Here is a 230,686-nt window from a genome sequence, read left to right on the forward strand (position 1 = left end):
TTTTCTAAATCTACAATACTAAAAACCTGATTATTTTCGGCTTTAATATCCTCAACAGAGGTATGCGAAAAAAAAGACACCTTGCCCTGCCTTGCAATGATTTTTTCACCATTGTCAATACTTAAAGTGCTGGCCATAGTAAATAAAAGTATCAGTACTACTCTCATCATATTAATTGCCATTAACGATTACGCAATTCAACATAATGGCATCTTTTAAAACCCCTTTAAAAACTCCTTTAATTAAAATTGAGTCTCCTTTTTTCACTTTTTCTATTCTTTTTGATTGGTTAGCATTCATATCACAAATAACGAGCATTTGCGCTTCAACGTTCCCTTTAAGTAATATTGTTGGCCTATTATTTATGGAATTGACTTCATGCACAATTCCTGCAACAGAAATCACCTCATCTCTATCACTCTTGGTAATCGATTTTAATTGAACTGCTAAGTTATCAATAGTATATGTTTTTTTTGATGAGACCTCTGTAAGATCATCATTCAAATAATCATTACATGCTACCAAACAAAAAAATGACAGTGCAAAAATAACAGGAAAGAAAAATGAAGTTTTACTTTTCATAGTGCCCATCTTAAAAATAAGACATTAAAACTACTATTTACAAGAGAATATGAGATTTTGTGCTTTTCAAAATTAATAAGTCCCCAAGAAAACCTGGGGACCTAAATCTATGAACACTAATCTGTGATGACAAAAATGCCAGTCATAGTACCATGAAATTCACAGTTATAAAATAGGGTATCAGGAGCATCGGCCGGAACGGTAAACGTAATTGTTCCTGTTGAGGCACCATTGTTCGTTACGCCATCATCAAATGCATTACCTGATCCAGTGCTTTGAACGAATTTTATAAGAAAAGGATGGCCTGGGGTATTAACATTGAACTGATATGTTCTTCCTCTACGCAATGTAAAATTTGGGTTTTCGTCATTTGCAAAACCACTTCCTGCAAAAATATAAGAAACTGCTCCATTGTTCGTAACGTCCATAGCTGTTGTCTCTTCAGCGTCAACAATCCTAATTCTCCCGGTCATAGAGGCATGGAACTCACAATTATAGAACAGAACATCAGGAGCATCTTCTGGTACCGTAAAGGTTATGGTGCCTTCAGCTATGCCGTTATTCGTAACGCCGTCGTTAAAACTATTTTCGGTACCTGTACTGGAAACTGATTTTATAATAAATGGATGACCCGGACTATTTACGTTAAACTCGTAAGTGCTTCCCCTTGTTAATTCAAGTTCGGGGTTCTCTATATCAGTGAAGTCAAAAACATAAGCAGATGCACCCACATTAGATACACTAAAGGTTGTTTCAACTGAATTTACATTTTCAGGCTCAGGTGCATTTTGTGTATTCTCGTTGAGAATAGGCCATACGCCTGCACTAGGAAATCCAACTCCAAAATTATCTCCCCTATTCTCATCTCCACTAAATTTATATAAAGGCCAACCCTTATAGGTTAATTGCGCTTCTCCAAAAACATCTATGGCACCAAAATCGTCAATATTCAATACGCTTGGCACATTACGTAATTCTGTATGGAATATCGGCCAAACCCCATTGTTTGACAAATCAGCATTTGTGAAATTATTTGTACCACTCTCATCGTTACTGAAATGATACAGCGTTACCCCGTTATCATCTGTAATATAAAACGTGCTACCTTCACCCTCTTCAAAAGAACTGTTTAGGTTGGTTTCATTACCATCAGAATCCCTACCTACTAATTGAGACTGGGTGAGCATTACCGAATAATCTGGTTTGGCAACAAACCAAACGCCTCCGGAGCCATCTCCATTAATTTGACCGGCTGTGGTATCGTTGGCAAAAAGATATAAAGGCCAACCCTTATAGGTTACTTGTGTTCCACCATCGGTTCTTGCAATGGTGCCAAAATCATTCGCACTCAAACCTTCATCTAAAGTAAGTTCACTTGCATCAAAAGCTGGCCATGTTGTGGCACAGCCATTAAGACAATTAGAACCTCCTTTACTATCAGGAGCGAAAAAATACAACGTAAACCCTTCGGAGTTTGTAAGTACATTTCCAAAGTCCGGGTCAACGGATAATCTAACCGAATTTTCAACCGCTACAGGTTGGTCATCATCTGAACCTTGATCTTGGTCATTACCATAACCATTATCATCTGAACAACTAATCACAAATAAAGTGACGAATACAAATACAAAGAAATTTTTCATTTTAAATATTATTTTAATTTACTACTAGTTTTATGTGAACAAAGAAATCAACGATATGCACCATTTATAGACTAAACCTTTGCGAAAGGGAATATTTAAGTTTAAAAGGGAACAAAATCGAATCTTCTATGTTCTTATTAATTCTACTTACTTGATTTATAAACTATACCTCTGTTTGAGTTAGTAAAAAGACCTTCTTTACGAAGGCCTTTTACAAAACCTAAACTAAAAACTAACACAAACAATTTTTTGGTTTCTTAAAACAGGAACTGTCAATACGTTCGCCTATTTCCGGATAGCCAATTTCGCTTAATGTATTGAGCACATCTGACAGCTCATTGGCCTTAAAAAAATTAAATACGACCATTGGTTCATTATTATATAATCTTATGTTGGAAATGTTTTGTATTTCAGAAAGCTTGGCTTCTATAAGTGCTTTGCATCTTAAGCAAAAACTATTCTGAACATGAACTCTTGCTAACTGTGTTTTCATTTTGTAACTGTATTAATTGAATACTCTTGAAAGATTAAACCCAAAGAAAAAATCTCCGTTACCCCAATCACCGGTTCCTTGCCCCAAGAAACCGTTCGTATTCATTGGCTGAGCATTGGTAAAATGCAATTGAAATACATGTCCCCCGGTCTCAATGTCGATACCAATAGAAAGCGGATTATTGAAAGGTGAATTCGATGCCCTGTTCAAATGAAGGCCGTAGTCAAAATTTAGTGAGAATCTTTTGGTCAACTTATGCCTGCCACCAAAGCCAAGCACATATTGAGAATTTGACTGCTCATCTATGGCTACCAAATTGTCATGAAAAAAAGTGGGCATTAATTGTAAAGAAAAATTCTTATTGAACTTTTTTGAAATGAGTAGTTGGGATGTGTACCCTAATCGGTTTTCAAACTTTAGTCCTGGTAAAATTTCATCATCTAAAGCAGTATTGAGCAGTATATTGCTAGAGCTTACAATTGTAAATGGAAAACCACCGACCTTCTCTCGCACTAACCTTAATTTCAATGAAGACTCGTATATTTTCTGAAATGAACTTCTTGAAATACCCACATTGATTCCATCTGTAATTCCATACAGAAAATTTAACCGAGTAACTGCTTGATCTAATCCGTAAAAATCTTGAAAACCTCCCTTAACAGAACCAAAACGGTGAGATACTATAAAGTATAGTTCGCTTTGAGAAACCATTTTAGTAGATTCAAAATTCACGATTTTTAAGCCTTTAAACGCGGCACTTTTATAAGCGCTTGGTTGAATGGTATCAAATTCTTCAAGAAGATCTTCTTGAGCATTTATAGTGATTAGGCTAAATACCCAGCTTATAATAATTGATAATTTAGTTTTCATTTGTTTTAGTTTATGGTTGTGGCTTGGTCTATTTTTACGAGTAATATGAGTTCATCAAAGCCAACACATCTTCCTTTAATTTTTAGTTGGTCTCCTTCTATGATTTCTTGATTTAAACCCTCTAGAAACATTACTAATACCTTATCTTCTAAAACAATATGATTTAGGCCAATCTCTGTTACGGAACCATAGGTTTCTATCACCTTATCCATATATTTTGTAGTAGCTGTTTCTTGGCTATTTGCAAATTGAAATTGCAGGTCTTCAGCGGGCATGACAAAATCTGTCACCTCTTTGGATATTTGTCTATGAGGTGCGTTCATCACTTTGTCGAAGATTACGAAACCTGTTATAAGACCAACAACTATTGCCCCGATTACGAAGTATTTTAGATTCTTTTTTTTCATGATTTAAGTTTGAATTGAATAGAAACTATTACCTCTTTGGCAATTTTATTTTTAACAATTGCCGGAATTGAAATATCAAAGTCTGAAGGGGTGACCTTAAAGTCACCCTTCATGACTATGGCATTATCCATTTTTTGTAGGCTGACCGTAGTTTTAATCTGCTTTTCTTTTCCATGCAATTCTAATTTCCCATCCACCTCAATTTCCATTGAGTCGTTTGATAAATTTGAAAAGTCAAAACCGATCAGCTTACCTCTGAATATTGCTTTGGGGTATGTCTCAGATTCGATATAGTTTTCATTAAAGTGCTCTTCCATTAACGAGTTTTTGAATCGAAAACCCGTTACCAAAGCCAAAGAAGCAAACTCCGCCGTATCAACATTTAAAACGGCCGTTACTGCTTTGTTAGTAGCTTCTACAGGCTCAAAAAGCTTTTCTGAGGCTTCAAAGCGTATCTCACCCGATTTGTCTATGTATTTTTGTTGCGCATTTACATTAAATAGAAAAAGGCTTATTAATAATACTACTGCAAGACCTTGTGTTTTTTTGTTCTTCATTTTTTTGTTCTTTAGCGGTTATAATCATTTATTAATTTTCTGGCAATCCGTTATCTATCCATTGTTGAATCATATCAATGGTATTTTGTGGCAATCTCCCTGATGGAGGCATAGCGCCTGGGGCTCCATTTTGACGAGACATCGCATTTAAAATAGCACCAGACCGATTACTCACCTGCTGGTAATTTATTAGTGAGAAAGGCGCACCGTTTCTTGGCGGGTTGTCATGACAGCCCACACAGCTATTTTGTATTATTGCCCTTACGGTATTTTCATAGGTGATCTCATTACTTTCAGGGTCATCATTGTTTTCTTCTTGCTGGTCGGCAAGAATTAAATCTGCTTCGCTATCATTTGTGCAACTGAAAAAACAGAGTAGAGCCAAAAAGAGTAGCATTAGTTTAGTTGTTTTCATTGTTTTTGTTTTGAATATTAATTTGATGGTTCAAATGAAGAAATATCCCCGTGTATGTGCACTATTAAACTATGTGAGAGGGAATTTTTAGACTTAACAGGGAATATTTAAGCTTGAAAAAACAACAGTAATTCCATTTTTGAAGGTAAATACTGAGCAACTGTTTGTTTTTAAATATTGCTATTTTAGCTGACTGAGTTTTACAACCAAAAAACAACCATGCGCAAAGACCGCTTGTATCTTTCTACATTTTTGGCCATTACCTTTATCTTTTTGGTGATATCAAGTGTGGCGGTCCGCTATTTTGTGAATTTCAGCGTTGACAGAATATTGGAGACCCATCTTGAGTTTAGCAAAAGAGAGGCCCAAGAAGTAGCCTCATTATTAAGCACCCAGTTAAGAAATGGTATTGCCAAGGATACGGTAATTGTTACTTTTCAAGAAAGTATAGAGAATACGAATCAAACAACAGGGTTTGTTAGTATGTTCGATTGGTCCGGAAGGTTCATTTGCCACCCTGATGTTAAAGTCGTTGGCCAAAATATTAGCACTGAAAAATCTTTTGTTTCTTCCGTATCCGATGATTTGACTTCTAAAAAATTCTACGACTTATTAAAGAACAAACAAGAAGAAGTGAGTATTGAAGACTTTGAAGATGGTCTTCAAGAATCTGAAGTAATCAGTATCTGTCCGGTTAAGAATTCAGACTGGATTATTGCGGCCCATACCAACACGCAAATTGTAATGGGTCAAATAGAAGACTTGAGAAACAAGTTCTATACAATTTTAGTAATTATGGGTCTGGTGACGGTGGTGGCCTCTGTTGTCACCGTCAGGTTGATCGGTAGTACCTATGAAAAAAGATTAGAAGCCAATAATCAAAAACTATCCGATAAAGTAATAAATCTCGTAAAATTAAACAGTGCCGTAGATGCATACCAGAAAAAGGTAAGCGTTCAATCAGACCAGCAAGATGGTAACCGTGATGACGAAAACACTTCCAAGAAACGGATATTAACCTACCGAAGAAATGAGCTAAAACCTGTACCAACGGAAGAAATCGCTTATATCTATATGGAAAATACAATCACCTACGTAGTTTGTATAGATGGCAACAGAAGTACATCAAACTCTAGTTTAGATGAACTTTTTTCTAATCTTGACAGAACTTCATTTTTTAGGGCGAACCGACAGTTTATTGTTGCAATCACGGCTATTGAAAAAATAGTAAAATATGGTAACAACCAGTTAAAAATCTTGGTGAACCCTAATTCTGAGGTAGATATTATTATTAGCAAGAACAAAGCTGCAGAATTTAAGCAGTGGCTAAATCTTTAAAAGTACCGATTGGTGGAAATTTTTATTCCATAGAACAAAAAAGGTTATTATATTTGCACCCGCAATAGGAGAAATGGCAGAGTGGTCGAATGCGGCAGTCTTGAAAACTGTTGAGGGTCACACCTCCGGGGGTTCGAATCCCTCTTTCTCCGCTTAGGAATTACCAAATTCCGCTAAAAGCCCGTAAACACTATGTTTTCGGGCTTTTTTGATTTTTTACAATATCATCCAAAACCATATAATATCAAATAAAAGGTGCGTGATTCGGTGCGTAAATTTTTATAGTAAAAAACGCACCTAATTAGCCGTTAACTATTGTCATATAAGGGTTTACGTGTAATTTGCATTTGTATTTTTTGTACCTTATAGTGCTATAAAAACCACGCACCGATGAAAACTACATTTTCAATCCTATTTTACCCACGAGGTAATGACATCGACAAAAACGGTAATGCTCCCATTTACTTAAGAATAACAGTTAATGGAAAGCGTAGCGAGTTGAGTATAAAACGAAAGGTGCTATTGAGTAGATGGAACTCTGAGGCTGGAAAGGTTCGCGGAACAACAACTGATGTTCGTGAGCTTAATAAGTATATGGACACTATTAAAGTTAAAATCTACAAGATTCAAGAAACACTATATGAGAATCAAGAGCTCGTCACAGCAGATATTATTAAGAATGTTTATTTAGGTAAAGGAATACATCATAAGATGCTACTCGAAATTTTCCAAAACCATAATGATAAAATAGAGCGCTTAGTAGGGAAAGAATTTGCTCCTGGAACTATAGAACGCTACAAAACAGCGAAGAAACACGTTTCGGACTATATAAGTTTAGAATATAACCTTGAGGATATTCCAGTAAAAGATGTAGACCATAAATTTATATCGGGCTTAGAGTACTACTTAAAAACAGAACGAAAGTGCGCGCATAATACAGCTATTAAGTATGTCACAAATTTTAAAAAAATCATACGTATTGCTTTTGCTAATGATTGGATTCAGAAAGACCCATTTGCAAATTGGAAAGCTAAACTTAAAATAGTTGAGAGAGAATTTCTTACCGAAGAAGATATTCAAAAAATGGTGGAAAAGGAATTACATACAGAACGTTTAGACCAAGTAAAAGACATATTTCTTTTTTCTTGCTTTACAGGACTAGCATATGCAGATGTTAAAAAGCTTTCACGCAACGATATAGTAATTGGTATCGATGGTGATAAGTGGATTAAGATAAAACGTTCTAAAACCGATACGCGAAGTAGCATTCCACTATTACCGACTGCTATTGATATCCTAAAGAAGTATGACGACCATCCTGATGTTTCTAATAAAGGAAGATTACTTCCTGTATTAAGTAATCAAAAAATGAATTCCTATATTAAGGAAATAGCGATACTTTGTAAAATTAGAAAGAACCTCACTTTTCATTTGGCGAGACATACTTTTGCCACTACAGTAACATTGTCAAACGGTGTACCTATTGAATCTGTAAGCAAAATGCTTGGTCACAAATCTTTACGAACTACACAACATTACGCTAAAATTTTGGATAGAAAAGTAAGTGAGGATATGAAAATATTGAAGGCGAAAATGCAGGCATCAACCCAAGTAGCAGAAAGAAAGGTAAAATAGCCTTTTCAAAGGGGCATTCAATCGTCCTTATCCCCATCGTTTATTAGTTTTTCTACATAGCCAGAAATTGGACTGGTCTTTTTAGGTTCTTCCAGTTTAAAATTATTTTTGACAAAAATCTTCGCAATTATTTGCCAGTTATCTGTTTTCCACTTTTTGGATTTAATGAATACATAGAATTTTCTCGCCTCTATTTCTGGCCAACTATTTTGTCTGAAAAATGAAATGACTTCACTTTCATTAAAAAATAAGACAGGCTGTTTATTTAAGTTTTCTTTTGTTTTATGTTTATAAGAAGATACCAAATTTTGGTTAGGTTTTGGAACGCAGTTGTCCAAATTTTGGACCTTTAGTGTACTACAGGTTGTACCACTTTTGGGACAAGCTCTGGTCATCTTAATCTTAGAACCTCTTGATGGATGGTATGATGGATAGTAGGTAAGATATCCCCAGGTATCTAAATCTCGCAAATGATTATGATACGTTGTTTTTGATTTAATCTTTGCGCGCTCCATTATTAACTCCCGATTTATGGTTAAGGTCTCTTTGAAAAATTTTTTATTCCATAAATAGAAGAAGGCAAGGTATAATGTGATATGTCCTTGTTTAATACGTTCATCGTTATTGAATATTTCCAATATAGTATTGAGGTGAATAATGTAGTTTACACTTTTCATTACGCATCATCATTGTTATTCAAATATTTCTTTTCGCGAAAGCGAACGTCTTTCTCCAGATAAGGGTCATTTTTCTCCACCATTCGTACTTTCTTCTTTGGTTCAGCTTGTTCAAAAAGTGATTGTAGCATTGCTACTGTCGGTTTGGTCTGGTTCTTTTCAATGTCTTTCATTATGGCAATCATTCCATTCATTCGTTTTTTAATAAGAAGTGAAATCCGCTTCTCTAATGTTTCCATATTTGGTCCCATAGACTCTGTTGGCGAAATACAGTTTTCTTCAAAAAACTCAATCATAACCAATAAGGTCATTGATTTTGAAAGTGAGATTTCTTTACAAAATTTATTGAACTTAGCTGCTACTGAAGCTTTAATGCTTAAGCTCTTAAATTGCTCTTTTTCATATCCTTTATCCATTTTTCCGTGAAAAATTTGTTGTCCTTATTTAGTTGTGAGCGTTTTTCCGTGAAAAACAACACTTCAATTTTTAAAACACAAAACAATAAATCGTTGTCAAGCACTAATTTTACTGGTGTTTTGAAAAAAAACTGAATATTGTAACATCGCGCCAGCGTGTTACCCTCTTGCTATACAATCCCTCCATTTAATTTCGGGTTTGCAGTACTTTTTATCTAAAGCTAAAAAGCCTAAGAGGTGTTAAACTACACCTTGCATTTTTTAAGAAAAATCGATTCAACTTTTTAAAGTATTCTTAATAAATACTGGAGACCATTGATATTACTTAATAATGATTATGAGCATATTAGGTCAATAGTTAAGCCAATTATATATGGTTTAGATTGGTGTCAATTAGTTGCCACAATGGCATTTATCTGCATACTTATTATATCTTGAGCGTTTTCCTTTTCTTTTAGCTCAAAAAGCAGGGATTTGATACGTTTTACTATCTATTTATTAGATAAGATTGAGGTGAAAGTAGCCGATGATGATTTAACATCTACTTACTTCCCATAGCGCCATCGCTGTTACCTTTTCGGTAACCGACACTAAAAATTTGAGCGAATAAGAACTTATAAAAGTGAGTGCGCGAACGGTTATGCAGTTCGTTTCGGGTAGAATTTTACAACTTTGTGAAGTGAAAGTTGTAAGTGAAATTAATTAGTGGACTCTATTTCAAATTTGATAGAGTTCTATTCAGATGTAGTTCGCTTGTTAGGCTTAATAGCGAATGAAAGTAATGATAGCTACTTTGAAATTGTGTCCAAGACTTTTCTAAATGAAGCTCTTTCCCTGTAATGGAGAGCAACGGAATGTAGGGGAATGTGCTGAGTAATTGTAAACATCAAATGACCTGTTAAATAAAATATTTATCTTACCCAATATTTCTGTAAACTAGATTCTAATTTTTAAATGATTACAACTTTATTTTCTGCAATTCTTGCATCTATTCTCCACGTTATTTCAGGTCCTGACCATCTTGCTGCTGTTACACCACTTGCTATTTCTTCACAGAAAAGAGGATGGAAAGTAGGTCTCGTTTGGGGTTTTGGGCATTTAATAGGAATGCTTCTTATTGGTGTACTTTTTTTACTATTTAAAGAGGTTATTCCTATTGAAACTATATCTGGTTACAGTGAGCAGCTTGTTGCTATTGTTTTAATTATTGTAGGTCTCTGGGCGTTCTACCGAATATTTAATGAAAAGAAAAAACATACACAACCACACACACATTCTGACGGAAACACACATATTCACAGCTATGAAAGTGATAGTGAACATCATTCCCATAAAAAGGAAATGAAACAGAATATTCTTTCTTCACTTAGCATAGGGTTTTTACACGGACTTGCTGGGGTAGCACATTTTATATTACTACTTCCTGTACTTGCTTTTGAAACAAAACTTGAAGGTGTTCAGTACATAATAGGATTCGCTATAGGTACAGTTTTAGCAATGACAGCCTATGCATTTATACTCGGCAATATTGCTAGATATTCTAAAAAAGCAAATGACCCAATATTCTTTAAAGGTATTCGATTTGCAGGCGGTTTATTTGCTATAGTTATTGGAATTTATTGGTTATACCTCACTTTTTAAATCACAAATAACCAATCTGTGGTTTCCTGTATCTGCAACAAATAAAGTGTCGCCTTCCGTAGTTATTGAAAATGGCCAATAGATAGCACTTTTAGTTCCGTGCATATTGCCTTTAAATTCGCTACTAGTCGTAAAATCTTTTCTGCCTATAACCGCTTTCGCGAAAGCGTTATTTTCAGTAGGTATGGTGTCAAACTTTAAAATGCGACTGTTCCCTGTATCATTCACTAAAATGCCATCTTTATAAAAGCAAGCATCATACGTCCAATTCAGCGTATTTGCTTCTGGAGCTAGTCTAAACTGATTTTGCCCACAAGCATCAAAATTATCTTGCCCAATAATAATATCAGCTGGTTTTGAAAGTGCGTCTTCTTTAGAATTCCAAATAAGTACGCGATAAAACTGCGTATCGGCGACTGCCATTTGACCTTTACTATTTATTTTAATGGAATAGGGCCAAATAGGGTCGTCGTTATTATAATCTCGCGTCGTGAATGCAGGTTTCCCTATTACTTCATCTGCAGAAGCATAATTTTCTTTTGGAATATTTTTATAAACAAGTATGCGTCTATTTCCTGTATCTGCAATCCATAGACTTTTACCATCAGAAAATAAGCCGTACGGCCAATTAAGTGTTTGAGCAGTTGGGTCACTTCCTATCCCTTTTACATTAGGCAAATTGGTATCAAAACTAGGCTGCCCTAAAACAACATCTGCTGGTTGGGCATTTGATGTAGGTATAGAATGCCATATAAGTACTCTGTGATTCCACGCATCTGCAACAATTAGGGTTTCGCCATCACTCCATAAACCAGAAGGATATTGCAGCGTACTAGCGTTCACATCGCCTCCTGAATTTCTTCCACTATCTTCAACTTCTAGTTGACCTAAAATAACATTAGGTTCTTGAAATTCTGTTGATGGGATTGTATGCCAAATAAAGACACGATTCTGTCCTGTGTCTGAAACAAAAAGCTTGTTTTTTGCTACAAAAACACCTCTAGGTGCTAGAAATGGTTTTTGTTCTGAACCTCTAAAAATACGTCCATTTGTGACTTGGTCGCCTAGTGTTTTAAAATCCATAGGCTAGCAGATTCTAGGTAACTGTTCTCCTGGCAACATACTTACCACACGCTTTCCACCTATGGCACTTTCCATAATCACTTGTTTTGGATGCTCTTCGGTAACAGTTCCAATAATTTTTGCATTTGCGCCATTTTCATCTTTATGTAGTGCTTCCAGAAAATCATCTGCAATAGATGCATCTACAAAAGCAATAAACAATCCTTCATTTGCCACATATATTGGGTCTAAACCTAATAATTCACAGGCACTAGCTACTTGATTATCAATAGGCAAATCTCTTTGCGCCATATCTATTCCTAAATTAATAGACTGTGCGGTTTCTTTGAGTACGGTTGCAATACCACCTCGTGTTGGGTCTGTGAGTAAGTGTATGTGTTCTCCAAAGCTATCTAGCAGACTACTTATGGTATGATTGAGGTTTATAGTATCACTTAAAATTTCAGAATCAAATTCAAGCCCTTCTCTAACAGACATAATAGCCATACCGTGAGATGCGATATTACCACTCACAATAATTTTATCACCTGCTTTTATGTTTTTTGCTGAAATATTAGCTTTAGAATGTATGCTCCCAACTCCTGAAGTATTGATAAATATCTTATCGCCTTTTCCTTTTTCAACAACTTTAGTATCTCCCGTTACCACGTGAACGCCCGCTTCTTCACAAGCACCTTTTATAGCAATTAAAATCTCCCAAAACTCAGAAACTTTAAGCCCTTCTTCAATAATAAAACTAAGAGATAGATATTTTGGAATTGCACCACACATAGCAAGGTCATTAACCGTACCGTTTACTGCTAACTCTCCAATATTTCCTCCTGGAAAGAAGATAGGTGATACTAGGAAACTATCTGTAGAGAAAGCCATCTTGCCTTCTAATTGAAAGATTGCACCATCGTGACGTTCATCTAAGATAGGATTACTGAGTACATCAAAAACACCACTATCTAATAACTTATTGGTAAGTACGCCACCGCTTCCGTGACCTAAGGTAATTACATCAAAATCCAATTTAGGCATTGGACATTGCAACTGCATTCTTATTTTTTTATCTGTCATTAAATAAATTGGATTTTAAGGACTATGCTTCTACCAGTCCAGAGAAATGGTAGTAAGCAGCACAAGCACCTTCGCTACTTACCATAGGTGCTCCTAATGGGTTTGTAGGCTTACATTTTTTGCCAAACTGTGAACATTCAAAAGGTTTCTTTAGGCCTTTCATAATTTGACCAGAAATACAATCAGGGTTTTCTGGTGCTTCTGGTATTTCAATTTGAAATTTCCGCTTAGCATCAAAATCCCCATATTCAGGACGTACTTGATAACCGCTATCTGGAATTTCTCCGATACCTCGCCATATTTGGTTTTTAATTTCAAATATCTGATGAATCATTTTCTGAGCTTCAGGATTCCCTTCTTCTTTTACGATTCTAGCATATTGATTTTCAACTTCCGCTTTGTTTGCTTCTAACTGTCGCACTACCATTAGGATGCCTTGTAATACATCTAATGGCTCAAATCCAGTGACAACAATAGGCACTTCGTAGGTTTTTGATAGCGGATGGTATTCAGAATTACCCATAATAGTACAGACGTGACCAGCAGCAAGGAAACCATCTATCTTACTTTCTTCATCATCAATTACTGCTTTAATCGCCGGAGGCACTAAAACGTGAGACGTGAGTATAGAATAGTTCTTTAATTCTTTACGGTGTGCGTGAATTACTGATAGTGCATTTGCTGGCGCTGTGGTTTCAAAGCCTACTGCAAAAAATACGACTTCTTTATCTGGATGGTCTTCGGCGATTCTCACTGCTTCTAATGGCGAATATAAAATGCGGATATCTGCACCTTCTGCCTTGGCTTCGAGTAAGTTCTTCTTTGAACCTGGAACACGAAGCATATCGCCAAAAGAGCATAAAATGACATTTTCCTCTAGTGCTAAATGAATCGCTTTGTCTATAATATTTAATGGTGTTACACAAACAGGACAACCTGGACCGTGAATCATTGTTACTGTCTTAGGCAACATCTCAATAATTCCGTTTTTTACTAGACTATGGGTTTGTCCTCCACAAACCTCCATTATAGACCAAGGTTGTGTAACTGTTTTTTTTATTTCTTCAAGATATTTTTTTGCGAGTTCTGGGTCTCGATATTCTGACATATACTTCATAGCAAACTCTTATTTCGGTAAATATTCATCTACATCTGTGAGTTCGCCTATTTCTCCTAATTCTTCGAGATATTTAAAAGTTTTATGCGCTTCTTCTTCATTTACTTTACTAATGGCTACACCTACGTGTACTAAAACGTAGTCATCTACATCTGCATCTGGTAACATTTCTAAGCTGGCTTCTTTAGTAATCCCGCCAAAAGAAACTGTTGCCATCCTTACCGCACCACCATATTGTAGCTCTATACTCTTTATTTTTCCTGGGATTGCTAAACACATATTCTAACTGGTATTAATTCTTAATATTCTGAAAATACATAAGCTGTCCAAACGAAATATTTTCATCATTTGCAGACAATTTACAATTAAATTTTAACTTTATTTTACTATTTCGACACAATCGAGCAAGCACCTGAATGAGAACACTATTTTGAAAAACACCTCCACTACAAGCTATAGTATTTGTGTTATGCTTTCGCGAAAGCGTAATAATACTTTTTGCAAGTGTGTAAATGAAACTGTATGCCAATCGCTCCTTGCAAAAGCCTTCATTATATGCTTTAAAAAGCTCGTTTATTATTCGTTGTGACGGGATAATATCATAGGATACATTGTGTAAAAAATCTATGTAATAACTCTTTGAGTAGGTCTTGGCACAATTTTCAAGCAACATAGCCGCCTCTGCTTCAAAAGTGTTTACATCTTTTATATCTAAAGCTGAAGCTACCGCATCGAACAATCTTCCCACCGATGATGTTTTTAAAACATTATTATCTAACATTTTTGTATAAATCTTCCATTCAGTGTCAGAGAACTTATCTGTTATATCTCTCCTGTTTTCATTATTTAGCAGACTCAATAAAGCAAGGCGTGGCTCTTTTGCCATCTTATCATTTGCTAACCAATCATAGTATTCAAAATGACTAATGCGCTCCATTGTGTGATTTTCATAAATAAAAAACTCACCACCCCAAATAGCATTATCATCTCCATAACCAGTGCCATCCCAAACTATTCCTAATATTCTCTCTTCACTTTCAAAAAGTTGATGCTCTCCTAATACACTGGCGAAATGCGCTTTATGATGCTGAATTTTAAAAATTTGAGCATCATACTCTTTTGCTATTGTCTCGCCAGCAATACTGCTTTGATAGGTGGGATGCGCATCTACAAGAACAGTTTTAGGACTACAGCTAAAGACTCCTAACTGTTTGTCTATAGTCTTTTTATAGCGCTCTAGCACATCATAATTATCTAAATTTCCAAAATACTGACTTACATAAATATGCGTGTTAGGCACTAAAGAAAAAGCGCTTTTTAAGTGTGCACCCATTGCCAAAACACCTGATTTTATTTTATTGTTTTGCATTAAGTAGTTGGGCGCTAAACCACGTGAACGTCTTATAAAATGTTGTTTCCCATCTATTATTTTTACCACAGAATCATCTTGAGGAAACTGAATAGGCAAATTGTGATGTAGAAAATAATGAGCTATTGTTTTTAAATGCTCTTGAGCAATGTCGTTTTCTGAAATTATTGGAGTGCCGTGAATATTTCCACTAGTGCATACTATCGGTTTTTTAATGATATGCATTAATAATTCCAAGAGCGAAGAGGAAGGTAAAAGTACACCTGTCTGGTTTAAACCTGGTGCAATAGTATGTGCTGCAATTTGCGTGTTCCTTGTATTCTCTAGTATTAATATAGGTGCAATGCTACTTGTGAGCAACTCTTTTTCTTGTTCTGATACTTCAAATTCTTTCTGTACAGTATCAATGCTATCGTACAATACCGCAAATGGCTTGCTAGGTCGTTTCTTTTTTTTACGTAGTTCTGCAATTGCCAATGGATTTGTTGCGTCGCAACATAAGAGATAACCATTTGTGTTTTTTATAGCGACAATGTGTCCTTCTAGAATTAGTGCTGCCGTTTTCTCAATTATTTGATTTTTGCTAATATTAAGTGTATTCCCTTTACTATCAGTGAGCTGTAATTGTATTCCACAGTCAGAACAACTATTAGTTTGTGAATGAAACCTACGATTAGATGGGTCTGTATATTCGTTCTTGCACGCGGGACACATTTCAAAACCAGCAAGTGATGTATGCGCTCTTTCAAAAGGAAATTTTGTAGTAATAGCATATCTTGGTCCACAATTTACACAGGTAGTAAAAGGATATTCATAGCGCCTATTCTCTTTGTCTTTGACTTCCTTTTTACACGTCTCGCAAACCGCAAAATCAGGTGTTAAAGGTATATTTATAGATTGCTCTTTTTCTGAAGGAACAATGCTAAATTCTTTGAAATTCTCTGTTGTGGTTTTCTCTAGTTGGTAGGAGCTTATAACTGAAACAGGAGGTGGGCTTTCCAGGAGTGTTCTTAAAAAAGTATTTGCTCTTTCTTCTGTTGTATGGAATCTGATAATAACACCACTTCCATTGTTAGAAACACTACCAACAAGACCTTGTTGTCGAGCTAAATTAAATACAAAAGGACGAAATCCAACTCCTTGAACCCGTCCTTTTATTTGTATTTTAAATGTGTGCTCTTGCAATCTTTTAGGCTTCTTTTTTAGCTTTTACTTTCTCTACTAACCAGTCACACCAGGCATCAATACCTTCTCCACTCGTAGATGATATTTGTAGTACCTCTAACTCGTGATTTACTTCGCGAGCATCCTTAGTTACTGCTTCTACAGAAAATGGAACATATGGCAATAAGTCTGCTTTTGAAACTAGCATCATATCACTGGTCAAAAACATTCTAGGATATTTCCTTGGTTTATCATCTCCTTCTGTAGTTGCCATTAGGGTTACACGATAGTCTTCTCCAAGGTCGAACGAAGCTGGACATACAAGATTGCCTACGTTTTCAATAAATAATAAATCAATATCATCTAGTTTGTATTCTGGTAATACCTGATGAATCATTTGAGCTTCAAGATGGCAAATTCCTCCAGTAACTATCTGTAAAGCTTGTATTCCTGTTTCTCTAATACGTTCTGCATCACGTTCGGTTTCTAAGTCACCCACCATTACAGCCATTTTGAGTTTGTCTTTAAGGCGTCTTGCTGTTTCTTGCATTAAAGTGGTCTTTCCGCTTCCAGCAGAAGATGTAATGTTTACCAAAAGTGTTTTAGATTTTACCATTTCTTGCTTAATGATATCTGCTACAAAATCATTAGCCTTTAATAGATTAATATTTGTGTTTTCACACTGTACGGTACCGCGAGCGGCTTTTGTTGATTTTTCTATACTCATAGTTATATTAATTTTTTTTGAGGTGTTTCTTTTAAAAAGTGATTATATGCAATTGTTAGTGCAAGTACGAATAAGCAAGCTACTACACCTATTCCTACATTATAATAAGTCTCTGCAGAGAGTGAAATACGGATTAGAATGGTTGCTAAAACAAATGCAGAATATCTAAATATGCGATAGTAATTAAGTGTGTATCGCAAGGCGATTAAAACGATAATGATATCACTAAAAATAAGAACAGTATAAAAGGTTTGAAACGAATGGAGGTAACTTCCTGTAGAAAATAATATTTTTAAATCATTAACTCCTACAGCAGCAAAAGCGACTAAAAGCAACAGTGCTAATAGTTTTTTTAGACGAATAAACTGTGTTTGGTCTTGTTCTGTGGATGTTAATTTATAGCGTTTTTGGAGTGACCCTGTAAAACTAATGAGAGCAAAAATGATGATTGCTCCAAAACCATATACTACCATAGGTATCAAAGAATCTTTCATTGCACTCCATTCAAAATTAATTCCGATATGGCTGAACTCTTTAAAACCATCCCTTAGAAAAATAAGTGAAAGCAACTCAAATTGTTTACTTACTGATTTAGCAACAGACTGAGGCAATATAAATATGAGCCCAAATAATTCAATGATTAAAAGTAGGGTAAACACAATCTCAATAGAAAAAAAAGGATTTTCAAATTTCTCTTGATAGTATCCTAAGTTAATATAGTCTGAAATCACTAAAACGCTTAATAACGAACAAACAATAAATACAGTAACAAGAACATAACTGGTAGCATAAAGACTGTTTTTACTTTCGTAAAAGTCTCTACTCCAATTGAAAATTGGTTCTGCATATGTCAGTGTTTTTTTAAGCATTTTTTAATCATCAAATTCTACTTTGTGAATTAGCATCTCTTCGCCTTGAATTACATTTTTACTGGGCTTCTCACACTTTTCACAGATAAAGCGATAGTTCTTTACATCTGTTATATGATTACAACTTTCACATTGTATTTTTAGTTCTACCATCTCAATATGTAATTTTGAGTGATGATATTTGGGATTAGTCATATGAGAGGCTTCATAGGCATTTAGCAAAAGACGCGGTTCTATGTTAGAGAGGATACCCACTTTCACATAAATACCCGTCAATTTATTCAGCTTTTCTTCTTCAAACTCTTGTTCAAGGGTTCTAAATATTCCGTTGACTATTGAGGTTTCGTGCATCGTTAGTTTAAAATTGTTTTTAGGTTTTTAAGTTGGTTTAAATGCTGATTTGCTTGCCCTATTAAATTTTCATCATTAATAATCTGAGCAATAGATGTTGCTTTTTCAACCATTTGATTGTATTTCTTAAGTTCTGCGGCTTCATCTTCATTATGCATTAACCAATATAATTCTAGCTGATTTAATAAAGTTAATGCTCTTTCAAAGGGATATTTTGTTTCGGTTCTAACAGTAAGTGCGTCTTCAAATAAACCAAAGGCTTTATCTAGATTGTTATGCAACTTGGCTTCAGGAAAATTCATCAAAGCTGTGGCATAATTGTGACTAGCCATTGCGTTTTCATAGGGATAGGCTTCCTTGGTGTAAAAAGCTAATACCTCTTTAAATGAAGAGGCACAAAAGGCAGTCCAAATAGGTTTTTCTTCTGGCGACACAGGAATCTCTGAATATATAAGTGCTAGATTATGATGTACATCTGCAAACTTCTGTGGATGTGTATCACGTTTAAACACTTTTAAGGTATCCTGAAATGCATTAATAGCTGGCTTGTAATATTGTGGGCTTCCATTTTTAGACCAGGTATATAATAATGTTGCTTTACGTAATCCTGCTTCTCCAAGAAATTCTTGAATATCTGCTTCTTTAAAATATAAAATTGCTTTGTTGATATAATTTTTTGAGGCTATAAAATCCTCTTGAAAATTTGCAATTTCAGAAGCGTCTATTAATAACAAACCTGCATTTACTTTGAGTTCTTTTTTTTCATAAAAAGCAATACTTGCTTGCTGTAACTCTTGTATTTCTAGAAGCGCATTTTTGTCATAGGGCATTTTAATTTGCGCCATTAGCGCTGTAGAAAGTAGGGTTCGCATTGCATTTTGAGCATCTGTAGAGATTGCTTTAGGCATTGCTATGCGTATCACTTTCTCAGCTTCATCATAAGCCTTTATGTCTAACAGAAAATTTACAAAATGTTTTATGGTAAATACGCGATACTCGTCATTAGGCGCATTGGCTATGGCTTCTGCATAACTCGCCTTCAATCTGTTACTATCTTTTTCTATTTGTCCTGCGCCGTATTGTTGTACAATACATCCATTGTGTTGAGATTCCGCTTTCGCGAAAGCGTACATATCTTCAGTAATGTCATAACCAAATTGCAAATGCGTAGCAATGAGTAAGTGATTATAAAATGAGTTTTCTTGAGAAACAAACTCAAATGCTTTTTGATGGTTTCCTAATTTATAGAAAATCATTGCTAATAGGTTCTCTCTTGTAAACTCTAGTTCAGGAAAGAGATAGGGTGGCTCCGTATCATCCCAATCTAAATGTGAAGTAATTGAAGTATCTGTAACAACGATTATTTTATGGGTATTCGATAATTGGGTTTCGTCTTGCTCAACGGTCACAAGTTCGCTCAATCTCTCAATAGTCGCGATTGCTGCTAGTATTGCATCCTTTTTATTAGTTGTTGTTAAAATTGTAAGCACTTTTATCTACTTTTTGCGTTCCTCTTATATCTTTTGCTGCGGTCTTTTGCATATTACGTGCATAAATTTCAGCTAATTGTTTTGACCTGTAATCACCTATTTTTCTAACTAATAATTGATTTGGGTCTGTGGTATTTATAAATACCAATGATACTTCCCAACGCCCTTTGATTTCTTCAATTTTAGTACGCACTTCTGCATCTAATAACCAAGCATCTTTAGGGTCGTTTCTTCCTGCCATCATATTGATATTTTAATGAGGTTTGTTTTTTCTACAATCTCATATTCTAAATCTCTATCAGTTGTATCTAAATCATTGTCGATTAAAATTTCTCTAATCGCTAGGGTTCTATCTCCTTTGAGATTCCTTGACTTGAGTAAAAACTGAGTAGGTTCGTGCATTTTCACAAACCACTGGCTACTCACAGGTGTAATCAACATTTTTTTTTGTTCTGGCACATAGGTCACATAAGCATAATGAATGGTTTCAAAAATACGCTCAACAATAGCAGCGTTTAAATACACGTGCGATGATTTGAGTATAACCTTATCTTCTTCCATTATACATTAACAAACTTAACATCTTCTAAAATATGTTGTACCACTTTGTCACCCGCTTTTTTTACTGCGTCACTGATTTCAGTTTCTAGTTTTGTATTTTCTACCGCAATAAGATACACCTGTATGTCCTCTGGATATTCATCACCAAGTATTTTTTTGGCATAGGACAATGCTTGGTCCCACTTCATACCGTGTAAGAAAACCATAGGGTCGTCTTGAGGTGTTCTTAAAACCTCTTCGGCAGGAACTTTAAATAATGTTCCTACAGGTTCGTTAGTATTTATTACAGCATCTACCATTAAAATTTTAGAGTGGCCTTTTAAGCCAAATAACACTTCAAAAGCAGCCGTTCCCATATCAAAAATGCTGATATCATCATTCTGACCTATAATTTTCTGTAACTTCTCAATTACGTACATTCCTATACCATCATCGCTTCGTACTGGGTTTCCAAAACCCATTATTGCTGTTTTCATTTTATATTCTTTTTTACACTTTACCGCTTTCGCGAAAGCGTAATTTGTTTTAAAAATTGCTGTTAAATAAAAACTTTCTCAAAACAAAGTCCTGAGAAAGTTTTCAATAATTGTTTGAATTTAAGACTTCTACAGCTTGAACCTAGATAGCTCAACACCCGAATTTTGGTCGTGTGCGTGTACCGTACATACGAGACAAGAGTCAAACGACCTTGCTACAATACCTACTTCTACTGGGTCACTAGGGTCTTCTATATCAATACCTTCAAGGGCAGCTTCAATAGGTCCAGGATTACCATTTGCATCGTTAGGTCCTACATTCCACGTTGTAGGTGCCATTACTTGGTAGTTTTTTATAACACCGTCTTTAATTTCTATCCAGTGTGCTAATGCGCCACGAGCTGCTTCCGTAGCTCCAAAACCTTTTCCATCCTTTTCTACAGGTTTCGTATAGAAAGGGGCATCAAGGTCAATTTCTGAAAGCCACTGGTCAATAAATTTATATAAACGTGGTGCTTCGTGTACTCTAGCTAAAACTCTAGTAAATACACTTGGTCCCATCTTTTTCATTATATCCCCAAATAATGGGTCTTTAATTTGATGGTCTTTGTTATTAGGATTTGCATTCATAATACAACGTGCTAATGGGCCAGCTTCTGCAGCGTGGCCATCATAGCGCGGTGCTTTAGACCAACTGTATTGCCCATCAAAATCTGTATGGTGCAATGGTTGTGATTTAGCTGGCGTAGGAAGTGGCTCATCCCAAGGGTGTAAACCATCTGCTTGATTATCATACCAAGCGTGCTTAACGTGTTCGCTTACTTTCATATGGTCAAACTCGTGATAGTTTTCTCCATCAAAAAATCCACTAGAACTAATTAAGGCATCGTTTCTGCCTTCTATTGTTGGATTATTATACCTGTCTTTGTGTAGGTACGTTCCTGTGGCTATAAATTTACCAACACCTTGACCAAATTTATCTAAGCCAAACTCTATACCTGCTCTAATTAGTAATCCTAAATCACTATTTTTTTGTGATTCATTTTCTTCAACCCACGCAAGCATATCATCCCAAGACTTAATCTCTAGATAGCGCTCAATGGAACAGCCTAACCATACTGGTTCTAACCAGTCATTTTTAAACTGTGTCATAATAGCGTGTGCTCTTGTAATATCTTTTAAAGTAGGCGCACACATTACTCCACCAGGTACCATATAACTTGAATGTGGCCATTGACCGCCAAACAAGGCATATACTTGTACTGGTAATCCACTAGCAGTTAAACCTATCTGAAAGGTTTCACCAACATAAGCGGACCATCTTTTTACGACCTCTTTATAAAGAGGTTGGTTTGCATATTTTTTATTTGCTAAATCTGTAGCAAAAATTGCATAAAACCATCTTGGTATACTTTGTATGGTTTCAGTAGCTTGACCTATAGCTCTTAGAAGAAGTGCATTAGGAGTTAATTTTGTTCCCCAAGCAGTATCAAGAGCAGAAGATGCACAATACAAGTGCGACCCTCCACAAATTCCGCAAATACGAGGTGTTACGATAAGCCCTGATTGTGGGTCTTTACCTTCCATTATTTTCTCAAACCCTCTAAACATTGCTGCTTGAGTATGAGCACGTGTCACTTTTCCGTCGTCGATGTAAACTTTCACATCTAAATCTCCTTCAACACGTCCTACAGGCGATATATTTAATTCTTTTACTGACATTTTCTTGTGTAGTTTATGATGCTTATTTAGAAGCTTCTGTTATTTTCCTATTAGTTGGTAATACTTTTTGGAATCCTGCTTCCATATAATATGCTAGCTTGCTTCTTCCTTCTGGAACTTCTTTAGGAAAAACCCCTAAATGCTTCATAGTCTTAAACACACTACCTTTCATTAAATCGTTATGTGGGAAACCAGGTTCTGTACATCCTAAACAAGGGTGGTTAGAACGTGTTTTACTTGATTGACGATTCCAAAGAATGTTATTACAACTTGCTCTAGTCATTGGCCCACGACATCCTACTTCATAGAATAGACATCCACCACGTTTTCCGAAGTTTCCGTCTACTTTTTGGGCAAAGTTGGTCACGTTTGTACAACCGTCTTGAACGAAGTCTGTAAAGAATGTTTTTGGCCTGTGGTAATCATCGATTAAAACATCGCCTATTCTTCCTACAGAAATTGCTACTAGTATTTGAGTAATCCAATCTGGGTGTGCTGGACAACCAGGAATATTTATAACAGGTAATCCTCCTTTAGAGACATAGTCCTGTCCTAAGAAACCACCTTTTTTCTTTTTATGAAATTGCAGTCCTGTAGATTCACTTGGATTAGGAGCTACAGCAGGAATTCCACCCCAAGTTGCACAATCTCCAATAGCTACAACATAACCAGCTACCTCTGATAATTCTTTAATCCAGTCCATCATTGGTCTATCGGCAAAGTAATTCATAGTACCTGTGTTATTAGGACCTTGAATTAAAGAACCTTCATACACAAGAATATCCATTTGGACCTTTCCTGCTAGAATATCTTTAAGTAAGTCTTGAACTTGGTCTCCAATTTGCAAACCCGTAGTTGGGTGCCAGAGAATATTTAAACCGAAGTCTGTTATAAGTTCTACAACAGTTGGTTCTTCTGCGTTAAGAAAAGACATTGTGTTGCCACTGCAAGCCCCTCCTTGTAACCATAAAACATTTGCCATATTTTTAAATAAAAATTAGGATTAAGCTTTAAATATAAATAAAAAAAATAAACTGTTAAAATTTTGTCAATGTAATAATTTAAGAACCTATTAATTTGGAAATTAATAATAGTTAAAAAGTTTTAAACTAGGTATTGATTTTACTAGTATAATGTGAATTTGAACTAAAATTTTTTTTCTCCAAATTTTTTTTTGAAAAAATTATAGAATATAAATCTTGATTAGTTCAATTTTATTTGAATCATTCTTCATCAAATAGAAGTAAATAAAATTAATTCATCAAAAGCAATGTCAATTCTGTACCCAAGACACAAAAAAAGCCTCTCAGTTTCCTGAGAGGCTTGATTTTACTAGTAGCGAGAACTGGACTCGAACAAGTGACCTTCGGGTTATGAGAGTCAGCTTAATGTTTCAATAAATTTGGTCAAAAACTCAGAAATATATTCTCCTATTATTTCGGAATTTACGGATACAATATAATTTACTCCCGAACCTAGACAAAAACATTCGAACCCTCGGAGTAAGCCATTTTCAAATGTTAAAGTTTAAGAAAATGCAAAAATAATTTTGCACCCAATTTGTTTCAAAATAACTTATGCAGATTTTGAAGTTAAAATTAATATTACATTAAAACCACGCTGTAAATCACTGTATTTCAAGTGGTTGAAAAATAGGTGCGTAATTCGGTGCGTAATTATAATTTTTAAAAATTTAACTATCTGATTATCAAAACATTTGAATATAATGGATAGTTCCTCTTTCTCCGCGGAAAGTCCTACAAAAGGCACCAAAAACCCTGTAAATCACTGATTTTCAGGGTTTTTTATTTTTATTGATATCAAGTAATATCGTTTAATATCAATTAAAAAGGGGTCAATTCGGTGTCACTTATTTACGTCCAGCAACTGACACCGAATTGAAGTTAAAATATTGATAATCAGTATTTTAAACTTATTTCTTTTTAATTTATTTTAAGTACATTGAAGAGAATTTAAAACTTATTCGGTGTCACATTCTCTATCTCTTCTGTTCTACGTCAAAAAAAGCAAAGCCGATGAACACGGCAAGGCCAACATTTATCTGCGTCTGACCTTAGACGGAAAGAGGGCTGAGTGCAGTATTCATAGGAAAGTCAAGCTCAGTGAATGGAACTCCAAAACTCAAAAGGCTTTAGGGAATTCTTTAGCGTCGCAGGAAATGAATCGTGAGATTAGTATCATTAGAAATAGGATCTATTCTATCCAACAGAATTACCAAAGAGAAAATATATCCTATACGGCTTTTGACTTAAGGGATACCTATTTGGGCAAAGACAAAACAAAGAAAATGCTCCTAGAAATCTTTCAAGAGCATAATGATGAAGTGGACAGCCTCGTTGGGAAAGATTTCGCCGCGGGAACGGCAGAGCGCTATCGCACTTGTAAGAAACACGTTGCAGCATTTGTAAAGCAGAAATATAAGCGAAATGATATTCCTGTGCAGGAAGTAGACCATAAGTTTATTACAGGGCTGGAATACTATCTTAAAACGACTCGCAAGTGTGCGCACAACTCCGCGATCAAGTATATCACCAATTTTAAAAAGATCATCCGTATTGCTCACGCCAACGACTGGATTGATAAAGATCCTTTCTTGCATTGGAAAGGAAAGCTCAAAGTCGTGGAACGCGAATTCCTCACTGAGGAAGAAATTCAAAAAATCATTGCCCTCGAGTTTAGAATGGAACGTTTAGAGCAAGTTCGCGATATTTTTATTTTCTGTTGTTTCACGGGCCTTGCATACGCCGATGTCAAGAAACTCAACCGAGGCGATATCAGTACGGGCAACGATGGTGAAGAATGGATCAAAACCAAACGTTCTAAAACAGATACCCGTAGCAATATCCCAATCCTGCCGATAGCCAAAACGATTATTGCAAAGTATCAAGATAATGAGCTACTGAAAGAAAAAGATCTGGTGTTGCCTGTGCTTAGCAATCAAAAAATGAACGCCTACATCAAGGAGATAGCTACCCTTGCTGGCATTTCTAAGAACCTCACGTTTCATTTGGCCAGACATACCTTTGCGACAACGGTGACGCTTACTAACGGCGTCCCTATTGAATCTGTGAGTAAGATGCTCGGACATACCAATCTCAAAACGACTCAGCATTACGCCAAGATTTTAGATATGAAAGTGAGTAAGGATATGGCAATTTTAAGAGACAAGTTTAAACCCAAAGATTAGCCGTTGTCTCCCCTGCCCCTCCTCTGTAAATTGGTAACATAGCCAAAAAATGGACTACCCCTTTCTGGTTCGTTTAGCCTAAAGTTGTTCTTGGCAAAAATATGAGCCATCGCTTTCCACTTCTCAGTCTTCCATTTTTTAGTCCTTAAATAGATGTAGAATTTTTCTCCTTCAATAGCCGGCCAATTGTTTTCCTTAAAAAAAGAAAGAATATTTACTTTATTAAAATTAAGGTTAGGCTCTTTATTTAGTTTTCTTATTGTTTTGTGTTTTATATAAGGTACCAAATTTTGGCCTAGTTCTGGGACAGTGTTGTCCATTTTTTGGCCATCTAGTGTACTCGCACTTGTACCAAAATTGAACATGTGGATTTTGGAGCCGAGAGACGGATTTTTAGAGGGAAGGTATTTCAAGTAGCCCCAACAATTCAAGTCCTTAAGATAGTTATGATATGTAGTTTTTGATCGGATCTTTGCTCGCTCCATGATTAGACCTCTATTGACTGTAATCCTTTTCTTGAAATAGTCTCTATTCCATTTATGAAAGAAAGCCAGGTACAATGTTATATGCCCTTGTTTGATTCTGGTATCTCGGTTGAATTTTTCTAAGATAGCATTGAGATGAATGATGTAGTTTACTTTTTCCATTAGTTCTCGTCTTTATCATTGCTGTATTTCTTTTCGCGAAAGCGAACCTCCGTATTCAGATAGGGGTCATTTTTCTCTATCATAAGCTTTTGTTTGGGAGGCTCATAGGCCTGAAAAAGGGCGGCCAACATCGCATGGGTGGGTTTTGTCTGTGTCTTTTCAATATTCTTGATAATTGCAATCAGAGAATCAATTCGTTTTAAAACCCTTCTCTCTAGCCGGATCAAATGAGGCCCATAATCTTCATCGGGAGTGCAATGATTACGCTCAAAAAAGTCGAGCATCATGGCCATCGCTTGGGTATGCGTTGGCGCGATATGTTTTGAATATTGCTTAAACTTTTGAGCCGTGTCCTTCTTAAAACGAATGGCGGTAAATGAGTCCATATTTTTGGTTTTTGGTGAAAAAATGAGCCTGTTTATAGGGGATACAAGCCGATTTGTTGCAAAAAATTGAAAATCAATGATTTACAATATTTACAACTAGCTGAAATACAGTGCTTTACAATATCGTAACCTGCGCCAGCAGGTTACCCTCTTGCTATTCCATCCCTCCATTTTATTTCGGGATTTCCATACCCTTTTTCCGAAGCTAAAGGGCGCTTTCTTCCTGCCCGTAGATTTCTGAATTTTAACACCTTCTAAGCTACACTTTTGAGCATTCTGCAATAGATCCTTAAAAATGATGGTGTCTTTTTAATCTGATTTCTAAGCAATTAGTGCAATCGGCAAGCCAATATATTTTGATATGGGATGGTGTCAATAAGTTGCCAGATTGGCAACCCTCCCACCTACTTATTATATCTTGAGCGTTTCCCTTTTCATTTAGGTTAGAATGATCTCTTTTGAAGGCTATTGGCTTTATTTGCCTTTTGAAAATTGAGCACGGAAATCTCCGTTTCATTTTCCACGTACTTCCCATAGCGCCGTCGCGTATCCTTTTCGGCAACGTGATCTAAATTTTGACTGAGTAAGGACTTATAAAAAGTGCGAGGGTAGTGAGCCTGGTTATGCAGTCTGTCTCAGGCAAAATTGTAAACCTTTGTGGGAGGAAAGGTTGGAGTGAGATTTTTGCTCGGCGAACGCTGTCGCTGTTGAAGCGACTGGGTTCAAGATGGTGTAGTGAACCGCTTTGCTCGACCCCGATAGCTATCAAGGGGAGAGGAATGGGGTGGAGCGGGATATAGACTCCCAGTCCACATAATAAAGGTTGCTGATTAGGGTTATTCAGAAGACAAAACTTGTTGATTACTAGGTTAATAAGTCGGGAGGTTATTCTATGAATCGTTTAAACCTACTACTTACCTTTACTTATAAACTTTTTACAATGGGAAAATTTGAAGTATTACAAGATGCGAAAAGCGAATATCGATTTAGACTAAAGGCTGGAAATGGTCAGACCATACTAGCTAGTGAAGGCTATACTGCTAGATCTGGATGTATGAATGGTATTGAATCTGTTCGAACAAACTCACAAGATGATAACCGCTTTGAGCGAAAAAAATCCAGCAACGGAAAACATTATTTTAATCTGAAAGCTAGTAATGGTCAAATCATAGGGACTAGTGAAATGTACGAAAGCGCAACAGGTATGGAAAACGGTATAGAATCTGTAAAAACGAATGCTCCTAAAGCCACCACCGAGGAAGTATAGAACGTCTTTTAGACAAATAAACTGCTATTTCTTGCTAATATTATGGTCATTAAATTGGCGAATGCAGTCGAACTTTCTGCGACTGGGTTCAAGATGGTGTAGTGAACCGCTTTGCTCATATTTAAAACACGGGACGCCCTGCTGATGCCGTAATGAATAAGTTCCTTGGCGATACTCCTTTTACGGCAGGGCTTTAAAGCTTTTTTTCAATGATCTCCTTTGCCATTTGATGGTCAAGGGCCAGGGTGGCATACATCTGCTTGAGCTTACGGTTCTCTTCCTCAAGTTCTTTGAGCCGCTTTAGCTCTTTAGAGTTCATCCCTGCGTACTTGGAACGCCACTTGTAAAAAGCGGCAGCACTTACACCGTGCTCACGGCTGATCTGATCGACACTCTTACCGTTGTCGAACTCTTTTAAAATCTTTGCGATCTGTGTGGGTGAAAATTTACTCTTTCTCATACTGTCTAAAATTAAGATTAAAATTCTACTTTTAAACAGTTCGGTTTTAAGGGAAGCTTACAAAATATATTACTTTATATTCCGTACTGTCCCATTACGTACTTTGCAACCAATGCGCCATTAGGCTTTTTACAATTTTCTGGAAAGTCTGAAAAGTATATACAATCGGGCAGTCCATCCTTGAATTTGACCGTCACGGCACCTGTCTTTTTTCCTAACAGCCCGTTGAAATTGTAATTGGCATTCAATGAAAGGGTCTGCGTTTGATCTTGTGATTTAATTTCGCGCACATTGCTAATACTATTACTAACATACTTGTTCATAGCCCAAGTTTTAGATTGATTCTGCAGTATGTCATTTAACAACTTCGTATAGTTTTGGTCACCGCCAGGACCGCCTAAAATCTTTATTTTTTCGTAATTACTCATTCCTTTTAAGCGAATAGGTTCCTGCTGGTTTGCAAAGGCCAGTAGGTTTTTGCCAAACTGTTCTATACTTTTTGAGTCGCACGGGTTGAAACTAAAGAAATTGGACCAATCGTTCAGCAGGGCTTTGGCCTTATGGATCTGGTCTACTGAATTGCCCATCGCATTGGGATTAGTGTACATATCGATAACCGTTCGTAAAGCATTTTGATCCTGCTTTGCGACCAAGCGCATTTTAGCAGCATACAATTTTGGGTCGGCAAAAATGCCTGTACCTACCGTTCGCCAGGCGATACAATACCTGTCAACTTCTACACCATAGCCATTTGTAGTCACATTTTCTCTAGAGCATTCTTGCGTCATTATCTCTACCTTATCTTCAGGAAGCTGTTCTGGACAGAGACTACCGAAGGTGTTCAAATATCCGCTAAGAATCATCAAGAAATGACTGCTGTTGACATCCAGTTCAATATTTTCAAAATGACCTCTATAGATGTAATCAAAAAAAGCAGCATTGTTTAATCCCAAGGTTTTGAACTCCATCGTTCCTTCATCGATACCATTGTCTTCTAAAAAGGCAATGCGACCTTTGTTGGCGTCGAGTTTTTTCTGTTGTTGTGCCAGTCGTTGCTCTTCCGCTAGTTCCCTTTTTCTTGAATTCAAAAGTCTGGTTAGTTTTTGGTACTGAGGGGACTGCGCAGGTAAGTGGCTCGCATACTTATTTTTCAAACTTAGGAACGTGTCATTGTCCACTTGGGCAATGCTGCTTTCAATGGATTTCATTTGAGCCTCAACTAAGTTTTCTTTGATTGCAATCAGCGTTTTCTCACCTTTCTTGACCTCACTATTTCTAGAAAATGAACTGTAATCTTTTTTAAAGTTCACAACTTTTTGGTTGATTATCTCTATACTCAAATTCTGACTGACCGAACTTAAATCTGAATCAACGGCATTTTTCAATACTGCAGTGGCCTTGGCATCCAATCGGGATTGAAAATCAGTTTGCTTACCTCGGGAAGCTTGAGGTAGTAATTGCTTCCCTTTCTCTTTCAGTTGCGACAATTCTACAAGAGAAGATTTATCGGTATCTAATCGCTCAACTGAAGTTAGAATTTCATCAAGCTGTGTATCGGCTTTTACGGCAATAGCGATGTCAATTTCTGAACTGGCCTGTTTCAGCTCACTATCGAGCAGCAACGCATACTCGCTGGTTAAACGCTGTTTTAATTGTAATAGTTCACTTTTTGAAACACTGTTTTTTGAAATGGTAGCCAGTTCCTTTTCCAGTTGATCGCGTTTGGCATCGACCGTTGCTATCTGATTGACAAAATTTGGATTGCCGTACGCTAGATAATTGTTATAAATGACGTTCTGGAATACCCAATTATAGTGTGGATCGTTTCTATGATTTCCCTTAGCAAAACAGACTTGGATTTTCCTGAAATCCTTTACCAACGTTTTCTGAGAAAGTTGTGCATAGGTCTTTCCGCGATAGGGTTCAAAATAAGCTTTCGAGAAATAATTGGTGGCCAGTTTTTGAACCTTCGCACGATTCATATATCGCAAAGATGTGGCCTCAGGATATTCTTGTTTAATCAAATTCATCCATCCTACCAAATCGTTGCAATTTTGAGCGATAACTGTAATTGCACTGAAGGTAAAAATGAAAAAACATAGAACTCTTTTGGTCGGCATTGGTTAAAAGTGGTTTTAATTGATTACCCTAACTATTTGATCATTTATGAAGTATACATCCTAATCGTCGGTATAACTGATATTGTTAAATATACCATCGGTGATTTGTAGCAATTCGCCAGTATCCGGATTTTCCACGTTATACTCAAACTCTCCAGAAATGATTTGCGCCTCTTTATCTATGGCGGTAATTCTCAAAAATCCCGAACTTCCATCCGTATCAAAATCCACATTGGATTCACCACCAGTTTCATAGGGCGCATAGCCTCCACCAAATGCCAGCTCCAATGGATTATCGACAGGGTTGTTTACCTCAGCACCTACGAATACCAAATCAAAACTAACCCCAGTCATTGCAATAATGATTGATTCACCTTCGGTAATATTTTCAAATAAATCAATCCCTGCTATTACCAATGAGAAGAAAGCCGCGTTTTCATCAAGTTCAGCAGAAATTGTGGGCACACCCCTATCAACAGGTATGGCTTCAAAATCGTTTCCATTGATTTTGGCGGTGATAAATGAGTCGCCCAACACGGTACCATCATCGTCCATAGAACTTGAATCATCGTCACTACTGCAGGCGATTAGAAGAATCGCGAAAAGAATAGGAATAATACGCTTCATAAGAATTTGGTTTTTTGAAGCTGGAAGATGCAAATAGCATTGTAAAAAAGCTATAGAAAATGTATCATCGTAGGTCTTAATCAGCTTAACGTCTGGTTTTAATTGTATTACCGTTTTTAATGATTATTTTGTTGTGCCAAACCAAATGAATTTATGAGAATACCATTTACCCTCATCTTACTATGCCTATCGTTTTTAGGCTATTCACAGGACAAAGAAGCTGATTCCATCAAGAAACTTATTGAGAACTATAAAGTAGTCGATACCAACTTGGTCAACCTCAGGCAGAGCTATGCCGCTAAGAAAATGCTGATGACTCCTTCTGATACTACCTGGCTTTCTTATAATAAAGAAACGCTGGAGTTGGCTAAGGATATGAATTATACCAAAGGGCTTCTATTGGCCAATAATAACATTGGTGTGGTGTACCACTATTTTCTTTCAGACCCATTAACCGCTCTGGATTATTATCAAACAGCTTATAGTATTTCTGAACAAAACCCATCCCTGAAGCGCTATCAGTATTCGATGTTGACCAATATGGGATTGATACATTACGAACAAGAGGACTATGACAAAGCGTTGCCCATTTTTAGAAAATTATTGAGATACCCACAGCGAAAAAGCAACACACTATCAAACATTGGTAATATTTATGGGCTCCAACAGCAAACGGACTCGGCCGTTTACTATTTTAGAGCTTCTATTAAGGAAGCCAAACGAACCGGTGATGTGCTACAGGTAGCGAATGTGAGCAGTAATTTGGGATTAGTACAGGCACAAGCGGACCAATTGAATGAAGGGTTGGCCAACACGGCTCTCAGTTTGAAAATGATAGATTCATTGAATTTGGAGGTGTTAAGAGTGCCGGCCTACGTAAATGCTGCGGAAGTCTATATGCATGGCAATGATTTGGACAAGGCTGAATATTATGCCTCTGAAAGTCTTAACGCAGTCAAATCCTTGAACAATCTATATACCGAAACCAAATCGCTACAGACGTTGGCGACCATTCAGGAAAAAAAAGGCGACTATCAAAATGCTCTAAAGAATTATAAAGCTGCCAACGTTCTTAATGATAGTTTGGTGAGCACTGACCGCAAAGTGGAGATATCTAGAAAGGAAATCCAATACGAAGCTGATAAAAAAGAAGCTCTTGCCGTTGCAGAGGCAGAACGCCAGCGTGCAATCAAAAACGCATCGCTTGTAGGCGGTGGCGGCGTTATATTGGCTTCGCTATTTGCATTCATATCATACAGGCGCAAGCAGAGATCAGATACGGCCAAAAAGGAAGCCGAATTCAATGCCACGGTGGCCGAAGTGGAGCTTAAAGCGCTCCGTGCGCAAATGAATCCACATTTTATTTTCAACAGTCTTAATTCCATCGGTGATTACATTTTAAACAATAATACCCAAGCGGCCAGTGACTATCTAGCTAAGTTTGCCCGACTGATGCGTATGACCCTTGAAAATTCAGACAAACAGCTTATTACGTTAGAAGAGGACATCAGCTTGCTTAACACGTATTTGGCAATAGAACAGAAACGATTTGAAAAGGCCTTCGATTTTGAAATTAGAGTCACTGATGGCCTTGATACCGATGAAATTTTGTTACCACCAATGTTGTTGCAGCCTTTTGTAGAAAACAGTATTGTTCACGGTCTATCAAAATCGGAAAAGGGTGGTGAGATCCTCATCAACTTCATATCTGAACAGCAGAAATTGATATGTACTGTCGAAGACAATGGTGTAGGTCGGGCTACAAGCAAAAGCAGAAATGGTCATCAAAAAAAGAACTCAATGGGTATGTCTATCACACAAAACAGAATTGAAGTGCTCAATAAGACTAAAGGCACAAATGGGTCGGTTAAAATAGTTGATAAAGAATTGGGCACGAAGGTCATCGTATCACTACCCTTAGTATTGGCCTAATTGTATTTATGCTAATTGGTGATCGGATTTTGTTATCTTGAAGTCCATAAACTGATCTACTTCAACAAAAGTTGCTATGCTCAATACACTTATTGTCGACGATGAATCCCATTGCATAAAACGCTTATTACATTTAATCGAAAGAAAACCTGGGATATTCAATGTTGTTGCTGCCTGTAAAACCGTGGATGAGGCAGTAAAAGTCGCAGAAAACAACCAGCTTGATTTGGTGTTTTTGGATATTGAAATTGATGATAAAACAGGGTTTGACTTTTTGAGACAGCTCGATGCTATTTCCTTTAAGACTATCTTCACAACAGCTTTTGACAACTATGCTATAAAGGCTTTTAAGTTCAGTGCTTTTGACTATTTGATGAAGCCCATAGATTTTGATGAGTTCAATGAGACCATCTTGCGCCTAAACGAAAAATTTGTATCTAAGAAAAAAAACAGTCAAGTACAGCAGCTACTTGAAAACATTGAGCAAAAACAGCCCAAACTTTTGACTGTACCTTCCGTTTCGGGTTTTGAAACCGTTTTGGTAGCAGAAATCGTGCATTTGGAAGCCAATGGTAATTACACCTATATCTTTACCAAGAATAAAAAGCAAATTGTAAGTAAGCCGATAAAATTTTATGAAAACCTTTTGGATGGAAAACAGTTCTTTAAGTGTCACAAATCCCATCTTATTAATATGGAAATGATTAAGACATTCCATAAAGGGAAGCAGGCTTATGTGACTATGTCAAATGATAATAGCGTACCTATTGCCGTTCGGCGTAAGGAAGCATTTTTGGGGCGCTTCAAATAGTTAGAACACAAATTTTCTATGCAAAAATAGACCTCGCCCTATCATAGAACTCGCTTAAAATTAGTCGTTAAATCCGCTTGAGAAAACTGCTTAGATTCTTCAGGAAGTTGCCTTTGGGTTGGAGCTAAGTTAAACTGCACTCATACAGCGTAACGATAGAAAGGAGCCACCCTATATTTGTTTGCTACAATAACTACACGTTTTATCACTAATGTGCTCTTTGATATGCTGCAAACAAGAAAGTATCTCATTTTTAGAGTATAAATTTTCTAATGTAGCTATATCTTCTCTGAAAATATCTTTAGTAGAAGTAAACAAGGCTCTTGGAATTACAATATCCTTATCTCTTTGAACAGATCATCTAGAATAATCAATATCCCAAAATAAATGCTTTGGAACAAAACTTTATTATGTCTCTTTTTGCTTTCAAAACTCTTTAGAACTTAGTGATAGAGCATCTTATGTGAGGCTGATATTTAATACTTTATGAACAATATATATACCAATTGTAGCCCTATAGTATGAGACCTGAACCTTCTAATGAGTTACCCTTTTAAGCAGTCTAAAATTTCTTTACCTAATAGGACAAATTTTATGTACTTCGCCTTGGGCAACATTTTAAACCTTTGTGGGAGGAAAGGTTGGAGTGAAAATTTTGCCAGGCGAACGCTGTCGCTGTTGAAGCGACTGGGTTCAAGATAGTGTAGTGAACCGCTTTTCTCGGCCCGATAGCTATCGGGGGTAGAGGAATGGGGTGGAACGGGCTGTGATTTCCATACGAATTTGATGTTATGAGCCGATTAGGAATGCTATTCGGCTCATATTTTAGGATATTTTGAGGTGGTTACTTAAATCGCTGTTTAAACCTATTTGTAACTATGCAAGACATTCAGCTTAACTCATTCATTTTAATAGACTTCATGTTCTCAAAATTGGTTCAACTTGTTATAACTTGCAGATTAACGTCTCCCACGGTTGCAAGATAATGACTTGTTGTTGATAGCAATGACAATATACTATCAGATGCATTTGCTTTTGATAATGATGGTTGTACAATGTAAATGTGAAATTTTGTATCAAGATTCCATTTTACTGAAGTATAAAGTGATTCAAGGTCTTCCACTGAGCCTTTTATCAGACGTGAACACTCTTGACCTTTTTCCCTTTTAACAATTCGCTTCAAAAGATGAACAAACAGTTCTTTCCCTTCTCTATATTTCCAGTTCAAGGATTTTTGGGCTTGCCCGCAGACTTGATAAAAGTTTTCAATGTTATTACTTACATTGCCACCCTTCGCATATTTCAGATGAAATAGATGAATATCTATTTTTCCTTTTGATTTATTTATGGCCAAAACGTCTGCAATTTCTCCTGAACCATCGTCATCATAAATTATATCATAATCATCCATAATTCTTTGGATAAACTGATATTGAATAGAATCTTGTATATAGGGTTTAATGCCCATAGATTCCTTATTTAAAGATACACCTGTCCAATCCCAACTTTGTAATAAGTCCTTATTGAATTTTTCTACCGGGTCATTTGGCTTAAAGTAGTAATTTAATTCAAGTTGCGAGCCGTCTGCAAAAAATATTACAGGATAAAATTCATTTAAAAAATCCTCTATTTTCTCAACTTTACTTCCATAACTCACAGTTGCATCGGTATTACCAATTCTCACTATTTTACAATCTGGCGTAGATATTCCATCAACTAATTTAGTTCCTAAAATAATTTCGAATTCAATACTTAAATCATCACAATCCCAAGAAAATTTAATTGGCTTTTCGATATTTGAATCTACTATGTTCAGTTCAGAATAAGAAAGGTCGTATGTTTTCTGACTATTTTTTACTTTGAATAAAAATCTATGTTCTGGATGCCTGTATATTTCAGCGTTCCAATCTAAAGTTATTGGAAGGGTATGAGTAGGACGATTTACAATCACCGTTGGAATAATAGTATTCTTTAAAAATATATTTGGATTGATGTTTGGATTGATAAGAACACTTCCTAAATTCTCACACCAATCATTTAGTTCTTTTAAATTTCCGCGAAGATATGCCCAAACTTTACCTTTGACAGAACATCCTATGGAAACCTGCTCCCCTGACTTATATCCAGTACCAAAAGTATTGTTTTTCTTTAGGGTTCCTTGTTCGAGTTGTTTGATACCATCTTCTACATTTTTACCAAAAAATGATTGATAACTAATGTCTTGTCCAATTCCTTTTCGACCTCCGAAATTATAAAGTCGTAATCGCTTGACATCGTGAAAAACCCTAAAAACATTCATTCCGTTTATAATGGAATTCGGTTCATCGAATATGGCATTAATCAATTTTTCACTTTTTAAAGATTTAAATGATGTATGAACATAGGCTAAATTACTTTCTTTCCTTTTGTCCCAGTGAACAACCAACAAATCCCACTGTAGGTTTTTAACTGAATCAAATGTTCCCCAATCGGTTCTTCCTGTTTTACCTAAAATGACCACTAAAGTTTTGTTGTCGTCATTTACATCACTAAATTGATGTTCATAAGAGTTGATATTTGATATACCTTCACGCCAATGACTTGGATACCATTGTTCGCAAGAAACTTTATAAACTTCAGCGCTCAGCGCTGGATTTATTGATTCAAATGGTATTTCAGATTCTGTTAAGTTTTTAAAACCTCCTAAAAATGTTTGAAAATCAAGTTCGCTCTTGGTTGCTCCTTCACTTATTTTTGGAAGTAAGGCATTCCAATCACTCCCTTTGGCGTAAAGCTCATCAAGTTCTTGCTGAATAGGTGGATATGCTAAATTGGTTATAAATGTTGCATCCCCAATATTATCTCCAGATGTTCTAGTAAACCTTCCAATAAATTGAAGCATAATAGGAATGCTTTGTCGGTCATCATGTATAGCTGCAATTTTCAGTTCTGGTAAATCAAACCCTTCGCCAAGCATATCGACACAAACAATTATTTTATGCTTTAAAAGTTTTATATCATCTATTTTCTGTTTCAATCCAGCAATTCCTGTATAAACCAATACAGGATTTAAGTCAGAATGAGAGGAATAAAATTTAAAAACCTCCTTAGCTCTTCCTTTTGTTTTGCATCTTGCGAGAAGGGCGTGGTTTAAATTGTTCAATATATCCTCTCTTAAAACAGAGATTGCCTTTTCTGCAATAGCCTTATCTGCACTTTCTATATTATATTCTCTTATAGGTTTAAACAGTATATTTTTGTAGTAGTCCTGTTCTTGTGCTGCTTTCAATGAGAATTCATATATGAATTTTCCATCAAGCTTTTTCTGGTCGTTTCTGAATGGTGTTGCAGTAAATAGAAATACTTTATGTTTATCAAATAAATCAATAAAATCTCTCCAAGTTTTAGCTTCCGAATGATGCGCTTCATCAATGAAATAATGAGAAAAAGTATCGCTTATAATTGCTTTCTGCGTTTGTTCGGAACCAGATAAAATACTCATTGTTGTAACTACAACATTAACTTTCGAAAGAAATACCTTAAGCTCATCTTCGTCTTTAAACTTTTTTGTAATTAGTCCGACAATTGGATTTAATGCACTCGCAGCAACTATATTAAATTTTTTGAGCAAGCCAAGTGTAAAAAACTTTTTAAATATTTGTTCTCTTAAAGCGTCAGATGGTACTGATATAAGTAACTTATCGCATTGATTAGCAATTAAAGCCGAAATCATTGTTTCTGTTTTACCAGTTCCTGTTGGCATTACAACAATACCCTTATCGCTTTGGTTCTGTATGTGAGACAATATTGCATACAAAGCACCAAGCTGTGGCGGTCTCAAGCCGTTTACATTTTTCTTTAAATTTTCTTTTATAAAATTGAAGTTTCCGAGCCACGATTCATTTACTTCCAAAGGATGTTTTATAGCTATGGAAGGATGTTTTATCCAACGTGTGAGTTTAAGCTCTGAGCGAATAAAGTCTTTTTTAATTGGCTTTTTTGAAGCTAATAATACGTATTCAATCCCAGCTGGAACTTTAAGGTTTTTATCCGTCGAAACTAGTATTCTATTTCCATTTGAGTTAAAAATAAATGGGGCTTCGCTTTCCAACATACAGTTTGAAAAACTCTTCTCACTTGAAAAAAATTGTTTGGCTACATTTCCATTTTTTTCGTAATGATAATATTCAACATCTGGTGTTAATACTGTAATCATATTTTAAGGTTTAATTATCCTCCACAATCATTATTTCTTCCTCCGTCAACCCATAGAGCTGATAAACCATTTGGTCAATTTCAGCTTCGGTTTGTGTGATTTGGGATTGTAAATCTTGGACTTCTTTCTTTTTGTTATTAAAAGCATCCATCCAATCTATCTCATCTAACTTAGTAAGTTTTGCAATAGGTTTTTGTTCCTGTTTTAGACGTTCTTTATTGGTTACTTTTATGGCTTTGTTGAATTCTTTAATGAAATCGCCAAAATCAAGCTCGTTCCAGTTTTTTAGTTTTTTGGTCAATTTGTGTAATGGATATTGACTTAGGTAGAAATCTTCAAACTTTGATATTGTTAATTCAAGTTTGCTTGTTAGGGACAATATTGTCGTGGAAAAATTCTCAAACTTTGAACTATCAATGTTTTCAGAATTAGGAAGCCCAAAAGGTTCTAACACTTTACGCTTCACACCAATGTAACCGCCTCTCAAAACATTTCCTGAACTTGATAAATAAAACCAGAATAGTTTACTATTAAGTATTGGTAAAACACTTTTATAAGAATATGCGGATTTCTCGGATAGTAATAATGTATGGCATTTACTATTATGATAAAAGTTGTTCAAATCTAATGTAAAACTACCACCAAAACATACCTCAGGTGTTATTAGCTTTGGTTGTTCCAAAATTGAGATTGCCTGATTCCTACTATATTGATACCAGTAGTCGTTATCAAATTTACCTTTCTCTCTATCTCTTAAAATACTTTCGAATTGTCTTAAATACTCAAATGCCTTTGGGTATTTTGAACTCAAGAAATCTGGTTCAATTAATGTAGCCTTATCATTCTCTATTGAATATGGAAATATTAACCATTCATTGTTCTTCAGGTTGGTGTATGGTTTTATATCTTGACCACGTAAATGTGGTTTTAATATACCAACTTCAATATAATGTGTTTGTCCTGTAATATCTTCAGGTTTTATTTCTAAATAACCTCCTGACACAGTACCTTCAACGCAAAATACAGCATCTTTACCAGTTATAATTCCCTGAACAAATCGAGTGAATTCAGTCTTTAAACTTAAAGGTTGGGAAAGAAGCTTATCAAGTATTATCCCAATATTCTCATCGGTCAGAATCCATTGCTCACTTGTTAAATTATCATATCTTATTTTTCCAAAATCAATTTTTTCAAATAAATCGTTTGGATTAATCTCTTTGTATAGAAATGTATCACTCCTATTTTTTGCTAAATCAATAATGCAGGTATACGTTGTTGCATCTTGAAATACCAAATCAGAGCCAAAACTTACCAGTTCTGTAATAGCTCTCTTCTCTAATAAATATTCCCTAATACCTTTACCGAAATCCGCTATTAGAAACTTGTGAGGCAGTATGAAAGAAACACAACCTTGTTGATTAATTAAATTGTATGACTTTTCTATGAATAAAGCATAGATATCATAGTTTCCAGTTGTCGACTTATAATTTTTCTCATAGTATATAGTATGGTCAAAATAATACTCTTTTAAACTTTGGACTCTCACATAAGGCGGATTCCCAATAATCACATCAAAACCACCTTTTTCAAACACTTTCGCGAAAGCGATTTCCCAATTAAAGGCTTTATCTCCTGCAACACTTTTACTGTCTATTAAGCTGTTACCGCACTTAATATTACTACTTAAATCGTTTAGTTTACGTCGTGGTTGAGCAGTACGTAACCAAAGTGATAGTTTAGCGATTTCTACACTTTCTTCGTTAAGGTCTACACCAAAGATGTTGTTTTCTAAAATGGTATTTTCTATATCCGGAAACTGTAAGCCACCACCTAATACTTTCGCTTTTAACTCGTCTATATAGGTATGCTCTTTTATTAAAAAATCTAATGCTTGGTTTAAAAAAGCACCAGAACCACAAGCTGGGTCACAGATGGTAATTTGCAATAACCAGTTGCGATAGGTATCCAGAATAGCAACCAATTTTTCAATTGTTGCTTTGTTACGGTTCTTACGTCCTTTAAAATATTCTTCTTCGTGGAAACCTAACTCGGCTTTCTTTTCTTCACAGAGTTTGCCTACAGTATTTTCTACGATGTACTTAGTAATGTATTTGGGTGTGTAAAAGACACCATCTTTTTTACGTTTGCTTTTTTGCTTGTCGAATTCGCCACCTTCAATCTCTGCGTTTACACTTTCTATCTCGTTTAATGAGTTTTCAAAGATGTGTCCTAATATGTTTACATCTACCTGACTTTCAAAATCGTAATTAGCCAGTTTTAAGGTGTATTTATACAACAGGTCATTATCTATATCCAGGCTGTCTAAAATGGCATCAGGTTTAAACAAACCCCCATTGTAAGCATAAATTTCTGCACGCTTTTCCGTGCCTTTTCGACCTACATCCAAAAAATTAAAATACTGTTTGAAAAGGCCATATAAGGGTCTTTCATCTCCAAAATCCCAATCGTCTTTCCACTTGTTTAGTATTTGTAATGTAGAGTTGGATGGCAGCAGCATTCTATCTTCTGCAAAGAAGATGAACAGGAAACGGTCTATGAGTCTCTGTGACTTTTTAAATAAAGTGAGTTTTACATTTTTCTCCAGTCGTTGCAACTCTGCTTGGGTATGCTCATCGAAATCTTGTTCATTACCAATTAGATTAGCTTCGTTTCGCAATCGTTTTGCATTACGCTTTACCAAATCACGAAACAACTCTCTCTTAAAAACCGAATAATCACTGTAAAACGACTTTGTGATTTTTTCTTCTTCTACTATGGATGCCTCTTTAATTGTAAGCGGTAGATTTCTAAGTATGTTATCCTTGTGTAAGCATAAGTACAGTAATTGAAAACGTTCTTGTGATAGCTCAAAGAGGTTAAACTCTTCAAACTCGGTGGCATCATTAACGTAAAAACGAAGCTTTTCAAAGTTTGAGGTAATGACATAGACACAGCCTTTTTGATTTGCCTTATAATCAAATGCTTGCCTTCGTATGCTTTCTAAATCCTTGGTTTTTGTTCCTTTTAATTCTATAACACCAATAGCTTGGCCGTCTTTAAGTATAGCACCATCTGCCTTGCGTGCATTTTTTTGGTTTTTAAACTCTGTGGTAATGTTGTACTTGGGACTGGGGTTAATGGTGTAGCCCAAGATGTTGACAAAAAGTTGTGTTAGAAAGGTAGCTTGAAACTGCTCTTCTTTACTACTCTTAATATTCTCTTGTATTGTAGGATTTAAAAAATACTTCTGATACTTCTTGTATGCTTTTTCAACTGCTACATTGTCTTGCAGGCTGCTATGTTGTTTAAGTACTGATGTTTGAAATAATGCCATTCGACTTTATATAGTATTACAACGTTTCTTTAAAAGAAAACATAATTTGCTTGGATGAAACACAGCTTTTCCAAAGTGAGCTGTATAATTTTGATTTTTTTTACTGCCTTTATATCTTGTTTATCAATTCGCTTTTAAGCCATTCAAAAGCTTTTTCCTGATTATATGCTATTCCCGTTCTCAATAAAGCCTCCATATCTCCTGTAAAATTGGGATCTTGTTCTTTTTCTTCCGTATTTATTAAAAACTCTTTTCGACTTGGCGGTCTATTTCCAGTTGAAAATGTTGTGTACTTTTTAAAACATTTAATGATTTGGTCAATGTCCAATTTCATTAGAAAGCTTTCAAGTTGTGCTAATTTTATGGTTGTTTTTGCATTAAGTATTTATAGCCTGATTAGGTCTTTATATATTCGGTTAGTTATTTTCTCTGGTATTTCCTGTTCTGTTGAAATCTCCATCCATCTTGGAATCAACGCCTGCACATCCTCAATAATCCCTTTGGGATTTTTAATGACAAATTCTTCGGCAATCGTTAGCACGTCTTTTAAAGTAATCTCAGTGCGCTTTCCATTAATAGACAAAGCTCTAGCCGTAGTTTTAAATGTAAACAGTGGATTTAGTGCATACGTCAAATCGTATGCTGGTCCTATATTCCAGCTATCTTTTTCTTTGTTATAAATAAAACTGTGGTTCTTTAAATGGTCGTCTACGTTTCTAAATACAACATTAAATACCATACGTTTAAACAGTTGTTGTAAATCTTTATGTGGCACTTCCAATCCTAAGGCTACCTTAAACACATTTTCATAAGACAAGTTTTCTGGTTGACTTTTAAAATCCCAACCTGTTAGCCCTGTAACAGTCAATACGTGTTGCTTTTCTCCGTTTTGTCTGTCATAACGTAAGGTGGCGAAGTGCTTATTTTCTATTAGCTTAGACTGCATCATATCAATACCTGCTTCTTGTGCTAGCAAATAATAAGCGTATTCCACTTTTTCTTTGTTGTAGCCATCGCTATCGTCAAGGTGTAGCTTGACTAGATAGTGGTTGTATTCGTCGCTAGTTTCTCTATCACCTGCTATAATTGCTCCTGTTTCCTTATGTTCTGAGATTAAAATTTTTGGTCTTGCGCCACCTGCAGAACTCCCTATTTTAAAAACGTTTAATAATGATGATTCATCAAGAGAAGCACCAGACGTGTTGTCCTTTAGCTTTAAAACGGTTGACAAAATGCTAATAATATCATCTATGTTGATAGAAGTAGTATTTGGTAGTTCTTTCACAGGTTTGTATTCCAAAGCACCCATACCACGATCTGCTACATAAGCCAACTGTTCTAATGGTGTTACTTTCTGAATACCTCTTGCTGTTAGCCATTCTTGAAAAATGAGGTTACCAAAGGTATCTGGCAACGAATCGGCTATCATTGGTGGTAATCCCTGGAAGGTGTCTTGTTGGAATTCGGTAAATACCTGTGCAGGTTTTGTACGTTTAAAAATAAACGGAAATAGTTTTGAGTATTGGCCAGACTCCAAAAAATCAGGATTATATTGAAAAATTGATTTACCCTGATCTATATCATAGCCTAGTTTCCCTATCTCTTGACCGAAAGCAATTATAGCTAATGTTTTATCTCTAGCCATCTATTAATACAGTGAAATGTCGTTTTGTTCATCAACGACTTGATTAACGCCTTTAAAAATGGATTGTAGTAAACCGAAATGATTGGCAATCTTTAAAACTGTATCCAAAGTGGCATTTTTACCACTTTCAAATTTCTGAATCGTATATCTAGACAACCCTAAAGCATCGCCAAGATCTTGTTGAGACATATCGTAACTTTGTCTTTTAGACTTACAAAGCTCGCCCAGCCTGGATTTTACAGCTTTGATTGTAATAGAATCAATCATAATTGTTTATTATAGTACACAAATATAAGTAAAATTAATAAAATGTGTATTATAGTAAACATTTTTTTAATCTAAGATTAAGACTGGATTCAAGAGTCATCAGAAGTATACGGAATACCTTACTTCTAATTCAAATAGAGGCAAAACCTTTAAGAACTTCCAAAAATTCATCAACAAATTGCTAATTCGGTATCATAACATTTAAGAATCCTAAAGACCGCTGAACTAAAAAAATCAAACTTTGATTAGCTCTCTTTTTTCCAACTTAGAGAAAAGTATCTTTTTTATCCGTACTCTTCAGTATACAAAGGCGCATCGGTAAGATCACTTATTATCGAAGATTTATAAAAATCAAACCAATGGGTAAATAACTCCCAACTTAGGTCTGGATAGTCCTCTTCATTTGTCCACTGCCCAAATAGTTCACTTATGAAGATGGTTTTCCAGTACTTATTTAATTCCTTTTTAGGGTTGTCTAGAAATAGCTCATCTTCTAGTAAATAAGTGTTGTAATCTGAAATATTTTCTATGCTAACGGGAGTTAGATCGGGTGTAAGGGCATTGCTCCAATCGTAAAAGGGTTGTTTAGGTACTACTAAGAGTGCACTACGGTTTATGGTGGGATGGTTCATCATTGTTTATGTTTTAGGGTTTCTTACGCTTTCGCGAAAGCGTAAGAATGCAAAGTAAAAATAAGAGTTACGTTGCAACTAGAGACCTTTTAACAAAACGTGATATGCACGGGTAGATGATCTCATAAGTTTCTTGCTAGGCTTATGTTATAAAAAAGAAGCACCTTGACCAGATTCAAAAGCATACAGGCTCAGCCAATAATTCAAAAAGTACTTTAGAAATGAGTTCACGGATCCTTTTTCCCTGAAATTAAATCAAAAGCCTGCAAATAAGAAAAAACCGCAGCATAGATGCTTGCGGTTTTATATTTCAAAGGCGTTGCCTGTAGTCCTAAGATTCCCCCGATTCTTAGGGTATAGACTCCACATACAATGAAATGGTCTAATCCCCTGTTCCTATAGCTGGATTAAATTCAGCAAAGATGCCATCAGGATTTTCTCGTACAACCCACACGTGTAATTGCCACTGACTTAAATTGGTATTTAAATGCCATACATCCAGATCACCAGTAAAACCTTCTGGAGGTGCTCCTGGATTTTCCAGGTCCTCCACAGGTACGACAAATTCTACGGCGACCATCTGCATGATACCATTTGTATCAGGAGCATATAAGACTATTTCTGGTTCATCTAGTTTCACGATGTCATCCACTCGTGACGGGGATAAGTAATGATGTCCCATATTGGGCACAAAACCAGAAACATCTATAAATCCTTCATCGGCAGCCACTTGGACATCCCTATATTTAGCGGTGGCCGTCTTAAGCTCGTTTACTTCAATTTCCCACAGTGCTAAAGATTCTTCATTGTCATCATCTGTGCTACAGCCTACCGTAAGAGTACTAAGAGCGATGAGCACATACATTTTTAATAAGTGTTTAGTTTCCATAATCTTGAGTTTTAAAAAATTTTAATTTATACAAATCGAATTCCGTAGTTAGCACAAATCTGGGCGACCCGTTCAAGATCTGGGGGGCCATCAGGTAACGCGTCCAATTCTTCAAACATAAGCTCCATCCCTGCGGGAAAGGCGCTGGTGGCCATACTTGCGGTTTCCATCCCGACTATTTCCCAAGCATGAGGAATATTTTTTGGCGCATAAGCCATATCTCCAGGACTCAACACGACCGTGTTGGTACCCACTGTTATTTTTACCTGTCCTTTTAATACTCTAAAAATCTCATCTTCTTTCGTATGTATGTGCATAGGTATTCCCATTCCAGGCGGCGCTTCGTTGACCCATTCGGTGATTTGATTGTTCGTATCAGCTCCACTCAGTTTATGGGTTTGAATTTCTCCGAGTACCTTTAATACTTCACCCTCTCCGCTCAGCATGATTTTTTCTTTAGTAGCTACTGTTGCCTGACTTAATGATGCCTTTGAGGCAGGAAAAGACCGCTTGATCGGAATAAGCGTGAGTAAGCCAGCGCTCCCTAATTGAGTCAAAAACTTTTTTCTGTTCATGATGTCTGTGTTTGAATTATAGGTTTTCTAGACCCTTTACAATGTTGATACAAACCTATTTCTAGTCCACATACTAGAATGACATAGAAGTTGCAAAGAGTGATTGTTTTGTAACATCAAAGTGACTATGATACCAAATTGTTACTTAATGAAACCTGAGTGTTACTGGCTGATTCTTAATATTTTGACCTTAGCTTTATCAAAAGGAACTGATGATTTCAGTATCTTTTGGTTTCAGAACAATGAAAAATAGTCTACCGCTTTTATTTTTCCATTTGTTGATCGTACTTTCTGTGTGTGGTCAAGAACTCTATGAACTGGATCCAAAATACCCCGTGCATGAATTAGGGGACTACCTTAAAGTCTATCCCGACACCAATGAAGAGGTAACAGCAACCGATATTCTTACCAATACCTCTGGTACTTTTATACCAGGTAACGAACTTCCCCGCTATTTTATGGGACAAGAAAGACTGTGGGGTGAATTAAACTTTATCGCTGTCGATAGTCTTCAAGGATGGACACTCCATTTTAAAGATATTTTTATTGGCGGTCCAGCTTGGGTAAAGGGCAATGGAAAAGTAGATGTTTATGCTTTTGCCGACGAACAGCTTTTATTTCATAAAAAAACAGGTCCTGGATATTCAAGAAGTGATAGAGACATTAAAGAAAACTGGGTGTTAAATAGAATTCGTCTCGATCCTGTGCCGGTAGGTACTCCAGTAACATTAGTATTTCGCGTAAGCGGGAATAACTTTGGGTACCCCCCATTTTTTAATCTAAATTTTCGAGGACCGTCTCAGGCCTATTACCACGAAATCAATGAGTTCAACAACGGGTTCTATATTTTTATGCTAGGCGTTACCTTTATTATTTTATTGTATCATTTGCTACAATACCTTTATGTTAAGGACACCATTTTTTTATATTTCTCCCTTTGGGTTTTCTTCTGTTTTATGACCTTGTTGATGTCTGTAGGCGGGGTACTGGATCACATTTATGAGTACAGTTTTATTTTTTGGTTCTTTTTTTCACAGGGAGTCTATTTCGTGTTTTGGTTTTTTGGGCGGTCCTTTATTCAGTCCAAAGAAAAGTTCCCTAGATTGGACAAGTGGATACTAGCACTAGCGTCGTTAATGATCCTGTATATGGTCATTGTTATAGCTACAGTGGTATTTACCTCTATTCAGCCCCGAATGATAGCAGTAGGCGCCTCTAATCACATTATGGTCTTTATCAACTTTCTAGGGTTGGTATTGAGTATTATTATCGCCTCACGTAAAGACAATTTTGCGAGGTACTTTGGTATGGGGGCCATCATCGGACTGGTGCTTTTGATAATTGGGAGTGCTTGGTCTGCTGGTTGGATCAACTTTCCTGGCTTTGAACCACACTCTTGGGCTATGTTTGCTCAAATAATCATATTCTCTTTCGGGATTGCTTACCGGCGCCAAGTGATTATGAAAGCGAATAATGAGGCAAAATTAGAAGCCCAATGGAATATTGCCGAAATGAACCGCATGAAAGATCTGGACGATATTAAAACGCGCTTTTTTGCCAATATTAGTCATGAGTTCAGAACCCCTCTGACCTTGATTAGTGGTCCTTTAGAGCGCGCCAAGAAAAGTTCGGAGACTGGCTCTGGAGATTCAATACTCCTCCCCAATAAAGTGTATTCGCTTATAAAGAAGAATACCAACCGATTGCAAATCTTGATCGATCAACTGCTAGACATCGCCAAAATAGAAAGTGGTGCAATTCACTTAAATTTGACTCAGGGCAGATTGATCCAATTTATCAAGTCTATCGTATTCTCCTTTGAGAGCGTGGCAGAAGAACAGAGTATTAGTCTGAATTCTAATTTTGCAGAGGAGTTGGAGAATGCATATTACGACAAAGACAAGCTAGAAAAAATACTCAACAATCTCCTTTCCAATGCCTTTAAATATACTCCTCAAGGCGGAGCTGTCAATGTAGCGGTAAGTCATACTGAAGAATGTGTATCTATTGAAATAAGCGATACCGGTGCTGGTATGTGTAAGGAAGAAGTCGATCGGATATTTGATCGCTTTTATCGAGTTGAGGGTAGCGAAGCCAAAGGATCGGGTATCGGTCTAGCGCTAACCAAAGAACTAATCGATCTACAAAATGGGATCATCAGTGTTCACAGTAGAAAAGGACGGGGCACCTCCATAAAGGTCAGGTTACCGATTACTCCAAACGGATTCCCGGAAAGCGTACTCCTACAAAATAATAAGAGGGATGCATCACCCATCAAGTCAGCTCAAACGATTGTGCCACTTAGTGAGAATGGTGCTATGCACACTCCAGTAGATAACCATGAAAACTTAGTATTGATAGTCGAGGACAATACAAGTTTGCAGGATTTCATTTTCGAAATTTTAAAAGATCAGTACACCTTGATCACAGCCGATGACGGATTACAAGGCGAGCGAATGGCCTTCGAGCATATCCCAGATCTTGTGATAAGTGATGTGATGATGCCTAAAAAAGACGGTTACGAACTTTGTAATAGTTTAAAGAACAATGTAAAGACTAGTCACATTCCCATTATCATGCTTACGGCCAAAGCTGGAAAGTCCAATAAGCTGGCTGGGCTTATGCAGGGCGCAGATGCCTATCTCACCAAACCCTTTGATGCCGAGGAACTCCTAGTCCGAATCAAAAACCTGATTCAAGCTCGCAAGAAAATTTGGGAACAATTTAAATCATTGGACCTTCCACTGATATCTGATCTTGAACTCAAATCGGTAGATGATGTGTTTGTACAAAAAGTGGTAAAGACTATTAAGGAAAACCTTGACAACGAGTTACTGTCAGTAGAAGACATAGCCTCCCGAGTTGGATTTAGTCGGGCGCAATTACATCGCAAACTTAAGGCATTACTTAATAAATCGGCTGGGCAATTAGTTTCTGAGATACGTTTGAATGAAGCTAGAAAAATGCTGGAAAATAAAGTAGGTTCAGTATCGGAAATTGCCTATTCAGTTGGCTACAGTAATATGTCTTACTTTACGAAGAGCTTTAAAGAGAAGTTCGGACTACTCCCAAGCAAGGTGTAGTTCTCTATGTCAATCTTTAGTTTCCCAAAAAAATGATGTATTTATAATTTCAGCATAGTCTGGAATTTTTGGTTATTTATTAGAATTTCTAAATGTAATAGCAAAATATGATCTTCTTACCATTGAATTTTAACCAGTGATGGACATTTGTCTTTGCCAGCTATACGATGCGGTGTAATACTGTAAGTTCTTCATATATGATACACTCATCAATACTCTTTAATCTTTACGTCTATAGTTGGGGGTGCGGGTGGTAAATTCTTAAAGGGTTTTTCGGGATGGTTCATTCGATTAACATGTGGACGATAGTAATGTTCATGATTTAGACACAATTGAAGTATAAGTCTAAAATTTTCGCTTTTATCGACATACGGCATTGAACAATGATGTTTATTGAACTCTAAATACATCAATTAGCTCCAAAACACTACATAAATGGTAAACTTTTGTTAAAAAGGGGCGGTTTCGGTGGAGGTAGAAAACAAGACAGCTCTTAGCCCCTAAAAACACTAGAAAAATCAGATTTAAGATAGTTCCTCTTTCTCCGCGAAAAGACCATTAAATGGCACAAAAACCCTGTAAATATTTAATTACAGGGTTTTTTATTTTATAAAATATCCTTTAATGTCAAATAAAGTCAGGTGTACAACGTTGGGGAATCTAGCCAATGGATTTAGAAACTATAAATCAGGTTTTTTCCTATAGGTCCTACCAATGGGAACAATAACCTTATTAATGTAGATTCTGTTTCCCTCCGTTGCGCTAATAGCATCTTTGTTTACGATAAACGAATTATGTACACGAATGAATTGCTTGGGTAATTCTTGCTGGAAATCTGAAATTTTATGAAGTGTAAGCAATTTTTCTGTTTTAGATACTATCTTACAATAATTACCCTGTGCTTCAATGTAAAGAATGTCACCCAGTTTTACACGATATTTCTTTTTATCAACTTTGATCTCGACATAATCTTTAGGGGCACAAGTTGATTTTTCTTTGTCTTGTTTAAACTCCAAAACCTTGTTTACTGCTTTTAGAAAGCGTAGGAAGGAAAAAGGTTTTAATAGGTAATCCGTTATTGGTAATTCATAACCTTCCAAAGCAAATTCCTTATAGGCAGTGGTAACAATTATTTTGGGAGGGTTTTTAAGGGTTTTGAGCATATCAAAGCCTGAGAGTTTTGGCATATTAATATCCAAAAATAGCAAATCTAATTTCTCGCGTTGTAAAAGTTCTATGGCTTGAAAAGCGTCATAACAATTACCTGCCTTCTCTATGCTGCTAATCTCATTGGCAAACTGTTCGATGATTTTATGAGCGATGGGCTCGTCATCAATGATAGCATATCTAATCATTTTATTGATAATGACATTTTCGCACGATATGTTGTCGCATTTTCAGTTAAATCTAAACTATGTCGATTTGGATACAGATACTGTAACCTCTTTTTTAGATTCATTAAACCCATACCGTTTAGTTTATTCTCAATTTTTCTTTCGTAATTATTCTCAACTTCAAAAGTAACAGTATGGCCTTCTTGGAATAAATGAAAGCGTACAAAAGCATTCTTGGCAAGGCTTTCAATACCATGTTTAAAGGCATTTTCAACCAGCATTATAAAAAGAAGCGGCGCGACCAATTGAGAGTCATCTTGTACATCTTTTAAAAATTCAATATCTACATTTTTTTGATATCGTATCTTTTGAATATCTATATATTCTTCAAGATAAGAAATTTCATTTTTGAGGGGGGTTAGGTTCTTTTCTCCCTCATAGATAGTGTAGCGCATTATCTCGGATAATTTCAAAATGACTTCTGGAGTCTTATCGGATTTTGTCATAGCTAATCCGTAGAGGTTATTGAGCGTATTGAAAAAGAAATGCGGATCTATTTTACTTTTTAGCAAGCTCAATTCGGCTTCCGTTTTTTCGTTTTTGAGCAGTCTATAATTTCTTATCAGTTTATAAAACCAAGAAATGGCCGAATAGCCCAAAACCGAGAAAAACAATACTTGAAAAATCAAAAAGTAAGTTTCATAAACCGCTTCTGACGATTTTTCGATTTCCTGTTTATAGTATACCATCCCAATACTGGCGACTATAAGCAAAAGAGTTGCCAAGATTTTTGAGAAGTTTTTTTGGTTTCTTGAAAACATCTTGTAAAGATATTTTTATAAATAAAAGACAACAAATTATTTGATACACAGCCTATTTTCAGGTATAAAATGTACAAAAACCAACATAGATACCATTGAATATAAAATTGAGGTTGATTACATGAGAATTGGTTCCGTCAATCATTCTTATTAAAAAATCACTTGTTAAGATTCTAGATTTGAGGAATCTTAAAATTTTATCTAATGAAAACATTAAAGTTTGTTATAATAATATCCATACTACTTTGTTCTAAAAACTTAATACCCCAATCATCAGTTCAACCAAAAACCAAATCTATTGATACATTGATGAACACCAATATTCCAGCCATTATGGCCAAAGCAAATGTACCGGGCGCCGCAATCGCCATTATTAAAAACGGTCAGGTTATCTATGAAAAAGGGCACGGTCATGCAGATAAAAACAAAGAAGTAGAAGTAGGACCAACAACAGGTTTCAATATTGGCTCAATCTCAAAACTCTTTACGGCATGGGGTATAATGAACTTGGTCAAAAAAGGGAAGCTCAACCTCGATATTCCTGTTGAAACCTATTTGACTCGTTGGAAATTACCTGAATCTGAATTTGACCATAACAAGGTTACCATTAGAGCATTGTTAAGCCATACTGCTGGGGTATCAGTTCACGGTTATCCAGGCTTTCATCCAAACCACAAACTGCCAAGTCTAGAAGCTTCCCTTACAGGTGAAAATGGTCCGATACGAGAAAATGAAGCCGTTAAGTTAATCTTAGAACCACAAACCCAGTTTAAATACTCTGGTGGTGGCTATACTATTTTGCAACTGATCATTGAAGAAGTGACAAGACAGAAGTTTGAGAATTATATGCAAGAACATGTTCTTCAACCACTTGGTTTGAACGACACGAGCTTTACCATCAATGAAATGATTTTATCAAAATCCGCTAAACCGTATGATAAGGACGGAAACGAAATCTATCTGGAACAATTTACTGCAAAAGCAGCAGCTGGACTGCATACCACTCTCAAAGATTTGGCCATTTTCGCGAAAGCCCAATTCTCCGAGAATCCAGTTCTGTCTCAAGAAACAATAAAAGAAATGATACAACTCATTCCAACGACACAAACAGAAAGAGGTGCCTATGGTTTAGGGTATGCCATACATAATTTTGGCCCAATCAAAGTTGTTGGTCATGCAGGAACTAATACAGGTTGGGAAGCTGGTTTTATGATGGATTTTAATGACCGAGATGGCTTTATTGTCCTTACCAATAGTTCCAATGGGAAAAAAGTAGCAATGAACCTGCTACAGACTTGGGCAAATTGGCGTATGAACAAATAACCAGTATAGCATATGTTTAGACAAATCTTTTTTATCTCCTTTTTCTGGGTCTTTTTAGTGTGTAATGCCCAAGAAAATAATTCAATAGTTTCCTATCAAAAAAAGATTATTTCAAAACTGACTGGGAAAGAGGTTATTGATGCGGGTATTTACCTTCACCAACGAGCTACTTATAAAGAACGATTTATAACCGCTAACTATCTAGCAAAAGAACTAAGAAACTTAGGATGGTTTTCTGAGTTGCAGAATTACCGAAAATCTCAGAGCAATTATTTTTTGGACCTGTTCTTTCGACCGAATAGGGGTAATAATGTAGTTGGAAAACTCTTGGCTACAGTTACAACTAAAGAATATATTATTTTGGGCGCTCATTACGATTCAGAGAGAAATTCACCAGGCGCTGTTGACAATGCTAGCGGTGTTGCACTATGCTTAGCACTTGCGAAAGAATTGAAGCAACTAGAACACAGAAATTATAATGTTTTAATTGTATTTTTTGACCAAGAGGAAGATGACGAGGTGGGCAGCACGACTTATGTTGAAAGCATTCAGAAAAAAATTCTTGATGTAAATTCCGTCCATATTTTCGATTTGATTGGCTATGATTCAGATGGAGATTTTGCCCTAACATTACAATCGCCAACACCCTTTTTGGAAGAAATATATAGGAGCGAAGCTGAAGTGCGTAAAATTCCTATTCAAATTATTAATGGTGCCGGTTCAGACAACAAACCTTTTATGGAAGCAGGTTATCCGACAGTTCATCCATTTGAGGAATTGGACGATAGGACACCTTATTATCACAGTAGTAAAGATACTTATGAAACCATAAACTTTGGTTTTTTGGCAAACACCACTCAATACATTAAAAGTATTATTACAAAAATTTTGGAAAATGATGAAGATGTTTAAAGATAAATCAAAGTTGAAACGGATTGTTTTATATCTAAGTTTCTTACCGTTATTAATCCACATTGTACAGCACTTTTTGGCCAAGTCTTACTTTCCTTTATTATTTGTGCTAACATCTGTAATTCTACTTATTTTTCTGCGGAAACTAAAAATTGTATCCCTGCAACATATCATTAAAACTTGGTCTATCCTTATAACAGGGCATGGAATTATTCGTCTTGCCCTGGCGGTATTGGTTTCTTTAGCTGGAAATAGTGTTCCTTCTCAAATTTATTATCAATTAGATTTTTGGTATTTTTTTATTTCAATAGTCCTCATATTCTTAGGTTTTTGGCTATTAATGAACAGAAAACAATCACCTGAAGAACTTAAAACTAATTAAAATGGATTACTTGATTTTAGACAAAGTGATTAGTACAAGTAAAACATAATGTATTAAACCAAGCTTAGAAATCCTAATCAACGCACTTAACAAACCTTTATGGTTTTAAGCAATTTCGCAAACGTTCTAAACTTGTAACTTTTTTGTTGAAAAGGCAATTTGGTAGGTGTAGAATTTTAATAAGCTTTTAAGTTATATAAATACTATAAAAATGAAACTTTGAATAGTTACTCTTTCTCCTCAAAAGAGAACCCTCAATGATTGTTGCGATTTTGCTTTTTTGGCTTTAAACTAAATGCCATTTATAAAATGTAACAAGGATTTAGGCTTCAAAATTTTGATTCGTTTACCTTGGGTAAATATGAAACCTTCATTTTTCAGTTCGGTCAAAGTTCGTATGCAGGCTTCTTTTGCAGTACCTACGATATCTGAAATATCATTTCTAGTTAAATAGAGTCCAATAAAACCTTCATCGTCTTTATCAAAACTATTGTTTAAATAAAGTAAAATTTGTGCTACCCTTTGTTTGACCGTTTTTTGAGAAAGGTCCATAATCATATCATTAGCAAACTTTAACTCGTCCGTCATCTTCAATAAAATTTCTTTCGTAAATTCTATATTATTGTTGATGCTTTCATTTAGTTTATGTTTTGGAATAAAGCAAACCTCCATATCCTTTAATGCAATTGCAGCTAAGTTTGTTTTTTGATTTGCTATTACAGACCGTTGCCCTAAAACTTCACCTTTTTTGGCGAGCTTAACTATTTGATCTTTGCCGTTTGCGCTTAATTTAGAAAGTTTAGTGACACCATTTCGTACACAAAATACGCCATTCAAATTTTCACCTTCAGTAAAAATAGTGTCGCCCTTTTTTATTGACTTTGTTGTCTTGCTATCAGAAATCGCCTTAAGTTCACTTTTGCTTAGTGCTTTAAGAGAATTCAACTGTCGTATTATACAGTTTTCGCAGCGCCCTTGCTCCAGAGTATCCATAGCTCCAATTTAATATAATTTTCATGGTATTACGCCCTGATTTTAAATTGTTTATAATAATCCAATAAAAATAATACTGCTGCTAACCACCAAACTGGTAATCAATAATTTTAATACCAAACTTGGTTTCTGTACAGTTAATATTGAAGCATTATGCGCACTACAGGCAACAACGACTAGAAATATCTGAAACATTTGGCTAAAACTATTACCAAATTTAATCGTAGTCAAAATCGCCAAAGATCCAACACAAGTTGATAAAATTATAGCTAGAGCAGAGTAGCCCATAAAATTTTGGTTCCATTCATTGTCTATTTTAGAATATAAAGCACTCATACCTGAATTGTTTAAGATTAATAGTTCAAAATTAGTTTCATGGCCTTCGTAAAAAGATGATTTTTATCACCTTTTGAAAATCTTTACAAATTATACCCTTCACAATAATGACCCCTGGTAAAATTCTGAACCTATTTGTTTCTACCTTTGTTTATGGCATATTTTTTATAAAGTGAAAGAAACTAGAATCAACAAATATCTAAGTGAAGTAGGCTATTGCTCTAGAAGGGCTGCGGATAAGCTTATTGAGCAAAATAGGATTACCATTAACGGAAAAATTCCCGAATTGGGTACTAAGGTAAAGGAAGGAGATATTGTAAAGGTAGATGGGGAGTCAATTTCTGACCCCAAAGAAAAACCAGTATACTTAGCTTTTAACAAGCCAGTTGGCATTGTATGTACTACGGACACACGAGTGGAAAAAGATAATATCATAGATTTTATTAACTACCCCAAACGCATATTTCCTATAGGCAGATTAGATAAGCCAAGTGAGGGTTTGATATTTATGACCAATGATGGTGATATTGTCAATAAAATACTAAGGGCGCGAAATCATCATGAAAAAGAATACCTAGTAACAGTAAACAAGCCTATAACAAGCGATTTTATCACTAAAATGGAGAATGGAGTGCCAATTCTTGATACCGTTACCAGAAAGTGTAAAGTTGAAAAAATATCAGAAAAACAGTTTAAAATAATACTAACGCAAGGGCTAAACCGCCAAATTAGAAGAATGTGCGAACATTTGGATTATAGGGTAAGAAAACTAAAGCGTGTTCGTATCATGAATGTGCATTTAGATGTACCTATTGGTAAATGGCGTGATTTGACAAATGCTGAACTAATAGAAATAAATAGGTTGGTTTCAGATTCTTCAAAGACACATTTATAGGGTAAACTACATTCATATATAGACCAATCAGTCTGCCCATATTGACAATAACTCCGCTTAAATACAAAAAAGACCGTTAAAAAGAAAAACCTATGAAAAATTCATAAGTATTGGGTGAAATTCTATGTTGATATTTGTACTGTATTAACATCCTAAATCTTAATGCTATGAAATCTTCCCCCAAGAACAAATTGAATTTAGTCTTAATCGGATTAGTATTCGCCTTAAATTTAAACGCCCAACGTAAAGTAAGCGAGGCAGACAAAAGAATCGATGATTATTTAGAACTTCTGAAACAAGGTTATTCTGAAATTGAAATCTTTCAAGACCTTGGTAATGTAAACTTTCTTACCGAAAACTATGAAGCTGCCATTTTTTGGTACGAAAAACTACAGAACAGTGTGCAGATTGGTAGTTTGAGCAGTAGTTACCAAGAGCGCTATGAATATGCCCAAGAAAAACTAAAGGGTAACACTACAAATGAAAAAAGAGATTGGGCTACAGCCATAAAGAATGATTATGGCATTGAAAAAAGTATGTCTGAGCAGCAAATAGACATTCCTGCAATAGCACAAAATACTAAATCATCTTCTTTAAGTGAAGAAGGGTTTACTCCGGAAATGAGTATCACTAGAGACGGAAAAACCGCCTATTTTAGTCAAATTAGTTATGTAAAACCAGAGTTTGGGGTATTTTCAAAAAAAGAACCGGTCCACGTATTGTATAAAGCCAGTAATGTGAACGGTGAGTGGAAAAATATTCAAAAAATAGCGGTATGTCCGAAATACTATTCTGCTAAACATCCAACAGTTTCGGCTGACGGCAAGCGCTTGTTCTTTGCCTCTAACATGCCGGGCACCTTCGGAAAATATGATATTTATGTATCAGATATCAAAGCTGATGGCAGTGTAGGAATCGCGAAAAACCTAGGCCCAAAAGTAAATACCAAAAAGAACGACCTCTACCCCAACCTTAAAAACGGCACCCTATTGTTTTTTGCCTCTGAAGGCCGAAAAGGCTATGGTGGGCTAGACCTTTTCGCAGTACAGGTAGCTCAAAATACCTTAACAGAATCGGTAAACCTTGGTAGTACCATTAATAGTTCGTCTGATGATTTTTCACTGGCTTTGGTACCTGAAAAAGGAATGGGTTATGTAATGTCCAATAGAGGTAAGAAAAACAAGATAAGCCAAATTGCCATTAGCTATGCCAAACCCGTTGATGCCTCATTAGTCGAAAAAAGCGAAGAAGGCCTTATGCGAGCCTTAAATAATGACAAGGATACTGATTATTCATCTACCGTTTTTGAGGAATAGGCAAATTAAAGCCTAACCAAGAGCTCTTTACCATTTATTTAAAATGGAGACAAAGCATGCTTACAACGTGCTCCAATAGAAATTACCAGTTTCACTTTAAACCCCGAAAAGATGAACTCTTTAAAACAATATTCAAAAATTAGCCTACTGCTTTTGATTGCTCTACTAGCTTCAGAAAACATGTTGGCGCAAGAAACGGAAAGCTCTAATCAATACAATGTAGAAAGCCCATTTCATAATCAATTATTCTTTAATAGGTTCTTAATAAATCCTACATTCTCATTAGTGCGTGAAAACAAATCATATTTAAATGTATTGTTACGTAATCAATACGCAGCTTACGAAAACAATAACCAGAATTATTACTTAGGCTTTAGTAATAAGCTAGATAAGAATACGGCACTGGGCTTAGGGGTCTACGGAAGATGGTCTGGTATCATAGAAGAATTCGGTTTTAATGCCAATTATGCAACAGCAGTACAATTAGGAGAAAAAAGTGCATTGGCCTTTGGAACAAACGTAAATTACCTAAGTCAAGGACTGGCAAAAAACAGAGTGGTAGCAGATGAGAATGACCCTTTGATTCAAGATGCTCGAAAAGAAAATAAGGTAACGGTTGAACCGGGTATTAATTTATCATTGAACAAGTTTGATTTTGGACTTTACTTTAGAGACTTAGTGGTATACAACCAAACAGCAAATGAACTAGAAACCAATATGGGTTTAGAAAGTATTACGGGTACCTTTCAATACAGCCATACCTTCAAAAGAGCTACGGGTTTATTGGCTAACGGTAGATTAATGCCAATGGTACAGGTAGGTGCTAATGCTAACGGAGAACTGTCATACACTGGGGCAGTGCTTTTAGACCTTCCCTCTTTTGGCTGGTTTCAAACAACCTATGACGATTCTTATGGTTTTTCTTCCGGTATTGGAGTAAACTTAAACAAGAAATTATCACTTGGTTATCTTATGGAAAAGAACCTTACCGAAGTTGGCGATAATCTGGGTTGGAACCATGAGCTTTCATTAGCCTACTCTTTTGATGATGATTTACGTGGAGTCGGGATTGATGTAAATATTGCAGAAAATAAATCAGAAGATGCCAGAATAGACGAAGTAGTGAAAAATTATGAAGAACAGATTTTAAACCTTAAAAAAGAATTAACTAAAGGTGCTCCTGCCTTGGTAGATGAAAACTCCGTGGCTTATGAAAATAGACTAATTCTTGATGAACTGATCTTAAGACAAGACTCTATCGAAAAGGCACGAGATGAAATGTTTGAAAAGCGCTTTGAAACCATGGTGAGACTAATTAGACACGAAATCCAACAAGATCACCAAGAACCAAAGCCTAAAAAACAAACCAAGTACGCTAATTCACGTTTAGCCGAAAACACCAACGAAACTAAGAAAAACTACAGGGCAAATTATAGAACGGACCTGTTTGAAAAAACACCTATAAAATCTCAAGATGGTTCAAATGTCGTTGGAGTTGAATCTGGTTACTATATGATTGCCAATGTGTTTAAGAATGAGAAATACTTAAACGCCTTCATGAACAACTTGAAGAAAAAGGGATTGAACGCCAAAAAATTCTATAATAAAGAAAACGGGTTGCATTATGTGTATTTGGCAGGATTCAAATCTAAAAGTGAAGCAGCTGATGCTTATGGTAATGACCTTGCCGGAACTTACCAAGAAGATAAATGGATTATGGAAGTATATAATCCGCTGAATACTGCAACTGCAGATATTACTTTTGAAGAATAATTAACAAGAGCTTACTAATCGGGGTTGATTTTTAGCCATTAATTGTAAGATAGTGGCAGATGCTTTTGTAAAAAGGGTTGACTGGTAATCAACCCTTTTTTCTATTTCAGAGTAGTCCATAAACATTATTTTGAAAGAAAAATCCTACAATATTTTTTGCGTATCAGAAAAAATTTCTATATTGTCAATGTAAAAGTTACCCAAATACTTTTAAACCCCGTAAAACCTACAATATGAAGTCTTACTACTACCTCTTCAAAAATCTTACTATTTCAATTTTTCAAATTCACAGAGAGAAGGATCCTTTGATTATTCTTATAAAGGTATAGCTCTAACGCTATTTCTGCTTTTTGGTCATTTTAAAACTATAGTCGCTTTATTTCGCTATTATGTTTTATTAATGCTCCTGTAATAATTCAAAGATAATTTGTTTGCCACCTATAATTCAAGGTCAAATACCTTGATCTTATCCATGCGAACAACATATTCGATAAGACCTATCTAATACATGGGCAGGTTATCGGTATTTCAAATTTTTTAAACACGAACAATGAGTACAACCCCAAATCTTATTTCATATGAAAACAGAAGCATTACGTGTCATCGTTATCGACGGTGATCAAAGCTCACACCCAAAGTATGAGCAGTATTTTGAAACCTTTTACGATTATAAGCTCGTAGGCGCATTTAAATCTGTGCATGACGCATTACAGAATTATCGAAAATACCGACCTGATATCGTTCTTTCAGAAGTATCGTTATTTGGTATTTCTGGAATTGAAGGAATTCAATATTTCAGAAAGAAAGACCAAGCGATCAAGATAATTCTATTGAGTGTAAAAAATGATTTTGATATCGTGAAAAAGGCCTTTAAAGCTGGTGCAAATGGGTATCTTACAAAACCTGTCACCAACGACAGATTGCTCGAAGCACTTAACTCTGTTAAAGACAACGGTGCTGCCTTAAGCCATGATGTTGCCCGTACCGTAGTAGAAATGTTTCAGAAAAAGAAATATGAGTCGCTATCTAAAAGAGAAAATCAGATTGTTGAATACTTAGGGCAAGGCGCTACTTACAAGAGTATCGCCGATAAATTATACGTTACGCCAAGTACCGTTAATTTTCATATTCAAAACATTTATCTCAAACTCAATGTGAACTCAAAATCTGCTGCTTTAGAAAAGCTTAGAATGCTCGAGGCATCTTAGCAGAGATATCAAAATCAAAAACCCGTAATTACTTACGGGTTTTTTTAAACATATTATTTGCGGTTCTTAATTCTCAAACTCCGTCGTAGCCTTAAAATTTTCTTTAACTCTTTTACCAGATGGATAGTTAAAAATCCAACATTCATCTAAAACAGAACAATACTGAACTATAATTGAAACTTCTTCTTCATTCATCTTCTCTACTATTTTTCGTGTTTCATCGCTCCACGCTATAAAAAACAGCAGTCTCTCTTCTCCTGCTTTTAATACTGTATTATTTAATACGCCTTGTTTTATTTGGTTATATCCAATAGTGGTTTCCGGTGATACTTTATTTAAAAGATCTAAATAGTTAGTCACCGATTGACCATTAAAGGACACTTCAACAGAATTTATCAAAGCCGGACCTGTTCCATTATTAAGCCCATAAATACTAAAACCTTCTGAATTATAACCTTGGCTTATTGAAAAGTATGGCCACACTGTGGCCTTTTGTTGTGCTTTTAGCAAGTTTGCTTCATATATGGATACTACTAAGGCCAGTACACTTATTATTAAAGCGGTGGCCGTACCTAGACTCTGAAATAATTCTCGTTTGCTATTCGATTTCATTAGATGGTAATTTCATCTGAAAATAAAACAAAAACCCCGATGTTTACACATCGGGGTTAAATTATTGTAATCTTATTCTACATGCTTAGGGTACGCTCAGCATAAGCGACTCACAAATTTTGTTTTACAAAAATTGTTCGCTGCTTACTTGACCTCTTCGAAGTCTACGTCTTCCACATTATCACCTTCTGCTGCATCGCCTCCAGTGGCATCACCTGCATTTGCAGTTGGGTCACCACCTGCTTGCGCAGCATCAGCTTGTGCTTTGTACATTTCTTCTGAAGCTACTTTCCATGCCTCGTTAATTTTGTCCAAGGCAGGCGTAATTACAGCCAAATCTTTACTTTCGTAAGCTTTTTTCAACTCTTCCAAAGCTTCTTCGATTGGCTTTTTCTTATCGTCAGATAGTTTATCACCAAACTCGGTCAATTGCTTTTCTGTTTGAAAAATCATTCCATCGGCCTCATTCAATTTATCTGCAGTTTCTTTTGCTGCCTTATCGGCCTCTGCATTTGCTTCGGCTTCAGCCTTCATTTTTTGGATTTCCTCATCGGTAAGTCCAGAAGACGCTTCAATACGAATATCTTGAGATTTATTAGTCGCTTTGTCCGTTGCAGAAACTTTAATAATTCCGTTCGCATCAATATCAAAGGTCACCTCAATTTGTGGCACACCGCGTTGCGCTGGCGGAATACCGTCTAAATGGAATCTACCAATAGTTTTATTGTCCGCTGCCATTGGTCGCTCTCCTTGCAGTACGTGAATTTCAACCGAAGGTTGATTATCTGCCGCCGTAGAGAAAACTTGAGACTTCTTTGTTGGGATTGTTGTATTTGCTTCAATCAATTTTGTCGCAACACCACCCATAGTTTCAATACCAAGTGAAAGTGGCGTAACATCCAATAACAATACATCTTTTACATCTCCTGTTAAAACCCCACCTTGAATTGCAGCACCTACGGCCACTACCTCATCTGGGTTAACGCCTTTAGAAGGTTTCTTTCCAAAGAATTTTTCAACAGCTTCCTGTACCGCAGGTATTCTAGTCGAACCTCCTACCAAGATAATTTCATCAATATCACTTTTTGAAAGTCCTGCAGATTTTAAAGCAGTCTGGCATGGCTCAATAGTGCGTTTTACCAAATCAGCGATTAGTTGCTCAAACTTGGCTTTCGTCAAAGTGCGCACTAAGTGCTTTGGCCCAGATGCTGTTGCCGTAACGTATGGCAAGTTAATCTCGGTCTGCGCAGAAGAAGATAATTCGATTTTTGCTTTTTCGGCAGCTTCACGCAGTCTTTGCAATGCCATAGCATCTTCACGCAAATCCATGGACTCATCTTTCTTAAACTCTTCAGCCAACCAATCAATAATTTTTTGATCAACATCATCTCCACCTAAATGCGTATCACCATCTGTAGATAATACCTCAAAAACACCATCGCCTAATTCTAAGATAGACACGTCATGTGTACCACCACCAAAATCGAATACTACAATTTTTTGATCCGTATCTTTTTTATCTAAACCGTACGCTAATGATGCAGCAGTTGGTTCATTTATAATACGTTCAACTGTTAGACCTGCTATCTCACCAGCTTCTTTAGTCGCTTGTCTTTGCGAATCGTTAAAATAAGCTGGAACTGTTATTACAGCTCTTGTAACATCTTGCCCTAAGTAATCTTCTGCTGTTTTCTTCATTTTTTGAAGAATCATGGCAGATAATTCTTGCGGAGAGTACATACGACCATCGATATCTACACGTGGTGTATCATTGTCTCCTTTAACCACTTTATAAGGTACTCTTTTAGCTTCTTTAGAAGACTCAGAGAATTTGTTCCCCATAAATCTTTTGATAGAATAAATGGTTTTATGTGGATTGGTAACCGCCTGACGTTTTGCAGGGTCCCCTACTTTAATTTCTCCACCTTCCACAAATGCAATAACAGATGGTGTTGTTCTTTTACCTTCTGCGTTTGGGATTACAACGGGCTCGTTACCTTCCATTACGGAAACACAAGAGTTGGTTGTCCCTAAGTCTATTCCGATTATTTTACTCATGTTTATATAGTTATGCTTTTATATTTACTTTTTACACTCCCCCTACAAATGTCAATGATTATGCCATGACAATAAATATGACAAGCTGTCAGAAACTGTATGAAAAAAGTTGATGGTACTTCTGTTTTTGCAACCTATATTTGGTAAAACAAACCCAACCAATGGAATGTATCAGTGTTTTTGACATGCTCAAAATTGGCGTAGGTCCGTCAAGTTCGCATACGCTTGGACCATGGAGAGCTGCTGAAAGATGGATTGCCGAACTACAAGAAGCAAATACTTTTAGAAATGTTCAAAAAATAGAAGTAATTCTATACGGCTCATTATCATTGACCGGTAAAGGTCATGCTACCGATACTGCTATAGTTCTTGGTTTACTAGGAAAGGACCCTGTTACAATACCTACAAAACAAATTCCAGAACTTATAACAGTTGTAAAGCAACATAAAAAGATACTGTTTGGAGGGGAACTTGAGCTAGCGTTTGATTTTGATACGGATATCATTTTTAGACGAACGTTTTTGCCTTTTCATGCAAATGGTCTGGAGTTTAAAGCTTATTTAAAAGATGGTGAGACAAGTTCTGAAACCTATTATTCTATTGGCGGAGGCTTTGTGGTTAAGGAAGAGCGCACAAACTCTAAAGAGAATAAAGCCGTTTTCAAAAGTTTTCCCTTTCCTATTAAAACAGGCGCAGAACTTCTGGCTTTTTGCACACAAGAAAACAAACCGATTTCAGCTATAGTTTTAGAGAATGAACGCTCACTACAAAGCGATGCTGAAATTGATAGGGGTATCAAACATGTTTGGACTACCATGTTAGAGTGCATGTACACAGGCTGCCATACTGAAGGTGTTTTGCCTGGAGGATTAAATGTTCGCAGGCGGGCATTTGACATTCACCAAAAACTCAAAGGGGAACTCCCCTATTCTACTCCTTTAGATTGGTTAAAAACCATTCGGGAAACCGAAGTGAAATTCAGACAGATTTTAAAATGGGTCAGTTGTTTTGCTTTGGCCGTAAACGAAGTAAATGCCGCTTTAGGACGCGTGGTCACTGCGCCTACAAATGGCAGTGCGGGGGTTATACCCGCTGTATTGATGTACTATTTGGTCATAGAAAACCATGATGGTGACTTTGATGATATCAAGCGATTTTTATTGGTAGCAGGTGAAATAGGCAGCATCTTTAAAAAAGGTGCCACAATATCCGCAGCTATGGGTGGATGCCAAGCTGAAATAGGGGTTTCTTCAGCTATGGCGGCAGGAGCTTTAACTGAATTGATGGGCGGTACCCCGGAACAAGTTTTGTGTGCTGCTGAAATTGCCATGGAACATCACTTAGGGCTTACTTGCGATCCTATTGGAGGTTTGGTTCAAGTGCCTTGCATAGAACGTAATTCCATGGGGGCCATTAAAGCCATCAATGCGGCAGAACTTGCAATGGACACGGACCCGGCATCGGCAAAAGTACCATTGGACAAGGTCGTAAATACCATGTGGGAAACAGCAAAAGATATGAACAGTAAATACAAAGAGACTTCTGAGGGTGGCTTAGCGGTTGGTGTATTTTTAAGTGATTGTTAGATGAATCTGACCAAAGAAATAAAAGCGGCTATAGACAAAAGCGTTCTCTGTTGGCTCGCAACCGTATCAAAAGATAACATCCCTAACGTTTCTCCAAAAGAAATATTTAACCATTATGGTAAGGATAAAATTATTGTGGCCAATATTGCTTCGCCACAAACTGTAAAAAATATTAAGCAAAACGCAAATGTATGTATTAGCTTTATTGATATTCTATTACAAAAAGGGTTTCAAATTAAGGGGGAAGCAGAAATCATTGACAAAACACATCTAGAATTTTTGGAAATGGAAAAGGTATTGGCCAAGATGGCCAAGGGTAAATTTCCTTTTGCAACAATTACAAAAATCAAAGTTCTACAGGCTAAAAAAATTATTGCTCCTAAATATATTTTATATCCAGAGACTACTGAGGAAGAGCAGATTAAAAGTGCCAAAAAATTATACGGAATATAGAAACCCATGAAGTTTTTGAAATTAATCATAACTATTTGGTTAAGTGCTTTGCCGCAATTAATTTATGCGCAACCTAGTGATAGTAATTTAGAGAGAAAAACCTCAAAATTTGAACCGACCGAAGGCAAGTACCTCTTTTTTATTGGTCAGGATATGGGTGCAATTGGCGGCTTGGATAATTACACCAATGGGTATTGCGATAATTTTGATGTTCCAACGGGCTTTACCCTTTATACAAATACACGTAATGAGGGTATTGAAACTATTTTCAATTGGGGAGCTGGGGATAATTGTGCTCAATGTATCTTAGAGGATTCTGATTTTAAAAACAGTTTAGTCTCTATCGGTTTATCGTTAGTAAACGATGAAAAAGAAGTAGCAAATGGCAAACGAGATAGCTATATTAAAGAATTAGGAATGTGGATTAAAAGTTTGGGTAAACGCCCAGTTTTTTTAAGAATTGGTTATGAATTCGATGGTTGGGAATGGAATCATTATAACAAACGACATTATTTAAAAGCCTGGAAAAGAATTTACACCATTTTTAATGAAATGAATGTTACCAACGTAGCCCTTGTCTGGCAGTCTAAAGGCTCAGGTTCAAATCAAGGTATTTTGGAAAAATGGTATCCTGGAGATGACCTTGTAGATTGGTGTGGTTATTCCTATTTTGGAAATCCAGATGAGGAAATGTTAACCTTCGCTCGAAAACATAAAAAACCAGTATTCATTGCAGAAGCTGCGCCTGTCTTTGAAGAAGGTAATTTATATTTTGATACGCGTCTTACCAATCCTAAAATAGCTGAAACTGCTTGGACAAAATGGTTTGTGCCTTTTTTAGAAACCTTATATCACAACTCGGATGTGATAAAGGCATTTGGCTATATCAATGCAAATTGGTCGGCCCAATCTATTTGGAAAACAAACCCTGTCTTTAAAAAAGTAGATTCTAGAATACAGGCTAGCGATTTTATTTCTAGAAAATGGAAAAAAGAAATGGCCAAGCCTAAATATTTAAAACCTAATGCTAAATTGTGGCAACGGCTCAACAAACACCCTTAGCCTTTATCTTCTATACACCCTGCCCTGCCCCGAGTGTCGATTAAGTAAATAATTTTCCAATCACCATCAAAATTCACCATTTGAAAAGAGTTAATGCCGCAATGGCTAAAGTTGCCATTCAACCAAAATTCATAACCCACCCAAGCATTGGCCATAGTTCGATCCACTTGTATGGACCAAGAAGTTAATTTTTCCTCAAAGGCTACACTATCGGGTATGCTGGTTATTGAGCTAATGAGCTTACTGATTTTTTCATTCCGAAATAGTGTTTTTCCTTCTTTATTGCGTCCCGTAGTTTGTAAAACAACTTCATTTGCTAAAACACTTTTCATTATAACCGAATCTTGCTTATGAAAGCCCTCGAAAAATCTTTCAACTACTTGTTTAACGGCTTCGGTCTCTGAACGCTGCGCATTACAAAAGGTACACACTAAAAAAAGTAAACTAAAAAGGCCTGTAAGTTTCATTTGATGCTATTTCTGATTTTATGTTGTATGCAAGCTACAAGGTAAGAAATAGATTCTTGCTTTCGCAGGAATGACAAAAACTGCTTACATTTAGCCTTCAAATTAGTATGAAATGTCAGTAGCCAAGAAAGAGTATAAGAGAGTAACCGTTAAATCACTGGTTGAAATGAAACAAAACGGAGAGAAAATCTCTATGCTTACAGCTTATGATTATTCTATGGCCAAAATTGTTGATTCGGCCAATGTCGATGTTATTCTAGTTGGCGATTCTGCTAGTAACGTTATGGCAGGTCATGAGACTACCCTACCCATAACATTAGACCAAATGATTTATCATGCCAGTTCTGTTGTGCGGGCCGCAAATAGAGCCTTGATTGTTGTTGACATTCCATTTGGAAGCTACCAAAGTGACTCTAAAGAGGCTCTGCGTTCTGCAATACGCATCATGAAAGAAAGTGGCGGGCACGCCGTAAAAGTTGAGGGTGGCGAAGAAATAAAAGACTCTGTTAAACGAATCATAGGAGCTGGAATTCCTGTTATGGGACATTTAGGTTTAACCCCCCAATCAATATATAAGTTTGGAACATACACCGTTCGCGCAAAAGAAGATGCAGAAGCAAAAAAATTAAAAGCTGACGCAAAGCTTTTAGAAAAACTAGGTTGCTTTGGTATTGTATTAGAAAAAATACCCGCAAAGTTAGCTAAAGAAGTTGCAGAAAGTGTTTCTATTCCTGTCATAGGTATAGGTGCAGGAAATGGCGTAGACGGTCAGGTTTTGGTTGTGCATGATGTTTTGGGAATGACCCATGAATTTAATCCGCGTTTTTTAAGGCGCTACATGAACCTTTACGAAGAAATGGGCAACGCCATTTCACAATACGTAGATGACGTAAAAAGCAAAGATTTTCCGAACGAAGAAGAACAGTATTAATCTAAGTCTTTATGCTGCTTAAAAGAAGATTCTTTTTACTATTTCTCTTAATTAGCAATTTTCAACTTAGTATTGCTTCAAAAGCATTATTTGTAGACAATCCTTATCAAAACTTAAAGGTTCTTTTTATTGGTAATAGCCTTACTTATACTAATAATTTACCAGAGCTAGTGAAAAAAGAAGCACTTCTTCAAGATATAAGGCTAGAAATGACCATGATTGCTTATCCAAATTATGCTTTAATTGATCATTTGAATGATGGTGATATTCAAAAATTGATAGCTGAAAATAATTATGATTTCGTAGTAGTTCAGCAGGGGCCTTCCTCGCAGGCCGAAGGAAAAAAAATGTTACTTGAAGATGGTGCAAAAATCAAGAAACTTTGTCAAGATAATGGGGCCGAAATGGTTTATTTCATGGTATGGCCTTCAAAGCAATACTACTACACTTATGATGATGTTATCAAAAATCATATACACGCGGCAACATCCAATGAAGCTCTTTTAGCTCCTGTCGGTGCCATTTGGAAAATGCATTTCGACAAAACAAATGATTATTCATACTATGGTGCTGATGGTTTCCACCCTTCTTTGATAGGTAGTAAGATAGCAGCTAAGGTTATCAGTAAAACAATTTGCAAGCAATCAGCGATTTATGGCAATAAAGATTAGGTCCTCAGCAAAAAACCTGCAAGTACTTTTTGAGGATAACCATATTATTGTTATCAATAAGAGACCGGGCGATATTGTACAAGGGGACAAAACGGGTGATACCCCATTAAGTGAAGTAGTAAAAAAATACTTGAAAATTAAGTATGACAAGCCCGGTAATGTATACTTAGGTGTTGTGCATCGTCTAGACAGACCAACTTCAGGTATCGTAGTATTCGCAAAAACTTCAAAAGTCTTGCCTAGGCTGAATAAACTATTTTCAGAGGGAAAAACACAAAAAATCTATTGGGCGATGGTTGATAAAGTACCTGATAACAAAGAAGATACGTTAATTCATTGGCTAGTTAGAAATTCTAAACAGAATAAATCTTATGCTCATAAAAGAGAGGTTTCGGGTAGTAAAAGAGCACTACTTGAGTACAAATTGCATACGAAACTGGACAATTATTTTTTGTTAGAGATTAATCTAAAGACGGGTAGGCACCATCAAATTCGGGCCCAACTGGCAGCAATTGGCAGTACTATTAAAGGTGATTTAAAATATGGCGCTGCGCGCAGTAATAAAGACGGAAGTATTCATTTACACTCTAGAAGTCTAACATTTGAGCATCCTATAAAAAAACAATTAATAGAATTTACGGCTCCCGCTCCAAACGACCCTATTTGGAACGCCTGTCTTTAAATTTTACCTATTTTTAAGCAAACACATATCATGAAAAAGCTCATCTTATTACTACCACTAATTTTATTAAACTCATGTGGAAGTTATAATTCTATAGACAGTTTTTACGAAGCCCACAAAAATGATAATCAGGTAACGGCCATACGCGTACCACAGTTTATGTTTACGTTGGTAAGCGAGATATCGCCTGAAATGAAATCGCTGGTAGGGAATACCCGTGATTTAAGATACATGCAGTTTCCCAGTAAAACTGAATCTCAAACCAGATTTTTAAATACGCAAATGAACAATTTTGCCAGTAGTTCATTCATAGAAGTGTTCCGTAAAAATGATGAATTAAAGCGTAATGTGGTTTCTATACGCGAAAAACGCGATGTTGTAAAAGAGATTTTAATCTATAACAACGACAATGCGACCGGATCTTTTCTATATTTTAATGGCAATTTTGACCCTGTAAAAGTTCGTGAACTAGCTAAGAACAATCAATTTGAAGAATTTTCAAAAGGACTTCTTCCTCAAATGAATCTAGGTACTCCCGGTATCTCTCAATAGAAGATTTTAAATAGAGATTTCAATGCTTAACATCAAGTTCACAAAAACCGCACTTTTTTGTCTTTTAATTTCGTTAACGGTTAAAGGGCAACGAAAAGATCAGGGTATACGATTCATTAATGAAATTACCGCAGATTCTGTTTTCTTTCATTTAGAAAACAACTACTATGCTCCTATCACAATTCAAACTACCCCAAATTTAGAAATGGAAGGTAGAATAAGGGTAAACAAAGCTGCTCTAGTCAGTAAACGAGATACACTGTTTAAAACCATTGCAGTACCTCTAAACCTTGTGATTGATACTACTGCTATTGATTATTCACAATTTATTGAATTTAAAGGAAATTTGGGCGATGCAAATTTAACTGAGGATACGAAACATTTGTACGCCCTACCTTTTGAAAAAGGAAAAGCCTATGAAATTATGCAAGCGAATTTTGGTCGCGTATCTCATGATAAAAAAACATCTTTTTACGCAATAGATTTTACAATGCCCGAAGGCACTCCAGTCCATGCGGCAAGGGCAGGTATTGTGATAAAAACCCAAGACAAGTATACCGAGCGTGGCGGTGAAGAACTAAAATACAAAGCTAATACTATAGCGATTTTTCATGAAGATGGAACCATAGGGCACTATGACCACCTACAAACGCAAGGTGTTTTTGTAAAGCCTGGGGATTACGTAAAAACTGGTCAGTATATTGGTTTATCTGGTTATACAGGATACACAACAAAACCACATTTACATTTTGTAGTGCAGAATGGGAAAAATGAAGCCGTACCAATTTATTTTAAAGGATATAAAAACAAAGTTCTAAAACAAGGTAAACACTACAAAAACAAGAAGTAGTGCTGCTCTATCGGGTAATCGTCAAGGCCTTTTCACGAATTATTTGCCCGACAGGTTTATTATATAGATGACTTTCTAACCAAGAAATGATATCTAAATATAAAAATGCGCGTTTCTCATAAGGATGGTCCTCATACTTTTTCAGTTCTTTATGGAGTTTTAAAAATTCATTGCGGAGTTCATTCGGATAAATGTCCCCTAAGCTTCTTAAGAACTTTATCATTTCTTTTTGCACCGCCTGTAAATCGTTCATCTTCAATAAAAACTTGTACGTGCTTTTTAGCTGAACTTCCAAATGGTAGTCCATACCCGCCTCATAATGGGCCACTAAGCTCAAAACACGTGCAAAACACATAAGATCTTCACGCATCTTAAGGTTTTTGTTAGAGATAATTTTCTTTAGGTAAACAATACAGTTCTTATTATCACCATTTCCAAAATACAAACATGCAATCTTGTAATATAAAAGCATGATATGATGCTGGTCTATTCGGTCTTTGTGCTTGTTGATACCATACTCAACGATATTTACTAGATATAAGCCTTTTTCGAAGGTGCCTTCTAAAAAATGAAGATTTAATTTATTTGAATTGATATATAAAAATGCCAATGAAGAAATATTATCATTCTTTGGAAAATCAGAATTCTGCGTCATTTTTTCCAATCGGTCCAAAGTCTGTTTAAATTGAGAACGATACTTTACATAGAACAACGATTCTAAGAGATAATGGTTTCCTTTTAAAAAGAAAACAGGGTTCAAATGAATCATTTCTTCATTCTCATAAAACAAGTCCACCCATTTGCTGGCGTATTTATATGATGATAAAAAGTCTTGGGTCAAAAAACTATACCATAAATGGGCCTTATAAAGCCAAAGCTTCTCACGAAAACCCAATGATTCTATGGAGTAGTCGGGCAAATGTGATTCGAAGTAATCCGTTACTTCCTGTAGGTCTTCATCGGTTCTGACATAACCAACTTTAAGCATCATGCCGTATAACTGTAAAGACAGATTAGACAATTTACTGGTCATCACATTATGAGCAGAAAGTTCTTTTGCCTGCAAAGCTAACTCGTCTGCCCTATCAGGTATACTTCTAGTGATATATTGAGTTTCTATTATCTTTTCAAGCTCAACGATTTCATAAGCAACATTTTTTTCTTCATTGTCAATCGCAATATGTTTTGCCTTATCTAAAATCTTCAATGCTTGCTTATAAAGTCCTTTTTGATATAAGATTGTGGCAAAATCCAATTGTTCCCGTATTTGCACCCTGATATTCTGATTTACTGGATTCAGTCGTAAACTCACCAAAATTTGCTTGTATAAATGGGCTTTTAGGTTAGAGAGCTGCGTTTTTTTTACAATTCCACTTTCCAGAATTTGAGATTCGCTGTAGACACGCATTTTGTCCATTAAATTGAACAAGGCCAAAAACTTAGCATCCGTATTTACCCCCAAACGACCAACATAAAGCTTAAACTGGCGCTTTTCAGATTTAGAAAGTGATTTAACCAGAACAAATAAGGTGTCCTTTTGGGTATTTGTCATCGTAAAATAAAACGTTTAAATAATTGTTTTACAGTATTTTAACCTATTCGAAAAACTATTTAACATTGTAATGGAATACAGGTCTATTCAGTTCATGAACTACTGTATTTTATCTTCGTATAGATTCGTTAAAACTACGCAAAATGATGGGTAAAGATAAGGTACAAATTTTTGATACGACCCTTAGGGATGGTGAACAGGTTCCTGGCTGTAAGTTAGATACCAAACAAAAGTTGGTTCTAGCCGAAAGACTAGAAGAGTTAGGTGTTGATATCCTAGAAGCCGGTTTTCCAATTTCAAGCCCTGGTGATTTTAACTCAGTTAACGAAATTAGCAAGATTATCAAAAGCGCAACGGTTTGCGGCCTTACACGTGCGGTAGAAAAAGATATTAAAGTTGCCGCCGAAGCACTTCGATATGCCAAAAGACCTAGAATACATACCGGTATAGGTACTTCAGAATCGCATATCAAATATAAATTTAAAACTTCTCAAGAAGAGGTTATCAGAAGAGCTGTGGCAGCGGTGAAATACGCAAAATCATTTGTTGAAGATGTTGAGTTTTTTGCTGAGGATGCTGGAAGGACCGACAATGATTATTTGGCAAGGGTCTGTGAAGCCGTTATTAAGGCGGGGGCAACCGTACTAAATATACCCGATACAACGGGGTATTGTCTACCAGAAGAATATGGTGCGAAAATCAAGTATCTAAAAGAAAATGTCACTGGTATCGACAAGGCCATTTTATCTTGTCACTGCCATAATGATTTAGGTTTGGCAACTGCCAATTCCATTGCCGGGGCCATAAACGGGGCAAGACAAATAGAATGTACAATTAATGGAATTGGAGAGCGAGCCGGAAACACCTCTTTAGAGGAAGTTGTAATGATTTTAAAGCAGCACCCTGACCTAAATTTAGATACTAACATAAACACTAGGCTCCTTTTTGAGACTAGCGGTATGGTATCACAAAAAATGGGAATGCCCGTTCAACCTAACAAAGCTATCGTCGGCACAAACGCATTTGCCCACAGTTCTGGTATTCACCAAGACGGTGTGATAAAGAATCGTGCTACTTATGAAATTATCGACCCTGAAGATGTTGGTGTAAGTGAATCTTCAATAGTTTTGACCGCGAGAAGTGGCAGAGCCGCACTGGCTTATAGAGCTAAAAAAGTTGGTTACGAGTTAACAAAATTACAGTTAGACGAAGTCTATGACAATTTTCTAAAATTTGCTGATGTTAAAAAAGAAATAGTAGATTCTGACATTCATGAGATTATTGAAACCAGCAATATAGAATTAGAAAGTCTTGCTTAATGAAGAAAACACTTTTTGATAAGGTTTGGGATGCTCACGTAGTTGAAACTGTCCCAAACGGACCCCAAATTTTATACATTGATAAACACTTGATTCACGAGGTTACTAGTCCGCAAGCTTTTGCGGAACTGGAACAACGAGGTATTACCTTAGCAAGACCTGATAAAACAGTCGCGACCGCAGACCACAATGTACCCACATTAAATCAACACCTAACAATTAAGGATGCTTTATCGCGAAAACAGGTAGAGATGCTAACCAAAAATTGTACAAATCATGGTGTTACCCTATATGGATTAGGACATAAATATCAAGGGATTGTTCATGTAATGGCGCCAGAGCTCGGTATTACACAACCAGGTATGACTATGGTATGCGGTGACAGCCATACCTCTACACATGGAGCATTTGGCACAATTGCATTTGGTATAGGTACAAGTCAAGTGGCACAAGTTTTTGCAAGTCAGTGCCTTTTGCTTAATAAGCCAAAGAAAATGCGCGTTACCGTCAATGGAAAACTTAATAAAAACGTATTGCCCAAAGATGTCATCCTATACATTATTGCCCAACTCGGAACGAATTCCGGTACCGGTCATTTTGTAGAATATGCAGGAGACGTCTTTGAAAACATGAGTATGGAAGGGCGCATGACCGTATGTAATATGAGCATTGAAATGGGTGCTCGTGGTGGCATGATAGCGCCGGATGAAACCACTTTTGAATACGTCAAAGGCAAAGAATTTGCACCAAAAGGAGACGATTGGGCTAAAAAAGTTACGTATTGGAAGACATTGCCAACGGATAAAGATGCTAGTTTTGATACGGAATATCATTTTAATGCATCGGATATTGCACCTATGATTACTTATGGTACCAATCCTGGTATGGGCATTAAAATAACTGAGAATATTCCTGAAATTGAAGACACCTCTTTCGAAAAAGCACTTACTTATATGGGCTTAAAAAAGGGGCAATCTTTAATTAATCATCCTATAAACTATGTGTTTATCGGAAGTTGTACAAACTCAAGGATCGAAGACTTTAGATTAGCGGCCGCACATATAAAAGGAAAACAAAAAGCAGGCAACGTGACCGCCCTTATAGTGCCTGGTTCGCAACAGGTGGCAAAACAGATAAAAGAAGAAGGTCTACAAGATATATTTGAAACTGCCGGTTTTGAGATTAGGCAATCTGGCTGTTCTGCCTGTTTGGGTATGAACGATGATAAAATACCTGCTGGAGAATATTGTGTTTCTACTTCAAACAGAAATTTCGAAGGAAGACAAGGTCAAGGAGCTCGAACCCTATTGGCCAGTCCATTGGTGGCGGCCTTAACTGCCGTGGAAGGAAAAATTGTGGATGTAACCGAACTTGAAGCAGTATAATGGAAAAGTTTAAAAAATTAATTTCAACCGCGATACCACTTCCTATAGAAAATGTGGATACCGATCAGATAATTCCTGCCCGTTTTTTAAAAGCTACGAGCAAAGTTGGTTTTGGTCAAAATCTTTTTAGAGATTGGCGTTTCAATAAAGATGGAAGTATTAAGGAAGACTTTATACTAAATGATGGGAATTATGTTGGAAGAATTCTTGTAGCCGGTGAAAATTTTGGTTGTGGTTCTAGTAGAGAACATGCCGCATGGGCTTTAGAAGATTATGGTTTTAAAGTTATTGTTTCTAGCTATTTTGCCGATATATTCAAAGGTAATGCCTTAAATAATGGATTACTGCCAATTCAAATTTCAAAAGAAAAGTTGACCGAGCTTTTAGATTATCTAACGAAAAATCCAAAAACCGAGGTCATAGTCGATTTGGAAAATCAAATTTTAAGTTTAGAAGCAATTGAGTTAAAAGAATCCTTTGAAATTGATTCCTATAAAAAGATGTGCTTAATAAATGGCTATGATGACATCGACTTTTTGATAAGTAAAAAACAGACTATTGAGGCGTTTGAAGCGCAAAACCAATAAATCACATGAATCTAAATATAGCTTTATTACCTGGAGATGGTATTGGACCAGAGGTGTTAAACCAAGCTGTGAAATGTTTACAGGCTGTTGAAGAAACCTTTAACCATACCTTTGTGTATAAAGAAGCCCCGGTAGGTGCAATTGCCATCGATAAAACCGGCAATCCCTTACCAGATAAAACCTTACAACTATGTAAAGATGCCGATGCTGTACTGTTCGGTTCTATTGGGGATCCAAAATATGACAATGACCCTAAGGCAAAAGTTCGTCCAGAACAAGGCTTATTAAAATTGCGCAAAGAATTGGGACTTTACACCAATGTAAGACCTGTAAAGGTTTTTCCGACCTTAATAGGCAAATCTCCCTTAAAAGAAGAAATTATTTCTGGTACTGATTTCACCATTTATCGTGAATTAACCGGTGGAATATATTTTGGAGAAAAAAAGTTGAATGAAGAAGGTACTATAGCTTCAGATTTATGTGAATATTCTGAAAAAGAAATAAGTAGAATTGCGCATTTAGCTTTTAAGGCGGCAAAGAATAGACGAAATAAACTTACCCTTGTCGATAAGGCTAATGTATTGGAGTCATCTCGGCTTTGGCGCAAGGTGGTTACTAAAATTGGTGAAAGCTATCCAGAAGTAGAATTAGATTTTCTTTTTGTAGATAACGCAGCAATGCAGGTTATTTTAAATCCGAATCAATTTGATGTCGTATTGACCGAAAATTTATTTGGTGATATTATTTCAGATGAGGCAAGTGTAATTGGTGGGTCTATAGGTTTATTGGCATCGGCGTCCATAGGAGATGAGAATGCCCTTTTCGAGCCAATTCATGGTTCTTATCCGCAGGCAAAAGGAAAAGATATTGCCAACCCTGTTGCATCTATTCTTTCGGCTGCAATGCTTTTAGAACATTTTCAACTCTTTGAAGAAGCAATGGCTATTCGCGAAGCAGTCGACAAAGCATTACAAAAAGGAATTGTTACTCCCGATTTAGATGAAAAAAGCAACTTCGGAACAAATCATGTTGGTGATTTTATTGCAGACAATATCGTAGATAATGATGATGATCTTAACATCAACGATGAAAATATTGGTTTAGGAAAATCAACGATTATCTAAATTACTCACTTAACAATTCCGTTAGTGTCTCGTTGAATTCCTTTTTGAATTCTTCATGTTTTTCTAAAGTTGCAGGACCGTTGAAACCTGTATGTATCTTGTGTATATTTCCTTTTTTATCTATGTAAATGGTGGTAGGATAAGACAATACATGATTAAGCATAGGTAATTTTTCATTGGCCAACACTTTATCGGAGCTACCAAATTGGGCCAACAATATTGGATAAGGAACCCCAATCCGTTTTTTTAAACGGTCTATGCCTTCAAACGCTTTTTCTTCTGTTTTTGCATATTCAAAAGCCAAAGCAATGACTTTCAAATCAGGGTTTGGGTTGTTTTTTAGATAATCAACGTAAAACTTGGTCTCATCTAAGCAATTCGGACACCATGTACCCATAATCTGTACTAAAACCACTTTATTGGCAAACTCTTTATCTGCCAAACTGGTAAACTTCCCATCCGCATCCGGAAAAGTAAAATCTAGCTTTTCATAACCTTCCTTTATATAAGTTAACGTATTTGCATCAGCTAGTTCAAAAGCTTCATTACGCCTCGCTTTAAAGTTTTCAATACTATGATTGCCAGAGTAAAAAACGCCCCCTAAAGTTGAATCTGTTGCTGTAGCATTAAAAAGAAAAACATGAGCCCCATCAAAAGTCGATAGTTTTAACTCATTTCCATCTACAACACCTTCTAGGTATCTGTAATCACCTGTATTCGTTCTAAAGGTGCCTATTACCTTATCATCTTCTTGGGCGAAAATTCCCTTTGCTGGGTAAGGACTCTCGCCATCAAAATCGAAGTTAACCTCCCATATTCCTGATAAATTTACTTTAGGCTTTTCTGATACTTTAAAACGAGGTCTGTCCCCAAGTTTTGCATAAAATGGTACGACCCGATCTAAACTCTCTTTAATAAAATTGCCTTTTATTTCATTATCAGAAAATTTCCCTGCAATATATCCTTCAAAAATTGGCATCTGAATTTTAATCGAATCCTTATAAAATTCAAACTCATCTATAAGTACTCTTTCATCGGCATTTCTTACCTCCATAGCAAAGCTACCTGCATTCTCCGTTAAAGTGAAATTAAAAGGCAATTGTTGATCTTCAGCGACCTTCATATTAGCCCACCACTCCCCTTCGCTTAATTTTACCTCTTTCTCTTCTTTACAAGAACTAATTACGCTTAAGAGCACTATCAAAATAGACAATCGTTTCATCAACTCATATTTTTTTCAATTATATCGAAAAAATATGGCTCTACTTACATTTTTACCGAAATCTTTGCATAGAAAGTAGATTGAATGTGAGTTGGCAATGTTTTATATTTGCAAACTTTAAAACTGACCAATGAAGATTTCGTACAACTGGTTGAAGCAATTTTTGCAATTGGACTGGGAGGCAGAAAAAACCGGAGAACTTTTAACCGATTTAGGACTCGAGGTTGAAGGTATTTCCAATTTTGAATCTGTTAAGGGAGGCCTTGATGGAGTTGTAGTGGGCCATGTACTTACCTGCGAAAAACACCCGAATGCCGACCGGCTTAAATTAACAACTGTTGATATCGGCCAGCAAAATCCTGTTCAAATCGTTTGTGGCGCGCCTAATGTAGCTTCAGGTCAAAAAGTGCCAGTTGCTACAATAGGCACTACACTTTATACCAATGAAAATGAAGCGTGGCAGATAAAGAAAGGTAAAATAAGAGGTGAGGTAAGTCACGGGATGATATGTGCGGAAGATGAACTTGGTCTCGGAAAAAGTCATGATGGAATCATGGTTCTTGATGAGAAATTGAAACCCGGAACTCCTTGCAAAGACATTTTTGAGATTGAAAATGACCAGGTGCTCGAAATAGGTCTTACGCCCAACCGCTCTGATGCTATGAGTCATTTTGGTGTAGCAAGAGATTTAAAGGCTGGGCTAGAGCAACAAGAAATAACCAAGGAACTTATAACGCCATCGACCAGTACATTTTCTATTGATAATCGTTCATTGAAGTTTGATGTAGAAGTAGAAAATAATGAGGTCGCTCCGAGGTATTGTGGTGTTACCATCAGCAATCTTCTGGTACAAGAATCACCTACTTGGTTAAAAAACAGATTAAAAGCTATAGGCCTATCGCCCATAAACAATGTAGTGGACATTACCAATTATGTTTTACATGAATTAGGGCAGCCTTTGCACGCCTTTGATGCTGCAAAAGTCAAAGGAAATAAAGTAGTTGTAAAAACACTTCCAAAGGGTACCAAATTTACCACACTTGATGATGTTGAAAGAGAACTACATGAAGATGATTTAATGATTTGCGATAACGAAAAACCGATGTGTATTGCAGGAGTTTTTGGCGGCAAACATTCAGGTGTCACCGCAGATACTACTTCTATTTTTCTTGAAAGTGCTTATTTTGATGCTGTTTCCATAAGAAAAACTGCAAAGCGGCACGGACTAAATACCGACGCTTCCTTCAGGTTTGAACGAGGAATAGATATTAAGACTACTGAATACGCCTTAAAACGTGCAGCACTATTGATTAAAGAGGTCGCCGGAGGAGAAATAACCTCCGATATTGTTGATTTATACCCAAAAAAGAAAGATGATTTTCAGGTTTTTTTAACTTTTGAAAAGATTTATAAATTGATAGGTCAAGAAATACCTAAAGACAAAATTAAATCTATTCTAAGCTCACTTGAAATCAAGGTAAACAATGTTACAGAATCTGGTTTAGGGCTTACCATTCCTTCGTATCGTACCGACGTTCAAAGAGAAGTCGACGTAATTGAAGAAATTTTAAGGGTTTACGGGTACAACAACATAGATTACAAAGAAAAATTTACAGCCTCTATCGCTCGAACCTCGAAATTTGAAAATCATAAATTACAAGATGTAATCGGTGACCTGTTGGCGTCTAGAGGTTTTTACGAAATCATGACCAACAGTTTGGTGCCTAACGAATCTTATAAAGAAGATTCCAATGTTACCATGCTAAATCCTTTAAGTACAGATTTAGGAGTGCTTCGAGAATCCATGTTATTTTCTGGTTTAACTGCTATTGCGCATAATCAAAATAGGAGAAAGCAGAATTTAAGATTATTTGAATTTGGTAAGACCTATTTGAAACATAACAATGGTTTTCAAGAAGATATCCATCTGTCTTTGTTTGTTACCGGTAATCAGTTCGAAAATAATTGGTCAGTGCTCAACACCCCTTCGGGTTTTTATTATCTGAAAGGTATTTCAGAGGCAATTTTGAGAAGAATTGGAGTTCAAGGGTATCAGCAAGTAGAAACGAAGGAAGCACTATTAACCGAGGGCATAACCTTCGAAAAAGATGGTAAAACAATCGTATCATTAGGTATTGCCAACAAAAGTTTTGTTAACAAGCTTGGTATTAAAAGTGAGGTGCTTTTTGCTGATTTTAATTGGGACTTACTACAATCATTTGCAGCAAGCAATAGTATTTCTTATCAAGAAATTCCGAAATTTCCGGAAGTAAATCGGGACTTTGCATTGTTATTGGACGAAAAAATACAATTTAAAGATTTGCACGACATCGCATTTAAAACGGAACGGAAGTTTTTGAAAAAAGTAAATTTATTTGATGTCTATACAGGCAAGAACTTACCTGCGGGCAAAAAGTCCTATGCTGTAAGTTTTACACTGCTAGACACCTCTAAGACTTTAACAGATAAGCAAATAGATAAAATTATGTCTAAGCTGCAGAATGCCTACGTTGAGCAGTTGGGAGCAGAGTTAAGATAAATTGCTAAATTCTTGTTGGTGGTAAGATAACACTATCGATTTCGTGCATGATACCATTACCCCTTGTAGAATCGGCTACAGTTATCATAGCAGAATTACCCATACTATCTGTCAAAATAATGTCGATGCCACGCATTGTAGCTGTTATTTTATCGCCTTGAATAGTCGTGAAAGTCGTTTTTCCTTTGCCCCTACATAAAGCTTTAAGAATACTAGAGGCTGTAAGTTTTCCCGGAACAATGTAATATTTTAAAACTGATTTCAATTGATTCTTGTTGTCGGCATTCAGCATAGCCTCAAGCTTGGTTTTTGGAAGTTTCAAGAACGCGTTATCAGATGGGGCAAAAATGGTGAATGGTCCACTTTCCTCTAACAAATCATTTAAATCCGTAGCATTATAGGCAGCTAGTAAGGTTTTGTGATTGTCAGTCGCTATTGCTTCTTTAATATTCGTGTTTTCCTTTGAGACATATACTCCAGAAGGTATGGCAGCAAGACTTTTATTCTGGGAGAATCCAAAGTTAACGATAACAAATAGTACAACAAAGCAGGTGACAGTTTGGGGGAATTTCATTTAAAAATACTTAGTGTTTCGTTCTATACCGTTATTGCTATTCATCGATGAAATACCAAAAACATCGGTAAGATAGCTTTTTACTTCATATTTTGGGGGTATGAACCATGTAGTTCATAGAAATTAACAAAATATTAACTTTTTGACATTTGTACCGCTTCGGAAATAAAAATTGTATTTGACTAACTTTGAAAAAAAGCCAGAAAAAGATGATACTTCCCAAAACTGATATTGAGGATAAGTTACTGCTTACCAAAAACAAATTGGTTTCTAACGATACCATTTTATTGGAAGTGCAGCAACTCTTAGAAAAAGATTTTGAGATAGAAAGCGAAATTGAAAATCGTCTCTCTCAACCTTCAAAAAATGTTGAAAATGCATTTGATTTTGAACTTTTAGAAACTGAGAGAATCTATCACATTGAACAAATCAAAAAAATCTGTACTGATTATCGATTGCGTTTTTTAGACTCTAAATACTTTAAAGGAGAAATTCCGCAAAGCGCAATATCTAAAATCAAACACCTAGAAAAAGCCCACGCAATAAGTTTAGAGGGTTTTAAAATGATGGCACCATCAAAATTATTCAAACTTGAAGATAAGGATGACCCACTTTTATTTGCCCCAATAGGCAACGGTTACTATTATCTGATTCACAAATGGGGTAATGACCTGCATCCTTTAAGAAAGTTATTGGTGTGGCCTTTTAGGGGTATGGTAAATCTTACCATTACCACCTTGATAATCAGCTATTTTGCTACCTTTTTGGTTCCTGATGGGTTGTTTTCCAAATCAGGTTCAAATGCACAATTCTGGATTTTATTTTTCTTTATGTTCAAAACAATCGGTGCAATTGTTATCTACTATGGTTTTGCACAGGGGAAAAATTTTAACCCGGCAATCTGGAATAGTAAATATTTCAACGCATAGTTAGACCGTTACAGCATACATTTTTTTGCGCTGCTCTTTGATGGATTTATCCGACATATATTCATCAAAGGTCAAGTGCCTATCAATGGCGCCATTTGGGGTCAACTCGATAACTCTTGTAGCCACAGTTTGAACAAACTCATGGTCATGCGTAGTCATTAATATGGTACCCTTAAAGTTTTTAAGGCTGTTGTTAAATGCTGTTATACTTTCTAAGTCTAAATGATTGGTGGGTTCGTCTAACAATAATACATTGGCACGTAATAACATCATTCTACTCAACATGCAACGTACTTTTTCTCCCCCTGAAAGCACGGTCGACTTCTTTAGCGCCTCTTCTCCACTAAAGAGCATTTTTCCTAAAAACCCCCTTACGTAAACCTCTTCTCTTTCTTCTTCAGTTTTTGTCCATTGACGCAACCAATCTACCAAATTCATATTGGCATCAAAATATTTTTCATTATCTGCTGGCAAATAAGATTGTGTGGTGGTGATGCCCCATTGAAACTTTCCAGAATCAGCTTTTTTATCTCCAGCAATTATTTCATAAAAAGCGGTCGTAGCTCTAGAATCCTTAGAAATAATGGCAACCTTATCCCCTTTAGCGAGGTTAATATCTACATTGGCAAATAATAAATCACCATCCTCTGAACTGGCGGTTAGTTTTTCAACATTCAAAATTTGATCTCCCGCTTCTCGCTCTCTATCGAAAATGATTGCTGGGTATCTTCTACTAGAGGGTTTGATATCATCTGCCTTTAATTTATCCAACATCTTTTTACGAGAAGTTGCTTGCTTGCTCTTAGCTACGTTAGCACTGAAACGAGCGATAAACTCTTGTAGTTCTTTAGCCTTTTCTTCAGCTTTTTTGTTTTGCTGAGCACGTTGCCTAGACGCCAACTGGCTGCTCTCGTACCAAAATGTATAATTACCCGAGTAAAGGTTAATCTTGCCAAAATCAATATCTGCAATATGCGTACAGACAGCATCTAAAAAGTGTCTGTCGTGTGAAACCACAATAACCGTATTGTCATAATTAGCCAAGAAGTGCTCTAACCAACTTATAGTTTCATAATCCAAATCATTGGTGGGCTCATCCATTATCAGTACATCTGGACTACCGAAAAGCGCTTGAGCAAGTAATACCCTTACTTTTAATTTAGAGTCCATATCCGCCATGGTGGTGTAGTGCAAGTCTTCGGTGATGCCCAAGTTTGATAATAGCGCCGCTGCATCACTATCGGCATTCCAGCCGTTCATTTCTTCAAACTGCACCTGCAACTCCCCTATTTTCTCGGCATTTTCATCGGTATAATCGGCGTACAAGGCATCAATCTGCTTTTTAATTTCAAATAAAGGTTTATTGCCCATAACCACAGTTTCTAGAACAGTAAACTCGTCATAAGCATTGTGGTTTTGCTCGAGTATAGACATTCTCTTGCCAGGTTCTAAATGAACATGCCCAGAAGTTGGATCGATTTTATTGGCTAATATTTTTAAAAAAGTAGATTTACCCGCTCCATTGGCCCCTATAATTCCGTAGCAGTTGCCCTCTAAAAAAGCAACATTTACTTCATCAAACAAAACTCTTTTACCGAATTGAACAGATAGATTAGATACTGAAAGCATTTCTCAATTAATTTTCTGCAAAAATAGACAAAATTAATCCCCCCCACCAACTGTATTACTTGAGGAAAAACCTAAAAAAAGTATGGTTTTACAACATTTAACTAGCTATTAACAGCGCACCTTTCTACGGATTATTAGATTTGTTACGATAAGATAATTTATGGAAAGAGCTTTACTCTACCTAACATTTTGTTTTTTAGCATCTTGCGCTCATAAACCCGATACTGGGAATACGGTTTATTTTGCAGGTGAAATTGTTAACCCAACCAGTGATTATGTCGTTTTGTATAAAAATGACGTAGTAGTGGATTCTGCAAAACTTGACACTAGCAATAGATTTTCTTTTTCTTTAGAGAACATAGAAGAAGGGCTGCATCACTTTGATCACACCCCAGAACTGCAATATGTTTATCTCGAAAAAGGAGATAGTTTGATTATACGCCTAAATACGCTTGCTTTTGACGAGTCATTGGTTTTTTCCGGTTCAAATGAAGAGGTCAATAACTTTCTTTTAGAAATGTTCTTGAATTATGAAGATGAAGAACAACTTGTTTACTCTTACTACGCATTAGATCCTGAAAAATTTAGCGGTAAAATAGATTCTTTGCGTCTTCAAAAATTGGAAGAATTAAATACGCTTAACATAGATAAAACCATTTCTAAAGGAGCTTTTGACATGGCCAAGGCCTCAATAGATTATAACAGTTATATCTACAAAGAAAAATATCCTTTTATTCACAAGAAGAAATCTGGTGAAGAAACAATTCATAGGCTAGATTCAAGCTTTTACGATTATCGAAAAAATCTAAATATCAATCTTAAAGAGCTTACGTATTTTAGACCCTATTATAATTACGTAAATAATAGATTTGGCAACCTCTCTTATATGGTCTGTGCCCAAAATTGTGGTATGGAGAAAAAAATGTCTTCAAAAGACCATTTGCATTTAAATCAACATAAAATGCACTTGATAGATAGTTTGGTAAAAGAAGAATACTTAAGAAATAACCTCTTTAGAAATGTTGCCATGGATTATTTATTGAAGGTTCACGAGGTAAATAATGAATGTAACCAGTTTATAGACAAGTTTAAAGAACTTTCTGAAAATGAGGCGCATATTGCAGAAATAAATCATTTATATAATGGCATAAAGGCCCTTCAGCCCAAAGAAAGTATTCCTGATTTAGCCATCTTGAGTGTAGAAGGTGATACTGTGCATATGAAGGATATTTCGAAAAATAATCACACTGTTTTTTACTTCTGGACAGGAGACCAAAAACGGCATTTTAGAAACGTTCTACGGCATGTAAAAAAATTAGAAAAGCAGCACCCTGAATACCTTTATGTCGGAATCAACCTTAGAACTTCTGAAGATAAATGGCTGTCGATGCTCAATGAACAGGCTATCGATAAGAAGCTTCAATACAGAAGTTTTGATTTTGGTGAAATACAAGAATCATTAATTATCAATAACCTTAGCAAATGTGTGATTACAAAAGACACGGTTATTGTAGATGCTTTCGCCAATGTGTTTACCCGTAACCCATTTGTTGGGCAACAAAAAACCTTGACTGCAAAATAGCCAAGGTTTATCTATCTTATTAAGATTCTTAAAAGTCTAAGAATTTCCTTTTTTATAATCTGCTAAAAACTTCTCTAAACCAATGTCCGTTAAAGGGTGTTTTAGAAGGCCTTCAATTGAAGATAAGGGTCCGGTCATCACATCTGCACCAAGCTTGGCGCAATCAATTACGTGCATTGTATGCCTTATAGATGCCGCTAATATTTCGGTCTGAAAATTATAGTTATCATAAATAAGTCGAATCTCTGCAATTAAGTTTAAGCCATCGGTAGAGATATCATCCAACCTTCCTAAGAAAGGTGAAACATAAGTCGCTCCTGCTTTTGCGGCCAATAACGCTTGACCAGCTGAAAACACCAAAGTACAATTGGTTCTAATTCCTTTATCAGAAAAATATTTTAATGCCTTAACTCCTTCTTTTATCATAGGTATTTTCACTACAATCTGGTCGTGAAGCTTGGCCAAGGCCTCCCCTTCTCTTACCATACCATCAAAATCCGTTGATACAACTTCTGCGGAAACATCTCCTTCAACAATATTACAGATATCTACATAATGCTTAAGAATATTATCCGTTCCGGTAATACCTTCTTTTGCCATAAGAGAAGGGTTCGTGGTAACACCATCTAAAACACCTAATTCTTCTGCTTCTTTAATCTGTGCAAGATTTGCTGTATCTATAAAAAATTTCATTAGTTCTTTTTTAAGTTTTTAATTCTTGTAAAACTACAATTTATAATGGTTTAAGAGTAATCTTTCATACAAAGTATCCGGTAATACACTCTTCAGGAAAAGGGAAAATTTCTGTAAAAACACGCCGACCTTATAATGAACCTTCGGATTATTTTTAATAATAATTGAATGTACCTTCTTTGCGACTACAATCGGGTCTTGTGCCGCATCTACATCAGTATTTATCATATCTAAGACTTTGGAATATGACGGATATGAAGAATTGTTATTTGCAGGTGCGTGATAACGCCCGGCTGCTATATTGGTAGCAAAATCACCGGGAGCTAAATCGGCTATCTGAATGCCAAAGTCTTTGGTTTCCATTCTTAAAGCTTCAGTTACAAGACTTAAAGCTCCTTTACTGGCCGAATAAATACCACGATAAGGCAAGCCCATATTTCCTGCAATAGAGGTTATATTTATGATCAACCCCTTTTTTTGACTTCTCATTTGAGGCAGAACCGTCTGAATCATACGAATAGGTCCATTCAAGTTTGTATCAAAAGCCTTGCTTATTTCAGTAATTGGGGTTTCTTCAATAGGTCCTGTTATACCAACACCTGCATTATTGATGAGCACATCGAGCTTTCCTTCCCTTTCTATAATACTATTTATGGCAGCCGAGATAGTATCACTTTTGGTCACATCAAGTTCAAGTAATTCAAATTCTTTAAAACCCTCTTGCTTTTTTAAATTTCGGCTGGTTCCGTAGACTTTAAAGCCTTTTCCTGTAAGGTAAATACCTATAGCCTTGCCTATTCCGGAAGATCCACCAGTAACCAAAACTACTTTTCTGTTCATGATGCAAAAATAGAGAAAACTTAAAGCCTTTGGTTCACTTTTGGGCACAAAAAAAGGCAAGCTACCTACATCGCACCGCTACGACCGCATACCCTTGCTGCGTTCCCACCCTGGGGGATTTTGCAGGAGCTGGTCGTGTAGGACTTGCCAAGGGCAAATATACAATCTTTTAAATTTGTTGCAATCACAAGACATGCTTAATTTGCAGCATATTTAATCCATGAAACATAAAATATACATGAAGGTTTTTCTTGTAAGTATAACTGCTGTTTTTTTTATTGCCTGCGGAGGTTCAAAAGATACTACCAAACTATTTGATATTCAGTTAGAAGGTCAAAAAAAGCAGTTTCAAAAAAATGATAAAATAGGTATTTCAATACAGAATAAAGAAAACTTCACCATTTCTAAAGTTGAATATGTAATTGATGGAAAAGTTCTTCCTGTCACAGACGGAAAAATAACTTTTAATATTGAAAAACTTGGCAACAAAGTTTTAATCGCCAAAATAGACTACGATGATACCTCCGTAGACATAACCAAAAAAATAAAGGTTTTAGCAGAAAAACCTCCTAAAATTTATACTTATGACATCGTAAACACTTTTCCTCATGACCAAACCTCTTTCACGCAAGGCCTGGAGTTTAGTAATGATACCTTATATGAAGGCACCGGTCGTAAGGGCCAATCTGTGCTCCGAAAAATTGATTTTAAAACAGGTAATGTCCTGCAAAATGTAGATTTAGACAATTCTGTTTTTGGGGAAGGAATAACAGTAATAAATGATAAAGTGTTACAATTAACCTGGCAAAGCGGTATTGGCTACGTTTACGATCAATCAGATTTAAATAAGGTAGAAACTTTTAGCTATGGAAAGAGTAAAGAAGGCTGGGGATTGTGCAATGACGGACAAAAAATTTTTAAAAGTGATGGAACCGAAAAAATATGGATTCTAGACCCTACAAACTTTACAGAGATAGATTTTATCGAAACCGTGACCAATAAATCTATCTTTAACAAGGCCAATGAATTAGAATATGTAGATGGAAAAATCTATGCCAACGTTTGGCAAAAAGAAAGCATGATGATTATTGATGCCACATCAGGCGCTATCGAAGGGGTGATAAATTTTGGAGGTCTAAAGAAAAAAGTAACGCAACACCCACAACTAGATGTGCTTAATGGAGTAGCCTATCACCCAACACGTAAAACCTTTTTCGTTACAGGTAAAAACTGGGATAAGTTGTTTGAGGTCAATATCATTAAAAAGTGATATGAACAGTTATACCATACTAAAAAAAGTATCTCAAAAAGATTTAGATGACTTAAACCATGTTAATAATGTAGTCTACGTAGAATGGATTCAGCAGATATCAAAAGAACATTGGCAAGCAGTATCTAAAAAACTTGCTTCGGGCTTTATTTGGGTGGTTAGAAGGCATGATATCACCTATTATGATTCTGCTAAGCTTAACGACGAAATCATAATCACGACCAATATTAAAACTAACAAAGGTCCCATTTCTTTCAGGGAAGTAGAAATGGCAAACAATAAAACGGGAAAAGTGTTGGTTAAATCTATAACAGAGTGGTGTCTATTACATTCTCAGACTTTAAAACCCATACGCGTACCCGACACCATTAAGAACTTATTTTTAGATTCTTGAAAAAAATTAGATTAAAACATATCATAGTAGTTTTATTTATTGTCTCATTGGCATTAAGCTCTTCATGCAGAAAAGACTTTGATTTTAAACCCTCATCAGGAAATCTAGAATTCTCGAAAGACACTGTCTTCTTAGACACTGTTTTCACAAATATCGGTAGTAGTACCTACTCCTTAAAAGTATATAATCGCTCAAATAATGACATACAGATTCCTACTATAAGTCTTGAAAATGGTCAAGAAAGCAATTACCGTTTAAATGTAGATGGTGCCGCTGGTAAAACCTTTGAAAATGTTCCATTGCTGGCCAAAGACAGTTTGTTCATTTTCGTTGAGGTTACTATTCCCCAAGATCAAGTAAATCAAGATGAATTTTTATATACCGATGCTATTAAATTCGGGGCGTCAGGCAATACACAAAAAGTAGAATTGGTTACCCTGATTAAAGATGCGGTTTTTTTATACCCGAGGGAATTGGCAGATGGTTCAACCCAATCTTTACTTTTAGGAATTAATGACGAGGGAGATGAAATTAGAATAGAAGGCTTTTTTCTAGAGGATAATGAATTGAATTTTACCAACGAGAAACCTTATGTGGTTTATGGCTATGCAGTAGTTCCGAATGAAAGAGTAGCAACGTTTGAAGCTGGTACAAGGGTTCATTTTCATAAAAATTCAGGTTTACTGGTAAGTCCGGAAGCTTCAATTCAAGTTAATGGAATGTTGAGTACGGATCAAGAGCTATTAGAAAATGAAGTGATATTTGAAGGAGACAGATTAGAGCCAGGATTTTCAGATACACCCGGTCAATGGGGAACTATTTGGTTGACAAGAGGTAGTATTGATAATCAACTAAATTATTTAACCATCAAAAATGCTACAGTAGGCCTTTTAGTTGAAGGGAATGGAGATTTTACCAATTCAAATCTAACTGTAAGCAACACCCAAGTTTACAATAGTTTAAGTTTCAATTTACGCACTAAATCTTGCAAAATAACTGCAAACAACCTGGTTTTAGGCAATTCAGGATCCGTGTCCGCTTTTCTTAGCCTTGGAGGTGATTACAATTTTAATCACTGTACCATAGCAAATTATTGGAGTAACAGTTTTAGAAACGTCCCCAGTTTGGTAATTACCAACTTTGAAGAAACTGATTCTGGTGAAATTGTAAGCTCAGATTTGATAGGTGCCAATTTTTCAAATTCTATTATTGATGGTAACCGGTCCATAGAGTTAAGTCTTCTAAAGAACGATTCAGCTTTATTTCAATATAACTTTACCAGTTGTGCGTTGAAGTTTTCTGACACGACAGGTGAATTTAACAACGACCCACTTTATAATTTTGATAATATTCTTTTTTTTAATTCAACTTTATTAAATCAAGAACTATCATTTGTGAACAGTTCGGAAAATCATTTTTTATTAAACCAAAATTCTGCAGCTAGAGATAATGGCAATATAGAACTAGCACAATTAAATCCAACGGATATTCTAGGAGTAAATAGAATAAATCTTCCAGATATTGGGGCATATGAGTTTGTTTCACAAAATTAATTGCAATTCTTAAAAAAGCATTTTACAGAAAAACCATAGTTTTTTTAAGGGAAAAACCCAATTGATATTAAAATTCCCTTATTACTTTAGCTTTCAACAAATTAAGTATGTGTTACTTCTATGCCATTATAGATTCTCATGTGCCTTCCTGTTTAAGGTTGAAGACACGTTTAGATGATTATTCTGATTTTGAGCTTACTAACATAGTGCATGATTCTGAAGATGGCATGAATTTAATTTTAAAGTACTCGCCCGATGTCGTATTTGTAAACCTAATTAATAAAGATGCAGATAATCATTTTAAAATGATTAGTGAATTGCACCAATACCTTACTAAGCCACCAATTTTAATCGGTTATTCCAAGACCAAAAAATATGCCTATGAGGCAATAAAAAATGGTTTTTTTGACTATTGGTTGTTTCCAAATACAGAACTAGATATACGCAAGACTATTTTGAAGCTGAGAAAACAGCGCCCAAAAGAAAAAACACCAAGTACTATTTGTTTAAAAACGTATCGCGATTTTCATTATTTGGATACCAGTAAGATTTTATACCTACAAGCCGACAATAATGCTACCGATTTTATTCTCACCGATGGAGATAAGGTTAGCGCTTATAAGACCCTAAAGTCTTTTGAAGAAACATTACCTACCAACTTCATACGAATACATCAGAGCTATATATTAAATAGTGAGTATGTATCTAGAATTAATTACGGCAAATGTATTTGTACGTTAAGAAATAATTCGAGGGAAATTCCGTTCTCTAAATCCTACAAAACTCGAATTGACGAGTTGCAAAAACTACTCTCCAATAACGCAATTCAACACGTTAATTAAGAAAATTCTTATAAAACTAGGTGACTTACTAATAGAACTATATAGTTCACTAGTAAACTAATTCTGTTACCCCTACCAAGCGCGCTAGATATACTTTTACTTCAGTTTTAAAAAACAATCATTTTAACCTAAAAAATCAAGAACACATGAAAAAGGTATTAAGTATTTTGGCAATTTTAGTTATGACAGTAGGATTTTACTCTTGTGAAACTGAAAGCACTACCGAAGAGGAACAACTTTTAATACAGGCAACAGATGACGATGAGGTTGAAGAAGAGTGCAGCAATTGCGCTATTTAGAACAGATAAATAAACAAAAAACCCCAAATGTTAACATTTGGGGTTTTTTTGTATATTGGAGGTAGTAAGTTTCTTACTTGTAAAGTTAAAACAATAAGATTATTCGATAGATGAAATGGACACTGTTTTGTATATGCGTAATATTGATATCCAGCTGTTCAACCAAAAACAAGAATAGTAATAAAGTAGTTCTACCCAATATTAATGACAGTACTAAGATATGGATTACAGAAGCTATAGATAATTCGTCCTTATCAAATACCGAGAAGTATCATTTACTATCAAAATCAAATGTCTTAATCAATAAATATCCTGACAGTTATTCAAAAGCGTCTGCATTATCGAAATTATCCTTATTATACAATCGTTTAAATGATAGTTTATCTTTTAGAAAAGTAAATGCTGAAAATTTTCAAGTAGCCAAAAGAATAGGCAATTCTAAGTCCCTTGGTGTAGCAAACTGGGATTTAGGTTATTTTTTTAGGAAGAATCGCCTCCCCGATAGTGCTATTTATCACTACAGAAAGGCATATGAACTTTTTAGAAAGGCTGAATTAGACTCCTCTTCGATTGCCTATCCTGGCCGAATGTTATACTCAATGGCAATTGTTAAGGATAATAGCAAGGATTACACTGGGGCGGAAAAGGATATTGTTAAAGCTATTACTTACTTTAAAGAACACAATTTAAAAAAACATATTTATTCATCTTACAACTTACTCGCGGTAATACAAAATGGAATGGGTAAATATGATAATGCTATTAAATATCATAAAAAAGCTAAAGAGTATATTCCATTTTCAAAAGAAAGTCAAAAATATTCGCAAAATACCGCAAACTTAAATAATATGGCATCTACTAATCTCCGTAAAGGAGATTACTCTAAGGCTATTGAATATTATCAGAAACTACTATATATAGATAGTTTTCGTTTTAAAAAAAGAAAATCTTACGCAAAAGCAATCAGTGGTCTGGCTTACGCAAAATTTAAAAATGGCTCTAAAGACTTCGATCAATTGGCAAATGAATATTTAAGATCTAACATGATTTTAGATAATATCAATAATGTTTCCGATAAAGCAAGAAACTACCAATATTATGCAGAAATGTTAAATGAGCAAGGTCAAACAGATTTAGCAATTGAAAATGCTTTAATTGCCAAAAAAATTGCAGAGGAAAGCTCTAATAATGACCGCCTACTGAGTTCTTTAAAATTACTATCAACCCTAGATAGAAAAAATAGTGCCGATTATTCTGATGTTTATTTTACCCTTAGTGAAAATTTATTGAGAAAAGAACGTGCCATGCAAGATAAGTTTGCAAGAATAGAAATGGAAACAGACGAAGTTATAGAAGAAAATGAATCATTGGCCAAACAAAAAGAGACATTAATAGGCCTTGGCATTGCATTACTACTTTTAGGTTTTGGAACATTTGTGATCATAATTCAAAGGTCGAATAATCAGAGGCTTAAATTCCAACAAACGCAACAAGAAAGTAATCAAGAAATTTATAATTTAATGTTATCGCAACAAGGCAAATTTCAAGAAGGCAAGCAATTGGAACAGAAACGTATTTCTGAAGAAATACATGATGGCATTTTAGGCCAAATGCTTGGTGTACGCCTAATTCTAAGTGGATTAAATGAGCGAAATGATGAATCAGCAATCCAGCAACGGGGTGAATTAATAGAAAAACTAAGAGAATTAGAAGAAGAAATGAGAACAATCTCTCACGAACTAAATAATGCCGCTTACAAAAAAATCAATAACTTCATCGTCGCTATTCAAGATTTAATCACAACGGCACGTTCATCATCAAAAATTGAGATTTTGTTTGATTTTACAGAATCTTATGATTGGGATAGGCTTGACGGAGACATTAAAATAAATACTTATAGAATAATTCAAGAGTGCATCCAAAATTGTATAAAACATTCTAGATGCACTAAAATAAATATAAGCTTGAATACTAAGGGCAATGAAATTATTTTAAAAATTAAAGATGACGGTGTGGGCTTTAATGTTAAGAAAGGTAAGAGAGGAATTGGTTTAAGAAATATAACCTCAAGGATAGACAAGATCAATTCAGGAATCAATATAAACAGTGGCCCAGGAATAGGGACCGAAATTAAGATTACCGTACCTTTACTAGAACTAAAAACAAAAGAGACAATAGTATCCAAAGAAAGAAAAGCTTTGGAGGCATAAAATCGAAGTTTAATGAAGACATTACGAATTTTGGCAATTGATGATCACGAAATGACCATGCTCGGCTATAAGTTTATTCTTGAAAGAATTTCTTTTGATGACCATACCATTATTGTAGATACAGCAAATTCATTTAAAAGTGGTAGAGAAAAAATTGAGGGGTCGGTAACTTCTTTTAAGTATGATATCATATTTTTAGACGTGCAATTATATCCTCCTAACGAAAACCAACCGCATACTGGTGAAGACTTGGGTATATTAGCACGAAAATTAGTTCCTGAATCAAAGATTATTTTTATGTCCTCATTTAGTGACAACCATAGAATAAATAGCATTTTAAAATCAGTAGATCCAGATGGTTATATGGTTAAAACCGATATTGATCCTAAATCTTTAGAAGATGCCGTAAAAACTGTTACCTTTCAGCCTCCATATTATTCTTCAAAGGCTTTAGCTGCCATTAGAAAAAGAATGTCCACAACCATTTCCCTTGATGACAATGATAAAAAAATACTGTACCATTTATCAATAGGCACAAAGACTAAAGATTTAGAACAACATGTAGAACTATCTGCCTCTTCAATAGAGAACAGAAAAAGGCATCTTAAATCCCTTTTTGGAACAGAAAAAGAAAACGATTTAGCTTTAATACTGGCAGCAAAAAATAGAGGCTTTATATAACCTACCATTCATTGCTATTTTGTAACACTTCAACATCCAGAACCGACATTTCATTAATTTTAACATAATATTAACATAAATATGAGCTACTTACACTAAAACCATAAAAATTTATGGTTTTAGTGTAATGTCTTATGTAAAATTCGGTTTAATTTTATTTTACTAATTAAGCTGAATGCAATCAAATCAAAATACCAATACCAACCAAGAAGGTAATACTTCCAAAGATTATCTAGACATAAACGGGGTTGAGCACTTCATGAAAAGTCTTGAAAAATATTTTTTTGCTGAAGCAACTGTAAAATTAGATACTTCTAAAACCCACTCTAAATATCACTTGATTATTGGATTGAACTGTAATTTTGGGCTCACCGAAAGCCTATTCCATTTAAATAGCGGCAATTGGGGAGGTTTTTGTAAAAATAGTACCAACCTTGAATTTTCAGGTTTTGAATTGGCCGTAGCGGATTTACAAGATAAAAACCAAGTTGAAATAATCGTTGAGGAAACCGCTATACATTTTAAGGACACTTCAATATTTATCACAAAGATTCCAAATCAGGATATTACAGACCAACTATGCGCTATTTTGAGTTCGGTCAGTGAAAATTTTGTGCATTTTACGAGAGGTCTTACCGAAATGCCTTATGAGATTTTCATACCTGTTTTTGAAGAAACTTCAGAAGAAAACAGCACCATATCTTGGGCCAAAGCTAAAATTAGAACAAGTTATTTTAGCTATTGGGGTATGTATTTTCATTCAGAAGTAGACCAAGACTCATTGGTTTACGACCTGAAAAACAAAATCATCATTGATGGAGACTTTTTTCTTTTGAACAAAGAATAAAAAACTATTCCAAAAAAATTCCTCTTTCCTTCTAGGCATTAAACAAAGGCTTAGCAGCCATCAAAGTATTAACTTTTTCTTTAACTGATTGTATGATTTTTTCGTTCTCTGCGTTGAGAAGAACCTCGTCAATATAGGCGACAATGGTTTCCATATCTTCCTCTTTTAATCCACGAGTGGTAATTGCAGGTGTTCCAAAACGCACACCTGAAGTTATAAATGGTGATTGATCATCAAATGGAACCATATTTTTGTTAGCGGTAATATCAGCCTTTTCTAAAGCTTTTTCTGCGTCCTTACCGGTAATATTCTTATTTCTTAAGTCAATTAACATCATATGATTATCGGTACCACCAGAGATTACCTTATAATCTTTTGCCATGAAGGCTTTTGCCATTGCCTCAGCGTTTTTCTTGACCTGAATCATGTAATGTAAAAAATCATCTGAAAGCGCTTCTCCAAAAGCAACCGCCTTGGCAGCAATAATATGCTCTAAAGGCCCTCCTTGGTTTCCTGGAAAAACAGCCAAATCTAACAAAGCGGACATCTTACGTAAGTTTCCGTTCTTAAGTCGTATTCCAAACGGATTCTCGAAATTTTCACCCATCAAAATAAGTCCGCCCCTTGGTCCCCGCAGAGTTTTGTGGGTAGTAGTTGTAACAATATGGCAATGAGGAATAGGATCGTTTAAAATACCTTTGGCTATTAAACCAGATGGATGCGAAATATCTGCTAATAGTAGCGCACCGACGCCATCCGCAATCTCCCTGAAGCGCTTAAAATCCATATCCCTTGAATATGCTGATGCTCCTGCAATAATCATTTTTGGTTTTTCCTTTTCAGCTATTTCTTGAATCTTATCATAATTCAATGTTCCGGTCTCTTCATCAACACCATAAAAAACAGGATTGTATAACCTTCCTGAAAAATTAACCGGTGAACCATGGGTCAAATGACCTCCATGAGATAAATCAAAACCTAAAATTGTATCACCAGGTTTCAAACAAGCATGATAAACAGACGCATTAGCTTGAGAACCCGAATGCGGCTGCACATTCGCATAGACCGCTCCAAAAAGCTCTTTGGCCCTATCAATCGCCAATTGCTCAACTTCATCAACAACTTCGCAACCGCCGTAATAGCGCTTACCAGGGTAACCCTCTGCATACTTATTGGTTAATACAGAACCCGCTGCTTCCATTACTTGCGGGCTTGTAAAATTTTCAGAAGCTATTAGCTCTATACCACGGGTCTGTCGTTGTTTTTCTTCTTGAATAAGATTGAAGATGCGCTCGTCTCTTTGCATTATATGATAATTTAAGGGTCAAAAATACAAATTGAAGTAATGATTATAGTAGTTGTAAAAACATATTTCTGTGATTTTATCCAACAAAAATTAACAATTTCAAATCTATTACAAGAAATTGATTATCAATTAATTATATATAAAATATACTACATGCCTCTCTTTAACGTTTATCAAAAAAGCAATTTTGGCATAGCTATTGAAAATATATGCCTAAACCATTAAATCAAAAGCCATGAAAAAATCTTTACTCATTATGACATTGTTAATATTGGCTGCCTGCGGAGGAGTCAAGAAAACACAAGAGGCTTTAAATAGCGGTAATTATACTACAGCTATGAACAAGGCCATAAAAGAACTCTCGGATAACAAGACTAAAAAAGGGCATCAACAATATGTGATATTGTTAGAAGAAGCTTTTGCTAAAAACAAACAAAGAGAGCTTGAAAGAATATCTTTTCTAGAAAAAGATGGTAATCCTGCCAATTTAGAAACTATTTACAGAACATATTTGCAATTAAAGAAAATGCAAAATAGAATTAGACCGCTTTTGCCATTGCCTGTTTATGATGAAGACAGAGAGGCAGCGTTCAATTTTAAAAACTATGATTCTAAAATTCTAGATACGAAAGCTGAATTATCTGAATATTTATATGTCAATGCAACAGATTTACTAAAAAATGCTCGTAATAAATATGATTTTAGAAAAGCTTATGATGATTATAAATATTTAAACGATATCAATCCTGGATATGGCAATACTGCAGCAAAAATGGAGGAAGCGTACCAAAAAGGATTGGATTATGTTAAAATTGAGCTTAAAAACGATACGCAACAGATAATTCCCGAGCGTTTAGAAGAAGAATTACTTGACTTTAATTCTTACGGCATAGACAATTTTTGGACCCAGTTTCATACAAATCCTTTAGAGTCTGTAAAATATGATTATGCAATGAATTTAGATTTTAGAGAGATTAACATCTCACCTGAACAGACAAATGAGAAACAAATCATTAAAGAAAAAGAGATTAGAGACGGTTATGATTATGTTTTAGATGCCAATGGCAATGTTGCCAAAGACAGTTTAGGAAACGATATTAAGGTTGAAAGATTCAAAAAAGTAAGATGTAGTTTTTACCAGTTCACGCAGTTCAAAAGCGCACAGATTGGGGCTAGAGTAAGCTTTACAGACTTACAAAATGGTCAAGAAATTAACTCCTACCCTATTTCAAGTGAGTTTGTATTTGAACATATTTATGCAAATTACGATGGCGACAGACGCGCTTTAGACAATGACCTTATTGCCTTTCTTGATTTAGCTGCAGTTTCTTTTCCAAGCAACGAACAAATGGTTTATGATGCGGGGGAAGATTTAAAAGCCCGATTAAAAAATGTAGTGCGAAAACACAGTTTCAACTAAAATTAAAAGCCCGGGAATTTCCCGGGCTTTTTTTATATATAGTCTTCTAAATTTACTTCAGAAATCGAACCATGTGATACGTGAGATACAGTAACCCCATTCCTGACGATCAGTAATTGTGGTGATTGATGAATTACTTGAAACTTTATCGCCACTTCGTTCGAAACATCCCTATGGGCATGAAGGTCCAAAAAATAGAGATCCAACTGATTTTCGGTAAACTCATAATTATCTACAAACATGTTCAGAACCATTCTACTAATGCCACAGGTAGTAGAATGCTTAAAAATCACCTGTGTTTTCGTTTTTGATTCTTCTTCAATTTCATTCAGTTGTTCAATTGACTGAAGCGGAATCCATGGTAAAATTTTATCCTCCTTTTTAGATTCCGAACTGCCACCAAAAATACCTCCAAATAAACCCATACTTATTTTTTTGATTAGGTCGAAAATAACAGCATTACTTACAGAGACAGACAAAATGTCCTTTATTTTCAATGCTTTAGCGTCATTTTGACTGACTTTTTAATTGGTAAGGTTGTTGCCCTTCCATTTAAAAATAATTGAAATGAATTTTAACAATTTTACCATAAAATCACAAGAAGCCCTTCAACAAGCGCAGCAAATTACGCAAGGTTTTGGGCATCAACAAATAGAAAACGAACATCTTTTTAAGGCAATAACCGAGATAGATGAAAACGTCTTGCCATTTATTTTGAAAAAACTCAATGTAAATGTGACCCTTGTCAATCAGGTATTAGAAAAAGAACTGCAAAGTTATGCGAAAGTTTCCGGCAGTGAAATTATGCTTTCAAGGGAGGCAAACAAGACCTTAACCGAAGCTTCCATCATCGCAAAAAAAATGGATGACGATTATGTTTCCATAGAACATTTAGTTCTGGCAATTTTTAAATCGAAAAGTAAAATAAGTCAGATTCTTAAAGACAACGGAGTTACGGAAAAAGACCTAACAAAAGCAATCGAAGAACTACGCAAAGGTGGAAAAGTAACTTCACAAAGTGCCGAAGACACCTATAATTCTTTGGATAAATATGCAAAAAACCTAAATTCACTAGCAGACTCTGGGAAATTAGACCCTGTTATTGGAAGAGATGAAGAGATAAGAAGAATTCTACAAATACTCTCGAGAAGAACAAAAAACAATCCTATGCTGGTTGGTGAGCCTGGTGTTGGCAAAACAGCCATTGCAGAGGGCCTAGCGCATCGAATAGTTCAAGGTGATGTGCCAGAGAACCTTAAAGAAAAGATTATATATTCTTTGGATATGGGGGCACTGATTGCTGGGGCAAAATACAAAGGTGAATTTGAAGAGCGACTTAAATCTGTTATTAAAGAAGTTACCTCTTCTGATGGTGATATCGTACTTTTTATCGATGAGATTCACACATTGGTAGGTGCTGGTGGTGGACAAGGCGCTATGGATGCTGCCAATATTTTAAAACCTGCTTTGGCAAGAGGTGAATTAAGGGCTATTGGGGCAACTACCCTAGATGAATACCAGAAGTATTTTGAAAAAGACAAGGCTTTGGAGAGGCGCTTCCAAAAAGTCGTCGTAGATGAACCCGATACAGAAAGTGCGATTTCAATCTTAAGGGGTATCAAAGAAAAATATGAAGCACATCATAAAGTGCGTATTAAAGATGAGGCGGTGATTTCAGCTGTTGAGCTATCACAACGTTACATCACCAACCGTTTTTTACCGGACAAGGCTATTGATTTAATTGATGAAGCAGCATCGAAGTTACGGATGGAAATCAACTCCAAACCAGAAGAACTCGATGTGCTGGATAGAAAAATAATGCAACTCGAAATTGAAATTGAAGCAATTAAGAGAGAGAATGATAGCGTAAAGTTAAAAGCCTTGAATCTAGAGTTGGCCAATTTTAAGGAACAACGAAATGAAATCTTTGCCAAATGGGAAAGTGAAAAAACCGTTGTAGATAATGTTCAAAAGACAAAACAAGATATTGAAGCTTATAAGCTTGATGCTGAAAGAGCTGAACGAAATGGTGACTACGGAAAGGTGGCTGAATTACGTTATGGAAAAATTAAAGAAGCGCAAGAACAGATAGATAAGCTTAATCTTGAGTTACAAGAACAACAAAAAAGCAGCACCCTTATAAAAGAGGAAGTTACTAATGAGGACATTGCCGAGGTAGTTGCCAAATGGACTGGGATTCCTGTAACAAAAATGCTTCAGAGCGAACGTGAAAAGTTATTGCAACTAGAAGATGTTCTTCGTAAAAGAGTTGTTGGTCAAGAAGAGGCTATTGAAGCCGTATCTGATGCAATAAGACGCAGTAGAGCTGGTTTGCAAGACACTAAAAAACCTATTGGGTCATTTATGTTCTTAGGTACTACGGGAGTTGGTAAAACCGAATTGGCAAAAACCTTAGCGGCATATTTGTTCGATGATGAAAATGCAATGACGAGAATAGATATGAGCGAATATCAAGAGCGTCATGCAGTAAGCAGGCTCGTCGGAGCACCTCCAGGCTATGTGGGTTATGATGAAGGTGGACAACTGACCAAAGCAGTACGCAGAAGACCCTATTCCGTAATCCTTTTAGATGAAATTGAAAAAGCCCACTCGGATACTTTTAACATATTGTTACAGGTATTGGACGAGGGTAGGCTTACCGACAATAAAGGGCGTATTGCAGATTTTAAGAACTGTATAATCATCATGACCAGTAATATGGGAAGTCATATTATTCAAGAGAAATTTGAAAATAATAGCGATCTACACAGCGCTACTGAAGCAGCTAGAGTTGATGTTTTAGGACTTCTAAAAAAAACCATTCGTCCAGAGTTCTTAAATAGAATTGATGACATCATCATGTTTACCCCACTTGATAGGGCAAACATCAAGCAAATAGTTGGTATTCAATTAGACCAGCTCAAAAAAATGCTACTTAAACAGAACATCACCCTAGATGCCACAGACCAAGCAATCGCTTACCTAGGTAATAGAGGGTTTGATGCGCAATATGGTGCCAGACCGATAAAGCGTTTGATTCAGAAAGAAGTTTTGAACAAACTTTCCAAAGAGCTTTTAGCAGGGAGTATAAAAGGTGAAAGTATCATTTTAATAGATTCATTCGATGAAAAACTAGTATTTCGAAATCAGAACGAACTAGTCGATTAATCACAATATTTAGTTTCTTTTCAAAGGGCATCCCAATTGGATGCCCTTTTTAATACCATGCAGTATATATTTTTTCTATATTAGCTAGTAACAAACCAGTATTCATGTCTACCAAAGCCGAACGCACTGCACAGTATATTATAGAAACTGTGGCTCCTATTTTTAACAAACATGGCTATGTTGGCACTAGTATGAGTCATTTAACCGAGGCTACTGGGCTTACCAAAGGTGCTATTTATGGTAATTTTGAAAATAAAGAAGCTTTAGCTTTAGAGGCCTTCAAGTATAACAGAAACCTACTATTGGGTAAGATTGATGATTTGTTAGACGCCAATGGGGACTCGTTAGATAAAGTGTATGCCCTCATAAATTTCTACAGGCAGTACGATGTTTTCACGATGCAAATGGGCGGTTGCCCCATTTTAAATATCGGTGTTGATGCACAACATAATAATTCGTTGTTAGTGGCCGCCAATAAAGAAACTATAAAAGAGATTGAAGGAAAAATTGCTTTAGTTATTGAAAATGGCGTTAAAGCTGACGAAATGAAAATTCCTGTTCCTCCCTTACAATTTGCCAAACAACTTTACACAATACTTCAGGGCGCTGTTGCTATGGCTACTATGACAAGGGATAGAAAATACTTAGTGAACACAATGGCTTATTTAGAACTCTTGGTTCAAAAAGAAATCAAAAAATAAACTACTAGTTTCCTTTCACTCTAAAAATCCACAACTTATCAGGATACTTACCGTTCATTTTGCTGTTTCTTGCATCACGGGCTTCTTGAATGGTATTATACTTTCCTAGATATACATAATTAAATTTATTTGTACTTCGATAAAAAGAACCTGGCCGTAATCCTTTAGCTGTCATGTTCTTCATAAAAGCTTCAAAGTACTTTTTAGTGCCGAAAACGTTGGCGATGAGATAAAAACCTGGCTCTAAACCTTCTATGTTCGTCCGACTTACTTCTTCGTACTTCTCATTTGGCAAAACAGTCACCTTCTTCGTCTGCGCGACGATAGCAGCTATACTATCTTGTCGACGTTGTCGTTCTTGACGAAGTAAGTCTTCATTTGCTCTTGCCGCTTGTATGGAATCTTGCTCTCTTCTTTTTGCTTCTTCTACTAAAGCCATTGTCTTTGCATCTTCAAGTGCTTTCTCCGCTTCGATTTCTTTTTTTCCTGCGTCATCTTCTTCCTTATTGACCTCTTCTTCAATCTCCAATTCATCAATAGATTGAGACTTCTTAGGCTTGCCAAATTGATAAGAGGCCAAGATTTCGAAAGTAGGGTCTGCATCGCTAAATTCACCACCTGTACCAAATTCGATAAGACCACCTAAAGAAACTTTTTCGAACAAGGTAACACCCAATCCGCCAGAAGTACCGTAAAAACTGTTGTATCCGCCCTGAAGCCAAAACTTAGCGGTTGAAAAGAGAACGTTTCCGCCATATTGCAAATCATAATTAGGAATAGATTTCACATAGGCCAGGGGTCTCACAAAACTATTAGGCAGTGACGGAAATAGGTTTAAAGAAAAATCATTGCTTATGATACCCGTAAAAATCATACTGTCATCATTCATTTGACTGTCGGAGAAATTGTAGTCCAAAACGTTTTCTAATGCAGCCGCAATATTAAATTGATTTATATTTAAACGGATGCTTGGTGAAAATTGGGCAATAAAATTGTTGATATCCTCCAACCCTAAAACGCCTGGTGCAGCATTAATGTTTTCATCTGCCAATTCTTGGCTAAACGCATAGATGTTCGCGCCGACTATCAGATTCATATTATCTTGTAAACGAAATGATTGCGCAAAATTCAGAAGCCCTCCGGTATTGAGAAAAACCCCTGTATTGTGCTGCAAAAAACCTAATCCTACTGCGGTTTTCTCATTAAAACTATGCGAATAGTTCACAAAAGTGGTGGTAGGATCACCATCAATAGTCTGCCATTGCCATCTGGTCCATAACGAAATAGCTCTTGGGTTGTTCCAATCCAAAGCGTAGGTAGCACTGAGCAGACTAGAATTAAATTGTGTTAAGGCGTGTTGCCTGAAATCGGCAGGTAGTACGGCCTCTTGCCCAAAAAGCCCACAAGAAAATAAAATCAGAAAGAAAGCAACTATATTTTTTCGCATAGCCAAAACTAAAAATTAAATACTACTTTTAGGTCTGTAAAGTTTGATTAATTATGAGAATTTCAAAAAAGCTAAAAGAAATAAAAGTATCTAAAGTCTGTCTTTTTGTTTGTATCGCCGCGGGGATTCTTGGCTGTAATCCTAAAGATACAGAAATAAAAGTAGACCCGATTATATCAACTTTTTATTTAATACGGCATGCAGAAAAAGACAGAACAGACCCCACCAATAAAGACTCTGAATTAAATCAAGATGGTTTGGGCAGGGCCATAAAATGGGCAGAGGTTTTTGAACCGATTGATTTAGACATCATATATTCGACCAACTATGAGCGCACTTCTATGACAGCTGCTCCTACTTCTGTTAAAAAAAATATTGATGTTACTTATTACAACCCAAGCGAAATTGATATTGAGGCTTTGAAAGCAGAAAATCTAAGCAAAAATGTTTTGATAGTCGGTCACAGTAATACCACGCCAGCGATGGTAAACAAACTACTTGGTTTTGAAAAATATGAAGCTATGGATGATACCGACAATGGCAGTCTTTTTATAGTTCGCTTTGTTGATAGCGTGGCTACGGACATTAGACTTAATATGAACTAACCTTTATACCATCTAATTCAATTTTAGAAAGTAGTTCCAATCCACCTGATTGAAATAGGCTGTCTATTTCAAAGATGGAAACGGATTTTTCTCTAGGTTTTAAATTGTTATAATCCACAAAGCGTATTCCTTCAACATAGCGCTCATTATAAGCCTGCCTAAAGCGTATGCCTCCTCCATCTACATGGAACTCGTAAGCCAAAAAGTCTGGTTTAAAAGTGTTTTTGTTGAACCAATACAGATAGATGTCATCAAAATCTTCACCACCATTGTTTTGATCGAATGTAACTTTTAGTTTATAATACAAGATATCATTTATGGCTATTTCTCCTAAAAGTTCCTTTTTTACGGCATCATCATTCAATCCAAAAGGCAGTCTGGCAAAATAATGAACAGAATTTACGGAGTTCGCATATCTATTTGCTATAGAATCCGATATGGTGATTAAACTATCATTAAAAAAACGTTGAAAGTCATTGTGAGTTTTCACATCTGTAATGCGAAGCGAATCCGCATAAGTAATCCGTTTGAGTATTTTCTTTCCGTCCATTACTTCAGACACATATTTTTTGTCCCTAAAAACAAAGGAAACTTTTCTCGTATTATGTAATTCTCCACCACTAACTGCAATGGCCTTGTCAATAATCTCTTGTGCTGTTAGTTTTTTATCTGTGGTTTCGGCGCAAGACGCCAATACTACTATTGATAATAAAAGAATAGTTTTTTTCATGAGATGTATGTCGTAAAACAAGCTTTAATAATTACAAAAATAGGTGCAATACTTTTAGAGTTCTTATTTTTGCAAGGCATGCAAAAAAAAATAAATATTAAAAACAAACGCGCCAAGTTCGATTATGAAATCTTGGATAAATATACGGCGGGAATTGTTTTAGGCGGAACCGAGATTAAATCGATACGGCTGGGCAAAGCTTCATTATCACAAAGTTTTTGTGAGTTTAACGATGCGGGCGAGCTTTTTGTAGTAAATATGCAGATAGATGAGTACAGCTATGGCGGACACTATAATCATAAACCAAAAGCCACACGAAAACTTCTATTAAATAAAAAAGAACTTAAAAAATTACGGAGGGAGGTCACTACTTCTGGCAATACTATTGTTCCAATCAATCTTTTTTTAAACGACAGGGGGCTGGCAAAAATGAATATAGGTCTTGCTAAAGGAAAAAAAGAATATGATAAGCGTGAAACCATTAAAGACCGAGAGAGTAAGCGTAATCTATCCCGATTAAAAAAGAGCTTTAATACTTAATTTTTATTTTCCAAAAGAGGAACAAATCTAAAATTTCCAAATTCCTTTTTTTCAAATTCCTTTTCAGATTTACGAACAAACAAGGTCATTACTTGTTCATCTACTCCAACAGGAATGACCAATCTACCGCCTATTTTTAATTGAGACAACAAGGGTTTAGGCACCAAGGGCGCGCCAGCAGTAACGATAATACCATCAAAAGGTGCCTCTTCGGGCAGGCCTTTATAACCATCACCGAAAATAATTTTCTTCGGGCGATAGCCCATTTTATTAAAGAAGAGTTTTGTTTTTTTGAAGAGCTCTTGTTGGCGTTCAATAGTATAGACTTTTGCTTTTAAATTTAATAAAATCGCGGTTTGATAGCCACTACCTGTTCCTATTTCTAATACTTTATGGTTTGGTCTTAATTTTAAAAGTTCCGTCTGAAAGGCCACGGTATAAGGTTGAGAAATAGTCTGCTCCGCACCAATAGGAAAAGCCTTATCTTGATAGGCATGTGCTTCAAAACTACTGTCTAAGAATAAATGCCTTGGTATTTGTTTAATGGCCTCCAAAACCTTTATATCGGTAACACCTTGGGATGCAACAATTTCGGCAAGCTTGTTGCGCATCCCCCTATGTTTAAAAGTATCTTGCATGATTTAGTTTGGTTCACGAATTTAAAAAGTTCTGGGCTAACTTCCGCAAAACGCTATCGCAAATTGATGCTATATCCGTATTTTTGAAGAAACTCAATTGTATGTTGAAAGTTGGTGTTCTTGGTGCCGGCCATTTAGGGAAAATCCATTTGAGATTGCTCCATCAATCTCAAAAATATGAACTAATCGGTTTTTATGATGCAGATGAAATTAACGGGAAAAAAGTTAGTGATGAATTCGGATATTCTTATTTCGATAATATCAATAAATTAATAGATAACGTCGATGTTGTAGATATTGTAACGCCCACCCTATCGCACTATGAATGTGCTAAGAAGGCCGTTGAAAAAGGAAAACATATCTTTATAGAAAAACCCATCACAAATACTTTGGAAGAGGCTGAATCTTTGTTGGATTTGGCTCAGACACATAACATAAAAGGCCAAGTTGGGCATGTAGAACGTTTTAATCCCGCATTTATAGCAGTAAAAGACAAGATTCAGAATCCAATGTTTATTGAAACACACAGGCTTGCCGAATTTAATCCAAGGGGCACCGATGTTCCCGTGGTATTAGATTTGATGATTCATGATATCGATGCTATTTTAAGTGTTGTTGGCTCAAATGTAAAGCGCATCAACGCAAGTGGAGTTTCCGTTATTAGCAACTCTCCAGACATTGCCAATGCACGGATTGAATTTGAAAACGGTTGTGTCGCTAACCTAACTGCGAGTAGAATTTCACTCAAAAACATGAGAAAATCACGTTTCTTTCAAAAAGATGCCTATATCTCAGTTGATTTTTTGGAGAAAAAAGTTGAAGTAGTTAAAATGAAAGATGCACCAGAAAGTCCAGGTGACTTTGATATGATATTACAGAATGCCGAAGGCGTAAAAAAACAGATCTATTTTGAAAATCCTGAAATAGATACCAACAATGCTATTCTAGATGAGTTGGAGACTTTTGCGGACGCCATAAATACCAATACAGAGCCTATAGTTTCCCTTACTCAAGGCACAAATGCCCTGCGGGTTGCTTTAGAGGTGATAGAGGCTTTTAAAAATTAAAACTCCCGCACTAGCGGAAATAAATACAAACTATTTTTATGAATACAATAGCTGTTATAGGTGCCGGAACAATGGGAAACGGAATCGCCCATGTTTTTGCCCAAAATGGACTACAAGTACATCTAGTAGATATCTCTCAAGATTCATTGGACAAAGGAATCGCGACTATCACCAAAAATTTGGATAGAATGGTGGCAAAAGAACGGATCTCAAACGATGACAAGGAAAATACACTTTCAAACATTACCACTTTTACCGATTTTAGAAGTGGAGTCGACGAAACTGACCTAGTTGTTGAAGCGGCCACTGAAAACCTGAGTATCAAGCTTGATATTTTTAAACAACTTGATACAATATGCGACCCTAAAACAATTTTAGCGACCAATACCTCTTCGATTTCTATTACACAAATAGGAGCGGCTACCGAACGCCCCGATAAAGTAATCGGCATGCATTTCATGAATCCCGTGCCTATCATGAAACTGGTGGAAATCATAAGAGGCTATAATACTTCCGATGAAGTCACAAATACCATTATGGAACTTTCTAAACAACTGGGCAAAACACCTACAGAGGTAAACGATTATCCAGGGTTCGTGGCCAATCGAATTTTAATGCCCATGCTCAACGAAGCTATTGAAACCTTATACAATGGCGTAGCAGGTGTTAATGAAATTGATACCGTAATGAAATTGGGTATGGCCCACCCTATGGGGCCCTTACAATTAGCAGATTTCATAGGTTTAGATGTTTGCCTATCAATATTGAATGTAATGTATGAAGGATTTAAAAACCCAAAATATGTGCCTTGTCCCCTTCTTGTAAATATGGTCATGGCTGGTAAATTGGGCGTAAAGTCAGGGGAAGGTTTTTATGATTATGCGGAATCAAGGAAAGCAGAAAAAGTATCATCTCAATTTAGCTAGTGTAAATGGCTACGATAAAACCATTTAAAGCTATAAGGCCAGCTACGGATAAAGTGGCATTTGTAGCTTCTCGTTCGTATGAAGAATACCAAGAAGAAGAACTTCAGTCTATCTTAAAGTTCAATCCCTTCTCCTTTTTACACATTATTAATCCAGGATTTAAGTTCGATAAATCCATTACGGGTAAAGAGCGTTTCAAACTTGTGCATAATAGATATTTGGAGTTTCTTGAGGATGCCATTTTTGAAAAAGACGAAGCCCCGAGTCTTTACCTCTATAAAATAACCAACGAAAATTTTAGTAGTCTAGGGCTGTTTTGTGCAACCAGTGTTCAAGATTATAGGGATAACATTATCAAAAAACACGAAGATACCATTGAAAAAAGGGAAATTCTTTTTGCAGACTATCTTAAAACGGTTGGTTTCAATGCCGAACCTGTTTTAATGACCTATAAAGACGATAAAGTTATCGCCAGTATTTTAGAAAGAGAAGTGCAAAAAGTTCCGATTTATAATTTTACCACAACGGATAAAGTTCAGCATCAACTCTGGAAAATCTCTAAAAAAGAGACCATCTCGGCTCTAGAAGATGCGTTTTATAAAATGGATGCGCTTTATATTGCTGACGGGCATCATCGAAGTGCTTCTTCATGTCTTTTGGCAGAGGCTTGTAGCAAAGCAAATAAAGATCATTCGGGTAAGGAATCCTATAATTTTTTTATGAGCTATTTGATTCCGGAGTCAGAGGTTAAAATCTATGAGTTCAACCGTATGGTCAAAGATTTAAATGGACTTTCAAAGGAAGAATTTCTAATTCAATTAGATACTTATTACCGCATTGAAAAAAGAGATGACGGTATATACAAACCAAGCAAAAAACACCACTTTAGCATGTATTTAGACGGTGAGTTTTATTCCCTTTACCTGCGCAAAAAAGTATATCAATTTTCAGATGCTTTAAGTGAATTGGATACCCAAATTCTTTATAAAACTATCTTAGAACCTGTATTGGGAATTTCTGACTTAAGAAATGACAAACGAATCGCCTATGGTTATGGAAAATATAACCTCATTAAAATGAAAAATAATATTGACAATGGTGATTTTGCAGTTGGGTTCGGTTTGGTGCCCATTACGGTAAATGAAATAAAAGCTATTGCTGATGCTGGTTTGGTTATGCCCCCAAAAAGCACCTATATAGAGCCCAAGTTAAGAAGTGGTTTAGCAATTTACGAAATATAAAATCTTACATGTCAATTACAAAAAGCTTAAATGAAATAAGAACCTCTATTCCAGACCAGGTAACCCTTGTTGCTGTCTCGAAAACAAAGCCTAATGAAGATTTGTTAGAAGCATATAATGCAGGTCAACGTGTTTTTGGCGAAAACAAAGTGCTAGAGATGACCCAAAAATGGGAGACACTACCAAAAGATATAGCTTGGCATATGATTGGGCATCTTCAACGCAATAAGGTGAAGTATATGGCAGAATTTGTTTCCTTGGTGCATGGTGTTGATAGTTTTAGACTACTTAAAGAGATTAACAAACAAGGTGCTAAATGCAATCGTACCATTGATTGTCTTCTACAGATGCATATAGCGGAAGAGAATACCAAATTTGGTTTAGGCGAAAAGGAGCTTTATGAAATAGTTGATTCCGAGGAATTTAAATCCATGGAAAATATTAAGATTGAAGGATTAATGGGAATGGCGACTTTTACGGATGACACTGATCAAATCAGAAAAGAGTTCAAGTCTTTAAAAAAGACATTTGATAACTTAAAACAGCAACTTACCCATATAGATACCTTGTCCATGGGCATGAGCGGCGACTATAAAATTGCCATTGAAGAAGGAAGCACTATGGTGCGTGTAGGAAGTAGTATCTTTGGAGCCAGAAATTATTCTTAACACAATTGCAAAGTTCATGTATGCCATTCTGGATATAGAAAGCACTGGCGGAAAATATAATGAGGAGGGCATAATGGAGATTGCAATCCATCGTTTTGACGGTCATAAGGTTGTCGATAAATTTATTAGCCTTATTAATCCCGAGCGAGACATTCAACCCTTTGTGGTTAATCTTACCGGAATAAACAATAAAATGTTGATTACGGCCCCAAAATTTCATGAGGTCGCCAAACGTATTGTTGAAATAACCGAAGATGCGGTTCTTGTTGCCCATAACGCGCAATTTGACTACCGCATCTTGCGCACCGAATTCCGCAGGCTAGGCTATGATTTTCAGCGAAAAACATTGTGTACGGTAGATCTATCAAAAAAATTGATTCCCGAAGCGGAATCACATAGTCTTGGAAAACTAGTACGCTCTTTAGGCATTGCAGTTAGTGATAGACATAGGGCAAACGGCGATGCTTTGGCAACGCTTAAGCTTTTTAAATTACTCCTGAACAAAGATTCGAATAAAACCATTATCACAGAGGTAATACGAGAAGAGACTTTAGGAGAACTTTCTGCCAAACAGTTAGACATTGTAGATATGCTTCCTTCAGAAACGGGGGTGTACTATATGCACGACAAGAATGGAGAAATACTTTTTATTGGGAAGTCAAAAAATATAAAAAAGAGAGTAAATCAACATTTCACCAATGTTGGTTCACTTGCCAGAAAACTTCAAAAGGAAACCAAGAAAGTCACCTTTGAAAAGACTGGCAGTGAACTTGTTACCCTGCTCAAAGAGCATCATGAGATCAAAAAAAATAGTCCGACCTATAACGACAAAAGAAGACGTAAGGGATTCTCACACGGCATTTATGCATTCGAGAGTGCCTCTGGCCTTCTATCATTAAAACCTGAAAGGGCCAATGGCCAGGCCAAGCGTTTAGGGAGTTTCAATAGCATGCGAGCTACACAAAATTTTTTGGTTAAAGTCATTGATGAATTCGAGCTGACCGAAATACGAGATAATATTAAAGTCTTAGAGGCCTTTGAAAAATACAGTATCGACAATAGAGATGTTATCGTTCTAGACAAAGGGCGAGAACTTGGCGAACAAAGTGCGATCTTAATTAAGAACGGTTGTTTGAGCGGTATTGCATTTGTAGATTTAAATCATCAACTAAATAATATTCATATCTTAGAATCCATAATTACTCCAATGCAAGGTGATGAATATTCAACTTTCATCATAGAGTCTTATTTGCGCAAGCGGAACCGAATAAAAATTATAGAACTAAACCAATAATCATTGAAAGAACACAAGGTACAATCTGGATGGCGACATAGGCTCCATGAGGTAATTTATGAAGCCGATACTCCTGCCGGCAAATACTTTGATATTGTATTGTTCTTTTTAATTATTGTGAGCGTTTTACTGGTAATGCTTGAGAGTGTTGACGAGATTGATGCGAAATATCATAGTCTATTAGCGACTTTTGAATGGATAATTACCATCTTCTTTTCTTTTGAATATATCGCAAGAATTATAAGCATTAAAAAGCCTTTTAAGTACATCTTTAGTTTTTATGGTATAATAGATTTTATATCGACCATACCGCTATATCTTTCTTATATTTTCGCTGGTTCGCAAGTTTTATTGGCTGTCAGGGCTTTTAGACTATTACGTATATTTCGTATTCTAAAATTGGTTAAGTTTTTAGGGGAGGCTTCACAACTTAATGCTGCCTTAAAGGCCAGTAGGGCCAAAATTGCTGTTTTTATCTATGTTGTTTTGATTCTTTCTGTAATTATGGGTACGGTCATGTATCTTATTGAGAGTGACGAAGCAGGATTTACTAGCATTCCAAGAAGTATTTATTGGACCATTGTTACTCTGACCACCGTTGGCTATGGTGATATTGCACCGCAAACCAATTTGGGTCAGTTCATTGCCACTATTATTATGATTTTAGGTTATGGCATTATAGCCGTACCTACTGGTATTGTCACTGTTGAGTTTTCAAAACACGGCAAAAAGAACAAAAACAACATGAGTGTCGTGCACACAAATACGCAAGCATGCCCAACCTGTACCGCTGAAGGTCACAGAGATAATGCCAAGCATTGCTATAATTGTGGAGATGAATTATGAGTCCCAAACTATTGATAGCTGTTGTTGGATCAACAGCAATAGGAAAAACAAAACTAGCCATTGCCCTGGCACAGCATTATAATACAGAGATTTTATCGGCAGATTCCCGACAGTTTTTTAAAGAAATGCAAATCGGAACTGCGGTTCCGTCCTTTGAAGAACTAGAAAGTGTCAAACATCATTTTATTCAGCATAAAAGTATTTTCGAACCATATTCCGTTGGAGATTTTGAGCGGGATGCGCTGGAATGTATAAATCAGCTGTTTCTCACCAAAGACGTAGTTGTTCTTGTAGGGGGCAGCGGACTTTATGTTGATGCCGTAGTCAACGGACTTGATGATTTTCCACAAGTGCATCATGACATACGTAAAGTACTTAAAACCGACCTTGAGAACAAAGGAATAAAGTATTTACAGACTAAATTGAAGGAGTTAGATCCTGATTACTATCAAAAAGTAGATTTAGAAAATCCTCATCGATTAATTCGTAGTCTTGAAATATGTATCGGTACAGGAAAACCATACTCCTCATTTTTAAAACAAAAGAAAAATGAACGCTATTTCAAAACAGCTTATATCGGTATTCTTGCTGAACGAGAGGTAATCTATGATAGAATCAATAGAAGGGTAGATTCAATGATGCAAGAAGGATTGCTAAAGGAAGCCGAATCGTTACATGCACACAAAAACCTTAACGCCTTGCAAACTGTTGGTTATAAAGAACTTTTCGATTTTATGGATGGTAAATATTCTTTGAATAAAGCCGTTGAAGAAATCAAAAAAAACACGAGAAAATTTGCCAAGCGCCAGCTTACATGGTATCGTAAAAATACAAGTATATTTTGGGTAGCTTTTGATGCTGAACAAAATGATATTTTAGATAGTTTTAAAGAACATTTAAAAGCAGTCTTTCATGCGTAAAACCATATTTTTTGTGATGGGTGTCTCAGGAACAGGAAAGACAACAATTGGAAAACTCTTGGCAAAAGAAAACCATATGCCCTTTTTTGATGGAGACGATTACCATCCAAAGGAAAATATAAAAAAAATGGCCTCTGGCAATGCACTAAATGATGATGATAGATTCGATTGGTTGGCCGAACTTAATAAACTTGCTATAGAGAATAAAACACATGGGGCAGTAATAGCCTGTTCCGCCTTAAAAAAAAACTATAGGGTTCGATTAAAAGATAAAATTGAAGAGAAAGCTATCTTTATCCATTTGGAAGGAGCTTATGAAGATATTAAGAAAAGACTTGACAATAGAGAAAATCATTATATGACTTCTGCACTATTAAAGTCCCAATTTGAAATACTAGAACCCCCAACTGAAGCAATTACAATCTCTATTTTAAATACACCAAAAGAAATAATCTTAAAAATTTTAAGCCAACTAAAAAATGATTGAAGCCAATTTAATTCTAGCTGTTGTATTAGGTATTACTGTACTATTACTCTTGATTTTAAAATTAAAGATTAATGCGTTTATAGCATTATTGATTGGAAGCATTACAGTGGGTCTAATAGCTGGCCTAGATGCTCAACAAATAATTAAGACCATACAAGACGGTATGGGTAACACTTTAGGCTTTGTGGCTACTGTGGTAGGTCTTGGAGCTATGTTTGGTGCTATTTTAGAAAATTCTGGAGGAGCACGAGCTATTGCAAACTATATGATAGACAAATTTGGAATAAAAAATTCCCCGACAGCAATGTTAATATCTGGGTTTTTAATTGCTATTCCAGTATTTTTAGATGTTGCCTTTATTATTCTTGTTCCTATGATTTATGCGTTGCAACGAAAAACAGGAAAATCGCTTTTACTCTATGCAATACCTTTACTAGCTGGTTTGGCAATTACACATGCTTTTATACCTCCCACTCCCGGTCCAATTGCAGTTGCAGATATTATTGGCGCTGAACTTGGTTGGGTTATTCTTGTTGGTTTTATCGTTGGTATACCTACAGCACTAATAAGTGGATTAATTTTTGGAAAATATATATCCAAAAAAATGCATATCCCCGCCCCAAACGAAGCCAATGCAAATGAAGAAATAATTCTACCAAATGTTGGGTTAACGATATTAGTAATTGCAATTCCTATAATATTGATTATTTTAAAGGCAATTGCAGAAAGTGGTATACTCCGAATTGAAAATAAACTATTTTTAAACTCCATCTCTTTGATTGGACACCCCTTTTCTGCACTTATACTAGCTAATTTTTTAGCGTGGTACTTTTTTGGAATTAAAAGAGGATTTACTAAAGAAAAATTGTTTCAAATTACAAGTAAATCATTAGCCCCTGCTGGTACAATAATTTTACTTACTGGTGCTGGTGGTGTATTTAAACAGACACTTACCAATACAGGAGCGGGTGAACTATTAGCAACATCATTAGGTGATTTAGGCTTTCCAATTCTTGCTTTCGCTTTTATTAGTGCTTCCGTTGTAAGAATAGTTCAGGGATCTGCCACCGTAGCTATGATAACAGCTGCAGGTTTGGTTTCACCTCTTCTAATTAATACAACATTATCTCCTATAGAATTGGCCTGTGTGGTAATTGCAATAGCATCTGGAGCAAGTATATTTTCTCATGTAAACGATAGTGGGTTTTGGCTAGTAAATCAATACCTAGGTATTACCGAAAAACAAACCTTTAAGTCTTGGACGATGATGACTACAATTTTAGCTGTGACGGGAATGGCGGCCGTTTCACTTCTTTATATGATAGTATAAAAAAACCGCCTTTTGGCGGTTTCTTTATTTAAAATTAAAATCCTGTTTTATTCGCCTTCTACCTTTACCACTAAACGGAATCCTTCACCGTGAATATTCAAAATCTCAACAACATCGTCACGTTTTAGGTATTTACGAAGCTTGGCGATATAAACATCCATACTCCTAGAAGTAAAGTAGTTATCGTCTCTCCATATTTTAGTCAAGGCCAATTCCCGAGGCATCAAATCGTTTTCATGCAAGGCCAAAAGTCGTAATAACTCATTCTCTTTAGGTGAGAGCTTAATAGGCTCTTCTTCTTTGTATTTTAGAAAACGAAGTTTAGAATTCAAATGAAAGTTTCCGATTTTAAATTCGAACTGCTTGCTATCTGCTAGGGTATTAGAGGCTTTTCGCTGAAGTATTGCTTTAAGTTTCATCAATAATACCTCAGAGTCAAATGGTTTATTTAAATAATCATCCGCGCCCGCCTTATATCCTTTAAGAACATCTTCTTTCATTGTTTTGGCAGTCAGAAATACTATTGGCACATTTTCATTCTTTTCTCGAATTTCCTTAGCTAGTGTAAAACCATCTTTATAAGGCATCATAACATCTAAAATACAGACATCATAATTATCTTTCTTGAATTTTTCAAAACCCTCCATTCCGTTTTTTGCAAGAACAACATCAAAATCATTCATCTGCAAATAATCTTTCAAAACGATTCCAAAGTTTGGATCGTCTTCCACCAAAAGTATTTTCTTGTTTTCCGTTTCCATATTTTTTTAAATTAAAGGTAGTTTAATATAAAAAGTGCTTCCTTTTCCTTTTTCACTCTCAACATAAACCTCACCTTGGTGATCATCAATTATTTTCTTCACATATGCCAAGCCTAAACCATGACCCTTTACATTGTGTATATTACCTGTGTGTTCTCTATAGAACTTTTCAAAAACTTTTTTTAACACGACCTTACTCATACCTGAGCCTTGGTCTTGTACTTTTATTATAATGCTATTTTTCGCCTTTTCTGTAAAGACATCTATTTTTGGTGCCTCTGGAGAATATTTAACCGCATTGTCCAATACATTGACAATTACATTAGTAAAATGCATTTCATTTGCCAAAACATCAGACCTTTCTGCCTTTAAATGCGTTTTCACATAACCACCCCTATCTTCAACAATCAATTCTACATGGGCTATGGCATCATTTATTATGTCGTGGGCATCTACCCTATCTTTACTAATGTCCAATTGATTTTTTTCAAGCTTGGATATTCGTAATACATTTTCCACCTGGGCATGCATTCTTTTATTCTCATCTCTAATCATCCCAAGATACCTCAGTACTTTATCTTTGTCATCAATCGACTTCGGGTTTCTTATCGCCTCAACAGCCAAGTTAATCGTAGCAATAGGCGTTTTAAACTCATGTGTCATATTATTGATGAAATCAGATTTTATTTCAGATATCTGCTTTTGCTGTATCAATTGATAAATGGCGCTTGAATAGGCAATTATGATTACCAAAACAAAAATCAATGACAACACGGCCATGGTCATAATGCTACCCATTAAGAATTTCTTTTTGTTAGGAAAAGAAATCAATAATGCAAAATCTGTAACGCCTTCACTATCCCTAAAAATAGGTGTGTCGTAAATCGCCGTATTCTTAAATTTGAATTTTTTAGATTTTACTTTGGTAGGAAAACCACTGCTGTAAACTCCATATTCAAAATCAATATCGATACCTCTATTTTCAAGCTCTCTGTTCAATAAAAGTTCAATTTCTTGCTTAGAGACCCTATCATGTATTGGTACTTTTTTAGCCCTCTCTCTAAAAACATCATCAAAGGCAGCTTTCTCCATTTGGGTAAGCCCCCCTATTTTTTCCATTTTTTGGATTGGTGTCAAGGCATATCTTTTACCGTCCAAACCAAATTCTTCTTTAAGGACCGTTGTTGTTCTTTTACTCGATAAATTTATTATCGAGGTAGAGTCACTATCTCCAGAATTGTCAAAGAACATTGAAGATGATCCATAATCCTCTTCTAAAATTCCATGAGAATAAAATCTAAGCTCATCAGAATTTAAATCTCGGTCAACAAAAAAAATGCTTTTATACTGCGACGACCGAGGCACCTTGGCGCTATCAACGTAGGTTGCTACTCTATCATTATAATCCCTTCTCTCCCTGCTTTCTACCCTATCCGCAACCTTATCTAAAACATCTTCAACCGCATTCGAAAATTGCTCTTCCTTATCTTCAACAGACTGCTTGATCCAATAGACCTGAACAGAGATGATTCCAATAAGCGAGAGGCTCATTAAGATGACGAGAAGAACAAAACGCTTCTTGTTCATTATGGTAAAATTAGAAATTTAACATTTAGACCATTTCCCGTTTAACCTAACCTTAACAAAAATGTTAAAATTCTGCGGTTAATTGGCTTCCGCCAGTAGTTGGTCGTGAATTTGTTTTATACTTTCAGAAGTCTTTTTTAAATCAATATTTTCAACAAGATAATCGGCCATTCCGCTTTTTTCTTCATCGGTCAATTGATTGTGTATTATATCTAAAACGGCACTTTCATCTACTTCATCCCTATCCATGACCCTTGCTATTCGAACAGACACAGGGGCGGTAACCAATATTATTTTATCATAATTATCTTGGGCCTTATTCTCAAAAATGAGCGCCGTTTCTTGTATTACGTAAGGGGCGTCTTGTTCTGCACACCAATCTTTAAAATGCTTTTTTACCTTAGGATGAACAATTGCATTAAGTTGAGATAGTAGATTGTCATCTTTGAAAACCTTACCTGAAATATAATCGCGATTCAATACTTTTCCCTTATAAGCTTTTTTCCCTAATAGCTTTATTAAGGAATCCCTGATGGGTTTCGAAGTATTCATGAGGTTTTTAGCCTCTTTATCAGAATCATATATCGGAACTCCCAATTCCTTAAAAAGTTTAGCTATCGTACTTTTTCCACTTCCAATACCTCCTGTCAAACCTACAATCATAGTTTTTCTAAAACAAATTCAACTTTGCCGGTCAATAATTGTACCGAATAGATGTTCGCAGGTGTTCGCTTAAGCTGAACGTTTAGGTATTTTGATTCTTTATTTAATAAAGAATTGTAATCGACGACTACCTCAAAGTCAGAAAGTTTCATAGTTTTTAAACTTTCTAAACTTGCCTTACATACCAGTTCTATTTTATTTGGAAAGGTTTTAATTCGATAGCCCTCTAGAATATTAACCGAACTTAAAGGAATTTCGAAAGCTCTTTCAGAAAATTCTACAATCTTACCTGAAACCTCAACAACTTCTTGAAGTAATATGGTATTATCGATAGCCTCAGGCTTTATCAACAGTAGTTTTTCTGAAAAATCATTTGACAATCCTGTTAAAACCAATGGCGCTGTAAAAACCTCATTTATTTTAGCAATTTCTTTGGCAGGGCCTTTAATGGAAACCGTTTTAGGCTCTAAAATTAATCCTCCATCTAAAATATGGTTTGAAGCTACATCAATAGTGATGTTCGGGTTAATGGCCACTTCTTTTGTCGCTACCTTATACAGATCAATGAAAAAAGTATCTTTTTCAAGTTCTAATAAAGATACAGTGTTCGAAAGCTGGCGTTCAAACTGCACTTTTAATTCCGTGTCCGTTAAAAAGTAATCATTGTCTTTATTGTTCACTTCTTGTAGGTTAACTCTAATTTTTCCCTTGGTAATACCATATCCCAAAAACTGAAATCCGCTCGCCCTAATTTTAGCGACTAAATAATCAGTTTCCTTTGTATTTAATAAAAGAGAGTCTGGAAATTTTGTATACACCAATTCGAAATTTGCACGGGACTCATACGACTCTGATAACTTGCTAATACTCCAAGCTAAAGTAGAACATGCCAAAAACAAAAGGAATATTTTTACCTTTCTCTGATTAAGACCACCTAGGATTTTTTTTAGCACAACTCTATTGTTTCTTAAAGAATAGCTTTGGAAATAATTCCTCGGCCGGTTTAGTGCTAAAGTTAAGCAAGAAGGTCGACTTTAAAAAACCCCAACCATAACCAAAAAACTGGATTAGAGTTGCAAAAATTGAAAGTAAAGCAATTGCTAAATTGCGATTCTTTAAAAGAGAATCTATAAAAATTAAAGCGAAATAGATACTATACCACCATAAAGGCCATGAAAACGCCATGGCATAAAGTATAATTGAAAACAACAATCCTAGAATAAAAAAAGTTGGAAACCAATAGGTCAACTTAGCAGTGCCTAGATGCCATTTATTTAGAATCGGTCGAACCATTCCAAACTTATGAACTTGTTTGTAAAACTTGCTCCAATCTATTCTGCGCTTATGATACACGAATGCCTCAGGAAACAAACGTGATGTATAGCCCGCTTTCCAAATTCTAAATGTTAAGTCTGGGTCTTCACCTGGATGAATATTACCGAAACCTTGTGTCGCCTCAAAAGCTTCTTTAGAAATACCCATGTTAAAACTACGCGGTTGAAACTTGTCCAGAGCTTTTTTGTTACCGCGAATACCTCCAGTAGTAAACAATGAGGTCATTACGTAATTTATTGCCTTCTGAACTAATGAAAATGACTCATGCGCGGCATCTGGCCCACCGTAGCAATGCACAAATTCATCTTCGAGCTCCCTCATCGCTTCTCTTAAATACTGCGGAGGAATAATACAATCTGAATCTAAAACAACAAAATAATTGCCTTTTGCATGTCGCATGCCGTAATTTCTAGAATCTCCAGGACCGGTATTATCCTTTTCATAATATGAAATCTGAAGCTGCTCTTTAAAGAACTCTATAACATTGGCAGAACTTAATGTAGAACCATCTTCAATTATGACAACTTCGAAAGAGCGGTCAAAATCTTGCTTTGAAAGGCTCTCCAGTAATTCTTGAACCTCCTCAGGTCTATTGTAAACAGGAATGATGAATGAAAAACTTAAATCAAGCATACGTATATAAATACGAAAGCCATCCTATTCTGGATGGCTTTCAAAAAAATTAAATCGTATTATTCAGTGAACTCGTCAATAACCTCTTGACTTACGCCGGTGTTAGAGAAACCACCATCATGAAACAAGTTCTGCATGGTCACCTTCTTGGTTAAATCAGAGAACAAAGAAATAGTATAATCTGCACAATCACCTGCAGTGGCATTACCTAGAGGAGACATTTTTTCGGCATAACTGATAAAGCCATCAAAGCCTTTAACACCTTGCCCTGCAGTTGTTGGGGTTGGCGATTGAGAAATTGTATTTACGCGCACCTTTTTCTCTTTACCAAAAAAGTATCCAAAGCTACGTGCCACAGACTCTAAATAAGCCTTGTTGTCAGCCATATCATTATAGTCAGGAAAAGTACGTTGCGCCGCCATATAGGTCAAGGCCACTATACTACCCCATTCATTCATGGCATCTGCTTTGTAGAGTGATTGCATTACTTTATGAAAGGAAAGTGCAGAAACATCCCAACCCTTAGTTGTAAAATCATATTTTTCATCTGTATATGCACGTCCTTTTCTAACATTAACAGACATACCAATAGAATGTAAAACGAAATCCAGCTTACCTCCTAAAATTTCCACCGATTTAGAAACCAAATTTTCTAGATCTTCTTCATTGGTAGCATCAGCCGGAATAATTTCTGAGCCCGTTTTTTCCGCTAAAGCCTTTATTTGGCCCATTCGCATAGCGATTGGCGCATTGGTCAAAACAAAAGTACCACCTTCTTCATGAACTCGTTCAGCGGTTTTCCATGCAATAGAATTTTCATCTAACGCTCCAAAAATGATTCCTCTTTTTCCTTTTAACAAATTATACCCCATGTATTTTTATTGTTGGTTTAGGCGGCAAAGATAACAATTTGGGTATTGATTTAGTAGCTGTGCGAAACCAAATAATGGTTAGACTAACTATTAGACTCCAACAACTCTCTTGCATGGGCTATAGCAGAACTAGAAAGAGATTTTCCTCCTAGCATTTCTGCCAGCTCACTTACCCGCTCTTCTTGGCTTAACCGTTTCATATGCGTTGTAGTGCTAGCGTCACCTTCTTCTTTAAAAACTTTAAATTGATACACTCCTTTAGACGCCACTTGAGGAAGATGAGTAATAGAGAACACCTGCATGTTTGAACTCATTTCTTGCATGATTTCGCCCATTTTATTTGAAATTTCTCCAGAAACCCCAGTATCAATTTCATCGAACATCAAAGTGGGTAAATGTTCATATTCCGCCAAAATTGATTTTATGGTCAACATTATTCGAGAAAGTTCACCCCCGGAAGCTACCTTCTTTAATTCACCGTAGGTACTGCCCTTATTTGCGGAAAAAAGAAAGGTAAGTTCATCTTTACCGTTTGGTTTGAAATTTTCTGATGGTGTAATAGCAATTTTAAAGGTCGCCGAGGCCATACCCAAAGCCGCTAGCTTTTCTTGAAGCAATGATTTTAACTTTGGAATAATAGCATTACGTCTTTCACCAATTTCTTTGGCAATTGCATTTAAAGCAGCTTCACTTTCTGAAACAGTATTTTGCTTTTCTCTAATTCTAGACTCGATATTAACAGATGCATCAACTTTAAGTTCTAAATCTTCTCTTATTATCAGTAACTCTTCGACAGATGCAACCTGATGTTTTTTAAACAAGTTATGTAATAATTGTAACTGGTTATTCACTTCTTCTAAGCGCATTGGGTTAGCTTCTACAGTCTCTTGCTGCACTTCTAACTCACTGGCAATATCTACAATTTCAATGGCAATTGATTGTACTCTTTCGTTTAACTGCTCGAACTGTTTTCCAAAACCCGTTAATTTTTGGGTTGCTTGCTGCAATTGGGCAACACTGTTTAGTATGCCTACCTGTTCTGCATTCAAAAGTTGATATGTGCTAGATAATTGCTCGAGTATCGTTTCGACATTATTGAGCTGTTCATACTCCGTTTCCAAGGTCTCTCGTATTCCAGGTTGCAAAGGAGCACTTTCCAATTCTTTAAATAAGAAACTGTTGTAATCTAGTTCTTTGTCCGCATTGGTTTGAAAATCAAGCAATTCATTCAATTCTCTTAAGATGCTTTGATGGACTTTTAGTTTTGAAGAATAGTTTTCTAAGTGTTGGGCATTCTCCGCTAGGGCATCGATAACTTTCATCTGAAAGTCATTTTCAGTCAAGCGCAAGGTTTGATGCTGAGAATGAACATCTACCAGGCGTTCTCCTAAACCAGAAAGGATATCTAGGGTGACAGGTGTATCGTTAATAAAAGCACGAGACTTGCCACTGGGTAATATTTCACGTCTTAAAATTGACTGATTTTCATAATCTAAATCATGAGTCTCAAAGAATGAACCCAGATTATAGCGCGCGATTTCAAAAGAAGCCTCGATAATACATTTTTCTTCTTTCTTTTTTAAAGAAGATAAGTCCGCCCTTTTTCCTAAAACCAATGAAAGTCCTCCTAAAAGGATAGATTTTCCAGCCCCTGTTTCACCGGTAATGGTAGTAAACCCTTTAGTAAACGAAACGTTTAAATCGTCTATTAAAGCATAATTTTTTATAGAAAGGTGCGTAAGCAATGTGTTTTAATTTAGAACGCAAAGATATATGTTCTAGGCAAAAAAATACTAGTAGCTTATCTGACTCCAAGTATTGGAATAAAATGGCGCTACATTATTCAGGGTTTCTTTAAGTTTCACGATATCGACCTTAGGACCATCAGAGAAAATATTTTGAATTTCTTCAGATTTAGCGTCAAAAAAGGTTTGAATCAAGAATGCATTAGGTCTTCTTTTGATAAGCGTTTCAAATAAACGCAAACTACCTGAAATCACCTGTTTACCGGTACTATTATTGTCTCCTAAAATATCCATACCCTTTCGATGGTAATTGTACATGGCAATGCGATATTCCCTAAAGGTATTAGAAAGTAAATTATCCACTAAATCAAAGCGGGTTCTATTATCTTGTGCGGATTGCGACCAACCTGCAAAATTACTGCCTTGAGCCTGGGTGACAATATTCTGTGCTTGTCTATAATAATCGTCGCCACCTTGTAAAGAAAATGTATCAGCGTCTAAACCTAACATAATATAGACATAATACGAAATCACCCCCACCAAATTAGAATCAAAGCTATTGGTGTTAAATATTAGGGGTTGAAATTCTTGATACCTAAAGTTGAATGAATTGTCTTTATAATTAAAAATGGGCGTCTCGTATGAAGTATTATAGACCGGTCTAGAAGATTGTAATTGTATCGTAGCATCAAAACGGTCACCTTCTCCTTTGGTAATGGTAATGAACATTCTGGAGTTCAACTTTTCGTTTTCTTTAAAAGTACGATTGGTCCATTTTGTTTTGTTTACAAAATCGTTCAAAGAACGTTCGAGGGTTTTAAACACTTCCGGTCGTGTTTGTAAGACTTGGTCACCGTTTACGGTAATTTCACAGTTCAACTCTTGACCAATAGCTATGGCCGAAAAAAGTAAACAGTTCAAAAAGAAAAAATATCTACCCATGAATTCTTGTAATGATTTCTGACCAGATGTCTGCGGCAACTTCAGACTTTGTCTTTAATTCAAACGCTTTTACCTTAGAATTCTTATCAATGAAGGTTATTTTATTCGTGGTTCCGCCAAAACCTGCTCCTTTGTCTTGTAAAGAATTCAAAACAATGGCATCTAAATTTTTACGTTGCAACTTATTTTTCGCGTTTGCCTCTTCATTTTCGGTCTCCAAGGCAAAACCGACCAAGTATTGATTTTTCTTTTGCTCGCCCATTGACAACAAAATGTCTTTTGTTCGCACTAAGTCAATCTGCAATCCTTCTCCTTTTTTCTTAATTTTTTGTTCTGAGATTGATTTAGGGCGATAATCGGCAACGGCAGCTGCACTTATCGCAACTTCTACTTCTGAATAATATTTATGAACTGCATTATACATTTCTTCAGCAGTCGTAACCCTAATCAATTCAATACCATAGTGCGATACTGATAAGCTTGTTGGACCGGAAATCAAAAAGACCTGAGCACCCAAATCAGCTGCTCTTTTAGCCAATTCGAAGCCCATAGTACCAGAAGAACGATTTCCTAAAAAACGAACAGGGTCGATGGCCTCATGTGTAGGCCCAGCAGTAATCAAAACTTTCTTGTTAGATAGCGATAATCCTTCAGCTAGATGCTTTTGCAAAAAAGCAATAATATTTTCCGGTTCGGCCATACGGCCTTCGCCTACCAGTCCACTTGCCAATTCTCCAGATTCAGCCGGAATCATCACATTTTCAAAATCTTGCAGCTGGTCTAAAGAAGTTTTGGTCGAAGGATGCTTGTACATATCTAAATCCATCGCCGGAGCATAATAAACAGGACATTTGGCAGAAAGGTAGGTAGCAAGCAATAGATTATCGCAAGTACCATTTGCCATTTTAGAAAGGGTGTTCGCAGTTGCCGGGGCAATTAAAAAAACATCTGCCCAGAGACCTAACTCTACATGATTGTTCCATGATATACTTTCGTCGGTTTCATTTACAAAATCGGATAAAACCGGATTCTTAGAGAGGGTAGAAAGTGTTAGCGGAGAAACAAAAGAGCTGGCGCTTTGGGTCATTACAATTTTGACCGTAGCGCCAGCTTTTATAAGTAATCGAACAAGAAAGGTTGTTTTATAAGCAGCAATCCCTCCGGTAATACCTAAAAGGACATTTTTACCACTTAACATAACTATGCGTCTTTCTCAGTGTTTCTATAATAAATTTTGTCTTCTAACCATTCGTGAACGGCAAGTGCATGTGGTTTAGGAAGTTTCTCATAGAACTTAGAGACTTCAATCTGCTCTTTGTTTTCAAAAACTTCTTCTAAACTGTCACTGTAAGTAGCAAACTCTTCTAATTTTTCTAAAAGTTCTTTCTTGATTTCAGAGTTGATTTGAATCGCCCTTTTAGAAGCTATAGAAATAGCTTCATATATGTTGTCGGTTTTCTCGTCGAACTCGTTTTTATTATGAGTTACAGTAGTAACCGGAGCTTTGGTGTTTTTTAAATCGTTCATTTTATTTTCTATTATAAATCTTATTTGGCATTCTCTTGAAAGCCTTCTAATTCTTTTGTTATTTTTTCGTAGAGATTTGTAGCCTCTTTGTCATACTTTGTTTCAGGATAGGATTTCTTTAAGGCATTATAGGCCTCCATTGCTTCTTTCAAACGTTCTTGCATACGCTGCGGTGTACTATTGAACGCCAAGTTAGCTGAGGCCTTTACCCTATAGTAAAAGGCATCTTCACGATACTCAGAACCTGGGTTATCAGCAATGAAATTATCCAAGGCAGCGATTGCCGAAACCAAGATGGGGTAATTAAACTCCCCCAACTTATCAAACTGTTTTGCAATCTCTATCTCTTTCTTTTCTTTTTTCGTGGTCAATTCCTGCGCCATGGTGTTAGCATCTGCAAAAAACTCAGATTCAGGATAGGTATTTATAAACGTTTGCAGTTTACTAAGGGCTTTATCAGTGTCCGTTTGATCCAAGCTATACTTAGGTGACAACTCATAATAACTTTTAGCTCCTAAATATGATGCTTCTTGAATTTTATCGCTCTTTGGATAGGATTTAATGAACCTCTCAAATTGGTAACCGGACAAGTAATAATCTCCCGTTTTGAAATACGTGTTGGCAAAGAAGAACATTACACGTTCTCCTTGGGGTTTACCCACGTATTTAGGTGCAATTTGTTCAAACAGTCTTTTAGCGCGTTTGTAATCCCCCTCATTATAGAACTTTTCGGCCATATCATATTTAGCCTTAATATCCGTGTTTTTGAGTACCTTTTGGTACTCATTACATGAAACTAAAAAGATAGCAGAAAAAAGTAAAGGTAAAATAGACCTCATTGTCAAAAATATTTGGCAAAATTAGTGATTATCAACGGATATAAAAAAAATAGTTGCACGCACAAACATATGCCCTCAGAAAGGCAATACCAATAGTTTTAGCGAAGATTTAACTATGCGAAACCTCAGCGGTTTCCAAAGTATCTAAAAAGTGCTTGATTTTTACCTTTAATTCTGGGCTTGCATCCATCAATGGCAATCTCACATGAGCATCGCATATCCCCAAATGTTCAAATATGGTTTTAATTCCAGCAGGATTACCTTCTTCAAAAATTAGATGCATCCCATTGAGAAGGGCATGATGGATTTCATAAGCTGCATCCGAATTGCCTTGCAAACCATACCGAATCAATCTTGAGAAAGAATTGGGAAGTCCTTGTCCTAAAACTGATATCACCCCTGCCCCACCTGCCAAAACAGTTGGCAAAGCGGTAAAATCATCACCTGAAATCACCATAAAATCGGTTGGTTTTTGCTCTAAAATGGCATCTATTTGTACCATATCACCACAAGCCTCTTTTATGGCTATGACATTATTACAATTCCGTGCTATTCTTAGGGTCGTTTCGGGCAACATATTACTGCCGGTTCTAGAAGGTACATTATAAAGAATTATAGGGATGGGAGATGCCTTGGAAATCGCCTTAAAATGTTGATATATGCCTTCTTGCGTAGGTTTATTGTAATAGGGCGAAACAGAAAGTATCGCCGTGAATTCTTCCAAATCGGATTCGGCCAATTCTTCAATAATTGCCCTAGTATTATTTCCACCTATACCAACAACCAAGGGCAACCTGCCTGCATTAGCGTTTATAACAGTCTTCTTAACGAGTTCTTTTTCGGTTTTGGACAAGGTTGCAGATTCTGCCGTGGTTCCTAAAACCACCAAATAATCTATACCTCCAGCAATGCAGTGCTCAACAATACGTTCTAGACCACTAGTGTCTATAGAAAAATCTTTTTTAAAAGGAGTAACCAATGCCACACCTGTACCCATCAATGCTTCCATTACTATAATTCGTTAAGAACCTTTAAATATTTTTTCAACTCTGCCCTAAACACATCAAAGTTGCTTACAGCGGTATCGAAAATTAAATCATTCAATTTCGTATCCACCGAAGGAAAACCAACTTTTATTCTAGCGTTTGTACGCGCTGTCAATAAGTTTAGTACAAGCTTATCATCTGTATAATAATTAATAAGCACATCATACTCCCTATCAACAAACTCTGAAACAAACCCGTTTTCAATTGTACCGTTCCATCCTAAATCTTTATCAGTGCAAAACTGAATTCCGAATGGCGAATGTGCGGCTTCATCTTTTTTATAGCCAATAATTTTCACCCCATTTGGCTGTAATGAAAAATCACTTATCAACTTGTTGAATGCCTCAGGGTCAGGAAATTTATCCATATCAACGATGCATCCTATTGAGGTAACACCAGCTTTTCGACTACTTAACGGTTTAGGTTTTTTTAATTCGTCTTCTAAATATTTAAGTCCGGATTTGACTTTAAATTTATCTTGAATTGCCCTGAATATCATTTGAACTTGCGCATTTACACAAAGGTAATTAATATCCTAGCAATCTATTAGCAAAGATAATTAACAATAATTGTTTAAAAATAAACAATATGTTTTATTTATAACATTGACTCATTCATCACTTACTCCCTTTCATACAAGTTTAACTTACAACTACACATTTTTGATATGATTCTGTACGATTATTATTAACTTAAAATTCTTAATTAACAAAGCATTTGAATATGGCAGAAGTACCTATTTTTTGGGACCCCAAAGGTATTGAACTCAACCAACTGGGCAAGAAGAGTAAATCTGGAGATCCTGCTGACGGCGACACCCCTTATGTTAGAATGCCCATTCGCATGTTGGGCATAGACACCCCAGAAACAAGTTATTTAGGGGGTGAGTCTACCGCAAATACAAAATTGGGTGAGCTAAAAACCTTTTTGGAAAGCGGCAATTTTGATTCTTGGATAGATTCTGGGTTGAAGGCCCTATTGCTGCCAAAACTTACTAATGCCGGTACTTTACAGATTACACAAGGTCTTGCAGCCAAAGAGTTTTTTAGACAGCTCATGAACCAAAGATTACAAAAACCAAACGGAACCAACCGTAGTCTTTTTGTACGATCCGCAGATGAGCATTTTGATCGTTATGGCAGGCTTCTAGCTTACGTTGCCCCCAGCTATACCAAAACCGAGCTTTCATCGGTTACCGCGGATGAACGAAAAACATTCAATCTTTTATTGTTAGAGTCTGGCTGGGCCTCTTCCATACTAATTTACCCGAATCTGCCAAAGAATTCTGATCTACTTCTGGCGAGGTTAGGAACAAGAAAGGCCTTTGAAAATAACCTTGGGGCTTGGGCCGATTCTAAAATGCTTACAGCATATGAATACAGAATGTGCATGAAACTGCATCAACAGTGTAAAAAGGCTAAAGCATCAGAAGGCTTTTTTATTAATGAAAGTAGTTGGGTTCAACGTTATTGTGTTGACATGACCAGCCTAAAAATCTATAATCCGCAACGCTACTATAAAGTAAAACCTTATAATCGTTTTTTTATCTGGGGAGATGATGTTAGAAAAGCTGTAGGGGAATTAAATCTGCAGGCCGGAGAGTAAATTTTAGCTACCGAGAACATTAAATCATTTCGATAAAAGTGATTCTATAATTTCCTTAATTTCATCTTGAATAGATAGGCTAGGAAATGGTTTGCCAGCCAGCCTATACCAGTAATCGGCATTAAACTTGTCACCTTCTGCGCGGTGTAGATGAGCATGAATCCAACTACCTATCGGAGCATGAAGGTCTTGGGCAATATCATGAGATGCTTCCCAATCATTATTTGAGGCATACCAAAGAGCTTGTAGTGCCAAAGGCCATTCTGTATCCGGCATTTCTTCGGTCAATGTTCTTGTAAAATCATCGTAATTCTGAGGTGTCATTTTATAAAGTTAAGGCCGTAACCAAATATCAGGATTCAAATAAAATATTTTTTTCCAGCCTTGCACTGCATTATCGTCCCATAAGGCAAAATAAGGAAAGGGCGTCGTAATGGCGTAATGTAGATGTGGTGGCTTGCCCTTCGCGTTTCCGGTATCGCCAACGGCACCAATAACCGAACCTCTTTTCAAAGGTTTCAGAGGAAAAGTTTCAATTCTATCTAAATGCGCATAGTAATGAAATCGCCACTTGGGGCCTAGAACCATAACGGACTTCCCTCCTTTTCCACCGTCAAAGGTATACACTACAATTCCGTTAGTAGATGCTACAACTGGTGTTCCTTTTTCCGCAAAAATGTCAATTCCCTTATGCGTAATAGAACTCCCCCACGGGTAGGCCCAAAAAGATTTTTCATCCCAACTTTTTAAATCGGCGTTCTCTACGGGAATTATCATTTTCTGAGGCACCGCAAAACCCAAAAGTAAAATGAGCATCGGCGCCCAAAACCATTTTTTAAAATAACGATAGCGTACTAAAAAGGCAAAGCTTGATAGTAGTACATACCAAAATCTTCTTGTCGTGTTTGTAATCATTTACGGTTGAAGGCTATTTTCATTTCAACTTCAAAAATCTTTCTCTAAATTAGGCGATATGATTCGATATTCGCTACTCCTTATTCTATTTGTTATATTTCAATTCACCTCTTGTAAGACTTATGGTCCTTCTGCAACTTATAGCAGCCCTGAGGTTTTAGAAATTGACTACTCAAACCTGAATCACTGGGCCGCCCATCCAGATAAAAGGGATAACGCAGATAAAATTCCAGGGTCTGACAGAACTGCATCATCAAATTTGAAAGCAGATGTTTTTTTTATCCATCCAACAATATATAGAAGTAAAGGGAAAAATCTTCCTTGGAACCCAAGTATATCAAATAAAGAATTAAATAACCAGGTCGATGCGTCTACCATTCTATTTCAAGCCAGCGCATTCAATGCTGCCGGACGTGTTTTTGCGCCGCGCTATCGGCAAGCACATCTGGTTAGCTATAGCACATCTGATAAAGAATCAGCAAAAAAAGCATTTGCATTGGCCTACAACGATGTAAAAAATGCCTTTGAACACTACCTTAAATACTATAACAATGGTAGGCCCGTAATCATTGCAGGGCATAGTCAAGGAACAACCCATGCAGGACCGCTAATCAAAGAATTTTTTGATAACACATCGTTACAGCAGCAATTAGTAGCTGCATACCTCATTGGCATGCCAGTGACCAAGGACTATTTCAAAACTATTTTTCCTTGTGAAAGCGCAACCGAACTGGGCTGCTTTATTTCGTGGAGAACCTTCAAAAGAAACTACATTCCAGATGACAGACCTGTCGACGATTCTATTTTAGTAACTAACCCTTTAAACTGGACAACGGATACTACCTATGTTGCAAAAAACCAAAACTTGGGGGCTGTACTCAGAGATTTTAATCGAATACTTCCAAGACGTGTAGACGCTCAAGTTCATGAGGGTATTCTATGGGCAACAAAACCAAAGTTTCCTTGGAGCTTTTTATATCGCAGTAAAAATTACCATATCGCAGATATCAATTTCTACTACATGAATATTAAGGAGAATGCCGAAAGAAGAGTAAAAGTTTATCTAGATGCCAAAAACTAACTATGAAACCTTATTACCTCAAATTAACTCTATTCTTTTTAGCACTAAGCACAAATGGTTTTTCGCAAGAAACTTTTGATATTCAATTTCCTCAAGGCGAGAGAAGCATTGTTTGTCAACGGTGCTTTCAGGCCTTTGCCCAAAAACCCAAGGAAGTAGGTTTTTCAATTAAGATGGACCAAACCAATACGCTCTATTTTGAGGTGAACGATAAGAAATGGTTTAACCTCTTGTTTAAAAACGCAGGTGATGGTATTGCCGTAGATGTCGTTTCAAAAGATAGGTACGGCTGTCTTGAAGTATTGCCAGAGTTACAGCAAATACGGGGTGAACTTCTAAAACCAGTTTACGCCCCTGAGTTAAAAAAAACCCTTCGCCCAGCTGAGAACAATAAATTTAGAGCTCGGGTCGGACGCTTGCCAGATTCATACAAGACTAAAGAAGTTGAATTTAACATCCTCTTTTTAACGGATAAGAACCTTTGTCAATACTATACTATTTTCAACCTAGAATCCTACCAATGGGATTTGTTGGATATGGGCATGTATCTAGACTCTATAACCTACAAGACCAAGTTAAGTGCCAAAGCGCACGATGACCAGTATTCGCTCAAACAAAAAACACTTACGTTTACCATTCCTTTTGAAAAAAATAAATCTATCTATTCTCAAGAGGATATAAAACCCCTTTACGATTCGCTCAGATTAACTGATTTCAATATCAAAAAAATTGATATAAAGGCTTATGCCTCAGTAGAAGGTAATGCCGAACGTAACCTAAAACTACAACAAGAAAGGGCATCAAGTATAGTAAAAGCAATGCAGGCTTTTCAAGAGCCCACAATAGAAACCAAAGTTTCTACGTCTGAAAACTGGGTAGAGTTCTTGAATGATATTACCGGAACGAACTTTGACTCTTTTAAATCGCTGCCCAAAGCCGAGGTAAAACAAAAACTAACTGGCAGCACTGCACAAGAATTAGAGAAATACCTTCGAAACCATAGAAAAGCAGTTATTCGTTTAGAATTGGAACGTATAGACAAGTATAAGGACATGGCTACAGAAGTCATTATTAGTTTATTTAATCAAGCAATTGGTGACGATAATCTAGACGAAGCAACTACCCTGCAAAACTCGATTTTTGAACGCTTAAAAGACAAAGAAGCAAATCCAGATGTATTGTCTTCCATGGAAATTCCAAGACAGTTAAAATATACGCCATTTTTTAATAAAAACTCTGCTTTTAGGTATTTAAAGGATGAACGCAATCTGCTTATTGCCTACAAAGAACTCCAAGAGCTAGAAAAATTAGCTCCAAAGGACAAACGAATTAAATACAATATTGCCGCCTTAAAAATGCGTATTTGGCGCTATAACGTAGAACCTGTAAAACAGGAAAATTTTAAGAACGAACTCTTAAACCTAAAAAAGTACGGCATTAACCAAAGATTAATCAATCGTATGCTGGTGAACTATCACATTATTAAAAGTGAGTTGTACATGCGAGCAAGAGATTATGCCAACAAGGATAAATCCGTAGCATATATAGTGGCAAACTATAAAAACGTACCACTCCAAGATTATGATTACCTAAGTCTAGCCCAGTTTTTGACCTATTATGCCGACCTTAAGGCTGCCGAAAATTTACTACAACCAAAAATGAAGACCGTAGACGTTGATGAAAATCTGTTGTTTTACTATCTAAACCTTACATTGGTGAATAAGGAAATCATTCAAAATCCTGAGTATCGCACCATCATGCTTAATGCCATTAACCTGAACAAAGAACGATTCTGTAGGCTTTTCAATGCATCCAATGAAGGTGGGATCACCTTCCAGTTATTGGAAGATGATTATTTACATGACACCTATTGTGAGAGTTGTGAGAATTAAAACATGTTCAAAAACTCCTGCTCAGAAATAATAGGCACCCTGAGCCCTTCGGCCTTTGTTTTTTTGCTTGGCCCCATATTAGCCCCGGCTACTAAATAGGTGGTTTTAGAAGATATGGAAGAAGAAACCTTACCTCCATTATCTTCTATCAATTTTTTAAGCTCTGTACGACCAATAGTTTCAAATACTCCAGAAACCACAAAAGTTTTTCCTTTTAAGGTGTCCGATTGATTTTGTAGTTGCTCTTCAGATAATGAAAATTGCAGACCATATGATTTTAATCGCTCAACAATCCGTTGATTGGTTTCATCACTAAAAAATTGTACCACACTTTCCGCAATTCTACCCCCTATTTCATCGACTGCGATAAGTTCTTCTTCGTTGGCCACCATCAAGGTGTCGATATTTTTATAGGCCTTGGCCAGTTTCTTTGCTACCGTTTCCCCCACATAACGTATCCCTAGTCCAAAAAGAACGCGTTCAAAAGGAATTGCTTTTGAAGCCGCTACCCCGTTCACCAGATTTTCTGCGGATTTCTCCGCCATACGTTCCAAAGGCATAACCTGCTCTTTAGAAAGGGTATATAAATCAGCATAGTTGCCAATCAAGCCCTCTTTAAACAATAACTCTACAGTCTCACCTCCTAAGCCTTCGATATCCATCGCTTTACGCGAAATAAAGTGTTGAATGCGACCCGTAATCTGTGGCGGACAGCCGGAGTCATTCGGGCAAAAATGCTGTGCTTCCCCTTCCTTTCGAATCAGCGCTGTATCGCATTCGGGGCAATTTGTTCTATAAATAGTCGCCTGGGAATCAATTGGGCGTTTAGTGAAATCTACTGAAATTATTTTTGGTATAATCTCCCCACCCTTTTCAACAAATACCGTATCTCCTTCACGAATATCCAGTTTTGCTATTTGATCGGCATTATGCAAAGAGGCTCTTTTTACAGTGGTACCCGCCAGTAAAACAGGTTCTAAGTTTGCTACTGGGGTTATCGCACCTGTTCTACCTACTTGATAGGTAATCTCGTTCAATATAGTAGAAACCTGCTCCGCCTTGAATTTATAGGCCATTGCCCATCGTGGTGCCTTGGCGGTATACCCTAATTCGTCTTGATGTCTTAAACTATTGACCTTAACGACTACGCCATCGGTCTCATACGGTAAATCGTGACGCTTAACATCCCAATCTTCGACAAACTGCATTACTTCATCTGTAGTTTTGCAGAGCTTCGCTACCGTGGGCACTTTAAAGCCCCATTCGCGTGCTTTTTCGAGCATGTCAAATTGAGCGTCGAAATTCAAATTCTTACCGACTATACTATATAATAGGCATTCTAAAGGGCGCTTAGCCACAATAGCGCTGTCTTGAAGTTTTAAGCTGCCAGATGCTGTATTTCTTGGATTCATATAGGCTTCTTCACCATTGGCCAAACGCTCTTGATTCATTTTGGCAAAACCCTCTAGGGTAAGGATGATTTCACCTCTAATATCAAACTTTGCTGGGTAATCGCCCTTTAATTGAAGTGGTACCGATTTTATTGTTTTAATATTTGCGGTAACATCATCACCTTGAAATCCATCGCCCCTGGTTACTGCTCGAACCAATTTTCCCTCTTCATAAGTTAAACTTATAGATGCCCCGTCATATTTTAATTCACAGGTAAAGGCCACCTCAACATCCCCTAAAATACGTTGAATACGTTTTTCCCAATCCTCCAAATCTTCCTTTGAATAGGAGTTATCCAAAGAGTACATTCTAGACTCATGAACTATAGTTTCAAAATTCTTGGTTACTGCCCCACCAACCCTTAAAGTGGGGGAAGATTCGTCATAGAACTCTGGATATTGCTCTTCTAAGGCCTGAAGTTCTTTCAGCTTTATATCAAAATCATAATCTGAAATAGTAGGATTGTCCAAAACATAATAGTTGTAATTATGTTCCCTTAATTCATCACGAAGGCTCTCTATTTTATCTTTAACGTCCATTTACGTCTGTTCTTTGGTTAACCATTTTGGTACTGGGATTGGTTTATAAGCAGCCATTTTATGCAGTAAATCAGGAATTGTGTTTGCCACCAAAATCATATCAAGATTGATTTGCTTTACAAATTCTTGGTGTACCATGTGTTGCATCATACTTAAAAGTGCATCATAAAACCCGTTTGTATTTAAAATGCCGATAGGATATTGGTGCAAACCTAATTGTGCCCAAGTAAGCATTTCAAAAAACTCTTCTAAAGTTCCATATCCGCCAGGAAGCATGATAATTCCATCAGATAGCTCGTGCATCTTGAGCTTGCGCTCATGCATATCTAGGGTGACGATTAGCTCGGTCAGTTCAGGGTGATAAACTTCTTTTTTCATTAAAAACTTTGGAATTACTCCGATAACCTCCCCCTTATTAGTTAGCGCACCTGATGCTACCTGGCCCATAATTCCGATTTTTGCGCCGCCATATATCAATTTGATGTTAGATTCAGCAAAAGCTTTACCTAACGCAAATGCATCTTGGGCGTATTTTTTATCGGCTCCTTCACTACTGCCACAAAACACTACAACACTTTTCATTGTTCTTTTTTTATACCACGAAGCATACGCGTGTTTTCAAAAATATCTTTTTTCAAGCTTACGTCACAAAAATTTTCGCCTTCAAATAAATCCTTGGTTTCTTCTGCTAAGTATTGATTGAGTTCAGCATAAATTTTTCCGTTTTTAAGCAAATGGGTATCTGAAAATTGAGCGATTGCTTTATAGAATATAAGGGCGTTATTATCAGGCACGAACAAAGCTAAAGAAGGTTCGTGTTTTTTAACATTATTCTTAATCTCCGCTTTTTCAAGCTCTCGAACATAAGGCGGATTGGAAACAATAATATCAAAGTTTGAATCGAGCCTGAGGCTCGCATCTAAAACATCGCCTTGAACAAATTCAATTTCAACAGTATTTAATTTCGCATTCTCTTGTGCTAAGACAAGGGCCTCGGGTGAAATATCTAAGGCCGTTACTTTAGCATATGGTAAGGCTTTGGCAAGAGCAATTGCAATGCAACCGCTCCCAGTTCCAATATCTAAAATGTTGATATGCTCTAGGTTTAAGCTTTGTACGTCCTCCAATATCCAGGTTACCAGTTCTTCGGTCTCTGGTCTAGGGATAAGTACATTTTTATTTACTTTTAAGGTTACATCCATAAAGTACGCTTCCCCTAAAATGTATTGAATAGGTATTTCAAGTTTTAGTTGTGCCAACGCGTCAAAAAAAGGTTGTTCTTCTTCTTTACTAATAGCAAGTTGTGGCTGCATTACCAAGGCAAACCTTTCAAGTCTCAAATGTTTTTCTAACAAAAGGTAGAAAAAAGTGGCTACCTCTTCTTTAGGGTAAAGGGCATCCAATTCAAGATGAAATATGTTTTTGATTTCAGATACGATCATGTCAAGGTTTTAAGCATCCAAACAGGGCAGGAATAGTGACCAGTGTCTCCCAGTGGTTTTTCAATATATTCAAAACCATTTTTTAAGTATAGTTTCTGGGCCGCTTTCATATAAGGCATGGTTTCTATGTAGCATTGTTCATAGCCAAAGAATTTTGCACGATCCAAGCAGGTTTCAATCATTTGGGCACCTAAGCCCTTACCTCGTGCACTTTCTAAGAAATACATTTTTTGTAGCTCGCAGATATTGCCTTCATAATTTTCTAATTGTGCAATACCTGCACACCCCATGATAACGCCGTTTTCCTTTAAGACAAAATAAGTGGCTCTTGGTTTGTCGTAGGCCTCGAACATTGTGTCTAGAATTTTATCGGCATACGCGGTACCAACTTTGGGCACACCTAAATCTTCTAAAACCTTACGGATTACTTTAGCAACTTCTTGGTTATCATTTAAAGTTATTTCCCGAATATTGACTGACTGCATTTTGAAATTTATTATGCTACTTTTATGCCGTGAATATAGATGAAAAATACATGTTGCGCTGTATCCAATTGGCCAAAAATGGATTAGGCACTACAGCTCCCAATCCAATGGTCGGTTGCGTAATTATTCACAAAGAAAAAAATATCGGAGAAGGATATACCAGCCCTTATGGCGGGCCACACGCAGAAGTGAACGCAATCAACGCTGTAAAAAATAAAGCAGTACTTTCTGCATCAACGTTATACGTCACCTTAGAACCATGTGCGCATTTTGGCAAAACGCCACCTTGTGTTAATCTCATTTTAAAATATAAGATTCCTCGAGTGGTAATCGGACTTCAAGACCCGAACAAAAAAGTAGCTGGCAAGAGCATTGAAATGCTAAGAGATGCTGGTTGTGAAGTTAGCATTGGTGTTTTAGAAAAGGAATGCCGTGAGCACCATAAGCGATTTTTAAGTGCTCAAGAAAAACAAAGACCTTATATCATATTAAAATGGGCAGAAACCATAAATGGTTTTATCGCTCCGGTTAACGCCATCCGTAAAAAAGAACCCGAACCCTATTGGATTACCAATCCATATTCCAAACAACTGGTGCACAAATGGCGCAGCCAAGAGCAGGCAATCTTAGTTGGAACAACTACCGTTTTAGCCGATAACCCAAAGCTCACTGCAAGAACTTGGAAGGGTCAAAACCCTGTAAGGGTAGTTATAGATAAAGATTTAAAGATACCCGCTAATTATAACATATTCGATGGTTCTGTTAAGACCATTATTATTACTACGATAGATGATACTTCAAAATTTATCGATAGTGTCTCATATGAAACTGCAACCTTTAAAAACTTACCAAAAGAAATTTGCGATATACTCTACAAACATGAAATAAATAGTGTTTTTGTAGAAGGTGGTGCCCAGACATTACAAGCTTTTATTGATACTAATTTTTGGGATGAAGCCAGAATTTTTAAAGGAAATATCACTTTTGCAAATGGAATTAAAGCTCCAAGTATAACAGGAAAACAGATAGCCGAAAAACGAATTTTAGAGGACAATTTGAGAATACTTAAAAATGATTAAAAACCTGATACTTGATTTTGGCGATATTTTTATCAACCTAGACAAATCTGCGACGGCAAGGGCCATGAAAGCTTTCGGGTTTGAAGAAATAACCCCAGAATTAGATACATTGTTCAAAGACTATGAAAAAGGCTTGATTACTACCGAGTCTTTTTTAAATACAACCCAACTGCTGTTCCCGAAAGCAACAAGAGAAGATTTAATAGACGCATGGAACGCGATTTTATTGAATTTTCCCGATTATCGTTTAGAATTTATTGAAGAATTGGCACAACTAAAAAAGTATCGCTTGTTTTTATTGAGCAATACCAATGAACTTCATATTGATTATGTTAAACAACAGATTGGAGTCTCAAAATATAATAGCTTTAAAAACTGTTTTGAAGTTTTTTACCTTTCTAACGAAATGGGAATGCGAAAACCGGATACTGAGATATTTCAATTTGTGTTGAAAAAGAACGGATTGATAACTGAAGAAACCTTTTTTGTAGATGACACAAAAGAAAATATAGATGCCGCCGCCGAATTAGGTATTAAAACCTGGCATTTAAATGTTGGTCAAGAAGATATTACTTCATTAAAATCGAAACTGCAATGTTAGACCTTATTCTGAGCGTACTCTGCTCGAGCTTAATATTTGTGATCTTCAAGCTTTTCGATGTTTTTAAAATTCAGACGCTTTATGCCATAATCACAAACTACATTGTGGCCAGCTGTACCGGATTATTCTTTTACGAAGAAAAAATTAGTGTAACCCAGGTATACCATTCAGATTGGTTTTGGGGAACGCTTGCTTTAGGAGTACTTTTCATCATTGTATTTAACATCATGGCAAAAACTTCTCAGCAAGTAGGGGTGGCAGTAGCCTCTGTAGCTACAAAAATGTCATTGGTTATACCCGTTTTGGTGGGGATTTTAGCTTACAAAGAATCTTTATCCACCTTAAAAGTGATTGGTATTTTGTTAGCACTGGCAGCAGTTTATTTTGCATCGGTAAAAGAAAACACGATTTCGTTTTCAAAGAAAACGCTTTTGCTTCCTGTTTTAGTTTTCTTGGGCTCCGGGATAATAGATGCAAGTATCAATTATTTTAGGGAGACCAAATTAAATAGTACCGAATTTCCGTTATTTTCTGCCACCGTATTTGCCGCGGCAGCCACTACAGGCTTATTATTTATTGTATTAAAGTCTTCAAAAGCTCCACTTAAAGTAAATTTTCGAAATGTTTTGGGAGGAATTGCACTTGGGATACCCAATTACTTTTCGATTTTCTTTTTACTAAGGGCACTGCAGAATGACACGCTCAATAGCGCATCGGTCTTTACCATAAATAATGTAGCTATTGTGATGTTCTCTACACTTTTAGGTATCGTGCTGTTCAAAGAGAAACTGAACCCAAAAAATTGGGGCGGAATTGTCTTAGCAGTCATTAGTATTTTATTGGTAGCGCTATTTTAATGGAGAACGATTCTTATAAAACAGTAGCAAAAGCCTCAAATGAAGTACTTTTTAAGGATAGAAAAAGTAAATTTTTCGGGTACGTATTTCCAATCAACACAGAAGATGAGGTGAAACCCATCATTACCGGTTTAAAAAAGAAATACCATACTGCCAATCATGTATGTTATGCATGGCAACTAGGTACTGATACCATATCTTATAGAGCCAATGATGATGGAGAGCCGAATAACTCGGCAGGCATGCCTATTTATGGTCAAATTCAGACCTTTGAACTCACTAATGTGCTAGTGGCCGTTGTTCGCTTTTTTGGCGGAACTAAGCTTGGAGTTGGCGGATTAGTACAGGCCTATAAAACATCGGCACAATTGGCCATTGAATCAGCTTCAATTGTTGAAAAACTGATTGAAGTACAATTAAAAATTGTATTTGATTACCCCGAAATGGATATTGTAATGCGAATTTTAAAACAACATCACGTTCATATCCTATCTCAAAAGCTAGAACTAAATTGTGAATTACTTGTAACGGTTAGAAGAGGTGAGTATGAAATGATTCAAAAAAGATTTGATGAGCTTCATAAAATCTCCATTTCAAAAATTCGTTAAAAATCCAATTTATCGAGAATATAATCGGGACATTTCATCGGTTTATTTTTCGCTTTATCCATAAAAGCCAAAACCGTATTTGCCTCAACTAACAATACCCTAGTTTCATTATAGATTTTATAGTCAAATTCAATCTTCACCATAGGCTTTTTTCGCAGTGTAGTTTCTACTGTAATCAAATCATCATATTTAGCAGATTTTAAGTACTTTAATTGTAAGTTTATTACTGGTAAAAGTACACCGTTTTCTTCCATTGATTTATATGTTACGCCCAAATCCCTTAGCCACTCTACTCTTCCCATTTCAAGGTACTGCGCATAGTTGCCATGATAGACAATACCCATCTGATCTGTTTCACCGTATCGTACCCGAAAAGAAAGTTTGTGATTCCTCATGTTTTTAACTGAAAAAGTATATATTTATAGGCTTTGATTTCCTGACTGGAACATGCGAAAAAAAAAGTATAAATTCAACCTGTAATCATTTTTTTTTTAGGTTTTTTGTTCACATATTTGTCGCACCTATTTTTACAGGGAAACATCTAAAGTTTTTCTAAAACTTATAATACTAACCAACAAACAAAGGAACAATTTTTATGAGTGTTACTGCATCTTCCGTTTGGAACAACTGTTTGGCTTTTATCGAAGATAATATCCAACCGCAGGCATTCAAAACTTGGTTTTTACCAATAATTCCCGTTAGGTTAACCGACAACGCATTGAGTATTCAGGTGCCGAGTAAATTCTTTTACGAATGGCTTGAAGAACACTATGTTAAGCTTTTAAAAGTAGCATTGACCAAAGAGTTGGGTGCCAACGCCAAACTGGTTTACATTATTAAGATGGAGAACAAGTATGGTAACAACGAGCCTTTTACCGAAAAAATACCAAGTTCAAATCGCTCAGCTATGGCGCCACAAGAACTTGATGTTCCTATAACTTCGAAAAATCCGGAATTAAAGAATCCGTTCGTGATTCCTGGCATACGAAATATTAAAATCGAATCTCAATTAAACCCTAATTATAATTTCGAGAATTTCTTAGAAGGTGATTCAAATAGGCTTGCAAGATCAGCTGGAATGGCCGTCGCCAACAAACCCGGAGGCACTTCATTTAATCCACTATTGATTTTTGGTGGGGTTGGGTTAGGAAAAACACATTTGGCCCATGCCATTGGTGTTGAAATAAAAGATAAATATCCCGAACGTACCGTTCTATACATTTCTGCGGAAAAATTTACCCAGCAATATATTGAATCTGTAAAAAAGAATACTCGTAACGACTTTATACATTTCTATCAGTTAATCGATGTCTTACTAATAGACGATGTTCAATTTTTATCAGGAAAATCGGGTACCCAAGACGTGTTCTTCCACATTTTCAATCATTTGCACCAAAATGGCAAGCAGGTTATCTTAACATCCGATAAGGCACCGGTAGATATGCAAGATATCGAACAACGTTTACTGTCGCGTTTCAAGTGGGGGCTATCGGCAGAATTGCAAGCTCCGGACTACGAAACCAGGGTTTCTATCCTTAAGAACAAGCTTTACAGGGATGGTGTTGAAATGCCCGATGACATTATTGACCATGTTGCCAAAAACATTAAAACCAACATCAGGGAGCTAGAGGGTGCCATTATTTCTTTAATTGCCCAATCTTCATTCAATAAAAGAGAAGTTACTCTTGAACTTGCACAGCAGGTCGTAGAAAAGTTCGTAAAGAATACAAAACGTGAAGTTTCTATAGACTACATTCAAAAAGTAGTTTCCGATTATTTTGAAATGGATGTTGCCACGCTCCAATCAAAAACAAGAAAGCGTCATATCGTACAGGCGAGACAATTGGCCATGTTCTTTGCTAAAAAGTTTACAAAAGCTTCTTTGGCAAGCATAGGTTCTCAGATTGGAAAACGTGATCATGCCACAGTACTGCATGCTTGTAAAACAGTTGACAATCTAGCTGAAACCGACAAGCAGTTCAGAAAGTACATTGAAGACCTTAATAAGAAGTTTACCTAATCACTTTAAGCATGACCAAAGTTTTGATGGTGTGCCTTGGTAATATCTGCAGGTCTCCATTGGCCGAGGGTATATTACAATCAAAGACAAATGCTGCTACTGTTTATGTTGATTCTGCCGGCACAGCCGGTTTTCACGTGGGTAACCGGCCAGACCAACGTTCCATAGCCGTTGCAAAAAAATACGGAATAGATATTTCAACCCAAACTTGCAGAAAATTCTCTTCAGCGGACCTTGAGGTATTTGACCTTATTTATGTTATGGATGAGAATAATTATGCTAACGTAATTGTCAAAACTTCAAATGATAGTCAAAAGGATAAAGTAAAATTACTTTTGAGTGAAATTAATGGTGAACTAAAAGAGGTTCCAGATCCGTACTATGGCGGTTCCGATGGATTTGAAAATGTATTTCGGCTTATTGAAGAAGCCTGCAATACCATAGCCGAAAAACTTAACGGAAATGCAAACAACTAACCCAAATAGCACTTTTGGTAAATTATATTTAATTCCAAGTACCTTGGGAGACAGCCCTCCACTTGAAGTCTTGCCAATATCGATAAAAAGGGCAATAGAGAATATTGACCATTACATCGCCGAAAACGAAAAGACGGCAAGAAAGTTCATTAAGGCCGTAAGCGCCAACAAATCACAGCCGGAACTGCATTTTGAGACCTTAAATAAATTTACCGACCCCTCAGAACTCCCCAACTATCTTAGTCCCTGTCTTCAAGGTTTGGATGTCGGACTATTATCGGAAGCCGGTTGCCCTGCAATTGCGGACCCTGGCGCAAATGTCGTGCGTATAGCCCATGATAAAAAAATTCAGGTAGTGCCTTTAGTTGGGCCTTCTTCAATTTTATTAGCAATGATGGCTAGTGGTATGAACGGGCAAAATTTTGCCTTTAATGGATATCTGCCCATAGACAACAGCGAGCGAAGAAGCGTTATTAAAAAATTTGAACGTAGATCAAAAGAAACCGGTCAATCTCAGATTTTTATAGAAACCCCTTATAGAAACGATAAACTACTTACCGAACTACTAAAAGTACTTCAACCTCACACACAACTCTGTGTAGCGGCCGACATCAGTCTTCAAACCGAAACCATATACACCAAATCTATCGGCGATTGGCGAAAAGTAATGGTAGATCTGCACAAAAGACCTACCATCTTTATTATTCAGGCATAAAAAAATCCCAAAGCAAAAATTGCTTCAGGATTTTCTATTGTTCTCGTATCGCACTAAATTTTCGGGTTATGCACCGATTTTATCATTGAAATATCATAACCATTGAATTTCTTCACATAATAGGCAATGGTGCTACCGTAAGCATCTGAAAAGTCTGTCTTTCCATAAGACCTAAGGTATTTTTTCACATTGCCAGCTCCGGCAAGGTGCGCTGCAGCTACAATTCCCGATTCTGAAATAGTCGTTCCGTTAATGCGTTTTCCTACAAACCTTTTAATATCTCTTCTTAATATCCATTTGTTTCTAGAGACATTCAATTCAAAAACATTCTCTTGAAGAACCGGGTCGTTCAAAAACTTTTTGGTATCATGAACTCCCAACAGTTTTAATGTATTAGCACCGAATTGATACTTACCTAAGTATCCTAGAGTATTAACAACTCCATATTGTCCTTGTGATTCTTTAAAAGCGATAGCCTCTTTAAAACCCTGAAAACCGTTCTTTAAGAAAATAGTGTTTGTGTCATACGTCTCTGCTGATTCTTGCACCTTAGGAAATGCCGCAAGGGTGTTCTCAACTACCCTTGCACTTTCTGGAAGCATAACAAATTCAACATTCTGATTAGTTATGTTTTTTCCAAAACTGGTCAAAACCACAATAATTACCAGATGACCTAAAAAACTGATCCATCTTTTCATAATTCAAAATTTTAATTTCTACGGTAATACGCAGATTTAAATTTGAGGGGGCAAATATAGTGGGGGAAGTTTGTTGATTGATGTTAAAGCTCCTAAGATTTTCTTAAAACATACCCAAATTACGTTAACAGGTGAGATTTAATCGCCAAAACGAGCTTATCTCTTGATTCTCTGATTGTTCAACCATCGGATATACTGCTCTTTATTACGGTTATGTTGCGCCAAGGTCTTGGCAAACATGTGGTATCCGAAGTTTGAAACGTCGGCAACAAAGAATAAATACTCATGTTTTTCAGGATTTAAAACTGCGTTTATAGAAGAAACATCCGGCATTGTAATGGGTCCTGGAGGCAAACCTTTGTTTTTATAGGTGTTATATGGAGAGTCCATTTCTAAATCTCGGTAAAGCACTCTTTTAATAATGGTATCATAATTTCCTGTCTCTTTTTTTATGGCATAGATAACTGTAGGGTCTGCCTGAAGTGGAATACCTTTTCTTAGGCGATTCAAATATACCCCTGCTACTCTTGGGCGTTCATCTACCTTAGCTGTCTCTTTTTGCACTATTGCTGCAAGTGCCAATACTTTCATGGGGCTAAGATCAAGTGCTTCGGCCTTAGCTTTTCGTTCATCATTCCAAAAACGATTATATTCTTTAAGCATACGCTTACGAAAACCTACTGCATTTGTATTCCAAAAAAATTCGTAGGTATTGGGTAAGTATAGTGATAGTTTGGTATCGTCGTTAAAGTTGTTCGCACTTAAAAAATCTGCTTCATTAAATGCTTTTACAAGAGAGACACTATCGGCTTCAATCTGCGCGGCAATTCTACCTGCCAAAGCTTCAACAGTCTCTTGATTATTGAAAGAAACCTTTATAGCAATATTGTTACTTCGTAAAGAATTGACAATATCATTATTATTCATCCCTTTAGCAATCCTATATTTACCCCCCTTTATGTTTGAAGTATATCCTTTGCGTTGTGCTACCGCCTCAAAAGTACTCCAGTCTTTTAACAAAGGGGTCAGTTGCTCTTTTACCTGGCCAATAGTGGCATCCGAAGGAATAAAAATGTAAGCTTCCTCGTTATCAAAACTGGTGTTTGGTAAAAAAATAGCCCCATAAATAGTGTAGGCAAAGTAGCCACAGATCACCAGTCCTAAAATGGCAGTTGCCCAAATTACTTTTTTTAAATTCTTCAAGATTTTACTTTTTGATATAAAACTTCATTTTTAAAGGTTCCGTCCGTCAAAATCCAATCTTTTTTAATTCCAACTTTTTGGAAGCCCTTCTTTTCAAAAAGCCGAATGCTAGGTGCGTTCGTCTCTAAAATATTGGCATATAATTGATGTAGATTCAACTTAGTGAAAACATAGTTGGATACTAGATCTAAAGCCTCTTCCCCTACTCCTTTATTTCTATTCTTTTCTTCCATTATAATAATCCCCACCCCAGCCCTCAAGTTTTTTGGGTCAAAATCGAATAAATCAATAAGTCCGATAACAAGGTCTTCAGTATTACAGATACACAAACGCAATTGCTTGACCTCATAAATATCTCGATGGGCATTATCTAAATACAGCTGCAATACCCCTTTCGAGTAAGGGGCTAATGTGCCACTAACTTCCCAAATCTCCGTGTTATTTTCTAATTTATATAAAAAATCAAGATCTTGTTTTTCAAGGGCCCTCAGATAAATATTTTCACCTTTTAGACCTAGCATGAAATTTCTCCTTTAAACACAAAATTTGCAGCACCAATAAGGTATACGTCAGTATACTTTCCTTCATTTTCAAAAAAAGTTACCTGCAACTTACCTCCTTCTGTATTTATATGAATATGGTTTTGTTCGGTTACTTTTGCTTTATGCATAGCTAAAGCAACAGCCGTAACACCAGTGCCACAAGAGAGAGTTTCATCCTCAACACCACGTTCATACGTGCGTATTTGAAAAGTATTGGAATCTACTGGGGACACAAAATTGATATTACTACCTTCTTTACCATATATGCCATAGCGGAGCTTAGCGCCTTCTTTTGCAACGTCTAATTTAGCCAGGTCTTTCACAATTTGTACATGGTGTGGCGAACCCGTATCTAAAAAAACATACTTCTCTTTCTCTTTGACCTCATCTACATCTATCATCTGTAGTGTGACCAAATCATGAGTAATAGTAGCTTTATGAAGGCCATCTACGGCATTGAAAGTAGTATCATTCTCAATCACCCCTAGTTTTTTTGCAAAAGCAACAATGCAACGCCCACCATTGCCGCACATAGTGCTTTCATTGCCGTCAGAATTGTAATAGACCATCTTAAAATCTGACAATTCGTCATTTTCTAGCAGAATTAGTCCGTCGGCTCCAATGCCAAATTTTCTGTCACATAAAAAAGCAACCAATTTGGTATTGTTTTTGGGAAATAATTGCTGACGATTATCAATAAGCACAAAATCGTTTCCTGTGCCTTGATATTTGTAAAATTGAAGTTGCAAATCCAAATCCATCGGGTAAAGATACTATATTCTTTAAGGATTTTTTTGCAGTTAAAAGAGCGTTAAACTGTTAAAATGAACTTTTAATTTCGACTACTTTTAGGAAAGCTAAATGTTAAAATAAAACTTTGAATATGAAAAGAACAGCAAATTTATTCGTAGTTGCCCTTTTAGCCGGGGGAATAACCTTAGGGGCCTACAAGTTATTTTTTGAAAAAGAAACGTACAATTACTTATCAGATGACAATACCGCTTCATTTGTGACCACGAGCAATCTTAGCACTTCTGCGAGAGGTGCCGGCATTAATGAGGTAGACTTTACCATAGCGGCCGAAAAAACAGTAAATGCCGTGGTTCACGTCAAAAATATGACACTTGTTGAACGAAATCCTGTAGCGCAGTTCTTCTATGGCTCCGAAGCCATCCAAAGACCTCAAGTAGGTACTGGATCTGGTGTTATCATCTCCCCTGACGGGTATATTGTTACCAACAACCATGTTATTGATAGAGCTACAAAAATTGAAGTTACCTTAAATAACAATAAAAGTTACGAGGCCGAAGTAGTTGGGGCCGACGCGAATTCAGACATTGCGCTATTAAAAATCGATGTTGAAAATCTGCCCTATTTAGCATTTGGTGACTCTGATAATGCAAAAATCGGGGAATGGGTTTTGGCCGTTGGCAATCCTTTTAATCTTACCTCTACTGTAACAGCAGGTATAGTTAGTGCAAAAGCACGCTCTTTATCGGTAGCAAGAAATCAGTCTTTCATACAAACAGATGCTGCCGTAAACCCGGGCAACAGTGGTGGTGCCCTTGTAAATACCAATGGCGATTTAATTGGAATTAATACAGCAATAACTTCGCAAACTGGCTCTTATGTCGGTTATTCGTTTGCTGTACCAAGTAATATTGCTAAAAAAGTAGTCGATGATTTATTGGAATTTGGTAATGTTCAAAAGGGAATTTTAGGAGTAAATACAGTACCAGAAAATTCAAAACAAGCCTTGGAGCTTGGCATCAATGAGATTCAAGGGGTATATATCGCTGGTATTGCGGACGAATCAGGTGCTGAAGAAGCTGGCCTTAAGGTTGAAGATGTCATTAAACAAGTTGACAACGTTAGGGTTACCAAATTCTCAGAGTTAACAGGATATCTTTCCGCTAAGCGTCCAGGGGACGAGGTTGAAGTAACTATAGATAGAAATGGTAAAAAAATGGTGTTACCTGTTGTCTTAAAGAAAAATCAAACAGCGGACATGCCTGTAATGGGATTCCGGGTTAAAAATCTTTCTGAAAAAGACAAAAAACAATACAATCTTAAAGAAGGAGTTAAAATTATTGACGTACCACAACAATATGTGAATTATGATTTGATAGGAAAGGTAATTATTAAAGTTGACGATGATGAAGTCAACGATATTGACGATGCCAAGGCTATTTTTAGTAAAATATCAAGATATGGCTCTACCAGTATAACTTTAATGACCGAAGACGGAGAACGAGAAAGACTTATTTTTCAGTAAATAGCAAATAACAATTAGCAAAAAAAGCGCCTCATTGGAGGCGCTTTTTATTTATCAATTATTCCTTTTACGAAAACGTTTGAAATAACTACTTTTGCGAAAAATTTAAACAACCAGTACTCCAGTTATGAGTGATATTAAATCTTACGAAAAAGAATTGGCATTTCAAGCAGATAGACGAAAGGCTACTACCGAATTCATAAAGTTGATAAGTGATTTATGGTATGATAAGTCCATCGAAGTAGTTCTATTTAAAAATCAGGTAATCGATAAAAATGTAAGTGATATTATCAATTTGCATGAATATGCTGGAGAGTTTGTTCAAAAACCGATTTCCATTTTTGATTCAGTTGAGCTTTTAAGAGCTATAAACGATATTAATATGCCAGCTGCAAAACTGGATATTGGCAAGCTAACCTATGAGTACCATTCCCAAGAAAATAGCCACTTAAACGTAAAAGCATTTGTATTAGACAAGCTTAATGATTCGCAAGATTCAAAAGATATTAAACCGAAAGACGTGGTTTTATACGGCTTTGGTAGAATAGGCCGCTTATTGGCAAGAGAATTAATGGCCAAGACAGGCAAGGGCAATCAATTAAGGTTAAGAGCAATCGTCACTCGTGGAGAAGTAAGTGATGCTGTTTTAGAAAAAAGAGCTGCCCTAATGCGCACCGACTCTGTTCATGGGCAATTCAGCGGAACGGTGGAAATCGACTCTAAAAAACAGGCTTTATTAATCAATGGCACTACGGTTTACATCATAAGTGCAGATAAACCAGAAAGTATCGATTATACCAAATATGGTATTTACAATGCTTTGATTATTGACAATACAGGAGCATTCAGAGATAAAAAAGCACTTTCGAGACATCTAGAAGCCAAAGGAGCCAACAGGGTATTGCTTACCGCACCAGGTAAAGAAATTCCAAATATCGTTCACGGTGTTAACCACAAAGAATATGACCCTGACACTACAAAGATTTTTTCAGCGGCATCATGCACAACCAATGCCATTACCCCAATTTTAAAGGTAATTGAAGATTCTTTGGGCATAAAAAAGGGTCACTTAGAAACTATACATGCCTATACCAACGACCAAAACTTGGTCGATAATATGCACTCAAAATACCGTCGTGGTAGAGCTGCAGCTTTAAACATGGTAATTACAGAAACGGGCGCTGGCAAAGCGGTTGCAAAGGCATTACCTTCTTTAGAAGGCAAATTGACTTCAAACGCTATTCGTGTTCCCGTACCGAATGGTTCATTGGCTATTTTGAATTTAGAAGTCAAAAACAAAACATCGCAAGAAGCTGTAAATACCATTCTTAAAAAGTATGCACTTGAAGGTGATCTGGTAGAACAAATAAAATACTCGTTAAGTAATGAATTGGTCTCTTCTGATATTGTAGGTACATCGGCACCTTCTATTTATGACAGTAGAGCGACATTAATTTCCGGTGATGGCAAAAACATTGTGCTTTATATCTGGTATGATAACGAATTCGGGTACTCCCATCAGGTAATTAGGCTAGCAAAGTACATCGCTAAAGTAAGACGCTATACCTATTATTAGAATAAATTTAAAAAGAGATAAATTCATTTTTTTGGTGATTTATTTTATTGGTGTACCTTCGTTTTGCTCTAAATCTAAAGTAAAAGTAGAACTCCTATGAAAAAAATTATGATTCTCTTAGGTGGATTATTATTAGCAATAAACCCACTTAAAGCCCAAGACGAAACTACATCTAAAAACGAAGACACTAGTATCAGCGGTCAATTTGAGACCATTATTAGAAAGTCTACCAATTACAGACAAGCTGGTAAAAGATACGAGGTTGTTCGTTTATTAGAACTGGAAGCGCTCAGAAAGAATATTCTCGATTCCATTTCTACCGCCAATGGCACTATTATTGGTCTTAGGGCTACAATAGCAGAAAATGAGACTTCGATAAGCTCTCTTAATACCAAATTGGATGAGACTACAAAGAATCTCAATCAATTGACCGAAGAAAAGGATAGTATGTCTTTTTTCGGCGCCATGGTTTCCAAGGGCACTTATAAAATTATTGTATGGTCTATTATTTTTGGTCTGTTGGCCTTTTTGTTATTCTTTATTTACCGTTTTAAAAACAGTAACTTTTTAACACAACAAGCAAAATCTGCGCTTGCTGATGTTGAAGCGGAGTTTGAACAACATCGTAGAAGATCTCTGGAAAGAGAGCAAAAGATAAGTCGGGAATTGCAAGACGAAATCAACAAAAACAAAAAAGGGGCCTAACCCATTTACATGAACATTATACGTGCCACAAAAGAACATATTCCTTTAGTGGTGACCTTGTTTGATGCATATCGGGTGTTCTACCAACAGTCTTCCGAGAAAAAAAGTGCCTTTACTTTTTTGGAGAAACGTTTAGAATTGAATGAGTCTATTCTATTTCTTGCTATAGAGAAGGATACTCCTATTGGATTTACCCAACTATACACCTCTTTCTCATCTGTATCCATGGAAGCCTTTTATATTTTAAACGATTTATATGTAAGTCCTTCACATAGAGGAAAAGGAGTTGGGCAGGCATTATTAAATAAAGCAAAAGAACAATGCCTTCTCATGGGCTATAAAGGTGTTGGGTTAGAAACTGGTATTGAAAACCCTGCGCAACATTTATATGAAAGATTAGGTTGGCAAAAAGACAGCAAACATTTTCATTATTTTTGGTCAGCCCATAAAACCTGAATAATAGCCTACTTTTACACCATATAAGTACCTATCATGCGCATTGATATTATTACTGTTTTACCAGAGTTACTTAAGAGCCCTTTTGAAGCTTCTATCTTAAAACGAGCCATTGAAAAAGGGCTTGTGGAAGTACATTTGCACAATCTAAGAGATTTCTCTTTAGGAAATTATAACCAAGTTGATGATTACCAATTTGGTGGAGGGGCTGGAATGGTGCTTATGGCCGAACCCATAGATAAGTGCATTTCTAAACTAAAAGAAGAAAGAGTCTACGACGAGGTCATTTATATGTCACCCGATGGTGCTACGTTGAATCAAGGTATGGCGAACGGATTATCACTAAAGAAAAATATTATTATACTATGTGGCCATTACAAAGGAGTGGACCAGCGTGTTCGAGATCTTTTTATTACAAAAGAAATTTCTATAGGTGATTATGTATTATCCGGAGGTGAACTTGCTGCCGCTGTGTTATCCGATGCCGTAATTAGATTGCTTCCGGGGGTTTTAAATGATGAAACTTCAGCTTTAACAGATACCTTTCAAGATAATCTATTGGCGCCCCCTGTCTATACTAGACCATCAAACTACAAAGGGCATAAGGTGCCAGATGTATTATTAAGCGGTAATTTCCCCAAAATAGAAAAATGGCGAGAAGAACAGGCATTAAAAAGAACTGAAACCTTGCGACCTGATTTATTAGAATAATATGACTTTTGACCCTATTTATATTGTAGGCGGTATTTTAGGAGACCTGTCACAATTACTATTACTGGTATTTTGCATTGTTCTAGTCTTTAAGATTAAAAATACCGCTACCGTATTAATGTTAGCGGGAAGCATTCTTACCATATTTTTTTACGTATTTAATATCATATGGACCACCATAGCAGCTACTAATGGTCCTGAAGCCGTTGCTAAATCAGTTGCTTTATTAAATGTTCTCCAAAATATACCCCCGGTAATTTTTGTAATTGGTTTTTCGCTATTCGTTAATAACCATATAAAGAAAAACTAGTAGATAGAGCTAAAAAAATCTCAAAACTATTGTCAGTTTTAAATTAAGAACTATTTTTGCACTCCATTAAAGTTAACCTCTGACGAAAATCGTGAATGTTGATTTTAAAAAACACTTAAATTGATTCGAAATGGAATCGCTAATAAAATTTGTAGAAAACGAATTCGTAGAAAAGAAAGAATTTCCAAAGTTCTCTTCCGGTGATACTATCACTGTGTACTACGAAATTAAAGAAGGTGACAAAACAAGAACCCAGTTCTTTAAAGGTGTTGTCATTCAGCGTCGCGGTAGTGGTGCGACGGAAACCTTTACCATAAGAAAAATGTCGGGTACTGTAGGTGTTGAGCGTATCTTCCCAGTGAACATGCCTGCACTCCAAAAGATAGAATTAAACAAAAGAGGTAAAGTTAGAAGGTCAAGAATCTTTTACTTTAGAGGTCTTACCGGTAAGAAAGCAAGGATTAAGGAAATTCGTTCTTAAGCTTACCTTTTAACAAAACCATAAAGCATCCTTTAATTTAGGATGCTTTTTTTTATGAACAATTGTTAATAACCATAGTTCATAATATGTTGATTTTTAGTTGCTTATAATATACTCCAAATTCAAAATAAACAGTACATTTATCTAAGAATTTAAAAAGATGGTAACAAATTTTTAGATTCTTCTTAAAGTTGACGTTCTTTAAAATATTGTTCGCTTAATTTAATTGGTAACACTACTAATCTTAAGATAAGCTTGTCGATAGACAGTGCTCAGGCAAAAGAAATCGACAAATACGGTTTTTGTGTGCTATTGGAAGAGCAATTTTCCTTTATGACAAAAATTAAAGAACAATAACCAGATACACTCTTGTGGTTTGATTGAAAAATTAAAAGCAGAGTTAATCTAAACGTTGAAACACTTGTCTAAATGTGGCCCAAGGCCGAAACTGCGATGGCAACATACGGTTTAAAGTTTATGAAGTGTTTGCAAAAAGCCATATCAAAGTATTCGTACGATGATATGGCTTTTATTGTTTTTATACTCCATTAATATTCCCTTAGAATAACCTTAGCTAAAATCGTATATTTGCACCGCTAAAATTAATTCTAAGCGATGGCAAAAATACTTTATACCAAGACCGATGAGGCCCCATCATTGGCAACCCAATCTTTTCTACCTATAGTCAAAGCATTTACAAGCACCGCCAATATTTCAATTGAAACGAGAGATATTTCTCTTGCTGGCAGAATAATTGCTTCTTTTCCAGAGTTTTTGAAAGAAGAACAGAGAATTTCCAATGATTTAGCGGACTTAGGGGAAATTGCTAAAACTCCTGAGGCCAACATTATAAAGCTACCAAATATTAGTGCCTCTGTACCTCAATTATCCGAAGCCATAGAAGAACTTCAAAAATTGGGCTATAATATTCCGAACTATCCTTCTTCACCTAAAACGGACGAAGAAAAAGAGATAAGACTTCGTTTTGATAAAATAAAAGGGAGTGCCGTAAACCCTGTATTACGAGAAGGTAATTCTGATAGGCGCGCACCAAAGGCGATAAAGAACTATGCCAAAAAGAACCCACATAAAATGGGGGTTTGGTCCAAAGATTCTAAAACCCATGTTGCTACAATGTCTTCTGGGGATTTTAGGTCTAATGAAAAATCCCTGACCGTAAATGAGGAAAAAGAAGTTGCTATTGTTCTAGAAAATAGTAACGGAAATAAGACGACACTAAAGCCAAGTATCGAGCTCCAAAAAGGAGAAATCATTGACGCTACCGTTTTAAGTAAGAATGCCCTGAAAACATTCTTGAAAAACGAAGTGAAAGATGCCAAAGAAAATGATGTACTACTTTCTTTTCATCTGAAAGCGACCATGATGAAGGTTTCCGACCCGATTATTTTTGGGCATGCTTTAGAAACTTATTTTAGCGAGGTCTTCGAAAAATATGCCGATACCTTTAAAAAACTAGGTGTTAATGCAAACAACGGACTTGAAAGTCTATTTGATAAGCTTGAAAATTTATCCTCAACCGAAAAAACAGAAATTACTGAAGCAATAAAAGAGACCATTCACCATGGGCCAGATTTAGCAATGGTAAATTCCGATAAAGGAATTACAAATCTGCATGTACCAAGTGATATCATTATCGATGCTTCAATGCCGGCGATGATCCGTAATTCGGGGCAAATGTGGGATAAAAATGGTGCATCAAAAGATACTAAAGCTGTAATTCCTGATAGCAGCTACGCCGGCATCTACCAAGTTACTATTGACTTTTGCAAAGAACATGGTGCTTTTGACCCTACAACAATGGGTACGGTACCTAATGTTGGACTAATGGCCCAAAAAGCGGAAGAATATGGTTCACACGATAAAACTTTCGAAATAAAAGAAGCTGGAACCGTAGCGGTAATCGATACTAAAACTGGCGAGAAACTAATTGAACATAAGGTAGAAGAAGGTGATATCTGGAGAATGTGTCAAGTAAAAGATGCACCTATTCAAGATTGGGTAAAACTAGCCGTAACAAGAGCTAAGGCTTCAAAAACACCCGCTGTATTTTGGTTAGACGAAACAAGAGCTCATGACACAGAGTTAATAAAAAAAGTTAATGTTTATTTACCAAATCATGATACTTCTGGGCTTGAGTTGCATATTCTTTCTCCCACTGAGGCAACCTTATTTACTTTAAAAAGAATTAAAGAAGGAAAAGATACCATATCGGTATCTGGAAATGTACTGCGAGATTACCTAACTGATCTATTCCCTATTCTAGAGGTGGGTACTAGTGCCAAAATGCTATCTATCGTGCCTTTAATGAATGGTGGGGGTCTGTTTGAAACTGGCGCCGGAGGTTCTGCACCAAAGCACGTTGAGCAATTTCTTGAAGAAGGCCATCTTAGATGGGACTCATTGGGTGAATTTTTAGCGCTTGGAGTTTCATTGGACCACTATGGTGAGAAAAACGACAATAAAAAAGCACAGGTTTTGGCAGAAGCTCTTGATGAAGCCACTGAAAAATTCTTGGATAATGACAAGTCGCCTTCAAGAAAAGTTAATGAACTGGATACAAGGGGCAGTCATTTTTACTTGGCTATGTACTGGGCAGAGGCATTGGCAAATCAAACCAACGATCAGTATTTAAAGGAAAAGTTCTCTAAAGTAGATACTATTTTTAAGGAAAAGGAGAACGAAATACTAAAAGAGTTAATTGATGCCCAAGGAAAACCTGTTGACATTGGCGGTTATTATTTACCAAATGATGTAAAGGCTGCTAGTGCTATGAGACCTAGCAGTAGCTTCAATGAAATTTTAAAAACAATTGCAGAATAGTTTTGTGATGTTTGGTTTGATATAGAGTTTAAGACTGTATTTTATTCCTTATTTTTAAGGAAATCATCAATCAAATGCCAAAAATTCGCTCGTTACTGCTTTTAGTATCACTGCTATTTTCTCTGTTTTCCTTTTCACAACAACGTTTTACCATTAGTGGCACCATAACAGAAGCTTCTAGTAATGAAACCCTAATAGGGGTTACCGTTGCGATACCTGAACTTCGCACTGGCACAACCACCAATGAATATGGTTTTTACTCTATTTCCCTGCCACAGGGGGATTACAATCTAATGGTAAGCTATCTAGGGTTTAAGGATATCTCTCAAAAGGTCAACCTTAACACGAATCAAAAAATCAATTTTAAATTAGAAGAAGAAGCCGAACAATTAGAGGAGGTAATTGTTTCAGAGGATGCCGAACGTTTGGATATTAGAAAGCCCCAAATGAGCGTAAATGCTTTAAAGGTGCAAACTATCAAAAAAATACCTGTGGTACTGGGTGAGGCCGATGTTATCAAATCACTGCTATTACTTCCTGGAGTAACTAGCGCAGGTGAGGCTTCGTCTGGTTTTAATGTTCGCGGCGGAGCAGCAGATCAAAATCTTATTCTTTTAGATGAAGCCATTATTTTCAATTCGTCACATTTATTTGGGTTCTTTTCTGTCTTTAATCCAGATGCGATCAAAGACATAAAACTGTTCAAAGGTGGTATACCATCGAGATATGGCGGTAGGGTTTCTTCTGTATTAGAAATTTTTCAGAGAGAGGGCAATAGTAAGGAAACCAAAGTAACCGGTGGTATTGGTGCCGTTGCTAGCAGACTGCTCATTGAGGGTCCAATCATTAAAGACCGAACAGCTTTCTTGGCAGGAGGAAGAGCTTCCTATGCACACTTGTTTCTTCCGCTATTCGATGTGAATAACAAGGCCTATTTTTATGATGTCAACACCAAGATCAGTCATAAGATAAATGACAGAAACAGCGTTTATCTATCCGGGTATTTCGGAAGAGATGTATTTAGTATTAACGACAGTTTCGTAAACGTATATGGTAACGCAGTAGGTAATTTTAGGTGGAATCATTTGTTTTCGGAAAAGCTCTTTTCGAACTTATCATTAATCTATTCTGACTATTTCTATGGCTTGGAGTTGGATTTTGTTGGTTTTGAGTGGGATTCAGGAATCCGGAATTTTAATTTAAAGTATGATTTAAAACATTACATAAACGATAAGCTTCAAATCAATTACGGATTAAACAATATCTACTATGTTTTTAATCCAGGTAAAATCATACCCAACAGCCCAGAATCAGGCATTGTAGCTGACCAACTAACCAAAAAGTATGCTAACGAAGCGGCCGCATATGTTGATGTTGAGCAAAAGGTCTCCGATAACCTAAGTATTAATTATGGCTTACGCGTTAGTCATTTTAATAGGCTTGGGCAAGATGAGCTATTTGTTTATCAAAATAACCAACCCGTGCTCTTTGATTCCTTTCAATTGGTTTATAGAGAAGCTACTCCTATTGATACTATTACCCCCGGCAGAAGTACAAACCTGGCGCCATTTACAAATTTAGAACCAAGAATATCGCTGGCCTATACTTTAAACGAGAAAAACTCAATAAAAGCCAGCTATACAAGACTTGCTCAATATTTACATTTATTGTCAAACACAAGCTCCCCTACTCCATTGGATGTTTGGGCCCCTAGCGGACCGTTTATTGAACCTCAGTTACTTGACCAATATGCGCTTGGTTACTTCAAGAATATTAATAATGGTGAATATTCTCTTGAAGTAGAAGGTTTTTATAAGGATATAGACAACCGTATCGATTATATAGATGGTGCCGATTTAATTGCGAATGATGCTATTGAACAGGTTATCCTAAACGGTGAGTCCAGAGCATACGGACTGGAGTTTTTATTACGAAAAAACGAAGGTAGGTTTCAAGGCTGGTTGGCCTATACACTTTCAAAATCGGAACAGCGAACCCCTGGTCGCCCCGCGGTAGTCGATAATGGTAGGTCTAACCTAGAGTCGGGTATAAATTTTGGGGAATGGTACAACACCCCCTATGACAAAACACATGATATCGCTTTGTATGGTAATTTTGAATTGAATGAAAAATGGAGCTTTAATTCTAATTTTATCTTTCAAACAGGTCAGCCTACTAACTTTCCAGTAGGACAATTCGAGTTTGAAGGCTTAATTGTACCGTTTTTTGGTCTTCGCAATCAAACAAGGCTACCTAACTATCATAGATTAGATATTGCCGCGACTTTAAGTCCTAAAAAGAACAGAAACCGCAGTTTTCAATCAGAATGGATATTTAGTGTTTATAACGTATACAATAGAATGAATGCAGCATCAATTAATTTTAGGCAAAATCAAGACACTGGTAGAAACGAGGCTATTAGAACTTCAATATTTGGTGTTGTTCCATCAATCACTTATAATTTCAAATTCTAACCATGAAAAAGATATCATATTTATACTTGCTGGCATTTTTTATTACTTCATGTGAGGATATTGTAGATGTTGATTTGCCTCAAACCGAATCTAGATTGATTGTAAACGCCGTATTTAGAGTCGACATAACCGAAGAATTTGTACCTGTAGAAGTACGCGTTTCCGAAACCTCAAGTTTTTTTGAACAGAACGAGCCTACCGAATTATCCAGTGCAATTATTTTTTATGGTATTCCTCTTGAAGATGACCCTAATCTTTTTGAAGAAGTCTTTAGTTCTTCATTGGCCGAATCACAACCGGGCAGTGGAATTTATATTCCTGATCCAACTTTTGATAGAGACCAACGTATTAGAACTACTTCTCTGGAACCAGGAATGGTTATTCAATTAATTATGGAACATAATGGCAATAGATACTTTGCAAGAACTACCTACACTCCTACAGTACCTATCGACAATTTGGTTCAAGGCAACGAAACCCTGTTTGATGAAGACGATAAAGAAGTCTTGGTTACATTTACTGACACTCCGAATGAGGACAATTACTATATTTTTGATTTTGATTTTAATGAATTTCTAGCTTTAGATGATCAATTTATCGATGGCCAAGAATTTCAATTTTCATATTTCTATGACAAAAACCTAGAACCTGGTGATGAGGTAGAAATTAGTATTCTGGGTGCAGACCAACAATTTTATAATTATATGGATTTGCTACTAGAACAGACCGAAAACACAGGGGGTGTATTCGAAACCCCAGCTGCAACTGTTAGAGGTAATGTTTTCGATATTACGGGTATAGACAACGATTCTATTTTTGACAATGTAGAAAGGCCTGAGAATTTTCCTTTGGGCTACTTCGCCGTCGTTCAAGAGTTTAAAGAATCGCTTGTTATAGAGTAATTATAAAAGTGCGTGTAATAGTAAAACCACTACCAAACCAGTTAATCCTTGAAATAAGGTTGCCATAGTATGCCCTTTTAATGCAGTTTTCACATCCATATTTGAAAACTGCGAAACTACCCAAAAATAGCTGTCATTAATATGTGAAACGGTCATTGCACCGGCTCCAATGGCTAATACTACCAGAGCTTTGTTGGTGATATTGACTAATCCGAAAGTTTCTAAAAGTGGGGCAATTATTGCAGCCGTGGTTATTATAGCAACTGTTGATGACCCTTGAGCAGTTTTTAATAAAGCAGCTATTAGAAAACAAATCAATAAACCTCCATACCCTGATGTTGATTCTAAATTGATTAGTTCATTAACATCTATTGTTCTTAATATAGCTCCAAAAGATCCACCAGCACCAGTTATTAAAATTATTAGTCCTGCTTGCTTTAGGGCACTTGTTATCCACTGATTCTTAATTTTTGAATCTATCGATTTTGCCAAGGGAAATGAAAGAAAAACACCTATAAACAACGCAACAATAGGATTTCCTAAAAAAGAGAATAGTTTAAAAAAAAATTCCTCCCCAAAAGGTTTTGTAGGATAGTCTCCAATAGATTTTAAAGCAATAAGAATTACAGGTATAAGTATAGGTAAAAACGCCTGAAACGGAGAAACAACATACTTGGCTTCTTTCTCCTCTATCGGTTTTTCATCTTTTTTAGTCATTATTGCACTTTCCTTTAAAGACTTCCCAATAAAAATTGCCCATAGATATCCTGCCAATGATACCGGAATTGAAACGACCAAACCCAATAAAAGTACAGTACCCAAATCCGCTTCCAAGATAGCAGCCGCTGCCAAAGGTCCAGGTGTTGGAGGGACAAAAACATGCGCCGCATACAAACCTGTGGCCAAAGCAACTGCAAATACCAGAGCTGAAATGCCCGTCTTCTTACTTAACGCTTTATTCAAGGAAGAAAGAATTATAAAACCGGAATCACAGAAAACCGGAATAGAAATCATAAAACCTGCCAGATTGAGTGCTAACGGAGAACGTTTGAGCCCAATCCATTTTAAAACCGTATTTGCCAAGACTGTGGTACTCCCTGTTTTTTCTAAAAAAACACCAATTATAGTTCCGAAGGCAATTATAAGCCCGATACCGGATAGTGTTTTACCAAACCCTTCGCTTATTGTTTTAGTTATAACGTCAGGAGATAGTCCTAATAGAAATCCTGATAATATGGCAGCTATTGTAAGTGATAAAACTGGGTGCATTTTAAAGCGTACCGTAGCTATGACTATAAATACAATCACTAAAAGAAGTAGTGCTAGATCCATTAGAAAACAACAATTAAGTTCGTTTTTCTAAATATAAAGTATTCTAGCTAAATTTGAATTCTATGAAAACAGATAAAGAATTATTGGTTAAAGGAATCAAATCTTTTGCGTTCACCGCAGTAACAATGTTTTTGGCGCCGATAATCTTATATCAAGCCTTTAAGAATACCGATAAGCCCTTGTTTATTCCTGTACTCATAATTGGTATTATTGTGGCAATTTTAGCCGTATACCTGGGTTTTCGGTCCGTAAACATTATTATGAATGCGGTCTTTGGCAAAAAAGACTAATCCTTGGTTTTGGGGGAGTCGTTTTTCCACTTATTGCTAAGCATAGCAAAATCATAATCAAGAACTGACTTTTGGCGTTCTAGTTTATCGTAGGTAAAAGCACGCTGTAGAATATCCTCGATAAGGTAGTCTTCATGAACCTCTTCGGGTCTAAACTCTTCTTTTAAGCTTATCTTAAAGGCTTTTGCCGTTGTATTATACCAAAAAGCCCGCCATCCACTTCGTAGCTCTTTTACCAAATCAAATGCCGTAGAACCTGTTTGTCTGTGAATTAGTTTGACCAAAATTTGACCTTCGGTACGTGTCAATTTTTTGAGCTCGGCAGAAAACTCTCCTTCAATATACTTTTGCACCTTCTTGGTATATCGCTTTTGCTGACGCTTCTTTTTGATTTTTGTCAGGCTATCGTTCAATTCTACCAATCTTTCAGAAGCTAACTTCGCATAGGGATACACTTTGATGGTTTTTCTTCTTAGAATATAATATCTAAGTTTCTCTTTCTTATCGGCGAACTCAAGTTTACCAAAAATATAAACTTCATCTAAGGGAATTGAGCTCTGTAAAATAGAGTCTCCTTCAAATCGAATGTAATAGTCGGTAATAGTATCCAGCTCTTTTTCTTCTTGGGAAAAGCCGAAGAAAAAAGTAAAAAGCATTAGAAATGAAAATACCTCTCGTACCATAATCATAGGTTTTCAAAAACCTTGTCAAAAGTAATAATAATGGCAATGTTATATTATTAAATAAAAGTGAATATTACTATGTTTGTAGCTCAAAACACACCTATGAGTTCAAAGAAAATTATCACTGATAAGTCTTTAAAATTTTTTGAAAAATACCTTAACAATGCGTCACCGACAGGATACGAGTGGGAAGGACAAAAAATTTGGATGGACTACCTAAAACCCTATGTTGATGAATTTATAACGGACACCTACGGTACTGCCGTAGCGGTAATAAATCCTAAAGCCAAATACAGGGTGGTTATTGAAGGGCATTCAGATGAGATTTCTTGGTATGTAAACTACATTTCTGACAATGGTCTTCTTTATGTGATTAGAAATGGTGGTAGTGACCACCAAATAGCCCCATCGAAATGGGTGAACATACATACTAAAAATGGTATTGTTAAAGGTGTTTTTGGTTGGCCAGCCATACATACCAGAAGAAATGGTAAAGAGGAGCCACCTAAAGTGGACAATATCTGTATAGATATAGGGGCCAAAGACAAAGAAGAGGTGGAAAAGATGGGCGTTCATGTGGGTTGTGTCATCACCTATCCTGATGAATTTCACGTACTGAACAAAGACAAATTTGTCTGTAGGGCACTTGACAACCGTGCTGGTGGTTTTATGATTGCCGAAGTAGCACGTTTACTGCATGAAAACAAGGTGAAATTACCTTATGGACTATACATTACAAACTCCGTTCAAGAAGAAATAGGCTTACGAGGTGCAGAAATGATAACCCAGACCATAAAGCCAAACGTTGCCATCATTACCGATGTTACCCATGATACGAGTACCCCAATGATTGATAAAAAAGTACAAGGAGATACTCAGATTGGCAAAGGGCCAGTAATTTCTTATGCCCCTGCCGTTCAACAAAAATTAAGGGAACGTATATTAGAAACTGCTGAAGCCAAGAAGATACCGTTTCAACGCTCAGCATCTTCAAGGGCAACCGGAACAGATACTGACGCTTTTGCTTACAGTAACGGTGGAGTTGCCTCCGCACTAATCTCCTTACCTCTTCGATATATGCACACAACAGTTGAAACAGTGCACAAAGAGGATGTAGAAAATGTTATCCGGCTGATTTATGAAACATTGTTGACTATAAAAGATGGGGAAACCTTTAGTTATTTTGAAGACTAAATGACTTCATCATTAAGGTATTTGTCATGGATGAATTGATCGATATACTTGATGAGAATGGAAATTCAACCGGAGAAACGGCACTAAAATCCAAGGCACATATAGGGGGATTATTCCATCCAACAATTCATGTTTGGTTTTATACTAAAGATGGAAAAATACTGCTGCAACAACGTGGAAAAAACAAAGAGACCTATCCTTTAAAATGGGATGTATCCGTTGCTGGTCATATTGCCGCTGGCGAAAGTCCAGAAATTGGGGCTTTTAGAGAAGTAGAAGAAGAAATAGGCATTCAGATTCAAACAGATAAGCTTGAAAAAATAGGCATTCGAAAAAAGGAAAAAAAACATGACAATGGCATTTGGGATAGAGAATTCACCCATATTTTTCTATACCTAATAGATGAGAACACTCAGCTCACTAAACAAGATTCAGAAGTCGAGGCTTTAAAATGGGTCTCTCTAAATGAATTTAAGTTTTTAGTAGAAAATGAAGACGGAGGCCTTATATCATCTGCAAAAGAAAGGCATTTGGAAATTATAAGAACTATTACCTCAAAGCTTTAAGCTATCGATTATTGCATCGAGAGTGTCTAAACTGTATGAGCTTTGCTCGCCTGTTTTCATATTTTTAACAATACACTTGCCAGTTTCTAACTCTTTTTGACCAATTAAAATGACAAAAGGAACGTTGCGTTTATCGGCATATTTAAATTGCTTTTGAACTTTGGTATTTGACGGATAAAAGTCAGCCTTCAACCCTCGTTCTCTTAGTTTTCCGATTAACTTCAAGGCGGCTAGACTTTCTTTTTCTCCAAAATTTAAGCACAACACCTGTAAAGATTGGTTTATCTCCGCAGGAAATAAACCCAACTCTTCTAAGACTAGGTAAATTCTATCCAACCCAAAAGAAATACCTACGCCACTTACATCTTTTAAACCAAAAATACCCGTAAGATCATCATAACGACCACCACCACCAATGGAACCCATTTGAACACCCTCTGGAGCTGAAACTTCAAAAATAGCTCCTGTATAATAGTTCAAACCTCTCGCTAAAGTAACGTCTAAAGCTAGATTTGCAGATTTTAGCCCTAATTCAGTAACCGTGTTACTAATCTCCCTTAATTCGTTAACTCCGGCCAGCCCAATCTCAGAATCTGTTAATAAAACTTCCAGTTGGTTCAATTGCTCAGCTGCATTACCTGACATTGAGAATAATGGAGCCGCTTTTTGTATAGCCAATTCAGAAATGCCCTTGCCCAGCATTTCTTCTTTTACCTTGGCTTCCCCAATTTTATCAAGTTTATCCAAAGCCACAGTGAAATCTACCAACAAATGTTGGGCTCCTATGAACTCGGCAATACCGGACAATATTTTACGATTATTAATTTTAATAGTAGTGCCTTTTAGCCCTAAACTATTAAAAACAGCATCATACAGTTGAACTAGTTCTACCTCTTGCAATAGGGAGTTCGCACCAACAACATCGGCATCACACTGGTAAAACTCTCTAAAGCGTCCTTTTTGAGGGCGGTCTGCACGCCAGACAGGTTGTATTTGATATCGTTTAAAAGGAAAATCTATGTCGTTCTGGTGCATCACTACATAACGCGCAAAGGGCACTGTAAGATCGTAACGAAGTGCTTTTTCAGTAATCTTGGGGGCGATGGAAGTTGAGTTTTTAGAACTATAAGTGATATCGTCAACTTTAGAGATAAAGTCCCCAGAGTTAAGAATCTTAAAAATCAGTCTATCCCCTTCATCACCATATTTTCCAAGCAAAGTATCCGAGTTTTCAAAACTTGGCGTTTCTATAGGTTGAAAACCAAAAAGTTCAAACTGGTTTTTTATAATGTCAAAAATATAATTCCTCTTTGCCAGTTCTTGTGGAGAAAAATCTCTTGTGCCTTTTGGGATGCTTGGTTTTTGTGCCATGTAACTAATCTATCCTGCAAATATAGGACTCCCCCCCTTGCCTACCAAAGCTTGAACTACTCGCGGTCAACTTAGTCTGTAAAAGGATAAGTCATTTAATTAAAACCTCTGCAACCGTTTTATCTGAAAATAAAATTTTTGCGGTAGCTGGCTTTATTTTTTTACTCCCTAGATATAGAATGGGTATGTGCAAGGTTGTATAAGGTTTTATAAAGATAGGTCGGTCGCAATAATCATGTTCGGACCTAAAATCTGATGCCCCGATTCCAAAGAAATCGATTTTAACAATAAACTTGCCTACATTGCCCTTGTCAAGAGTTATGGGAATTTTTAGTTTAGTCCGCCCTTTTGCTCTAATCTTTTTTGGTGTTTTTGGTCTACTCGAAATTAGTGCTTTACCTTCAGGTTTTTTAGAACCTAGAGCTTCTAAATTGTGCTGCCTGCCTCCACCTAAATTGGTTGACCCTGATAGAACAAAAATACCGTCACCAGATACTATTGCCTGTGTTCCATGTCTTTTATGGTTTAAATCTGGCCAGCGCGACCACTCCTGAGATCTTGGATCATAGGCCTCGGTTATTTCTAGGGCATCAGTTCGTGTTAAACCATAAACCTCTTGTTCTTTGACCTCTCCGCCGATAACCACCAAGTGATTTCTAAAGTTCACCGTGGGAGCTCCCGCCCTTGGGGTAGGAATATTTTGATTTGATGGTAAGGTTCTCCAAGTATTTCTTTCTAAATCATAAACATCTACCTCAGCAATCGTTGGTATAAATGTACCTCCTTGCCCACCAGAAAGCCTACCTCCTGCGGCGTATAAGTTATTTTCAATTACCACTCCGAAAAAGTGGTCTCTAGATCTTGGTGCATTTTCCAATATTTTCCATTCACCAGTTGCTGGATTATAACTATCCAACCAGGGTACAAAACCTCCATTATGGCCTTTCGTGTTTCCTGCCAGAACATAGAAATTATCTTTAAAAACTACCGGTCCTGCGGCGCCTCTTCTCCTTTCCCCAGGAATTTCAGGCCCTTTCGTCCATTTTAAAGTTGTAGGGTCAAAGGCCCATATATATTGTTCAGGTATTTCATTTGGGTAATCATTTGTATTAAAAGCTCCTATTACCCATATCAGTCCGCCATAAACGGTAGCTTGAAAATGATTGAAGCTTTTTGGGGCATTGTTTTCTAAAGCCGTCCATTCATTTGATTTGTAGTCATATACATCAATGGTCCTTGCATTTTCTCGCCCTCCCATGAGATAAAATTTATCTCCGGCTTGCACCAAAGAATTCTCATGCCGAGCAGTATATGCTTCGCTTTCATCCAGATTATGCCATGATAGGTTTAGAGAATCTTGAATCTGAAAATTGCTAAAACTAGCCAAAAGATTTTGAGTGCATATAAATGCAATTAAAAGAACTTTGAGTTTGCGAGGTGAATACATCTTGGCATCAATATTTAACCAAGCAATGTATTTTTTGAAATGATGCTAGAGCAAAACAAAAGGTTTTTTATGTAGGACTCACATCTATAATGTTCTCAAACCACTGGTATAGCTCACCTTTTGTGATTACGGCACCTTGCTGTATTAAATTAAATTTATCTAAGTTTTTATCTTCAGAATATGCTTTTGATGCGGTTAAGTACTCTACGAAATCTGACTGAAAGTTTCTTTTAAACCAGTCAAAACCGATTTTCGTACGTAAATCGATTTCTGGATTGAGCACTTTTACCGAAATGAGTTTCATTTCTTTTTCGGTAAGGGCAAAGAGATGCATTTGTAATTCTGAAATATTCTCTAAATATTTTACTTTGGTAAGCACACCTTCCCATACCAAGTCACTGAATACGTCCAACTCTTCTTCTGCAACCTCGGGCTTGTTTGCTTTTATTTCGGCCCACTCATCAGCAGTAATGGATTGCGTGGCCAAAAAATTAATAAATTCAGGATGTAGTTCTTCTAACTGTTCTTTAGATAATCTTCTGTATTTCATTTTGCAAAAATAAAAAGGTCATGCTTTCACATGACCTTTTAAAAATCTTTATTATTCTTAATAAAAAATATATCGAACACCAACTTGTGCCTGCCATCTAGAAAGTAATCTAGTATCAGCAGAAAAAGTATTTACTCTATTTGGATCAAAAGTGAAAGTAGGTGTATTAGTATCATCAACCGTAACACCTAATAACTGATCAAAATCTTGACGCTCTACAACTCCCCAGTTAGAATTAAACAAATTTCCAATATTAAGAACATCTAAACTTAATTGAAACTTATTTTTATCATTTACCTTAATGTCTTGAAGCACTTTCACATCCCAACGTCCTCTCCAAGGAGCCAACGCTCCATAACGCTCGGCATATTGACCTCTTCTGCCACTTAAATAATCATCTTGTTGAATAAACGATTCAAAAGCTTCAGCCTGGCCAGCTCCACTAAAGTTCATCTGCCCAATTTCACCAGCAGTTGGAATGTATAATAGATCATTAATGCTAGAACCATCATTATTAATATCACCTCCATAGATGTAATTAAAACGTCCACTTTGAGCATACTCGAAGAAAGATGAAATTGTTGTTCCTGTTTTAAATGCTTTAGAAATTACACCAATAATACGGTGCTTATCTCCATAACGAGAATTAGATAATACATCTCTATTTGCATTACCAACAATAGCATTACCAGCAAAAGCGTCTCCAGTAATTTCAGCATCAATAGAATTAACTTCTCTTGCATCTAAATAGCTATATGCTAACTGAGTATATAAACCACTATCAAATGTTTTTTGCAATTTTAAAGTTGCATTCCAAATTCTCCCTTGATCAGAATTTGTAAAAACAAAAGCACTTGTTGGACCTCCAAATAATTGAGATTTATCTGAATTCTCATAAACAGCCCTGTTATCTGGACCCGTTAATGTTCCAGACGGGGCCCCTAGACCCCAATTCTGCACATGAGCAGCATTTATATCTTTTGTATAGGATAAATCGGCTGTTAATACAATTCCATTGTCAAAACGCTTATCTAGACCAAGGTTTGTTCTCCAAACTTGCGGCCATTGGAAGTCTGGATCAACTACTTGATAGAAAAAGAAATCCGTTCCTTGTACTTGGTTTCCTAACCAAACAAATGGAAAACGACCAGTAAACAAACCTGAGCCGCCTCTTAATTGTACAGATTGGTTCCCTTTAATATCCCAGTTAAAACCAACTCTTGGCGAAATCAACCAATCATTGTTAGGCTATTGTTCGGAATCAATGTTTATTGTTTCATTAGTATCTGGGTCAAAATATGCAATGTCGGGTGCATATGTGCCACCCTCGGCTAGCGTTCCTCCTTTTCTTTCAATATTTTCTCCAACTAAATTAGCCGTATCAAAATATAAAGGTCTATCAAACCGAATACCATAAGTCAATTTAAAATTCTCATTAACATCCCATTGATCTTGCAAATAAAAAGATAACTGTCCGACATTGGTTTCAGCCAAAGACCAACCACCTGGGGTGCCATCTGCAAATTGATTATTATTGTTTGCTGTTGCAATGGCTGCATCAAATTGAGATTGATAATCAGCAACTAAAGCAGCTTCCCCAGCAGCATCTAGATTTCTAAAATCCGCTATAGAATTTGATGGGAAGAAAACTCCTCTTGCACCATAAAAACCCAAATTAAATGAATTATCAAATTGAAATTTTTCAAAAGAAAAACCAACTGTATACGTATGGTCACCTACAAAAAAGTTCAAGTTATCAGTAACCTGAAAGACTTTTTGGTCTAGCCTATTATTAATAGAGAATGGTTCATGACCTGCAATGATATAGTTAGAACTTCCTGTTTCATCTAAAATAGTAATACTAGGTGCAGGTGTAGAAAATGGATTTCTAAAATCATCAAAATGAGTATAACCAATTTGCAACTTATTTGTAGCCTCATTACTAATAGTACTGTTTAATTCTGCTTGTATAGATCTTATGTTGTTATTTATTTCATAACCAGCATTTTCAAACTGTAATGTTTGAGTACTTGGTCCACGGAAAGTAATTGCATCTCGGTTAGCTGGTAATCCTCTAGAGGCATTTAAAAAGTTATAAATCACCGCTAAACGGTTGTTGTTGTTAATATTCCAATCTAGCTTAACAATTCCTTTTGTAGATTCTTGATTAAAATTAAATCCTGTAATTGCTCCTGGATTATAAAATACATTATTTCCTTGAGCATCTTGACCAATAACAACTTGCCTTAGAATATTATCAACCAGCTGTATATCTGTTTGCGTAACTCTAGATGTGCTTATTCCTGGTTGACCAACACCGCTTGGAACAAAACCATCGGTACCAAGTTCTGTTAAATCATCTTTCTCAAAATTTACAAAAAAGAACAATTTGTCCTTAATTATTGGACCTCCGAGACTAAATCCATATTGTTTTTGCTCTAGACCTGTCTTGGTAACATCATCTCCATTAATTTTACCACCAGTTAAGTCATCATTTCTAAAAAAACCATAAGCAGTTCCATAAAAATTGTTTGTACCACTCTTAGTAACAGCATTTACAGAAGCACCTGTAAAACCAGACTGTGTAACATCATAAGGTGCTGTGGTTACTTGTATTTGATCTATGGCTTCTATAGAAATTGGAGTCGCATTAGTTTGACCACCAGGCTGTGCTGCATCTAAACCAAAAGGGTTATTAAAAATTGCACCATCCAAAGAAAAATTATTGTATTGATCGTTACGACCACCAAAAGAAAGACCTGATGCTCCTGAAGAAGCAGCTGGCTCTAATCTAATAAAATCATTAGTAGATCTTGAAATTGTAGGTAAACGAACCAAATCTCTTCTACTAACACTTGTTTCGGCACCAGTTCTATCGCTTCCAAAAGTACCAGACTGATCGGATACGACTACCACTTCGTCTAATTGTTGACTATCCGGCACCAATGCTATATTATAATTAAAGGTTTTACCTAAAGAAAGGAAAATATCATCCTTAATTACAGTTTTATAACCTACATAGGAGATAGTGACCGAATAAGGCCCACCAACTCTAAGGTTAAGTAGGTTATAACGTCCTCCATCGTTAGATATAGATCCAAAATTTGTGCCTGTTGGTGTATGAACTGCAACTATATTAGCTCCAAATAAAGGCTCGCCTTGTTCATCAACTACAGTTCCTCTAATATTAGAGGTAGTTACTTGAGCAAAAGCCGATGATACAAGTACCAATAGCATAGCCGCCAGAAGTGATTTTTTCTTCATAATGTTCTGAGTTAGATTATCTTAATAATAAGGCAAAATAAGGCAAAAAAAAAGAGCTATGCAGGCATAGCTCTTCACAAGTTATTAACTTATTCTTAATATTTATTTTGCTTCTGCGATGACTTCAAAAGGGAAATCAACAATAACTTCTCTGTGTAATCTTATCTGCGCATTATAAGGTCCTACTCTTTTAACGGTACCACCTTGAATACTGATAAACTTTTTATCAATAGCTTGGCCAGACTTGTCAAGAGCTGCAGCTAAATCTATGCTTGTTACCGATCCAAACAATTTATCACCAGCACCTGTCTTTGCTGGAATCTTGATCTCTAACTCTTTAAGAGCATTGGCAACCTTTTGAGCCTCATCGATTACTTTTTTCTCTTTGTGCGCACGTTGCTTTAAATTTTCTGCTAAAACTTTTTTAGCTGACGGGGTAGCCAATGCAGCTAAACCTTGTGGAATTAAGAAGTTTCTTCCGTAGCCGTTTTTAACGGTAACCAAATCATCCTTAAAACCTAAATCTTGTACATCTTGTTTTAATATAAGTTCCATTTTTCCGTCTTTATTATTTTAACATATCACCTACGTATGGCATCAATGCCAAATGACGTGCACGCTTTACCGCTTGTGCAACTTTTCTTTGATACTTTAATGAAGTACCTGTTAACCTTCTTGGTAAAAGTTTACCTTGTTCATTAACCAACTTCATTAAGAAATCTGGGTCTTTGTAATCGATGTACTTAATACCAGACTTTTTAAAACGGCAATACTTCTTTTGTTTTGACGTCTCTATATTTAAAGGAGTAAGATATCTAATCTCGCCATCCTTTTTTGATTTTGCTTGTTGTTGTAATGTTGACATGGTTACGCCTTAGTTTTAAGTTTTGTTCTTCTTCTCTCTGCCCAAGCAACCGCGTGCTTGTCAAGTTTTACAGTCAAGAAACGCATAATACGCTCATCTCTTCTAAATTCTAACTCGTAAGGACCTATGGCCTCACCTGGAGCTGCAAATTCGAATAAATGGTAAAATCCACTTTTCTTGTTCTGTATTGGATAGGCTAATTTTTTAAGCCCCCAATTTTCTTTGGCTACCATTTTGGCACCACTCTTAATTAAGAAATCTTCAAATTTCTTAACTGTTTCCTCTATCTGAGTATCAGATAAAACGGGATTCAAAATGAAAACAGTTTCGTAATGGTTCATATTATATATTTATTTAAGGAGCGCAAAAGTAAACATAATTGTTTCTATTCACAAGAAATCTGAAAAATGTTCGTTATAAGTGCAAACATATCAATAACAGTTATTAACAATTTGAACCATAAACAACCCTACATCACGTCTATTACCAATTACACAACAGATTATGCAATGTTTACATCTTTTGTTGCATCTCATCGTGTTTTTTATGTAATTTGCCGATGATTTAACCCCACAAATCACCCCATTTATGAAACTAAAAAGTATTATTGTAGATGACTCTTCGATGCAGCGTATGGCTGTCGCAAAGTTAGTCAACAATCACCCACATCTTGCATTAGTGGCAGAGTATAGCAACGCTATCGAAGCCAAAAACGGCCTCAAGAATAATGAGGTTGACTTAATCTTCTTAGACGTTGAAATGCCTATTATTAGTGGTTTTGACTTATTGGAAGCTTTGGAGAATCCACCTCAGGTTATTTTAATCACCGGTAAACCGGATTATGCGCTAAGAGCATTCGATTATGACGTTACCGATTACCTACACAAACCCATTACACTTGCGCGTTTTGAAGCCTCTGTTAAAAGAGCAGTGTCAAAATACGAGCAAATCCACAGAGTTGATGAGGATGAGGAGCATATCTTTGTAAAGAGCAACCTTAAAAAACGTAAGGTTATCCTTAATGACATCAAATGGATAGAAGCCCTTGGTGATTATATAAAATTAGTTACCGATGAAGCCAATATTGTTATTCTTTCAACAATGAAATCTTTTGAGCAGCAATTGCCTGCCGAAAAGTTCTTAAGAATACACAAATCTTATATTGTTAATCTTGAGAAAATCGAGAAATTCAACAGTAAGAATGTTGAAGTGGGGGGAAGACAAATACCTTTAAGCAGAAACAAAAAGACAGAGCTTGCAGAAGCACTGGCAAACGTATAGTTAAATGTGGTCTACATTGTAGATTACCTTAACACTCTTATATTGTGAAATAGCATTAAAAGACTTTTCAATTCTTTTAATGCTATTTTTTGTTTGGGCCACCGGCTTTTCTTTTTGCACCTTTAAAATAATGTTCTTAAGATATAAGCGTCTAATTCTTGAAACTACTGGAAATTCAGGGCCTAAAACAGTGTCTTTTAACACATTTCTTAAAGAGTTTGCAAACCATTGCGAAGCTTCGTTCAGTTTGTTGTAATCTTTATCTTTAAGGGTAATTTTGATGATTCTTAGCTCTGGTGGGTAGTTATACTGCTCGCGTTCGTAAATCTGTTCTTCATACATTTTTTCATAATCCGTACTGGATACTTGCTGTAATATTTGGTGATAGGGATTATAGGTCTGTATTAAAACCTTACCTCTCTTTTTTGTCCGTCCTGCCCTACCTGCAACTTGGGTCAATAATTGAAAACTGCGCTCGTGCGCTCTATAATCTGGAAAATTCAGCAAACTATCGGCGTTCATGATACCGACAAGGCTTACATTTCTAAAATCGAGCCCTTTGGTAACCATTTGAGTACCTACCAAAATATCCATTTCTTGCTGTTCAAAAGAAGTAATTATCTTTTCATAAGCGTATTTACCACGGGTAGTATCCAAATCCATACGACCTACTTTAGCTTCAGGAAAAAGTATCTCTAATTCTTGCTGCACTTGTTCCGTTCCAAATCCCTTTTTATCTAAAGTACTATTACCACAAGCTTCACAGGCCAATTGTAGAGCCATATGATAACCGCAATAATGGCATCTAAGTTGATTCTTGAACTGATGATAGGTCAAACTCACATCACAGTTCGGACATTGCGATGAATGACCACAAGTGGTACACTCTATAATCGGCGCAAAACCACGTCTATTTTGAAATAGTATTATTTGCTCACCTTCATTTAGCGCTTCCGATATCGTTTCTTGTAAACGTTCTGAAAAATGACCTTTCATACGTTTTTTACGGGTAGCTTCCTTAATATCGACCAATTCTATTGCTGGCATCAAAACATTACCATAGCGCTGCTTCATTTCTGCCAAACCATATTTACCTTTTTTTGCGTTTTTATAGCTTTCAATGCTTGGCGTTGCAGAACCCAGAACACATTTACAATTCTGAAAATTTGCCAATACTATGGCAGCGTCTCTCGCATGATAACGCGGAGCTGGGTCGAACTGTTTAAATGAAGACTCATGTTCTTCGTCAACAACGATAAGACCTAGATTAGAAAAAGGTAAAAACAAAGCAGACCTTGCCCCTATCACAATCTGGGCTTTCTCTTGGTGATTTAATACATTGTTCCAAGTCTCAACACGTTCATGTATACTGTATTTTGAATGGTAAACCGCTACTTTATTTCCGAAATAAGCCTGTAACCGGTTGATAAGTTGCGAAGTCAGTGCAATTTCAGGCAGTAGATAAAGTGCTTGTTTACCTTCACTTAGAACCTGCTCTATTAATTTAATGTATACCTCGGTCTTACCCGAAGAGGTTACCCCATAAAGCAGGCAAACCTTATTGTCTTGAAAACTGTTTTGTATTGTTTTAAAAGCTTTTTTTTGCTCGTTATTTAGGTTTAGTCGCCCCTGTATTTGACCAGAACAGTCATAACCAACCCTATCTGTTTTAATCTGATACTCATCTAAAATCCCTTTAGTAATAAGGGATTTTATAACGGCTTTTGAACCTCCACTCTCTTTCTCTAAGTCTGTAACTTTAATAGGTTTTTTTGTTTTGGCCTGTAATGAAAATAGTGAAAGTACAACCTGACTTTGTTTAGGAGCCCTTGTTAAACTGTTCAGTAATTCCTCTAATTTTTCTTCTGAATCATACGCCTCGCCTAAACGCACATACCTGACCAATTTAGGTTTGTACTGCTCGTAAATCTCCTCTTTTAGCTGGATTGCCCTTTTTTCGACAAGTTTGTTTACTAGCGGAAGTACATTTTTCCGGTCAACAATAGCTACAATCTCACTAATTTTTAAGGCAGATTGATGTCGAAGGGCTTCTAAAATCAAGAATTCCTCATCCTTTAATTGCAATTCGTCAATTTCCTCTATTCTATTGGGCAAAACTAAGGTCTCACTCTCCAATAAAAAGGCAGAAGGCAAAGCACTGCGCACTACTTCCCCAAGGGTACACATGTAATAATCGGCTATCCACTGCCAATGTTTTAATTGAACAGCGGTAACAATGGGCCTATCGTCTAAAATTTGATGAATTTCCTTTGGTTCATAAACTTGAGGAGGGGAATTATGAATTCTGTAGACCAGAGCAGTATAAATCTTTGATTTTCCAAAAGGAACGGCAACACGCATACCCACTTTTAAAAAATCTGATTCCTGTTCAGAAATTTTATAGGTAAAAAGCTTCTCCAAAGGAATGGGAAGCACAACGTCTATAAAATGTTCCATGTTAAACTATTCTTGAAACCTAAGCCAAGTTTGTGTGCGATATAAAAAAGCGAGATAACCTCTGACCTTCAACTTATCCGGGTCATCTGGGTCTAGCCATATTTTGCCTCGAAAAGTCATAGCTTGTTCTGGGTCAAAAAGTTTTTTACCCTTATAAACCCCTTTATCGGTCTCTTTGAATGAAAAAATAATCTGCATTCCCTCAACGGGTTTATCCTTCAATTCTCCTTCACATTTAATACAAAGGGCATTTTCCTTTCCTTTTTCCAATATTTTAAGCACCCTGCCCTGCAACAAACCATCTTCTTTATAAAGTTCTACGATAGCTTTGGTAATTCCGTTTCTGTCATCAATAGTTCTCCATTTGCCCACAATGCTTTGTGAGGAAAGAAATTGAATATTAAGGCATACAATTACTAGGCTAAAACAATGTCTAATTCTCAATTTTTTCTTCTTTTAAGTTTCTAGCAACACTTTTTCTCATAGAAGACAATGTTGCATTTAATTCAAATCCTAATAGCAGAATATTAGAATTAAGCCAAATAAACACCATTAAAATTAATAATCCTCCTAAAGCGCCATACAATTCATTGTAACGGGCAAATTTTTCAACATAAACTCCGAATAAGTAAGAGGTTAAAACGAACAGAAGTGTAGTCATTAAGGCGCCGGCTGAAAAAAAGCGAGCTTTTCTACCTTCTACGGTTCCGAAATAATAAAGTATGGCCGTTGTTATGTATGAAAAGAGCATAAAGAATAAAACCTTTGCAACCTGTATACCTAGGTAATCACCTTCTTTTACATCATATCCATATGCCTTTCCAAAATATTCTGAAGTGTACTCTACAACGTAAAATTCAACATAAACAAAAACAACCGCCCCTACTATCAACAAAATTGAAAGTAAAAGACCCACCATTAAAGCATAGATATACTGCCTAAAAAAATTTCGCGTCAATTCTATATGATAAGAATTTTCAAACCCACTAAATATGGCGTTCACTCCATTCGCCACTAAAAAGATAGAGATGATAAAAGCTGAGGATAAAAGACCTCCTCTTTTTTGGTCCTTTATTTGTTGATAGATATCACTAAAATAATCACTGGTTGCAGAGGGCAGAAAAGATTCTAAAAAAATAAGGAACTGGGCGTCAAAACCTTCATTTCCGGCACTCACATAAGGCACCACAAAGGGGATTAGGGTAACAAAAAAAATCATAAGCGGAAAAAGCGCCATAAAAAGGCTAAATGCAATGGAACTAGCCCTTGTAGATAAGGTGCCTTGAACAATGCCGACAATGTAAATTTCAATTAAATCATAAAGCGAAAGACCTTCGAAAGCAGGTAGTTTTACCTTTTTAAGTAAACGCACCAGTAAATTAATAACCGGTATTTTATCTAGTCTTTCCTCTATGGATTCAGACATTTTTAAACGGCTTTTAAGCTAAGGTCCATATTATAAACAGAATGGGTTAGGGCCCCAGAAGAAATATAGTCTACTCCACATTCTGCATAAGCTCTAATGGTCTTCTCATTAATACCCCCAGAAGACTCGGTCAAACACTTGCCGTTAATTAAAGCAACGGCTTTTCGAGTGTCTTCGTAATTAAAATTATCGATTAAAATTCTATAAACCCCATCAGATGCTATAATCTCTTTTATTTCTCCTAAGTTTCTAGCTTCAACAATAATTTTTAAATCCCTTCCGGTTTCCTTTAGGTAAGCCTTGGTCTTGTTGATTGCTTTGGTCAATCCACCAGCAAAATCGATATGATTATCTTTCAACATTATCATGTCATATAAAGCGAAGCGATGATTTTCTCCTCCCCCAATCTTAACGGCCCATTTTTCGAGAGCTCGAATACCCGGAGTTGTCTTTCTGGTATCCAAAATTTTAGTACCCGTACCTTTCAAAAGCCCAACAAAAAAATTCGTTTTAGTGGCAATAGCACTCATTCGCTGCATTGCATTTAAAACCAAACGTTCCGCTTTTAAAATACTTTGTGAACTTCCGGAGACATAAAAAGCAATATCTCCATGTTCCACCATATCGCCATCTTTTAAAAGTTCTTCTATTTTTAGATTTTCATCAACATATTTAAAAACTTGTTTTGCAAAATCAATACCTGCTATCACACCTGTATCTTTAACCAAAAGCTTAGCTTTACCTGTGGCGGAATCAGGTATACATGCTAACGAACTATGGTCTCCGTCACCTACGTCTTCGCGAATGGCATTTGCAATAATTAACTGCAGTTCTTTATTAAATTGTTCTTCTGAAATCATTGTTGCAATCGAATTTGAGCTAAAATACTAAAAACGGAATCGAAAACAGTGTCGCATACAAATACTACTTTTGAAAAAATAATAAAAGTCTGTGACCATAAGATTAATCGCCATAGGAAAAACTGATAATACGGAATTGCAAAACTTAATTGCAGATTATGTGAAAAGACTTGGTCATTACATTAAGTTTGAGCTGGACATTATTCCTGACCTGAAAAATGCCAAAAACCTCTCGGAAGAACAGCAAAAACAGAAAGAAGGAGAGCTTATTCTCAAAAAAATCACCACTTCTGATGTTCTTGTATTATTAGATGAAAAGGGAAAGCAATTTTCAAGTAAAGAATTCGCTAACGTACTACAAAAGCGTATGAACAGCGGGATTAAAAAACTAATTTTTACAATTGGCGGACCTTATGGGTTTAGTGATGAGGTATACTCAAGAGCCGACCAAAAAATAAGTCTTTCTAAAATGACCTTCTCGCACCAAATGGTACGCTTATTTGTTGTCGAACAAATCTATAGAGCTTTTACTATTCTTAGAAACGAACCCTACCATCATGATTAAATTTATACTTATTATTATAGTTGGGGCTTTTTTCGTTTGGATAGCTAAAAAAAATAGAAAGAATGCGAATGAAAATGCTCAGGTCTCAAACGCTAAATATTGGATATGGTTTGTTGTCGGGTTACTGTATATTGGGGTTGGATTCTATTACTTGGTGGGAGCTTTAATTGAAACGACCAAATAATTTCAATCCCTTGTAATACCCAACCCATTTAATTCCTGCTAATAAAGTACCCTGAACTTAATCGTGTGTTCAACACTTTTTAAGGCCTTAATCACTTCTTTGTTATATTCTTTATCTAAATCTGAAATTACATAACCAACCTCAGGGTCTGTAGAAAGATACTGCCCGGTAATATTCATTTCGTATTTCGCCAAAACCTCATTGATTTTTGCCATTACGCCAGGTACATTCTTATGAATATGTAGAAAACGATGCGCCTTATTTTGTTTTGGTAATCGAATGTTGGGGAAATTTACAGCATCGACCGTGTTACCAGAATTAATATAATCCATAATTTTATTGGGCACAAAGTCGGCAATATCACGCTGTGCTTCTTCCGTACTTCCTCCAATATGAGGGGTAAGTATCACATTTTCTAAACCTTGCAATTCAGTTGTAAATTCACCATTTGCCCTAGGCTCTTCTGGGTAAACATCAACCGCGGCACCTCCAAGCTTACCGCTTTTAAGTGCATTTGCCAAGGCCGGAATGTCTACAACAAAACCACGAGCAAGATTTATTAGAATTGCCCCATCGCGCATTTGGTTAATTTCTCGTTCACCTATAAAATTCTTATTTGCTTTGTTGTCATCGATATGAAGGGTAACCACATCGGAAACCGACAACAAATCTTCCAGGGAGCTGCATTTTATAGCATTTCCTAAAGCTAATTGGTCTGCGACGTCATAGTAATATACTCGCATGCCAATGGCTTCGGCCAAGACAGAAAGTTGTTTGCCAATATTTCCATAACCTACAATTCCTAAATTCTTGCCTCGTACTTCTTGAGAGTTCAATGCAGTTTTAAACCATTGTCCCCTATGAATTTCAGAACTTCGCGCAAATATGCTTCGTTTTAGCATTATAATTTGGCCAATTGCCAACTCTACCACCGACCTGGTATTACTATATGGTGCATTAAAAACAACTACGCCTTTCTTTTTTGCCGCTTCTAAAGCGATTTGCGTGGTACCGATACAAAATGCCCCAACAGCCAACAATTTATCGGCAGCTTCCAATACTTTTTCGGTCACCTGAGTCTTCGAACGAATACCCAGTACATGTACTCCTTTAATGCGCTCAACAAGCTCCTCTTCAGGAATGCTATGCTTTACCAATTCTACAGAGAAACCATCTTCCGATAGATTTTCAAAAGCATCTGGATGCACATTTTCCAACAAAAGAATTTTTATTCTGTTTTTAGGGTATGATACTTTTCTTGGTAAATCGTTCACAAATAAAAATTCATTAAGGTTAGGAGTAATAAAATCGGCATTTTCTGTAGCTTTCTCACGATGAACGTTTTCGGTATAGGCGAAAAACTTATCTGCTATACCTGCCTCTCGCATGACATAATCACTATACCCATCGCCAATAACCTGAACTTCACCGTCAAGGTTCAAAGTTTTTAAGCATTCTATCTTACCATTATGTGAAGAGAGTACATTGGTTTCATCAAAACCTACAATGTTTCCATCTTCGTCAAACTTAAAGGTATTGGCATACACACGTTCTGAAGGAATATCATAAGCTGCAACTATGGGGTCAATAAACTCTTTAAACCCACAAGAGATCACATAAATATCATCAGCATATTCTTGAAAAAACTCTTTGTTCTCCTCAATGGATTTGGAGATTTTCTGCTTTAATTCCGAAACAAGGCCTTCTAAATCATCTTTATGGGCGTTTAGTAACTTAATTCTGCGCTCCAAAGACTCTGTAAAAGAAATGTCACCATCAATACCAAGATTGGTAATATCTTGTATTTCTTTTAGTACTTCATCTTTGTTGGCTTTATTTCTAAGCGTCATTTCCGCCAATACATCCAGGGCTTCGACACGAGTTAAAGTGCTATCAAAATCAAAAACATATTTCCTTCCTTCCTCAACCATTATTGCTGACAATTAAAGGCTAAAAATAAACATTAAATCCAACGGGGGATTTGAACCTTTAAAAAAAAATGTTTTGTTTCAGAATTCGTCAAAAACACTAAAATATCATCATTAAAAAGCGGCTAAAAAAACGAAAATGATATTTTCGGCATTTCAAAAGTCGTTAAAACCACCTTCGTGTTGCTTTTAAATAAAGCTTGTATTCTTTTCCAAAAATTTTGAGCAGTGCTTCTTCCTCGTGTCTAATTTGAAAATGGTTCATGTAGTACACAAAACCAGCCAAAATCAAGGTATTGAATGCATTACCTAACTTCAAGGCAAAAGCAATCAAAAAAAGTAACATCCCCAAATACATGGGGTTTCTGGTAAACCGAAATATCCCACTGGTTACCAAAACATTGGCCTTTTCTGGATTCAAAGGATCTACGGTGGTCTTTTTTCTATAAAACTGGATGATGGCGATACTAACTACCAAAAAGCCTAGACCAAGCACAACGAAGGCCAAAATTTCACGGCCAAAAAACTCAAACTCACCTACTGGCAGGTATTTGGCCAGTAAAAAAAGGGCAGATCCAAAAATCAAAGCAACCAACGCTGGTGGTATTTTAAATTTCATGGCCCTAAAATACTACTTTAGCAATCAAATTATAGTTGAAACTTATGGAATTGGTCTTTGCCACCCACAATCAAAATAAATTTGGAGAGGTACTAAAGCTTATGCCGAAACACATTAAACTTTTATCGTTAGATATGATTGATTGCTGTGATGAAATCGAAGAAATAGGAAAAACACTTGAAGAAAACGCAAAAATAAAGGCAGATTTTGTTTCCAGAAACTATGGTTATAACTGTTTTTCTGATGATACAGGCCTTCTAGTGGATGCTTTGAACGGCGAACCTGGTGTTTATACGGCTAGATATGGTGGTTTGGCAAAAGACGCCAATGCCAATATGGATAAGCTACTTTCTAACCTTAAAGACAACAAAAATAGAAAGGCCCACTTTAAGACCGCTATAGCCTTGAACCTAGATTCAAATTCCTATATTTTTGAAGGGATTGTAGAAGGTACTATTGCCAAAGATAAGCGGGGTGAAAAAGGCTTTGGTTATGACCCAGTATTTGTTCCTGACGGTTATCAAAAAACCTTTGCTGAATTACCTTTGGCAATTAAAAATGAGATAAGTCATCGTGGTAGGGCCATTCAAAAACTTATTACTTTTCTGCAAAGTAGTTAAGCCATAATCATGGTAGTTTGAATAAATACTGGTTTACAAATTAATTAACAGTACCTTTGCCGAAAATTTAACGCCGCCGGTATGGCAGGTGTTGTCATGAGCCTCGGTTTATAGGAAACAATCGCTCTATTCAACACACATATTTGCGATTACTATAAACATTATGTCAAAATTTGAAAGTTTGGGGCTTCAAAAGTCCCTTTTGTCTGCTATTACAGATTTAGGATTTGAAAATCCTTCCGAAGTTCAAGAAAAAGCAATTCCAATTTTATTAGAAGATGATACTGATCTAGTCGCCTTGGCTCAGACCGGTACGGGTAAAACAGCCGCCTTTGGTTTTCCGCTTATTCAAAAAATTGATTCAGCAAGCAGAACTACCCAAGGCTTAATATTATCACCTACTAGAGAACTGTGCTTGCAGATTACTAATGAGATGCAGCTCTATTCAAAATATGAAAAAGGAGTTAACATTGTTGCCATTTATGGAGGGGCAAGTATTTCAGATCAAGCGAGACAAATTAAAAAGGGAGCTCAGATCGTTGTAGCTACTCCCGGTCGTATGAAAGATATGATCGGGCGAGGTATGGTCGATATTTCTAAAATAGACTACTGTATTCTTGATGAAGCAGATGAAATGTTAAACATGGGATTCTTTGAAGATATTAAAGATATCCTCTCCAACACTCCTAAAGAAAAATCTACGTGGTTATTCTCGGCAACCATGCCGAGAGAAGTCTCTACTATCGCCAAAAAGTTTATGCACAGCCCAAAAGAAATTACGGTTGGTGCAAAAAACTCTGGCGCGAGCACCGTTCAGCATGAATATTACGTTGTCAGTGGCCGTGACCGTTACCCTGCATTGAAACGTTTGGCAGATGCCAATCCAGGCATCTTCTCGGTTATTTTTTGCAGAACAAAGCGCGATACCCAAAGGGTCGCTGAAAAGTTGATAGAAGATGGTTATAATGCTGGCGCACTACATGGTGACTTAAGTCAAAATCAGCGTGACCTAGTGATGAATTCCTTCCGTAAAAAACAAATACAAATGCTTGTGGCTACAGATGTAGCCGCGCGTGGTATTGATGTAGATGATATTACCCATGTTATTAATTACCAATTACCAGATGAAATCGAAACCTATACCCATAGAAGTGGTCGTACAGGTAGGGCCGGAAAATCTGGTATTTCAATGGTTATTGTTACGCGTAGTGAAATGCGAAAAATCAATGCTATCGAGCGCAAAATCGGACAAGAATTCTTGGAGATGAAAATCCCTACCGGGATACAAATCTGTGAAATTCAACTCTATCACTTGGTTAACAAAATTAAAGATACAAAGGTCAATGAAGAGATTGATGTTTATCTACCCGCCATCAATAATGTTCTTGAAGGTATAGATAGAGACGAACTTATTAAAAAAATAGTTTCTGTAGAATTTACACGCTTCTTTACGTATTATAACAAAACAAGAGATCTTAATTCAGATGACAGGTCTAATAAAAGAGAGCGTGGTGAATCTCGTGATTCCGGCGAAATTCCAAAAGACGGTTCAGTTCGTTATTTCATTAATGTTGGTGAACGTGACAACTATGATTGGATGTCTCTAAAAGACTTTTTAAGAGATACTTTAGATTTGGATAAAGATGATATCTACAAGGTAGATACCAAGGATACTTTCTCTTTTTTCAATACAGACGCTAAGTTTACCCCTCTTATTTTAGAAACCTTTTCAGATTTTAAAGTCGATGGTCGTTTTGTCAACGTTGAAGTTTCAAAGAGCCCTGGAGGCAGTGGACGCGGTGGCGGACGAAACAGAGGTAGTGGAGGTGGAAGAAGAGACCGCAAAAAAGGTGGTTTTGGCGGTGGCGGAAGAAAAGACCGTAATTCTTCTTTTAAAGGCGGTAAAAGCGGTGGAGGTAAGAGCAAGAGTAAAAAGAATAAGGGGTTCTATTAGTTAAGAGCTTCCCAAAATGTCTATATAATCTTAGCTTTATTTTCTTTGTTTCGTATTTTTAGCGGAGAAAATTGCTTCATGAAGAAACTTTTACCCCTTGTTTTAGTGTTATGCTGCTTTGTCGGTTTTGCCCAAGAAGAAAACGAAATGGAGCAAGAGCTTCAAGCTACAGTAATAAATGCTCAGACGGATTTTCCTCTAGAAAGTGTTCATGTTATTAACCTGAATAAAGTAAAAGGAACTATTACCAATAAAAAAGGGGAATTTACTATAACAGCATCGGTGAACGATACGCTGTACCTCACCTATTTAGGTTTTAAACCTCAAAAAGTCAAAGTCACCAATGATATGTTCAAATTTGAGGATACCAAAATTTCTTTGACCGAACTAGCCTTTGCGCTAGAGGGGGTAACGGTAAGACCATACCAGTTAACAGGATATCTCGAAATCGATGTGAAAAATCTTCCCATCAACGATGCATACCAGTATAGTATTTCGGGGCTTAATAAGAGTTATGAGGCCGGCAATAAAAACCCTAGTGCCGTCACAAAAGTTCTTGGCGCTATTTTAAATCCTGCAGATTTATTACGAAATCTTTTTGGTAAAAAACCACGTCAAATGCGAAAGTTGCAGCAAATGAAACAAGACGACGATATTCGGAATTTGCTGGCATCTAAATTCGACAGAGAAACACTCACTGAGCTATTACAAATAGAAAAAATGGACATTGATGACATTTTGAACAACTGTAATTACTCCAAATCATTTATCACTACAGCAAACGACCTTCAGATTTTAGACGCCATCAGCAGCTGTTATGAAGAATATAAAGTTCTGAATAGGAAGTAGTTCCAATCCTAAAATCATTAGATATTAAAAGCTTCACTGCAAGGGTTAATGTCGATATAAATAAATTTTATATTTCCGTAAGCATTTTATAGCTTTAAACAAATTCCCTGAAGATGAAAAAACTACTTATCGCATTGTCGATGTTGTGCTTTGTTGTTGGTTGTAAAAAAGTTCAAAAGCCAGCTATTGAAGAGTCAAAAGAAATTGCTGAAGTGAAGGAAACAGTAGAAAACAACAAACCATTTTTTTGGGAAGGTGCTAACATCTATTTTTTATTAACGGATCGCTTCAACAATGGAAATCCGGATAATGATGTTAATTTCTCTAGAACAGATTCTACCGCTGTATTAAGAGGTTTTGAAGGCGGCGATATTGCAGGAATCACCCAAAAGATTGAAGAAGGATACTTTACGGATCTTGGTATTAATGCCATTTGGTTTACCCCTGTTGTTGAACAGGTTCATGGTGTTGTAGATGAGGGAACCGGAAAAACCTACGGATACCATGGCTATTGGACAAAAGATTGGACCGCCATCGATCCCAATTTTGGTGACAAACAAGAACTAAAAAAACTTGTAAAAACCGCGCACGCTAAGGGAATTAGAATATTGCTCGATGTAGTATTGAATCATACAGGCCCGGTAACCGAAATGGACCCTGTATGGCCTGATAATTGGGTAAGAACAGGGCCTCCTTGTGAGTTTACTACTTATGAAAACACTACGGCCTGTACTTTGGTCAAAAACCTACCCGATATTTTAACGGAATCGGATGAACCCGTTGAGTTACCTGATGCACTTCTTGCAAAATGGAAAGAAGAAGGTCGCTTGAGCCAAGAATTGGATGAGCTGCATTTATTCTTCGAGAGAACCGGATATCCAAGGGCACCCCGCTTTTACATCATAAAATGGATAACCGACTACATTAATGAATTTGGGGTAGATGGTTTTCGAGTAGATACCGTTAAGCATGTCAATGAAAATGCATGGGCAGAACTGAGAAAAGAAGCCGATTATTCCTTTGAAACATGGAAAAAGAAGCATCCTGATGAAGTATTGGACAATAATCCTTTTTACATGGTGGGCGAAGTATATAATTATGGCATTTCTTCAGGTAGGCTGTTCGACTTTGGAGATAAAAAAGTAGATTACTATGAAAATGGTTTCAAAAGCCTAATCAATTTTGAGTTAAAAACAGATGCTGCCAAAGATTATGATGCCATTTTTAAGAAGTACAATTACTTACTTAACACCAAGTTAGATGGAAAAAGTGTAGTGAATTATCTAACATCACATGATGATGGAAGCCCATTTGATAAGGAGCGTAAAAAACCCTTTCACTCGGCAAATATATTATTATTGACTCCGGGAGCTTCACAAGTATATTATGGTGACGAGACTTCTCGACCTTTAATTATAGAAGGCACAGAAGGTGATGCCACCTTGCGTTCATTTATGAATTGGGAAGATTTAGATAGTATTCCTAAGATTAAAAAAATTCATAAGCACTGGCAAAAATTGGGGCAATTTAGAGCCAATCACCCAGCTATCGGCGCCGGTAAGCATAAGCGCTTGGCAAAAGCGCCATACGTATTTTCTAGAATGTACATCAATGGTGATTATAAGGATAAAGTAGCCGTTGGCCTAGACTTGCCCAAAGGCAAAAAATCTTTGTGGGTCAAAGGTTTTTTTGGTGAAGGCACTAAGTTATACGATACCTATTCCGAGACCGAAGTTGTCGTAAAAAACGGTAAAGTTATTTTAGAAAACGATTTTGATACCGCACTCTTGGAATTGATGGAGTAAAATCAAGCAATCTTATTTAAATAGTGAAAAATGCGTAAAATAACCATTTTGGCCACCTTACTTTTTTGTTTTGTAAGTTTAAATGGCCAAACCAATTCTTACAAGGTTTCATTTGATAATGCTGTTCATCACGAGGGTGAGTTCATTCTAACTTTTCCAAAGATAACCACAGATACCTTGTCTGTACGCATGGCCAATAGTTCTCCGGGGCGATACGCTTTTCACTCTTTTGCAAAAAACGTTTACGATTTTAAGGCAATGGATAGCAAGGGGAAAGAAATTTCTTTTCATAGGCCAAACCCTTATCAATGGGACATTTACGGTCACGATGGAGAAGTAAGCATTCAATATACTTTATTTGCAAATCGCGGAGATGGTACTTACTCACAGATCGATGAAACCCATGCGCATTTGAACATTCCTGCAAGTTTTATGTTTGCCCCTTCGTTAGAGAATCGTCCTATCGAAATTTCTTTTGATACTCCCGAAGACTATAAATGGAAAGTTGCTACGCAATTAAAAAAACAAAAAGAGAACTTATATTGGGCCCCCGACCTTTACTATTTTATGGATAGCCCCATAGAGCTAAGTAATTATGGGCTTAGAGCGTTCAAAATAAATTCAAACGGAAAAAGTCAAAACATACGCTTTGTTTTGCACCATAACGGCAGCGAGGATGAATTAAATCAATACTTCGAAAGTGTAAAACGCATTGTAAAAGAACAGGAAAAGGTTTTTGGCGAACTACCGGATTTTGACTTTGATGAATATACTTTCTTAGCCTGTTACATGCCTAATGTTAATGGAGATGGTATGGAACATCGTAATTCGACCATATTAACTTCAACAAGAAGTTTAGCAAATGGAGGACTCCAAAGAAACCTTGGCACAGTATCGCATGAATTCTTTCATGCATGGAATGTAGAACGTATTCGGCCAAAATCGTTGGAGCCTTTTGATTTTGACAATGTAGATATGAGCGGAGAACTTTGGTTTGCCGAAGGTTTTACCTCATACTACACTAACTTAATTCTTTGTAGGGCCGGTCTGATAACACCTGAAGAGTATGTTTCTGGATTAAACGGCGCTTTTAATTATGTCTGGAACTCTAATGGCACTAAGTTTTTCAACCCAATTGAAATGAGCTATCAGGCGCCATTTGTAGATGCGGCAACTTCTCTAGACCCACAAAATAGAAATAACACCTTTATTTCATATTACTCCTATGGCAGTGTTCTTGGACTTGCTTTAGATCTCTCTTTAAGAAAAAAGAACTTGAATTTAGACGATTTCTTTAAAGAGGTTTGGGGCAAATTTGGTGAAAAGGAGATGCCCTATACCATTAAAGACTTACATCTCACTTTAAATGCGTATGCCGGAAAATCTTTTGGAGACGATTTTTTTGAAAATTACATCTACCAAAGTAACATGCCAGATTACAAAACCCTATTTGCAAATGTTGGTTTAAAAATGACCCAAGATACTGAAACGGGGTATTTTGGAGGTGTTATAGCTAAAAATACTATCAACAATAATACCTTGGTCGATTCGCCTGCCTATACTGCCGGATTAGAAAAAGGCGATGTAATTTTAATTGTCAACGATATTCCAATGGTAGGCTCAACAAACTTTTCTGATTTTTTAAAATCTACTCAGAACGGAGATAAATTAAGGCTAACCTATAGCCGCCAGGGCAAAGTGCAAAAAACAGAAGTAACCCTCACAAAAGACCCTAAATACGCAATTACTCTTGATGATGAAGCCTCTAAAGAGGTCACTTTAAATCGAAAAAAATGGCTAAAACGATAGACTATTCTGGAGGTGAATGCAATGCTATTCTATTTCCTTCAGAATCATGAAACAATCCCATAAAACCAATTTCATCACTAATTTTAGTTTTAGGCTGTAAGATTCTACCCCCGGCACTTTCTATTCTATCTAGCGCATTTTGCACGTCGTCGCAAGAAAAATAAATAAGTACACCTTCCTTGCGATTCGGTATATACCACTCTGGTTGAAGGATTAAAGAGCCTGAGGCACCTGATTTTCCATTTTCAGAAGGGAGCCAACCCATAAGGGTGCCCCCAAAATCTTGAATGGTAATTTTAATTTCGAAAACAGCCTCATAAAAATCTCTGGCCCGAGCCATATTGGTTACAGGAATCTCTACCCATCCTATTAAATTTTGTTCCATAATAACTTATTATTTTTCCATCAATGCCTTAAAACTTGCTAATCCTTCCTCGAAATCCTTACCAACGGTTTTATCCATACTAAAGAATAACATAAAAATACTGAAGGGAAACTTATTATTTCCAGAGAACCCCCATGTAACTTTAGTTGAAGAACTTGTATCATCTTCAACATTGAAATAACAATCTGCTTCAGATTTCCATGGCTTAAAAAAACGTAGCTTTCCCTCTACTCTTTTATTTTCTATAATCTTAGTAATCTCTTGTTCTCCTTCACCTACATCCTTATTGCCGACCCAAGCACTCTTTGCACCAACTTCACCATCTATTCCGGTAAATTCTTTTTTCATATTGGGGTCTTTCTTTTCCCATGGAGACCATTTTTCTTGCTCTTTAAGAGATCTTAAAGACTTGAAAACTTCGTTTTTCGGTTTGTTTACTATCACAGAACGTGATACATCATAAGCTTTTGGCGCAATCATGCCTAAAATTAAAATAAGCAATACAATGCCACCAAGAATGTAGAGAAATGTCATCATCTTGTTTTATTTATTGGTTATTTAAATGTACAAAAAGATGATTTATTGAAAGTAACGACCGATAATGCCTTCCACATTATTGATAGATTTTTTAGTCCAATCCAACTTCTTTTCTAGAATTTCCTTATCGGATAGTTGCCATGGAAGCTTAGATTTACGGAGGTCATCACAAAGCTCTTGAATAATAATGGCCGCAGAAACAGAAATATTTAAACTTTCTGAAAATCCCACCATGGGTATTTTGAGAAACCCATCTGCTTTTTTTAAGACCTCATCACTTAATCCTTCTTTTTCGGTGCCAAAGAACAAGGCCGTTTTAGTTCTAATCTTAAAGTCCGCTAAAAGATTTGAATTATTATGGGGAGTAGTGGCAATAATCTGATACCCATCGCCTTTTAAACTGCTAATACAGTCACCAGTAGTTTGGTAAGGTGAAACATCTATCCACTGTTCTGCGCCCATGGCAATATTTTTGTCCAATCGTTTTCCAAACCGGTCTTCTACCACATGTACATTTTGAACACCAAAAGCATCGCAACTTCGTATAACAGCACTTGTATTGTGCAACTGATAAACATCTTCAATTGCGACCGTGATAAAACGCGTTCGGTTTGCGAGTACCTGCATAAAACGTTGCTTTCTTTCTTCAGAAAGAAATTCTTCTAAATACAATAACAAATCATGATCGAATTGCATAAGGCAATATAATAAAATCTGAAAATGCTAATTTTGAATTTATGGAGAAACAAAAAATAGTAGTATTGACTGGAGCCGGAATGAGCGCTGAGAGTGGTCTAAAAACTTTTAGAGACGCCAACGGATTATGGGAGGGGCACGATGTCATGGAAGTTGCCTCACCCGAAGGTTTTGCTAAAAATCCAGAATTAGTTTTCGAGTTTTACAATCAACGTAGAAGACAATTATTACAGGTCAAACCAAATGATGGACATCATGCTTTGGTAAAGTTAGAAAGTTATTTTGATGTCTCTATAATCACCCAGAATGTAGACAACCTACATGAACAAGCTGGAAGTGCCAATGTACTTCATTTACATGGAGAACTGTTAAAAGTTAGAAGTATTGTTGATGAAAGCGCTGTGCAGGACTGGACTATAGATTTAAACCTAGGTGATACCGATAGTAATGGCAATCAACTTAGGCCCCATATCGTTTGGTTTGGTGAAATGGTGCCTATGCTAGAGCCTGCCATTGAAATAACATCTCAAGCAGAAGTTCTCATCATTATTGGCACCTCAATGCAGGTATATCCAGCGGCCAGTTTGGCGAATTATGCCCCTCAAGGAATACCAATTTATTTTATTGACCCAAAACCAAGTGTAAACCCATCGGATTATACGAATTTGAAAGTCATTGAAAAAAATGCTTCTGTTGGTGTTCCTATGTTGGTATCTCAATTAATAGAAAATAGTTCCCCACTTTAATGACCGCTGACGAACTTCATACAAGACTAAATTCGGGTCGTTTATCAAAAGAAAAGATTATGCTATTGGTCAGTGAATTAATTCATTTTCCTGAGCTGGTCGGTACACTTTTAGAGGCCATTTGGATAGAGGATAAAGAAGGCACCTTTAACGCAAGTTGGGTTTTCGACCATTTAATGCGCAAAAACCTGAGCTTATTACTGCCCTATTCTAAAGATTTTGCCAATGGATTAGAAAACTTGAATTCAGAATCTTGTATTAGGCCAATTGCCCATGTTTGTGAGTTGTTGGTTTTAGCAAAATATAAAAAACAAGACCCAGAGTATATTGCGGGTTTGGATAAAGCTTCTCTTGAGAAAATTGTTAGTGCCTGTTTTGATTGGTTGATAGGTTCTCGAAAAGTAGCTTCCAAGGTATTTGCCATGACCAGCTTACTACATTTGGGTACAGAATTTAAATGGATTCATCCTGAACTGGAGCCCATTCTAGAAAATTCCATTCATTCGGGAACTGTTGGGTACAAAAATAGAGCGCAGAAAACACTACTAGCTCTTAAAGCGTTAGGCAGTAGGCAGTGAATTAAAAATATTATAACTAACAACTGATTACTGACTACTGATAATTATCTTTGCCGCTTAAATATTGTCAGATGTCTTTAAATCAATTGAACGCTATATCTCCGATTGACGGTCGTTACCGTGGTAAAACAGAAGCTTTAGGAAATTATTTTTCTGAGGAAGCCCTAATTAAATATAGAGTTCATGTTGAGATTGAATATTTTATAGCACTTTGTGAAATTCCACTACCACAACTATCAGGTTTTGACACTTCGAAATTTTCTGCGCTTCAAAGAATCTATCAAAATTTTTCATCAGAAGATGCCTTGGCAATAAAAGAAATTGAGAAGACTACAAATCATGATGTAAAAGCAGTAGAGTATTTTATTAAAAAGAAGTTTGATGAGCTGGGTTTAAGTGATCATAAAGAGTTTATTCATTTTGGACTAACATCACAAGACATTAACAATACTGCCGTTCCTTTTTCTATAAAGGCTGCAATGAACGATGTCTATGTGCCTGTGTATTTTGAGGTTTTTGAAAAATTAAAAAGTCTGGCAACCGAGTGGAATGACATTCCAATGCTTGCCAGGACGCATGGTCAACCAGCCTCCCCTACCCGTTTGGGAAAAGAAATTGAGGTCTACGTAGAACGATTGAATCAACAGTTTGATTTACTAAATGACATTCCTTCGGCAGCTAAATTTGGCGGAGCCACAGGGAACTATAATGCCCACCAAGTCGCTTACCCATCAATTGATTGGAGGTCGTTCGGAAAAGAATTTGTACAAGAAAAATTAGGCCTTCATCATTCCTTTCCAACTACTCAAATTGAGCATTATGATCATATGGCCGCGCTATTTGATTGCTTAAAGCGAATCAATACCATCACAATTGATTTAAATAGAGATATGTGGACTTATATTTCTATGGATTATTTTAAACAAAAAATTAAAAAGGGAGAAGTAGGTTCATCGGCAATGCCCCATAAAGTAAACCCTATTGACTTTGAAAATTCTGAAGGTAATTTAGGCTTAGCTAATGCTTTATTTGAGCATTTGTCAGCAAAATTACCTATCTCTAGACTACAGCGTGATTTAACGGACAGCACTGTTTTACGAAATATAGGGGTACCATTTGCGCATACATTGGTTGCATTTCAATCTACTTTAAAGGGCTTAAATAAATTGGTATTAAATGCTGATAAATTCGAAGAAGATTTAGAAAATAATTGGGCCGTTGTTGCGGAGGCTATCCAGACAATTTTAAGAAGAGAAGGATACCCTAACCCTTATGAAGCTTTAAAAGGACTTACTCGAACAAACGAAAAAATCAATCAAGCTTCAATAGCTAATTTTATCGAAACCCTAGAAGTTTCTGATACTATCAAAAAAGAACTAAAGCAGATTACTCCTGCTAACTATACGGGAATCTAATCTAATAAATTTCGAACTGTCTTCCTGAACGGAGTCTAAGGAAAAGGGAGAATCTGCTGTCAGTATTCCAGATATCACCTTCAAAATGACTACTCAAAACAAAAAGACCGCTAAAAAAGCGGTCTTTAAGTAATAATATTTAGTAATTCTATTTTGTTTGTTTAATAACCTCAACCTCATGTGGATAAGGAATTTCAATTCCAGCCTTGTCAAGAGCAATTTTACAGTTTTCATAGGTCGCAAAATATACATCCCAATAATCCTCAGGTTTAGAAAAAGGTCTAACCGCGAAGTTAACAGAACTATCAGCAAGTTCTAATACATTAACAGATGGTGCAGGGTCTTTTAAAACTTTTGGATTAGAAGTTAAAACTTCCATCAACACTTCTTTTACTTGTTTTATATCTTCTTCATAAGCTACTCCTATTACGGTGTCAACACGAATTTTACCTTCTGCAGTGTAGTTAGTAATATTCCCATTAGCCATAGCGCCATTAGGCACAATTAAAAGCTTATTGTCTGGAGATACTAATTTTGTTGTAAAAATTTCAATTTCTTTTACAACTCCGAGTACATCTTGAGCTTCTACTAAATCTCCAATCTTGTATGGTTTAAAAATCATCAACAGTACACCTCCCGCAAAATTAGATAAGGAACCCTGCAAGGCTAAACCAACCGCTAAACCTGCCGCTGCAATAACTGCGGCTAAACTAGTGGTTTCAACTCCAAGCGTAGATATAACAGTGATAATCAAAAATATCTTAAGTCCCCAAGAAACAAGGTTAGTTAAAAATTTCTGCAATGAGAGGTCGTATGTACCCTTCGCCATAACTTTTTTAACCGCACCTACAATTTTTTTAATTATCCAAGAACCGATAATATATATTAGAATTGCTTTTAATACCGGCACGCCATATGTTTCAATGTATCCGATAATAGTTTCCATTGATAAATTTTCCATAATATTTTTAGGTTTTTAAAGTGTTCTATTTTCTATGACACTAAAAATACTAAGAAGGTCACTAATACTTCAAACAGAATTTGTTTTAAACAAAAAAATCCTGAACCATAACTAAGGTCCAGGATTTTTAAAAGAATGGTAGTTTGGTTTACCCCTTTAAAAATTTTCCTATTTCTCCTAATCCTTCTCCTTTATAATCAGATTTTTGAATCGCTTGCATCAGCTGCATAACATCAGCAGGGTTCATATCCTTGCCAAGTACACGAACCAAAGCGAATCCCTGTTCTTTACTGTCACCGTAAATGATAACTTCGTCAATGGCATCATCATCACCTAAATATTTCACGACTCCTTTGCCATAGCCAGAATTGATTTTCATCAACTCGATAAAGTTTTCGTTCTTTAAAATCTCTTTAACCTTGGCTTTTTCTAGCTTATACTCCGCAACATTATCAGAAGTCTTTTTAAAAGCCAGTAAGTTGAACTTTTTTAATGATGATACTGCTTTCTTTTGTTTATCTGTAAGTTCGACCTCATCCATTTTTAAGATACTGGCGGGAATATCCAAAGAAATAAAATTCGGGTTTTCTTTATTGTCGACATAATACTCTTGAAGACTCTGTTGCGATGAACAACCTGCTAAAAAAACGAAAGCTAGGCCGAACATGTATTTTATTAATTGTTTCATTTTTTGTTTTTTTGTCCCGATAGCTCCCGATAATTATCGGGACGGGAGGTTATTACTTACCCTTTTCACTAGCTTTTTTCAGTGATGGATGTAGTTGCATCTTATTTACTAAAGCCCCTATTTTGTCGAGCTCAATTTTTCCATTCATGGTAACAAGCACAGTTTCTGGTGTCTTATCGCTTTTGCTATCAATGCCCGTAACAAACATAAAGAGTTGGCTCACCACGTTATCGTTATTCGTGCTTTTAACGTAGAAATCTACCTGGGCGTCCACATCACGAACACGCATTAACTCTTCCATTGAAGATTTTTTAAGATATGATTTTACGGTCTGTTTCATATCAGTTGAAGCAGCCCTATTCTCTGAGATATAAATCTTGATCTCATTGATATTCTCTGCAAGGTCCACAAAATCTCTAGCTTCTTTACTTTTTTCGTTTGCAGACATACTAGCTACAATACCTAGCATGCTTTTATTTATTGTAAGTGTTCCAACATTATCCGAATCTATATACTTATCAAAGGCTTTTTGGGCAAATGTGCTTGTAGCGAATGTTAATGCTATAATTGATAAAACTAATTTCTTCATTTCTGTTTTTTTTGATTGAATTAAAACAATGAACAATTCCTTTTTGAATTGTTCATTGTTCTGTGTTTAATGATTGATGGTTGTTCTATTGTTTTTTACCCGCTTCGTTTAACTCTTTAGGTAAATTCATTTTGTTTGTAAGCGAACTGATTTTATTCAAATCAATATCTCCAGTTAAGCTTAACAAAACAGTTTCAAACTTTCTACCGTTAGCTTCTATTTCTTTAATACCCGTCATAAACATTAATAGCTCTCTAACATGGTCTGCGTCTTTACCTTCTTTAATATAGAATTTAATATTGGCGTCCTTGTCTTTTACACGCATTAACTCTTCCATTTTATTTCCGGATAAGTACTTCGTCACAGAACCTTTCATATCATCTCCAATAGACTTGTTATCTGTTGTAAATACTTTAAGCCCAGTTACGCTAGTTGCAATATCCATAAAGTCTTGAGACTCTTTATCTTCCATGTCAATATCCATTTTTGCCAAAAGTTCAAAGGCCTTTTTAGATACGACGACTGTCGTTACATCTTCTAAGTCTTCATACTTGTCAAATAGTGATTGTGAAAATCCGGCTAATGGTAAAACTGCGGTCAATAGAATTAATATACTTTTTTTCATGTTTTCTAAATTTTAATTGTCGTTGTAAATTTTTGATGTTGTCGCTTCAAACTCCTTTAGGTAAGTTATTTTTTCGGTGCCTTTACCAAAATTTACCGCAAGTAGATTCAAAGCTTCTTTTGTTTGCTGATAGGCAAGCTCAGCCTTTTTTCTATCTTGATAATCCTGATATTTTTCAGGACCAAAATAGATTCCAAGGAATAATACGGCCACTGCTGCAACGGAAATCCATTTGTAATTGAAGTTTCTTCTAGTGTTTAATGGAACCTGCTTGGTGTACTGTTCTTCTTTGGCTTTAGAAAAGTAACTGAACATCGGTCTGTATTGTTCAAGATGTGTTGCAACACTTTCTTGTGCAAAATACGTTCGTAATGTTTCTTCTTCAGCAACCGTAGTGGCGGCTTCAAAATACTTTTCTAATAAATTTTCTACGTTCTTATCCAATTCCATAGTTATGTTTTTCAATCAATTTTTCTCTAACTGTTTTTCTTGCTCTTGACAGGGCGACACGAACGGCTGTGTTTTTCATATCCAACAATTCGCATATTTCTTCAAAATCATACTGCTCTACGTCCCTTAACTGGAGTACCATTTTTTGCTGTTCTGGTAATTCTTCCATGATTCGTTCCACCCAATCAACACTATCTTCTGCTTCAAGCTGTTTTTGCAAAGATGTTCGTTCATCGCTATAATTACTGTGTACTAATTTTAAATTACTAGCTTGTTTCGATTTTAATCTATCCAAACAAAAATTCTTTGTCATCGTCATTGCAAAGGCTTCTACGTTATTGTATTTGGCCATTGCGTCATTCTTAGACCAGAGTTTTAATAAAATCTCTTGCGTAGCATCTTCGGCTTCCTCTCTAGAGACCAGCAATCTTTTGGCCATTCTATACAGTTTATCCTTAAAGGGCATTACCAAGTTTAAAAACTCGCTCTGTTTCATTTTGGTTGTTAGGTTGTTAAAAGCACTTTTTTGATGCTTATACTAGGAAGACGACGTATGACGAATTTTGTTACAAAAAATTTTTATTTCCTCTAGTTGTAAGTAAATTAGGGTTTTTAAAACTAGAGTTGTTAGTAAAGAATTACTGTTATAATTACTTTTTGGAATACTAATTGCATTGAAAACGAAAAACAAGCTATGAAAAAATTTATTTTATTATTTGTCGGTGCTTCCCTATTATTAGTCTCTTGTAATAAAGACGACGATGGGGGTTTCTCTAACGGACAAACTCCTTCCCTAATTGCAGAATCTGATGCAATTGTTCAAGACTTTATGTGGCAAGCTATGAACTTATGGTATTTTTGGCAGGCTGAAGTTCCCAATTTAGCTGATGATAGATTTTCTTCTGATGCTGCTTATACCAGATTTTTAGAAGCAACCCCAAATCCAGATAACTTTTTTAATAGTATTCAGTTTAACGAAGATCGTTTTAGCTTCTCAAATTCTGACTATACTACTTTGGTAAACAATCTCAATGGAATTTCGCAAAGCAATGGTATGGAATTTGGACTGGTACGATTTGGCGATGGGGACGATGTTTTTGGTTATGTTCGCTATATTTTACCTGGCTCAGATGCATCAAATAAAAACATTGAACGTGGGGACATTTTTACAAGAGTAGATGGAACCCAAATCACTGGAGCCAATTTTCGCGATTTACTTTTTGGTTCAAATAGCACTTATACTTTAGGTTTGGCCGTAATCAACGGAAATACTATTGAAGATACGGCGGAAGAAGTAAGCCTTACAAAAGTTGAAAACTTCGTAGAAGACCCCATTTTGGTAGCTACTACTTTTAATGTTGATGGCACTACAGTAGCATACTTGATGTACAATGGCTTTACTCGTGATTTCAATGACGAATTGAATGATGCCTTTGGTGGTTTTGTAGCTGCCGGTGCAACAGAATTGGTCTTAGACATGCGCTATAATCCAGGTGGTTCGGTAAACTCCTCTCGCTTACTCGCAAGTATGATTTATGGCACTAATACTAATGACCTTTATATAAGACAGCGTTGGAATTCGAAAATTCAAGACCAGCTAAGTGCAGAACAATTAGAAGACTATTTTGCAAATAATGTTGATGGGGCTGCTCTTAATTCTCTAAATTTAAATAGAGTTTTTGTATTAGCAACCAATAGTTCGGCCTCAGCTAGCGAATTGGTAATGAATGGACTTGCTCCATATGTTGATGTAATTCATATTGGTGAAACTACAAGGGGGAAGAACGAATTTTCGATAACTATGGTAGACGATCCTGAAAACAATTATATCTACTCAGCATCTAGAGAAAGTAGCATTAATTCAGAAAATAGTTATGCAATACAACCTTTAGTTGGCAGAAATGAAAATGCAGATGGGTTTTTCGATTATACCAGTGGTTTAGTTCCTGATATCGTTTTGGAGGAAGACCTAGCCAATCTAGGTGTTCTAGGCGATATTAATGAACCTTTATTGGCAAGAGCGTTACAAGAAATCTCTGGAAGCTCTACAAAAATAGACTTTGCTGTTCAAATGCCCGCTAGGGTCATGACCGACTCCAAAATGTTTACACCAACAAAAGATAATATGTGGTTGGATAAACCGGTGAATTTAAAAAACCAATAGAAAAAAGCGGCCGAGTGGCCGCTTTTTTTATAGTGTCAGATTCATTCCTAGACTATAATTTCTTCCCCGAGTGGTGTAGCCAATAATTTCTTCATAATCCGTATTGAAGATATTGGTTATATTAAAAAAGACCTTTAGTTTATTGTTTTTAAACCGGTGGCCCAAATAAAAATCTACTAAAGAATAAGCATTTAAGTCGATATTCTGAAATGTACTAAAATCGGTATCCTCCCTACTGCCAACATATTGATAATTAACAGAAGCGTTTGTTTTAGCGGACAATGTGTAATTTAATGTTGCGTTGACTCTATGTTTAGGCAGACGTACGCGGTTTCCTTCTTTAAGCTCCGTAAATGTATAGTTTGCAGAAAAATTGAAGTCCTTAAATAACTCAGAGGTTAGTTCAAACTCAGCCCCTTGAACTTTAGCATCACTTTCCGCATTTCTATATTGAGAAACAAAGTTTACCGGATCTATAGTTGTAAAAAGCACGGTGTTTTCTTCATTTCGATTAAAATAGAGACCACTAAATCTAAGCTTCTTGTCTAAATTCCATTCGAAACCACTTTCTAATGTTCGGTTCTCTTCTGGCTTTAAATCTTTGTTCCCAAAAGTACCATCGAATAGTTGGAATAAACTAGGCGCTATAAAAGATGTGCTGTAAGAGCCTAAAAATTTACCATAACCTTTACCCAATTCAAAAGTGTAAGAAGGGTTAAAGTTATACGTAAGCTGACTACCGTATTCGCTGTGGTTATTTAATCGAGTTCCTGCGTTAAGGTTAAAACCAAAATCTGAAAGATATACAACATTTACATATGGGTCACTATTTGTATAAGTAACTTCTTCAGCGAAAAGCGTTTCATTCTTTTGGTAGTTAAAACCAACTATAGTGTATAATTTTTCATCAAAAACATATTTATTAAATGCATCAACGATATAGCCTTTAGATTCAAACTGTGAAGGAAAGTCGGAAATCGTTTCCCTATCAATACTGCTTATACTTGCATTTAATGTAATACTACCATTCTTGTATTTTAATTCTGGGCTAACACCAAAACGTAATTGTTCTGAAAAGGATTCATCGTTAGTATCTGCAAATTGAAACAATGGTGCTGGGAAACCATCTATTGCTGTATTATACTTATCTAAACTTCCAAAAATCTTAATATTGAAATTTTCTGAGAAGGCATAACCTAGTTTTACGTTGGTATTGATTCTTGAAAAGGGGTCTTCTTCGGTGTTTGTTCCTGAAGCTGCAGAGAGTCCATCTGTGAATTGATTTGCAAAGCCTATAGCATAACTAAATTTTGAGAGTGTACCATTTAAGTTTACCGCATTATTAAAATTAGATATGGTTTTATTGTCTTCATTCTGAGAAGCATTAGTACCCATAACTGAACTTACACTCAAAGCTATCTTATCCTTTGAAGCTTTCTTTGTACTAATACTAATTACTGCTGTAGCGGCAGAATTACCATATAAAGTACTTGCCGCTCCTTTAATTATTTCAACACTTTCAATAGTATTCAAATCTAATAATCTTAAATCAAAATCATTGGCTATTTGTGATGGGTCATTTACTTGTATACCGTCGATTAAGACCAAAACTTGTCTATTGTTTCCTCCGCGGATAAAATAGCCTAAATTTTGTCCAGCAACACTTCTGCTACCATTAATTTCAATTCCGCTTTTGGAGTTGATAATTTCAGCGACTGTTCTTCCTTGATTTCGTTCAAGCTCTTCTGCCGTGATTTTAACTACGGTCTTACCAGAATTTTCACGTTTTAGTTGAAATCGTGAATCACTCACTACTACTTCTTCTAACTCTTGCAAAGCAATCGAATCTTTTTCCTGTGCCAGGAGTGTTGTGCTAAGTAATAAACCCGCACAAAACGTTACATACTTTTTATTCATTTTTAATTGGTTGCTCGGAAAAGCGATAGGTCACCCTTACGCAAACTTTTATCCCGAAAGTTTAACATTGTTTGTGCGAATTTGGCAGGTCTCCTGGCTTGCGGTCTGTTATTCTGCCTTCCCATCTCGATACGAATCGCTACAGTGGCATGAAGAAAATAACAGCTTGTCATTAACAAGATGCTGAATCAAGTTCAGCACATACTTACAGTTGCGGGAACAGCTCCGGTTTTTCACCGGATTCCCTTTTAATCAAACAAGATAAATTCTTGTTTAAACCAAAATTCAATGCGAAAGTAATGATTATGGCCCTTTCAGTGAAAGCGATATCCATTTTATTTCTATCACTAACAAATAAGCTTAAATTTGAAATCATGAAACTAAAACATACCAACAACTTTTACCTATACCTTCTGTTAGTTATAATTTTAGTTAGCTGTACCGAGAAGAAAAAAGAACTTCCAGCACAAAAAACGGTTGCAAAAACTAAGGTGAACTATGCCACCGGTTTTACTATTGAAGCCAATGAAAACTACACAGTTTTAACGGTATCAAAGCCTTGGCCTGGGGCCAATAAAGCCTTTTCATATGCTTTTATTCCGCAAGAAAAACTGCCTTTGGTTAGCTACCCTAAAAATACTTACGACGCAGTTGTTGTAACGCCCATCAAAAATTTTATAACCACGTCTACAACACATATTCCTGCGATTGAGGCTCTGAATGGTCTTGATAGGTTAATAGGTTTTCCAAATACAAAATACATTTCTTCAATGCCTGCCAGAGCTTTGATTGCTGATAAAAAAATTAAAGAATTGGGGGCTAATGAAAGTTTAAACACAGAAATGGTACTTGAATTGGCGCCAGATGTCATTGTAGGTTTTGGTATCAATAATGAGAAGAGCCCTTATGAGGTTTTTGAAAAAGCAAACATTCCAGTCATATTCAATGGGGATTGGATGGAGAAAACGCCCTTAGGAAAAGCGGAATGGATCAAGTTTTTTGGTGTTCTTTTAGGACAAGAGAAAAAGGCCGATAGTATCTTTAATGCTATTGCTGTGGAGTATGAAAAAGTGAAAAATATTGCCGAAAAAGTGAAAAACAGGCCAACTGTTCTAAGTGGGGCCCTTTTCAAGGACGTTTGGTATTTACCAGCTGGAGAAAGTTGGGCTTCAAAATTTTTGGAAGACTGCAACGTAAATTATTTGTGGAAAGAAACAACTGGCTCAGGGAGTCTATCCCTTAGTCTTGAAAGCGTTCTAGAAAAAGGAAGCAATGCCGAATTTTGGATTTCCCCATCACAATTTACCACTTATGAAGAAATGAACAATGCCAATTCGCACTATGGGCAATTTTCTGCATTTAAAAACAAGCAAATCTATACTTTCGCAGCTACCAAGGGCATAACTGGCGGGTTATTATATTACGAACTAGCTCCACAAAGACCTGATTTGGTCTTAAAGGATTTAGTCCACATTTTTCATCCTGATCTATTACCTGATTATAACCCATACTTTTTTACACCGTTACAGTAATGCTTAAAGTGAAATCATATCGGTTTTCGTTTATTCTATTGCTTTGTCTATTGTTAGTTTCGTGGTTTCTAAATATTAGTTTTGGATCAGTTTCCATTCCGTTAGAAGCGACATTTTCAGCATTGTTTGGTGGTAAACTATCCGTTGAATCTTGGGAATACATCATCTGGAGTTATAGAGTGCCCAAGGCCGTTACCGCGATTTTGGTTGGCGGTGGTTTAGCGCTAAGTGGATTATTGATGCAAACCCTGTTTCGAAATCCTTTGGCGGGACCCTTTGTTTTGGGTATCAGCTCAGGTGCAAGTTTAGGGGCAGCAATACTACTTTTGGGTGCTTCACTTTTAAGTGGTTTGGCTGTATTTAGCTTTATCAACGATATCTCCCTGATTATTGCAGCTAGTTTGGGTAGTTTTTTGGTACTATTAGTGGTAATGCTCGTCGCCAATCGTGTTCGAGATACTATGGCATTATTGATTATAGGATTAATGTTTGGTAGCTTAACTTCTGCCATTGTTAGTGTATTGGCCTATTTCTCAGATGCAGAACAGCTACAACGTTTTATTTTTTGGTCTTATGGTAGCGTGGGAAACCTTTCTTGGAATCAGGTCTTGCTTTTAGCCGGCTTTGTCTTTGTTGGAGTGCTGTTAAGTGTAGTATCCATAAAAAAACTGAACGCCTTTTTACTTGGCGAAAATTATGCCCAAAGTCTTGGAGTTTCTTTAAAAAAATCGCGATTAATTATCATCACCGCAACAGGCTTGCTTGCTGGTGCGATAACCGCTTTTGCTGGCCCGATTGCATTTGTAGGTCTGGCTGTACCGCATCTTACCCGACAGCTCTTTAACACTATGGAACATAAGGTTTTAGTGCCGGCAGTTTTTATGTATGGTGCCATTTTAATGCTCATTTGTGATAGCATTGCGCAATTACCAAATTCCGCAAGTGTACTCCCGATCAATGCCATAACCTCACTCATAGGGGCTCCAGTAGTGATTTGGTTGCTAGTTAGAAAACGAAAACTATTTTTCTAATGGAAGAACAAAAAATAACCATTGAAGTCAAAAAGCTATCCATTGGATACCGGAATACTGAAGTTGCTGGCAACATCAATTTTAAGCTACATTCTAAAGAATTATGCGCTATAATTGGCGTAAACGGAGTCGGAAAATCAACCCTCTTAAGAACTTTGGGTAAACTTCAACCAAAACTATCTGGTCATATTTTTATTGAACAGCAACTTCTTGAGGATTATTCTACATTAGATTTTGCCAAACAGACCAGTGTTGTGCTTACAGAGCTTATTGCTTCTAAAAACCTCACAGTATCGGAGTTAATTACATTGGGCAGACAGCCCTATACCAATTGGTTGGGCAGTTTGACCTCAAAAGACAAAAAGCACATTACTGAAAGTATCTCGAATTTTGAACTTGAATCCTTCAAAGAAAAAAAGTGCCATGAACTCAGTGACGGGCAATTACAGCGTGTATTGATTGCAAGAGCAATGGCACAAGATACTCCATTAATTTTATTGGACGAACCTACAACACATTTAGACCTGTATCATAAAGTTCAGATTCTAAAACTATTGCAAAAGCTAGCACATCAATATCACAAAACCATTGTTTTTACGACCCATGAAATTGATTTGGCCATTCAATTATGTGATAAAATATTGGTGTTGGACGGAAAAGAAAATCATTTTGGTTCACCCTGTGAACTCATTGAACAAGGGTGTTTTACTAACTTATTCCCGCCTGAAATGATTCATTTTGATGAAAAAACAGGGTCTTTTAAAGTGAATAAGTCATTTTAAAGTCATTTCGAACCGAATGACAGAAGTGTGAGAAATCTATCTTTAGATTCCTCGTCGCTAAGCTCTGTCGGAATGACATAAATACTATCTTTACCCTACAAAATTCATTATGAGTACCGAATTAATTTATGTTTTTATTGGTCTACTGGCATCTGGTCTTGGTGTTGTCATTGGCATTTATATTCAACGTTTGAAAACAAAGTCGAGCCAAAGCGAACTGGAAGCAGAAAACAGACAATTACAGTCTTCGATTTCTTCTTTAAATGAAAAATTGATTCAAGAGAACGAAGAAAAAAGGCACTTACAAGCCGAGAAAGAAAGTCTCGGTCAAAATTATGTGCGTCTAGAGGCAGTAAATGAAAATTTGCAACGTGTAAATACCGAGCAAAAAGAGGAAGTAGAAAAACTACAGGAGAAATTTACCAAAGAGTTCGAAAATTTGGCCAACAAAATCCTCGATGAAAAAAGCAATAAGTTCACTGAGCAAAATCAAAAAAACATCAAGCAGATTTTAAGTCCGCTTCAAGAAAAAATACAGTTATTCGAAAAGAAGGTAGAGGCCACGCAAAAAGAAAACATCAGTATACATTCCGCTTTAAAAGAACAATTGTTAAACCTACAGAATCAGAATCTTAAAATAACACAAGAAGCTGAAAATCTCACGAAAGCACTTAAGGGAGATAGCAAAATGCAAGGTAATTGGGGTGAATTGGTCTTGGAACGCGTTTTAGAAAAATCAGGTTTAGAAAAAGACCGGGAGTATAGTGTTCAGCAAAGTTTTACCAGAGAAGATGGTACCCGAGTTTTACCTGATGTTATCATTCATTTACCCGATGGTAAAAAAATGGTAGTGGATTCCAAGGTTTCCCTTACCGACTATGAGCGTTTTGTAAACGCCGACGATGAACTAAAGGAACGTCACTTAAAAGACCATATCAACTCGCTTCGCAAACATGTTGAACAACTTTCAGCCAAAAAGTACGAAGATCTGTATGAAATGGAGAGTCCAGATTTCGTATTGCTCTTTGTTCCCATAGAACCTGCATTTGCAGTTGCGATAAATCAAGACAATTCGCTTTACAACAAAGCTTTTGAGCAAAATATTGTAATTGTAACCCCATCCACCCTATTAGCAACACTAAGGACCATCGATACGATGTGGAACAATGAGAAACAACAAAAAAATGCTATTGAAATTGCCAGGCAAGCTGGGGCTTTATATGATAAGTTTGAAGGTTTTGTTACCGATTTGACCAAGGTGGGTAAAAAGATGGATGAGGCCAAAACAGAATACCGAGGTGCCATGAATAAGTTAGTAGAAGGTCGTGGTAATATTGTCACGAGTATTGAAAAACTTAAAAAAATGGGCGCTAAGGCTAAAAAGTCCATTCCAGAGCCTATTCTTAAAAGGGCCGAGGAAGATTACCTGCCTACTGACGAGGCAGGTTTTAATACAGAAGAAGAACAGTCACAACTAGAATTGTAACATGCGAAAAATACTATTTATACTTATATCGGTTATCCTATTTGGCATTGCAGCATATTTTGCTTTTGTATATTATGTTCCCTTTAGTGAGGGTTACCGTTCTGGTGAACTTATAAAATTCAGTAGAAAAGGGGTTATTGTAAAAACTTGGGAAGGAGAGATTAGTCAAGGTATTTCAGGTGCACAAATTTTTGAGTTTTCGGTCGAAGACAACAAAAAAGATGTAATTGAAAAGCTCAAAGACTTTCAAGGGCAATATGTAAAAGTGACCTATAAAGAGCGTTATTCCTCTTTTTTCTGGTTAGGAGATACCAAATACTTTATTACCGAAGTTGAACAAGAAAAATCACCACATTTTGGCAACTAAAAACCCTTCGTTTAAAACAGCTAAAGAGTCGCGTGTTTCCATCACAGAATTGATGCTTCCATCACATTCTAATTTTGGGGGCAAAGTGCACGGTGGTTATATCTTAAATCTAATGGACCAGATTGCTTTTGCCTGTGCCAGCAAGCATTCGCAACGCTATTGCGTTACCGCTTCGGTAAATAGAGTTGATTTTTTAAATCCTATTGAAGTGGGCGAATTGGTTACCCTAAAAGCTTCCATAAACTATACAGGGCGAACCTCAATGGTAGTAGGTGTTCGGGTCGAATCTGAAAATATAACTACTGGGGAGACCAAACATTGCAACTCTTCTTATTTTACCATGGTTGCCAAAGATGATTCTGGCAAAAGTATTGCTATACCAGGCTTAGTAATCAAAGATAAACAAGGTATGCGACGTTTTGCCCGCAGTAAAGAGCGCAAACTATCTGCCTATGACCGAGATAGTAAATACCAGTCTCAAAGGTTTAAAGTTGATGACTATATAGCGTATTTAGAGGGAGAAAATCTTAAGATGGATTTAGATTGATCCTGCTGCTTCCTCATCCATGAACCAAGTTAGTTTTCCTGACTTAGGTGCAACTAAAGTAGCTGGATAAGACTTAAAGTTTCCATTCTTATTGTGAATTTCATCAACTTTTTCGGCCTTATTTTTTCCTGTTACCAAAAAAACAACTTCTTTGGCAGTATTGATAACTGCTCCGTTTATAGAAACCCGTTTCTGCCCCGAGTCAGGGTGTGTTGCTACAACGCAATGGTCTTTTGAATGCCATAAATCGATCTCATGAGGAAAAATAGAAGCTGTATGGCCATCATCTCCCATACCTAGAATTACAAGGTCAAACTGTGGAATACCCTCTACCCTATCCAAATTAATTTCTAATAGATTACTATATCGCATAGCTTCTCCCTTAGGTTCGTTCTCCCCCAAAATTCTATGGATGTTTTCTTTCGGAAGCTCAATCTTTGAAAACAGATGTTCATGGGTCATTTTATAGTTGCTTTGGTCATCTGTTGGTGCGACACAACGTTCATCACCCCAATAAAAATGAATATTAGACCAGTCGATTTTGTTTCCATATTTAGAAGCCACAACGTCAAAAATTAGCTTTGGGGTGCTCCCACCAGATAAGGCCACATGGAAATCATTTTTATCAGCGACCAAATCTGCAAAGTAGTTACAGAATTCATGGGCTACTTCAATCTTGTCTTTATAAATCTTTACTTCCAAATTACTAGCTTTAAGAGGTCTCGACTCCGCTCGACCTGACATTATATTGACTTGCTTCTTACTGCTTACCGAAACTAGCAAATCACACAATAGCCCGGGTCGTCGGCCAAATTCTCACCTGGGTTTCGCCAATACCCGATACCATCTATTAGTTCATCGGCATTCTCTGGCCCCCAAACCCCCGCTGCATAACCATACATACGAACATCTTTACCATTTTTCCAATATTCTAAAATGGGATCTACAAATTCCCAAGCTGCCTCTACCTCATCGGCACGTGCATACAACGTAGCATCACCTTGCATGGCATCCAACAAAAGACGCTCATAGGCTTCCATAACATGTGTTTCTGCCAAGCTTGAGTAGTAAAAATCAAGATTTGCACGTTCTACCTTAAAGCCCTGTCCTGGTACTTTTACCCCAAACTTCATTAATATTCCTTCATCGGGTTGTATACGTATCACCAGTTTATTATCCTTATTATTTAATCCGGAATCTTGAAAAATCTGGTGGTGCGGTGCTTTAAAATGAATGACCACCTCTGTTACCTTTGTAGGCATACGCTTTGCGGTTCGCACATAGAAGGGCACATCTTTCCATCTCCAATTATCTACAAAAAACTTAATAGCTGCGTAGGTTTCAGTGGTAGAATCAGCACTCACTCCCTCCTCTTCACGATACCCTTTCACTTTTTCTCCATTAATTGTAGAGGCCATATACTGCCCTCTAATCGTATGGTCATGAAGGGTTTCTTCATCTTTCATAATACGTAGCGATTTCAAGGCCTTTACCTTTTCGTTGCGAATTTCTTCCGGTTGGTCACCAATCGGAGGTTCCATTACAATCAAGGAAACTATTTGGAGCAAATGGTTTTGAAACATATCTCGTAAAGCTCCAGATTTATCATAATAGCCACCCCGCTTTTCTACACCAACACTCTCGGCATTTGTGATTTCTACATGGTGAATATAGTTTCTATTCCAAAGTGGTTCAAAAATACTGTTGGCAAAACGCGTCACTAAAAGGTTTTGAACCGTTTCTTTACCTAAATAATGATCAATACGGTAAATCTGTGGTTCGGTAAAATATTTCTGTAAACCGGCGTTCAAAGCTTTTCCGGTCTCCAAACTATAGCCAAAGGGTTTTTCAACTATCAAACGTTTCCAACCATTATTCTGCGTGTTCAATCCCGCATCGGCCAAGTTCTTAGCGATAGGTTCATACAAAGTAGGTGGCGTTGACAAATAATACATAATGTTGCCACCGGTCTTGTATTTATTGTTCAAATCTTCGACACGTTTTCTAAGCCTACTGTAATCGGTATCGTAATCGCTTCCTAAATCTTCATAAAAGAAGGTATTGGCAAATTCTTCGATTTCCTTATCCGATTTCTGCTTGAATTTTTCTTTTAGGTACTTACTCTCCAATACGACCTTCTTTCTAAAAGCAGTATCTGTCATGTCACTTCTACTGGCCCCTAAGACGATAAAGTTTTTTGGTAATTGATTGGCGTTAAAAAGATTAAATAACGAAGGAACCAACTTTCGAGCTGTTAAATCTCCAGAGGCGCCAAATATCACAAGCATTTGGTTTTCTGTTTTCTTCATAGAAAGCACAATAGATTATTTGAGCATAACGAATATAAGGTTTATTTTAGGTTCGGCTAAAGTGCAACAACACACTTTATGCTTTCTTAATAACAACTTATAGCATGGCAAATACATACGATTTCGGATTGGTAGGATTAGGGGTAATGGGTAGAAATTTTATCCTAAATGTTGCTGATAATGGGTTCTCAGCTTTTGGGAACGATTTAGATCAAGAAAAGGTAAGCGCCCTGATTGAAGAAGGTGGTGATGTCGATAAGGTAAATGCAACGACCGATGCAAAAGTATTTGTTGAAGCCTTAAGCCAACCACGAAAAATTATGCTTTTGGTACCTGCCGGTAAAATAGTGGATGCCGTAATTGAAAATTTACTGCCTCTACTGGACGAAGGTGACATCATCATCGATGGTGGAAATTCGTTTTACACCGATACCGATAGGCGCGAAGCCTATTTAAAGGATAAGGGTATAAACTTTTTTGGCGCGGGTGTTTCCGGAGGTGCCAAAGGAGCTCGGCGAGGCCCGAGTATTATGCCTGGAGGTTCACGTGAAGCCTACCAGCATGTAAAACCTATTTTTGAAGCCGTATCGGCTAAATATAAAGGCGAGCCTTGTGTAACCTATCTAGGCCCAAAATCTGCAGGCAACTATGTTAAAATGGTGCATAATGGCATAGAATATGGTTTAATGCAGTTGACTTCTGAGATTTATGACCTTTTGAAAAAAGCAGGTGGACTAAGTAATCAAGAACTGCATAATACGTTTGCAGAATGGAACAAAGGCCGTTTGCAATCTTTTTTAGTTGAAATTACGTCGGAAATTTTAGCTCAAAAAGATGATTTAACGGATGGGGACTTGGTGGACATGATTCTTGATAAAGCCAAACAAAAAGGAACCGGCAAGTGGACATCTCAAAACGCAATGGACTTGGGTATTCCTGTTCCTACGATTGATATTGCGGTAAGCATGCGTGAAATATCGGCCTTAAAAGATGAGCGTATTAAAGCGGATGAATTATACGATAGACCTTCACCCAAAGCAGTAAATAAAGCTGACTTTGTTAGCAAAGCCGAAGAAGCGCTTTATTTTGCCTTTATCATGGCCTACGCTCAAGGTATGCATCAATTGGCTGATGCCAGTAAAGAATATGGTTACGAATTGGATTTAGGTGAAATTGCCAAGATTTGGCGAGCAGGTTGTATTATTAGGGCAGGGCTGTTGGCAGATATTACCGATGCTTTTAAAGCAGATAAAAAGCTGCCAAACCTTTTGTTATCCAACTCGTTTGTTCAAAAAGTACAGAGCACAGTTAGTTCTGCACGAGAATTGGTGAGTTACGGAGCTGAGAACGGTATTCCGTTACCAGGGCTTTCAAATTCTCTTACCTATTTTGATGCGTATACCTCTTCTCGCCTGCCGCTAAACCTAATACAAGGGCAGCGCGATTATTTTGGTTCACATACCTATGAACGAATAGATCGAGAAGGTATTTTTCATACGGAGTGGGAGAAAGAGTGATTCAAGATTAGAAATAAACAAACTAGTACTTTTATCACAACGTTATGAAGAAGTAGACTAAAATTGACCTAATAGAGAATATGATATATGAATTTCTTACAAATAGCAAAAAAACTGAAAAGGTAAATTTTCTGAAACTACTTGTTTTAATATGTCTTTTTATTTTTTGTTTTGCTTGTAATACTAAAGAAGATAAAAAAAGTAACGTCTATCCTTTTATCACATCTTCTGAACCTATTCGCATAGTCAGTGTCAACGATGGTAATTCAATTCAATCTTTATGGAATAATTCAAGACATTTTCCAAACTCTGTTTCTGTCATAGAACTTTCGCCAGACAGACCACCTTTTACTAAAACTGTGGAAAACGCTGCGCCAAACACATTTGCTGGAGCGCCTTACGGAGTTACCATATCGAATGGTCGTTATGCTTTCATCCCAAATCATCCCTTTGGAGCATCTAATAGTGTAAGTGACGAATCTAGTATAATTACTGTTGTAGATTTAGATACGGACAAACTGTCGACTATAAAAACTTTCGAAATGCCTAATCACGCTTGGCAAGTGATGTCACATCCTGATGACAAACGGGTTATAGCAATTAGCGACCATCAATTTCACCTGTTTCAGATGAATGGAAACCAGCCTGAATTAATATCTCAAAGCGAACCATCTGAATTATATTTTACATCTTTTGCTATCAGTCCGAACGGAACATCAATAATCGCAACCGCAGCAGAACGTCTTGATTATTCGACACCTGTGGAACTGCACCTTTTTAAGTTATCTGATAATTCAATTCAACATATCACGGAAATCGAAATCCAACAAAATATTGGTAAAATTGACCAACCTTTCGCACCTCGTTTCAGCCCAGATGGAAAACGAATTCTTGTCTTAAATGGACTTGGTATTGCGGGAAAACCACCACTTGACGATATACTAAATATTAATATGACAACCTCGCCACCCAAAGTTACAGAGGTTATCAAAAATGTGGCACAAGGTCTCGAAAGTCTTGCTTTTCATCCAAGTGGACGATTTGCCGTCGTGACCTGTATTGACGGACCATACATTGGTCATTTGGCTTTAGTCGACCTCACATCATCGCCAATGCGAATACTTAATTATCAAACTGTTGAATTCGTTCCTCAAGGAATTGAATTTAGCCCAGATGGTAAGATGTTATTCGTACAGTCAACCACAGCGAGTCATTTAAGCGTTTATGAAGTCGATGGATTTAATATAAATAAAAGTCCTTATATATTGAAAACAGGTGAAGGACCAGCATCCTTGACAGTAATTAAACGAAATCAGAATTAACGCGGAAATCTCGCATTGTATTAATAATAATACCAGTGAATAACAAAGAACTGAGGTAAAAAATAAGTCTTTTCTTCTTTAATTTGAGACATTATTATTCCAGGCACATAGCTTCGAAAAACAGCTAGTAACTCAACTTCTTGTTACCAAAGGCGACAAACAAAATCACTATTTTTTTTAACATAAAAATATTTAATGTATATCATATTAAATATAAATAAAAATTTATGACCTGTTTTTCTAACCTTTGTAAAAACAAAAGCAAAGTCATATGAAAAATAGTCTTGTATTAGCATCAGAAAAGAATTTGTCTTCGGCCAAAACCACAAAGATTGCTATCGCCAAAGGTGATGGTATTGGTCCGGAAATAATGAGGGCTACCTTAAAAATTATGGAAGCGGCCGGAGCGAATATTGAAACCGAGACCATGGAAATTGGCGAACAGGTTTACTTGTCCGGTAATAGCTCTGGTATAACAGAAGCCTCTTGGGATGCTATTTCAAGAAACAAGGTTATTCTAAAAGCCCCTATTACTACGCCACAAGGCAAAGGTTATAAAAGTCTTAATGTAACGCTCAGAAAGTCTTTAGGGCTTTTCGCTAATGTAAGACCGGTAAGTGCACTACACCCTTTTGTGAAGACCAATTTTCCAAACATGGATATTGTGGTCATCAGAGAAAACGAAGAAGACCTATATGCAGGCATTGAGCACAGACAAACTGAGGATGTAGTACAATGCCTTAAACTAATTACAAGACCAGGTTGTGAAAAAATTGTACGTTATGCATTTGAGTACGCTAAGGCGTATAATAGAAAAAAAGTGACCTGTATGGTTAAGGACAACATCATGAAGTTAACAGATGGTCTTTTCCACACCGTTTTTAAAGAAATTGCCAAAGAATACCCAGAGATAGAAAGTAACTCTCAAATTATAGATATAGGTTCTGCTAAAATCGCGGCGGCTCCAGAAAATTTTGACGTCATCGTTACTTCTAATCTCTATGGAGATATCATTTCCGATATTGTTGCTGAAATTGGAGGCTCCGTAGGCATGGCGGGTTCTGCCAATATTGGAAAGAACGTTGCGATGTTCGAGGCCATTCACGGCTCTGCACCCGACATTGCCGGAAAGAAAATTGCAAATCCATCCGGATTATTAAATGCTGCCACCCTCATGCTAGCGCATATTGGCCAAACAGAAGTTGCGGATAAAATCAAAAACGCATGGTTGACAACTCTAGAGGACGGAATTCATACTGCTGATGTGTATCAAGAAAATATAAGTGCCAAAAAAGTCAATACAGAAGAGTTTGCAGATGCAATAATCGAACGTCTTGGGCAAAGCCCAAAAAACCTCCCTATAAGCACGCTTTCAAAAGGTTCAGGCACGATAACTATTCCAGAACACAAAAGACAAGAATCCATTAAAGAGCTAGTTGGTGTTGATGTCTTTATCGACTGGAAAGGAAATGACCCACAAATTATAGGAGAAGGATTAAGTAGTATTAATTCACACAACCTGAAACTAAAAATGATTACCAATAGAGGTGTTAAGGTCTTCCCGAACGGATTAAAAGAGACCTATTGCACAGACCATTGGAGATGTCGTTTTGTGGCAAATGCCGCAAACATTCAAACCAAAGAGCCCAAATACGAAAATGTAGAGTACGAGCAAGTAATTGCTTTGCTATCTAAATTACACCAAAATGATTTTGATGTAATTAAAACCGAAAATTTATATGAGTTCGATGGCAAAAGAGGTTTCTCTTTGGGCCAAGGAGAGTAGAATTATTTTTATTAGCTAAAAAACCCTTTGCAATATTAAATTGCAAAGGGTTTTTAAATTAGAGTTCTTCTATCAATTATTTGCTCAAATACATCTTTCTTCGAGAATACAGGTTGTAAAAATCATCATCCTTTAGACTGTCAATAAACAAGATACTTTCTCCCGTGCTCTTCATTTCCGGACCTAAGTTTTTATTCACATTAGGAAACTTATTAAATGAGAATACCGGTTGTTTTATGGCATAACCCTCTAGTTGTGGGTTAAAATTAAAGTCCTTCACCTTTTTCTCGCCCAACATTACCTTGGTCGCATAATTCACGTAAGGCTCTTTATAGGCCTTTGCTATAAATGGTACAGTACGAGAAGCTCTAGGGTTCGCTTCAATTATATAGACCATATCGTCTTTTACTGCAAACTGAATATTGATCAACCCAACCGTATTTAAAGCCAGGGCAATCTTTTTGGTATGGTCTTTTATTTGCTGCATTACAAACTCGCCAAGATTAAATGGCGGCAAGGTCGCATTAGAATCGCCTGAGTGAATACCACATGGCTCTATATGCTCCATGATACCGATGATGTAAACATCTTCTCCATCACATATGGCATCTGCTTCCGCTTCTATCGCGCCATCCAAATAATGATCTAATAACAGCTTATTTCCAGGAATGCTACGTAACAAGTCTACTACGTGTGCTTCTAAATCTTGTTTATTGATGACAATTTTCATTCCCTGCCCTCCTAAAACATATGAAGGTCGCACTAGTAATGGAAAGCCTAGTTCATCAGCAAGCTGCAGGGCTTCATCAGCACTTTCGGCCACCCCAAACCTTGGATAAGGAATGTTATTTTCTTTTAACAAGGTCGAAAAACTACCGCGATCTTCAGCCAAATCTAAAGATTCAAAGCTGGTGCCGATAATCTTAATACCGTACTTCGAAAGTTTTTCTGCCAACTTGAGTGCTGTTTGCCCACCTAGCTGTACAATTACACCTTCAGGTTTCTCATGCAAAATAATATCGTAGATATGTTCCCAGAAAACCGGTTCAAAATACAGCTTATCGGCCGTATCAAAATCTGTAGATACCGTTTCAGGATTACAGTTGATCATTATGGTCTCATAACCACATTCCGCCGCGGCCAACACCCCATGCACGCAGCAGTAGTCAAACTCTATCCCCTGTCCTATTCGGTTTGGACCTGAACCTAATACGACAATCTTCTTCTTATCCGTAACCACGCTGTCGTTGGCCACATATCTAATGCCGTCCGCTGTTTCTATTTCTTCTTCAAAGGTAGAATAGTAATAAGGTGTCATTGCCTTGAACTCGGCGGCACAGGTATCTACCAATTTATAGACCCTATTTATGTTTTGTTCGGTACGTTTTGCATGCACTTCGCTTTCATAGCAATCGAGCATATGAGCTATCTGTCTATCGGCAAAGCCTTTTTGCTTTGCTTCGAGCAGTAGCTCCTTTGGTAGATTAGCTACCGAATATTTAGAGATTTCTTGTTCCAATAAATGCAGTTCTTCATATTGTTTTAAGAACCACATGTCAATCTTGGTGATTTCATGAATTCGACTTAATGGAATGCCCATTTGTATCGCATCATAAATCACAAAAACACGATCCCAACTGGGTATGGTCAATTTTTGGATAATGGTATCGTATTCTTTATAGCCCTTACCGTCCGCACCTAATCCATTACGCTTTATTTCAAGGGATTGCGTTGCCTTATGTAAGGCTTCTTGAAAAGAACGCCCAATACCCATTACCTCCCCTACGGCCTTCATTTGAAGTCCTAAGGTTCTATCTGAACCTTCAAACTTATCAAAATTCCAACGTGGGATTTTTACGATCACGTAGTCTAAGGTAGGTTCAAATAAAGCAGATGTTGATTGTGTAATCTGATTTTGCAATTCATCAAGCGAATATCCGATAGCTAATTTTGCGGCAACTTTGGCAATAGGATATCCCGTTGCTTTTGAAGCAAGTGCAGACGAACGTGATACTCTTGGGTTAATCTCGATCGCAATAATCTCTTCTTCTTCATCTGGACTAACGGCGAATTGCACGTTACAACCTCCGGCAAAATCACCGATACTGCGCATCATATGAATTGCCATATCACGCATTCGCTGATAGGTTCTGTCCGATAGGGTCATCGCAGGTGCCACGGTTATAGAGTCTCCCGTATGAATACCCATAGGGTCCATATTTTCAATAGCACAAATAATTACTACGTTATCATTCTTATCACGAAGCAGCTCCAGCTCATATTCTTTCCAGCCCATCATGGCCTTATCTATCATTACCTCATGAATAGGAGATACTTCTAGACCGTGACTCAACAAATTATCAAAATCTTTTGGGTCATGCACTATAGAGGCACCGGCCCCACCAAGTGTAAAAGAAGCCCTTATAACCAATGGAAAGCCAAACTCTTGTGCAATTTCTTTTCCTTTTAAAAATGAGGTGGCGGTCGCCTGAGGAGCCATGCCAACCCCTATTTTCCCCATAAGTTCACGGAATTTCTCTCGATCTTCCGTAATGTTTATTGCATCAATATCAACACCAATAATTTCAACATCAAAGTCTTCCCAAATCCCTTTCTCATCTGCTTCAATACAAAGGTTTAAGGCCGTTTGCCCCCCCATTGTAGGTAAAACCGCATCTATATTCGGATGATTTTTTAAAATTTCAATTATCGATTTTGTATTTAGAGGCTTTAAATAAATATGGTCCGCCATCACCGGGTCGGTCATGATTGTGGCCGGATTACTGTTTATTAAAATGGTTTCTATTCCATCTTCTTTTAACGAACGTAATGCTTGTGATCCAGAATAATCAAACTCACAAGCTTGTCCGATAACAATAGGCCCAGAACCTATAATCAAAATCGATTTAATGTCTTCTCTTTTTGGCATTTTAGAAAGGGTTACTCGTTTAAAAATTTAAAAATAGGTCAAAAAAAAGGTGCTAAACTTGAAAAAGTAGCACCTTTAATTAAAAGTTATTGACAGTCATTATTTCTTGTGTCGTGGCTCAGATGAGACAGTCAGTTTTTTTCTTCCTTTTGCTCTTCTACTAGCAAGAACTTTTCTACCATTGGCAGTAGCCATGCGCTCTCTAAAACCATGTTTGTTTCTTCTCTTTCTTTTTGAAGGCTGATATGTTCTTTTCATTTCGAAGTTTATATAAAAATATCCTTAAAGGATACTCAATTTCCGGGCGCAAATATACAAAGAGTTTTTGCTTTGACAAATGGTTTCTAAAAAATGTTTGTGTTAGTTTTGCTATTCCGTAAAAGAATAAAATAATAGTATGAAATATTATAGGGCAATACCGTTTCTGATATCTTTTTTAGTTGTATTCGCCGTTGAGGCGCAAAGCACTTTAAACTATAATCTGGAAAAGGGTTCGGTTTTTAAAGTAGAACAGAAAGCAAAGCAGTTGATCACGCAAAAGCTTGAAGGTACTACACATGAAATGACCAATGATTTAACCGGACTTTATGATTTTGAAGTAGTTGGGGTAGATGAGCAGGGTTATGACCTTATATTGATGTTTAAAGATTTTGCTCTAAAATCCAATTCTAGCATACAAGGTGTTTTAATGGATGTAAAGGCTTCCGTTTTGGTAGAAGGTGATATTATGTCAGAAATGTTTCATTCTCTAATCGGTCATGAGCTCGCAATGCGAATGAACAAAAATGGTTCGGTCGTTTCAGTAGAAGGTGGTGACGAACTTATTACTAAAATGATTTCTGCCGCAGGTATAGAAGACGAATTCACAACCAATGTCATGCGTAAATCACTCGACAAAGAATTTAGCTCTAATGGGTTGGCAAAGAGTTTTGAGCAAATGACCTTCTTCTATCCAGATAACGAGGTAGCCGTCGGAGATACTTGGGAAAATACGTATACCGGAAAGCTATCCGCCAATAATACCTTTAAATTAGAAAAAATAGAGAACGAAATCACTTCTATCACCGGTACGTCAGCTATTGTACTAAACACCGAAGAATCGGGCGCAATAATGTCTCTTAGTGGTTCACAAGAAACTGCTATTCAGGCAAATTCGGCCACCGGTTTCATTCAAAAAATCATGATTTCAAGCCTTGCCGAAGGAACTACAAAAATGTCTCAAATGGGCGATGTTGAAATACCCACAACCATTGAATCTACAATTACTTACGAATTACAAGAAAACTAATCTATGTTCAATAAAAACCTAAAACTAATTATAGCTGTTCTAATTATAGGCTATGCCGTTTATCAGTTCATTGAAGGGTATATCGGGAACGGTATCTTTTTCATTTTACTTTCTTTGATTTTTATTTTCCTCTACTTTAGAAATGAAATTATTTTGTTGGCCTTTCTGAGAATGCGCAAACAGGATATGGAGGGCACTGAAAAATGGCTTACAAAAATCAAGAATCCGGAAGCAGCACTTACCACCAAACAACAAGGGTATTATAATTACTTACACGGAATCATATTCTCACAGAAAAACCTGACCACTGCCGAAAAGTACTTTAAAAAAGCACTCAAACTTGGGCTTACTATGGACTATGATGTGGCTATGGCGAAATTAAGCTTGGCCGGAATCTCGATGCAAAAACGTAGAAAAAGGGAAGCAACCCAATTGTTGCAGGAAGCAAAGAAATTGGATAAAAACAATATGCTCACAGAACAGATTAAGATGATGCAGCAGCAGATGAAGAAAATCTAAAGCAAGGGGGCCAATAATCTACTAAAAGATTCTTGTAGCTTTCTAGATATGCCGCGCTCTTCCCAACGTTCTGCATCAACCTCTTCGCAGTCTTTTAAGTCATTATGAAAAACTGCTGCCAGTTTCTCATTGACCGGTGCATTGTAGATTAAAGCATTCACCTCGAAATTTATAGATAGACTTCGGTAATCTAAATTTGCCGTTCCAATGGTGGAGAACAGATCATCTATCAGCATGGTTTTAGCATGCACGAATCCTTTCTTGTACCTAAAAATACGCATACCAGAGTTTAAACATTGAGATATATAAGAATCTGTTGCGTATTGTGCTGGCCATGAATCAGATCCGTACGGAATTATCATACGAACATCAACACCACTTCGTGCTGCCGTGCTCAAGGCGGTTAAAATGGAATCGTTAGGTATAAAATAAGGTGAGGTAATATAAATTCGCTCATTCGCCATATTCACCGCACAAAAAATAGCCTCCATGATATTGGCCCAATCGCTATCAGGTCCGCTAGCGGCTATCTGAACGGCCACCGGTATATTCGTGCTCGATTTCACCTTTGGAAATAGCTGCTGGTGTATTTCTAAATTATCATTGGACACAAAACCCCAACTTAATAGAAATAAGGACTGTAACGAACCTACGGCGCCACCAACCAATCGCACATGGGTATCTCTCCAAAACCGCTCGTTATCATAAGAATTATCATATTTCTTTTCAATGTTAATTCCTCCCAAATAACCAATTTCTCCATCTATTACGACAATTTTTCTATGGTTTCGATAATTGAGCTTACTGGTAGAATTTGAAAATATTACAGGCATAAAAGGATAATGGTCAACACCACATCGCGTCATTCGCTTTTTTGTTTTTGAAGAAATAGAACTTCCCACATCGTCATATATCAGCCGTACCTTGACCCCTTCTTCAGCTTTCTTACATAGTAAGTCGATAATTTTAAGGCCCAATTCATCATCGACCAGTACAAAATATTCTAAATGGATATGGTTTTTGGCGTTCGTAAGGTCAGCTTTAAGTTTTTTAAACTTTTCTTCCCCATTGGTCAAAAGCTCTAAATCGTTATCAAAAGAGAGAACTGCTCTTTCATTGTTTCTTAGAAGCTCATAAATCTTAGCTATTCCCTCACCATATTCTTCTTCAAAATCTTCTCTTTCTTCGGCATCTAAATGAAATTTTTTACGCCATTGCTTTATGCTGTTGTTGTCAAGAATGTACTTTTTTTCAAAAATCTTTGATTTTCGATAATCTTGACCAAAGAGATAATAGACCAACAAGCCCAAAAATGGAAATATGGCCAACGCAAAAATATAAGAAAGGGTCTTTACCGGATTCTTGTTCTTTAAAAGAATAAGAATGGAGAAAATAATGACCAAAACATAGTTAATTCCTAAAAGAATGCTCCAGAGGTTATCTTTTAGGTAAGCCCACATTACTTGCTCTCCCTGTAATAGCCTTTATTAGGTATTTCGATAACATACTTCTTACCAGAAGCATTGTTCAGGTGTGCTTCGCGCAACCAAGGGTTATGTCGCTTTAAAATTTTATAGTTGATTTCGTACATTGAAGCGAAATCGGCCCAATCGGCTACGGGCTTCGTTACTTCTACCGTAAAAGTTGGTACGGCATCATATAAATCATCTTTTTCAACATCAAACCCATATTTATCGGGATTGGAAATAATTTCTTTTATCGCCATAATTCGAAACACATAACGCCCCGTTTCTTGACCTAACAGCAGATCATAATAATCATCAACTTTTTGAATGTTCATATATTTCTGAATTCCACCTGGCCCAGCATTATAAGCAGCGGCAGTAAGTGTCCAACTACCAAAGCGATTTTTCCATTTGTTCAGGTAATCACAAGCAACTTGAGTGGATTTTTCAATATGATAACGCTCATCGACATTGGCGTTTACCTCAAGTCCGTATTCTTTTCCGGTAGCTTTCATAATCTGCCAAAACCCGGTTGCCCCGGCTGGTGAAACTACATTTGTTAGTCCGCTCTCCGCAACCGCCAAATATTTAAAATCATCGGGGATTCCGTTTTTGGCCAATATAGGCTCAATTATCGGAAAGTATTTATTGGCGCGCTTCATTAATAATAGCGCATTAGACTGCCAGTAAGTATTGACCAAAAACTCGCGATCAACACGCTCCAATATTTCAGGGTCATTTAAAGGTACCGCTTCACCGGCAAAATTTAAATCTTCGGGAATTTCAATGGCTGTGATTTGATAACCGCTACTTACATTTTTATTGGCCTTTTCTTGATGTTCTTTTAAGACCATTTCGTTTTGGGTAGGCTTTTCTTGAACGGCATAAATTAGGCTTCCAACAACAAACAAAAACCCGATACCGGCCAATATATTTTTAAGATGTTTCATGAGTAAAAATTAATTCAATACTACTATAATACAAAAATAGAACTGTTTTATTCCAAAATTAGTGTAGGTAAGTGTTCATTAAACCATTTTGCCCGATGAATAATCATGGTATGGGTGCCATTTTTAACTTTTATGCAATGTTTTATATTCGAAATAGGAAAAACAGCATCCTTCTCTCCATGAATATGAATAAGGTTTTCGGGAGGTAAAGCTTGTCTCCAATTAACAATTTGATCGATAGACCAATCAATGTAATACTTATCGCGAATAGAAAGATATTGTTCGTAAAGGTGTAACCGTTTGGTTACGGTTTCGCCAAAAGCATATTTAGCCAATAGCTCCACATTATTCACCAAACCTGTTGGCAGTAATTTATGCACCTTGGTGTATTTTGCGAACAGCATACGTTTTGGCAGCTCAGTATGTGATTTTACGGAAGATATTGCGATTACTTTTCTGGTCGCTATATGTTTAGCCATTTCTTGCACTAGCAGACCTCCGAAAGAAACCCCGATAAGAACAGGGTCGTCATGATGTATCTGTGCGCACATTTGTTGGGCATAATCCGAGAGACTCATGCCTTTTTCAGGTATGTGCCAACCTAACTTAGTAACAGAAAATTGTTCTTTTGGTAAATCGATACCATCAAAAATAGATGAATTTGCAGCCATCCCAGGCATTAGGTAAATGGGTATCACACTATCCCTCATATTGTACAGATGGTCGATTTTGCTAGGAATTTAGTCAAATTTTAAGTACTTTTGTCATCCGTTTGTATTTTGCCCCAATTGTTTATACAAACCTAACCATTGTTTATCATTGCAAAATTACGATTTAAAGCATTTCGTAATTTTTTTATCTAGCACCAAAATAAAACTAAAATTGTATGACTGATATGGAAATTAAGGACAACAGTTTCTTACGCCAATTTGAGGTGAAAATTGATGGGCATTTAGCAAAAATTGAATACTCTTCGCAAGAGCGAAAAGTATTTTTGACCAAACTAGTGGTTCCGGAAGAAATTACACAAGAAGGCTTTAAAGAAAATTTTATTAAGAGTGTACTTAACCACATTCAAGAGCAAAATTTACGTGTGGTACCTACAAGTCCGCACATCGCCGGTTTCTTAAGAAAGAATAGGCAGTACAAAGAAATGCTTCCTGTAGGAATCAGAATCTAACAAAAATTTAAAACCTCTCGAATGAGAGGTTTTTTTATGCCTTATCCTAACCTATTCTCGATACTATTTTTGCTCCTCAAAAATAACTCGAACTGACATTTAGCTATATCCAGAAATTTCTACAGTACTTTCTATAAATTCAAACCGTACCAATCCGTCTTCATCAATATCGGTAAGTTCAACTTCATGAAGTGTGTTTACCAATTCAGGATTCCAAGGTGCCTTTACCTTAACATAGTTTTCGGTAAACCCGTGAATGTAACCGGCTTTATTCTCACCTTCAAAAAGTACGGTACGTACCGTATTCAGTTGACTTTCATAAAAAGCCCGGCGTTTTTTTGCAGATAAGCCTCTAAGCATTTTGCTTCGCTTACTTCTGATGTTTTTAGGAACTACATCTTCCATCGTCGCAGCGACGGTATTATCTCTTTCCGAATACGTAAAAACGTGCAGGTACGAAATGTCCAATTCGTTCAAAAAATTGTAGGTTTCAAGAAAATGCTCATCGGTTTCACCGGGAAAGCCCACGATAACATCAACCCCAATACATGCATGTGGCATTACGGTCTTAATTCGTTTTACCCTGTCTACATATAGATTCGAAAGGTAACGTCTGCGCATGAGCTTTAAGATAGCATCGCTACCACTTTGTAAGGGAATATGAAAATGTGGCACAAAGGCATTGCTTTGGGCTACAAAATCTATCGTCTCATTTTTCAGCAAGTTAGGCTCAATAGAAGATATTCGCAACCTAGCTATACCAGCTACATTATCTAGTGCTTTAACCAAATCTAAAAAGGTGTGTTCGTGTTTTTTATTACCGAATTCACCTTTGCCGTAGTCTCCAATATTGACCCCGGTAAGTACAATTTCCTTTATGCCTTTTGAAGCTATTTCAGAAGCGTTTTTCAGCACATTATCCAAAGCATCACTACGTGATATGCCACGCGCTAAAGGAATGGTGCAATAGGTACATTTATAATCACAACCGTCTTGTACTTTTAAAAAGGCACGTGTTCTATCACCAATAGCATAACTGCCCACATAAAAATCGGCTTCTTCAATCTCACAAGAATGTACTTCACCCCTATCATTTTTAGAAAGGTCGTTTAGATAGTCGGTAATCTTAAACTTTTCCGTGGCACCCAAAACCAGATCTACCCCATCTACCGCTGCCAATTGTTCCGGTTTTAACTGCGCATAACAACCCACCGCGGCCACAAAGGCATCAGGATTTGCTTTTTGCGCTTGTTTTACGATAGTTTTAAAACGTTTATCCGCATTTTCGGTAACCGAACAAGTATTGATTACATAGATGTCCGCAGATTCAGAAAAGTCCACACGGTCAAAACCCTCACCTTCAAAACTTCTGGCAATCGTAGAAGTTTCAGAGAAATTAAGCTTACAACCTAAAGTGCAGAAAGCGACTTTTTTGCTCATCTGTGCCCTATTATTTTTAAGGATGGCAAAGATAGTAAATAGTTAAATGTTAATTCTTTGACCGGAGAACATTGATCATTAGAAATAGTTTGTACGAAGATTTAGTTATTCTTCAGTATGACCTAGTGTACCTTTTTTTGTTGAGGCACCAATGAATGGTCATAAGTATTAGACACATTAATTACAATACGCCTATAGTCAAACAACGGCGCTATATCACTCTTATCCTTAACTTCTAAAATTAAGTGTAACTGTTTAGAGGCGGCACCGGAAGGAACTGAAAGAAAGGTTTTAGAACTTTTTGGTTCGTCAATGAACACCTCGCCTGCATAATTGCCAGCTTCTTTATAGATCCACCAATAAAACTCTAAATCATCTCCATCCACATCATTTGAAAACGAAGCATCCAATATTATTTTTTCTCCGGGCAAAGCTTTTAAGTATAGAATACCGTCTCCTTCATCGCCATTAAAAACAGCTTTTGGGTGATGATTGGCTTCTTCAAAAGATTTTACACACCAATCCATACGACACTTAAAATCATTGAACATAGCTTCGCGCCATCTCCAAATCGGAACATAATTACCAAAATATGTTTTTCCATCTTTATAATTTTTCCAAACATCGCTTACTTCTCTATGCATGTAAAAAGGTGCGCTTTTCAATTCATCTTCATAAATACCAAGGTGGCGCGACCAAAAATCTGCAACTTTTACTTTAGTGAAGCGTCCTCCCCATCCACCCCATGATGGATGACCTATTTCTGACAAACCTTTATTTACCAAACCCATCCAAGGTATAGTACCTCCGCCCTCCATAAAACCCAATATGTCTGTCCCTGTAAAACGACGTTCTGGATATAATTCTCCCAAAGGGCCATGATTTTTCATAACATTTTCTTTAAGCCACGCTAGCTGGCCATATGAAGAGTTTTCATATCCCTCCAAAAAATTTGGGCCCAATTCAGAAGTTGTATCCCCTTTTTTTGTCCCAGGGCCTCCATAAGCATAGGTCTGATAATTACTCCGTATCCAATTAATATTAGGAAAACGATTACAAATCCATGCACCCGCATTGTCTTGCGCTCCATTTTCAAATACCCAAATCTTCTCTAGCAAAGCATCCAACTCATTTTTTGTGTGGGATTTTTTGTAATCTTGAAGTGCTTGAGCCAAGGTATTTGAACCTGCATTGACCACAATCCATAAGGGCCCATTATCGTTCTTTTCAAATGCTTTCACCAATAACTTAGACCCTTCACTTTGCTTATGTTCTCCTATACCATCAATTCCATATTCTGACTGTCCTGCACCTACGATAGAACGGAGATAATCTGGTGAAGACCATCCCTCCGCGTGTTTTTTCAAATTGGGTAACACCTTTTCATAAGCGTCGATAATATCATTAAAGAGTTCAGGATGGGTAATGCGCCGATATTCTAATTTAGATTCTGGTCTTAAAAACTTTCCTGTTACTGCAATAAGCCCCTCTAAATCGAACTCATTTGAACAAACAGTCATATGTATCATCTGCTGCATTTCATCTGGTTCATTACCCATATCTGCCAAGATAATCAAGCGCTGTTGCTGTCCGTTCAGTAAAATAGGCAGTATAAATACCAAAACAGCAAAAAACAATTTGATATTGCTTTGACCACTACAAATTCGACACATAATATTTGGTGAAGAAAATTATTATTTATTTAAAAAATCAGTAGGGTAAAAGTAGACGTAAATAAGAATAATAACCGTAACTCTTGATTCAAAAGCTATCATAAATAGATTAAAATGCTCTTGAATGAATTATGTATGATTCATGCCCAACTAAGAATTAAGCAAAGAATTGGAAAGAGAAATAATTTATTTTTTAAATCCGTTTAAAACTTAATAACTCCGCCACTTAGCCGAATCCTCAAAAACGCGCTCTAGAATTTCTTTTTCGGTAGTGTCAAATTCCACTTTTCTGCGTCCCATCATAGCCGTTGCGGTTTCAAAAGCCTTGTTGGTGCGATATTCAGTAAACCCGGAGGCCCCGCCCCAGCTATAACTCGGTATAAAATTACGCGGAAAACCACTACCAAAAATATTGGCGCTTACTCCAATTACAGTGCCGGTATTAAACATCGTATTAATACCGCATTTGCTATGATCGCCCATCATTAGCCCACAAAATTGGAGTCCGGTTTTGGCAAAGCCTTCGGTTTCATAACTCCATAGCCTTACTGGTGCGTAATTATTTTTAAGGTTAGAGGTATTGGTGTCGGCACCCAAATTACACCACTCCCCTAACACCGAATTGCCTAGAAAGCCTTCATGTCCTTTATTTGAATAGGCGAACAGTACAGCATTACTAACCTCACCCCCTACCTTGCAATATGGGCCAAAAGTAGAAGCCCCATAAATCTTTGCGCCCATTTTTAAAACCGCATTATCACAAAGTGCCAAAGCGCCCCGAACAATGCTACCTTCCATAATTTCAGCGTTCTTACCAACATAAATAGGACCTGTTTCGGCGTTTAAAATACTACAACTCACTTTTGCCCCTTCTTCTAAAAAAATCTGCGCCCCATTGATAACGGTATTACTTTCGGCAATAGGCTGACTTTTTCTTCCCTTGGTCAGTAATTCGAAATCAGCGGTAATGGCCTTATGATTTTTAGAAAAAATATCCCATGTGTTTTTAACCGTAATCGGTTCATCTTCGAAAACTTTGGTGCTATATTCAGAAGGATTAAACTCTTTTTTCGGGTCATCGGTGACATAGGCGATAATAGCACCATCAGATGTAATAGCCTCCTTATTCTTTAAATTTTTTATTAGTTCTACCAGCTTAGCATTGGGTAAATAAGAAGCACTGATGACCGTATTCTCACTTTTACTATGCATCGGAAACTTTTGTGCTAAATAAGTTTCTGTATGATAACTACAGCTAGTGCTGAGCCATTTATCCCACTTTTCTCTAATGGTCAATATACCGATACGAATTTCTGCCACTGGCCTTGTATAGGTAAATGGTAATAAAGCATTTCTATTAAGACCGTCGGAAAGGATAAAATTCATAGTGCACATTTTAGCTAAAGTGATACGCCCTTAATATATAATTACGGCTAAGGTGTAAAAATAAAAAACGCCCTTGAAAGAAATCAAGGACGTTTGAAATATATTTTTTTAGAAAGCGGCTACTATTCGGCTTTCTTTTCTTTTTTATCGAATTTCTTGTATTTGTTCTTAAACTTGTCAATTCTACCAGCTGTATCGATAAGTTTTGTTTTTCCAGTATAGAAAGGGTGTGAAGTTCTAGAAATCTCTAACTTGATTAATGGGTACTCAACACCATCTACGGTAATGTTTTCTTTGGCTTCCGCAGTGGATTTGGTAATAAAAACATCGTCGTTCGACATGTCTTTAAAAGCAACCAATCTATAGCTTTCTGGGTGTATACCTTGTTTCATTGCATTTTTTGTTTTCATACACCCATTCCGACAGGCGTATATTTTGAAGGTGCAAATTTAATGATTTCTATGAATAGTACAACTTCTAGTTACTAAAAAAGAAAAAAATGTACTTTTAGATGTAACAAAATCAAGTTAGTTGGCACTAACAGCATGTAAATAACCAACTAAAAGTTTATAAAATGGAAGAAAACAATCTTAAAACTAGAAAGTTCGCACTACAATTTGGCCTTATCGGCGGTCTTGTGGGCGTTATCTTTGGCGTAATGTTATACTCAATGGATATGCATTATGAGCGTAGCTTCGCTATACAAGCGGTACAATTTGCAATTTTAGCTCTGTTTGTAATCATCGCAATTATTCAATTTAAAAAAGCCAACGGAGGATTCCTGAAAATAGGACAAGCAGTGAAGCTTGGCGCCGGAGTCGGTCTAATTGCGGCTGTCATCGGAACCATCTATTTTTTGGTGCTATCAAATGTTATAGAACCAGATTATATGGCCAAAGCTACCGAGATAGCAAAGGTTGATGCTTTTGAGAAGAATCCTAAAATGACACAAGAACAATGGGACCAAGGCGTGGAGATTCAAAATAAGTTCTTTCCTGTTTTTTTAGCTGTCGGTGTAATTTTTAGTGCTCTTTTCGGTTTGGTCGTGGGCTTAATCACTGGTTTAATTGCCAAGAAAGAAGCACCCGCTTACTAAACAAAAAGTACTATTTTTGAAAGGAATTCCAGAAAACAACAATGCAATTATCCATTGTAATTCCTTTACTTAACGAAAAAGAATCACTCATAGAGTTACATGATTGGATTGCGCAAACCATGCAATCCAATCATTTTTTATATGAAATTCTATTTATAGATGATGGTAGTACCGATGGCTCTTGGGAGACCATCGAAAAACTTTCTGCAGAACATACTCCGGTAAAAGGCATACGCTTTCTTAAAAATTACGGCAAATCACAGGCCTTACATGCGGGCTTTGCCCAGGCACAAGGCGAGGTGGTCATTACCATGGATGCCGACCTTCAAGATAATCCAGAGGAAATTCCTGAACTATATAACCTCATAAAAAATGAGGGGTTTGACTTAATTTCTGGTTGGAAAAAGAAACGCTACGATTCAGTACTTTCTAAAAACATGCCCTCTAAGCTGTTTAATTGGGCGGCCAGAAAAACATCTGGGCTCAAATTGCACGATTTTAACTGTGGCCTAAAAGCGTATCATAGCAAGGTTGTCAAAAATATTGAGGTTTCTGGTGATATGCATCGCTACATTCCCGTTCTGGCTAAAAATGCTGGTTTTCAAAGAATTGGAGAAAAAGTGGTACAGCACCAAGCCCGAAAATATGGAACCACAAAATTTGGAGCAGAACGCTTTATGAAAGGATTTTTAGACTTGATGACAATATGGTTCGTTTCAAAATTTGGCCGTCAACCCATGCATCTTTTTGGTGCCTTGGGCGTTCTTATGTTCTTTGTAGGCTTCGCATTCTCTATTTATTTGGGCATAGACAAGCTTTTTATTCATAAAACAGGAAGATTAATAACGGATAGACCTCAATTTTATATCGCCCTAACTTCAATGATTATTGGCACGCAGTTCTTTTTAGCTGGTTTTTTAGGAGAAATCATGGTACGCTCAAAGAAAAATGAGAATACTTATGCGATTTCTAAAAAAATCAACCTATAGAAAGAAGAAAAACAACAATCTTTGTATTTTTAAAAACACCAAAAAACAATACAAATGGATGTTCTAAGCACCGCCAAATCTTGGCTAACTGATTTCTTCGATATAGAGACCAAAAAAGAGATTCAAGATTTACTACAAAACAATACCCAAGAACTTGAGGAACGTTTCTATAAAAACCTAGAATTTGGAACTGGTGGTATGCGAGGTGTTATGGGTGTTGGCACCAATAGAATCAACAAATATACCTTGGGCAAGAGTACCCAAGGACTCAGCAATTACCTAAAAAAAACATACAAAGGTCAAGAGATTAAAGTAGTCATCGCATATGATTGCCGTCATAATAGTGATACCTTATCGCAAGTTGTGGCCGAAGTGCTTTCTGCTAACGGCATCAAGGTTTTTCGTTTTTCCGCTTTGCGCACTACCCCTGAACTGTCTTTTGCCGTACGTCATTTAAATTGCCACGCGGGTATTGTACTTACCGCTTCGCATAATCCGCCAGAATATAATGGATACAAGGTCTATTGGACGGATGGCGGGCAAATTGTGCCTCCCCAAGATGGAGAAATCATAGCTGAGATTGATTCGCTCTCTTTTGAAGATATAAAGTTTGATGCCAATCATAACCTAATTGAAGCCATAGACAAAGAAGTTGATGAAGCTTTTTTTAATGAATCTGTGAAAAACGGAAATTTTAATGCAGCAGGTAAAGATGATTTCAAAATTGTTTTCACTTCTATCCACGGGACTTCTATTACAGCTATACCAGAGGTTTTAAAACGAGCGAGGTATAATAATGTAACCGTTATTGAAGAACAAGCAGAACCGAATGGAGACTTCCCTACGGTCAAATCTCCAAACCCTGAAGAGCCAGAAGCTTTGGCCATGGCGATTGCAAAAGCTGAGGAAATTGGCGCCGATATGGTTGTAGGCACTGACCCTGACAGTGACCGCTTAGGTATTGCTGTACGCAACCTAGATGGTGAAATGGAGCTTCTCAATGGCAACCAGACGATGGTGCTAATGACCAAGTTTTTATTGGACCAATACAAAGCAAAAGGTTTTAAAGGCAATGAATTTATTGCCACAACTATCGTTTCTACGCCAATGATGGAGCAAATGGCAAAAGCTTATGATGTTGAATTTAAAACGGCCCTAACAGGATTCAAATGGATCGGTAAAATGATAAAAGACTTTCCTAAATCGACTTTTGTCGGTGGTGGAGAAGAAAGTTTTGGATATATGGTTGGGGATTTTGTTCGCGATAAAGACGCCGTAACCTCTACCCTACTTGCCTGTGAAATTGCGGCCCAAGCAAAAGCAAATGGAAGTAGTTTTTACAAAGATTTGATTGACGCTTATGTAGAATTTGGTTTTTACAAAGAGAAATTAATATCTATCACAAAAAAAGGGATGAGTGGTGCCGAGGAAATCAAGCAAATGCTTAAGGATTTTAAAGAAAATCTTGTTGACAGTGTTCAAGGCTCAAAAGTGTTGTGGATAGAAGATTACAATACTTCGATTTCGAAAAATGTACAAACTGGAGAAGAAAAGGCAATTGACCTACCAAAATCCAACGTTTTGATTTATGAAACAGAAGATGGTACGCGTATTGCTGCGCGACCAAGCGGAACAGAACCCAAGGTTAAATTTTACATAAGCACTAACACAACTTTAACCAGAGCCGAGGATTTTAAATCCGTAAATTCGCAGTTAGATTCCAAGTTAGAGGGAATCGTTTCTGAACTGAATTTATAGTGAATGAACTACTTTAAAAAGATTTTACGGTTTGCGATACCCTATCGCAAATACGGATTTCTAAATATTTTCTTTAATATTCTCTACGCCTTGTTTAGTGCACTATCATTCGCGGCGCTTATTCCAATGTTAGATGTGCTTTTTAAGCCTGACCAAAAGGTTTATGCAGAGCCTGTTTATAAGGGCTTTTCAGGGTTAAAGGACTACCTGCAAGAATATATTAATTATCGGGTAACTGCGTATTCAGGTGATGACGATATGAAAGGACTCGTTCTTGTTGTTGGATTGGTCTTGGTCTTGTTTCTTTTTAAAAATGTATTCAACTATTTGGCGATGTTTTTCATCACTTTTCTTAGAAATGGAGTACTAAAAGACATTCGCAATAACATGTACAAAAAGATTGTGGATTTGCCCATCTCTTTCTTTTCTGAAAAACGTAAAGGTGATGTCATTGCACGAATCACCTCTGATGTACTTGAAATCCAACATTCTTTCCTATCCGTATTGGAATTAATTGTAAGAGAACCTCTTACCATACTTTTTACTATTCTTATCATGTTCGGTATAAGCGCAAAGCTTACCATTTTTGTTTTTGTTTTTATCCCGATTGCTGGTATGATTATTTCAAGAATTGGAAAGTCTTTAAAAAAGAAATCCGATAGGGTTCAAAAAGAACAGGGGGAATTCTTATCTATTGTAGAAGAAACTTTAGGCGGTCTTAGAGTTATTAAAGCATTCAATTCTGAATCTCGATTTTATAGAACATTTAAAAATTCTACTGAGCGTTTCTTTAGGTTTTCCAATAGTTTGTTGAACAGGCAAAACTTGGCATCACCTACCGGTGAATTTTTGGGTATACTGGTTATAGGGGTTTTACTATGGTTTGGTGGTAAAATGGTTTTAGTGGACAAAACCTTGGATGCTTCTTCCTTTATAGCCTATATGGGTCTTGCCTATAACATTTTAACTCCGGCAAAGGCAATTAGTAAAGCTTCATATGGTGTTAAAAAAGGAAACGCGGCAGCAGAACGTGTTTTAGAGATTCTCGAAACAGAAAATCCAATCAAAGATGTATCAGATTCTTTAACAAAAGAAACGTTTGAAGAAAGCATATATCTAAACAAGATTTCTTTTAAATACGAGGAAGATTATGTACTTAAAGACTTCACCCTAAAGGTAAAAAAAGGGCAAACCGTTGCGCTAGTGGGCCAATCTGGAAGCGGAAAAAGTACAATAGCCAATTTGGTGACACGTTTTTACGATGTAAATAAAGGTGAAATTTTAATTGATGGCGTAAATATCAAAAACATCAAAAAGAAATCCCTGCGAGGTCTTATGGGTTTGGTTACGCAAGATTCTATCCTATTTAATGATTCCGTTAAAAAGAATATTGGCCTAGGCAAGGAAAATGCTACTGATGAAGAAATCATAGAGGCCGCTAAGATTGCCAATGCCCATGATTTTATTATGGAATTGCCGGAAGGATACAATACCAATATTGGCGATAGTGGCAATAAATTAAGTGGTGGTCAAAAACAACGCCTATCCATAGCTAGGGCCGTTTTAAAGAACCCGCCTATTATGATTCTGGATGAGGCAACTTCTGCTCTCGATACCGAAAGTGAACGTCTAGTGCAAGACGCCTTAGAAAAAATGATGCGCAATCGAACTTCAATTGTAATAGCACATCGTCTTTCAACGATACAAAGTGCCGATTGTATTGTTGTTTTGAACAAAGGGGAGATTATGGAGCAAGGCACGCATGATGAGTTAATGAAGTCTGGCAAAGGCTACAAGAAACTTGTTCAGATGCAGAATATGGGTTAATCTACCGGTCCAATAAAGACAAGTGTTTAAGCATCAAACTAAACCTTTTAGTAATTTAGTAGTCATAGTACTAAACAATCCTGCTTTTTGATTGCTGAACAGACCTTAGTAAACGAACTGAAAAACAAAAACACTCAGGCAAAAGCCTTTGAGGTGCTAGTCGATGCATACAAAGAACGTTTGTATTGGCATATTCGTAGAATAGTCTTGAACCATGATGACGCCGATGATGTACTACAAAACACTTTTATAAAGGTGTACAGAAGCATTGAGGGTTTTAAAGGAGAAAGCAAGCTATATTCTTGGATGTATCGGATTGCAACCAATGAGTCTTTAAGTTTTTTAAAACAAAAATCTCGGAAACTAGGGGTAAGCAACGAAGAACTGCAAGAGCACCTTATTGAAAATTTACAGGGCGATGTTTACTTTGAAGGTGAAGAAATTCAGTTGAAGCTTCAGAAAGCGCTGGCAAGGCTTCCTGAAAAACAAAAACTGGTATTTAATATGAAATACTATCAAGAAATGAAATATGAAGAGATTTCCGAAATCTTGGAAACATCAGTTGGAGGATTGAAAGCATCATATCATTTAGCAGTAAAAAAAATTGAAACGTATCTTAGAGCAGATTAAACCTTTTAGACCTATTAATGTCTAATAATTGAAATGAAAAAGAACCACAAAAATCCACACAAAACACCTGAAGGCTATTTTAATAGCTTTAATGAACGGTTAATGGATAAAATCGCTAAGGAAGAATCCAATATTCCCAAAAACGATGGCTTTTCCGTGCCTGAGGCTTATTTTGATACGTTCAATAGCACTGTTTCCGATAAGGTCAAACCTAAGGTTGTACAATTACACTCTTATAGAAAGTACTATTACGCCGTGGCCTCGGTAGCAGCAATTGTGCTAATGGTCGTTTTCTTTAATCAAAATAGCAATCAGGCTAAGTTTGACTTTGAAGATTTGGCCTCTAATGAAATAGATGCTTATTTTGATAAAACCGATTTAGAATTCAGCTCATATGAATTAGCTGAAGTTATAAATCTTGACAACGTATCCTTATTGGATATTACGGATGCTAATAATACCGAGGAAGGTGACCTAATTCTAGATTACTTGAATGAAACCACTGATGAAATTGAAGACCTAAATTTAGATTATGATGAATTTGAATAAAATAGCTGTCTTACTTACCTTATGGTGTACGGTTTTGAGTATTTCGGCTCAAGGACCGGGACCAGGTAGAGAACGTATAAAAACCTTAAAAGTAGCTTACTTAACAGAACAGTTGAGTTTAAGTAGCAAAGAGGCGCAAAATTTTTGGCCGGTTTATAATGCGCACGAAGAAAAGATGGATGAGTTCCGTATTCAAGAGCGGCGACAGTTTGGTGGGCGTTTTGCTGATTTATCGGCCATTACCGATGATGAAGCAGAAAAATTACTTTCTAAGTTTATAGACTTACAAGTAAAAAAACGTGAAATGGAAAGCGAATACCTTACCAACTTGAAAGGTGTGCTGTCTGCAAAGAAAATCATCAAGTTGTTCAAGGCAGAGGATGGCTTTAAAAAGAAACTACTCCAACAATATCGCAGAAGAAGAAACGGACAATAATTTTTTAAGTTTCGATAAAACGCTTAAAAAAGGGGCCAATTGGCCCCTTTTTTAATTAAACCATCTCTTTAAATCAGGGTCATAGATACATAAACCCATAAAAATCTACATTATGAAAAGTCTTAAAATCTTATTTCTTGTAATGGCCTTGTTCGGGGCAATGATTACGGTAAGCGCACAAAAAACAGTCGTTAGGTTCTATCCAAAACATGGCACAATTGTAAAAACAGTCAAAAAACCTCGAGTGGTTGTCCATAAAAAAACCAACTTCTATTTTTCTGATGGGGTCTGGTACAAAGCAAGAGGAAGAAACTATGTAGTTTGTGCGGCTCCTTTAGGTGTAAAAGTGAGAAAGCTACCAAGAGGTTACAAAGTTGTTGTTATAAATGGAAGAAAATTATATAAGTACAAGGGAATATGGTACAAAAAATCTGGTCGCAATTACATTGTAGTCAATGTTTAATTTTTGATTAGAATTACAAATTATTAGAAAATGGAGCAACTAAAGTTGCTCCATCTTTTTTTATACACGACGAAATGCAGCTCGTTTCGGTAAGTGGTATTTTGATTTAAAAACGTTTGTCGAAGATAAAATGCACTTTATCCGAACAACTGTTTTACAACGAGTTTTTTGAATCGCTAAACGACCAAAATCGCCTTCAAAAAGGGCTCTGGGTTAATTTTACAATGTAAAAATAACCCAAGTCATGAAAACAGTATTCACTTTTATCTTCTTCTTCATCATCGGAGCGACAGCTATGGCCCAAAGCCCTAGCAAAGAAGTTAAGGTTGAAACATTGACTTACGAAATTGTCATCGATATCAAAATAGAAAAGGCAACCGCTGTGAAAACAAATACCGTTGCAAGAGTTTACAAATTCAAAAACACAAGGGTAAAAAAAGAATTGACCTTTACCACTAAAAGAAATAAAGCCAAAATCGCTTAATTTTTTTCTACTGCTTAAAAACAAGCCTGGCTATACGATTCTTCCCTGCCGCGTAGGCTACAGATTCATTTAAGAAACGAATCGTATAAAAACCTTCATCGCTAAGTTGTTTCCATGAAGTTCCACCATCATTGGAATAATCAATCCCCGTAAAACCAACCGCAACTAAATCTTGTCCGCCAGAATCCGGAAAGTATTGTACACAACTTTTATAGCCGGGAGCTTCACCGTCGGCCACGGACAGCCATACGGCACCACCATCGGTAGTCAGAATCTTGTTGGCTTTATTCGCTTCGGGTTCGGTAAAATCACCGCCAATACCATAACCAATTTTTTTATCATAAAAATCAATGGAATAGATGCCCTGGGTTTCTTTATCTTGAATGATTGGTGTTTTTTTAGATGACCAGCTTTCACCTTTATCCAAAGAATAAAATATTCTACCGCCAGTAGTCGCCACCCAAGTGTGCTGTTCAATAATTTCAATATTGGTATTACTAGCTGCAAATGCACCTTCTAAACCTTGAGATTCAGGTAACAGGTCACATGGGGTTTTGGTCCAGGTATTACCGCCATCTCTAGTAATAATAATACTCAAACAGCCATTCATGGTATCGCCAATGGCAATCCCCTCTTTATCGTTCCAAAATTTCATGGCATCATAAAATACGCCTTCACCTTCTTCCATATACACCAAATCCATCTTGCCATTGTCCCCAGTTTTATAAAGCAAGGCCGGATTTCCAATAGAAAGCATGAAAAAATCCGTTGATGTATGCGCAACCGCTCTAAATTCTGGAATACTGGTATGGTATTTCATGGTATTTGTACGCACTTTGCCAGTAGGTATATCAACCGTACCATACATTCCGTTGCTCCCGGCAAAAGCCAAGGTATTGGCATCTAAAAATTCAATGGCCCGTATACTTATAGAATCTTCAAAAATTGTTTCAATATCAAGAGTAGTATAATGATTTGATTTTGGTTTAGATTGGCAGCCTATCAAAATGCCGCTAAA

The 230,686-nt window shown here is 36.5% G+C and carries 222 protein-coding genes, 1 tRNA gene, 1 other RNA gene, 2 pseudogenes and 1 riboswitch (2 of these 227 only partly in view); of the genes and pseudogenes, 109 read left to right on the plus strand and 117 right to left on the minus strand.

Annotated features, from left to right (window positions below; all coding sequences use genetic code 11):
- From ACFSQJ_RS07225 to ACFSQJ_RS07260, 8 genes are all read right to left on the minus strand, one after another.
- Positions 1-170, minus strand: the beginning of a protein-coding gene (locus ACFSQJ_RS07225; protein ID WP_377766296.1) for a YceI family protein. It extends 379 nt beyond the left edge of the window; only the first 170 of its 549 coding nucleotides appear in the window; the start codon lies at positions 168-170; the stop codon falls past the left edge of the window.
- A 1-nt stretch (position 171) separates the two neighbouring features.
- Positions 172-582 carry an OB-fold protein gene (locus ACFSQJ_RS07230; RefSeq protein WP_377766297.1) on the minus strand — a complete coding sequence of 137 codons (411 nt, stop codon included), beginning with the start codon at positions 580-582 and terminating at the stop codon, positions 172-174.
- Positions 583-698: 116 nt separating this feature from the next.
- Entirely contained in the window at positions 699-2,225 is a 1,527-nt protein-coding gene (locus ACFSQJ_RS07235; protein ID WP_377766298.1) for a hypothetical protein, read from the minus strand.
- Between the two features lie 232 nt (positions 2,226-2,457).
- Positions 2,458-2,718, minus strand: a complete 261-nt coding sequence (locus ACFSQJ_RS07240; protein ID WP_377766299.1) for a hypothetical protein — start codon at positions 2,716-2,718, stop codon at positions 2,458-2,460.
- A gap of 12 nt (positions 2,719-2,730) precedes the next feature.
- Positions 2,731-3,588 (minus strand): DUF5777 family beta-barrel protein, encoded by an 858-nt coding sequence (locus ACFSQJ_RS07245; RefSeq protein WP_377766300.1) that lies wholly within the window; start codon positions 3,586-3,588, stop codon positions 2,731-2,733.
- A gap of 5 nt (positions 3,589-3,593) precedes the next feature.
- Entirely contained in the window at positions 3,594-3,995 is a 402-nt protein-coding gene (locus ACFSQJ_RS07250) for an OB-fold protein (protein WP_377766301.1), read from the minus strand.
- Entirely contained in the window at positions 3,992-4,552 is a 561-nt protein-coding gene (locus ACFSQJ_RS07255; RefSeq protein ID WP_377766302.1) for a YceI family protein, read from the minus strand. Before ACFSQJ_RS07255 ends, ACFSQJ_RS07250 begins: the two co-directional genes overlap by 4 nt.
- Before the next feature lie 31 nt (positions 4,553-4,583).
- On the minus strand, positions 4,584-4,967 hold the full coding sequence (locus ACFSQJ_RS07260) for a hypothetical protein (protein ID WP_377766303.1): 384 nt from the start codon (positions 4,965-4,967) through the stop codon (positions 4,584-4,586).
- Between the two features lie 219 nt (positions 4,968-5,186).
- Between ACFSQJ_RS07260 and ACFSQJ_RS07265 the strand changes: the two genes are divergently transcribed.
- From ACFSQJ_RS07265 to ACFSQJ_RS07275, 3 genes are all read left to right on the plus strand, one after another.
- Positions 5,187-6,305 carry a LytTR family transcriptional regulator DNA-binding domain-containing protein gene (locus tag ACFSQJ_RS07265; protein WP_377766304.1) on the plus strand — a complete coding sequence of 373 codons (1,119 nt, stop codon included), beginning with the start codon at positions 5,187-5,189 and terminating at the stop codon, positions 6,303-6,305.
- Between the two features lie 67 nt (positions 6,306-6,372).
- Positions 6,373-6,457 (plus strand) — tRNA-Ser (locus tag ACFSQJ_RS07270).
- 238 nt (positions 6,458-6,695) lie between these two features.
- Complete coding sequence (locus tag ACFSQJ_RS07275) at positions 6,696-7,940, plus strand: site-specific integrase (protein WP_377766305.1); 1,245 nt, start codon at positions 6,696-6,698, stop codon at positions 7,938-7,940.
- Positions 7,941-7,957: 17 nt separating this feature from the next.
- On the opposite strand, the gene ACFSQJ_RS07280 is transcribed toward ACFSQJ_RS07275, so the two are convergent.
- A complete protein-coding gene (locus tag ACFSQJ_RS07280; RefSeq protein WP_377766306.1) occupies positions 7,958-8,617 on the minus strand; it encodes a hypothetical protein in 660 nt (219 codons plus the stop codon).
- Positions 8,617-9,033 (minus strand): BfmA/BtgA family mobilization protein, encoded by a 417-nt coding sequence (locus tag ACFSQJ_RS07285; RefSeq protein WP_377766307.1) that lies wholly within the window; start codon positions 9,031-9,033, stop codon positions 8,617-8,619. Before ACFSQJ_RS07285 ends, ACFSQJ_RS07280 begins: the two co-directional genes overlap by 1 nt.
- A 954-nt stretch (positions 9,034-9,987) precedes the next feature.
- Between ACFSQJ_RS07285 and ACFSQJ_RS07290 the strand changes: the two genes are divergently transcribed.
- Entirely contained in the window at positions 9,988-10,674 is a 687-nt protein-coding gene (locus tag ACFSQJ_RS07290; protein WP_377766308.1) for an urease accessory protein UreH domain-containing protein, read from the plus strand.
- Here ACFSQJ_RS07290 and ACFSQJ_RS07295 read toward each other — a convergent pair.
- From ACFSQJ_RS07295 to ACFSQJ_RS07360, 14 genes are all read right to left on the minus strand, one after another.
- Positions 10,657-11,757 (minus strand): hypothetical protein, encoded by a 1,101-nt coding sequence (locus ACFSQJ_RS07295; protein ID WP_377766309.1) that lies wholly within the window; start codon positions 11,755-11,757, stop codon positions 10,657-10,659. The two genes, ACFSQJ_RS07290 and ACFSQJ_RS07295, sit on opposite strands and share 18 nt — an antisense overlap.
- A 3-nt stretch (positions 11,758-11,760) precedes the next feature.
- Positions 11,761-12,798 (minus strand): hydrogenase expression/formation protein HypE, encoded by a 1,038-nt coding sequence (gene hypE / locus ACFSQJ_RS07300; protein ID WP_377766310.1) that lies wholly within the window; start codon positions 12,796-12,798, stop codon positions 11,761-11,763.
- A gap of 43 nt (positions 12,799-12,841) precedes the next feature.
- Positions 12,842-13,936, minus strand: a complete 1,095-nt coding sequence (gene hypD / locus ACFSQJ_RS07305; RefSeq protein WP_377766311.1) for a hydrogenase formation protein HypD — start codon at positions 13,934-13,936, stop codon at positions 12,842-12,844.
- A gap of 9 nt (positions 13,937-13,945) precedes the next feature.
- Positions 13,946-14,215, minus strand: coding sequence for a HypC/HybG/HupF family hydrogenase formation chaperone (locus ACFSQJ_RS07310; protein ID WP_339654427.1), 270 nt, complete (start codon positions 14,213-14,215; stop codon positions 13,946-13,948).
- A gap of 13 nt (positions 14,216-14,228) precedes the next feature.
- Positions 14,229-16,490: a carbamoyltransferase HypF gene (gene hypF, locus ACFSQJ_RS07315; protein WP_377766312.1), complete on the minus strand. Its 2,262-nt coding sequence runs from the start codon at positions 16,488-16,490 to the stop codon at positions 14,229-14,231.
- A 4-nt stretch (positions 16,491-16,494) separates the two neighbouring features.
- Positions 16,495-17,196 carry a hydrogenase nickel incorporation protein HypB gene (gene hypB, locus ACFSQJ_RS07320; protein ID WP_377766313.1) on the minus strand — a complete coding sequence of 234 codons (702 nt, stop codon included), beginning with the start codon at positions 17,194-17,196 and terminating at the stop codon, positions 16,495-16,497.
- Between the two features lie 2 nt (positions 17,197-17,198).
- A complete protein-coding gene (locus tag ACFSQJ_RS07325) occupies positions 17,199-18,065 on the minus strand; it encodes a hypothetical protein (protein WP_377766314.1) in 867 nt (288 codons plus the stop codon).
- A 3-nt stretch (positions 18,066-18,068) separates the two neighbouring features.
- The gene (locus ACFSQJ_RS07330; RefSeq protein ID WP_339654418.1) at positions 18,069-18,416 is read right to left on the minus strand and encodes a hydrogenase maturation nickel metallochaperone HypA/HybF; all 348 of its coding nucleotides are present in this window, start codon (positions 18,414-18,416) and stop codon (positions 18,069-18,071) included.
- Between the two features lie 2 nt (positions 18,417-18,418).
- Positions 18,419-19,906, minus strand: a complete 1,488-nt coding sequence (locus ACFSQJ_RS07335) for a hypothetical protein (protein WP_377766315.1) — start codon at positions 19,904-19,906, stop codon at positions 18,419-18,421.
- Entirely contained in the window at positions 19,881-20,150 is a 270-nt protein-coding gene (locus tag ACFSQJ_RS07340) for a hypothetical protein (protein WP_377766316.1), read from the minus strand. The genes ACFSQJ_RS07335 and ACFSQJ_RS07340 overlap by 26 nt, the downstream gene beginning before the upstream one ends.
- Positions 20,147-20,467 carry a hypothetical protein gene (locus ACFSQJ_RS07345; RefSeq protein ID WP_377766317.1) on the minus strand — a complete coding sequence of 107 codons (321 nt, stop codon included), beginning with the start codon at positions 20,465-20,467 and terminating at the stop codon, positions 20,147-20,149. Before ACFSQJ_RS07345 ends, ACFSQJ_RS07340 begins: the two co-directional genes overlap by 4 nt.
- On the minus strand, positions 20,467-20,943 hold the full coding sequence (locus ACFSQJ_RS07350) for a hydrogenase maturation protease (protein WP_377766318.1): 477 nt from the start codon (positions 20,941-20,943) through the stop codon (positions 20,467-20,469). The genes ACFSQJ_RS07345 and ACFSQJ_RS07350 overlap by 1 nt, the downstream gene beginning before the upstream one ends.
- Before the next feature lie 129 nt (positions 20,944-21,072).
- Complete coding sequence (locus tag ACFSQJ_RS07355; protein WP_377766319.1) at positions 21,073-22,665, minus strand: nickel-dependent hydrogenase large subunit; 1,593 nt, start codon at positions 22,663-22,665, stop codon at positions 21,073-21,075.
- 22 nt (positions 22,666-22,687) lie between these two features.
- Positions 22,688-23,647, minus strand: a complete 960-nt coding sequence (locus tag ACFSQJ_RS07360) for an NADH-quinone oxidoreductase subunit B family protein (RefSeq protein WP_377766320.1) — start codon at positions 23,645-23,647, stop codon at positions 22,688-22,690.
- Between the two features lie 1,005 nt (positions 23,648-24,652).
- On the opposite strand from ACFSQJ_RS07360, the gene ACFSQJ_RS07365 reads away from it, so the two are divergent.
- Entirely contained in the window at positions 24,653-25,873 is a 1,221-nt protein-coding gene (locus tag ACFSQJ_RS07365; RefSeq protein WP_106145998.1) for a site-specific integrase, read from the plus strand.
- Here ACFSQJ_RS07365 and ACFSQJ_RS07370 read toward each other — a convergent pair.
- Entirely contained in the window at positions 25,870-26,520 is a 651-nt protein-coding gene (locus ACFSQJ_RS07370; protein WP_106145996.1) for a hypothetical protein, read from the minus strand. The two genes, ACFSQJ_RS07365 and ACFSQJ_RS07370, sit on opposite strands and share 4 nt — an antisense overlap.
- Positions 26,520-26,906, minus strand: a complete 387-nt coding sequence (locus tag ACFSQJ_RS07375) for a BfmA/BtgA family mobilization protein (RefSeq protein WP_211298016.1) — start codon at positions 26,904-26,906, stop codon at positions 26,520-26,522. The genes ACFSQJ_RS07370 and ACFSQJ_RS07375 overlap by 1 nt, the downstream gene beginning before the upstream one ends.
- Before the next feature lie 940 nt (positions 26,907-27,846).
- On the opposite strand from ACFSQJ_RS07375, the gene ACFSQJ_RS07380 reads away from it, so the two are divergent.
- A complete protein-coding gene (locus ACFSQJ_RS07380) occupies positions 27,847-28,173 on the plus strand; it encodes a YegP family protein (protein WP_106145994.1) in 327 nt (108 codons plus the stop codon).
- Between the two features lie 98 nt (positions 28,174-28,271).
- Here the strand turns inward: ACFSQJ_RS07380 and ACFSQJ_RS07385 are convergent.
- The 3 genes and pseudogenes from ACFSQJ_RS07385 to ACFSQJ_RS07395 all read right to left on the minus strand — a co-directional run.
- A pseudogene (locus ACFSQJ_RS07385) lies at positions 28,272-28,633 on the minus strand (transposase); the annotation flags it as partial.
- A gap of 74 nt (positions 28,634-28,707) precedes the next feature.
- On the minus strand, positions 28,708-30,753 hold the full coding sequence (locus ACFSQJ_RS07390; protein ID WP_106145992.1) for a hypothetical protein: 2,046 nt from the start codon (positions 30,751-30,753) through the stop codon (positions 28,708-28,710).
- A gap of 60 nt (positions 30,754-30,813) precedes the next feature.
- Positions 30,814-31,380: a DUF6252 family protein gene (locus ACFSQJ_RS07395; RefSeq protein WP_106145990.1), complete on the minus strand. Its 567-nt coding sequence runs from the start codon at positions 31,378-31,380 to the stop codon at positions 30,814-30,816.
- Between the two features lie 153 nt (positions 31,381-31,533).
- On the opposite strand from ACFSQJ_RS07395, the gene ACFSQJ_RS07400 reads away from it, so the two are divergent.
- Both ACFSQJ_RS07400 and ACFSQJ_RS07405 read left to right on the plus strand, forming a co-directional pair.
- The gene (locus tag ACFSQJ_RS07400; RefSeq protein ID WP_106145988.1) at positions 31,534-33,312 is read left to right on the plus strand and encodes a tetratricopeptide repeat-containing sensor histidine kinase; all 1,779 of its coding nucleotides are present in this window, start codon (positions 31,534-31,536) and stop codon (positions 33,310-33,312) included.
- A gap of 76 nt (positions 33,313-33,388) precedes the next feature.
- On the plus strand, positions 33,389-34,123 hold the full coding sequence (locus ACFSQJ_RS07405; RefSeq protein WP_106145986.1) for a LytR/AlgR family response regulator transcription factor: 735 nt from the start codon (positions 33,389-33,391) through the stop codon (positions 34,121-34,123).
- A gap of 937 nt (positions 34,124-35,060) precedes the next feature.
- Here ACFSQJ_RS07405 and ACFSQJ_RS07410 read toward each other — a convergent pair.
- From ACFSQJ_RS07410 to ACFSQJ_RS07445, 8 genes are all read right to left on the minus strand, one after another.
- Positions 35,061-38,318, minus strand: a complete 3,258-nt coding sequence (locus ACFSQJ_RS07410) for a DEAD/DEAH box helicase (RefSeq protein ID WP_106145984.1) — start codon at positions 38,316-38,318, stop codon at positions 35,061-35,063.
- Positions 38,319-38,328: 10 nt separating this feature from the next.
- A complete protein-coding gene (locus tag ACFSQJ_RS07415) occupies positions 38,329-41,652 on the minus strand; it encodes an Eco57I restriction-modification methylase domain-containing protein (protein WP_106145982.1) in 3,324 nt (1,107 codons plus the stop codon).
- A 109-nt stretch (positions 41,653-41,761) separates the two neighbouring features.
- The gene (locus tag ACFSQJ_RS07420) at positions 41,762-41,986 is read right to left on the minus strand and encodes a hypothetical protein (RefSeq protein ID WP_245912051.1); all 225 of its coding nucleotides are present in this window, start codon (positions 41,984-41,986) and stop codon (positions 41,762-41,764) included.
- A gap of 51 nt (positions 41,987-42,037) precedes the next feature.
- Complete coding sequence (locus ACFSQJ_RS07425) at positions 42,038-43,297, minus strand: type II toxin-antitoxin system HipA family toxin (protein WP_106145981.1); 1,260 nt, start codon at positions 43,295-43,297, stop codon at positions 42,038-42,040.
- 3 nt (positions 43,298-43,300) lie between these two features.
- The gene (locus ACFSQJ_RS07430; protein ID WP_106145979.1) at positions 43,301-43,564 is read right to left on the minus strand and encodes a helix-turn-helix transcriptional regulator; all 264 of its coding nucleotides are present in this window, start codon (positions 43,562-43,564) and stop codon (positions 43,301-43,303) included.
- Between the two features lie 284 nt (positions 43,565-43,848).
- The gene (locus ACFSQJ_RS07435) at positions 43,849-44,199 is read right to left on the minus strand and encodes a hypothetical protein (RefSeq protein WP_106145977.1); all 351 of its coding nucleotides are present in this window, start codon (positions 44,197-44,199) and stop codon (positions 43,849-43,851) included.
- Between the two features lie 379 nt (positions 44,200-44,578).
- On the minus strand, positions 44,579-45,085 hold the full coding sequence (locus tag ACFSQJ_RS07440) for a hypothetical protein (RefSeq protein WP_106145975.1): 507 nt from the start codon (positions 45,083-45,085) through the stop codon (positions 44,579-44,581).
- Between the two features lie 26 nt (positions 45,086-45,111).
- Positions 45,112-45,531 (minus strand): cupin domain-containing protein, encoded by a 420-nt coding sequence (locus tag ACFSQJ_RS07445; RefSeq protein WP_245912049.1) that lies wholly within the window; start codon positions 45,529-45,531, stop codon positions 45,112-45,114.
- Positions 45,532-45,872: 341 nt separating this feature from the next.
- On the opposite strand from ACFSQJ_RS07445, the gene ACFSQJ_RS07450 reads away from it, so the two are divergent.
- On the plus strand, positions 45,873-48,743 hold the full coding sequence (locus tag ACFSQJ_RS07450; protein WP_106145971.1) for an ATP-binding protein: 2,871 nt from the start codon (positions 45,873-45,875) through the stop codon (positions 48,741-48,743).
- A 680-nt stretch (positions 48,744-49,423) separates the two neighbouring features.
- On the opposite strand, the gene ACFSQJ_RS07455 is transcribed toward ACFSQJ_RS07450, so the two are convergent.
- Positions 49,424-50,098, minus strand: coding sequence for a LytR/AlgR family response regulator transcription factor (locus ACFSQJ_RS07455; protein ID WP_377766321.1), 675 nt, complete (start codon positions 50,096-50,098; stop codon positions 49,424-49,426).
- Positions 50,095-50,898, minus strand: coding sequence for a sensor histidine kinase (locus ACFSQJ_RS07460; RefSeq protein WP_377766322.1), 804 nt, complete (start codon positions 50,896-50,898; stop codon positions 50,095-50,097). The genes ACFSQJ_RS07455 and ACFSQJ_RS07460 overlap by 4 nt, the downstream gene beginning before the upstream one ends.
- Positions 50,899-51,102: 204 nt before the next feature.
- Here ACFSQJ_RS07460 and ACFSQJ_RS07465 point away from each other — a divergent pair, with 204 nt between their 5' ends.
- Genes ACFSQJ_RS07465 through ACFSQJ_RS07475 form a run of 3 tightly spaced genes read left to right on the plus strand, consistent with a single transcriptional unit; the run spans position 51,103 to position 53,515 of the window.
- Entirely contained in the window at positions 51,103-52,221 is a 1,119-nt protein-coding gene (locus ACFSQJ_RS07465) for a serine hydrolase domain-containing protein (protein ID WP_377766323.1), read from the plus strand.
- A 12-nt stretch (positions 52,222-52,233) separates the two neighbouring features.
- The gene (locus tag ACFSQJ_RS07470) at positions 52,234-53,133 is read left to right on the plus strand and encodes a M28 family metallopeptidase (RefSeq protein WP_377766324.1); all 900 of its coding nucleotides are present in this window, start codon (positions 52,234-52,236) and stop codon (positions 53,131-53,133) included.
- On the plus strand, positions 53,117-53,515 hold the full coding sequence (locus ACFSQJ_RS07475; RefSeq protein WP_377766325.1) for a hypothetical protein: 399 nt from the start codon (positions 53,117-53,119) through the stop codon (positions 53,513-53,515). Before ACFSQJ_RS07470 ends, ACFSQJ_RS07475 begins: the two co-directional genes overlap by 17 nt.
- A 291-nt stretch (positions 53,516-53,806) precedes the next feature.
- Here the strand turns inward: ACFSQJ_RS07475 and ACFSQJ_RS07480 are convergent, their stop codons facing one another.
- Positions 53,807-54,508: a Crp/Fnr family transcriptional regulator gene (locus tag ACFSQJ_RS07480; RefSeq protein ID WP_377766326.1), complete on the minus strand. Its 702-nt coding sequence runs from the start codon at positions 54,506-54,508 to the stop codon at positions 53,807-53,809.
- A 51-nt stretch (positions 54,509-54,559) separates the two neighbouring features.
- Positions 54,560-54,844, minus strand: a complete 285-nt coding sequence (locus ACFSQJ_RS07485; protein ID WP_377766327.1) for a hypothetical protein — start codon at positions 54,842-54,844, stop codon at positions 54,560-54,562.
- 172 nt (positions 54,845-55,016) lie between these two features.
- On the opposite strand from ACFSQJ_RS07485, the gene rluF reads away from it, so the two are divergent.
- From rluF to ACFSQJ_RS07505, 4 genes are all read left to right on the plus strand, one after another.
- Entirely contained in the window at positions 55,017-55,739 is a 723-nt protein-coding gene (gene rluF, locus ACFSQJ_RS07490) for a 23S rRNA pseudouridine(2604) synthase RluF (protein ID WP_377766328.1), read from the plus strand.
- Between the two features lie 167 nt (positions 55,740-55,906).
- A complete protein-coding gene (locus ACFSQJ_RS07495) occupies positions 55,907-57,055 on the plus strand; it encodes a cell envelope biogenesis protein OmpA (RefSeq protein ID WP_377766329.1) in 1,149 nt (382 codons plus the stop codon).
- A 111-nt stretch (positions 57,056-57,166) separates the two neighbouring features.
- A complete protein-coding gene (locus ACFSQJ_RS07500) occupies positions 57,167-58,828 on the plus strand; it encodes a PorP/SprF family type IX secretion system membrane protein (protein WP_377766330.1) in 1,662 nt (553 codons plus the stop codon).
- Between the two features lie 578 nt (positions 58,829-59,406).
- On the plus strand, positions 59,407-60,036 hold the full coding sequence (locus ACFSQJ_RS07505; protein ID WP_377766331.1) for a response regulator transcription factor: 630 nt from the start codon (positions 59,407-59,409) through the stop codon (positions 60,034-60,036).
- A gap of 66 nt (positions 60,037-60,102) precedes the next feature.
- On the opposite strand, the gene ACFSQJ_RS07510 is transcribed toward ACFSQJ_RS07505, so the two are convergent.
- Both ACFSQJ_RS07510 and dnaK read right to left on the minus strand, forming a co-directional pair.
- On the minus strand, positions 60,103-60,648 hold the full coding sequence (locus ACFSQJ_RS07510) for a hypothetical protein (RefSeq protein WP_377766332.1): 546 nt from the start codon (positions 60,646-60,648) through the stop codon (positions 60,103-60,105).
- Between the two features lie 144 nt (positions 60,649-60,792).
- Complete coding sequence (gene dnaK, locus ACFSQJ_RS07515) at positions 60,793-62,706, minus strand: molecular chaperone DnaK (protein ID WP_377766333.1); 1,914 nt, start codon at positions 62,704-62,706, stop codon at positions 60,793-60,795.
- 161 nt (positions 62,707-62,867) lie between these two features.
- Here dnaK and ACFSQJ_RS07520 point away from each other — a divergent pair, with 161 nt between their 5' ends.
- The 3 genes from ACFSQJ_RS07520 to ACFSQJ_RS07530 are packed head-to-tail and all read left to right on the plus strand — an operon-like array spanning position 62,868 to position 65,807.
- A complete protein-coding gene (locus tag ACFSQJ_RS07520; protein WP_377766334.1) occupies positions 62,868-64,292 on the plus strand; it encodes an L-serine ammonia-lyase in 1,425 nt (474 codons plus the stop codon).
- On the plus strand, positions 64,293-64,745 hold the full coding sequence (locus ACFSQJ_RS07525; protein WP_377766335.1) for a pyridoxamine 5'-phosphate oxidase family protein: 453 nt from the start codon (positions 64,293-64,295) through the stop codon (positions 64,743-64,745).
- Positions 64,746-64,751: 6 nt separating this feature from the next.
- Complete coding sequence (locus ACFSQJ_RS07530; RefSeq protein ID WP_377766336.1) at positions 64,752-65,807, plus strand: 1,4-beta-xylanase; 1,056 nt, start codon at positions 64,752-64,754, stop codon at positions 65,805-65,807.
- On the opposite strand, the gene ACFSQJ_RS07535 is transcribed toward ACFSQJ_RS07530, so the two are convergent.
- On the minus strand, positions 65,804-66,274 hold the full coding sequence (locus tag ACFSQJ_RS07535; RefSeq protein WP_377766337.1) for a nuclear transport factor 2 family protein: 471 nt from the start codon (positions 66,272-66,274) through the stop codon (positions 65,804-65,806). The genes ACFSQJ_RS07530 and ACFSQJ_RS07535 overlap by 4 nt on opposite strands.
- Positions 66,275-66,386: 112 nt before the next feature.
- On the opposite strand from ACFSQJ_RS07535, the gene panB reads away from it, so the two are divergent.
- From panB to ACFSQJ_RS07560, 5 genes are read left to right on the plus strand one after another with little or no spacing between them, the layout of a single operon-like run.
- Positions 66,387-67,205, plus strand: a complete 819-nt coding sequence (panB, locus tag ACFSQJ_RS07540; RefSeq protein WP_377766338.1) for a 3-methyl-2-oxobutanoate hydroxymethyltransferase — start codon at positions 66,387-66,389, stop codon at positions 67,203-67,205.
- A gap of 11 nt (positions 67,206-67,216) precedes the next feature.
- A complete protein-coding gene (locus ACFSQJ_RS07545) occupies positions 67,217-67,876 on the plus strand; it encodes an SGNH/GDSL hydrolase family protein (protein ID WP_377766339.1) in 660 nt (219 codons plus the stop codon).
- A complete protein-coding gene (locus tag ACFSQJ_RS07550) occupies positions 67,860-68,558 on the plus strand; it encodes an RluA family pseudouridine synthase (RefSeq protein WP_377766340.1) in 699 nt (232 codons plus the stop codon). The genes ACFSQJ_RS07545 and ACFSQJ_RS07550 overlap by 17 nt, the downstream gene beginning before the upstream one ends.
- Positions 68,559-68,588: 30 nt before the next feature.
- A complete protein-coding gene (locus tag ACFSQJ_RS07555) occupies positions 68,589-69,110 on the plus strand; it encodes a DUF4252 domain-containing protein (RefSeq protein ID WP_377766341.1) in 522 nt (173 codons plus the stop codon).
- Between the two features lie 22 nt (positions 69,111-69,132).
- Positions 69,133-69,960, plus strand: coding sequence for a M23 family metallopeptidase (locus ACFSQJ_RS07560; protein WP_377766342.1), 828 nt, complete (start codon positions 69,133-69,135; stop codon positions 69,958-69,960).
- Between the two features lie 7 nt (positions 69,961-69,967).
- Here the strand turns inward: ACFSQJ_RS07560 and ACFSQJ_RS07565 are convergent, their stop codons facing one another.
- The gene (locus tag ACFSQJ_RS07565) at positions 69,968-71,512 is read right to left on the minus strand and encodes a hypothetical protein (RefSeq protein ID WP_377766343.1); all 1,545 of its coding nucleotides are present in this window, start codon (positions 71,510-71,512) and stop codon (positions 69,968-69,970) included.
- A 146-nt stretch (positions 71,513-71,658) separates the two neighbouring features.
- Between ACFSQJ_RS07565 and ACFSQJ_RS07570 the strand changes: the two genes are divergently transcribed.
- Genes ACFSQJ_RS07570 through leuB form a run of 4 tightly spaced genes read left to right on the plus strand, consistent with a single transcriptional unit; the run spans position 71,659 to position 75,927 of the window.
- Positions 71,659-72,831: a 2-isopropylmalate synthase gene (locus ACFSQJ_RS07570; protein WP_377766613.1), complete on the plus strand. Its 1,173-nt coding sequence runs from the start codon at positions 71,659-71,661 to the stop codon at positions 72,829-72,831.
- Positions 72,831-74,216: a 3-isopropylmalate dehydratase large subunit gene (leuC, locus tag ACFSQJ_RS07575; RefSeq protein WP_377766344.1), complete on the plus strand. Its 1,386-nt coding sequence runs from the start codon at positions 72,831-72,833 to the stop codon at positions 74,214-74,216. The genes ACFSQJ_RS07570 and leuC overlap by 1 nt, the downstream gene beginning before the upstream one ends.
- Positions 74,216-74,803 carry a 3-isopropylmalate dehydratase small subunit gene (gene leuD / locus ACFSQJ_RS07580; protein WP_377766345.1) on the plus strand — a complete coding sequence of 196 codons (588 nt, stop codon included), beginning with the start codon at positions 74,216-74,218 and terminating at the stop codon, positions 74,801-74,803. The genes leuC and leuD overlap by 1 nt, the downstream gene beginning before the upstream one ends.
- Before the next feature lie 5 nt (positions 74,804-74,808).
- The gene (leuB, locus tag ACFSQJ_RS07585) at positions 74,809-75,927 is read left to right on the plus strand and encodes a 3-isopropylmalate dehydrogenase (protein ID WP_377766346.1); all 1,119 of its coding nucleotides are present in this window, start codon (positions 74,809-74,811) and stop codon (positions 75,925-75,927) included.
- Between the two features lies 1 nt (position 75,928).
- Here leuB and ACFSQJ_RS07590 read toward each other — a convergent pair whose 3' ends face one another.
- Positions 75,929-77,149 carry a peroxiredoxin family protein gene (locus ACFSQJ_RS07590; RefSeq protein WP_377766347.1) on the minus strand — a complete coding sequence of 407 codons (1,221 nt, stop codon included), beginning with the start codon at positions 77,147-77,149 and terminating at the stop codon, positions 75,929-75,931.
- Positions 77,150-77,279: 130 nt separating this feature from the next.
- Here ACFSQJ_RS07590 and pheT point away from each other — a divergent pair, with 130 nt between their 5' ends.
- Positions 77,280-79,688: a phenylalanine--tRNA ligase subunit beta gene (gene pheT / locus ACFSQJ_RS07595; protein WP_377766348.1), complete on the plus strand. Its 2,409-nt coding sequence runs from the start codon at positions 77,280-77,282 to the stop codon at positions 79,686-79,688.
- A gap of 4 nt (positions 79,689-79,692) precedes the next feature.
- Here pheT and ACFSQJ_RS07600 read toward each other — a convergent pair whose 3' ends face one another.
- Complete coding sequence (locus ACFSQJ_RS07600; protein ID WP_377766349.1) at positions 79,693-80,262, minus strand: fasciclin domain-containing protein; 570 nt, start codon at positions 80,260-80,262, stop codon at positions 79,693-79,695.
- A 209-nt stretch (positions 80,263-80,471) separates the two neighbouring features.
- On the opposite strand from ACFSQJ_RS07600, the gene ACFSQJ_RS07605 reads away from it, so the two are divergent.
- On the plus strand, positions 80,472-81,191 hold the full coding sequence (locus tag ACFSQJ_RS07605) for a hypothetical protein (RefSeq protein ID WP_377766350.1): 720 nt from the start codon (positions 80,472-80,474) through the stop codon (positions 81,189-81,191).
- Here the strand turns inward: ACFSQJ_RS07605 and ACFSQJ_RS07610 are convergent, their stop codons facing one another.
- A complete protein-coding gene (locus ACFSQJ_RS07610) occupies positions 81,192-82,820 on the minus strand; it encodes an ABC-F family ATP-binding cassette domain-containing protein (RefSeq protein WP_377766351.1) in 1,629 nt (542 codons plus the stop codon).
- Between the two features lie 160 nt (positions 82,821-82,980).
- Between ACFSQJ_RS07610 and ACFSQJ_RS07615 the strand changes: the two genes are divergently transcribed.
- Entirely contained in the window at positions 82,981-84,402 is a 1,422-nt protein-coding gene (locus ACFSQJ_RS07615) for a transaldolase (RefSeq protein ID WP_377766352.1), read from the plus strand.
- Between the two features lie 36 nt (positions 84,403-84,438).
- Here ACFSQJ_RS07615 and fsa read toward each other — a convergent pair whose 3' ends face one another.
- From fsa to ffs, 3 genes are all read right to left on the minus strand, one after another.
- Positions 84,439-85,095: a fructose-6-phosphate aldolase gene (gene fsa, locus ACFSQJ_RS07620; protein ID WP_377766353.1), complete on the minus strand. Its 657-nt coding sequence runs from the start codon at positions 85,093-85,095 to the stop codon at positions 84,439-84,441.
- Positions 85,096-85,128: 33 nt separating this feature from the next.
- Positions 85,129-85,935 (minus strand): SDR family oxidoreductase, encoded by an 807-nt coding sequence (locus tag ACFSQJ_RS07625; protein WP_377766354.1) that lies wholly within the window; start codon positions 85,933-85,935, stop codon positions 85,129-85,131.
- 51 nt (positions 85,936-85,986) lie between these two features.
- Positions 85,987-86,085: signal recognition particle sRNA small type (ffs, locus tag ACFSQJ_RS07630), an RNA gene on the minus strand.
- Positions 86,086-86,155: 70 nt separating this feature from the next.
- Between ffs and ACFSQJ_RS07635 the strand changes: the two genes are divergently transcribed.
- The 8 genes from ACFSQJ_RS07635 to ACFSQJ_RS07670 all read left to right on the plus strand — a co-directional run bounded on the left by ACFSQJ_RS07635 (position 86,156) and on the right by ACFSQJ_RS07670 (position 94,031).
- Entirely contained in the window at positions 86,156-87,205 is a 1,050-nt protein-coding gene (locus ACFSQJ_RS07635) for a glutaminyl-peptide cyclotransferase (protein WP_377766355.1), read from the plus strand.
- Between the two features lies 1 nt (position 87,206).
- Positions 87,207-87,599, plus strand: a complete 393-nt coding sequence (locus tag ACFSQJ_RS07640) for an acyl-CoA thioesterase (RefSeq protein ID WP_377766356.1) — start codon at positions 87,207-87,209, stop codon at positions 87,597-87,599.
- Entirely contained in the window at positions 87,596-89,152 is a 1,557-nt protein-coding gene (locus ACFSQJ_RS07645) for a choice-of-anchor Q domain-containing protein (RefSeq protein ID WP_377766357.1), read from the plus strand. Before ACFSQJ_RS07640 ends, ACFSQJ_RS07645 begins: the two co-directional genes overlap by 4 nt.
- A 107-nt stretch (positions 89,153-89,259) precedes the next feature.
- On the plus strand, positions 89,260-89,994 hold the full coding sequence (locus ACFSQJ_RS07650; protein WP_377766358.1) for a LytR/AlgR family response regulator transcription factor: 735 nt from the start codon (positions 89,260-89,262) through the stop codon (positions 89,992-89,994).
- Between the two features lie 146 nt (positions 89,995-90,140).
- The gene (locus tag ACFSQJ_RS07655; RefSeq protein WP_377766359.1) at positions 90,141-90,293 is read left to right on the plus strand and encodes a hypothetical protein; all 153 of its coding nucleotides are present in this window, start codon (positions 90,141-90,143) and stop codon (positions 90,291-90,293) included.
- 110 nt (positions 90,294-90,403) lie between these two features.
- Positions 90,404-92,503, plus strand: coding sequence for a tetratricopeptide repeat-containing sensor histidine kinase (locus ACFSQJ_RS07660; RefSeq protein WP_377766360.1), 2,100 nt, complete (start codon positions 90,404-90,406; stop codon positions 92,501-92,503).
- Positions 92,504-92,515: 12 nt separating this feature from the next.
- Positions 92,516-93,184: a histidine kinase gene (locus ACFSQJ_RS07665; RefSeq protein ID WP_377766361.1), complete on the plus strand. Its 669-nt coding sequence runs from the start codon at positions 92,516-92,518 to the stop codon at positions 93,182-93,184.
- 175 nt (positions 93,185-93,359) lie between these two features.
- Positions 93,360-94,031 carry a hypothetical protein gene (locus ACFSQJ_RS07670; RefSeq protein WP_377766362.1) on the plus strand — a complete coding sequence of 224 codons (672 nt, stop codon included), beginning with the start codon at positions 93,360-93,362 and terminating at the stop codon, positions 94,029-94,031.
- 31 nt (positions 94,032-94,062) lie between these two features.
- Here ACFSQJ_RS07670 and ACFSQJ_RS07675 read toward each other — a convergent pair whose 3' ends face one another.
- Positions 94,063-95,337: a serine hydroxymethyltransferase gene (locus ACFSQJ_RS07675; protein WP_377766363.1), complete on the minus strand. Its 1,275-nt coding sequence runs from the start codon at positions 95,335-95,337 to the stop codon at positions 94,063-94,065.
- A 235-nt stretch (positions 95,338-95,572) separates the two neighbouring features.
- Between ACFSQJ_RS07675 and ACFSQJ_RS07680 the strand changes: the two genes are divergently transcribed.
- Positions 95,573-96,757, plus strand: coding sequence for a hypothetical protein (locus ACFSQJ_RS07680; RefSeq protein ID WP_377766364.1), 1,185 nt, complete (start codon positions 95,573-95,575; stop codon positions 96,755-96,757).
- A gap of 32 nt (positions 96,758-96,789) precedes the next feature.
- Here the strand turns inward: ACFSQJ_RS07680 and ytxJ are convergent, their stop codons facing one another.
- Complete coding sequence (gene ytxJ / locus ACFSQJ_RS07685) at positions 96,790-97,182, minus strand: bacillithiol system redox-active protein YtxJ (protein ID WP_377766365.1); 393 nt, start codon at positions 97,180-97,182, stop codon at positions 96,790-96,792.
- Positions 97,183-97,324: 142 nt separating this feature from the next.
- Here ytxJ and clpB point away from each other — a divergent pair, with 142 nt between their 5' ends.
- The gene (gene clpB / locus ACFSQJ_RS07690; protein WP_377766366.1) at positions 97,325-99,925 is read left to right on the plus strand and encodes an ATP-dependent chaperone ClpB; all 2,601 of its coding nucleotides are present in this window, start codon (positions 97,325-97,327) and stop codon (positions 99,923-99,925) included.
- Positions 99,926-100,029: 104 nt separating this feature from the next.
- On the plus strand, positions 100,030-100,626 hold the full coding sequence (locus ACFSQJ_RS07695) for a TetR/AcrR family transcriptional regulator (RefSeq protein ID WP_377766367.1): 597 nt from the start codon (positions 100,030-100,032) through the stop codon (positions 100,624-100,626).
- Between the two features lie 4 nt (positions 100,627-100,630).
- On the opposite strand, the gene ACFSQJ_RS07700 is transcribed toward ACFSQJ_RS07695, so the two are convergent.
- Positions 100,631-102,073 carry a PorP/SprF family type IX secretion system membrane protein gene (locus ACFSQJ_RS07700; RefSeq protein WP_377766368.1) on the minus strand — a complete coding sequence of 481 codons (1,443 nt, stop codon included), beginning with the start codon at positions 102,071-102,073 and terminating at the stop codon, positions 100,631-100,633.
- Positions 102,074-102,126: 53 nt separating this feature from the next.
- Here ACFSQJ_RS07700 and ACFSQJ_RS07705 point away from each other — a divergent pair, with 53 nt between their 5' ends.
- Positions 102,127-102,678: a SixA phosphatase family protein gene (locus ACFSQJ_RS07705; RefSeq protein WP_377766369.1), complete on the plus strand. Its 552-nt coding sequence runs from the start codon at positions 102,127-102,129 to the stop codon at positions 102,676-102,678.
- On the opposite strand, the gene ACFSQJ_RS07710 is transcribed toward ACFSQJ_RS07705, so the two are convergent.
- Complete coding sequence (locus ACFSQJ_RS07710) at positions 102,665-103,408, minus strand: DUF6503 family protein (RefSeq protein WP_377766370.1); 744 nt, start codon at positions 103,406-103,408, stop codon at positions 102,665-102,667. The genes ACFSQJ_RS07705 and ACFSQJ_RS07710 overlap by 14 nt on opposite strands.
- A gap of 78 nt (positions 103,409-103,486) precedes the next feature.
- Here ACFSQJ_RS07710 and smpB point away from each other — a divergent pair, with 78 nt between their 5' ends.
- The gene (smpB, locus tag ACFSQJ_RS07715; RefSeq protein WP_377766371.1) at positions 103,487-103,948 is read left to right on the plus strand and encodes an SsrA-binding protein SmpB; all 462 of its coding nucleotides are present in this window, start codon (positions 103,487-103,489) and stop codon (positions 103,946-103,948) included.
- Here smpB and ACFSQJ_RS07720 read toward each other — a convergent pair.
- Entirely contained in the window at positions 103,945-104,586 is a 642-nt protein-coding gene (locus ACFSQJ_RS07720; RefSeq protein ID WP_377766372.1) for a protein-L-isoaspartate(D-aspartate) O-methyltransferase, read from the minus strand. The genes smpB and ACFSQJ_RS07720 overlap by 4 nt on opposite strands.
- Positions 104,587-104,687: 101 nt before the next feature.
- Here ACFSQJ_RS07720 and ACFSQJ_RS07725 point away from each other — a divergent pair, with 101 nt between their 5' ends.
- Genes ACFSQJ_RS07725 through ACFSQJ_RS07765 form a run of 9 tightly spaced genes read left to right on the plus strand, consistent with a single transcriptional unit; the run spans position 104,688 to position 113,365 of the window.
- Positions 104,688-105,653, plus strand: a complete 966-nt coding sequence (locus ACFSQJ_RS07725; RefSeq protein ID WP_377766614.1) for a Gfo/Idh/MocA family protein — start codon at positions 104,688-104,690, stop codon at positions 105,651-105,653.
- A gap of 38 nt (positions 105,654-105,691) precedes the next feature.
- On the plus strand, positions 105,692-106,579 hold the full coding sequence (locus ACFSQJ_RS07730; RefSeq protein ID WP_377766373.1) for a 3-hydroxyacyl-CoA dehydrogenase family protein: 888 nt from the start codon (positions 105,692-105,694) through the stop codon (positions 106,577-106,579).
- 5 nt (positions 106,580-106,584) lie between these two features.
- Positions 106,585-107,820: a DUF1015 domain-containing protein gene (locus tag ACFSQJ_RS07735; protein WP_377766374.1), complete on the plus strand. Its 1,236-nt coding sequence runs from the start codon at positions 106,585-106,587 to the stop codon at positions 107,818-107,820.
- Between the two features lie 8 nt (positions 107,821-107,828).
- On the plus strand, positions 107,829-108,488 hold the full coding sequence (locus tag ACFSQJ_RS07740) for a YggS family pyridoxal phosphate-dependent enzyme (protein WP_377766375.1): 660 nt from the start codon (positions 107,829-107,831) through the stop codon (positions 108,486-108,488).
- 16 nt (positions 108,489-108,504) lie between these two features.
- Positions 108,505-109,782, plus strand: coding sequence for an exonuclease domain-containing protein (locus tag ACFSQJ_RS07745; RefSeq protein ID WP_377766376.1), 1,278 nt, complete (start codon positions 108,505-108,507; stop codon positions 109,780-109,782).
- Positions 109,783-109,785: 3 nt separating this feature from the next.
- A complete protein-coding gene (locus tag ACFSQJ_RS07750; RefSeq protein ID WP_377766377.1) occupies positions 109,786-110,628 on the plus strand; it encodes an ion transporter in 843 nt (280 codons plus the stop codon).
- The gene (miaA, locus tag ACFSQJ_RS07755) at positions 110,625-111,548 is read left to right on the plus strand and encodes a tRNA (adenosine(37)-N6)-dimethylallyltransferase MiaA (RefSeq protein ID WP_377766378.1); all 924 of its coding nucleotides are present in this window, start codon (positions 110,625-110,627) and stop codon (positions 111,546-111,548) included. Before ACFSQJ_RS07750 ends, miaA begins: the two co-directional genes overlap by 4 nt.
- Complete coding sequence (locus ACFSQJ_RS07760) at positions 111,541-112,035, plus strand: gluconokinase (protein WP_377766379.1); 495 nt, start codon at positions 111,541-111,543, stop codon at positions 112,033-112,035. Before miaA ends, ACFSQJ_RS07760 begins: the two co-directional genes overlap by 8 nt.
- Complete coding sequence (locus tag ACFSQJ_RS07765; protein ID WP_377766380.1) at positions 112,028-113,365, plus strand: GntP family permease; 1,338 nt, start codon at positions 112,028-112,030, stop codon at positions 113,363-113,365. The genes ACFSQJ_RS07760 and ACFSQJ_RS07765 overlap by 8 nt, the downstream gene beginning before the upstream one ends.
- Positions 113,366-113,412: 47 nt before the next feature.
- Here ACFSQJ_RS07765 and ACFSQJ_RS07770 read toward each other — a convergent pair whose 3' ends face one another.
- From ACFSQJ_RS07770 to ACFSQJ_RS07830, 13 genes are all read right to left on the minus strand, one after another.
- Positions 113,413-114,126, minus strand: a complete 714-nt coding sequence (locus tag ACFSQJ_RS07770; protein ID WP_339333927.1) for a response regulator transcription factor — start codon at positions 114,124-114,126, stop codon at positions 113,413-113,415.
- Between the two features lie 6 nt (positions 114,127-114,132).
- A complete protein-coding gene (locus tag ACFSQJ_RS07775) occupies positions 114,133-115,713 on the minus strand; it encodes a sensor histidine kinase (protein WP_377766381.1) in 1,581 nt (526 codons plus the stop codon).
- Positions 115,714-115,791: 78 nt separating this feature from the next.
- A complete protein-coding gene (gene coaE, locus ACFSQJ_RS07780; RefSeq protein ID WP_377766382.1) occupies positions 115,792-116,376 on the minus strand; it encodes a dephospho-CoA kinase in 585 nt (194 codons plus the stop codon).
- Complete coding sequence (locus ACFSQJ_RS07785) at positions 116,373-117,329, minus strand: CdaR family protein (protein ID WP_377766383.1); 957 nt, start codon at positions 117,327-117,329, stop codon at positions 116,373-116,375. The genes coaE and ACFSQJ_RS07785 overlap by 4 nt, the downstream gene beginning before the upstream one ends.
- A 4-nt stretch (positions 117,330-117,333) precedes the next feature.
- Positions 117,334-118,344, minus strand: a complete 1,011-nt coding sequence (locus ACFSQJ_RS07790; RefSeq protein ID WP_377766384.1) for a glycosyltransferase — start codon at positions 118,342-118,344, stop codon at positions 117,334-117,336.
- Positions 118,345-118,403: 59 nt separating this feature from the next.
- Positions 118,404-119,216, minus strand: coding sequence for an enoyl-ACP reductase FabI (locus ACFSQJ_RS07795; RefSeq protein ID WP_377766385.1), 813 nt, complete (start codon positions 119,214-119,216; stop codon positions 118,404-118,406).
- A gap of 83 nt (positions 119,217-119,299) precedes the next feature.
- Positions 119,300-120,961: a DNA repair protein RecN gene (recN, locus tag ACFSQJ_RS07800; protein ID WP_377766386.1), complete on the minus strand. Its 1,662-nt coding sequence runs from the start codon at positions 120,959-120,961 to the stop codon at positions 119,300-119,302.
- Between the two features lie 48 nt (positions 120,962-121,009).
- Positions 121,010-121,903 (minus strand): type IX secretion system protein PorD, encoded by an 894-nt coding sequence (gene porD / locus ACFSQJ_RS07805; protein ID WP_377766387.1) that lies wholly within the window; start codon positions 121,901-121,903, stop codon positions 121,010-121,012.
- Positions 121,896-123,101: a bifunctional phosphopantothenoylcysteine decarboxylase/phosphopantothenate--cysteine ligase CoaBC gene (coaBC, locus tag ACFSQJ_RS07810; protein WP_377766388.1), complete on the minus strand. Its 1,206-nt coding sequence runs from the start codon at positions 123,099-123,101 to the stop codon at positions 121,896-121,898. Before coaBC ends, porD begins: the two co-directional genes overlap by 8 nt.
- A 2-nt stretch (positions 123,102-123,103) precedes the next feature.
- Positions 123,104-123,430: a DNA-directed RNA polymerase subunit omega gene (locus tag ACFSQJ_RS07815; RefSeq protein WP_377766389.1), complete on the minus strand. Its 327-nt coding sequence runs from the start codon at positions 123,428-123,430 to the stop codon at positions 123,104-123,106.
- 20 nt (positions 123,431-123,450) lie between these two features.
- On the minus strand, positions 123,451-124,269 hold the full coding sequence (locus ACFSQJ_RS07820; RefSeq protein ID WP_377766390.1) for an outer membrane protein assembly factor BamD: 819 nt from the start codon (positions 124,267-124,269) through the stop codon (positions 123,451-123,453).
- Between the two features lie 109 nt (positions 124,270-124,378).
- On the minus strand, positions 124,379-125,278 hold the full coding sequence (dapA, locus tag ACFSQJ_RS07825; RefSeq protein ID WP_377766391.1) for a 4-hydroxy-tetrahydrodipicolinate synthase: 900 nt from the start codon (positions 125,276-125,278) through the stop codon (positions 124,379-124,381).
- Between the two features lie 2 nt (positions 125,279-125,280).
- Positions 125,281-125,814: a DUF6913 domain-containing protein gene (locus ACFSQJ_RS07830; protein ID WP_377766392.1), complete on the minus strand. Its 534-nt coding sequence runs from the start codon at positions 125,812-125,814 to the stop codon at positions 125,281-125,283.
- 224 nt (positions 125,815-126,038) lie between these two features.
- Here ACFSQJ_RS07830 and ACFSQJ_RS07835 point away from each other — a divergent pair, with 224 nt between their 5' ends.
- Positions 126,039-126,920, plus strand: coding sequence for a thermonuclease family protein (locus tag ACFSQJ_RS07835; protein WP_377766393.1), 882 nt, complete (start codon positions 126,039-126,041; stop codon positions 126,918-126,920).
- A gap of 24 nt (positions 126,921-126,944) precedes the next feature.
- Here the strand turns inward: ACFSQJ_RS07835 and ACFSQJ_RS07840 are convergent, their stop codons facing one another.
- Both ACFSQJ_RS07840 and ACFSQJ_RS07845 read right to left on the minus strand, forming a co-directional pair.
- Positions 126,945-127,244 (minus strand): hypothetical protein, encoded by a 300-nt coding sequence (locus ACFSQJ_RS07840; protein ID WP_377766394.1) that lies wholly within the window; start codon positions 127,242-127,244, stop codon positions 126,945-126,947.
- Between the two features lie 9 nt (positions 127,245-127,253).
- Positions 127,254-127,835 (minus strand): M23 family metallopeptidase, encoded by a 582-nt coding sequence (locus ACFSQJ_RS07845; RefSeq protein ID WP_377766395.1) that lies wholly within the window; start codon positions 127,833-127,835, stop codon positions 127,254-127,256.
- Positions 127,836-127,893: 58 nt separating this feature from the next.
- Between ACFSQJ_RS07845 and ACFSQJ_RS07850 the strand changes: the two genes are divergently transcribed.
- Together ACFSQJ_RS07850 and ACFSQJ_RS07855 are read left to right on the plus strand one after the other, a co-directional pair.
- The gene (locus ACFSQJ_RS07850) at positions 127,894-128,916 is read left to right on the plus strand and encodes a DUF3089 domain-containing protein (RefSeq protein ID WP_377766396.1); all 1,023 of its coding nucleotides are present in this window, start codon (positions 127,894-127,896) and stop codon (positions 128,914-128,916) included.
- Between the two features lie 2 nt (positions 128,917-128,918).
- A complete protein-coding gene (locus tag ACFSQJ_RS07855) occupies positions 128,919-130,808 on the plus strand; it encodes a hypothetical protein (RefSeq protein WP_377766397.1) in 1,890 nt (629 codons plus the stop codon).
- On the opposite strand, the gene ligA is transcribed toward ACFSQJ_RS07855, so the two are convergent.
- Genes ligA through ACFSQJ_RS07875 form a run of 4 tightly spaced genes read right to left on the minus strand, consistent with a single transcriptional unit; the run spans position 130,805 to position 134,726 of the window.
- Entirely contained in the window at positions 130,805-132,799 is a 1,995-nt protein-coding gene (ligA, locus tag ACFSQJ_RS07860; RefSeq protein ID WP_377766398.1) for an NAD-dependent DNA ligase LigA, read from the minus strand. The two genes, ACFSQJ_RS07855 and ligA, sit on opposite strands and share 4 nt — an antisense overlap.
- The gene (locus ACFSQJ_RS07865; RefSeq protein ID WP_377766399.1) at positions 132,800-133,381 is read right to left on the minus strand and encodes an LOG family protein; all 582 of its coding nucleotides are present in this window, start codon (positions 133,379-133,381) and stop codon (positions 132,800-132,802) included.
- Positions 133,378-134,241 (minus strand): peptide chain release factor N(5)-glutamine methyltransferase, encoded by an 864-nt coding sequence (prmC, locus tag ACFSQJ_RS07870; RefSeq protein ID WP_377766400.1) that lies wholly within the window; start codon positions 134,239-134,241, stop codon positions 133,378-133,380. Before prmC ends, ACFSQJ_RS07865 begins: the two co-directional genes overlap by 4 nt.
- The gene (locus tag ACFSQJ_RS07875) at positions 134,238-134,726 is read right to left on the minus strand and encodes a GNAT family N-acetyltransferase (protein ID WP_377766401.1); all 489 of its coding nucleotides are present in this window, start codon (positions 134,724-134,726) and stop codon (positions 134,238-134,240) included. Before ACFSQJ_RS07875 ends, prmC begins: the two co-directional genes overlap by 4 nt.
- Positions 134,727-134,755: 29 nt before the next feature.
- Between ACFSQJ_RS07875 and ribD the strand changes: the two genes are divergently transcribed.
- Genes ribD through ACFSQJ_RS07895 form a run of 4 tightly spaced genes read left to right on the plus strand, consistent with a single transcriptional unit; the run spans position 134,756 to position 137,871 of the window.
- Entirely contained in the window at positions 134,756-135,805 is a 1,050-nt protein-coding gene (gene ribD / locus ACFSQJ_RS07880) for a bifunctional diaminohydroxyphosphoribosylaminopyrimidine deaminase/5-amino-6-(5-phosphoribosylamino)uracil reductase RibD (protein ID WP_377766402.1), read from the plus strand.
- Positions 135,798-136,406, plus strand: coding sequence for an HAD family hydrolase (locus ACFSQJ_RS07885; protein ID WP_377766403.1), 609 nt, complete (start codon positions 135,798-135,800; stop codon positions 136,404-136,406). Before ribD ends, ACFSQJ_RS07885 begins: the two co-directional genes overlap by 8 nt.
- Positions 136,400-137,263 carry an EamA family transporter gene (locus ACFSQJ_RS07890; RefSeq protein WP_377766404.1) on the plus strand — a complete coding sequence of 288 codons (864 nt, stop codon included), beginning with the start codon at positions 136,400-136,402 and terminating at the stop codon, positions 137,261-137,263. The genes ACFSQJ_RS07885 and ACFSQJ_RS07890 overlap by 7 nt, the downstream gene beginning before the upstream one ends.
- Positions 137,263-137,871, plus strand: a complete 609-nt coding sequence (locus ACFSQJ_RS07895; protein ID WP_377766405.1) for an IMPACT family protein — start codon at positions 137,263-137,265, stop codon at positions 137,869-137,871. The genes ACFSQJ_RS07890 and ACFSQJ_RS07895 overlap by 1 nt, the downstream gene beginning before the upstream one ends.
- Here the strand turns inward: ACFSQJ_RS07895 and ACFSQJ_RS07900 are convergent.
- On the minus strand, positions 137,868-138,266 hold the full coding sequence (locus tag ACFSQJ_RS07900; RefSeq protein WP_377766406.1) for an acyl-CoA thioesterase: 399 nt from the start codon (positions 138,264-138,266) through the stop codon (positions 137,868-137,870). The two genes, ACFSQJ_RS07895 and ACFSQJ_RS07900, sit on opposite strands and share 4 nt — an antisense overlap.
- Positions 138,267-138,466: 200 nt before the next feature.
- On the opposite strand from ACFSQJ_RS07900, the gene dnaA reads away from it, so the two are divergent.
- From dnaA to ACFSQJ_RS07915, 3 genes are read left to right on the plus strand one after another with little or no spacing between them, the layout of a single operon-like run.
- The gene (gene dnaA, locus ACFSQJ_RS07905; RefSeq protein ID WP_377766407.1) at positions 138,467-139,891 is read left to right on the plus strand and encodes a chromosomal replication initiator protein DnaA; all 1,425 of its coding nucleotides are present in this window, start codon (positions 138,467-138,469) and stop codon (positions 139,889-139,891) included.
- Positions 139,892-139,902: 11 nt separating this feature from the next.
- On the plus strand, positions 139,903-140,367 hold the full coding sequence (locus ACFSQJ_RS07910; RefSeq protein WP_377766408.1) for a low molecular weight protein-tyrosine-phosphatase: 465 nt from the start codon (positions 139,903-139,905) through the stop codon (positions 140,365-140,367).
- Positions 140,354-141,082 carry an SAM-dependent methyltransferase gene (locus ACFSQJ_RS07915; protein ID WP_377766409.1) on the plus strand — a complete coding sequence of 243 codons (729 nt, stop codon included), beginning with the start codon at positions 140,354-140,356 and terminating at the stop codon, positions 141,080-141,082. Before ACFSQJ_RS07910 ends, ACFSQJ_RS07915 begins: the two co-directional genes overlap by 14 nt.
- Before the next feature lie 53 nt (positions 141,083-141,135).
- Here ACFSQJ_RS07915 and ACFSQJ_RS07920 read toward each other — a convergent pair whose 3' ends face one another.
- The 4 genes from ACFSQJ_RS07920 to dapF form a co-directional block, all read right to left on the minus strand.
- Positions 141,136-141,780 carry a hypothetical protein gene (locus ACFSQJ_RS07920; RefSeq protein ID WP_377766410.1) on the minus strand — a complete coding sequence of 215 codons (645 nt, stop codon included), beginning with the start codon at positions 141,778-141,780 and terminating at the stop codon, positions 141,136-141,138.
- A 156-nt stretch (positions 141,781-141,936) separates the two neighbouring features.
- The gene (gene mltG / locus ACFSQJ_RS07925; protein ID WP_377766411.1) at positions 141,937-142,983 is read right to left on the minus strand and encodes an endolytic transglycosylase MltG; all 1,047 of its coding nucleotides are present in this window, start codon (positions 142,981-142,983) and stop codon (positions 141,937-141,939) included.
- Positions 142,980-143,504, minus strand: coding sequence for a GNAT family N-acetyltransferase (locus ACFSQJ_RS07930; RefSeq protein ID WP_377766412.1), 525 nt, complete (start codon positions 143,502-143,504; stop codon positions 142,980-142,982). Before ACFSQJ_RS07930 ends, mltG begins: the two co-directional genes overlap by 4 nt.
- Entirely contained in the window at positions 143,498-144,274 is a 777-nt protein-coding gene (dapF, locus tag ACFSQJ_RS07935; protein ID WP_377766615.1) for a diaminopimelate epimerase, read from the minus strand. Before dapF ends, ACFSQJ_RS07930 begins: the two co-directional genes overlap by 7 nt.
- Positions 144,275-144,408: 134 nt before the next feature.
- On the opposite strand from dapF, the gene ACFSQJ_RS07940 reads away from it, so the two are divergent.
- The 10 genes from ACFSQJ_RS07940 to ACFSQJ_RS07985 all read left to right on the plus strand — a co-directional run bounded on the left by ACFSQJ_RS07940 (position 144,409) and on the right by ACFSQJ_RS07985 (position 156,256).
- Complete coding sequence (locus tag ACFSQJ_RS07940; RefSeq protein WP_377766413.1) at positions 144,409-145,800, plus strand: S1C family serine protease; 1,392 nt, start codon at positions 144,409-144,411, stop codon at positions 145,798-145,800.
- A 127-nt stretch (positions 145,801-145,927) separates the two neighbouring features.
- Positions 145,928-147,376: a glyceraldehyde-3-phosphate dehydrogenase gene (locus tag ACFSQJ_RS07945; protein WP_377766414.1), complete on the plus strand. Its 1,449-nt coding sequence runs from the start codon at positions 145,928-145,930 to the stop codon at positions 147,374-147,376.
- 96 nt (positions 147,377-147,472) lie between these two features.
- The gene (locus tag ACFSQJ_RS07950; protein ID WP_377766415.1) at positions 147,473-148,081 is read left to right on the plus strand and encodes a tRNA (guanine-N1)-methyltransferase; all 609 of its coding nucleotides are present in this window, start codon (positions 147,473-147,475) and stop codon (positions 148,079-148,081) included.
- A 9-nt stretch (positions 148,082-148,090) separates the two neighbouring features.
- A complete protein-coding gene (locus ACFSQJ_RS07955) occupies positions 148,091-148,537 on the plus strand; it encodes a GNAT family N-acetyltransferase (RefSeq protein WP_377766416.1) in 447 nt (148 codons plus the stop codon).
- Positions 148,538-148,573: 36 nt separating this feature from the next.
- Positions 148,574-149,248 carry a tRNA (guanosine(37)-N1)-methyltransferase TrmD gene (gene trmD, locus ACFSQJ_RS07960; RefSeq protein WP_377766417.1) on the plus strand — a complete coding sequence of 225 codons (675 nt, stop codon included), beginning with the start codon at positions 148,574-148,576 and terminating at the stop codon, positions 149,246-149,248.
- A gap of 1 nt (position 149,249) precedes the next feature.
- The gene (locus tag ACFSQJ_RS07965) at positions 149,250-149,558 is read left to right on the plus strand and encodes a hypothetical protein (protein WP_377766418.1); all 309 of its coding nucleotides are present in this window, start codon (positions 149,250-149,252) and stop codon (positions 149,556-149,558) included.
- Positions 149,559-149,688: 130 nt separating this feature from the next.
- A complete protein-coding gene (gene rplS, locus ACFSQJ_RS07970; protein ID WP_377766419.1) occupies positions 149,689-150,039 on the plus strand; it encodes a 50S ribosomal protein L19 in 351 nt (116 codons plus the stop codon).
- 615 nt (positions 150,040-150,654) lie between these two features.
- Positions 150,655-152,880, plus strand: coding sequence for an NADP-dependent isocitrate dehydrogenase (locus ACFSQJ_RS07975; RefSeq protein WP_377766420.1), 2,226 nt, complete (start codon positions 150,655-150,657; stop codon positions 152,878-152,880).
- 74 nt (positions 152,881-152,954) lie between these two features.
- On the plus strand, positions 152,955-155,354 hold the full coding sequence (locus ACFSQJ_RS07980) for a TonB-dependent receptor (RefSeq protein ID WP_377766421.1): 2,400 nt from the start codon (positions 152,955-152,957) through the stop codon (positions 155,352-155,354).
- Positions 155,355-155,356: 2 nt separating this feature from the next.
- Entirely contained in the window at positions 155,357-156,256 is a 900-nt protein-coding gene (locus tag ACFSQJ_RS07985) for a DUF4249 family protein (RefSeq protein ID WP_377766422.1), read from the plus strand.
- On the opposite strand, the gene ACFSQJ_RS07990 is transcribed toward ACFSQJ_RS07985, so the two are convergent.
- The gene (locus ACFSQJ_RS07990; RefSeq protein ID WP_377766423.1) at positions 156,257-157,588 is read right to left on the minus strand and encodes a GntP family permease; all 1,332 of its coding nucleotides are present in this window, start codon (positions 157,586-157,588) and stop codon (positions 156,257-156,259) included.
- Positions 157,589-157,650: 62 nt separating this feature from the next.
- On the opposite strand from ACFSQJ_RS07990, the gene ACFSQJ_RS07995 reads away from it, so the two are divergent.
- A complete protein-coding gene (locus ACFSQJ_RS07995) occupies positions 157,651-157,878 on the plus strand; it encodes a DUF6095 family protein (protein ID WP_377766424.1) in 228 nt (75 codons plus the stop codon).
- Here the strand turns inward: ACFSQJ_RS07995 and ACFSQJ_RS08000 are convergent.
- A complete protein-coding gene (locus ACFSQJ_RS08000; protein ID WP_377766425.1) occupies positions 157,875-158,561 on the minus strand; it encodes a DUF4294 domain-containing protein in 687 nt (228 codons plus the stop codon). The genes ACFSQJ_RS07995 and ACFSQJ_RS08000 overlap by 4 nt on opposite strands.
- Positions 158,562-158,663: 102 nt before the next feature.
- Here ACFSQJ_RS08000 and ACFSQJ_RS08005 point away from each other — a divergent pair, with 102 nt between their 5' ends.
- On the plus strand, positions 158,664-159,755 hold the full coding sequence (locus ACFSQJ_RS08005) for a M42 family metallopeptidase (RefSeq protein WP_377766426.1): 1,092 nt from the start codon (positions 158,664-158,666) through the stop codon (positions 159,753-159,755).
- A 26-nt stretch (positions 159,756-159,781) separates the two neighbouring features.
- Positions 159,782-160,321 (plus strand): NUDIX hydrolase, encoded by a 540-nt coding sequence (locus ACFSQJ_RS08010; protein WP_377766427.1) that lies wholly within the window; start codon positions 159,782-159,784, stop codon positions 160,319-160,321.
- On the opposite strand, the gene hisS is transcribed toward ACFSQJ_RS08010, so the two are convergent.
- The 7 genes and pseudogenes from hisS to rpsF all read right to left on the minus strand — a co-directional run bounded on the left by hisS (position 160,310) and on the right by rpsF (position 168,159).
- Entirely contained in the window at positions 160,310-161,692 is a 1,383-nt protein-coding gene (gene hisS / locus ACFSQJ_RS08015) for a histidine--tRNA ligase (RefSeq protein ID WP_377766428.1), read from the minus strand. The two genes, ACFSQJ_RS08010 and hisS, sit on opposite strands and share 12 nt — an antisense overlap.
- A gap of 91 nt (positions 161,693-161,783) precedes the next feature.
- The gene (locus ACFSQJ_RS08020; protein ID WP_377766429.1) at positions 161,784-163,139 is read right to left on the minus strand and encodes a Kelch repeat-containing protein; all 1,356 of its coding nucleotides are present in this window, start codon (positions 163,137-163,139) and stop codon (positions 161,784-161,786) included.
- A 67-nt stretch (positions 163,140-163,206) separates the two neighbouring features.
- Entirely contained in the window at positions 163,207-163,689 is a 483-nt protein-coding gene (locus tag ACFSQJ_RS08025; RefSeq protein WP_377766430.1) for a DUF6495 family protein, read from the minus strand.
- Between the two features lie 57 nt (positions 163,690-163,746).
- Positions 163,747-166,953: pseudogene (locus tag ACFSQJ_RS08030) on the minus strand (TonB-dependent receptor).
- A gap of 102 nt (positions 166,954-167,055) precedes the next feature.
- On the minus strand, positions 167,056-167,508 hold the full coding sequence (gene rplI, locus ACFSQJ_RS08035) for a 50S ribosomal protein L9 (protein ID WP_377766431.1): 453 nt from the start codon (positions 167,506-167,508) through the stop codon (positions 167,056-167,058).
- A gap of 13 nt (positions 167,509-167,521) precedes the next feature.
- Positions 167,522-167,818 carry a 30S ribosomal protein S18 gene (rpsR, locus tag ACFSQJ_RS08040; protein ID WP_377766432.1) on the minus strand — a complete coding sequence of 99 codons (297 nt, stop codon included), beginning with the start codon at positions 167,816-167,818 and terminating at the stop codon, positions 167,522-167,524.
- 2 nt (positions 167,819-167,820) lie between these two features.
- The gene (gene rpsF / locus ACFSQJ_RS08045) at positions 167,821-168,159 is read right to left on the minus strand and encodes a 30S ribosomal protein S6 (RefSeq protein WP_377766433.1); all 339 of its coding nucleotides are present in this window, start codon (positions 168,157-168,159) and stop codon (positions 167,821-167,823) included.
- Positions 168,160-168,406: 247 nt separating this feature from the next.
- Between rpsF and ACFSQJ_RS08050 the strand changes: the two genes are divergently transcribed.
- Entirely contained in the window at positions 168,407-169,099 is a 693-nt protein-coding gene (locus tag ACFSQJ_RS08050) for a LytR/AlgR family response regulator transcription factor (protein ID WP_377766434.1), read from the plus strand.
- Here the strand turns inward: ACFSQJ_RS08050 and priA are convergent, their stop codons facing one another.
- The 4 genes from priA to nadC form a co-directional block, all read right to left on the minus strand.
- Positions 169,100-171,556: a replication restart helicase PriA gene (gene priA, locus ACFSQJ_RS08055; RefSeq protein ID WP_377766435.1), complete on the minus strand. Its 2,457-nt coding sequence runs from the start codon at positions 171,554-171,556 to the stop codon at positions 169,100-169,102. It lies immediately after the preceding gene.
- Between the two features lie 6 nt (positions 171,557-171,562).
- Positions 171,563-171,928 (minus strand): DUF2147 domain-containing protein, encoded by a 366-nt coding sequence (locus ACFSQJ_RS08060; RefSeq protein ID WP_377766436.1) that lies wholly within the window; start codon positions 171,926-171,928, stop codon positions 171,563-171,565.
- Between the two features lie 61 nt (positions 171,929-171,989).
- Positions 171,990-172,982 (minus strand): YihY/virulence factor BrkB family protein, encoded by a 993-nt coding sequence (locus ACFSQJ_RS08065; RefSeq protein WP_377766437.1) that lies wholly within the window; start codon positions 172,980-172,982, stop codon positions 171,990-171,992.
- Between the two features lie 2 nt (positions 172,983-172,984).
- Positions 172,985-173,842, minus strand: a complete 858-nt coding sequence (gene nadC, locus ACFSQJ_RS08070; protein ID WP_377766438.1) for a carboxylating nicotinate-nucleotide diphosphorylase — start codon at positions 173,840-173,842, stop codon at positions 172,985-172,987.
- Between the two features lie 91 nt (positions 173,843-173,933).
- Between nadC and rlmH the strand changes: the two genes are divergently transcribed.
- Positions 173,934-174,407, plus strand: a complete 474-nt coding sequence (rlmH, locus tag ACFSQJ_RS08075; protein WP_377766439.1) for a 23S rRNA (pseudouridine(1915)-N(3))-methyltransferase RlmH — start codon at positions 173,934-173,936, stop codon at positions 174,405-174,407.
- Complete coding sequence (locus ACFSQJ_RS08080; protein ID WP_377766440.1) at positions 174,400-174,591, plus strand: hypothetical protein; 192 nt, start codon at positions 174,400-174,402, stop codon at positions 174,589-174,591. Before rlmH ends, ACFSQJ_RS08080 begins: the two co-directional genes overlap by 8 nt.
- A 38-nt stretch (positions 174,592-174,629) precedes the next feature.
- On the opposite strand, the gene serA is transcribed toward ACFSQJ_RS08080, so the two are convergent.
- Complete coding sequence (serA, locus tag ACFSQJ_RS08085; protein WP_377766441.1) at positions 174,630-176,522, minus strand: phosphoglycerate dehydrogenase; 1,893 nt, start codon at positions 176,520-176,522, stop codon at positions 174,630-174,632.
- 163 nt (positions 176,523-176,685) lie between these two features.
- Positions 176,686-177,138: a methyltransferase family protein gene (locus ACFSQJ_RS08090; protein ID WP_377766442.1), complete on the minus strand. Its 453-nt coding sequence runs from the start codon at positions 177,136-177,138 to the stop codon at positions 176,686-176,688.
- Positions 177,139-177,182: 44 nt separating this feature from the next.
- Here ACFSQJ_RS08090 and ACFSQJ_RS08095 point away from each other — a divergent pair, with 44 nt between their 5' ends.
- The 5 genes from ACFSQJ_RS08095 to ACFSQJ_RS08115 all read left to right on the plus strand — a co-directional run bounded on the left by ACFSQJ_RS08095 (position 177,183) and on the right by ACFSQJ_RS08115 (position 184,175).
- Positions 177,183-177,758 carry a non-canonical purine NTP diphosphatase gene (locus ACFSQJ_RS08095; RefSeq protein WP_377766443.1) on the plus strand — a complete coding sequence of 192 codons (576 nt, stop codon included), beginning with the start codon at positions 177,183-177,185 and terminating at the stop codon, positions 177,756-177,758.
- 163 nt (positions 177,759-177,921) lie between these two features.
- Complete coding sequence (locus tag ACFSQJ_RS08100) at positions 177,922-179,712, plus strand: DEAD/DEAH box helicase (RefSeq protein WP_377766444.1); 1,791 nt, start codon at positions 177,922-177,924, stop codon at positions 179,710-179,712.
- Between the two features lie 78 nt (positions 179,713-179,790).
- A complete protein-coding gene (locus ACFSQJ_RS08105; RefSeq protein WP_377766445.1) occupies positions 179,791-180,561 on the plus strand; it encodes a carboxypeptidase-like regulatory domain-containing protein in 771 nt (256 codons plus the stop codon).
- 113 nt (positions 180,562-180,674) lie between these two features.
- Positions 180,675-182,366, plus strand: a complete 1,692-nt coding sequence (locus tag ACFSQJ_RS08110) for an alpha-amylase family glycosyl hydrolase (protein WP_377766446.1) — start codon at positions 180,675-180,677, stop codon at positions 182,364-182,366.
- Positions 182,367-182,396: 30 nt separating this feature from the next.
- Complete coding sequence (locus ACFSQJ_RS08115; RefSeq protein WP_377766447.1) at positions 182,397-184,175, plus strand: M61 family metallopeptidase; 1,779 nt, start codon at positions 182,397-182,399, stop codon at positions 184,173-184,175.
- A 1-nt stretch (position 184,176) separates the two neighbouring features.
- Here the strand turns inward: ACFSQJ_RS08115 and ACFSQJ_RS08120 are convergent, their stop codons facing one another.
- The 3 genes from ACFSQJ_RS08120 to ACFSQJ_RS08130 are packed head-to-tail and all read right to left on the minus strand — an operon-like array spanning position 184,177 to position 185,793.
- Complete coding sequence (locus tag ACFSQJ_RS08120) at positions 184,177-184,560, minus strand: VOC family protein (RefSeq protein ID WP_377766448.1); 384 nt, start codon at positions 184,558-184,560, stop codon at positions 184,177-184,179.
- A 9-nt stretch (positions 184,561-184,569) separates the two neighbouring features.
- A complete protein-coding gene (locus ACFSQJ_RS08125; protein WP_377766449.1) occupies positions 184,570-185,097 on the minus strand; it encodes an SRPBCC family protein in 528 nt (175 codons plus the stop codon).
- A gap of 42 nt (positions 185,098-185,139) precedes the next feature.
- The gene (locus ACFSQJ_RS08130; protein WP_377766450.1) at positions 185,140-185,793 is read right to left on the minus strand and encodes a TrmH family RNA methyltransferase; all 654 of its coding nucleotides are present in this window, start codon (positions 185,791-185,793) and stop codon (positions 185,140-185,142) included.
- 41 nt (positions 185,794-185,834) lie between these two features.
- Between ACFSQJ_RS08130 and ACFSQJ_RS08135 the strand changes: the two genes are divergently transcribed.
- The 3 genes from ACFSQJ_RS08135 (at position 185,835) to purB (ending at position 188,532) form a co-directional block, all read left to right on the plus strand.
- Positions 185,835-186,539 (plus strand): SIR2 family NAD-dependent protein deacylase, encoded by a 705-nt coding sequence (locus tag ACFSQJ_RS08135; RefSeq protein WP_377766451.1) that lies wholly within the window; start codon positions 185,835-185,837, stop codon positions 186,537-186,539.
- Positions 186,539-187,117, plus strand: coding sequence for an adenylosuccinate lyase (locus ACFSQJ_RS08140; protein ID WP_377766452.1), 579 nt, complete (start codon positions 186,539-186,541; stop codon positions 187,115-187,117). The genes ACFSQJ_RS08135 and ACFSQJ_RS08140 overlap by 1 nt, the downstream gene beginning before the upstream one ends.
- Positions 187,118-187,188: 71 nt before the next feature.
- The gene (gene purB / locus ACFSQJ_RS08145) at positions 187,189-188,532 is read left to right on the plus strand and encodes an adenylosuccinate lyase (protein WP_377766453.1); all 1,344 of its coding nucleotides are present in this window, start codon (positions 187,189-187,191) and stop codon (positions 188,530-188,532) included.
- Between the two features lie 148 nt (positions 188,533-188,680).
- On the opposite strand, the gene ACFSQJ_RS08150 is transcribed toward purB, so the two are convergent.
- The 6 genes from ACFSQJ_RS08150 to ACFSQJ_RS08175 all read right to left on the minus strand — a co-directional run bounded on the left by ACFSQJ_RS08150 (position 188,681) and on the right by ACFSQJ_RS08175 (position 192,341).
- A complete protein-coding gene (locus tag ACFSQJ_RS08150; RefSeq protein WP_377766454.1) occupies positions 188,681-189,493 on the minus strand; it encodes a mechanosensitive ion channel family protein in 813 nt (270 codons plus the stop codon).
- A gap of 148 nt (positions 189,494-189,641) precedes the next feature.
- Positions 189,642-190,181, minus strand: a complete 540-nt coding sequence (locus tag ACFSQJ_RS08155) for a DUF4252 domain-containing protein (RefSeq protein ID WP_377766455.1) — start codon at positions 190,179-190,181, stop codon at positions 189,642-189,644.
- Positions 190,182-190,233: 52 nt separating this feature from the next.
- Positions 190,234-190,770 (minus strand): DUF4252 domain-containing protein, encoded by a 537-nt coding sequence (locus ACFSQJ_RS08160; protein WP_377766456.1) that lies wholly within the window; start codon positions 190,768-190,770, stop codon positions 190,234-190,236.
- Between the two features lie 85 nt (positions 190,771-190,855).
- Positions 190,856-191,395, minus strand: coding sequence for a DUF4252 domain-containing protein (locus ACFSQJ_RS08165; protein ID WP_377766457.1), 540 nt, complete (start codon positions 191,393-191,395; stop codon positions 190,856-190,858).
- 12 nt (positions 191,396-191,407) lie between these two features.
- Positions 191,408-191,845, minus strand: coding sequence for a hypothetical protein (locus ACFSQJ_RS08170; RefSeq protein ID WP_377766458.1), 438 nt, complete (start codon positions 191,843-191,845; stop codon positions 191,408-191,410).
- Positions 191,832-192,341 carry an RNA polymerase sigma factor gene (locus ACFSQJ_RS08175; protein ID WP_377766459.1) on the minus strand — a complete coding sequence of 170 codons (510 nt, stop codon included), beginning with the start codon at positions 192,339-192,341 and terminating at the stop codon, positions 191,832-191,834. Before ACFSQJ_RS08175 ends, ACFSQJ_RS08170 begins: the two co-directional genes overlap by 14 nt.
- A 198-nt stretch (positions 192,342-192,539) precedes the next feature.
- Here ACFSQJ_RS08175 and ACFSQJ_RS08180 point away from each other — a divergent pair, with 198 nt between their 5' ends.
- Positions 192,540-194,009 carry a S41 family peptidase gene (locus ACFSQJ_RS08180; RefSeq protein WP_377766460.1) on the plus strand — a complete coding sequence of 490 codons (1,470 nt, stop codon included), beginning with the start codon at positions 192,540-192,542 and terminating at the stop codon, positions 194,007-194,009.
- 27 nt (positions 194,010-194,036) lie between these two features.
- Here ACFSQJ_RS08180 and ACFSQJ_RS08185 read toward each other — a convergent pair whose 3' ends face one another.
- Positions 194,037-195,926 carry a TonB-dependent receptor plug domain-containing protein gene (locus ACFSQJ_RS08185; RefSeq protein WP_377766461.1) on the minus strand — a complete coding sequence of 630 codons (1,890 nt, stop codon included), beginning with the start codon at positions 195,924-195,926 and terminating at the stop codon, positions 194,037-194,039.
- A gap of 66 nt (positions 195,927-195,992) precedes the next feature.
- Positions 195,993-196,224: riboswitch (cobalamin riboswitch) on the minus strand.
- 76 nt (positions 196,225-196,300) lie between these two features.
- Between ACFSQJ_RS08185 and ACFSQJ_RS08190 the strand changes: the two genes are divergently transcribed.
- The 6 genes from ACFSQJ_RS08190 to ACFSQJ_RS08215 all read left to right on the plus strand — a co-directional run bounded on the left by ACFSQJ_RS08190 (position 196,301) and on the right by ACFSQJ_RS08215 (position 201,671).
- On the plus strand, positions 196,301-197,458 hold the full coding sequence (locus ACFSQJ_RS08190; protein ID WP_377766462.1) for an ABC transporter substrate-binding protein: 1,158 nt from the start codon (positions 196,301-196,303) through the stop codon (positions 197,456-197,458).
- Positions 197,458-198,489: an iron chelate uptake ABC transporter family permease subunit gene (locus ACFSQJ_RS08195; protein ID WP_377766463.1), complete on the plus strand. Its 1,032-nt coding sequence runs from the start codon at positions 197,458-197,460 to the stop codon at positions 198,487-198,489. Before ACFSQJ_RS08190 ends, ACFSQJ_RS08195 begins: the two co-directional genes overlap by 1 nt.
- The gene (locus tag ACFSQJ_RS08200) at positions 198,489-199,271 is read left to right on the plus strand and encodes an ABC transporter ATP-binding protein (protein WP_377766464.1); all 783 of its coding nucleotides are present in this window, start codon (positions 198,489-198,491) and stop codon (positions 199,269-199,271) included. Before ACFSQJ_RS08195 ends, ACFSQJ_RS08200 begins: the two co-directional genes overlap by 1 nt.
- 109 nt (positions 199,272-199,380) lie before the next feature.
- A complete protein-coding gene (gene rmuC, locus ACFSQJ_RS08205) occupies positions 199,381-200,757 on the plus strand; it encodes a DNA recombination protein RmuC (RefSeq protein ID WP_377766465.1) in 1,377 nt (458 codons plus the stop codon).
- Between the two features lies 1 nt (position 200,758).
- The gene (locus tag ACFSQJ_RS08210; protein ID WP_377766466.1) at positions 200,759-201,124 is read left to right on the plus strand and encodes a 6-phosphogluconate dehydrogenase; all 366 of its coding nucleotides are present in this window, start codon (positions 200,759-200,761) and stop codon (positions 201,122-201,124) included.
- 52 nt (positions 201,125-201,176) lie between these two features.
- A complete protein-coding gene (locus tag ACFSQJ_RS08215; RefSeq protein WP_377766616.1) occupies positions 201,177-201,671 on the plus strand; it encodes an acyl-CoA thioesterase in 495 nt (164 codons plus the stop codon).
- On the opposite strand, the gene pgl is transcribed toward ACFSQJ_RS08215, so the two are convergent.
- A complete protein-coding gene (pgl, locus tag ACFSQJ_RS08220; protein ID WP_377766467.1) occupies positions 201,663-202,373 on the minus strand; it encodes a 6-phosphogluconolactonase in 711 nt (236 codons plus the stop codon). The genes ACFSQJ_RS08215 and pgl overlap by 9 nt on opposite strands.
- Before the next feature lie 74 nt (positions 202,374-202,447).
- Complete coding sequence (zwf, locus tag ACFSQJ_RS08225; RefSeq protein WP_377766468.1) at positions 202,448-203,980, minus strand: glucose-6-phosphate dehydrogenase; 1,533 nt, start codon at positions 203,978-203,980, stop codon at positions 202,448-202,450.
- A gap of 104 nt (positions 203,981-204,084) precedes the next feature.
- Here zwf and gndA point away from each other — a divergent pair, with 104 nt between their 5' ends.
- The 3 genes from gndA (at position 204,085) to ACFSQJ_RS08240 (ending at position 208,605) form a co-directional block, all read left to right on the plus strand.
- Positions 204,085-205,497, plus strand: coding sequence for an NADP-dependent phosphogluconate dehydrogenase (gene gndA / locus ACFSQJ_RS08230; protein ID WP_377766469.1), 1,413 nt, complete (start codon positions 204,085-204,087; stop codon positions 205,495-205,497).
- 80 nt (positions 205,498-205,577) lie between these two features.
- The gene (locus ACFSQJ_RS08235; protein WP_377766470.1) at positions 205,578-206,819 is read left to right on the plus strand and encodes a WD40 repeat domain-containing protein; all 1,242 of its coding nucleotides are present in this window, start codon (positions 205,578-205,580) and stop codon (positions 206,817-206,819) included.
- A 271-nt stretch (positions 206,820-207,090) separates the two neighbouring features.
- Positions 207,091-208,605, plus strand: coding sequence for an NADP-dependent isocitrate dehydrogenase (locus ACFSQJ_RS08240; protein ID WP_377766471.1), 1,515 nt, complete (start codon positions 207,091-207,093; stop codon positions 208,603-208,605).
- Positions 208,606-208,681: 76 nt separating this feature from the next.
- On the opposite strand, the gene carB is transcribed toward ACFSQJ_RS08240, so the two are convergent.
- Both carB and rpmH read right to left on the minus strand, forming a co-directional pair.
- Positions 208,682-211,534, minus strand: a complete 2,853-nt coding sequence (gene carB, locus ACFSQJ_RS08245; RefSeq protein ID WP_377766472.1) for a carbamoyl-phosphate synthase large subunit — start codon at positions 211,532-211,534, stop codon at positions 208,682-208,684.
- Between the two features lie 99 nt (positions 211,535-211,633).
- Complete coding sequence (rpmH, locus tag ACFSQJ_RS08250) at positions 211,634-211,792, minus strand: 50S ribosomal protein L34 (RefSeq protein ID WP_339333718.1); 159 nt, start codon at positions 211,790-211,792, stop codon at positions 211,634-211,636.
- A gap of 139 nt (positions 211,793-211,931) precedes the next feature.
- On the opposite strand from rpmH, the gene ACFSQJ_RS08255 reads away from it, so the two are divergent.
- The gene (locus ACFSQJ_RS08255) at positions 211,932-212,822 is read left to right on the plus strand and encodes a DUF6263 family protein (protein WP_377766473.1); all 891 of its coding nucleotides are present in this window, start codon (positions 211,932-211,934) and stop codon (positions 212,820-212,822) included.
- Between the two features lie 3 nt (positions 212,823-212,825).
- Positions 212,826-213,341 (plus strand): DUF2892 domain-containing protein, encoded by a 516-nt coding sequence (locus ACFSQJ_RS08260; protein WP_377766474.1) that lies wholly within the window; start codon positions 212,826-212,828, stop codon positions 213,339-213,341.
- Here ACFSQJ_RS08260 and cls read toward each other — a convergent pair.
- Genes cls through ACFSQJ_RS08275 form a run of 3 tightly spaced genes read right to left on the minus strand, consistent with a single transcriptional unit; the run spans position 213,338 to position 216,467 of the window.
- Positions 213,338-214,801, minus strand: coding sequence for a cardiolipin synthase (gene cls / locus ACFSQJ_RS08265; protein ID WP_377766475.1), 1,464 nt, complete (start codon positions 214,799-214,801; stop codon positions 213,338-213,340). The two genes, ACFSQJ_RS08260 and cls, sit on opposite strands and share 4 nt — an antisense overlap.
- Positions 214,801-215,757, minus strand: coding sequence for a lytic transglycosylase domain-containing protein (locus tag ACFSQJ_RS08270; RefSeq protein WP_377766476.1), 957 nt, complete (start codon positions 215,755-215,757; stop codon positions 214,801-214,803). Before ACFSQJ_RS08270 ends, cls begins: the two co-directional genes overlap by 1 nt.
- A gap of 47 nt (positions 215,758-215,804) precedes the next feature.
- Positions 215,805-216,467: an alpha/beta hydrolase gene (locus tag ACFSQJ_RS08275; RefSeq protein ID WP_377766477.1), complete on the minus strand. Its 663-nt coding sequence runs from the start codon at positions 216,465-216,467 to the stop codon at positions 215,805-215,807.
- A gap of 176 nt (positions 216,468-216,643) precedes the next feature.
- On the opposite strand from ACFSQJ_RS08275, the gene ACFSQJ_RS08280 reads away from it, so the two are divergent.
- Positions 216,644-216,937, plus strand: a complete 294-nt coding sequence (locus tag ACFSQJ_RS08280) for a GNAT family N-acetyltransferase (RefSeq protein WP_377766478.1) — start codon at positions 216,644-216,646, stop codon at positions 216,935-216,937.
- Positions 216,938-217,036: 99 nt separating this feature from the next.
- Here ACFSQJ_RS08280 and mtaB read toward each other — a convergent pair whose 3' ends face one another.
- The 4 genes from mtaB to ACFSQJ_RS08300 form a co-directional block, all read right to left on the minus strand.
- The gene (mtaB, locus tag ACFSQJ_RS08285) at positions 217,037-218,377 is read right to left on the minus strand and encodes a tRNA (N(6)-L-threonylcarbamoyladenosine(37)-C(2))-methylthiotransferase MtaB (RefSeq protein ID WP_377766479.1); all 1,341 of its coding nucleotides are present in this window, start codon (positions 218,375-218,377) and stop codon (positions 217,037-217,039) included.
- Positions 218,378-218,499: 122 nt separating this feature from the next.
- Positions 218,500-220,050 (minus strand): DUF1593 domain-containing protein, encoded by a 1,551-nt coding sequence (locus tag ACFSQJ_RS08290; RefSeq protein WP_377766480.1) that lies wholly within the window; start codon positions 220,048-220,050, stop codon positions 218,500-218,502.
- Positions 220,051-220,260: 210 nt separating this feature from the next.
- A complete protein-coding gene (locus ACFSQJ_RS08295; RefSeq protein WP_377766481.1) occupies positions 220,261-221,436 on the minus strand; it encodes a GlmU family protein in 1,176 nt (391 codons plus the stop codon).
- A 122-nt stretch (positions 221,437-221,558) separates the two neighbouring features.
- A complete protein-coding gene (locus ACFSQJ_RS08300) occupies positions 221,559-221,828 on the minus strand; it encodes a type B 50S ribosomal protein L31 (RefSeq protein ID WP_377766617.1) in 270 nt (89 codons plus the stop codon).
- A gap of 182 nt (positions 221,829-222,010) precedes the next feature.
- Here ACFSQJ_RS08300 and ACFSQJ_RS08305 point away from each other — a divergent pair, with 182 nt between their 5' ends.
- The 9 genes from ACFSQJ_RS08305 to ACFSQJ_RS08345 all read left to right on the plus strand — a co-directional run bounded on the left by ACFSQJ_RS08305 (position 222,011) and on the right by ACFSQJ_RS08345 (position 229,668).
- A complete protein-coding gene (locus tag ACFSQJ_RS08305) occupies positions 222,011-222,532 on the plus strand; it encodes a DUF4199 domain-containing protein (RefSeq protein ID WP_377766482.1) in 522 nt (173 codons plus the stop codon).
- A gap of 41 nt (positions 222,533-222,573) precedes the next feature.
- Positions 222,574-223,521 carry a glycosyltransferase family 2 protein gene (locus ACFSQJ_RS08310; protein ID WP_377766483.1) on the plus strand — a complete coding sequence of 316 codons (948 nt, stop codon included), beginning with the start codon at positions 222,574-222,576 and terminating at the stop codon, positions 223,519-223,521.
- A gap of 54 nt (positions 223,522-223,575) precedes the next feature.
- Entirely contained in the window at positions 223,576-225,279 is a 1,704-nt protein-coding gene (locus ACFSQJ_RS08315) for a phospho-sugar mutase (protein ID WP_377766484.1), read from the plus strand.
- A 3-nt stretch (positions 225,280-225,282) separates the two neighbouring features.
- A complete protein-coding gene (locus ACFSQJ_RS08320) occupies positions 225,283-227,106 on the plus strand; it encodes an ABC transporter ATP-binding protein (RefSeq protein WP_377766485.1) in 1,824 nt (607 codons plus the stop codon).
- An 87-nt stretch (positions 227,107-227,193) separates the two neighbouring features.
- Positions 227,194-227,736, plus strand: coding sequence for an RNA polymerase sigma factor (locus ACFSQJ_RS08325; protein WP_377766486.1), 543 nt, complete (start codon positions 227,194-227,196; stop codon positions 227,734-227,736).
- A gap of 33 nt (positions 227,737-227,769) precedes the next feature.
- Positions 227,770-228,285 (plus strand): hypothetical protein, encoded by a 516-nt coding sequence (locus tag ACFSQJ_RS08330; protein ID WP_377766487.1) that lies wholly within the window; start codon positions 227,770-227,772, stop codon positions 228,283-228,285.
- The gene (locus tag ACFSQJ_RS08335) at positions 228,269-228,721 is read left to right on the plus strand and encodes a hypothetical protein (protein WP_377766488.1); all 453 of its coding nucleotides are present in this window, start codon (positions 228,269-228,271) and stop codon (positions 228,719-228,721) included. The genes ACFSQJ_RS08330 and ACFSQJ_RS08335 overlap by 17 nt, the downstream gene beginning before the upstream one ends.
- Positions 228,722-228,833: 112 nt before the next feature.
- Positions 228,834-229,184, plus strand: coding sequence for a DUF6515 family protein (locus ACFSQJ_RS08340; RefSeq protein WP_377766489.1), 351 nt, complete (start codon positions 228,834-228,836; stop codon positions 229,182-229,184).
- A gap of 244 nt (positions 229,185-229,428) precedes the next feature.
- Complete coding sequence (locus tag ACFSQJ_RS08345; protein WP_377766490.1) at positions 229,429-229,668, plus strand: hypothetical protein; 240 nt, start codon at positions 229,429-229,431, stop codon at positions 229,666-229,668.
- Positions 229,669-229,675: 7 nt separating this feature from the next.
- On the opposite strand, the gene ACFSQJ_RS08350 is transcribed toward ACFSQJ_RS08345, so the two are convergent.
- A protein-coding gene (locus ACFSQJ_RS08350; protein ID WP_377766491.1) for an oxidoreductase crosses the window boundary here: on the minus strand, positions 229,676-230,686 show its 3' portion. Its footprint extends 27 nt past the window's final position; only the last 1,011 of its 1,038 coding nucleotides appear in the window; the start codon falls outside the window, past its right edge; the stop codon is at positions 229,676-229,678.

It is taken from the genome of Croceitalea marina (assembly GCF_042684265.1).
Taxonomy (GTDB): domain Bacteria; phylum Bacteroidota; class Bacteroidia; order Flavobacteriales; family Flavobacteriaceae; genus Croceitalea; species Croceitalea marina.

What these genes read in the sequence shown, in the direction of transcription:
- ACFSQJ_RS07510 (WP_377766332.1), bottom strand. Translation starts at nt 60,648, where the DNA reads ATGAAATCGAATAGCAAACGAGAATTATTTCAGAGTCTAGGTACGGCC.
- ACFSQJ_RS08000 (WP_377766425.1), bottom strand. Translation starts at nt 158,561, where the DNA reads ATGGTACGAGAGGTATTTTCATTTCTAATGCTTTTTACTTTTTTCTTC.
- ACFSQJ_RS07370 (WP_106145996.1), bottom strand. Translation starts at nt 26,520, where the DNA reads ATGGAAAAAGTAAACTACATCATTCATCTCAATGCTATCTTAGAAAAA.
- ACFSQJ_RS07250 (WP_377766301.1), bottom strand. Translation starts at nt 3,995, where the DNA reads ATGAAAAAAAAGAATCTAAAATACTTCGTAATCGGGGCAATAGTTGTT.
- dnaK (WP_377766333.1), bottom strand. Translation starts at nt 62,706, where the DNA reads ATGAGTAAAATAATCGGAATAGACTTAGGGACAACCAACTCTTGTGTT.
- ACFSQJ_RS08300 (WP_377766617.1), bottom strand. Translation starts at nt 221,828, where the DNA reads ATGAAACAAGGTATACACCCAGAAAGCTATAGATTGGTTGCTTTTAAA.
- ACFSQJ_RS07420 (WP_245912051.1), bottom strand. Translation starts at nt 41,986, where the DNA reads ATGAAATTGGACATTGACCAAATCATTAAATGTTTTAAAAAGTACACA.
- hypB (WP_377766313.1), bottom strand. Translation starts at nt 17,196, where the DNA reads ATGAGTATAGAAAAATCAACAAAAGCCGCTCGCGGTACCGTACAGTGT.
- ACFSQJ_RS07950 (WP_377766415.1), top strand. Translation starts at nt 147,473, where the DNA reads ATGAAAAAAATTATGATTCTCTTAGGTGGATTATTATTAGCAATAAAC.
- ACFSQJ_RS07350 (WP_377766318.1), bottom strand. Translation starts at nt 20,943, where the DNA reads ATGAAAACAGCAATAATGGGTTTTGGAAACCCAGTACGAAGCGATGAT.
- ACFSQJ_RS07605 (WP_377766350.1), top strand. Translation starts at nt 80,472, where the DNA reads ATGATACTTCCCAAAACTGATATTGAGGATAAGTTACTGCTTACCAAA.
- ACFSQJ_RS07710 (WP_377766370.1), bottom strand. Translation starts at nt 103,408, where the DNA reads ATGAAAAAAACTATTCTTTTATTATCAATAGTAGTATTGGCGTCTTGC.
- ACFSQJ_RS07495 (WP_377766329.1), top strand. Translation starts at nt 55,907, where the DNA reads ATGAAATCTTCCCCCAAGAACAAATTGAATTTAGTCTTAATCGGATTA.
- ACFSQJ_RS07865 (WP_377766399.1), bottom strand. Translation starts at nt 133,381, where the DNA reads ATGAAAAGTGTTGTAGTGTTTTGTGGCAGTAGTGAAGGAGCCGATAAA.
- ACFSQJ_RS07390 (WP_106145992.1), bottom strand. Translation starts at nt 30,753, where the DNA reads ATGCCGACCAAAAGAGTTCTATGTTTTTTCATTTTTACCTTCAGTGCA.
- ACFSQJ_RS07340 (WP_377766316.1), bottom strand. Translation starts at nt 20,150, where the DNA reads ATGATGGCAGGAAGAAACGACCCTAAAGATGCTTGGTTATTAGATGCA.
- ACFSQJ_RS08320 (WP_377766485.1), top strand. Translation starts at nt 225,283, where the DNA reads ATGAACTACTTTAAAAAGATTTTACGGTTTGCGATACCCTATCGCAAA.
- ACFSQJ_RS07730 (WP_377766373.1), top strand. Translation starts at nt 105,692, where the DNA reads ATGAATACAATAGCTGTTATAGGTGCCGGAACAATGGGAAACGGAATC.
- ACFSQJ_RS07940 (WP_377766413.1), top strand. Translation starts at nt 144,409, where the DNA reads ATGAAAAGAACAGCAAATTTATTCGTAGTTGCCCTTTTAGCCGGGGGA.
- hypE (WP_377766310.1), bottom strand. Translation starts at nt 12,798, where the DNA reads ATGCAGTTGCAATGTCCAATGCCTAAATTGGATTTTGATGTAATTACC.
- ACFSQJ_RS07360 (WP_377766320.1), bottom strand. Translation starts at nt 23,647, where the DNA reads ATGGCAAATGTTTTATGGTTACAAGGAGGGGCTTGCAGTGGCAACACA.
- ACFSQJ_RS08185 (WP_377766461.1), bottom strand. Translation starts at nt 195,926, where the DNA reads ATGAATAAAAAGTATGTAACGTTTTGTGCGGGTTTATTACTTAGCACA.
- ACFSQJ_RS08005 (WP_377766426.1), top strand. Translation starts at nt 158,664, where the DNA reads ATGAGTTCAAAGAAAATTATCACTGATAAGTCTTTAAAATTTTTTGAA.
- ACFSQJ_RS07590 (WP_377766347.1), bottom strand. Translation starts at nt 77,149, where the DNA reads ATGAAACGATTGTCTATTTTGATAGTGCTCTTAAGCGTAATTAGTTCT.
- clpB (WP_377766366.1), top strand. Translation starts at nt 97,325, where the DNA reads ATGAATTTTAACAATTTTACCATAAAATCACAAGAAGCCCTTCAACAA.
- ACFSQJ_RS08310 (WP_377766483.1), top strand. Translation starts at nt 222,574, where the DNA reads ATGCAATTATCCATTGTAATTCCTTTACTTAACGAAAAAGAATCACTC.
- ACFSQJ_RS08315 (WP_377766484.1), top strand. Translation starts at nt 223,576, where the DNA reads ATGGATGTTCTAAGCACCGCCAAATCTTGGCTAACTGATTTCTTCGAT.
- ACFSQJ_RS08280 (WP_377766478.1), top strand. Translation starts at nt 216,644, where the DNA reads ATGACTGATATGGAAATTAAGGACAACAGTTTCTTACGCCAATTTGAG.
- ACFSQJ_RS07740 (WP_377766375.1), top strand. Translation starts at nt 107,829, where the DNA reads ATGTCAATTACAAAAAGCTTAAATGAAATAAGAACCTCTATTCCAGAC.
- ACFSQJ_RS08020 (WP_377766429.1), bottom strand. Translation starts at nt 163,139, where the DNA reads ATGTATTCACCTCGCAAACTCAAAGTTCTTTTAATTGCATTTATATGC.
- ACFSQJ_RS08335 (WP_377766488.1), top strand. Translation starts at nt 228,269, where the DNA reads ATGATGAATTTGAATAAAATAGCTGTCTTACTTACCTTATGGTGTACG.
- purB (WP_377766453.1), top strand. Translation starts at nt 187,189, where the DNA reads ATGTCTTTAAATCAATTGAACGCTATATCTCCGATTGACGGTCGTTAC.
- ACFSQJ_RS08135 (WP_377766451.1), top strand. Translation starts at nt 185,835, where the DNA reads ATGGAGAAACAAAAAATAGTAGTATTGACTGGAGCCGGAATGAGCGCT.
- ACFSQJ_RS07625 (WP_377766354.1), bottom strand. Translation starts at nt 85,935, where the DNA reads ATGAACAGAAAAGTAGTTTTGGTTACTGGTGGATCTTCCGGAATAGGC.
- ACFSQJ_RS07655 (WP_377766359.1), top strand. Translation starts at nt 90,141, where the DNA reads ATGAAAAAGGTATTAAGTATTTTGGCAATTTTAGTTATGACAGTAGGA.
- ACFSQJ_RS07660 (WP_377766360.1), top strand. Translation starts at nt 90,404, where the DNA reads ATGAAATGGACACTGTTTTGTATATGCGTAATATTGATATCCAGCTGT.
- ACFSQJ_RS07795 (WP_377766385.1), bottom strand. Translation starts at nt 119,216, where the DNA reads ATGGGGTATAATTTGTTAAAAGGAAAAAGAGGAATCATTTTTGGAGCG.
- ACFSQJ_RS07640 (WP_377766356.1), top strand. Translation starts at nt 87,207, where the DNA reads ATGAACAGTTATACCATACTAAAAAAAGTATCTCAAAAAGATTTAGAT.
- rplI (WP_377766431.1), bottom strand. Translation starts at nt 167,508, where the DNA reads ATGGAACTTATATTAAAACAAGATGTACAAGATTTAGGTTTTAAGGAT.
- ACFSQJ_RS07980 (WP_377766421.1), top strand. Translation starts at nt 152,955, where the DNA reads ATGCCAAAAATTCGCTCGTTACTGCTTTTAGTATCACTGCTATTTTCT.
- leuD (WP_377766345.1), top strand. Translation starts at nt 74,216, where the DNA reads ATGGAAAAGTTTAAAAAATTAATTTCAACCGCGATACCACTTCCTATA.
- ACFSQJ_RS07535 (WP_377766337.1), bottom strand. Translation starts at nt 66,274, where the DNA reads ATGAAACTTACAGGCCTTTTTAGTTTACTTTTTTTAGTGTGTACCTTT.
- ACFSQJ_RS07285 (WP_377766307.1), bottom strand. Translation starts at nt 9,033, where the DNA reads ATGGATAAAGGATATGAAAAAGAGCAATTTAAGAGCTTAAGCATTAAA.
- ACFSQJ_RS07345 (WP_377766317.1), bottom strand. Translation starts at nt 20,467, where the DNA reads ATGGAAGAAGATAAGGTTATACTCAAATCATCGCACGTGTATTTAAAC.
- ACFSQJ_RS08065 (WP_377766437.1), bottom strand. Translation starts at nt 172,982, where the DNA reads ATGTCTGAATCCATAGAGGAAAGACTAGATAAAATACCGGTTATTAAT.
- ACFSQJ_RS08340 (WP_377766489.1), top strand. Translation starts at nt 228,834, where the DNA reads ATGAAAAGTCTTAAAATCTTATTTCTTGTAATGGCCTTGTTCGGGGCA.
- ACFSQJ_RS07765 (WP_377766380.1), top strand. Translation starts at nt 112,028, where the DNA reads ATGATTGAAGCCAATTTAATTCTAGCTGTTGTATTAGGTATTACTGTA.
- ACFSQJ_RS07245 (WP_377766300.1), bottom strand. Translation starts at nt 3,588, where the DNA reads ATGAAAACTAAATTATCAATTATTATAAGCTGGGTATTTAGCCTAATC.
- ACFSQJ_RS07280 (WP_377766306.1), bottom strand. Translation starts at nt 8,617, where the DNA reads ATGAAAAGTGTAAACTACATTATTCACCTCAATACTATATTGGAAATA.
- ACFSQJ_RS08295 (WP_377766481.1), bottom strand. Translation starts at nt 221,436, where the DNA reads ATGAATTTTATCCTTTCCGACGGTCTTAATAGAAATGCTTTATTACCA.
- ACFSQJ_RS07855 (WP_377766397.1), top strand. Translation starts at nt 128,919, where the DNA reads ATGAAACCTTATTACCTCAAATTAACTCTATTCTTTTTAGCACTAAGC.
- coaBC (WP_377766388.1), bottom strand. Translation starts at nt 123,101, where the DNA reads ATGTTAAGTGGTAAAAATGTCCTTTTAGGTATTACCGGAGGGATTGCT.
- ACFSQJ_RS08260 (WP_377766474.1), top strand. Translation starts at nt 212,826, where the DNA reads ATGTTCAATAAAAACCTAAAACTAATTATAGCTGTTCTAATTATAGGC.
- ACFSQJ_RS08165 (WP_377766457.1), bottom strand. Translation starts at nt 191,395, where the DNA reads ATGAAAAAAAGTATATTAATTCTATTGACCGCAGTTTTACCATTAGCC.
- ACFSQJ_RS08125 (WP_377766449.1), bottom strand. Translation starts at nt 185,097, where the DNA reads ATGATGACATTTCTCTACATTCTTGGTGGCATTGTATTGCTTATTTTA.
- ACFSQJ_RS07930 (WP_377766412.1), bottom strand. Translation starts at nt 143,504, where the DNA reads ATGCTAGGTCTAAAAGGTGAAAATATTTATCTGAGGGCCCTTGAAAAA.
- ACFSQJ_RS07330 (WP_339654418.1), bottom strand. Translation starts at nt 18,416, where the DNA reads ATGCACGAAACCTCAATAGTCAACGGAATATTTAGAACCCTTGAACAA.
- ACFSQJ_RS07850 (WP_377766396.1), top strand. Translation starts at nt 127,894, where the DNA reads ATGATTCGATATTCGCTACTCCTTATTCTATTTGTTATATTTCAATTC.
- ACFSQJ_RS07820 (WP_377766390.1), bottom strand. Translation starts at nt 124,269, where the DNA reads ATGAGGTCTATTTTACCTTTACTTTTTTCTGCTATCTTTTTAGTTTCA.
- ACFSQJ_RS07570 (WP_377766613.1), top strand. Translation starts at nt 71,659, where the DNA reads ATGGGTAAAGATAAGGTACAAATTTTTGATACGACCCTTAGGGATGGT.
- leuB (WP_377766346.1), top strand. Translation starts at nt 74,809, where the DNA reads ATGAATCTAAATATAGCTTTATTACCTGGAGATGGTATTGGACCAGAG.
- ACFSQJ_RS07400 (WP_106145988.1), top strand. Translation starts at nt 31,534, where the DNA reads ATGAGAATACCATTTACCCTCATCTTACTATGCCTATCGTTTTTAGGC.
- ACFSQJ_RS07415 (WP_106145982.1), bottom strand. Translation starts at nt 41,652, where the DNA reads ATGGCATTATTTCAAACATCAGTACTTAAACAACATAGCAGCCTGCAA.
- ACFSQJ_RS07705 (WP_377766369.1), top strand. Translation starts at nt 102,127, where the DNA reads ATGAGAATTTCAAAAAAGCTAAAAGAAATAAAAGTATCTAAAGTCTGT.
- ACFSQJ_RS07790 (WP_377766384.1), bottom strand. Translation starts at nt 118,344, where the DNA reads ATGCTTGATTTAAGTTTTTCATTCATCATTCCTGTTTACAATAGACCT.
- ACFSQJ_RS08180 (WP_377766460.1), top strand. Translation starts at nt 192,540, where the DNA reads ATGAAAAAATTTATTTTATTATTTGTCGGTGCTTCCCTATTATTAGTC.
- trmD (WP_377766417.1), top strand. Translation starts at nt 148,574, where the DNA reads ATGCGCATTGATATTATTACTGTTTTACCAGAGTTACTTAAGAGCCCT.
- serA (WP_377766441.1), bottom strand. Translation starts at nt 176,522, where the DNA reads ATGGTTGAGGAAGGAAGGAAATATGTTTTTGATTTTGATAGCACTTTA.
- ligA (WP_377766398.1), bottom strand. Translation starts at nt 132,799, where the DNA reads ATGGACGTTAAAGATAAAATAGAGAGCCTTCGTGATGAATTAAGGGAA.
- ACFSQJ_RS07770 (WP_339333927.1), bottom strand. Translation starts at nt 114,126, where the DNA reads ATGGAAACGGAAAACAAGAAAATACTTTTGGTGGAAGACGATCCAAAC.
- ACFSQJ_RS07965 (WP_377766418.1), top strand. Translation starts at nt 149,250, where the DNA reads ATGACTTTTGACCCTATTTATATTGTAGGCGGTATTTTAGGAGACCTG.
- ACFSQJ_RS08240 (WP_377766471.1), top strand. Translation starts at nt 207,091, where the DNA reads ATGAAAAATAGTCTTGTATTAGCATCAGAAAAGAATTTGTCTTCGGCC.
- rpsR (WP_377766432.1), bottom strand. Translation starts at nt 167,818, where the DNA reads ATGTCAACATTACAACAACAAGCAAAATCAAAAAAGGATGGCGAGATT.
- ACFSQJ_RS07910 (WP_377766408.1), top strand. Translation starts at nt 139,903, where the DNA reads ATGACCAAAGTTTTGATGGTGTGCCTTGGTAATATCTGCAGGTCTCCA.
- ACFSQJ_RS07695 (WP_377766367.1), top strand. Translation starts at nt 100,030, where the DNA reads ATGTCTACCAAAGCCGAACGCACTGCACAGTATATTATAGAAACTGTG.
- ACFSQJ_RS07520 (WP_377766334.1), top strand. Translation starts at nt 62,868, where the DNA reads ATGGAATGTATCAGTGTTTTTGACATGCTCAAAATTGGCGTAGGTCCG.
- rmuC (WP_377766465.1), top strand. Translation starts at nt 199,381, where the DNA reads ATGAGTACCGAATTAATTTATGTTTTTATTGGTCTACTGGCATCTGGT.
- ACFSQJ_RS08105 (WP_377766445.1), top strand. Translation starts at nt 179,791, where the DNA reads ATGAAGAAACTTTTACCCCTTGTTTTAGTGTTATGCTGCTTTGTCGGT.
- ACFSQJ_RS08235 (WP_377766470.1), top strand. Translation starts at nt 205,578, where the DNA reads ATGATATATGAATTTCTTACAAATAGCAAAAAAACTGAAAAGGTAAAT.
- rpsF (WP_377766433.1), bottom strand. Translation starts at nt 168,159, where the DNA reads ATGAACCATTACGAAACTGTTTTCATTTTGAATCCCGTTTTATCTGAT.
- ACFSQJ_RS07775 (WP_377766381.1), bottom strand. Translation starts at nt 115,713, where the DNA reads ATGAACAAGAAGCGTTTTGTTCTTCTCGTCATCTTAATGAGCCTCTCG.
- dnaA (WP_377766407.1), top strand. Translation starts at nt 138,467, where the DNA reads ATGAGTGTTACTGCATCTTCCGTTTGGAACAACTGTTTGGCTTTTATC.
- ACFSQJ_RS08090 (WP_377766442.1), bottom strand. Translation starts at nt 177,138, where the DNA reads ATGAAATTTAAAATACCACCAGCGTTGGTTGCTTTGATTTTTGGATCT.
- ACFSQJ_RS08215 (WP_377766616.1), top strand. Translation starts at nt 201,177, where the DNA reads ATGCTTCCATCACATTCTAATTTTGGGGGCAAAGTGCACGGTGGTTAT.
- ACFSQJ_RS08210 (WP_377766466.1), top strand. Translation starts at nt 200,759, where the DNA reads ATGCGAAAAATACTATTTATACTTATATCGGTTATCCTATTTGGCATT.
- ACFSQJ_RS07565 (WP_377766343.1), bottom strand. Translation starts at nt 71,512, where the DNA reads ATGACAAATACCCAAAAGGACACCTTATTTGTTCTGGTTAAATCACTT.
- ACFSQJ_RS07830 (WP_377766392.1), bottom strand. Translation starts at nt 125,814, where the DNA reads ATGATATTCAGGGCAATTCAAGATAAATTTAAAGTCAAATCCGGACTT.
- ACFSQJ_RS07440 (WP_106145975.1), bottom strand. Translation starts at nt 45,085, where the DNA reads ATGGAAACTAAACACTTATTAAAAATGTATGTGCTCATCGCTCTTAGT.
- ACFSQJ_RS07670 (WP_377766362.1), top strand. Translation starts at nt 93,360, where the DNA reads ATGCAATCAAATCAAAATACCAATACCAACCAAGAAGGTAATACTTCC.
- ACFSQJ_RS08080 (WP_377766440.1), top strand. Translation starts at nt 174,400, where the DNA reads ATGATTAAATTTATACTTATTATTATAGTTGGGGCTTTTTTCGTTTGG.
- ACFSQJ_RS07430 (WP_106145979.1), bottom strand. Translation starts at nt 43,564, where the DNA reads ATGATTGATTCTATTACAATCAAAGCTGTAAAATCCAGGCTGGGCGAG.
- ACFSQJ_RS07725 (WP_377766614.1), top strand. Translation starts at nt 104,688, where the DNA reads ATGTTGAAAGTTGGTGTTCTTGGTGCCGGCCATTTAGGGAAAATCCAT.
- ACFSQJ_RS08115 (WP_377766447.1), top strand. Translation starts at nt 182,397, where the DNA reads ATGCGTAAAATAACCATTTTGGCCACCTTACTTTTTTGTTTTGTAAGT.
- ACFSQJ_RS07885 (WP_377766403.1), top strand. Translation starts at nt 135,798, where the DNA reads ATGATTAAAAACCTGATACTTGATTTTGGCGATATTTTTATCAACCTA.
- ACFSQJ_RS07815 (WP_377766389.1), bottom strand. Translation starts at nt 123,430, where the DNA reads ATGAACGATTTAAAAAACACCAAAGCTCCGGTTACTACTGTAACTCAT.
- ACFSQJ_RS07990 (WP_377766423.1), bottom strand. Translation starts at nt 157,588, where the DNA reads ATGGATCTAGCACTACTTCTTTTAGTGATTGTATTTATAGTCATAGCT.
- ACFSQJ_RS08275 (WP_377766477.1), bottom strand. Translation starts at nt 216,467, where the DNA reads ATGAGGGATAGTGTGATACCCATTTACCTAATGCCTGGGATGGCTGCA.
- ACFSQJ_RS08170 (WP_377766458.1), bottom strand. Translation starts at nt 191,845, where the DNA reads ATGGAATTGGATAAGAACGTAGAAAATTTATTAGAAAAGTATTTTGAA.
- ACFSQJ_RS07475 (WP_377766325.1), top strand. Translation starts at nt 53,117, where the DNA reads ATGATGAAGATGTTTAAAGATAAATCAAAGTTGAAACGGATTGTTTTA.
- ACFSQJ_RS07275 (WP_377766305.1), top strand. Translation starts at nt 6,696, where the DNA reads ATGAAAACTACATTTTCAATCCTATTTTACCCACGAGGTAATGACATC.
- ACFSQJ_RS08155 (WP_377766455.1), bottom strand. Translation starts at nt 190,181, where the DNA reads ATGAAACAATTAATAAAATACATGTTCGGCCTAGCTTTCGTTTTTTTA.
- ACFSQJ_RS07465 (WP_377766323.1), top strand. Translation starts at nt 51,103, where the DNA reads ATGAAAACATTAAAGTTTGTTATAATAATATCCATACTACTTTGTTCT.
- ACFSQJ_RS08190 (WP_377766462.1), top strand. Translation starts at nt 196,301, where the DNA reads ATGAAACTAAAACATACCAACAACTTTTACCTATACCTTCTGTTAGTT.
- pheT (WP_377766348.1), top strand. Translation starts at nt 77,280, where the DNA reads ATGAAGATTTCGTACAACTGGTTGAAGCAATTTTTGCAATTGGACTGG.
- ACFSQJ_RS07720 (WP_377766372.1), bottom strand. Translation starts at nt 104,586, where the DNA reads ATGCAAGATACTTTTAAACATAGGGGGATGCGCAACAAGCTTGCCGAA.
- ACFSQJ_RS07735 (WP_377766374.1), top strand. Translation starts at nt 106,585, where the DNA reads ATGGCTACGATAAAACCATTTAAAGCTATAAGGCCAGCTACGGATAAA.
- ACFSQJ_RS07240 (WP_377766299.1), bottom strand. Translation starts at nt 2,718, where the DNA reads ATGAAAACACAGTTAGCAAGAGTTCATGTTCAGAATAGTTTTTGCTTA.
- ACFSQJ_RS07555 (WP_377766341.1), top strand. Translation starts at nt 68,589, where the DNA reads ATGAAAAAGCTCATCTTATTACTACCACTAATTTTATTAAACTCATGT.
- ACFSQJ_RS07875 (WP_377766401.1), bottom strand. Translation starts at nt 134,726, where the DNA reads ATGCAGTCAGTCAATATTCGGGAAATAACTTTAAATGATAACCAAGAA.
- ACFSQJ_RS07560 (WP_377766342.1), top strand. Translation starts at nt 69,133, where the DNA reads ATGCTTAACATCAAGTTCACAAAAACCGCACTTTTTTGTCTTTTAATT.
- ACFSQJ_RS08330 (WP_377766487.1), top strand. Translation starts at nt 227,770, where the DNA reads ATGAAAAAGAACCACAAAAATCCACACAAAACACCTGAAGGCTATTTT.
- ACFSQJ_RS07460 (WP_377766322.1), bottom strand. Translation starts at nt 50,898, where the DNA reads ATGTTTTCAAGAAACCAAAAAAACTTCTCAAAAATCTTGGCAACTCTT.
- ACFSQJ_RS07600 (WP_377766349.1), bottom strand. Translation starts at nt 80,262, where the DNA reads ATGAAATTCCCCCAAACTGTCACCTGCTTTGTTGTACTATTTGTTATC.
- ACFSQJ_RS07900 (WP_377766406.1), bottom strand. Translation starts at nt 138,266, where the DNA reads ATGAGGAATCACAAACTTTCTTTTCGGGTACGATACGGTGAAACAGAT.
- ACFSQJ_RS08195 (WP_377766463.1), top strand. Translation starts at nt 197,458, where the DNA reads ATGCTTAAAGTGAAATCATATCGGTTTTCGTTTATTCTATTGCTTTGT.
- ACFSQJ_RS07295 (WP_377766309.1), bottom strand. Translation starts at nt 11,757, where the DNA reads ATGGATTTTAAAACACTAGGCGACCAAGTCACAAATGGACGTATTTTT.
- ACFSQJ_RS07895 (WP_377766405.1), top strand. Translation starts at nt 137,263, where the DNA reads ATGGAGAACGATTCTTATAAAACAGTAGCAAAAGCCTCAAATGAAGTA.
- priA (WP_377766435.1), bottom strand. Translation starts at nt 171,556, where the DNA reads ATGGAACATTTTATAGACGTTGTGCTTCCCATTCCTTTGGAGAAGCTT.
- ACFSQJ_RS07675 (WP_377766363.1), bottom strand. Translation starts at nt 95,337, where the DNA reads ATGCAAAGAGACGAGCGCATCTTCAATCTTATTCAAGAAGAAAAACAA.
- hisS (WP_377766428.1), bottom strand. Translation starts at nt 161,692, where the DNA reads ATGGCACAAAAACCAAGCATCCCAAAAGGCACAAGAGATTTTTCTCCA.
- ACFSQJ_RS08150 (WP_377766454.1), bottom strand. Translation starts at nt 189,493, where the DNA reads ATGGAAAATTTATCAATGGAAACTATTATCGGATACATTGAAACATAT.
- ACFSQJ_RS07355 (WP_377766319.1), bottom strand. Translation starts at nt 22,665, where the DNA reads ATGTCAGTAAAAGAATTAAATATATCGCCTGTAGGACGTGTTGAAGGA.
- ACFSQJ_RS08095 (WP_377766443.1), top strand. Translation starts at nt 177,183, where the DNA reads ATGGAATTGGTCTTTGCCACCCACAATCAAAATAAATTTGGAGAGGTA.
- ACFSQJ_RS07375 (WP_211298016.1), bottom strand. Translation starts at nt 26,906, where the DNA reads ATGGACTCATTTACCGCCATTCGTTTTAAGAAGGACACGGCTCAAAAG.
- hypD (WP_377766311.1), bottom strand. Translation starts at nt 13,936, where the DNA reads ATGAAGTATATGTCAGAATATCGAGACCCAGAACTCGCAAAAAAATAT.
- ACFSQJ_RS07255 (WP_377766302.1), bottom strand. Translation starts at nt 4,552, where the DNA reads ATGAAGAACAAAAAAACACAAGGTCTTGCAGTAGTATTATTAATAAGC.
- ACFSQJ_RS07450 (WP_106145971.1), top strand. Translation starts at nt 45,873, where the DNA reads ATGATTTCAGTATCTTTTGGTTTCAGAACAATGAAAAATAGTCTACCG.
- ACFSQJ_RS07845 (WP_377766395.1), bottom strand. Translation starts at nt 127,835, where the DNA reads ATGATTACAAACACGACAAGAAGATTTTGGTATGTACTACTATCAAGC.
- ACFSQJ_RS08025 (WP_377766430.1), bottom strand. Translation starts at nt 163,689, where the DNA reads ATGAAATACAGAAGATTATCTAAAGAACAGTTAGAAGAACTACATCCT.
- ACFSQJ_RS08100 (WP_377766444.1), top strand. Translation starts at nt 177,922, where the DNA reads ATGTCAAAATTTGAAAGTTTGGGGCTTCAAAAGTCCCTTTTGTCTGCT.
- ACFSQJ_RS07915 (WP_377766409.1), top strand. Translation starts at nt 140,354, where the DNA reads ATGCAAACAACTAACCCAAATAGCACTTTTGGTAAATTATATTTAATT.
- ACFSQJ_RS07435 (WP_106145977.1), bottom strand. Translation starts at nt 44,199, where the DNA reads ATGATGAACCATCCCACCATAAACCGTAGTGCACTCTTAGTAGTACCT.
- ACFSQJ_RS07995 (WP_377766424.1), top strand. Translation starts at nt 157,651, where the DNA reads ATGAAAACAGATAAAGAATTATTGGTTAAAGGAATCAAATCTTTTGCG.
- ACFSQJ_RS07745 (WP_377766376.1), top strand. Translation starts at nt 108,505, where the DNA reads ATGTATGCCATTCTGGATATAGAAAGCACTGGCGGAAAATATAATGAG.
- ACFSQJ_RS07665 (WP_377766361.1), top strand. Translation starts at nt 92,516, where the DNA reads ATGAAGACATTACGAATTTTGGCAATTGATGATCACGAAATGACCATG.
- ACFSQJ_RS07700 (WP_377766368.1), bottom strand. Translation starts at nt 102,073, where the DNA reads ATGCGAAAAAATATAGTTGCTTTCTTTCTGATTTTATTTTCTTGTGGG.
- coaE (WP_377766382.1), bottom strand. Translation starts at nt 116,376, where the DNA reads ATGATTGTAGGTTTGACAGGAGGTATTGGAAGTGGAAAAAGTACGATA.
- ACFSQJ_RS07525 (WP_377766335.1), top strand. Translation starts at nt 64,293, where the DNA reads ATGAATCTGACCAAAGAAATAAAAGCGGCTATAGACAAAAGCGTTCTC.
- ACFSQJ_RS07530 (WP_377766336.1), top strand. Translation starts at nt 64,752, where the DNA reads ATGAAGTTTTTGAAATTAATCATAACTATTTGGTTAAGTGCTTTGCCG.
- ACFSQJ_RS07545 (WP_377766339.1), top strand. Translation starts at nt 67,217, where the DNA reads ATGCTGCTTAAAAGAAGATTCTTTTTACTATTTCTCTTAATTAGCAAT.
- carB (WP_377766472.1), bottom strand. Translation starts at nt 211,534, where the DNA reads ATGCCAAAAAGAGAAGACATTAAATCGATTTTGATTATAGGTTCTGGG.
- ACFSQJ_RS07380 (WP_106145994.1), top strand. Translation starts at nt 27,847, where the DNA reads ATGGGAAAATTTGAAGTATTACAAGATGCGAAAAGCGAATATCGATTT.
- rplS (WP_377766419.1), top strand. Translation starts at nt 149,689, where the DNA reads ATGGAATCGCTAATAAAATTTGTAGAAAACGAATTCGTAGAAAAGAAA.
- gndA (WP_377766469.1), top strand. Translation starts at nt 204,085, where the DNA reads ATGGCAAATACATACGATTTCGGATTGGTAGGATTAGGGGTAATGGGT.
- fsa (WP_377766353.1), bottom strand. Translation starts at nt 85,095, where the DNA reads ATGAAATTTTTTATAGATACAGCAAATCTTGCACAGATTAAAGAAGCA.
- ACFSQJ_RS07610 (WP_377766351.1), bottom strand. Translation starts at nt 82,820, where the DNA reads ATGCTTTCAGTATCTAATCTATCTGTTCAATTCGGTAAAAGAGTTTTG.
- ACFSQJ_RS07310 (WP_339654427.1), bottom strand. Translation starts at nt 14,215, where the DNA reads ATGTGTTTAGCAATCCCAGGAAAAATAAAGAGTATAGAGCTACAATAT.
- ACFSQJ_RS07615 (WP_377766352.1), top strand. Translation starts at nt 82,981, where the DNA reads ATGGAAAGAGCTTTACTCTACCTAACATTTTGTTTTTTAGCATCTTGC.
- porD (WP_377766387.1), bottom strand. Translation starts at nt 121,903, where the DNA reads ATGGGTAGATATTTTTTCTTTTTGAACTGTTTACTTTTTTCGGCCATA.
- ACFSQJ_RS07680 (WP_377766364.1), top strand. Translation starts at nt 95,573, where the DNA reads ATGAAAAAATCTTTACTCATTATGACATTGTTAATATTGGCTGCCTGC.
- ACFSQJ_RS08160 (WP_377766456.1), bottom strand. Translation starts at nt 190,770, where the DNA reads ATGAAGAAATTAGTTTTATCAATTATAGCATTAACATTCGCTACAAGC.
- ACFSQJ_RS08290 (WP_377766480.1), bottom strand. Translation starts at nt 220,050, where the DNA reads ATGTGTCGAATTTGTAGTGGTCAAAGCAATATCAAATTGTTTTTTGCT.
- ACFSQJ_RS07760 (WP_377766379.1), top strand. Translation starts at nt 111,541, where the DNA reads ATGCGTAAAACCATATTTTTTGTGATGGGTGTCTCAGGAACAGGAAAG.
- ytxJ (WP_377766365.1), bottom strand. Translation starts at nt 97,182, where the DNA reads ATGGGTTTATTTGGAGGTATTTTTGGTGGCAGTTCGGAATCTAAAAAG.
- ACFSQJ_RS08200 (WP_377766464.1), top strand. Translation starts at nt 198,489, where the DNA reads ATGGAAGAACAAAAAATAACCATTGAAGTCAAAAAGCTATCCATTGGA.
- ACFSQJ_RS07485 (WP_377766327.1), bottom strand. Translation starts at nt 54,844, where the DNA reads ATGAGTGCTTTATATTCTAAAATAGACAATGAATGGAACCAAAATTTT.
- leuC (WP_377766344.1), top strand. Translation starts at nt 72,831, where the DNA reads ATGAAGAAAACACTTTTTGATAAGGTTTGGGATGCTCACGTAGTTGAA.
- ACFSQJ_RS07955 (WP_377766416.1), top strand. Translation starts at nt 148,091, where the DNA reads ATGAACATTATACGTGCCACAAAAGAACATATTCCTTTAGTGGTGACC.
- ACFSQJ_RS07975 (WP_377766420.1), top strand. Translation starts at nt 150,655, where the DNA reads ATGGCAAAAATACTTTATACCAAGACCGATGAGGCCCCATCATTGGCA.
- ACFSQJ_RS07230 (WP_377766297.1), bottom strand. Translation starts at nt 582, where the DNA reads ATGAAAAGTAAAACTTCATTTTTCTTTCCTGTTATTTTTGCACTGTCA.
- ACFSQJ_RS07650 (WP_377766358.1), top strand. Translation starts at nt 89,260, where the DNA reads ATGTGTTACTTCTATGCCATTATAGATTCTCATGTGCCTTCCTGTTTA.
- dapA (WP_377766391.1), bottom strand. Translation starts at nt 125,278, where the DNA reads ATGGAAGCATTGATGGGTACAGGTGTGGCATTGGTTACTCCTTTTAAA.
- ACFSQJ_RS07235 (WP_377766298.1), bottom strand. Translation starts at nt 2,225, where the DNA reads ATGAAAAATTTCTTTGTATTTGTATTCGTCACTTTATTTGTGATTAGT.
- ACFSQJ_RS08120 (WP_377766448.1), bottom strand. Translation starts at nt 184,560, where the DNA reads ATGGAACAAAATTTAATAGGATGGGTAGAGATTCCTGTAACCAATATG.
- ACFSQJ_RS08130 (WP_377766450.1), bottom strand. Translation starts at nt 185,793, where the DNA reads ATGCAATTCGATCATGATTTGTTATTGTATTTAGAAGAATTTCTTTCT.
- ACFSQJ_RS08140 (WP_377766452.1), top strand. Translation starts at nt 186,539, where the DNA reads ATGACCGCTGACGAACTTCATACAAGACTAAATTCGGGTCGTTTATCA.
- ACFSQJ_RS07425 (WP_106145981.1), bottom strand. Translation starts at nt 43,297, where the DNA reads ATGGCTAGAGATAAAACATTAGCTATAATTGCTTTCGGTCAAGAGATA.
- ACFSQJ_RS07395 (WP_106145990.1), bottom strand. Translation starts at nt 31,380, where the DNA reads ATGAAGCGTATTATTCCTATTCTTTTCGCGATTCTTCTAATCGCCTGC.
- ACFSQJ_RS07410 (WP_106145984.1), bottom strand. Translation starts at nt 38,318, where the DNA reads ATGATTACAGTATTAACACCAGATGTTGAATATTATCATTACGAAAAA.
- panB (WP_377766338.1), top strand. Translation starts at nt 66,387, where the DNA reads ATGTCAGTAGCCAAGAAAGAGTATAAGAGAGTAACCGTTAAATCACTG.
- miaA (WP_377766378.1), top strand. Translation starts at nt 110,625, where the DNA reads ATGAGTCCCAAACTATTGATAGCTGTTGTTGGATCAACAGCAATAGGA.
- ACFSQJ_RS07840 (WP_377766394.1), bottom strand. Translation starts at nt 127,244, where the DNA reads ATGACACCTCAGAATTACGATGATTTTACAAGAACATTGACCGAAGAA.
- ACFSQJ_RS07260 (WP_377766303.1), bottom strand. Translation starts at nt 4,967, where the DNA reads ATGAAAACAACTAAACTAATGCTACTCTTTTTGGCTCTACTCTGTTTT.
- ACFSQJ_RS07455 (WP_377766321.1), bottom strand. Translation starts at nt 50,098, where the DNA reads ATGATTAGATATGCTATCATTGATGACGAGCCCATCGCTCATAAAATC.
- ACFSQJ_RS07445 (WP_245912049.1), bottom strand. Translation starts at nt 45,531, where the DNA reads ATGCTGAGCGGAGAGGGTGAAGTATTAAAGGTACTCGGAGAAATTCAA.
- mtaB (WP_377766479.1), bottom strand. Translation starts at nt 218,377, where the DNA reads ATGAGCAAAAAAGTCGCTTTCTGCACTTTAGGTTGTAAGCTTAATTTC.
- ACFSQJ_RS07265 (WP_377766304.1), top strand. Translation starts at nt 5,187, where the DNA reads ATGCGCAAAGACCGCTTGTATCTTTCTACATTTTTGGCCATTACCTTT.
- zwf (WP_377766468.1), bottom strand. Translation starts at nt 203,980, where the DNA reads ATGAAGAAAACAGAAAACCAAATGCTTGTGATATTTGGCGCCTCTGGA.
- ACFSQJ_RS07290 (WP_377766308.1), top strand. Translation starts at nt 9,988, where the DNA reads ATGATTACAACTTTATTTTCTGCAATTCTTGCATCTATTCTCCACGTT.
- ACFSQJ_RS08270 (WP_377766476.1), bottom strand. Translation starts at nt 215,757, where the DNA reads ATGAAACATCTTAAAAATATATTGGCCGGTATCGGGTTTTTGTTTGTT.
- ACFSQJ_RS07945 (WP_377766414.1), top strand. Translation starts at nt 145,928, where the DNA reads ATGAGTGATATTAAATCTTACGAAAAAGAATTGGCATTTCAAGCAGAT.
- ACFSQJ_RS08050 (WP_377766434.1), top strand. Translation starts at nt 168,407, where the DNA reads ATGAAACTAAAAAGTATTATTGTAGATGACTCTTCGATGCAGCGTATG.
- ACFSQJ_RS07635 (WP_377766355.1), top strand. Translation starts at nt 86,156, where the DNA reads ATGAAACATAAAATATACATGAAGGTTTTTCTTGTAAGTATAACTGCT.
- rpmH (WP_339333718.1), bottom strand. Translation starts at nt 211,792, where the DNA reads ATGAAAAGAACATATCAGCCTTCAAAAAGAAAGAGAAGAAACAAACAT.
- cls (WP_377766475.1), bottom strand. Translation starts at nt 214,801, where the DNA reads ATGTGGGCTTACCTAAAAGATAACCTCTGGAGCATTCTTTTAGGAATT.
- ACFSQJ_RS07325 (WP_377766314.1), bottom strand. Translation starts at nt 18,065, where the DNA reads ATGCTTAAAAAAACACTGACATATGCAGAACCAATTTTCAATTGGAGT.
- ACFSQJ_RS07835 (WP_377766393.1), top strand. Translation starts at nt 126,039, where the DNA reads ATGGCAGAAGTACCTATTTTTTGGGACCCCAAAGGTATTGAACTCAAC.
- ACFSQJ_RS07405 (WP_106145986.1), top strand. Translation starts at nt 33,389, where the DNA reads ATGCTCAATACACTTATTGTCGACGATGAATCCCATTGCATAAAACGC.
- smpB (WP_377766371.1), top strand. Translation starts at nt 103,487, where the DNA reads ATGCAAAAAAAAATAAATATTAAAAACAAACGCGCCAAGTTCGATTAT.
- ACFSQJ_RS07500 (WP_377766330.1), top strand. Translation starts at nt 57,167, where the DNA reads ATGAACTCTTTAAAACAATATTCAAAAATTAGCCTACTGCTTTTGATT.
- ACFSQJ_RS08255 (WP_377766473.1), top strand. Translation starts at nt 211,932, where the DNA reads ATGAAATATTATAGGGCAATACCGTTTCTGATATCTTTTTTAGTTGTA.
- ACFSQJ_RS08010 (WP_377766427.1), top strand. Translation starts at nt 159,782, where the DNA reads ATGGATGAATTGATCGATATACTTGATGAGAATGGAAATTCAACCGGA.
- ACFSQJ_RS08175 (WP_377766459.1), bottom strand. Translation starts at nt 192,341, where the DNA reads ATGAAACAGAGCGAGTTTTTAAACTTGGTAATGCCCTTTAAGGATAAA.
- ACFSQJ_RS07550 (WP_377766340.1), top strand. Translation starts at nt 67,860, where the DNA reads ATGGCAATAAAGATTAGGTCCTCAGCAAAAAACCTGCAAGTACTTTTT.
- ACFSQJ_RS07920 (WP_377766410.1), bottom strand. Translation starts at nt 141,780, where the DNA reads ATGAAAAGATGGATCAGTTTTTTAGGTCATCTGGTAATTATTGTGGTT.
- ACFSQJ_RS08345 (WP_377766490.1), top strand. Translation starts at nt 229,429, where the DNA reads ATGAAAACAGTATTCACTTTTATCTTCTTCTTCATCATCGGAGCGACA.
- ACFSQJ_RS07890 (WP_377766404.1), top strand. Translation starts at nt 136,400, where the DNA reads ATGTTAGACCTTATTCTGAGCGTACTCTGCTCGAGCTTAATATTTGTG.
- ACFSQJ_RS07480 (WP_377766326.1), bottom strand. Translation starts at nt 54,508, where the DNA reads ATGGATACTCTGGAGCAAGGGCGCTGCGAAAACTGTATAATACGACAG.
- nadC (WP_377766438.1), bottom strand. Translation starts at nt 173,842, where the DNA reads ATGATTTCAGAAGAACAATTTAATAAAGAACTGCAGTTAATTATTGCA.
- ACFSQJ_RS07985 (WP_377766422.1), top strand. Translation starts at nt 155,357, where the DNA reads ATGAAAAAGATATCATATTTATACTTGCTGGCATTTTTTATTACTTCA.
- ACFSQJ_RS08110 (WP_377766446.1), top strand. Translation starts at nt 180,675, where the DNA reads ATGAAAAAACTACTTATCGCATTGTCGATGTTGTGCTTTGTTGTTGGT.
- ACFSQJ_RS07470 (WP_377766324.1), top strand. Translation starts at nt 52,234, where the DNA reads ATGTTTAGACAAATCTTTTTTATCTCCTTTTTCTGGGTCTTTTTAGTG.
- ACFSQJ_RS07505 (WP_377766331.1), top strand. Translation starts at nt 59,407, where the DNA reads ATGAAAACAGAAGCATTACGTGTCATCGTTATCGACGGTGATCAAAGC.
- ACFSQJ_RS08305 (WP_377766482.1), top strand. Translation starts at nt 222,011, where the DNA reads ATGGAAGAAAACAATCTTAAAACTAGAAAGTTCGCACTACAATTTGGC.
- prmC (WP_377766400.1), bottom strand. Translation starts at nt 134,241, where the DNA reads ATGATCGTATCTGAAATCAAAAACATATTTCATCTTGAATTGGATGCC.